This window comes from Pseudomonas sp. R1-18 (genome assembly GCF_051132095.1).
Lineage (GTDB): Bacteria > Pseudomonadota > Gammaproteobacteria > Pseudomonadales > Pseudomonadaceae > Aquipseudomonas.
Map to the genome: position 1 here is coordinate 514,563 of NZ_CP071658.1, position 227,163 is coordinate 741,725.

Below are 227,163 nucleotides of genomic sequence, written 5' to 3' on the forward strand. Positions count from 1 at the left end.
GACGTGTAAGTACCGTCCTTGAGGCGGATGATCGCGTTTTCGGCACGCTTGGCGTACAGGGCGTTACCGCGGATATTCGACTTGTGCAGGACATATTCGGCGTTATCGACACGGGCTTCGCCGGTATCGAGTTGCAGTTCTGCCTTGTCGCCGACGATCAGAGCGCCGTTGTCGCGCAGACGGACATCGCCGTTCAGCTCGCCACGGTTCTCGGCCTGATGCAGCGCGGCCTCCTGGGCCTGAACCTGCATGCTGCCCTGACGCAGTACGACGTCACCAGCCAGGGTCGCCACTTGGGCTTCCTGCTCGTAACGCGAAGCCTTGGCGCCGATGAACATCGGCGCTTCGTTCATCGGGGTCTTGTCGTCCATGCCTGGGCGGATCGGTTCGACATAAGCGCCCGAGCAGTACGGGCCGGTTTCGGCCAATTGTGCGGGGGTGAGCTGTTCACGAGGAACCCAATCGAGGTGGCTGTAGTCAGCACTACGCGACTTCAGGCCTTTGCCCTTGGCTTCGGTAACCAGCTGAGTGGTTGCCACGGGCTGTTCGCCAGCCACTACGGTGTCCGAAACCACGGTGCCGTTCGAGCTGACCGACGTCGCGCTGTGCACGGGACGTGGCGGCAGCTGCGCGGCGGCACTGGCCTTCGGCGCACAGTTCCAGGCACCCGAAGCAGAGACTGAGCAGTCATACTGTTCCGCGGCTACCACGAACTGGGTGGCCAGAGGTTGCATCGCCAGCAAACTGCCGGTTACGAGCAACGGAAATTTTTTACGAAACGCGGGGGATTTCAATGCCATCTTATTAGTCCGGGCTTCCTGCGCGCCATCTGCCCGCGGGGGGGCCGCACGCCTCTCGATGGGCTGAAAAAGATCCCGGATAATAAAGCATGACCCGCTTGACGGCTAGCGCCGTCGGAGACCCTTGTAATGCCAGATCAAGATATACGCCTGCAATCCCTGAAAGTTTGGCTCGACGAGCAGCTGCCAGCTCTCTTCGCCGCCGAGGATTGGGGCGTCGTACCCCCGGCCACGTTGACCGGGGCCAGCAGCGACGCGAGTTTCCGCCGTTACTTCCGGTGGGAAGGTGGTGGCCGGACTTTTATTGTCATGGATGCGCCGCCGCCTCAGGAAAACTGCAAGCCGTTCGTGGATATCGCTCATTTATTGAGCAAGTCAGGCGCCAATGTTCCGCGAATCTACGCACAGGATCTCGAACAGGGTTTTCTGTTGCTCAACGATCTGGGACGCCAGACTTACCTGGATGTCATCGATGCCGATAACGCGGACAAGCTGTTTGCCGATGCAATAGATACCCTGCTCGCATTTCAGCAACTGCCTATGGACGCACCGCTGCCCAGTTACGACGTCGCACTGCTGCGTCGCGAGCTGGAGCTGTTTCCGGAGTGGTACGTGAAGCGTCACCTCGGTGTCGAGCTGGATGCGGCTCAGTTGGCAAGCTGGCGGAATGTCAGCGAACTGCTGATCGAAAGCGCGCTGGCGCAGCCCAAGGTGCTGGTGCATCGCGACTACATGCCGCGCAACCTGATGATCAGCGAGCCGAATCCCGGCGTGCTGGATTTTCAGGATGCTGTTTATGGTCCGGTAACTTACGACGTGACCTGCCTGTTCAAGGATGCGTTCTTGAGCTGGCCACAAGAGCGGGTGAGTGGCTGGCTGGAGCATTACTGGAACAGGGCCCGAGCACTGGGCATTCCGGTGCAGGAAGATTTCGCGAGCTTTGAACGCGCCAGCGACCTGATGGGTGTGCAGCGTCATTTGAAGGTTATCGGGATCTTCGGCCGTATCTGCTACCGGGACGGCAAGCCGCGCTATCTGGAAGACGTGCCGCGTTTCTTTTCCTATATAGAAGCGGTGCTGTCGCGCCGTCCGGAACTGGCAGAGCTGGGCCAGTTGCTGACCAGCCTGCAGCCTGCGCAAGCAACCGTTTGAAAGCCAGGGGCGTAACCCTGTGGAAAGGAAGCGAATCGTGTTGAAGAGGCCTGAATGAAAGCAATGATCCTCGCCGCCGGCAAAGGCGAGCGGATGCGCCCGTTGACGCTGCACACCCCCAAGCCGCTGGTGAAGGCGGCCGGGGTTCCCTTGATCGAATACCACTTGCGCGCGCTGCACGCGGCCGGGTTCGACGAGCTGGTCATCAACCATGCCTGGCTCGGTCAGCAGATCGAAGACCGTCTTGGTGACGGCCAGCGTTTCGGCTTGAGCATTCGCTATTCCCCGGAGGGTGAGCCGCTGGAGACCGGTGGTGGCATCTACCGTGCCTTGCCGATGCTCGGCGACGAGCCATTTCTGGTCGTCAACGGCGACGTCTGGACCGATTACGATTTTGCGGATTTGCGCAAGCCGATCACGGGTCTGGCGCATCTGGTGATGATCGACAATCCGGACCACAACCCCGCGGGCGATTTCTGTCTGGTCGACGGGCAAGTTCGCGAGGCGGATGCCGTCACGCCGCGCCTGACTTACAGCGGTATTGCGATCCTGCATCCACAGCTGTTCCGGACATGCGAAGCGGGCGCCTTCAAGCTGGCGCCCCTGCTGCGCGAGGCGATGGGGCAGGGGCTGGTAACCGGCGAGCATTTTCGGGGACGCTGGATAGACGTCGGTACCCATGAGCGGCTGGCGCAAGTCGAGCACACGTTGTCGGAGCTGCGCTAATGCTCTGGCCCGTCACATTGCTTGGCGCAGGCATCGGTTATGCGATTGCCGACATACCCGGCACGCTGCTTGGCGCCTTGCTGGGGCAGGTGGTGGATCGGCGTTTGCAACTGCACACCTGGGCGCATCTTCGCGAACGGCTGGGCGGACGCGCGGCGATCCATGACGACGAGCTGCTGTTCGTACTATTGGGGCGTCTGGCCAAGAGCGGCGGGCGGATTGTCGCCAGCCATATCAATCAGGCGCGCGTGGAAATGCGTCGTCTGAACCTCGATGACGCGGCGCAACGGCGGGCAATGCTGGCGTTCAACCGTGGCCGGGACGCCACCGACGGGCTGCGAAGTTACCTGCGTCGTCTGCGCGGACAAACCGAGCTTGCGGAAAGCCTGCTGCGTGCCTGCTGGCGCATGGCCTGGGCGGACGGCAAGGCGACCCGGCACGAGCGCGAGTTGATCGGTGTCTGGGGAATGTGGCTGGGTTGGACGGACGTGCGTGTCGAGGCGTTGGCCGCTGAGCATGATCCGATGCAGCGGCCGAAGGTCGGCGGCACCGGCGACGACTACAAAGGTGCGTTGAAGCTGCTGGGAGTACAGGCCGACTCGGACCCGGTGAGCATCAAGCGCGCCTACCGTCGACTACTCAGCCGCCATCACCCCGACAAGCTCGCCGGATCGGGTGCCAACTCGCTTCAGGTGCGGGCCGCCACCGAGAAAACCAGCGAACTTCACCGGGCTTACCGGGTGATCAAGGCGCGCCGCGGGTTCTGAAACCGACGGCGAACCCCATTAGGTCCGGACCGGCGATCACTCGGCCTCGATCCAGCCGCGAACCCGTCGGAACAGCTGGTCCTGCTCCGCTTCGCCGTTGCCCGCGATGTCGGTCAGGCTGATCTGGGTAAATCCCGGACCATTGGCGCGCTTGCTGGCCTGCAGACGCTCAGTGGCGGCGCGTTGTAGCTGGTTCTTGTAGACGAAATCTGCGGTCTTCATTTTCAGGGTTGGCACCAGCTCCACCAGGGATGGCTGGGCGTTGGCCGGTTCGCGTGCGGCAACCATCACGAACTTGCGCACCGCTGGAGACGCGCGCTCACTCAAGTAGCGAGCCGCCCAATACGCGCCACTGCTGTGCCCGAGCAGCACGATACTGCGCGCCTTGTTCTGTTGCGCGAAGCCAACGGCACTGTCGATGCGGGCAAAGATTCGCTCGGCTTCGGCTTTCTTGCGTTCTTCATTGGCAGCGGCTTTGGCGGCATCAGCGCTGGCTTGAGCGTCGGCGTCGGTGGCCTTCGCGGCTTCGGCAGCTGCGGCATCCGCCGGCGCGTCCTTGGGCGCTTCGGCCTTCGCGTCGGAGGACGGCACATCCGGCTCGCGGGGCAGCAGCGCGTCGTCCTGGACGTCGGGCAGCGACAGGCTCAGCGTCGACCAGCTGACATTGGGGAACTTGCGGCGCAACGGGCCTACCGCGTCCGGCCAGTCAGGTGACTCGCCGGCCCCGGGAAGAATAATGACCGCGCCCTGTGGGTCGCCGCTGTTGGCTGGTTTCCACAGGGCCAGAAAGCTCTCGTCACCCGCTTGCAACTGTTGCAGATCCTGACGAGGCAACTGGCGCTCAAGCGCGATGGCGTCTTCCTGATCGCGAGTCAGCAAAGGCGCGCGTTCGACCGGAGCTTGCGCGGCGGCTTCAGCGTCCTTGGGTTCGGGATCGGCTGCCATTACCGGCGAGGCGCAAGGTACTATCAGCGACAGCAACAACGCAGGAAGCGTTGCGCGAAAGGTGTAGGGCATCGAATATTCCAGGCCAGAAACTATCCCGGCAGCCTAAAGGGTTGATCGGCATTTGTCAGGCCCGGCCTTGGCCGGCGGCTGATCTGCATACACATGAGAGCGACACCTTGATCATTCGTCATCTGCGCGCCGTTTTTATCGGCTGCCTGGCTCTGCTCTTGATGGTTTTCGTGCCGTTTACCCAGGCGGACGAAACCGCGCCGGTGCTGCGCGCGCCTTTGAGCCAGGCGCAGCGCGCATGGCTCGACCAGCATGGTCCGCTGCGTGTCGGTCTGGTTCTGGGCGCGCCTTATGCCCAGTTCGACCAGCGGTTGCAGCAGCTTTCCGGCGCCAACGTCGACCTCATGAATGCATTCGCGGCTGTGCTGGGGGCAGAATTGCTGTGGCGCAATTTCCCTGATCAGGCCGCTCTCCAACTGGCGGTGGAGCAAGGCACGATCGACCTCGCTCCCGGCCTCATGCAGACACCGGCCACGTTGCGACACTGGTTGTTCTCCGATCCGTATCTGCGAGTTTCCCAACTGCTGGTCGGTGAACGCGGTGCCGGTACCGTCGTGGACCTGGAAACCCTTGACAACCGCTCACGGGTGGCCGTGCGCATGCCGAGCCCGACCGCCGATTATCTGCGCAGCAACTATCCCCAGCTGAACCTGCAAGGTGTTCCGCTGGAGCGCCAGGCATTGCAGTTATTGCTCAGTCAACAGGCGCGCTACGCCGTGGTCGATGAGGCGCAGCTCAGCCGGCTGTTCCGCGAATCCGAGTTTGCTGCGCTGGGTGTGGTGGGCGACATCGGTCTGCCTCAGCTGCTGCGCATCGGCTCGCGGCGTGATCAGCCGCAGCTGGCCGAGATTGTCGGTGCGGCGTTGCGGGCGATTCCCGCCAAGGAACTGGAGCAACTGCACGAGCGCTGGATGCCACTCAAGCCAGCGCATCTCAGCGAATCATCAAGTTTGTGGAAGAACCTGTGCCTGCTGTTGGCCATGATGCTGCTGGCTTGCCTGGCTGTTGCCATCTGGCAGCGGCGTCAGCAGCAGTCGCTGGAGCAGGAACTGCTGGCCGCGCGCGAAGATATCGCGCGGCGTGTCGAAGGCGAAGAAGCATTGCGTCTGGCGCAGTTCTCCATCGACCAGAGCACGGTCGGCATCCTTTGGGTCAATTGGGACAGCCGTGTGCGTTACGCCAACCAGGCTGCGGAATCGATGTTGGGGTACAGGCCGGGCAAGGTCATCGACCGGCCTCTGATCGACTTCGAACCTGGGCTGCACATGGACCGCTGGCTGAGCCTGTGGATGAACGCGCGCTCCAGTGAAGACAGCCCGCAGGCGTTCGAAACCCAATGTCTGCGCGCCGACGGCAGTCTGTTGCCGGTCGATGTATCGCTGAGCTTCCTGCGTTTCGGCGCCGCTGAGTATCTGGTGGTGTTTCTCAACGATGTCAGCGAGCGGCGTCGGGCCCATGATCAGCTGCGCGAGCTGTCGGCCCATCTGGAAAGCGTGAGGGAAGAGGAAAAAGCGCGCATAGCCCGTGAGGTTCACGATGAACTTGGCCAGATGCTGACTGTGCTCAAGATGGAAACCTCGATGTGCGAGCTGGCCTATGCCGACCTGGACCCCGGATTGAGCGAGCGGCTCAACAGCATGAAGCGTTTGATAGCGCAGCTGTTTCAACAGGTGCGCGACGTGGCGACGGCACTGCGACCCCCGATTCTGGATGCGGGTATTGCGTCCGCCATCGAGTGGCAGGCGCGGCGTTTCGAGGAGCGCACGCACATTCCCTGCCTGGTGCAGGTTCCGGAAAATCTGCCCGCACTCAGTGATGCGGGGGCCACGGGGCTGTTCCGGGTTCTTCAGGAAGCACTGACCAACGTGATTCGCCATGCCCGTGCCCACACCGTGGAAGTCAGCCTGGCGCTGGAGAACGGCATGATGTGCATGACCATTGCCGACGATGGGCAGGGTTTCGTGTTGCAGCCGGGCAGGGCCGTTTCGTTCGGGCTGGTGGGCATGCGCGAACGTATGCTGATGCTGGGCGGCCGGCTGGAGCTGGACAGCGAGGTGGGTGAAGGCACAACCTTGCGTGCATACATCCCGTTGGATGCAGCCGGGCAGGAGCGAACACCGTGATTCGTGTATTGGTAGCCGAAGACCACACCATCGTGCGCGAAGGCATAAAGCAGCTGATCGGCCTGGCCAAAGATCTGCTGGTAGTAGGTGAGGCCGGCAACGGCGAGCAACTGCTTGAGACCTTGCGCCATGTACCTTGCGAAGTGGTGCTGCTGGACATTTCCATGCCCGGCGTAAGCGGGCTTGAGGCGATTCCGAGGATTCGGGCGATGAGCAATCCGCCGGCAATTCTGGTGTTGTCCATGCACGATGAAGCCCAAATGGCGGCCCGGGCGCTGAAAGTCGGTGCGGCGGGCTACGCGACAAAGGACAGCGATCCGGCCCTGCTGCTGACCGCGATTCGCCGGGTTGCAGCCGGCGGACGCTACATCGACCCGGAGCTTGCGGATCGCATGGTGTTCGAGGTCGGTCTGACGGACAACCGGCCTTTGCACTCGCTGCTGTCCGAGCGAGAGTTTTCGGTATTCGAACGCCTCGCGCAGGGAGCGAACGTAAACGATATCGCTCAGCAACTGGCGCTCAGCAGCAAGACCATCAGCACCCACAAGGCGCGGCTGATGCAGAAACTGAACATCACTTCGCTGGCCGACCTCGTCAGATACGCGATGGAGCACAAGCTGCTCTGAGTCTGAAAACGACATGCGTTTTGGCAGGGCGCTGTACGTGTAGGAGCCAGCTTGCTGGCGATAGCGTTCGACCAGGCAATGAAGATGTGTGGGTTGAACCGGCGCTGTCGCCAGCAAACTGCCTCCCGCTGTCTTGAGTCTGGCTTGAATGGGTGCAAGCTTGCTGAAGCCGACATGCCAAATCCCGCCATCTCTGTAGGGCGATCCCTACCCCGGCGCTTCCGGCGCGCTTAGGCAAATCTCTCCCGACCCCCGATTTCCGGGGGGCTGGCGCTGCTCTAGTCTTCAACCCACGCAGATATGACAAAGGTGTGGGTAATGAGCAACGTCGATAAAAGCGCTGGAGCGAGTGATGTTCTGGTCAGCTTTCGTGGTGTGCAAAAGAGCTACGACGGCGAGGCTCTGATCGTCAAGGATCTGAACCTGGACATCCGCAAAGGTGAATTTCTCACGCTGCTCGGGCCGTCGGGTTCGGGCAAGACCACCAGCCTGATGATGCTCGCCGGTTTCGAGACGCCGACGGCGGGCGAGATACTGCTTGGCGGTCGGGCCATCAATAACGTACCGCCGCACAAGCGCGACATCGGCATGGTGTTCCAGAACTACGCCTTGTTCCCGCACATGACCGTTGCCGAGAATCTTGCCTTCCCGCTGTCGGTGCGCGGCATGAGCAAGACTGACGTCGGGGAGAAGGTCAAGCGGGTGCTGGGCATGGTCCAGCTGGACAGCTTCGCGCACCGCTACCCGGCGCAGCTGTCCGGCGGTCAGCAGCAACGTGTCGCGCTCGCTCGGGCCCTGGTGTTCGAGCCGCAACTGGTGCTGATGGACGAACCGCTCGGCGCGCTGGACAAGCAGTTGCGCGAACACATGCAGATGGAGATCAAGCATCTTCACCAACGCCTCGGCGTGACGGTCGTCTACGTTACCCACGATCAGGGCGAAGCCTTGACCATGTCCGATCGTGTCGCGGTATTCCATCAGGGTGAAATCCAGCAGATCGCCGATCCGCGCAGTCTCTACGAGGAGCCGAAGAATACGTTCGTTGCCAACTTCATCGGCGAGAACAACCGGCTCAACGGCAGACTGGTCAGCCAGAGCGCTGGTCGCTGCGTAGTCGAGCTTGAGCGTGGCGAGAAAGTTGAAGCGCTGGCGATCAACGTCGGCCAGACCGGCGGGCCGGTCACGCTGTCGATCCGCCCCGAGCGCATCAGCCTCAATGGCCGCAGCGAGAGCTGCGTCAACCGGTTCTCCGGCCGGGTGGCGGAATTCATCTATCTGGGCGACCACGTTCGTGTACGTCTGGAGGTTGCAGGCAAGTCCGACTTCTTTGTCAAACAGCCGATTGCCGAGCTCGACTCCGCGCTCAGTGTTGGCGATGTGGTGCCCATTGGATGGCAAGTCGAGCACGTCCGTGCGCTCGACCCGTTGCAGCCCGTGCATTGATCACTCGATAAAAGCAAAAACAGAGGCGAGTCAGTCGCCCATTCCAGTCGCTTCCAACACTGCTCGTGGAGAAAAGAATAAATGCTGAAATCATTGAAGTTCACCGCTATCACGTTGGGCATGATCTGCGCCGGGCAAACGATGGCCGCAGACCTCACGGTCATTTCCTTCGGTGGCGCCAACAAGGCCGCTCAGGAAAAAGCGTTCTATGCGCCCTGGGAAAAGGCCGGCAACGGCAAGATCATCGCTGGCGAATACAACGGGGAAATGGCCAAGGTCAAAACCATGGTCGACACCAAGAGCGTGTCCTGGGACCTGGTGGAAGTGGAATCGCCGGAGCTGGCTCGCGGCTGTGACGAAGACATGTTCGAAGAAATTGATCCGGCAATCCTCGGCAGCGAAGCGGATTATGTTCCGGGCGCCATCACTACCTGCGGCGCGGGCTTTTTCGTCTGGTCCACGGTGCTGGCCTACAACGCCGACAAGGTCGCCAGCGCTCCGACCAGTTGGGTGGATTTCTGGGATACCAAGAAATTCCCCGGCAAGCGTGGCCTGCGCAAGGGTGCGAAGTACACCCTCGAATTCGCTCTGATGGCCGACGGCGTTGCGCCGAAGGACGTCTACAAGGTTCTGGCCAGCAAAGACGGCCAGGATCGCGCCTTCAAGAAACTCGATGAGCTCAAGCCCAGCATCCAGTGGTGGGAAGCTGGCGCCCAGCCGCCGCAATACCTGGCCTCCGGCGACGTGGTGATGAGTTCGGCCTACAACGGCCGCATCGCTGCGGTCCAGAAAGAAAGCAACCTGAAAGTGGTCTGGACCGGCGGCGTCTACGACTTCGACGCCTGGGCGATTCCGAAGGGTTCGAAGAACGCCGAAGCGGCGAAGAAATTCATTGCTTACAGCCTGAGCCCGGAGCAGCAGAAAGTTTATTCGCAGAACATCGCCTACGGCCCGGCCAACACCCAGGCGGTGAAGCTGCTGGACAAGGACACGCTGCAGAACATGCCGACCACGCCTGAAAACATCAAGGACCAGGTGCAGATGGACGTTGCGTTCTGGACCGATAACGGCGAGTCCCTGGAACAGCGCTTCAACGCTTGGGCGGCCAAGTAAGGCTGATCCCGACGCTGAGTGAGTATCGGGCGTGGTCCCTGAAGCGGGGAGCACGCCCTTCGTTGAAAGATTCCGGAGTTCGTTATGGCCACCGCCGTGCCCCTGACCGAAGGCGCCAGCCCCACCCTCAAGCAGCGTCTTGCTCGCGCCGAGCGGCTCAACCGCTGGAAGGCACAGGCCCTGATCGCACCATTGGTGCTTTTTCTGTTGCTGGTATTTCTGGTGCCGATTGCGGCGCTGCTCTACAAGAGCGTCGACAGCCCGGAAGTGGTAGCCGCGCTGCCGAATACGGTAACCGAAGTCCAACAGTGGGACGGCAAAGGGCTGCCCCCCGAGTCCGTCTATAAAAGCCTGAGCCTGGAGCTGGCCGAAACCCGCAAGAACTCGACCCTTGGCGAGCTTTCCAAGCGGCTGAACATGGAACTGGCCGGCTACCGCAGCCTGCTGAGCAAGACGGCGCGTGCCTTGCCGTTCAAGACCGAGCCCGCTTCCTATAAGGATGCCCTCGAAGCGCTGGACGAGCGGTGGGGCGACCCTGCGTACTGGCAGGTGATACGCCGCAACACCAGCAGCATCACTCCTTACTACCTGTTGGCCGCACTCGATCATCGCATCGATGATCTGGGTGACGTTGCACCTGCGACGCCCGATCAGGCGATCTATCTGGACATTTTTGCCCGTACGTTCTGGATGGGGCTGGTGATCACTGCAATCTGTCTGGTGCTGGCTTACCCGCTTGCCTATTTGCTGGCCAGCTTGCCGGCGCGGCAAAGCAACCTGTTGATGATCCTGGTGTTGCTGCCGTTCTGGACGTCGATTCTGGTGCGCGTCGCCGCGTGGATCGTGCTGCTGCAGTCCAGCGGTCTGATCAATAGCGCACTGCTGGCGATGGGCATCATCGACAAACCGCTGGAGCTGGTCTTCAACCGGGTAGGTGTGTACATCTCGATGGTGCACATCATGTTGCCGTTCATGATCCTGCCCATCTACAGCGTGATGAAGAACATCTCGCCGACGTACATGCGCGCCGCCATTTCCCTGGGTTGCCATCCGTTCGCCAGTTTCTGGCGTGTGTATTTTCCGCAGACGTATGCCGGGATCGGCGCGGGCTGCCTGTTGGTATTCATTCTGTCGATCGGTTACTACATCACGCCCGCGCTCCTGGGCAGCCCGAACGACCAGATGGTCAGCTATTTCGTCGCGTTCTATACCAACACCAGTATCAACTGGGGCATGGCCACGGCATTGGGCGGCCTGTTACTGCTGGCCACCATCGTGCTGTACCTGATCTATAGCTGGCTGGTGGGCGCCAATCGCCTGCGTTTGAGCTGAGGAGCGTTGCCATGTTGAACCCTTACACATCGCCCATCGAACGCATCTGGCATTACGCGCTGCGAATCCTCTGTGCGCTGGTGCTGCTTTTTCTGGTACTGCCGGTGCTGGTGATCATCCCGCTGTCGTTCAATTCGGGCAGTTTCCTGGTCTACCCGCTGCAAGGGTTCTCGTTGCAGTGGTACCACGACTTCTTCAGCTCGGCGGAGTGGATGCGCGCGTTGAAAAACAGTCTGATCGTCGCGCCGGCCTCGACGCTGCTGGCCATGGTGTTCGGCACATTGGCGGCCATTGGCCTGACGCGAGGTAACTTCCCTGGCAAGGCGCTGGTGATGGCGCTGGTGATCTCACCCATGGTGGTTCCGGTGGTGATCATCGGTGTGGCGAGTTATCTGTTCTTCGCGCCGCTTGGCCTCGGTAACAGCTACACCTCGCTGATTCTGGTGCATGCGGTGCTGGGCGTGCCGTTTGTGATCATTACGGTGTCGGCTACCTTGCAGGGTTTCAATCACAACCTGGTGCGCGCTGCTGCCAGCCTTGGCGCGTCGCCACTGACGACGTTCCGCCGGGTGACCTTGCCGCTGATCGCGCCTGGCGTGATTTCCGGCGCGCTGTTTGCCTTCGCCACGTCCTTCGACGAAGTGGTGGTGACGCTGTTTCTCGCGGGGCCGGAGCAAGCGACCCTGCCGCGCCAGATGTTCAGCGGCATCCGCGAAAACCTCAGCCCGACCATCGCCGCCGCCGCGACGCTGCTGATCGCATTCTCAGTGATCCTGCTGCTGGTGCTGGAGTGGCTGCGTGGGCGGAGCGAGAAGCTGCGAACGCAGGTAGCGTAGGAAACACGGACCAAAGTGGGAGCGGACTTGTCCGCGAAGCAGGCGCCGCGAAATACCTGGCAGTGCGCGTAATCGTTCTTCGCGGACAAGTCCGCTTCCACCCGATACAATGCGCGCCACCGTGATTCTGCTCAAACAGGTGCGCCATGCAGCCCTTCGTTATTGCTCCATCGATCCTTTCCGCTGACTTTGCCCGTCTGGGTGAGGAAGTCGACAACGTATTGGCCGCTGGCGCGGACTTTGTCCACTTCGACGTCATGGACAATCACTACGTCCCGAACCTGACCATCGGTCCGATGGTGTGCAGTGCGCTGCGCAAGTACGGCGTGACCGCACCTATTGACGTGCACCTGATGGTCAGCCCGGTGGATCGCATCATCGGCGACTTCGTCGAGGCCGGTGCGACCTACATCACGTTCCATCCCGAAGCGACCCAGCACGTCGACCGCTCCCTGCAGCTGATTCGCGAAGCCGGCTGCAAGTCCGGCCTGGTGTTCAACCCGGCGACGCCGCTCAACCTGCTGGAATACGTCATGGACAAGGTCGACATGATCCTGCTCATGAGCGTCAACCCGGGCTTCGGCGGCCAGAAGTTCATTCCTGGCACGCTCAACAAGCTGCGCGAAGCCCGTGCGCTGATCGACGCGTCGGGCCGTGAAATCCGTCTGGAGATCGACGGCGGCGTCAACGTCAACAATATCCGCGAGATCGCCGCGGCAGGCGCCGACACCTTTGTCGCCGGCTCCGCCATCTTCAATGCCCCCGACTACAAGGAAGTGATCGAGAAAATGCGTACCGAACTGGCGTCTGCCCGCGCATGAGCGGCTTCGAGCAGCTGTTTTCGGGCAAGCTGCCCAGGCTGATCATGTTCGATCTGGACGGGACGCTCGTCGACTCGGTGCCTGATCTGGCCGTGGCAGTGGACAAGATGCTCGTCCAGCTCGGCCGTCCCAGGGCCGGTCTTGAGGCGGTCCGCCAGTGGGTCGGCAATGGCGCGCCGGTGCTGGTGCGCCGGGCGCTCGCAGGCTCCATCGACCACAGCAATGTGGACGATGCCCTGGCCGAGCAGGCGCTGGAGCTGTTCATGCAGGCCTACGCCGAGAAGCATGAGTTCACCGTGGTTTACCCAGGCGTGCGTGAAACCCTGAAGTGGCTGCAGAAAAACGGCGTCGAGATGGCCTTGATCACCAATAAGCCGGAGCGTTTCGTCGCGCCGCTGCTTGATGAAATGAAGCTGGGTCGGTTCTTTCGCTGGATCGTCGGTGGCGACACCATGCCGCAGAAGAAGCCTGACCCCGCCGCGCTGTTTTTTGTGATGAAAATGGCCGGCGTTCCGGCGTCCCAATCGCTGTTCGTCGGCGATTCGCGTTCTGACGTGCAGGCCGCGAAAGCCGCTGGCGTGGCGTGCGTTGCGCTGAGCTACGGTTACAACCATGGCCGGCCGATCGAAGAAGAATCCCCGGCGTTGGTGATCGATGATCTGCGCAAGCTGATTCCCGGTTGCCTGGAACAGGACGCTGGGATACTGTTGCCCGAAACCGAACGTCCCTCCCGTAGAGATTCCATCGTGGTGGTCACCCGCAAACTCTGGATGAAAGTCATCAAGGCCCTGGCCCGCTGGCGTTGGCGCGCCTGAACTGAATCCGGCCGGACTTCCGGCACCGTTTGCCTACCTGACCGAATTACCTCAAACCACGAGGCTGATGATGAATCGCGAAGAATTCCTGCGTTTGGCTGCTACCGGCTATAACCGCATCCCGCTTGCCCTTGAAACTCTGGCTGACTTCGACACGCCGCTGTCGATCTATCTCAAGCTTGCCGATCAATCCAACTCCTATCTGCTCGAATCGGTGCAAGGCGGCGAGAAATGGGGCCGTTACTCGATGATCGGTCTGCCATGCCGCACGGTGCTGCGGGTGCATGGTCATCACGTCAGCGTGACGCTGGATGGCAACGAGATCGAAAGCCGGGACGTCGAAGATCCGTTGGCATTCGTCGAAGAATTCAAGGCCCGCTACAACGTTCCGACCATCGCCGGCCTGCCACGCTTCAATGGCGGGCTGGTGGGCTATTTCGGTTATGACTGCGTGCGTTACGTCGAGAAGCGTCTGGCCAACTGCCCTAATCCCGACCCGCTGGGCGTGCCGGATATCCTCTTGATGGTGTCCGACGCAGTGGTGGTGTTCGACAACCTGGCGAGCAAGATGCACGCCATTGTGCTGGTCGATCCTGCTCAACCGGATGCGTTCGAAGGCGGTATCGCACAGCTCGATGAACTGATGGGCAAGCTGCGCCAGCCAATCACTCCACGCCGCGGCCTGGACCTCACGCGTCCGCCGGCGGCCGATCCAGTGTTCCGCTCCAGCTTCACCCAAGGGGATTACGAAGCGGCCGTCGACACGATCAAGCAGTACATTCTGGCAGGCGACGTGATGCAGGTGGTGCCGTCGCAACGGATGTCCATCGACTTCAAGGCGGCGCCCATCGACTTGTACCGGGCGCTGCGTTGCTTCAACCCGACGCCTTACATGTACTTCTTCAACTTCGGCGACTTCCACGTCGTTGGCAGCTCGCCGGAAGTATTGGTACGTGTCGAAGATAACCTGATCACGGTACGTCCGATTGCCGGTACGCGTCCGCGCGGCGCCAATGAAGAGGCCGATCTGGCGCTTGAGCAGGACCTGTTGTCCGACGACAAGGAAATCGCCGAGCACCTGATGCTGATCGACCTGGGCCGCAACGATACCGGTCGGGTGTCGGAGATCGGTTCCGTCAGGCTGACCGAAAAGATGGTCATCGAGCGTTATTCCAACGTGATGCACATCGTATCCAACGTTACCGGCCAGCTGAAAAGCGGCCTCAGCGCGATGGACGCACTGCGGGCGATCCTGCCGGCCGGCACCTTGTCCGGTGCGCCGAAGATCCGCGCCATGGAAATCATCGACGAACTCGAACCGGTCAAGCGCGGCGTGTACGGCGGCGCGGTCGGCTATCTGGCGTGGAATGGCAATATGGACACCGCTATCGCGATCCGCACGGCGGTGATCAAGAACGGCGAGCTGCACGTGCAGGCCGGTGGCGGTATCGTTGCCGACTCGGTGCCCGCGCTGGAATGGGAAGAAACCCTGAACAAGCGCCGCGCAATGTTCCGCGCCGTGGCGCTGGCCGAGCAGACGTCCGAAGACTGATCCCGGCCGCTCTTACGAAAGCGGCGCCGTACGAGTGGGAGATTCTCTGTTTGGGGCAGTCCTCCAACGCCCTCCGGGCAGAAGCCCGGGGTGCTCGCAAAGCCGCTTGTGATTCTGCCCGAAGGGCGCAGATCGCAGGCAAGCCAGCTCCTACGCCCTCCGGGCAGAAGCTCAGGGTGCTTGCAAAGCCGCTTGTGATTCTGCCCGAAGGGCGTGGGAGCCAGCTTGCTGGCGAAGAGGCCGTCACTATCGCCGCACCTCCACCAGCCTTGACCCCGCTGTCGTGAGCGAACTCCCTCCTACATATAGATATGCCAGCTCCCACGCTGTGGGAGCCGGCGCTCCGCTTGTTGGCGAATGAAGCCGCTCGCTCAAAAATCCAGGCTCAACGCCACACTCGCCCCTTGATGGGTCATGTCATCGTTCTGTCGCCAGTTGTAATTGGCGCGCAGCGACAAGTCCTGGGTGATCTGTTGACGGAAGCCCAGCGTCGCGCGGTTCAGATTGCGCTGCGGCGTGTAGCCGGGCAGGGTGAAGTCAATGCTTGGCACGCTGTTGAGCGCCATCGTCACCTCTTGCCGGTCAGTCTCATATTCACGTTCATGGGCGAACTCGGCGAAGATCTGCGTCGATGACGTGATGTGAAACTTGGTTTGCAAGCCCACTCCGGCGCGGCGCGATTTGCGGGTCTGATCACTGAAGGTCAGGGCGGTCGAGCGGTTGCCCTGCTCCGAATAGCCGTCCACATCGATGTGGGCGTAGTCGGCACTGATGAACGGCGACAGATGCCAACGGCTGTTGGCACCGGCAAAATCAAAACCGATACGTGCACTGGCAGCCCACACCTCACCGTAGGTATCGCCTTTTTCCTCGCCTTCCCCGGCACCGAGGGCGAACTTGCGGTCGGCGTTCTCGTAATCGAGCTTGCCGCCAGAAGCTGACAGATCCCCCCACCAGTGATTCGCCTGATATTGCAGGAAAACCGTAGCGAGGTAGGCGTTGAGCCTGTAGTCCGAATCCTTGGAGCCAGCTTCCAGATCCTGGCGATAAGCGCCTGCGACCACGCCGGTTCGCCAGTGCTCCGCAAAGCGCCAGCTGCCGCCCAGCGTCAGGCTATAGCCTCGCCCTTCTGCGTCTGCGGAATAGTCCTGTGCGTCGAAGTCGGCTTTCTGGCCGCCCGCCGCCAGAATGCTTCGCCACTCGCCGACACCTTGCCAGTTGCCCCAGTCAGCCAGCCATTGCGAGCGAAGCTCATCCTGCTGGCTGCGCAAGGCGGTGTTGGCCATTTCGGGCAGCAGCGTGACTTCCCATGGTGCCGACAGCAATGAGTAGGCGTAGTCGGCAAGCAGGCGTTGCCCGCCTGCGGTCGGGTGGACGCGGTCATTGAAGAACAGACGATTGGGGTCTGGCGTTGCGCTGCTGATGCCGTAGGTTTCGTTCTCGTCGCAGTTGTCGCCGCTGAAGCAGGTGCTCACCAGATCCTGATCGGCGGCAAACCCGTAGCGCGCCGGGTCGTCCAGGGTTTCGGAGATCAGTAACGGAATGTTCAGCGGGATGACTTCGGCGTCGATGCGCTCAAGCCGGCTGACCAGTTGCTCGTTGAATTCCCCGCTCAGCCTGGAGGTGATGGACTCAAGTGGCGTGCCGCTCAGCGCCGGAGTCTGGCCAATGTCGGGCAGCATCCAGATCATGATGTAACGTGCGCCGGCCTGTTGCAGCGCCTGCGCGCCATCAGCCAGTCGGTCGGCGGCGTCCTCTGCGTCACCGCCGCTCAGCACCCGTCCCTGCAGAAAATCATTGCCGCCCCCAGTCAGGTAATACAGGGCGTTGGGATCAGCGCGGAAATTGTTGGCTGGAAGATAGCCCGTCCGGGTGCGCAGTACTGTGCCGGAGCCGCTGGTGTCTGGGGTGACAACGCGCGATTCCGACGTGATCGCGTCATAAATCTGGTCCGTACGATCGCCGCCCACCGCCCAGTTGTTGCCGTCGGGCAACCCGAGCGCAGCGTTGACCGGCGACGTTGAAGCGTTGAGGTCGTTGGGCGCGACGTTGAGCCGCTGACCCAGCAGAGTAGAAGAGTTCAGCCCCACGACCTCACCGCTGCCTTCCAGAAAGGTCGGCCCGACCCGGTTGGTGAAGCGCAGCGTTGCTCCGGCTGGTCCGTCTTCATCCGGAAACTGGCCCGCGTCCGACAGACTGTCGCCGAACACCACCATCGTTGAATAAGGGGAGGGCGCCGCCTGCACACTGGCGCAAGCCAGGGTCAGCAAGCAGGCCGCGAACGGCACTCGCAGTGAAGAGTTAGTCATGGGAACAGTCCTTGCGGTTTTTATTCTCTCAAGGAACCGTAGCAAGCCTGCTCATCACCGCCAGCGTTGGAACGCGGCTCAGACGCAGTTACCGCTCAGCGGCGCGTCGTTCATCGTTTTGGCTGCCGCGAGCCAGCCTGCCCGTCAAGTCAGGGCACTTGCGTAATATTCGCTTGCCGGCCTGCCTCATGGGCGCTCTGATATTGCGCGGTATCCCTCGGTACGCTACTGTGCCGAAACGTACGAACGAGACCCTCCCCGTGACGATTGTCAGCAAACTCTTGATGCGTGTTATCAAGGCCCACGCCCGTTGGCGTTGGCGCGCCTGACTATTTCCCTGCCGGCCCCGCCGGACCAGTACCTGTATGCCTTCGATTCGCTTTTTGCCGCCCCGGTCGAGCCCTGCGCCAGAGCCCGACGACGCGGATGCACAAGCGAGTGGAACTCTTGAAGGCCTGATGAGTGAATTCAAAAGGTTAATAGCAAATGCTGCTGATGATCGATAACTACGACTCTTTTACCTATAACGTCGTGCAATACCTCGGTGAGTTGGGCGCGGAGGTCAAGGTGATCCGCAACGACGAGCTGACCGTCGCCGAAATCGAAGCCCTCAATCCGGAACGCATCGTCGTCTCCCCCGGCCCGTGCACGCCCAACGAAGCGGGCGTCTCGCTCGACGTGATTTCGCATTTCGCCGGCAAGCTGCCGATCCTTGGCGTCTGCCTCGGGCATCAGTCCATTGGTCAGGCGTTTGGTGGTGACGTGGTACGCGCACGCCAGGTGATGCATGGCAAGACCAGCCCGGTAGTCCACGAGGATCACGGGGTATTTGAGGGCTTGAATCACCCGCTGGTCGTGACCCGCTACCATTCTCTGGTGGTCAAGCTGGACACTCTGCCGGACTGCCTGGAAGTCACTGCCTGGACTGCGCTGGAAGACGGCACGGTCGACGAGATCATGGGCCTGCGCCACAAGACGCTGAACATTGAGGGTGTGCAATTTCATCCCGAGTCCATCCTGACCGAGCAGGGTCATGAGCTGTTCGCCAACTTCCTCAAACAGACCGGCGGCAGTCGTCAGGCTTAAGGACCTTTATGAATACGCCTATGAATATCAAGGCTGCGCTCAACCGCGTGGTCAACCAGCTGGACCTGACCACTGGCGAAATGCAGGACGTCATGCGCGAAATCATGACCGGCCAGTGCACCGAAGCGCAGATTGGCGCATTTCTGATGGGCATGCGGATGAAAAGCGAAACCATCGACGAAATCGTCGGCGCGGTTTCGGTCATGCGCGAACTGGCCGATCAGGTCGAGTTGAAGACCCTGGACGGCGTGGTTGATATCGTCGGCACCGGTGGCGATGGCGCGAATATCTTCAACGTGTCCACTGCGTCTGCCTTCGTGATCGCGGCGGCGGGTTGCACAGTGGCCAAGCATGGCAACCGTGCCGTGTCCGGCAAGAGCGGCAGCGCCGATCTGCTGGAAGCCGCAGGCGTGTACCTGAATCTCAATCCTGTGCAGGTCGCGCGTTGTATCGATAGCGTGGGCATTGGTTTCATGTTCGCCCAGTCCCATCATCGCGCCATGAAATACGCGGCCGGCCCGCGTCGCGACCTGGGCCTGCGGACGCTGTTCAACATGCTCGGGCCGTTGACCAATCCGGCCGGCGTTCGTCATCAGGTCGTGGGTGTTTTCAACCAGGCGCTGTGTCGCCCGCTGGCGGAAGTGCTACTGCGCCTGGGCAGCAAGCATGTGCTGGTGGTGCATTCTCAGGACGGGCTGGACGAGTTCAGCCTGGCGGCGCCAACCTTCGTTGCTGAGCTGAAGAACGGCGAAGTGACCGAATACTGGGTGCAGCCTGAAGACCTGGGCATGAAGAGTCAGAGCCTGTACGGTTTGGCGGTGGAAAGCCCGGCCGCCTCGCTTGAACTGATTCGCGACGCCCTCGGGCGACGCAAGACCGAAAACGGTCAGAAAGCGGCTGAAATGATCGTGCTCAATGCTGGCGCTGCGCTTTATGCCGCCGATCATGCGTCCAGCCTCAAGGAAGGCGTGGAGCGTGCGCACGATTCGCTGCACACCGGCCTCGCCCGGGAAAAGCTGGAGGAGTTGGGCGCCTTTACCGCGGTATTCAAGCAGGAGAACGAAGGATGAGCGTGCCAACCGTACTGGAAAAGATCCTTGCCCGTAAGGCCGAGGAAGTTGCCGCTCGCCGTGCGCTGGTGACGATGGCGCAGCTTGAGCAGCGCGCCGCTGGCGCCGATGCGCCGCGCGGCTTTGCCAAGGCGCTTATCGATCAGGCGAAGCTCAAGCAGCCGGCCGTCATTGCCGAAATCAAAAAGGCATCGCCGAGCAAAGGCGTGATTCGCGAGAACTTCCTGCCTGCCGAGATCGCCAAGAGCTATCAGGCCGGTGGCGCGACCTGCCTTTCGGTGCTGACCGACATCGATTTCTTCCAGGGCGCCGACGAATACCTGCAGCAGGCACGTGCGGCCTGTCAGCTTCCGGTGATCCGCAAGGATTTCATGATCGACCCGTATCAGGTGGTCGAGGCGCGGGCGCTGGGTGCCGACTGCATCCTGCTGATCGTCGCTGCTCTGACTGATGGGCAAATGGCCGAGCTGGCATCGGTCGCCAAAGGTGTCGGTCTGGACGTGCTGGTCGAAGTTCACGATGGCGACGAGCTGGAGCGGGCGTTGAAGACCCTCGACACGCCTCTGGTCGGCGTCAACAACCGCAACTTGCACACGTTCGATGTCAGCCTGGAAACCACGCTGGACCTGCTGCCGCGTATTCCGCGTGATCGTCTGGTCATCACCGAAAGCGGTATTCTCAATCGCGCCGACGTGGAGCTGATGGAAATCAGCGACGTGTACTCGTTCCTGGTCGGCGAGGCGTTCATGCGTGCCGAGCAGCCTGGCGCTGAGCTTCAGCGGTTGTTCTTCCCTGAGCGTGGACCGGTTGCGGTCAGCGCTTCGCCTCTGGATTGAAGCGAGTCCGCCATGACTGAGCTGATCGTCGACCTGTGTGTGGAGAAGGGTCTTCAGGCCGAACAGGATCTGTTGGCTTCAGTCTGTGCGGGGGATGTCGATCATGGGCTGCTGTTCTGGCGGCCTTGTGATCGAGCGCTGGTCATGCCGCGCCGCATGAGTCGCTTGCCCGGCTTCGTCGAAGCTCACGAAACGCTGGCCGACAGCGGTTGGCCGATCCTGTTGCGGGAAACCGGTGGCGAGCCGGTGCCGCAGTCGTCCGCAACCGTAAACATCGCTCTGGTCTACGCGCAGCCGCGCAACGAGCCGGATCGCGATCGCATCGAAACCGCCTATCGGCGGCTATGCCAGCCGATTCTGGATCTGCTCGGCGAACTGGGTGGCAGCGCCTCGCTGGGTGAAGTGGACGGCGCTTTCTGCGACGGCCGCTTCAACGTCAATCTTGACGGGCGCAAGATGGTCGGCACCGCCCAACGCTGGCGCCAGAGCCGGGGCGGCCTGCGCCCTGTGGTCTTGGCCCATGGTGCGCTACTGGTCGAGAACGAGCGCGAGCCTATGGTGGCCGCGGTCAACCGTTTCAACGAGCTGTGCGAACTTGATGCCCGGGTGCGTGCGCAAAGTCATATCGCCTTGCATGAAGCCTTCCCCGACTTCAACGGATTCGAGCGTTTGCAGCACGCTTATCAGCTGATGCTCGCCGGTCTCTGATCGATCGCTTCAGCGCGTCCCGAAGACCACCATTGTTTTGCCTTTCACATGCACCAGGCTCTGCTCTTCGAGTGCCTTGAGCACGCGGCCGACCATTTCCCGAGAGCAACCGACGATACGACCGATTTCCTGGCGGGTAATCTTGATCTGCATTCCGTCGGGGTGAGTCATTGCGTCGGGCTGCTTGCAAAGCTCCAACAGCGTGCGTGCGACTCGTCCAGTGACATCGAGAAACGCCAGATCGCCAACCTTGCGCGTGGTATTGCGCAGCCGATCCGCCATCTGGCTGCACAGTGCATAAAGCATCTCGGGGTAAAGCTGCGTCAGCTCGCGAAATCTGGCGTAAGGGATCTCCGCTACTTCGCATTCGGTCTTGGCGCGAACCCAGGCGCTTCGCTTCGACTCGCTGCCCGGCTGCTCGAACAGACCCAGCTCGCCGAAGTAATCGCCGCTGTTGAGATAGGCGACGATCATTTCCCGGCCCTCATCGTCCTCGATGATGATGGTCACCGAGCCCTTGAGGATCAGAAACAGCGATTCGGAGCGATCCCCGGCGCAGATGATGTCGCTTCTGGCGGCGCAACGACGACGCTGGGCGTGGGCGAGAAGTTTGTCCAGACTCTTTATTTTTGATGGTGGAGTGATTGCGACCATGCGTGAATTCCAAAAGATCCTTCGCCAACTGGCATTGTTCTAGATATCGGCTGCGCCTGGATAATCGGGAGCAATTCGATGGCAGTTTGACGTCATTTACGAAATTTCCTACATATTTTCTACGCCGCGAGATTTTTATCGAGCCCCCGGCTGCAAACCGCCCATGTGCTAAGCTGGCGACCCTTTTTTCAGTGGAGACCTGGCCATGAAGGCACGCATTCAATGGGCTGGCGAAGCCATGTTTCTCGGTGAGTCCGGGAGCGGCCACGTGGTGGTCATGGACGGCCCGCCCGAGAGCGGCGGTCGTAACCTGGGCGTACGTCCCATGGAGATGGTGCTGATCGGCCTTGGTGGTTGCAGCAACTTCGACGTCGTGAGCATCCTCAAGAAGTCACGTCAGCCAGTCGAAAGCTGCGAGGCATTCCTGGACGCCGAACGGGCGGATGAAGATCCCAAGGTGTTTACCAAAATCCACCTGCACTTCGTGGTCAAGGGCCGAGGGTTGAAGGAAGCCCAGGTCAAGCGCGCCATCGAACTGTCTGCGGAAAAATATTGCTCTGCGTCGATCATGCTGGGTAATGCAGGTGTGAAGATCACCCACGACTACGAGATCGTCGAGCTCGGCTGAGGAAAGGCCTGCGGGAGCGGTGCCTTCGCGGACAAGCGGAGCGCCGCCTGAACCGCTCCCGCAGTGGGCCTTAAATGCGGTAGGTGCTTTTGGTCATGACCTTGGCAAGCACGCTCATGCCGAATTTCACCGGGGCGGGAAAACGGAAGCCACCAGCGTGCAGCGCGGATTCTGCGTGGTGTTCCTCGTCGTTGAGCATCTGTTCAAGAATGGCGCGGGACTTGGCGTCCTCAGCCGGAATCTGCTCCAGATGCTCGTTAAGATGTTTGCACACCTGATCTTCAGTGGCTGCCACAAAACCCAGGCTGATTCGGTCACTGATCAAACCTGCGGCTGCGCCGATACCGAATGAGAGCCCGTAGAAAACAGGGTTCAGCACGCTGGTGTGACTGCCAAGCTGGCGAATGCGTTGTTCGCACCAGACCAGATGATCGATTTCCTCTTCCGCCGCGTGTTCCATGGCCTTGCGAACCTTGGGCAGCTTGGCTGTCAGCGCCTGTCCCTGGTAGAGCGCCTGGGCGCAGACTTCGCCGGTATGGTTGATTCGCATCAAGCCCGCGACGTGACGTGTATCGACATCGTTCATCTTGTGCTCGGGTTGAACGACAGCGGGAGAAGGGCGGTGTGAATGACCGCTTGAGGGCAGCAAGGTGCGCATTGCGCTATCGGCTTGCAGCAGCAGTCGGTCGAGTGGGGAGTAATGACGCTCGGTAGCCATGGGCACCTCCGGAATGATCCATAGCCGGCAGTCTACCCCAATCAGAACAGCGAGGCTTGAGCGGAATCACCTGCCAGCCTCGTACGCGAGCCCGGCAGGGTGGTGAAACGCTGGAGCAATCAGCCCGGCGGCCAGGTCATCTGGCGCTGACCCAGCACATGCATATGAATGTGGTACACCGTCTGCCCGCCCAGCTCGTTGCAGTTCATGACTACGCGAAACCCGTCCTCGCAGCCCAGCTCTTTTGCGAGACGCTGTGCGGTGAACAGAATATGACCGGCCAGACCCTTGTCTTCCTCGGTGAGGTCGTTGAGGGTGGCAATCGGCTTTTTCGGGATAACCAGGAAGTGCACTGGCGCCTGTGGAGAAATATCGTGGAAAGCCAGGACTTGATCATCTTCGTAGATGATCCTGGCCGGGATTTCCCGGTTGATGATCTTGGTAAACAACGTGTCCATTACCCTTTGCTCCTTGTCGGTGGGTGAGATCACTGCGAGCCAGCCCGGAGTGTACTGAGCAGAACCGCAAGGTGCCCAGCCATTTGTAACTAGCGGGGGCAGCACGCTTTGTTGACGTAACCGCTGATCTGCCTGGCCAGCCAGCGCGATACCATTCGCGGGCCGAATGCCCATAACTTGTTGCGCCATCCGGGGATGATCACCGCACGGTTTCTGGCCAGGGCGCGCACGGCATGAAGAGCCACCTCTTCGGGGCTCATCATTCGCTCTTCGTTTACTTCCAACAGGGCCGTGCGGAAAAATGCCGTGCGTGTCGGGCCGGGACACAGCACTGAAACCTTGACCCCGGTTTTCTTGCCTTCTTCGCGAAGTCCCTCGGAGAAGTGCAGGACATAGGCCTTGCTGGCGTAGTAAGTGCTCATCCACGGGCCGGGCTGGAAGGCCGCGACCGAGGCGACATTGAGTATCTGCCCGCCGCCGTGCAACGCCATCAGGTTGCCAACCGTGTGGCACAGGCGCGTCATGGCCAGAATGTTCAGGTCGATCAGGTCTTGTTCCGCGCCCCAGTCCTGGGCCAGGAAAGGACCACAGGTAGCGATTCCCGCTGCGTTGACCAGCAGGTCAATTTGATGGGCTCCGTCTTCCAGCTCCAACAGGAAGCCGGAAAGACGCAGCGGTTCACCCAGATCGCAGGCGCGAAACAGAACTTCCACACCGAAGCGCTGGGTCAGCTCCAGAGCGATGGTTTCCAGCAAGTCCCGCTGGCGAGCGACCAGAATCAGGTTGCGACCTCGACGCGCCAATGCTTCGGCCATTGCCAGGCCGATGCCGCTGGATGCTCCAGTGATGAGGGCGTAACGGGTCATTCGGTTCTCCATTGAACGTATCGCGGGTGCGGCGATAAGACCTGCGCTTCGCTGTCCGCGTCACGTTTCATGCTGCTCATCCTCGTTTTGATATACGGCGCCGGGCTCAGCGGTGTCGCTCGCAGCGTCGTCTTCATCGGCCGGTAAAGACTGTTCGTATTCGAGGGTGGAAGTCTCGACCTGTTCCTGAAATGCAGTCAGACCGCCAGCCAGGCTGGCAAAGATGATCAGAGCGATCAAGGCGATCCACAACCATGCGAGGATCTTTACGGCCCGGCTATTGGGTGGCGCTGGCGCTCCATACTGGTTCGGTCCGGCATTGCCCGGCATGGCGACCAGCACAATCGGGAAAATGCTGCTCACGAATGGCACCAGATTGAGCAGCAGAACCCAACCGGACCAGCCGACATCATGTGCCCGTTGCACGCCGATCTGGACGTTCACGCAAATGAAGGCCGCAGCCAGCAGTGCCGCCATCAGCCCGCCAATGGTGAGGTCCACGCTCATGACCAGCAGGCAGGCGAACCCCGCGACCATCAGCACGACCGTCATCACCAACGTCCACGCCAGATAGCGCACGCGGCCGATCCTGCCCTGAACGCTACAGACCTTGAGCGACGAATATTGCGGCAGCCCCGGCGTGACGTCGGCGCGCGGCGGCGCATAGGGCGACTGAGCCGGCGAGGCGTACGGCGAAGGTTGCGAAGCCGAATGGACATCGTCCAGGCTGAAACTGAGTTCCGGGTCGGCCTCGATGCGCGCTTCAATCCCGATGTCGTTGAGCGCTTTGAGGTAACGTTCGGCATCAGCGCGCGACACACCACGCTTCAAGGCCACAGGGTTGCCGTTGAACAGTTTTTCGACAGCCGCTGTCTCGCTTTTGAACAGCCCGGCGAGATTCAGTTTGGCCGTTTCCAGCGAAACGCCTTCGCGTACCTGTCCTTCGAACATGATCTTGAAGTGTGTGTCGGTCATGACAGCATCCCTGGTCCGAACATCACGTAGCTCCCGCGGCAGTTATCAGAAAGGTTTGACCACGACCAGGATGACGACCGCCAGCAGGATCAGCACCGGCACCTCGTTGAACCAGCGATAGAACTTATGGCTACGGCCATTCTCACCACGGGCGAAACGTTTGACCTGAGCGCCGCAGACATGGTGATAGCCGATCAGCAGAACCACCAGGGTCAACTTCGCATGGAGCCAGCCCTGGCTGAAATAGGCGCTGGGGCTGAAGCTGACCAGCCAGCCGCCAAAAATCAGGGTTGCGATCATCGCCGGCCCCATGATTCCTCGGTATAGCTTGCGTTGCATGACATTGAAACGCTCGCGGCTGACGGTGTCCTCGCTCATGGAGTGGTAGACGAATAGTCTCGGCAGATAGAACAGGCCGGCGAACCAGCAGACCATTGAGACGATGTGCAGCGCTTTGATCCATAAAAAGAGCATTTTCTTGATTTCCAGGTTCACGGTGGCGGAATAGTAGTGGCTTGGGCGTCCATACGTCACGTTGTCGGTTGTCGCATCGAGCATAGGCCCATATCATCGACCGCTTTCCGGTTGTTTCGTTTGAGGGCAGGTTATGGTCAAGGTCGGTATTGTCGGCGGCACGGGTTACACCGGGGTCGAACTGCTGCGTCTGTTGGCACAGCATCCGCAGGCTGAAGTGGTGGTGATTACCTCTCGCTCGGAGGCCGGTCTGCCAGTCGCCGACATGTACCCGAACCTGCGAGGCCACTACGACGGTCTGGCGTTTACCGTTCCCGACGTCGCCACGCTCGGCGCCTGCGATGTGGTGTTCTTCGCCACGCCGCATGGTGTTGCGCACGCACTGGCTGGCGAACTGCTCGCGGCAGGCACGAAGGTCATCGATCTGTCAGCCGACTTCCGCTTGCAGGACTCGGATGAGTGGGCCAAGTGGTACGGCCAGCCTCATGGCGCCCCTGAGTTGCTGAAGGATGCTGTCTATGGTCTGCCAGAAGTGAACCGCGAGCAGATCAGGACTGCGCGCCTGATTGCAGTGCCTGGTTGCTATCCGACCGCCACTCAACTGGGTTTCCTGCCATTGCTCGAAGCGGGTATCGCGGACAATAGCCGGTTGATCGCTGACTGCAAGTCGGGCGTCAGCGGTGCAGGTCGCGGGCTGAGTCTCGGCTCGCTGTACTCCGAGTCCAATGAAAGCTTCAAAGCCTATGCCGTCAAAGGGCACCGCCATTTGCCGGAAATTACCCAAGGCCTGCGTCGCGCGGCGGGCGGTGACGTTGGCCTGACCTTCGTGCCGCACCTGACGCCAATGATCCGCGGGATTCATTCGACTCTGTATGCGACTGTCACCGACAAGTCGATTGATTTGCAGGCGTTGTTCGAGAAGCGTTACGCGGATGAGCCTTTTGTCGACGTGATGCCTGCGGGCAGCCACCCGGAAACGCGCAGCGTGCGTGGCGCGAACGTGTGCCGGATCGCCGTGCATCGCCCACAGGGTGGCGATCTGGTAGTGGTACTGTCGGTCATCGACAATCTGGTGAAAGGCGCTTCGGGCCAGGCGGTGCAGAACATGAACATCCTGTTCGGTCTGGACGAGCGTCTTGGCTTGTCTCACGCGGGCATCATGCCGTAAGGCGAGCGCCGGGCTGCAAGCGAAGCTGTATGGCGCTTGCGGCTCGGGCATTTACCACTGCTCTGCAAATAGTTGACCAAAATTCTGGGACAAGCGGATAATGCCCGCCATTACGCATTACGACGGCTAACGCCGGGAGATATCTGACATGAGCGTTGAATCCTTCACTCCTACGGCTCTGGAATTCACCCCTGGTGCAGCGCACAAGGTGAAAACCCTGGTCGATGAAGAAGGCAATGATCGTCTGAAGCTGCGCGTTTTCGTGACCGGCGGCGGTTGCTCCGGTTTCCAATACGGTTTCACATTCGATGAAGACGTAGCGGACGACGACACCATCGTGGAGCGCGAAGGGGTCAGCCTTGTGGTCGACCCGATGAGCTTTCAGTATCTGGCTGGGGCGGAAGTGGATTACCAGGAAGGGCTGGAAGGCTCGCGCTTCGTGATCAAGAACCCGAACGCGACCACCACTTGCGGTTGCGGCTCGTCCTTCTCGATCTGATCGACTGCCTTACAGCAAAACGCCGCGCATCTGCGCGGCGTTTTGCATTCTGCAGTCAGGATCAGGCCGGGTAGATCGCACCCAGTACGCGCAAACCACTGGCGCCGGTGACTGTGGGCCGGTTCGCTGGAACGCCTTCAAGGCAGCAGTGTGCAAGCCAGGCAAACGCCATCGCCTCGACCCAGTCCGGATCGACGCCGAATGCCGCTGTGCTGTTGACCTTCGTATCAGGCAACAGCTCGGCAAGCCGGCTCATCAGCGCAACGTTGTGGGCGCCGCCGCCGCAGACCAGTAGCTCCTTGGTGCTCGACTGGGCCGAGCGCAGGGATTCGGTGATGGTCAGCGCCGTCAGTTCAAGCAAAGTGGCCTGAACGTTTTCCGGCGGGAGAGTGGGGAGCTGAAACAGGTGATGATGCACCCAGCCCAGGTTGAACACCTCGCGGCCGGTGCTTTTCGGCCCCTTGGTCAGGAAGAACTGATCGCTGAGCAGTCGCTTGAGGAGTACCTCGTCTACCTGACCGCTCGCGGCCCAGGCGCCATCCCGGTCAAAGCTCTGGTTGCGCTGAAACTGAATCCAGGCGTCCAGCAGTACGTTGCCCGGACCGCAATCGAACCCCGACACCGGCCGATCTGACTCGATCAGGCTCAGGTTGCTGAAGCCGCCAATGTTGAGGACAGCCCGGTGGTCCTTGTTGTCATCGAACAGAGCTTCATGGAAGGCGGGCACCAGGGGCGCGCCCTGGCCGCCGGCCGCGATGTCGCGCCGGCGGAAATCGCTGACGACAGTGATCTCAGTCAGCTCCGCAAGCAACGCGGGGTTGCCGATCTGGATGCTGAAACCGCGAGCTGGCTCGTGGCGAATGGTCTGGCCGTGGCTGCCGATCGCACGAATCTGGCCGGCGACCATGTTCTGTTCCTTCAGCAGCGTCAGGACACCCTGGGCGACCAGTCGCACCCACTGCTGCTCGGCAATCGCAGCTCGCGTGAGCTCATCGCTGCCCGCGGAGCAGAGGCCCAGCAGCTCGGCATGCAGGTCCTCGGGCATCGGAATGTAGTGGGTCGCCAAAAGCCGCGGACGGTCATCCTGCTCCAATAGGGCGATATCGATCCCATCGAGGCTACTGCCGGACATCACACCTATATAGAAGAAGGCCATGGATTACCTTTTATTTGAGGCCAGCGTGGTGGCTTTTTCCTGATCCATGCGAGCCATCAACGGCTGGCTCTGCTGCATGAACCGCTGTTTTTCGGATTTGGCGATAGGATCCGCCATCGGAAGCTTCTGGCCCAGAGGGTCGACATGGACACCATTGACCTGGAATTCATAATGCAGGTGCGGGCCAGTCGACAGGCCGGTCGTTCCAATATAGCCGATCACTTGGCCTTGCTTGACGGTTCCACCGGTTTTTACACCTTTGGCGAAGCCTTGCATGTGACCGTAGAGCGTGCGGTAAGTATCACCGTGCTGGATGATGACCGTGTTGCCATACCCACCGCGACGGCCGGCAAGCAGGACTTTGCCATCACCGGTCGCCTTGATCGGAGTGCCGCGTGGTGCGGCGTAGTCAACGCCTTTGTGGGCGCGGATCTTGTTCAGGATAGGATGCTTGCGGCCCATGGAAAACATCGAGCTGATGCGCGCGAAGTCTACCGGGGTGCGGATGAAGGCTTTACGCATGCTGTTGCCTTCAGCCGTGTAGTAGTTGGTGTTGCCCTGCTTGTTGGTGTAACGGACTGCAGTGTAGGTTTTGCCCCGGTTGGTAAAGCGCGCCGAGAGGATGTTGCCAGTGCCGACGGGCTTGCCATTGACGACCTTCTGTTCATACACCACATCGAATTCGTCGCCCTTGCGGATGTCCTGGGCGAAGTCGACGTCGTATCCAAAAATGTTGGCCATATCCATCGTCATGCTGTGGGACAGCCCCGCGCGCTGGGCGGAGGACGACAATGAACTGTTGATCACCCCGTGTGCGTAGGCATTACGTACGTTGGGCTTGCTGACTTCACGGCTGAATGCAAATCCGGTGGGCGTGCGGGAAAGGCTGATGGTTTCAAGGTCGCTGAGCTTGCTGTGGATCTGCTTGAGCTGACCATCCGGAGCCAGCTCGAACTGAAGCGTCTGGCCGTTCTGCAGCCTGCTGAACTGGCGAGCCTGCTTGTCGCTGGCCATGACTTCATGCACGGCCGCGGCGGGCAAACCAACTTTCTCGAACAAAGTGGAGAGCGTATCGCCTTTAGCGACTACGATTTCCCGGTGATTGGGGTCCTTGGCGGCTACAGGAGCGGGCGTGACCTCAGCTGTTTGAGGCTGATCCTGAGCTTCTTCGATTTGCGCGAACGGCGATTGGGCAGGTTCCAGTGTGGCTTGATCCGCCTGGGAAGCGTCTTGTTCCGGTGCGTTCTGGTCTGCAGGCATTTCCAGATCGAGCGGGAGGTTCGTTCGTTTTGCTTCAACTTCGCTGGATGGGAAGACCAGGAGAGCCAGGCTCAGCAGGGCGGCGATGCCGCTGGCAGCTAGCAGGTGGCTCTTCGGATAAAGCGGAGGCGCTTTAGGCGGTGTGTCTATCATAGGTAATTTGACTTTGAAAAAGGTGAAATGGAAAAGATGAATGACATGATGAAGATGAAATAACTGTATAAAATATAACCAAAACCTGCTCGAAGCAACCCTCCAGGGAGTCAGTATCTGATTCGCGGCCGGGCGCCGGGCAAAAACTTGTAATTGGGTGCTGATCTTGTATGGTTGGTTCCCTTTGAAATGGGGGCTTGTATGAAGTCGGTTGAAGAGCAGCTGGCGCTGATCAAGCGCGGCGCGGATGAACTGCTGGTCGAGGCCGAACTGGTCGCGAAACTGGAGCGTGGCGAGCCGCTGCGTATCAAGGCAGGGTTCGACCCTACGGCGCCGGACCTGCATTTGGGTCATACCGTTCTTATTAATAAGCTTCGTCAGTTCCAGGACCTGGGGCACCACATCATCTTCCTGATCGGTGACTTTACCGGGATGATCGGTGATCCGAGCGGCAAGAGTGCGACCCGTCCGCCGCTGACACGCGAGCAGGTGCTCGACTACGCCGAGACCTACAAGTCGCAGGTGTTCAAGATTCTCGATCCCGAGAAAACCGAGGTAGCGTTCAACTCGACCTGGATGGACAAGCTCAGCCCGGCAGATTTCATTCGCCTGTCTTCGCAATACACCGTCGCGCGCATGCTTGAGCGGGATGACTTCGACAAGCGTTACAAGAGCAACCAGTCGATCGCGATCCACGAATTCCTGTATCCGCTGGTGCAGGGCTATGACTCGGTCGCCTTGAAGGCGGATGTCGAGCTTGGTGGTACCGACCAGAAGTTCAACCTGCTGATGGGGCGTGAGCTGCAGCGCGCCTATGGTCAGGAGCCGCAATGCATCCTTACCATGCCGCTGCTGGAAGGGCTGGACGGCGTGAAGAAGATGTCCAAGTCACTGGGTAACTATGTTGGTATCCAGGAAGCGCCCGGCATTATGTATAGCAAGCTGGTATCGATCCCTGATTCCCTCATGTGGCGCTACTTCGAGCTGCTGAGCTTCCGGTCCATGGAAGAGATCGAAAGCCTGAAGGCCGAATGCGAGGCTGGCGCTAATCCGCGGGATATCAAGATTCAGTTGGCTGAAGAGCTGGTCGCTCGCTTCCACGGTGAAGAGGCTGCTGCAACGGCGCACCGTTCCGCAGGCAACCGCATGAAAGAAGGCGAGCTTCCGGATGATCTCCCGGAGATTGCTGTCAGTGGCACTGAAGATATGCCTGTCTCGGCCGTCCTTAATAAGGCAGGCCTGGTGAAGAACGCGGCAGTTGCCCGTGATCTGTTGGCGTCAGGCGGCGTGCGTATAGATGGTGAGGTTGTTGATCGCAGCTTCGTATTCAAGTTGGGCGCAACGCACGTATGCCAGGCCGGCAAGAAGGCATTTGGCCGGGTAACGTTGAATCCGGAATGAATTTCAAAATAGGGGTTGACGCCTGATTTAATCTCTCTATAATTCGCCCCACTTCCGGCGCAGACGGAAACGAAAAAGCCTTGCGAATCAACGAGTTGCGAGGTTTTGATGGTGAGGTCAGCGAAGAAGTGGCGTCGATCAGGTTGATCGACAGCGGTGAGAAAAAAGAGTTTGACACGCGGTTGTAACGCTGTAGAATTCGCCTCCCGCTGACGAGCAACGCAGAGTTGATCGAGGCGCAAGTGGTTGAAGTGAATAAGGAAACTTTGAAACTTCTGAAAATAACCGCTTGACAGATACAGAGGACGCTGTAGAATGCGCGCCTCGGTTGAGACGAAAGAATCAACCCACCGCTCTTTAACAACTGAATCAAGCAATTCGTGTGGGTGCTTGTGGTGTCAGACTGAAGTCAACAGATTATCAGCAACCCAAGTTACTCCGCGAGAAATCAAAGATGTAACCAGATTGCTGAGCCAAGTTTAGGGTTTTCTCAAAACCCAGATAGATGTTTGAACTGAAGAGTTTGATCATGGCTCAGATTGAACGCTGGCGGCAGGCCTAACACATGCAAGTCGAGCGGCAGCGGGTCCTTCGGGATGCCGGCGAGCGGCGGACGGGTGAGTAATGCCTAGGAATCTGCCTGGTAGTGGGGGATAACGCTCGGAAACGGACGCTAATACCGCATACGTCCTACGGGAGAAAGCAGGGGACCTTCGGGCCTTGCGCTATCAGATGAGCCTAGGTCGGATTAGCTAGTTGGTGAGGTAATGGCTCACCAAGGCGACGATCCGTAACTGGTCTGAGAGGATGATCAGTCACACTGGAACTGAGACACGGTCCAGACTCCTACGGGAGGCAGCAGTGGGGAATATTGGACAATGGGCGAAAGCCTGATCCAGCCATGCCGCGTGTGTGAAGAAGGTCTTCGGATTGTAAAGCACTTTAAGTTGGGAGGAAGGGCAGTTACCTAATACGTATCTGTTTTGACGTTACCGACAGAATAAGCACCGGCTAACTCTGTGCCAGCAGCCGCGGTAATACAGAGGGTGCAAGCGTTAATCGGAATTACTGGGCGTAAAGCGCGCGTAGGTGGTTCGTTAAGTTGGATGTGAAATCCCCGGGCTCAACCTGGGAACTGCATCCAAAACTGGCGAGCTAGAGTATGGTAGAGGGTGGTGGAATTTCCTGTGTAGCGGTGAAATGCGTAGATATAGGAAGGAACACCAGTGGCGAAGGCGACCACCTGGACTGATACTGACACTGAGGTGCGAAAGCGTGGGGAGCAAACAGGATTAGATACCCTGGTAGTCCACGCCGTAAACGATGTCAACTAGCCGTTGGGAGCCTTGAGCTCTTAGTGGCGCAGCTAACGCATTAAGTTGACCGCCTGGGGAGTACGGCCGCAAGGTTAAAACTCAAATGAATTGACGGGGGCCCGCACAAGCGGTGGAGCATGTGGTTTAATTCGAAGCAACGCGAAGAACCTTACCAGGCCTTGACATCCAATGAACTTTCCAGAGATGGATTGGTGCCTTCGGGAGCATTGAGACAGGTGCTGCATGGCTGTCGTCAGCTCGTGTCGTGAGATGTTGGGTTAAGTCCCGTAACGAGCGCAACCCTTGTCCTTAGTTACCAGCACGTTATGGTGGGCACTCTAAGGAGACTGCCGGTGACAAACCGGAGGAAGGTGGGGATGACGTCAAGTCATCATGGCCCTTACGGCCTGGGCTACACACGTGCTACAATGGTCGGTACAGAGGGTTGCCAAGCCGCGAGGTGGAGCTAATCTCACAAAACCGATCGTAGTCCGGATCGCAGTCTGCAACTCGACTGCGTGAAGTCGGAATCGCTAGTAATCGCGAATCAGAATGTCGCGGTGAATACGTTCCCGGGCCTTGTACACACCGCCCGTCACACCATGGGAGTGGGTTGCACCAGAAGTAGCTAGTCTAACCTTCGGGAGGACGGTTACCACGGTGTGATTCATGACTGGGGTGAAGTCGTAACAAGGTAGCCGTAGGGGAACCTGCGGCTGGATCACCTCCTTAATCGACGACTCAGCTGCGCCATAAGCTCCCACACGAATTGCTTGATTCATTGAAGAAGACGATTACGGTAACAGCTCTTAACTGGGTCTGTAGCTCAGTTGGTTAGAGCGCACCCCTGATAAGGGTGAGGTCGGCAGTTCGAATCTGCCCAGACCCACCAGTTTCTTGTTGGGGCCATAGCTCAGCTGGGAGAGCGCCTGCCTTGCACGCAGGAGGTCAGCGGTTCGATCCCGCTTGGCTCCACCATATTTACTTGTCAAAGCTTAGAAATGAATATTCGCGTCGAATATTGATTTCTGATCTTTTTCAGAATCGTTCTTTAAAAATTTGGGTATGTGATAGAAAGATAGACTGAACGTTGCTTTCACTGGCAACGGATCAGGCTAAGGTAAAATTTGTGAGTAATTGCAAGTTTTCGGCGAATGTCGTCTTCACAGTATAACCAGATTGCTTGGGGTTATATGGTCAAGTGAAGAAGCGCATACGGTGGATGCCTTGGCAGTCAGAGGCGATGAAAGACGTGGTAGCCTGCGAAAAGCTTCGGGGAGTCGGCAAACAGACTGTGATCCGGAGATGTCTGAATGGGGGAACCCAACCATCATAAGATGGTTACCTTGCACTGAATACATAGGTGCATGGAGCGAACCAGGGGAACTGAAACATCTAAGTACCCTGAGGAAAAGAAATCAACCGAGATTCCCTTAGTAGTGGCGAGCGAACGGGGACCAGCCCTTAAGTTGATTTGAGATTAGCGGAACGCTCTGGAAAGTGCGGCCATAGTGGGTGATAGCCCTGTACGCGAAAATCTCTTGTCAATGAAATCGAGTAGGACGGGGCACGAGAAACCTTGTCTGAATATGGGGGGACCATCCTCCAAGGCTAAATACTACTGACTGACCGATAGTGAACCAGTACCGTGAGGGAAAGGCGAAAAGAACCCCGGAGAGGGGAGTGAAATAGATCCTGAAACCGTATGCGTACAAGCAGTGGGAGCCCACTTTGTTGGGTGACTGCGTACCTTTTGTATAATGGGTCAGCGACTTATTTTCAGTGGCGAGCTTAACCGAATAGGGGAGGCGTAGCGAAAGCGAGTCTTAATAGGGCGTCTAGTCGCTGGGAATAGACCCGAAACCGGGCGATCTATCCATGGGCAGGTTGAAGGTTAGGTAACACTGACTGGAGGACCGAACCGACTACCGTTGAAAAGTTAGCGGATGACCTGTGGATCGGAGTGAAAGGCTAATCAAGCTCGGAGATAGCTGGTTCTCCTCGAAAGCTATTTAGGTAGCGCCTCATGTATCACTGTAGGGGGTAGAGCACTGTTTCGGCTAGGGGGTCATCCCGACTTACCAAACCGATGCAAACTCCGAATACCTACAAGTGCCGAGCATGGGAGACACACGGCGGGTGCTAACGTCCGTCGTGAAAAGGGAAACAACCCAGACCGTCAGCTAAGGTCCCAAAGTCATGGTTAAGTGGGAAACGATGTGGGAAGGCTTAGACAGCTAGGAGGTTGGCTTAGAAGCAGCCACCCTTTAAAGAAAGCGTAATAGCTCACTAGTCGAGTCGGCCTGCGCGGAAGATGTAACGGGGCTCAAACCATGCACCGAAGCTACGGGTATCATCTTAGGATGATGCGGTAGAGGAGCGTTCTGTAAGCCTGTGAAGGTGAGTTGAGAAGCTTGCTGGAGGTATCAGAAGTGCGAATGCTGACATGAGTAACGACAATGGGTGTGAAAAACACCCACGCCGAAAGACCAAGGTTTCCTGCGCAACGTTAATCGACGCAGGGTTAGTCGGTTCCTAAGGCGAGGCTGAAAAGCGTAGTCGATGGCAAACAGGTTAATATTCCTGTACTTCTGGTTACTGCGATGGAGGGACGGAGAAGGCTAGGCCAGCTTGGCGTTGGTTGTCCAAGTTTAAGGTGGTAGGCTGAGATCTTAGGTAAATCCGGGATCTTAAGGCCGAGAGCTGATGACGAGTGTCCTTTAGGACGCGAAGTGGTTGATGCCATGCTTCCAAGAAAAGCTTCTAAGCTTCAGGTAACCAGGAACCGTACCCCAAACCGACACAGGTGGTTGGGTAGAGAATACCAAGGCGCTTGAGAGAACTCGGGTGAAGGAACTAGGCAAAATGGCACCGTAACTTCGGGAGAAGGTGCGCCGGTGAAGGTGAAGCATTTACTGCGTAAGCCCTCGCCGGTCGAAGATACCAGGCCGCTGCGACTGTTTATTAAAAACACAGCACTCTGCAAACACGAAAGTGGACGTATAGGGTGTGACGCCTGCCCGGTGCCGGAAGGTTAATTGATGGGGTTAGCGCAAGCGAAGCTCTTGATCGAAGCCCCGGTAAACGGCGGCCGTAACTATAACGGTCCTAAGGTAGCGAAATTCCTTGTCGGGTAAGTTCCGACCTGCACGAATGGCGTAACGATGGCGGCGCTGTCTCCACCCGAGACTCAGTGAAATTGAAATCGCTGTGAAGATGCAGTGTATCCGCGGCTAGACGGAAAGACCCCGTGAACCTTTACTATAGCTTTGCACTGGACTTTGAATTTGCTTGTGTAGGATAGGTGGGAGGCTGTGAAGCGTGGACGCCAGTCTGCGTGGAGCCATCCTTGAAATACCACCCTGGCAACTTTGAGGTTCTAACTCAGGTCCGTTATCCGGATCGAGGACAGTGTATGGTGGGTAGTTTGACTGGGGCGGTCTCCTCCTAAAGAGTAACGGAGGAGTACGAAGGTGCGCTCAGACCGGTCGGAAATCGGTCGTAGAGTATAAAGGCAAAAGCGCGCTTGACTGCGAGACAGACACGTCGAGCAGGTACGAAAGTAGGTCTTAGTGATCCGGTGGTTCTGTATGGAAGGGCCATCGCTCAACGGATAAAAGGTACTCCGGGGATAACAGGCTGATACCGCCTAAGAGTTCATATCGACGGCGGTGTTTGGCACCTCGATGTCGGCTCATCACATCCTGGGGCTGAAGCCGGTCCCAAGGGTATGGCTGTTCGCCATTTAAAGTGGTACGCGAGCTGGGTTTAGAACGTCGTGAGACAGTTCGGTCCCTATCTGCCGTGGACGTTTGAGATTTGAGAGGGGCTGCTCCTAGTACGAGAGGACCGGAGTGGACGAACCTCTGGTGTTCCGGTTGTCACGCCAGTGGCATTGCCGGGTAGCTATGTTCGGAAAAGATAACCGCTGAAAGCATCTAAGCGGGAAACTTGCCTCAAGATGAGATCTCACTGGAACCTTGAGTTCCCTGAAGGGCCGTCGAAGACTACGACGTTGATAGGTGGGGTGTGTAAGCGCTGTGAGGCGTTGAGCTAACCCATACTAATTGCCCGTGAGGCTTGACCATATAACACCCAAGCAATCTGCACGCTTCGAAAGAAACGACCAGATTGCGGTGACTGTGAAGACGACACACACCGAAAACTGCAGCTCACAAACATCACATACCCGATTCGCTGGAACGTCGGCAACGACGCCCCGGCACACCGAATTTCTTGACGACCATAGAGCATTGGAACCACCTGATCCCATCCCGAACTCAGCAGTGAAACGATGCATCGCCGATGGTAGTGTGGGGTTTCCCCATGTGAGAGTAGGTCATCGTCAAGATTCATTCCGAAACCCCTGATTGCGCATGCAGTCAGGGGTTTTGTCTTTTCCGGCAACCCAGAAAACCCGCTGGGAATGACTGGCCGCGACCCGTCGGGCGTCGCTCCCGCAGGCATAAAAAAGCCACCGCTTGCTTCAGCCTATGCAGTCTCGATGTGCGTGGCTATCATGCGTGCCTCACTGCCAGGCGATACGTACATGCTGATTTTGTTAAAGCTCCTCGCTGATGGGGAGTTCCACTCGGGGCAAATACTGGGTGAAATCCTCGGTGTAAGCCGAAGCGCAGTCTGGAAAAAGCTTCAGCAGCTTCAAGAGGACCTTGGCATTGAAATTCACAAAGTGCGCGGTCGTGGATACAAGCTGGCAGATCCCGTTTCCTTATTGAGCGCTGATGCCATCACTCTCCATGGATGTCCTTCCGTGTGGTCGATCTGCCTCCGTGAAACAGTGGACTCCACCAATGCAGAAGCGATTCGCCTGATCGGCCAGGGCGTAAGTATGCCAACCCTGGTTCTTGCTGAGCGTCAGACCGCAGGTAGAGGCAGACGTGGTCGGAAATGGGTAAGCCCGGTTGCCGAAAATCTCTACTACAGCCTCGCATTGCGGATTGATGGCGGCATGCGGCAGTTGGAAGGACTGAGCCTGCTCGTAGGCTTGGCGGTCATGACCGTGCTTCATGACATGGGTGTAACGGAGGCAGGCCTAAAGTGGCCTAATGACGTGCTTGTTGGCAGACGCAAGATCGCCGGCATCCTCCTGGAGCTGATTGGCGACCCGGCGGATGTATGTCATGTGGTCATCGGTGTCGGTATCAACGTAAACATGCAGTCTTCCACTGAAGTCGACCAGTCCTGGACGTCTATGCGCCTGGAGCGCGGAGGGCTGGTCGATCGCAATGAGCTGGCCGCTCGTATCAGTAAGAAGCTCGACGAAATGCTGGTAGTGCATCGTGAGCGGGGTTTTGCAGCCTTCCAGGCCGCTTGGGAGAGCGCACACCTGTGGCAGGGCCGGGCCGTGAGCCTGCTATCGGGCGTGGATGCGGTGGAAGGGAAGGTTCTGGGGATAGATGCGCTCGGAGCGTTACGGTTAGATGTAGACGGTGTAGAGCGAAGCTTTAGCGGCGGCGAGCTCAGCCTGAGGTTGCGTGATGATTCTTGAACTCGATTGTGGCAACAGCTTCATCAAATGGAGAGTTACCGGGGTAGGAGGAGTGGCTATCGTCGCAGGAGGCGTCGTCGCTTCGGATGACGCATTGATTGATCGCCTCGACCAAATCCCTGAGCTGGCAATGACCAGTTGCCGGTTGGTCAGTGTCAGGAGCGCTGAAGAGACAGAAAGCCTGATTGATGCATTGAGCCGCAGCTTTTCAGTGCCTGTTACCTGCGCCACGCCAGCTAAAGAGCTGGCAGGCGTGGTGAACGGCTACGACGATTACCAGCGCTTGGGGCTGGATCGCTGGCTTGCATTTGTAGGGGCGTATCACCTCGCTCAGAAAGCGTGCCTGGTACTTGATCTGGGAACGGCCGTGACTTCGGATTTTGTCGCGCGGGACGGCAGGCATCTGGGGGGATTCATCTGCCCCGGAATGCCGCTTATGCGCAATCAGTTGCGAACGCATACACGGCGTATCCGGTACGACGATGCAGCGGCTGAGCGCGCGCTGGATAGCTTTGTGCCAGGGCGAGCAACTTCCGAAGCTGTTGAACGGGGGTGTGCGCTGATGCTGCGCGGTTTCGCTATGACGCAGATGCAGATTGCCCGGGATTATTGGGGGGATGACTTCTGTGTTTTCATCACGGGTGGCGATGCCGGATCGGTAGTAGATGTATTACCGGGCGCGCGCGTAGTACCCGATCTGGTTTTTGTTGGCCTGGCTCTCGCCTGTCCGCTGTGCTGAGGTTTGTATGCGTTGGCTTTTTTTGCTGTTGTTGATGCTCAATGTCTTCTACTACATCTGGCATCAGCAGGAGGCTCCGTTGCGCGCGAAGGAGGTCATGCCGCTGGCGCTTCAGCGCGCTTCCGGGCAGGACATAAAGTTATTGAGCGAGTCCAGTGCTGGCAAAGCACATCAGGATGCGTCGCCGGACTGCTTGTACGTCGGAGGCTTCACTCGGGAAGGGGATGCTCATGCGGTCGAGCAGCGGCTCAACAGCCTGGACATACAATCGCGCTTTGAGGCGTCGCTCCCAGGCGACGCACCGGGTTATTGGTTGCAGATCGCACCCACGAGCCGACGGCTGGTAAGCGATGCGCTGCTGACTCAGTTGAGCCAGGATTTTCCGCAATTTAAAAACAAAATAATGTCTTGCGAGGGCATTGCATCTCCGGATTAGTTTGCATAGAATGGCGCCCGCTTCGCAGTGCGGTGTAAATCACACGAACGGGGCAGTAAGTGTCAACGCGTCTAACCTCATATTTTTTATGAGAAAATGGTTGACAGAAGGGCGGCATGAGTTGAGAATGCTGCCTCGCTTAGGAGGGGTTCCCGAGCGGCCAAAGGGATCAGACTGTAAATCTGACGTCTACGACTTCGAAGGTTCGAATCCTTCCCCCTCCACCAGATTTAGCGCGAGCTGCAAATCGTGCGGGTATAGTTTAGTGGTAGAACCTCAGCCTTCCAAGCTGATGATGCGGGTTCGATTCCCGCTACCCGCTCCATGTTTGCAGTTCATGCATGATGTTTCGCTCTTGTAGCTCAGTTGGTAGAGCACACCCTTGGTAAGGGTGAGGTCAGCGGTTCAAATCCGCTCAAGAGCTCCATTATCGAAGGCAGATATGAAAATATCTGCCTTTGTTTTAGGCGGTCGCACTGCCTTGTGCGGCGCTTGAAGCCCTTTAGGAATATGCGCTGTCTTGGGCGGTTCCGAAGAAGGTGTTGAAAAACTCTTGTCAGGTCCGCATAATGGTCGGCCTGATTTTGTTTTAGGTCAGTAGCTCAATTGGCAGAGCGACGGTCTCCAAAACCGTAGGTTGGGGGTTCGATTCCCTCCTGACCTGCCAGATTCCCTAGATGTAATCTGGCTTTCTTTTCACAGGATCTCCGTAGATGAATCCCAAGGCTGAAGCATCAGACTCTCGCTTTGACTTGCTGAAGTGGCTCCTTGTAGTCGTTTTGGTTGTCGTTGGTGTTGTCGGTAATCAGTATTACTCTGCGCAGCCGATTCTGTATCGTGTTCTTGCTCTCCTCGCAATTGCTGCTGTCGCTGCCTTCGTTGCGCTTCAGACCGGCAAGGGGAAGGCTTTCTCCGTCCTGGCGAAGGAAGCTCGTGCAGAGATTCGTAAAGTCGTTTGGCCTACTCGCCAAGAAACCACGCAAACCACTCTGATTGTTGTGGCAGTTGTGCTGGTAATGGCGTTGCTGTTGTGGGGGCTTGATTCCCTGCTCGGCTGGCTTGTTTCCTTGATTGTTGGCTAAGGGTGTCCCGTGGCTAAGCGTTGGTACGTAGTGCATGCTTACTCGGGTTACGAGAAGCATGTAATGCGCTCGTTGATCGAGCGTGTGAAGCTCGCAGGCATGGAAGATGGCTTCGGCGAAATTCTGGTCCCCACTGAAGAAGTGGTGGAGATGCGTAATGGCCAGAAGCGCAAAAGTGAACGCAAGTTCTTCCCTGGCTATGTGCTGGTTCAGATGGACATGAATGAGGGTACTTGGCACTTGGTCAAGGACACTCCTCGTGTCATGGGCTTCATCGGCGGTACTGCCGATAAGCCTGCGCCCATCACCGACAAAGAGGCAGAAGCCATTCTGCGTCGTGTTGCTGATGGTAGCGACAAGCCGAAACCGAAGACTCTCTTTGAGCCGGGTGAGGTTGTCCGCGTAACCGACGGTCCGTTTGCAGATTTCAACGGCACTGTCGAAGAAGTTAACTACGAAAAGAGCCGGATTCAGGTCGCGGTGCTCATTTTCGGTCGTTCTACTCCGGTGGAACTAGAGTTCAGTCAGGTCGAAAAGGCATAACTGAGCTGGAATCCCATACCCCGCAGTCTAAGGCTGTGGGGTTTTTTCGTCACTGGGATATACGTGTAATAGCCGGGGAGCCTTTATTGGCGCTTGAACCCGTAATTGGAGTGCCTCATGGCCAAGAAGATAACCGCGTACATCAAGCTGCAAGTGAAAGCCGCTCAGGCTAACCCTAGCCCGCCCGTTGGTCCGGCCCTGGGTCAGCACGGTGTGAACATCATGGAATTCTGCAAAGCGTTCAACGCCCGTACTCAGGGTCTTGAGCCAGGCTTGCCGACTCCAGTGATCATCACTGTATACAGCGACCGTAGCTTCACTTTCGAAACAAAAAGTACCCCTGCGTCGGTTCTGCTGAAGAAAGCTGCAGGTTTGACCAGCGGCTCGGCTCGCCCGAACACCGTTAAAGTCGGCACCGTTACCCGTGTTCAGCTCGAAGAAATCGCAAAAGCAAAAAATGCGGATCTGACTGCTGCTGACATGGATGCGGCCGTGCGCACTATCGCCGGTTCCGCTCGTAGCATGGGCCTTAACGTGGAGGGTGTGTAATGGCTAAGTTGACCAAGCGTCAAAAGGCAATCGCTGGCAAGGTTGAAGCTGGCAAGGTGTACAACTTTGTCGACGCAGCTGCTCTGCTGGCCGAGCTGTCGACCGTCAAGTTCAGCGAGTCCGTTGACGTTGCTGTTAACCTGGGCGTTGACCCTCGTAAATCCGATCAGGTTGTGCGTAGCGCTACCGTTCTGCCGCACGGCACTGGCAAGACCGTACGTGTTGCAGTGTTCACCCAGGGTCCAGCTGCTGAAGCCGCTCTGGCTGCCGGCGCTGACCGCGTTGGCATGGACGATCTGGCTGCCGAAATGAAAGCCGGCGACCTGAACTACGACGTAGTTATTGCTTCCCCGGACGCAATGCGTGTTGTAGGTCAGTTGGGTCAGGTTCTGGGTCCTCGCGGCCTGATGCCTAACCCGAAAGTCGGTACCGTTACTCCGGACGTTGCTAACGCCGTGAAGAACGCCAAGGCTGGTCAGGTTCGCTACCGCACCGACAAAAACGGCATCATCCACACTTCCGTTGGCAAGGTCGGTTTCGACGCTGTCAAGCTGAAGGAAAACGTTGAAGCCCTGATCGCTGATCTCAAGCGTATCAAGCCTGCTTCTTCGAAAGGTATCTACGTCAAGCGCGTTACCCTGAGCACCACCATGGGCCCAGGCCTGGTCATCGACCAGGGTTCTCTGGACGCGTAAGACTGATCCGGCACGGTTTTCCGTGCCGTATCGAAAAATTGGGGTCCCTGCCTGGCGGGGGCTATCCAAGACCGTAGGCGACGCAAGTCTTAAACCACAAGCCTACGCAGATGGTGCTCCCGGTTCCTTACCGAATCAGACACCAAAACGACATCTGGCTTCGGTCAGATGAAACGGTAACAAGCAGGAGTTAAACCCGTGGCAATTAAACTCGAAGACAAGAAGGCCATCGTCGCTGAAGTCAACGAGGCTGCCAAAGCTGGTCTGTCCGCTGTCGTGGCTGATGCCCGTGGTGTGACAGTCGGCGCTATGACCGGACTCCGTAAAGAGGCTCGTGAAGCTGGCGTTTACGTACGCGTTGTACGTAACACCCTGCTCAAGCGCGCTGTTGCTGACACTGAATTCAGTGTCCTCAACGACGTGTTCACCGGCCCGACCTTGATCGCATTCTCCAACGAACACCCGGGCGCTGCTGCTCGTCTGTTCAAGGAATTCGCAAAAGGTCAGGACAAGTTCGAGATCAAGGCAGCTGCGTTCGAGGGCAAGTTCCTCGCAGCTAATCAGATCGACGTACTGGCAAGCCTGCCGACCCGTGACGAAGCAATTTCCCAGCTGATGAGCGTGATTCAAGGCGCTACCAGCAAGTTGGCTCGTACTCTGGCGGCTGTTCGCGATCAGAAAGAAGCCGCAGCAGCCTAAGGCTGAAGCAGATCTTTTCGCGCATTTTTGTTTATTTTGATGGTCGCGTAGGCCGTCCCCCAATTCAGGAAATTGAGTCATGTCCATCTCTCAAGACGATATCCTTAACGCCGTAGCCGAAATGTCCGTTCTGCAGGTTGTAGAACTGATCAAGGCTTTCGAAGAGAAGTTCGGCGTTACTGCTGCCGCTGCTTCGGCTGGTCCAGCTGCTGCCGCTGCTGTCGTTGAAGAACAAACTGAATTCAACGTCATGCTGCTCGAAGCTGGCGAGAAGAAAGTTAACGTCATCAAGGCAGTTCGTGAACTGACCGGTCTGGGCCTGAAAGAAGCCAAGGCAGTCGTTGACGGCGCTCCAGCAATGGTCCTGGAATCTGTTGCTAAAGACGCAGCAGACAAAGCCAAAGCCACTCTGGAAGAAGCAGGCGCTAAAGTCGAGCTGAAATAAGCATCGACCTTGAGCGTCCAGCCCAAGCGTTGAGCGAAAGGCTGATGGCTGGTGGCTTTTGCCACCGGCCTTTTTCCGTTATAGACGATTGGCACGGTCAACGTCTGTAACGTGCAAGAACCACCGTAGGTGGCGCAGACCATGGGGTTTGCAAGATTTTCTGGCTGCTTCCGTCGGGAGGGAGCCAAACAAGCAGGTGACCAAGCTGGGGAACGCTGATGGCTTACTCATATACTGAGAAAAAACGTATCCGCAAGGACTTTAGCAAGTTGCCGGACGTAATGGATGTGCCGTATCTCTTGGCCATCCAGCTGGATTCGTATCGCGAATTCCTGCAGGCGGGAGCGACCAAAGATCAGTTCCGCGACGTCGGTCTGCATGCAGCCTTCAAATCCGTTTTCCCGATCATCAGCTACTCCGGCAATGCTGCGCTGGAGTATGTGGGTTATCGCTTGGGCGAACCGGCATTTGATGTCAAAGAATGCGTGCTGCGCGGTGTGACTTACGCTGTACCTCTGCGAGTCAAGGTTCGTCTGATCATCTTCGACAAAGAGTCGTCGAACAAAGCGATCAAGGACATCAAAGAGCAAGAAGTCTACATGGGTGAAATCCCCCTGATGACTGAGAACGGTACCTTTGTTATCAACGGTACCGAGCGCGTTATCGTGTCTCAGCTGCACCGTTCGCCAGGCGTATTCTTCGACCACGACCGTGGCAAGACGCACAGCTCGGGCAAGCTGCTTTACTCCGCTCGCATCATTCCATACCGCGGTTCGTGGCTGGACTTCGAATTCGATCCGAAAGACTGTGTATTCGTCCGTATCGACCGTCGTCGCAAGCTGCCTGCTTCCGTACTGCTGCGTGCGCTGGGCTACACGACTGAACAAGTGCTCGATGCTTTCTACACCACCAACGTATTCCATGTGCGCGGCGAAAGCCTGAGCCTGGAGCTGGTGCCTCAGCGCCTGCGTGGTGAAATTGCCGTTCTGGACATCCTGGATGACAAAGGCAAGGTTATCGTCGAGCAAGGCCGTCGTATCACTGCCCGCCACATCAACCAGCTGGAAAAAGCCGGGATCAAAGAGCTGGAAGTACCTCTGGACTACGTCCTGGGCCGTACTACCGCCAAGGTCATCGTGCACCCTGCGACCGGCGAAATCATTGCCGAGTGCAACACCGAACTGAACACCGAGCTGCTGGCCAAGATTGCCAAGGCTCAGGTTGTCCGGATCGAAACGCTTTACACCAACGACATCGACTGCGGTCCGTTCATTTCCGACACGCTGAAGATCGACTCCACCAGCAACCAACTGGAAGCGCTGGTCGAGATCTATCGGATGATGCGTCCTGGTGAGCCGCCGACCAAAGATGCTGCTGAAACGCTGTTCAACAACCTGTTCTTCAGTCCGGAGCGCTACGACCTGTCCGCTGTAGGTCGCATGAAGTTCAACCGTCGTATCGGTCGCACCGAGATCGAAGGTTCGGGCGTGCTGTGCAAGGAAGACATCGTTGCTGTCCTCAAGACGCTGGTAGACATCCGTAACGGCAAAGGCATCGTCGACGACATCGACCACTTGGGTAACCGTCGCGTCCGTTGCGTTGGCGAGATGGCCGAGAACCAGTTCCGGGTCGGTCTGGTACGAGTCGAGCGCGCTGTAAAAGAGCGTCTGTCGATGGCGGAAAGTGAAGGCCTGATGCCTCAGGACCTGATCAACGCCAAGCCGGTAGCTGCTGCGGTCAAGGAGTTCTTCGGTTCCAGCCAGCTGTCGCAGTTCATGGACCAGAACAACCCGCTGTCCGAGATCACCCACAAGCGTCGCGTCTCCGCACTCGGCCCAGGTGGTCTGACTCGTGAGCGCGCGGGCTTTGAGGTTCGCGACGTTCACCCGACTCACTACGGTCGCGTGTGCCCGATCGAAACGCCGGAAGGTCCGAACATCGGTCTGATCAACTCCCTGGCAGCCTACGCCCGTACCAACCAGTACGGCTTCCTCGAAAGCCCGTACCGCGTGGTGAAGGAAGGTCTGGTCAGCGACGAGATCGTTTTCCTGTCGGCGATCGAAGAAGCGGATCACGTCATTGCTCAGGCTTCGGCTGCGATGAACGAGAAGCAAGAGCTGATCGACGAACTGGTGGCTGTGCGTCACTTGAACGAATTTACGGTCAAGGCGCCTGCCGATGTTACCCTGATGGACGTTTCGCCCAAGCAGGTTGTATCGGTCGCGGCTTCCCTGATCCCGTTCCTCGAGCACGACGACGCCAACCGTGCGTTGATGGGTTCGAACATGCAGCGTCAGGCTGTACCGACTCTGCGCGCTGACAAGCCGCTGGTTGGTACCGGCATGGAGCGCAACGTTGCTCGTGACTCCGGCGTCTGCGTCGTGGCTCGCCGCGGCGGTGTGATCGACTCCGTCGATGCAAGCCGTATCGTGGTTCGCGTTGCCGATGACGAAGTAGAGCCAGGTGAAGCAGGTGTAGATATCTACAACCTGACCAAATACACCCGCTCGAACCAGAACACCTGCATCAACCAGCGTCCGCTGGTGAGCAAGGGCGATCGCGTTCAGCGCAGCGACATCATGGCCGACGGCCCGTCCACCGACATGGGTGAACTGGCGCTGGGTCAGAACATGCGCATCGCGTTCATGGCCTGGAACGGTTTCAACTTCGAAGACTCCATCTGTCTGTCGGAGCGCGTGGTTCAGGAAGATCGTTTCACCACGATCCACATCCAGGAACTGACCTGTGTGGCCCGTGACACCAAGCTTGGCCCAGAGGAAATCACCGCAGACATCCCTAACGTGGGTGAAGCTGCGCTGAACAAGCTGGACGAAGCCGGTATCGTTTACGTGGGTGCCGAAGTTGGCGCCGGCGACATTCTGGTAGGTAAGGTCACTCCGAAAGGCGAGACCCAGCTGACTCCTGAAGAAAAACTGCTTCGCGCGATTTTCGGTGAGAAAGCCAGCGACGTTAAAGACACATCCCTGCGCGTGCCGACCGGCACCAAGGGTACTGTCATCGACGTACAGGTCTTCACCCGTGACGGCGTCGAGCGTGACGCTCGTGCGCTGTCGATCGAGAAGTCCCAGCTGGACGAGATCCGCAAGGATCTGAACGAAGAGTTCCGCATCGTTGAAGGCGCGACCTTCGAGCGTCTGCGTGCTGCATTGGTCGGCCGCAAGGTCGAAGGCGGCGCGGGCCTCAAGAAAGGTCAGGACATCACCGACGAAATTCTCGACGGTCTTGAGCATGGTCAGTGGTTCAAACTGCGCATGGCTGAAGATGCTCTGAACGAGCAGCTCGAGAAGGCCCAGGCTTACATCGTTGATCGCCGCCGTCTTCTGGACGACAAGTTCGAAGACAAGAAGCGCAAGCTGCAGCAGGGCGATGACCTGGCACCGGGCGTTCTCAAGATCGTCAAGGTTTACCTGGCAATCCGTCGCCGCATCCAGCCGGGCGACAAGATGGCAGGTCGTCACGGTAACAAAGGTGTGGTCTCCGTGATCATGCCAGTCGAAGACATGCCGCACGATGCCAACGGTACTCCGGTGGACATCGTACTGAACCCGCTGGGCGTACCTTCGCGTATGAACGTCGGTCAGATCCTCGAAACTCACCTGGGCCTCGCTGCCAAAGGTCTGGGCGAGAAGATCAACCGCATGCTCGAAGAGCAGCGTAAAGTGGTCGAGCTGCGCAAGTTCCTCACCGAGATCTACAACGAGATCGGTGGCCGTCAGGAAAACCTGGACGAGTTCTCCGACCAGGAAGTTCTGGATCTGGCGAAGAACCTGCGCAACGGCGTACCGATGGCAACTCCGGTTTTCGACGGTGCCAAAGAAAGCGAAATCAAGGCAATGCTCAAGCTGGCAGATATGCCGGAAAGCGGCCAGATGCAGCTGTTCGATGGTCGTACCGGCAACAAATTTGAGCGCGCTGTAACTGTTGGCTACATGTACATGCTGAAGCTGAACCACTTGGTGGACGACAAGATGCACGCGCGTTCCACTGGTTCTTACAGCCTGGTTACCCAGCAGCCGCTGGGTGGTAAGGCGCAGTTCGGTGGTCAGCGTTTCGGGGAGATGGAAGTGTGGGCGCTGGAAGCATACGGCGCTGCGTACACTCTGCAGGAAATGCTCACAGTGAAGTCGGACGATGTGAACGGTCGTACCAAGATGTACAAAAACATCGTGGACGGCGATCACCGTATGGAACCGGGCATGCCCGAGTCCTTCAACGTGTTGATCAAAGAAATCCGTTCGCTCGGTATCGATATCGATCTGGAAACCGAATAACACGTGACGCGAATCGGGGGCAGGGCGGTATTGCCTGCTCCCTGCTCCGCCAGGAGGAAAGGCCTTGAAAGACCTACTGAATTTGCTGAAAAACCAGGGTCAAGTCGAAGAATTCGACGCGATCCGCATCGGGTTGGCGTCGCCTGAGATGATCCGCTCGTGGTCGTTCGGTGAAGTTAAAAAGCCGGAAACGATCAACTACCGTACGTTCAAACCTGAGCGTGACGGCCTGTTCTGCGCCAAGATCTTTGGCCCGGTCAAGGATTACGAGTGCTTGTGCGGTAAGTACAAGCGCCTGAAACACCGTGGTGTGATCTGCGAGAAGTGCGGCGTTGAAGTCGCGCTGGCCAAGGTTCGTCGTGAGCGCATGGCGCACATCGAACTGGCTTCGCCTGTTGCCCACATCTGGTTCCTGAAATCGCTGCCGTCCCGTATCGGCCTGCTGATGGACATGACCCTGCGTGATATCGAGCGCGTTCTCTACTTCGAGAGCTACGTCGTTATCGATCCAGGCATGACCACGCTTGAAAAAGGTCAGCTGCTGAACGATGAGCAGTACTTCGAAGCACTCGAAGAGTTCGGTGATGATTTCGACGCCCGCATGGGTGCCGAGGCCGTCCGCGAGCTGCTGCACGCTATCGATCTGGAGCACGAAATCGGCCGTCTGCGCGAAGAGATTCCGCAAACCAACTCCGAGACCAAGATCAAGAAGCTGTCCAAGCGCCTGAAGCTGATGGAAGCCTTCCAGGGTTCCGGCAACCTTCCTGAGTGGATGGTTCTGACCGTTCTGCCGGTTCTGCCGCCAGATCTGCGTCCTCTGGTTCCGCTGGACGGCGGTCGTTTCGCAACTTCCGACCTCAACGATCTGTATCGTCGAGTGATCAACCGTAACAACCGCTTGAAGCGCCTGCTTGATCTGTCCGCTCCGGACATCATCGTGCGCAACGAAAAGCGTATGTTGCAGGAAGCTGTGGATGCGCTGCTCGACAACGGCCGTCGTGGCCGTGCGATCACCGGTTCCAACAAGCGTCCTCTGAAGTCCCTGGCTGACATGATCAAGGGTAAGCAGGGTCGTTTCCGTCAGAACTTGCTCGGTAAGCGTGTTGACTACTCGGGTCGTTCGGTAATTACCGTTGGCCCGACCCTGCGTCTGCACCAGTGCGGTCTGCCGAAAAAGATGGCTCTGGAACTGTTCAAGCCGTTCATCTTCGGCAAGCTTGAAATGCGTGGCCTCGCCACGACTATCAAAGCCGCCAAGAAGATGGTCGAGCGCGAGCTGCCGGAAGTCTGGGACGTTCTCGCTGAAGTGATTCGCGAACACCCGGTACTGCTCAACCGTGCACCGACGCTTCACCGTCTGGGTATCCAGGCATTCGAGCCGGTTCTGATCGAAGGTAAGGCTATCCAGCTGCACCCTCTGGTCTGTGCTGCGTACAACGCCGACTTCGACGGTGACCAGATGGCCGTTCACGTGCCTCTGACCCTGGAAGCACAGCTCGAAGCGCGCGCACTGATGATGTCGACCAACAACATCCTGTCGCCAGCGAACGGTGAGCCAATCATCGTTCCTTCGCAGGACGTTGTATTGGGTCTGTACTACATGACTCGCGAAGCGATCAACGCCAAAGGCGAAGGTCGTGTGTTTGCTGACCTGCAGGAAGTCGATCGCGTATTCCGCGCCGGCGAAGCAGCGCTGCACGCCAAGGTCAAGGTTCGCATCAACGAAACGGTCAACGATCGTGATGGTGGCAGCGTCAAGAACACTCGTATCGTCGACACTACTGTCGGCCGTGCGCTGTTGTTCCAGGTGGTTCCGGCCGGCCTGTCCTACGACGTCGTCAACCAGCCGATGAAGAAGAAAGCAATCTCCAAGCTGATCAACCAGTGCTACCGCGTGGTTGGTCTGAAAGAGACCGTTATCTTCGCCGACCAGTTGATGTACACCGGTTTTGCCTACTCGACGATTTCGGGTGTTTCGATCGGCGTTAACGACTTCGTTATCCCGGACGAAAAAGCTCGCATCATCGATGCCGCGACAGAAGAAGTTAAAGAGATCGAAAGTCAGTACGCCTCCGGCCTGGTTACCCAGGGCGAGAAGTACAACAAGGTGATCGACCTCTGGTCCAAGGCGAACGACGAAGTTTCCAAGGCAATGATGTCGAACCTCTCGAAAGAGAAGGTCATCGACCGTCACGGCGTGGAAGTCGATCAGGAATCGTTCAACTCGATGTACATGATGGCTGACTCCGGTGCTCGTGGTTCCGCTGCCCAGATTCGTCAGCTGGCCGGTATGCGTGGTCTGATGGCCAAGCCGGACGGTTCGATCATCGAGACGCCGATCACCGCGAACTTCCGTGAAGGTCTGAGCGTACTCCAGTACTTCATCTCGACTCACGGTGCTCGTAAGGGTCTGGCGGATACCGCTTTGAAGACCGCTAACTCGGGTTATCTGACTCGTCGTCTCGTAGACGTCGCGCAGGATCTGGTAGTTACCGAAGTGGACTGCGGTACCGAACACGGCCTGCTGATGACTCCGCACATTGAAGGCGGTGATGTTGTAGAGCCTCTGGGTGAGCGCGTTCTGGGTCGAGTGATCGCCCGTGACGTATTCAAGCCGGGTACCGAAGACGTGGTTGTGCCTGCTGGCACGCTGGTCGACGAGAAGTGGGTTGAATTCATCGAGCTGAACAGCATCGACGAAGTCATCGTGCGCTCGCCAATCAGCTGTGAAACCCGTTACGGCATCTGCGCCAAGTGCTACGGTCGCGATCTGGCTCGTGGTCACCAGGTGAATATCGGTGAAGCAGTCGGCGTTATCGCTGCTCAGTCCATCGGTGAGCCGGGTACCCAGCTGACGATGCGTACGTTCCACATCGGTGGTGCGGCAAGCCGTACTTCCGCTGCCGACAGCGTTCAGGTCAAGAACGGTGGTACTGTCCGCCTGCATAACCTGAAGCACGTTGAGCGTGTCGACGGCCATCTGGTTGCGGTTTCCCGCTCGGGTGAACTGGCGATCGCAGATGACTTCGGTCGTGAGCGTGAGCGTTACAAACTGCCTTACGGTGCAGTGATTTCGGTGAAGGAAGGCGACAAGGTCGACGCTGGCTCTATCGTAGCCAAGTGGGATCCGCACACTCACCCAATCGTCACCGAGATGAAAGGTACTGTTACCTACGTCGGCATGGAAGAAGGCATCACCATCAAGCGTCAAACTGACGAATTGACGGGTATGACCAACATTGAAGTGCTCGATGTTAAGGATCGTCCAGCTGCAGGCAAGGACATCCGTCCAGCCGTGAAGATGGTTGGTCTGGATGGCAAGGATCTGCTGCTGCCAGGTACCGACGTACCTGCGCAATACTTCCTGCCGGCTAACGCCCTGGTAGGTGTTGCGGACGGTGCGCAGATCGCGATCGGTGATGTTATCGCTCGTATTCCGCAGGAAACTTCGAAGACTCGTGACATCACCGGTGGTCTGCCGCGTGTTGCCGACCTGTTCGAAGCTCGTCGTCCGAAAGAGGCGTCGATTCTGGCAGAAGTCAGCGGCACCATCGCGTTCGGTAAAGAGACCAAGGGCAAGCGCCGTCTGGTCATCACCCCGAACGACGGTAGCGATCCGTACGAAGAGCTGATTCCAAAGTGGCGTCACCTGAACGTCTTCGAAGGCGAACAAGTGAACCGCGGTGAAGTCATCTCCGACGGTCCTAGCGATCCACACGACATCCTGCGTCTGCTGGGTGTGAGTGCGCTGGCCAAGTACATCGTCAACGAGATTCAGGACGTTTATCGTCTGCAAGGCGTGAAGATCAACGACAAGCACATCGAGACCATCCTGCGTCAGATGTTGCGTAAAGTTGAGATCTCCGAGTCCGGCGATTCGAGTTTCATCAAGGGCGACCAGATGGAACTGACTCACGTACTGGTAGAGAACGAGCGCCTGAGCGCGGAAGACAAGTTCGTTTCCAAGTTCACGCGTGTACTGCTGGGTATCACCAAAGCATCGTTGTCGACCGAGTCGTTCATCTCCGCGGCCTCCTTCCAGGAGACAACCCGCGTACTGACCGAAGCGGCGGTAACCGGCAAGCGTGATTACCTGCGCGGCTTGAAAGAAAACGTGGTTGTGGGTCGTCTGATCCCGGCCGGTACCGGTCTGGCGTACCACAGCGAGCGCAAGCGTCGCCGTGAAATCGACAAACCTCTGCGCGTAAGCGCGAGCGAAGTTGAAGCCGCTCTGACCGAAGCGTTGAACTCAAGCGGTAATTGAGGCTGAGCCCCGACTTTTTCTTGCCTGGATTGACAGAAATTCTCGTCGGTCCAGGCACGGGGACGTCGGGGCTTTGTCTTGACTGGGGGCAGGATCCTCTTTAGACTCTTGTACCCCTAAATTTGGCGGGGCTCGCGCCCTGTCATTTGCTTTTCTTGTAAGACAATAGCGTCGCAAGACAACAGTGGAGCTAGTAGATGGCAACTATCAACCAGCTGGTACGTCAGCCGCGTAAGCGTATCGTCGAGAAATCCGACGTACCTGCGCTGCAGAACTGCCCGCAGCGTCGCGGTGTGTGCACTCGTGTGTATACCACCACGCCGAAAAAACCTAACTCGGCACTGCGTAAAGTATGCCGTGTGCGCCTGACCAACGGTTTCGAGGTTTCCTCGTACATCGGTGGTGAAGGTCACAACCTGCAAGAGCACAGCGTGGTACTGATCCGCGGCGGCCGTGTAAAAGACTTGCCAGGTGTTCGTTACCACACCGTTCGTGGTTCTCTGGATACATCCGGCGTTAAAGGCCGTAACCAGGGTCGCTCGAAATACGGTACCAAGAAGCCTAAGTAGTATTTGGTTTCTGATTAAAATTGCAGATTTCTATTTTTCTGAGTCGATAAGAGTAAGGTCGGGCTCATCCTTCATAGGATGGTGGTCCCGAGCTAACCTGAAGACCGTTTGAGGGCTTATCCATGCCAAGAAGACGCGTAGCAGCCAAGCGCGAAGTGCTTGACGATCCAAAATACGGAAGCCAGATTCTGGCGAAGTTCATGAACCACGTGATGGAAAGCGGCAAGAAAGCCGTTGCCGAGCGTATCGTTTATGGCGCGCTGGAGAAGGTGAAGGAACGTAAGAACAGCGACCCCCTGGAAATCTTCGAGAAAGCTCTCGACGCCATCGCTCCGCTGGTCGAAGTAAAGTCGCGCCGTGTAGGCGGTGCTACTTACCAGGTTCCTGTCGAAGTTCGTCCGTCCCGTCGTAATGCTCTGGCAATGCGTTGGCTGGTAGACTTCGCGCGCAAGCGCGGTGAGAAGTCCATGGCTCTGCGTTTGGCTGGCGAACTGCTGGACGCCGCTGAAGGTAAAGGTGCTGCAGTCAAGAAGCGTGAAGACGTGCACCGTATGGCCGAGGCCAACAAGGCTTTCTCGCACTACCGCTTCTAAATTCAGCGTCACTAATTTTGCGAGGGCTTTATGGCTCGTACTACACCGATTAACCGCTACCGTAACATTGGTATCGTTGCTCACGTGGATGCTGGTAAAACCACCACCACCGAGCGCGTCCTTTTTTACACTGGCGTAAATCACAAGATGGGCGAAGTGCATGACGGCGCTGCGACCATGGACTGGATGGTGCAGGAGCAGGAGCGTGGTATTACCATTACTTCCGCTGCCACCACCGCGTTCTGGGCCGGCTCGAACAAGCAGTTCGAAAAGCATCGCTTCAACATCATCGATACCCCCGGTCACGTTGACTTCACCATCGAAGTAGAGCGCTCCCTGCGCGTACTCGACGGCGCGGTCGTTGTGTTCTGCGGTACCTCGGGTGTTGAGCCGCAGTCGGAAACCGTATGGCGTCAGGCCAACAAATACGGCGTTCCACGTCTTGTTTACGTAAACAAGATGGACCGTGCCGGTGCGAACTTCCTGCGCGTGATCGGTCAGATCAAGCAGCGTCTGGGTCACACTCCGGTGCCTATCCAGCTGGCTATCGGCGCAGAAGACAACTTCCAGGGTCAGATCGATCTGATGACCATGGAAGCGGTTTACTGGGACGACGCTGACAAAGGTATGGCTGCTCGTCGCGAGCCGATTCCTGCTGAGCTGCAGGACCTGGCTGACGAATGGCGTAGCAACATGGTTGAGGCTGCGGCCGAAGCCAACGAAGAGCTGATGAACAAGTACCTCGAAGGCGAAGAGCTTTCCATCGAGGAAATCAAGGCCGCTCTGCGTCAGCGCACTATCGCTGGCGAAATCGTCCTTGCTGTTTGCGGTTCGTCGTTCAAGAACAAGGGTGTTCCTCTGGTTCTTGATGCTGTTATCGACTACCTGCCGGCCCCTGTTGACATTCCTGCCATCAAGGGTTCCGACCCGGATGACGAGACTGTTGAAATGGAGCGTCACGCAGACGACAGCGAGCCGTTCTCGGCTCTGGCGTTCAAGATCGCTACCGACCCGTTCGTTGGTACGCTGACGTTCGCTCGTGTTTACTCGGGTGTTCTGAGCTCCGGCGACGGCGTGATCAACTCCGTTAAAGGCAAGAAAGAGCGCGTGGGTCGTATGGTGCAAATGCACGCAAACACCCGCGAAGAGATCAAGGAAGTACGCGCTGGCGACATCGCGGCCCTGATCGGCATGAAGGACGTCACCACTGGTGATACCCTCTGCTCCGCTGAAAAGCCAATCATCCTGGTTCGTATGGACTTCCCGGAGCCGGTAATTTCGGTAGCCGTTGAGCCAAAAACCAAGGATGACCAGGAAAAAATGGGTATCGCTCTGGGCAAGCTTGCTCAGGAAGACCCTTCTTTCCGCGTCAAGACTGATGAAGAGACTGGTCAAACGATCATCTCTGGCATGGGCGAGCTGCACCTGGACATCCTGGTTGACCGGATGCGCCGTGAGTTCAACGTCGAAGCCAACATCGGCAAACCACAGGTTTCCTATCGTGAGAAGATCACGAAGGCTTGTGAGATCGAAGGCAAGTTCGTTCGCCAGTCCGGCGGTCGTGGTCAGTTCGGCCACTGCTGGATCCGCTTTGCACCTGCTGACGAAGGTCAGGAAGGTCTGCAATTCGTGAACGAAGTGGTAGGTGGTGTGGTTCCTAAGGAATACATCCCTGCTATCCAGAAGGGTATCGAAGAGCAGATGAAGAACGGTGTTGTTGCCGGCTATCCGCTGATCGGCCTGAAGGCGACCGTTTTCGATGGTTCTTACCACGACGTCGACTCCAACGAGATGGCGTTCAAGGTGGCAGCCTCCATGGCGACCAAGCAACTCGCTTCCAAAGGCGGCGGTGTTGTTCTTGAGCCGATCATGAAGGTTGAAGTTGTTACACCTGAGGACTACATGGGTGACGTGATGGGTGACCTGAACCGTCGTCGTGGTCTGATCCAGGGTATGGAAGACACGGTTTCCGGCAAGGTAATCCGCGCCGAGGTTCCGTTGGGTGAGATGTTCGGTTACGCAACCGACGTTCGCTCCATGTCCCAGGGTCGCGCGAGCTACTCTATGGAATTCTCCAAATACTCCGAAGCTCCGTCGAATGTCGTCGAAGCTATCGTTAAAAAACAAGGCTGATTCAGCCCCTTTAGGCTAGGAGTTCACTGTCGTGGCTAAAGAAAAATTTGAACGTAACAAACCGCACGTCAACGTTGGCACCATCGGTCACGTTGACCACGGTAAAACCACTCTGACCGCAGCACTGACTCGCGTTTGCTCCGAAGTTTTCGGTTCCGCAAAGGTTGACTTCGACAAGATCGACAGCGCCCCGGAAGAGAAAGCTCGTGGTATCACCATCAACACCGCTCACGTTGAATACGATTCGGCCGTGCGTCACTACGCGCACGTTGACTGCCCAGGTCACGCCGACTACGTAAAAAACATGATCACCGGTGCTGCCCAGATGGACGGCGCGATCCTGGTTTGCTCGGCTGCTGATGGTCCGATGCCACAGACTCGCGAGCACATCCTGCTGTCCCGCCAGGTTGGCGTTCCGTACATCGTTGTCTTCCTGAACAAGGCTGACATGGTTGACGACGCTGAGCTGCTGGAACTGGTCGAAATGGAAGTTCGCGATCTGCTGAGCACCTACGACTTCCCAGGCGACGACACTCCGATCATCATCGGTTCGGCTCTGATGGCTCTGAACGGCCAAGACGACAACGAGATGGGCACCTCTGCTGTCAAGAAGCTGGTTGAGACTCTGGACAGCTACATCCCAGAGCCAGTCCGTGCTATCGACAAGCCGTTCCTGATGCCAATCGAAGACGTATTCTCGATCTCCGGTCGCGGTACTGTTGTAACTGGTCGTGTTGAGCGCGGCATCATCAAGATCCAGGAAGAAGTAGAAATCGTAGGTCTGCGTGACACTACCAAGACTACTTGCACTGGCGTTGAGATGTTCCGCAAGCTGCTGGACGAAGGTCGTGCTGGTGAGAACTGCGGCGTTCTGCTGCGTGGCACCAAGCGTGACGACGTTGAGCGTGGTCAGGTTCTGGTCAAGCCAGGTACCGTCAAGCCGCACACTCAGTTCGAAGCTGAAATCTACGTTCTGAGCAAAGAAGAAGGTGGTCGTCACACTCCATTCTTCAAAGGCTACCGTCCACAGTTCTACTTCCGTACTACTGACGTAACTGGTAGCTGCGAACTGCCGGAAGGCGTTGAGATGGTAATGCCAGGTGATAACGTCAAAGTTGCCGTTACCCTGATCAAGCCAATCGCAATGGAAGACGGTCTGCGTTTCGCTATCCGTGAAGGCGGTCGTACCGTCGGCGCCGGCGTCGTAGCCAAAATCATCGCTTAAGCGTTGATTCAAGAAAAAGCCCCCGCTTGCGGGGGCTTTTTTATTGGGTTGACACTCTGTTAGGTCGTCTATAGAATTGCGCCTCCTTTTAACGGGCGTATTGCGCTCGGTGGGAACAGCAATCTGGAGTCTGAAATCCAATGCAAAATCAGCAAATCCGTATCAGGTTGAAGGCTTTTGACCATCGCCTGATCGACCAATCAACCCAGGAAATCGTGGAAACCGCGAAGCGTACTGGGGCACAGGTGCGTGGTCCGATTCCACTGCCGACCCGTAAAGAGCGGTTCACCGTTCTGGTTTCTCCGCACGTCAACAAAGACGCGCGCGACCAGTATGAGATCCGTACTCACAAGCGCGTTCTGGACATCGTCCAGCCAACGGATAAAACCGTTGACGCTCTTATGAAGCTCGATCTTGCGGCCGGTGTGGAAGTACAGATCAGCCTCGGCTAAGACTTGGGTCTTAGTCGTGTAACGCTCTGAAATGGGCGGCCATAGCGGGTGAAAGCCCCGTACACTCATGAGGTTTACAACATGACTATTGGTGTAGTCGGTCGTAAATGCGGTATGACCCGTATTTTCACCGAAGAAGGTGTCTCCATTCCGGTCACGGTCATTGAGATCGAACCGAATCGCGTCACTCAGTTCAAAACCGAAGAAACCGATGGCTATCGTGCAGTGCAAGTCACTGTAGGCGAGCGTCGCGCTTCGCGTGTTACAGCCGCTCAGGCTGGCCACTTCGCCAAGGCGAACGTAGCTGCCGGTCGTACCGTAATGGAATTCCGTCTTGAAGAAGGCGACTACCAGGCCGGCGACCAGATCAACGCTGAAATCTTCGCTGCTGGTCAACTGGTTGATGTAACCGGTCAGTCCAAAGGTAAAGGCTTCCAGGGTACGATCAAGCGCTGGAATTTCCGTGGTCAGGATAACACCCACGGTAACTCCGTCTCCCACCGCGTCCCAGGCTCTATCGGCCAGTGCCAGACTCCTGGTCGTGTATTCAAGGGCAAAAAAATGTCCGGTCATATGGGCGCTGAGCGCGTGACCGTGCAGTCCCTGGAAGTAGTGCGCGTGGACGCTGAACGCAATCTGTTGTTGGTCAAGGGTGCTGTTCCTGGCGCTACTGGCGGCAACCTGGTTGTACGTCCGGCAGCCAAGGCTCGCGGTTAAGGGGAAGCTGACATGCAATTAAATGTAAATGACGCTCAGGCAATCGAAGTTTCCGAACTGACTTTTGGCGGCGAATTCAACGAGACGCTGGTTCACCAGGCAGTCGTGGCCTACATGGCTGGCGGTCGTCAGGGTAGCAAGCAGCAGAAGACCCGTTCTGACGTATCCGGTGGCGGTAAGCGCCCATGGCGTCAAAAGGGTACTGGCCGCGCTCGTGCCGGTACTATCCGTAGCCCGATCTGGCGCGGCGGTGGTACTACTTTCGCAGCACGTCCACAGGATCACACCCAGAAGCTCAACAAGAAGATGTATCGCGCAGCTCTGCGCTCCATCCTTGCTGAACTGGTTCGTACCGAACGTCTGGTCGTGGTTCAGGACTTCGCTGTTGAAGCACCGAAAACCAAAGATTTGCTGAATAAGCTGAATGGCATGGGCCTGACTGACGTCCTGATCGTGTCTGATGCTGTTGACCAGAATCTGTACCTGGCTGCTCGTAACCTGCCACACGTTGATGTTCGTGACGTGCAGGGTTCCGATCCAGTTAGTCTGATCGCATACGACAAAGTGTTGATCACTGTGTCGGCCGTGAAGAAATTCGAGGAGCTGCTGGGATGAACCAGGAACGCGTATTTAAAGTTCTACTTGGCCCGCACGTTTCCGAGAAGGCCACAGTTCTGGCTGACAAGAAAGGCCAGTTCGTTTTCAAGGTTGCTACTGACGCAACCAAGCTGGAAATCAAGAAGGCCGTCGAAAGCCTGTTCAGCGTGAAAGTAGAGCGTGTTACTACCCTGAATGTTCTGGGTAAGAGCAAGCGCACTGCTCGCGGTCTGGGCAAGCGTAATGACTGGAAGAAGGCAGTTATCTCCCTTCAGCCAGGCCAAGATCTCGATTTCAGCAGCAGTGCTGAGTAAGGAAGGGGTGCATCATGGCAATCGTTAAATGCAAACCGACTTCCCCTGGCCGCCGTTTTGTGGTCAAGGTGGTCAACCAGGAGCTGCATAAAGGCGCTCCTCACGCACCGCTGCTCGAGAAAAAATCGAAGTCTGGTGGTCGTAACAACAATGGCCGTATCACTACACGTCACGTGGGTGGTGGTCATAAGCAGCATTATCGTCTGGTCGACTTCCGTCGCAACGACAAGGATGGCATCGCTGCCACCGTCGAGCGTATCGAATACGATCCAAACCGTACTGCTCACATCGCTCTGCTGCTGTACGCAGATGGCGAGCGTCGCTACATCATCGCCCCTAAAGGCGTGAGTGCTGGCGACCAGCTGATCGCAGGTGCTCTGGCACCGATCAAGCCGGGCAACGCTCTGCAGCTGCGCAACATTCCAGTTGGTAGCACCGTACACGGCATCGAACTGAAGCCAGGTAAAGGCGCACAGATCGCTCGTTCCGCTGGTGCTTCGGCACAGCTGATCGCTCGTGAAGGCGTGTACGTTACCCTGCGTCTGCGTTCCGGTGAAATGCGTAAAGTTCTGGCTGAATGCCGTGCAACGCTGGGTGAAGTCTCGAACTCCGAGCACAGCCTGCGTTCCCTGGGTAAAGCCGGTGCCAAACGCTGGCGTGGCGTTCGCCCAACCGTTCGTGGTGTTGCCATGAACCCGGTTGACCACCCACATGGTGGTGGTGAAGGTCGTACCTCTGGTGGTCGTCATCCGGTATCGCCGTGGGGCTTCCCGACTAAGGGCGCGAAGACTCGTGGTAATAAGCGTACCGACAAAATGATCGTCCGTCGTCGCAAGTAAATAGAGGGATACGACAGTGCCACGTTCTCTGAAAAAAGGTCCTTTTATCGATCTTCACCTACTGAAGAAGATCGAAGTGGCGGCGGAAAAGAACGATCGCAAACCAGTTAAAACCTGGTCGCGTCGTTCGATGATCCTGCCACAAATGGTCGGTCTGACCATTGCTGTGCATAACGGTCGTCAACATGTTCCCGTTCTCGTGAGCGAAGACATGGTCGGCCATAAACTGGGCGAGTTTGCCGGTACCCGCACTTATCGTGGGCACGTGGCAGACAAGAAAGCCAAGCGTTAAGGGGTAAGGAACGATGGAAGTAGCCGCTAAGTTGTCGGGCGCTCGAATCTCCGCCCAGAAAGCCCGCTTGGTCGCCGACCAGATCCGCGGGAAGAAGGTGGGCGAAGCGCTCAACCTGTTGGCTTTCAGCAGTAAGAAAGCCGCCGAGATCCTGAAGAAAGTGCTGGAGTCGGCTGTAGCCAACGCCGAGCATAACGAAGGCGCAGACGTTGATGACCTGAAGGTCTCCACCGTTTTCGTCAACGAAGGGCGTTCGCTGAAGCGCATCATGCCACGTGCTAAAGGCCGTGCTGATCGCATCGTCAAGCGGTCTTGCCATATCACTGTCAAGGTTGCTGACAAGTAACGGAGTCGAAGAGATGGGTCAGAAAGTACATCCCATTGGCATTCGCCTGGGAATCGTCAAGGAGCACACCTCCGTCTGGTACGCAGACGGTCGGACTTATGCGGACTACTTGTTCGCTGATCTGAAGGTGCGTGAGTATCTCCAAGACAAACTAAAAAGCGCGTCCGTAAGCCGTATCGATATCCATCGTCCGGCTCAGACAGCACGTATCACCATCCACACCGCTCGTCCCGGCATCGTGATCGGCAAGAAAGGTGAAGATGTTGAGAAACTGCGTCAGGACCTGACCAAGCAAATGGGTGTGCCTGTGCACATCAATATCGAAGAGATCCGCAAGCCGGAGCTCGACGGTATGCTGGTTGCGCAGAGCGTAGCTCAGCAGCTGGAGCGTCGTGTAATGTTCCGTCGCGCCATGAAGCGCGCTGTACAGAACGCCATGCGCATTGGTGCCAAAGGCATCAAAATCCAAGTGAGCGGTCGTCTCGGCGGTGCTGAAATCGCACGTACTGAATGGTATCGCGAAGGTCGTGTGCCACTGCACACCCTGCGTGCCGACATCGACTATGCCAACTACGAAGCTCACACCACTTACGGTGTGATCGGTGTAAAGGTTTGGATCTTCAAAGGCGAAGTAATTGGTGGTCGCCAAGAAGAACTGAAACCACAAGCACCAGCGCCTCGTAAAAAAGCTGCTAAGTAAGGGGTACGCCAAATGTTGCAACCAAAGCGTACGAAGTTCCGCAAGCAGATGACCGGCCACAACCGTGGTCTGGCACTGCGCGGTAGCAAAGTCAGCTTCGGCGAGTTCGCGCTGAAGTCTGTTGCTCGTGGTCGTCTCACCGCTCGTCAGATCGAGTCAGCGCGTCGTGCACTGACCCGTCACGTAAAACGTGGCGGCAAGATCTGGATCCGTGTGTTCCCGGACAAGCCTGTAACCAAAAAGCCCCTCGAAGTTCGTATGGGTAAAGGTAAGGGTAACGTGGAGTACTGGGTTGCCCAGATTCAGCCAGGCAAAGTCCTGTATGAAATCGAGGGTGTTTCTGAAGAGCTGGCGCGTGAGGCTTTCGCCCTGGCTGCTGCAAAGCTGCCGCTCGCCACCTCCTTTGTTAAGCGGACGGTGATGTGATGAAAGCGAATGAACTTCGTGAAAAATCAGCACAGCAGCTGAACGAGCAACTGCTCGGCCTGCTGCGCGACCAGTTCAATCTGCGTATGCAGAAAGCAACTGGCCAGTTGGGGCAGTCTCACCTGCTCTCGCAAGTTAAGCGTGACATTGCTCGCGTGAAGACTGTGCTCAACCAGCAGGCAGGTAAGTAATCATGGCTGAAGCCGAAAAAACCGTCCGTACGCTGACTGGCCGTGTTGTCAGCGACAAGATGGACAAGACCATCACCGTTCTGATTGAGCGTCGCGTCAAGCACCCAATCTACGGTAAATACGTTAAGCGTTCGACTAAGCTGCACGCGCACGACGAAACCAACCAGTGCCATATCGGCGACAAGGTCACGATTCGTGAAACTCGTCCGGTAGCCAAGACCAAGTCTTGGGCGTTGGTTGATATCCTCGAACGCGCTGTGGAAGTCTAAGGGCTAGGGGTCGGAGAAATTATATGATTCAGACTCAATCCATGCTCGATGTGGCCGATAACAGCGGCGCACGCCGCGTTATGTGCATCAAGGTGCTTGGTGGCTCCCATCGTCGTTACGCTGGTATCGGTGACATCATCAAAGTAACCGTCAAGGAAGCAATTCCTCGCGGCAAGGTGAAGAAAGGCCAGGTGATGACTGCTGTTGTAGTCCGCACCCGCCACGGCGTTCGTCGTGCAGACGGCTCCATCATCCGCTTCGATGGCAACGCTGCTGTTCTGTTGAACAACAAGCAAGAGCCGATCGGTACCCGTATCTTTGGGCCAGTGACCCGTGAACTTCGTACTGAGAAGTTCATGAAGATTGTCTCGCTCGCCCCAGAAGTGCTGTAAGGAGATCCGACATGCAAAAGATTCGTCGTGACGACGAGATCATCGTGATCGCCGGCAAAGACAAAGGTAAGCGCGGTAAGGTGCTCAAGGTTCTCGCTGACGACCGTCTGGTCGTTGGTGGGATCAACCTGGTGAAGCGTCATACCAAGCCTAACCCGATGTCGGGCGTACAGGGCGGTATCGTCGAGAAAGAAGCGCCACTGCACGCTTCCAACGTCGCCATTTTCAACGGCGCAACCAACAAGGCTGACCGCGTTGGTTTCAAAGTTGAAGACGGCAAGAAAATTCGTGTCTTCAAGTCGACCCAAAAAGCGGTTGATGCTTGAACACTGCTAGGTAGAAGACCATGGCACGACTGAAAGAGATTTACCGGAAGGAAATCGCTCCGAAGCTTAAGGAAGAACTTAAGCTGGCGAACGTGATGGAAGTTCCGCGCGTTACCAAAATCACCCTGAACATGGGTTTGGGCGAAGCGATCGGTGACAAGAAAGTCATCGAGCACGCTGTTGCTGACCTGGAAAAGATCACCGGTCAAAAAGTCGTCGTGACTTACGCTCGGAAATCCATCGCTGGCTTCAAAGTCCGCGAAGGCTGGCCGATCGGCGTCAAGGTTACTCTGCGCCGTGACCGTATGTACGAATTCCTAGATCGTCTGCTGTCGATCTCCCTGCCTCGGGTTCGCGACTTCCGCGGCCTGAATGCCAAGTCCTTCGATGGTCGTGGTAATTACAGCATGGGTGTTAAAGAGCAGATCATCTTCCCGGAAATCGACTACGACAAGATCGATGCTCTCCGCGGTCTGGACATCACCCTGACCACCACTGCCAAGAACGATGAAGAAGGCCGCGCTCTGCTGCGTGCTTTCAAATTCCCGTTCCGCAACTGATTGGAGTAGGAAAATGGCCAAGAAGAGCATGAAAAACCGTGAGCTGAAGCGTCAGCTCACCGTTGCCAAGTACGCCAAGAAGCGTGCCGAGCTGAAAGCAACCATCGTTGATCTGAACGCAAGTCCAGAAGCTCGTTGGGAAGCTACCGTAGCTCTGCAGAAGCAACCACGTGACGCAAGCGCTTCGCGCATGCGTAACCGTTGCCGCTTGACTGGTCGTCCGCACGGCGTATACCGCAAGTTCGGCCTGGGCCGTAACATGCTGCGTGCTGCTGCAATGCGTGGTGACGTGCCAGGTCTGGTCAAGGCCAGCTGGTAAGCGCACATCTCGTCTCAACCCGGTCGGTCTCCTTGGAGATGGGTCGGAGTTGAGCCCGAGTTTGAATCAAGCCCCTTTTGGGGCTTGATTCATTTCTGGGGTAGGTCTAGAATTGCCGGCTCGCCTGAGCCCGTGTTTTCACTTGCCCGGAAAATCTCGGCGACAAGCTGTAGCCGTAAGGCTAATTATTTTGTTTTAGGAGCGTCTAGCCCATGAGTATGCAGGACCCGTTAGCGGACATGCTAACTCGTATCCGTAATGCCCAGATGGCTGAAAAGCCCGTCGTAAGCATGCCATCTTCCACGTTGAAGGTTGCTGTAGCCAAAGTCCTGAAGGACGAGGGTTACATTGCGGGTTATCAGATCAGCAGCGAAACCAAACCGTCGCTGTCCATCGAGCTTAAGTACTTCGAAGGCCGTCCGGTCATCGAAGAGGTTAAGCGCGTCAGCCGTCCAGGCCTGCGCCAGTACAAGTCCTCCGACGATCTGCCAAAAGTACGTGGCGGTCTTGGTGTGTCTATCGTCTCCACCAACAAAGGTGTGATGACGGATCGTGCTGCGCGCGCTGCCGGTGTCGGCGGCGAAGTGCTTTGCACTGTGTTCTAAGGGGGGATAAGCATGTCACGCGTAGCTAAGAACCCCGTTAAGTTGCCATCCGGCGTCGAAGTCAAACTCGTCGGCCAGCAGCTTTCGGTGAAGGGTGCCAAGGGCACTCTGGAACTGAACATCCATTCGTCTGTTGAGATTGTTGAAGAAGCTGGTGAGCTGCGTTTCGCTGCTCGCAATGGCGATCAACAAACCCGCGCAATGGCAGGCACAACTCGTGCACTGGTTAACAACATGGTCCAGGGCGTAAGCCAAGGCTTCGAGCGCAAGCTCCAGCTGGTCGGTGTTGGTTACAAGGCGCAAGCAAAAGGCTCGGTCCTGAACCTGGCACTTGGCTTCTCGCACCCGGTGGATTACGAATTGCCGAATGGCATCACCGCTGAGACCCCCAGCCAGACCGATATCTTGATCCGTGGTATCGATAAGCAGTTGGTTGGTCAAGTGGCCGCTGAGATCCGCGACTTCCGCCGTCCTGAGCCGTACAAAGGCAAAGGTGTGCGTTACGCGGACGAAGTCGTCCGCCGTAAAGAAGCCAAGAAGAAGTAGGGCATAGCAAATGACCGTCAAAAAAGTTACCCGACTGCGTCGCGCTCGCAAAGCACGCCTGAAGATGCACGAACTCGAAGTCGTTCGTCTCTGCGTGCACCGCTCTTCGCAGCACATTTATGCCCAGGTCATTTCGGCCGACGGCAGCAAAGTCCTGGCAAGCGCCTCGACTTTGGACAAAGAACTGCGTGATGGTGCCACTGGCAACATCGACGCGGCCACTAAGGTTGGCAAGCTGGTCGCCGAGCGCGCAAAAGCCGCGGGCGTATCGCAAGTGGCTTTCGACCGTTCTGGCTTCAAGTACCACGGCCGTGTCAAAGCGCTGGCTGATGCTGCTCGTGAAGGCGGGCTGGAGTTCTAAGTTATGGCAAATAACGACCAAAAACGCGACGAAGGCTACATCGAGAAGCTGGTTCAAGTTAACCGCGTGGCCAAAACCGTAAAAGGCGGCCGTATCTTCACTTTCACCGCGTTGACCGTGGTTGGTGATGGTAAAGGGCGCGTTGGCTTCGGCCGTGGCAAGTCACGTGAAGTGCCTGCTGCAATCCAGAAAGCTATGGAAGCTGCTCGCCGCAACATGATCCAGGTTGATCTGAACGGCACCACTCTGCAGTACGCAATGAAGTCCGCCCATGGCGCTTCGAAGGTGTACATGCAGCCTGCTTCTGAAGGTACCGGTATCATCGCTGGCGGCGCTATGCGCGCAGTGCTGGAAGTTGCTGGTGTTCAGAACGTGCTGGCCAAGTGCTACGGCTCGACTAACCCTGTAAACGTGGTTCACGCCACTTTCAAGGGTCTGAAGGGCATGCAGTCTCCTGAGTCCATTGCTGCCAAGCGTGGCAAGCGTGTTGAGGAGATCATCTGATCATGGCTACCGTTAAAGTAACGCTGATCAAAAGCATGACCGGCCGCATCCCTAACCACAAACTGTGCGTTAAGGGTCTGGGTCTGCGTCGCATCGGTCACACTGTAGAAGTCCTGGATACTCCCGAAAATCGCGGGATGATCAACAAGGCTTACTACATGCTGCGAGTCGAGGGTTAATCGATGAAACTCAATGATCTGAGTCCAGCGCCGGGTTCCCGTCGCGAAAAGCATCGTCCGGGCCGTGGTATCGGTAGCGGTTTGGGTAAGACTGGTGGCCGTGGTCACAAAGGTCAGACTTCCCGCTCCGGTGGCACCATTGCTCCGGGCTTTGAAGGCGGCCAACAGCCGCTGCATCGTCGTCTGCCAAAATTCGGTTTCGTTTCCCTGAAAGCCATGGACCGCGCAGAAGTGCGTCTGTCCGAGCTGGCTAAAGTGGAAGGCGACATCGTAACTGTGCAGTCCCTGAAAGATGCCAACGTGATTAACCAGAACGTACAGCGTGTGAAAATCATGCTGTCGGGCGAAGTTACTCGCGCTGTCACCATCAAGGGTATCGCCGCCACCAAAGGTGCGCGTGCGGCTATCGAAGCAGCTGGCGGCAAGTTCGAGGAATAAATGGCTAAGCAAGGTGCTCTCTCAGCGCTCAGCAAAGGCGGGTTGTCCGAGCTCTGGGCTCGACTGCGTTTTCTATTCCTGGCGATTATCGTCTATCGGATAGGTGCGCATATCCCAGTTCCGGGTATCAACCCCGACCGTCTGGCGGAACTGTTTCGACAGAATGAGGGGACCATTCTTAGCTTGTTCAACATGTTTTCCGGTGGCGCACTGGAGCGGATGAGCATCTTTGCACTGGGGATCATGCCGTATATTTCGGCATCGATCATCATGCAATTGATGACCGCCGTCAGCCCTCAGCTGGAGCAGTTGAAGAAGGAAGGTGAGGCTGGTCGTCGTAAGATCAGCCAGTACACCCGCTATGGCACCGTCGTCCTGGCTCTGGTTCAAGCGATAGGCATGTCCGTTGGCTTGGCCGGTCAGGGCGTTGCTTTCTCTGGCGACCTCGGTTTCCACTTTGTGGCTGTCACCACCTTCGTGGCTGGTGCGATGTTCATGATGTGGCTCGGGGAGCAGATCACGGAGCGCGGTGTTGGCAACGGTATCTCGATGTTGATCTTTTCGGGTATCGTCGCCGGTCTTCCGAGAGCGATCGGGCAGTCTTTCGAGTCTGCGCGTCAGGGTGATATCAATATTTTCGCTTTGGTCGCCATCGGTTTGCTGGCAGTAGCGATTATCGGTTTCGTGGTGTTCATTGAGCGTGGTCAGCGTCGTATTGCTGTTCACTACGCCAAGCGTCAGCAAGGCCGCAAGGTCTTCGCTGCGCAGACCAGCCACCTGCCGTTGAAAGTAAACATGGCTGGTGTGATTCCGGCCATTTTTGCGAGCAGCATCCTGCTGTTCCCGGCTTCGTTGGGTTCCTGGTTCGGTCAGTCTGAAGGTATGGGCTGGCTGCAGGATATCTCGCAGTCGATCGCTCCTGGTCAGCCGTTGAATATTCTGCTGTTTAGTGCAGGGATTATTTTCTTCTGCTTCTTCTATACGGCGTTGATGTTCAATCCGAAAGACGTAGCGGAAAACCTGAAGAAGTCCGGTGCCTTTATTCCGGGTATTCGTCCAGGCGAGCAGTCTGCGCGCTACATTGATGGCGTTCTGACCCGCTTGACCATGTTCGGTGCTCTTTATATGACGGCCGTGTGTCTGCTTCCCCAGTTTCTGGTGGTTGCAGCAAACGTACCGTTCTACCTTGGCGGGACCTCGTTGCTGATCGTGGTCGTGGTTGTGATGGACTTTATGTCTCAAGTGCAATCTCACCTCGTTTCGCACCAGTACGAATCCCTGATGAAGAAAGCCAACCTGAAGGGCTACGGCGGCAGCGGCGGTATGCTGCGCTGAAGCACCCATAAGGTTCTAGGAGTTGGTGATGAAAGTTCGTGCATCGGTGAAAAAGCTGTGCCGTAACTGCAAGATTATTCGCCGCGAAGGTGTGGTTCGAGTAATTTGCAGCGCGGAACCACGTCATAAGCAGCGCCAAGGCTGATTGTGATTTGTGCTTAAGCCCAGCAGCTAGTGCGCTGCTGGGTTGATTATTTGTTACTACAGCGATATTATCTCGCGCCCTATTTCTTGGCTTCCGGGGCGTAGGTAGCTGTCAATTGGAGTCCCACTGAATGGCCCGTATTGCAGGCGTTAACATTCCAGATAACAAGCATACTGTTATCTCGCTGACCTACATCTATGGTGTTGGTCGCACCACTGCACAGAAAATTTGTGCTACCACCGGTGTTAATCCGGCGGTGAAGATCAAAGATCTGAGCGACGAGCAGATTGAACAGCTGCGTGGCGAAGTGGCGAAGTTCACCACTGAAGGTGACCTGCGTCGCGAAATCAACATGAAAATCAAGCGCTTGATGGACCTGGGCTGCTATCGCGGTCTGCGTCATCGTCGTGGTCTGCCAGTGCGCGGTCAGCGTACCAAGACCAACGCGCGTACTCGCAAAGGTCCGCGTAAGCCGATCCGCAAGTAATCGCACCAGCGCAACGACAGGAATTTAGTCATGGCAAAACCTGCTGCTCGTCCTCGTAAAAAAGTTAAAAAGACAGTGGTTGATGGCATCGCCCACATCCACGCGTCTTTTAACAACACAATCGTCACCATTACCGATCGTCAGGGTAACGCTCTTTCCTGGGCTACCTCCGGCGGTTCGGGTTTCCGTGGTTCCCGCAAGTCCACCCCGTTCGCTGCTCAAGTAGCTGCTGAGCGTGCTGGTCAAGCTGCGCTGGAGTACGGTCTGAAGAACCTCGACGTCAACGTCAAGGGTCCAGGCCCAGGTCGCGAATCCGCTGTCCGTGCATTGAACGGCTGTGGCTATAAGATCGCCAGCATCACCGACGTGACGCCAATCCCGCACAACGGGTGCCGTCCGCCGAAGAAGCGCCGCGTGTAATCCAGGAGACTGTAAGAAATGGCTCGTTACATTGGTCCAAAATGCAAACTTGCTCGTCGTGAAGGCACCGATCTCTTTTTGAAGAGCGGCGTTCGCGCTATCGAATCCAAGTGCAACATCGAAGCAGCTCCAGGCATCCACGGCCAGCGCCGCGGTCGCCAGTCCGATTACGGTACTCAGCTGCGTGAAAAGCAAAAAGTCCGTCGTATCTACGGCGTTCTCGAGCGTCAGTTCAGCGGCTACTACAAAGAAGCCGCCGGCAAGAAAGGCGCAACAGGTGAGAACCTGCTGCAGCTGCTCGAATGCCGTCTGGACAACGTTGTATATCGTATGGGCTTCGGCTCGACTCGTGCCGAATCCCGTCAACTGGTTTCGCACAAGTCGGTCAGCGTCAACGGCAAAACCGTTAACGTTCCTTCGTACCAGGTTCGTGCTGGTGACGTCGTCGCTATCCGCGAGAAGGCCAAGAACCAACTGCGTATTGTCCAGGCTCTCGATCTGTGTGCCCAACGTGGCCGCGTAGAATGGGTAGAAGTAGACACTGAGAAGAAATCGGGCGTTTTCAAGAACGTTCCAGCTCGCAGTGATCTGTCCGCCGACATCAACGAAAGCCTGATTGTCGAGCTCTACTCCAAGTAAGGGCTAGAAAATAGGTGCATCCATGCAGATTTCGGTAAATGAGTTCCTGACACCCCGCCACATTGATGTGCAGGTTGTCAGTCCAACCCGCGCCAAAATCACGCTCGAGCCTCTCGAGCGCGGTTTTGGCCATACCCTGGGCAACGCGCTTCGCCGCATTCTGTTGTCCTCCATGCCCGGCTGTGCAGTAGTCGAGGCCGAGATTGACGGTGTACTCCACGAGTACAGCGCCATCGAAGGTGTACAGGAAGATGTCATCGAAATCCTGTTGAACCTTAAAGGTCTGGCTATCAAGCTGCACGGTCGAGACGAAGTTACGCTGACCTTGTCGAAGAAGGGTTCGGGGGTGGTTACCGCTGCCGATATTCAGCTGGATCATGATGTCGAGATCGTTAATCCCGATCACGTAATCGCTAACCTGGCGTCTAACGGCGTCCTGAACATGAAGCTCACCGTAGCTCGTGGTCGTGGTTATGAGCCGGCAGACTCGCGTCAAAGCGATGAAGACGAAAGCCGCAGCATTGGTCGCTTGCAGCTCGACTCTTCGTTCAGCCCGGTTCGCCGTATCGCGTACGTGGTGGAAAACGCCCGTGTCGAACAGCGTACTAACCTGGACAAGCTGGTTATTGATCTGGAAACCAACGGTACTCTGGATCCTGAAGAGGCAATCCGCCGCGCTGCAACCATTCTGCAACAGCAGTTGGCTGCGTTCGTCGACCTCAAAGGTGACAGCGAACCAGTGGTAATCGAACAGGAAGACGAGATCGATCCGATCCTGCTCCGTCCGGTTGACGATTTGGAACTGACTGTACGTTCGGCTAACTGCCTTAAGGCGGAGAACATCTACTACATCGGCGACCTGATTCAGCGCACCGAAGTAGAGCTGTTGAAAACTCCGAACCTTGGGAAGAAGTCTTTGACTGAGATCAAAGATGTTCTGGCCTCCCGTGGTCTGTCCCTCGGCATGCGCCTCGACAACTGGCCGCCGGCAAGTCTTAAGAAGGACGACAAGGCTACGGCCTGATCGTCGTAATCACCGAACGTCAGTTTGGTAAGGAATGAACCATGCGTCATCGTAAAAGTGGACGTCACCTGAGCCGTACCAGCTCGCACCGCAAGGCCATGTTTCAGAACATGGCGGTGTCGCTGTTCGAGCACGAGCTGATCAAGACTACTCTGCCAAAAGCCAAGGAACTGCGCCGCGTTGCCGAGCCGCTGATCACCCTGGCCAAGGAAGACAGCGTAGCTAACCGCCGTCTGGCTTTCGACCGTACTCGTTCGAAAGAAGCCGTTGGTAAGCTGTTCAACGATCTGGGCAAGCGCTATGCAACCCGTCAGGGCGGCTACCTGCGTATCCTGAAGTGCGGCTTCCGCGCTGGCGACAACGCGCCTATGGCGTACGTCGAGTTGGTTGATCGTCCTGTCGGTGGCTCTGTAGAAGCTGCTGAGTAAGACATCAGTTGTACAAGAAACCGGGCCTAGCGCCCGGTTTTTTGTTTTCTTGAATTGTAAAAATCTATAGCTTAAAAAAACTTAATGAATTTGAAGGCTGTAATAGTTCTGGACAATACTCTCACTCAAGCCGATAGCCGGCAGCACAGCCTGAGGAAGATATTGCATGAGCCAGAACAAGACACTTACGACTGCCAGTGGTGCGCCAGTCGCGGACAACCAGAATTCCCGTTCGGCTGGGCCTCGGGGTCCGTTGCTGCTGGATGATTTCCATCTGATTGAGAAGCTTGCACATTTCAATCGTGAAAACATTCCGGAGCGCCGCGTGCATGCGAAAGGGTCGGGTGCTCATGGCACTTTCACCGTTACCCGTGATATCAGCCGCTACACCAGCGCCAAGCTGTTTGATACGGTCGGCAAGCAGACTCCGATTTTCCTGCGCTTCTCTACCGTAGGCGGCGAGCGTGGTTCGGCTGACACAGAGCGTGACCCTCGCGGCTTCGCAGTCAAGTTCTACACCGAGGAAGGCAACTGGGACATAGTTGGCAACAACACTCCGGTGTTCTTCATCCGTGACCCGCTGAAATTTCCGGATTTCATTCACACACAGAAGCGTCTGCCACAGAGCAATCTGAAGAGCGCGCAGATGATGTGGGACTTCTGGTCGCATTCGCCTGAAGCCCTGCACCAGGTCACCATCCTGTTCTCGGATCGTGGTATCCCGGACGGCTACCGCCACATGCACGGTTTCGGTAGCCACACCTACAGCCTCATCAGCGCCACTGGCCAGCGTCACTGGGTCAAATGGCACTACAAGACCAAGCAGGGGATCAAGAATCTGGCGCCTGCTGACGCAGCTCGTATCGCCGGGACCGACCCTGATTACGCGCAGCGTGACCTGTTCAACGCCATTGAACGCGGTGACTTCCCGAAATGGCAGGTCTGCATCCAGTTGATGACTGAAGAGCAAGCCAACAATCATCACGAAAATCCGTTCGATGTGACCAAGACCTGGTCGCAAAAAGAATTCCCGCTGATTGAAGTCGGCGAACTTGAACTCAACCGCAATCCGCTCAACTACTTCGCCGAGGTAGAGCAGGCAGCATTCGGGCCGAGCAACATGGTCCCAGGTGTTGGTCTGTCGCCTGACCGTATGCTGCAAGGCCGTGTGTTTGCCTATGCCGACGCGCATCGCTACCGCGTAGGTACCAACCACCAGCAACTGCCGATCAACTCGCCGAAGAACCCGGTATTCAGCTACCAGCGAGACGGCTCGATGGCGTTTGGCAGTAACGGTGGCGCGGCACCTAACTACGAGCCGAACAGCTACGCTGACGCGCCCAAGCAGGATGCACGTTATGCCGAGCCTGCTTTGGCATTGAGTGGCGATGCCGGACGTCATGATCATCGTGTAGACACCGATTACTACAGCCAGGCGGGCAAGCTGTTCAATCTGATGAACGCTGACCAGAAGGCGCTGCTCATCAGCAATATCGCCGGCGCGATGGCGGGTGTATCGAACGATGTGGTTCAGCGTCAGCTGCAGTATTTCTACAAGGCCGATCCGGCTTATGGAGAAGGGGTTGCCAGGGCTTTGGGCGTCAGCCTGGGCTGAGTCTAAGTGAGAAACAGAACCGCCCTCATTAGGGCGGTTTTTCGCATCTGGATGGCGGGAAATCGCGTCACTTTGTCTGTTTATTGCGTTTTTCCGGGTGACCAGATGAGGCGCTTGGTTCAAACTATCGCCTTTCAGCAGGGAGATCTGGTGCGATGCAAGGCCATCCAGACGTAATTGATTATCTGAACACATTGCTCACTGGCGAACTGGCCGCGCGTGACCAGTACTTCATCCATTCCCGTATGTACGAGGACTGGGGTTTCGCCAAGCTGTACGAGCGTATCAACCACGAGATGGAAGAAGAGGCGCAGCACGCAGACGCGCTGATGCGACGGATACTGATGCTCGAAGGAACGCCGCGCATGCGCCCGGACGATCTGGACATCGGCACCACCGTTCCTGAAATGCTGGCCAGCGATTTGCGCCTGGAATACAAGGTACGCGCTGCGCTGTGCAAGGGCATCGAACTGTGTGAGCTTCACAAGGACTACATCAGCCGCGACATCCTGCGTATTCAGCTGGCTGATACCGAGGAAGATCACACCTACTGGCTGGAGCAGCAGTTGGGTCTGATCAAATCGATCGGGCTACAGAATTACCTGCAGTCGCAATACTGATCAGGTTTCAGGCACAAACAAAAAAGCCCCCGCACTTGCGTGACGGGGGCTTTTTGTTGGCCGGACGTTCCTGCTTTACCGGTCAGGCTTTGTCTCTGAGCAGCAGCGGTTTGAGGTAGTGCCCGGTGTAGGACTGCTTCATCTCCGCAACCTGCTCGGGGGTGCCGGTCGCGATGATTTGTCCACCCCTTGAACCGCCTTCCGGGCCGAGGTCTACCAGCCAGTCCGCGGTCTTGATGACGTCCAGGTTGTGCTCGATCACAACCACGGTGTTGCCGTGATCCCGTAAGCGATGCAGTACATCAAGCAGTTGCTTGATATCGGCAAAGTGCAGGCCGGTGGTGGGTTCATCGAGGATGTACAGCGTCTTGCCTGTGTCACGCTTGGAAAGCTCGCGGGACAACTTGACCCGCTGCGCCTCGCCGCCTGACAAGGTCGTCGCCGACTGCCCCAGTTTGATGTATGAAAGCCCGACATCCATGAGCGTCTGAAGCTTGCGCGCCAGCGCAGGCACCGCGTCGAAGAACTCACGAGCCTCCTCGATGGTCATCTCCAGCGTTTCGTGGATGGTTTTGCCTTTGTATTTGATCTCCAGCGTCTCGCGGTTATAGCGCTTGCTCTTGCAGACGTCACAAGGGACGTAGATATCCGGAAGGAAGTGCATCTCGACCTTGATCAGCCCGTCACCCTGGCAGGCTTCGCATCGGCCGCCCTTCACGTTGAACGAGAAGCGACCCGGGCCATAGCCGCGTGACCGGGACTCCGGAACGCCCGCAAACAGTTCGCGGATCGGTGTGAACAGGCCGGTGTAGGTCGCCGGGTTGGAGCGCGGCGTACGACCGATAGGGCTCTGGTCGATGTCCACGACCTTGTCCAGATGCTCCAGGCCCTTGATGCTGTCATGGGTGGCAGCCTCAAGCGTGGTCGCGCCATTGAGCGCGGTGGCGCTGAGTGGAAACAGCGTGTTGTTGATCAGGGTTGACTTGCCGGAACCCGATACGCCTGTCACGCAGGTCAGCAAGCCGATCGGGATTTCCAGGTTCACATCGCGCAGGTTGTTGCCACGTGCGCCTTTCAGCGTCAGCGACAGCTTCTTGTTGCGCGGCGTGCGCTTGGCCGGCACTTCGATCTTCACTCGGCCGGACAGGTATTTGCCCGTCAGCGAATCGGGATGCGACATGACTTCGTCCGGCGTGCCTTCGGCGACGATGTGACCGCCATGGACGCCGGCACCCGGGCCAATGTCCACCACGTAGTCCGCGAGGCGGATCGCATCTTCGTCGTGCTCGACGACGATCACGGTGTTGCCGATATCCCGCAGATGCTTGAGGGTGCCGAGCAAGCGATCGTTGTCGCGCTGGTGAAGGCCGATGGAGGGCTCATCGAGGATGTACATCACGCCCACCAGACCGGCGCCGATCTGACTGGCGAGCCGGATCCGTTGCGCTTCACCGCCCGACAACGTATCCGCGCTGCGGTCCAGCGTCAGGTAATCCAGGCCGACGTTAACCAGAAACTGCAGGCGCTCGCGAATCTCCTTGAGAATCTTGTCGGCGATCTCGCCGCGACGTCCGGTGAGCTTTAAGTCGCCGAAATAGTCAGTGGCATCACCGATCGGCAGGCTGGTGACCGCAGGCAAGGTTTTCTCGCCGACCCACACGTGCCGCGACTCGCGACGCAAACGGGTGCCACGGCAATCGGGGCAGGGCTGGGTGCCGAGGAATTTGGCCAGTTCTTCGCGTACCGTCGCCGACTCGGTTTCCCGGTAGCGACGCTCAAGATTGGGCACGATACCTTCGAAAGCATGCGCTCGTTTGACGATGTCGCCGCGGTCGTTCAGATAGCGGAAGTCGACCTTCTGGGTGCCGCTGCCGTTGAGCAGAATCTTCTGCTGCTCGGCAGGCAGTTCCTTGAACGGCACTTCCAGACTGAAGCCGTAATGCTTGGCCAGCGACCCCAGCATCTGGAAGTAGTACACGTTGCGTCTGTCCCAACCACGAATCGCGCCTTCGGCCAGCGTCAGCTCCGCATTGACGAGACGCTTGATGTCGAAAAACTGTTTGACGCCCAAGCCGTCGCAGGTCGGGCAGGCTCCGGCCGGGTTGTTAAAGGAAAACAGCTTGGGTTCGAGTTCGCTGATCGCATGGCCGCAGATCGGGCAGGCGAAGCGCGCGGAGAAAATGGTTTCTTCGCCAGCCTCATCGTCCATCGGCGCGACCAGTGCGATGCCGTCGGCCAGCTTGAGCGCAGTCTCGAACGACTCGGCCAGACGCTGCTGAAGATCCGCACGCACTTTGAAACGGTCCACGACCACATCGATGGAATGCTTCTTCTGCTTGTCCAGCTTGTCCAGCTTGGGCAGCTCGTCGAGCTCGTACAGCTTGCCGTTGATCCTGGCCCGAACGAAGCCCTGCGCACGCAGTTCTTCAAATACCGAAAGGTGCTCACCCTTGCGCTCGCGGATCACCGGCGCCAGCAGCATCAGTCTGCTGCCCTCAGGCTGAGCCAGAACCAGATCGACCATCTGGCTGACGGTCTGTGCTTCGAGCGGCGTGTCGTGATCCGGGCAACGTGGCTGGCCGACCCGCGCGTACAACAGGCGCAGGTAGTCGTAAATCTCGGTGATGGTGCCCACGGTCGAGCGTGGGTTATGGGAAGTCGACTTCTGCTCGATGGAGATCGCCGGCGACAGACCTTCGATGGTATCGACGTCCGGCTTTTCCATCATCGAGAGGAACTGCCGGGCGTAGGCTGAAAGCGACTCGACATAGCGCCGCTGCCCTTCGGCATAGAGCGTGTCGAAGGCCAGCGATGATTTGCCAGAGCCGGACAACCCGGTGATGACGATCAGTTTGTCGCGTGGCAGGGTCAGGTCGATGTTTTTCAGGTTGTGGGTTCGGGCCCCACGAATCAGGATCTTGTCCAAAATGGCCTCGCACGGCGGGCGTCGAAAACGTGGGAGTATACGGCCAAACACTGGATGGATACACACTATCCGTTCCGCGTCGCTGTTCTAGATGAAGACTCTGTCATCTATACGCGTCAAAGCGTCGCGATATACCCCGTCAATCGATGGGACTGGTAGAATCGCCGCCGGTTCACACGAGGTTTTTCCATGCACGATCCCCATAGCGAACGAATGAGCAGTGGTGAGACGCGTGCCGCAGGTGGTCTTGCGCTGGTTTTCGCGTTTCGCATGCTCGGTATGTTCATGGTCCTGCCGGTCCTGGCCACTTACGGCATGGATCTGGCGGGTGCCAGCCCGGCACTGATCGGCCTCGCCATCGGCGCGTACGGGCTGACTCAGGCTGTTTTGCAGATTCCGTTTGGCGTCATCTCTGATCGCATCGGCCGGCGGCCGGTCATTTATCTGGGTCTTGTCGTCTTCGCCATTGGCAGCCTGGTTGCGGCGAATGCCGATTCGATCTGGGGCATTATCGCCGGTCGGATCCTGCAGGGTGCCGGGGCGATTTCCGCCGCTGTCATGGCGCTGCTCTCCGACCTGACGCGCGAACAGCACCGTACCAAAGCCATGGCCATGATCGGCATGACCATTGGCCTGTCCTTCGCCGTGGCGATGGTGGTCGGTCCGTTGATCACCGGCTCGTTCGGCCTGTCCGGGCTGTTTCTGGCAACCGGCGGTATGGCACTGCTGGGGATTCTGATCGTCGCGTTTGTCGTACCCAAAGCCAACGGTCACCTGCTGCATCGCGAGTCAGGCGTGGCAAAGCAGGCGCTGGGCACCACCTTGCGTCATCCGGATCTGCTGCGCCTGGATTTAGGTATCTTCGTGTTGCACGCAATGCTGATGTCGAGCTTCGTAGCATTGCCGCTGGCGCTGGTCGAGAAAGCCGGGCTGCCCAAGGAAGAGCACTGGTGGGTCTACCTCACGGCGCTGCTTATCTCGTTCTTCGCCATGATCCCCTTCATCATTTACGGGGAAAAGAAACGTCAGATGAAGCGCGTGCTGCTCGGCGCGGTGCTCGTATTGATGCTCGCTGAGCTATTCTTCTGGGCATTCGGTAACACGTTGCGGGCACTGGTCATCGGGACAGTGGTATTCTTCACAGCGTTCAATCTGTTGGAAGCTTCGCTGCCGTCATTGATCAGCAAGGTTTCACCGGCTGGCGGAAAAGGCACCGCAATGGGTGTTTATTCCACGAGCCAGTTCCTTGGTTCGGCGGCAGGTGGGATACTGGGCGGCTGGTTGTTCCAGCATGGCGGGCTCGATGTGGTGTTCCTCGGTGGAGCAGCCATGGCCGCCATCTGGCTGGCTTTTGCAATGACCATGCGTGAACCGCCTTACGTGACCAGCCTACGTCTGCCGTTGTCGCCACAGGCACAGCGTGATGCAGGCCTGGCAGAACGATTGATGTCCGTAACAGGCGTGACGGATGCCGTGGTGGTTGCCGAAGAGGCAGCCGTCTATATCAAACTGGATACAAAACTATTGGATCGTGCGTCTCTTGAACAGCTGGTCAATCCAGCGCCGGAAGCGTGCGAAGCCTAGGAGAACGTTATGGCCCGTGGGGTTAACAAAGTCATATTGGTCGGCACTTGCGGCCAGGATCCCGAAGTTCGCTACTTGCCTAACGGTAACGCCGTGACCAACCTGAGCCTGGCGACCAGCGAACAGTGGACCGACAAGCAGAGCGGCCAGAAGGTCGAAAAGACCGAATGGCACCGCGTATCGATGTTCGGCAAGGTCGCCGAAATCGCGGGTGAATACCTGCGCAAAGGCTCCCAGGTCTACATCGAAGGCAAGCTGCAGACTCGCGAGTGGGAAAAAGACGGCATCAAGCGTTACACCACTGAAATCATTGTCGACATGCAGGGCACCATGCAATTGCTCGGCGGCCGTCCTCAGCAGGGCGATGCTCAGCAAGGTCAAGGCGGCTACGGCAATTCCGCACCGCGCCCACAGCAGTCGCGTCCGCAGTCGGCACCGCCTCAGCAGTCGTACTCGCAGCCGCAGCGCGAATCGCGTCCTGCGCCACAGCAGCAGGCTCCACAGCCAGCCGCTGACTTCGACAGCTTCGATGACGATATTCCGTTCTAGGATACGGCTCAGATACTTGATGTAAAGTTTTACCCTGAAAGCCCCGGTGCATTAGCATCCGGGGCTTTTTATTTGCCCCTAAAAAAGTTAAATTTTGAGCCGGAACGGGGCCTAGGGGGATTGTTAGTGAAAAGTGTAAAGAATAATGTGATCACTAGGATTGAGAAAGTGGCGAAGACGAAGGAGTTCGTATTCGACGATGGAGAGCGGGCATGCGTGATCACCGACATGCAGGGGATGCCACTTTACTACCCCAACCTCTATCTCACTACTCAAGTCCGTAACCGTAGCCTCTCCTCATCTTCGCTTGCAAACACCGCTGGCCATTTATGCGTGTTCCTTCAAATATTGTCAGAGCGAGGGATCAATCTGATAGATCGGTTTTCCAAAGGCGTAGTGCTAGAAAACTACGAGATAGAAGCCATGCGTGGGTATATGCAGAGGCGTTTACTGGCTCAGCCCGAGGGATTGGCGCGTACCTGCTTTGCGGGGAAGGTCTATGTCTCGAAGGAAATCGTGCATGCGCGAACCGGAGCTGCAGTCGATTACGTATCATGGCTTGCCGGTCGGTATCTGAAATCACCAGTTGATCCTGAAGCTTTAGCTAGGGTTCTGTCAGCGATGAAAGACATCAGACCTTTAAATAAAAAAAGAAATCTTCTGTATCGTGACAATGGATTAGACGATGTAACTGCCTCGGCAATTCGCGAAGTGTTAAAGCCTGACTCATCTTATCGTTTGTGGGACGATGACGGTGTGCAGTCTAGAAATAAGTTAATGCTCACTCTTTTGTACGAGCTTGGTATAAGGAGGGGGGAGCTTCTGAATATCAAATGTGAAGACATAAACTTTCATTCAAATCGCATTTACATCGTCAGGCGCGCAGATGAAAAATCCGATCCGCGTGTAAAACAGCCTCTGGTCAAAACGAACGACAGAGAGTTGGTTGGTAAAGCTCATGTGATCAAGGCTGTGCAGGAGTATGTTCTGACATACAGAAGGAAAGTCCACGGCGCTCGTAAACATGGATATCTTTTTGTAACGCACAAGGCTGGCCCTACGTTAGGTCAGCCATTGTCTATTGCAGGGTATAAGGACGTTGTCAATTCGTTGCGCACCCATATTCCTCCGCTTAGAGGATTTACTGGTCATCAGTTGAGGCATTACTGGAATGAGCGTTTTTCTGACCTTGCTGATGAAAGGAAGTTGGGCGCTGCCGAAGAAGAGCGGCTTCGATCAATGCTGATGGGGTGGAAGCTGGGGAGTGGAACTGCGGCAACCTACAATAAACGTGCTGATAGACGTAAAGCCACGGAGTTTGGTCTTGCACTCCAGGAAAAAACGCTGCGGCCAGTAGCAGGGGGGCAAAATGACTGAGTTGTCAAATCTGATCATCTCGACGGGCGCTGGATCAGTAGGTTCAGTGCTTAGGTCAGTCCTCGGTTACGAGTTCGACAGTTCCGATACCTTATGGAAATTGTCGAAAGACAGTACTTTGAATATGGGGCTTGTCATGGAGCGGACACCCAACAAGTATCAGTATTCAGTGCGCAAGCTCTTCGAGCATTACGCGACTACTCAAGCGGGCTCTTCGGTCCTGGCAGTGGCTAACTCAGTTTACCATTTGTTCTCTGCAACGAACGGCGAGTTGGATACCCATCAGCTCATAAACTTCAAAGCTTCGCTAAATGGGGATTACGCGCATCTCCATCGAGTCCGGCCTTTCCTAAGACGTTGGCTAGCATTTCGACTGCCGGGCATCAACAAAGATGTGGTAGGAATGGTGGATGGTTGGCGATTGCCCGGCGGCGCGAAAGGCCAAGCTGTCAAAAGTATGGATCCTACTCAGGGACCGATGTCTGACTTTGAGCTAATGGCTTTTAATGAAGGTGCAATCTTCGCTTATGAGGAAGGCGACCTAAGTCTTTACGAGCTATCCATTTGTCTTCTCACGAGCAGCACGGGACGGCGACCTATCCAGATAACGCATCTCAAATGCAAAGACCTGATAAAGGTCGACGGTAGCGATGGAGCAGCCAAGTATCTTTTGCTTATACCTCGTGCGAAACAAGAGGGAGCAGACTTTCGGGACGAGTTTAAAACATTTCAGCTAACTCGGGATCTATACGATGTTCTATTCAATCATCGCGCCAAGGTATTTAAAGCTGTTCAGGCGATGGGCTATCAAGTAAACGATCAAGAACTTGGCCTAGTTCCGCTTTTTCCAGCGAGACGAAAGCTTCAGTCTTTCGGGCCTAAGACTAATTTTTCTGCTTCTAGGCAAAGATTTCTCGCGGCGCTTCCGGGTGAGCAATTGCATGCTCGTACCGAGGTGATCGATCTTGCAGTCAAACGCGCTGTTGAATATGGTGATATTTATTCGCATCGCACGGATGGGCACTTACACGTTTTCCCTAAGCGTTTCAGATATACCCTGGGTACTCGTGCAGCGAGGGAGGGCATGAGTAAATATGTTATCGCTGAATTGTTGGACCATTCAGATATTCAACATGTGGACGTCTATACTCTAAACGTACCTGAGCACATAAAAAAAATTGATGCAGCACTGGGCTTTCAGTTGGCACGTTTTGCTCAGGCCTTCTCCGGGAATCTGGTTGATTCTGAGTTGGATGCTATTCGTGGCGCTGATCCAGCCAGCCGAGTACGACACCGCAAGGGGGAAGTCGGTACATGCGGTAGCTTTTCGTATTGTGGGATGAACGTCCCGCGCCCCTGCTATACGTGTGTAAGTTTCCAACCTTGGTTAGATGCGCCGCATGAAGATTTCTACGCTGAGCTTTTGGAGGAGCGTGAGCGGTTGCTATTGGATACTGGTGATCTGGCAGTAGCGTCCGTCTTGGATCGAACGATTGCAGCCGTTGCTGAAGTTATCTTGAAATGCGCGAACCGTAAGTCTGAGGTGGAGCAGTGAGTAATCTATTTCAATTTTCCAGTCGTTCAGACTTGGACTCAGTCCAAAACTTGGACCTTTTCATCAGGAAGTGCAAGGAAGAGCTCACTGTTTTTGGGGCAAATACAGACTGGTCTGCTTGGATATGGCCTAAAGTGGCAAATTTCACCAAGCTTGGCTCCAGTTCTAGGTCGCATTCAGTAGAAGATCGTATGGGCGAGCCGTTCATTTCGTTTGCGAAAGCATACTTTCGCTATCAACAGGGTCATAATCCTACGGGCACTAAAAATGAAACTAAGGCGCTCAAGGTCTTGGAGTTCGTCCTTTCCGAACAATCGCCTTCTCCCGACATATCTGAACTTGATACTACTGTGCTAGATCGCGCGGCCATCGTGGCGCGCGAGCATTATTCTGGTGCTGCTTACCAATGTGGTAGAGAACTAGAGCGCTTAGCAAAATTTGTTACCACTCACAAGCTTGTCAGCCACTCCTGCGGGGACTGGAGGAATCCAATTGCTCGCCCAACCGAAGGAGGTAAAAGAACTGGTAAGTCGGGCAGAGAGGAGCGCGATAAAAAACTGCCTCACCCTGATGCAGTACTTGCTATGGCTGATATTTTTGCAAACTGTGGCGATACTCCCAGAGATATTTTTACGTCTAGCGTGTTCGCGCTTTTGATGAGTGGCTCGGTACGGATATCAGAAGTATTAACGCTGCCCTTGGCTTGCCAACACTCAGATTATGATAAAGATGGTAATCCGGTGTTTGGACTTCGCTTTTACTCAGGGAAAGGGTTTGGCTGGAATATTAAATGGGTTCCTACGATAATGGTTGAAGTTGTGAAGACGGCTATTGATCGTATTACAAAGTTGACAGAGGAGGGGCGCAGTCTAGCGGTGTGGTTGGAACAACATCCTGATACCATGTTTATTCATCCCGATTATGCTTCCCATGATTGGGGTAAATCACTTTCTGAGATCGAGGCGTGTGAAGCTTTAGGTTTGGATTTGAGCCATAGTGATGCTTGCCAGCGGATGTACTATTCTTATGGCTTTAGCCGTGGCGACGTCATAACGTTAGACAGCCTGTGGGGTAAAATTAAGTCTCGTGTTCCTGATGAGTTTCCCTGGGTTAATAAAGAAGCCGGCATCAAGTACAGTGGTGCTTTGCTCGCAATGCAAGCCAACAGTCTTCATGCACAGCGCGGTACTGTCCGCGTCCTTCCCTGGATGCCAGACGTAAATATTATGAATAATGATCTGTCTCCAAGGGAGTCTTTGGGCGAGGGTGCGAACCACAGCAGCATTTTTAAACGGTACGGCTACAAGCACATAGACGGTACTGAGATGAAAATCACCACGCACCAAATGCGTCATATGATCGACACAATGGGTCATAGGGGAGGTATGAGTGAGGATGAAATTGCGAGGTTTGCTGGGCGTGCAGACCCCAAACAAAATAGGGTTTACAACCACATTACTCCTTCAGAGGTTGCCGACAGATATGAGCGGTTACAGGCTGAGTCTGCACACGATAAAGCAATCCTGATTCACTGTGAGCCAGTAGATCGTGAAGCATACAATCTGGCTCCAAAGGGGGCTATCCATAAGAGTAGGTGGGGCTGGTGCACGCACGATTTTTCATCTTCTCCATGCGGTATGTTTCGTGATTGTCTGAACTGCAATGAGCATTTGTGTGAAAAAAGGACGGCTAACAGAGCACAACTCGAACAGGATTTGCGCGAGATCGAGGAGCAGCTTGCTGAAGCTGAGTCAGCAATGGCCGCAGGCTACGCTGGTGCAGACCGTTGGTATGAGCACCATTCGCTTTCGGCTGTCCGTTTGCGCGAACTGTTAGGGATCTTCAGGGATGATACGGTCGAAGAAGGAGCCCTCATACGAATTAAAAATGATTTTGCTCCGAGCCATGCCTCTAGGGCTCTCGCTGCGAATCATGACGACGTATCTGGCCGATTGGATGATGAGTCTTCGAAAACCTTGTCTAACCTTATTGAGTTTATGTAATGGCTAAACACCTAACTCCAACTGATATTCAAGCTGCGGTTGACCTTTTGTTCGGTTGGGAGGGGCCGCTTAGCTGGGAGCTATTATGTGAACGTCTGTTGCCCGTAGTTGGTAAGCGTCCAACTCGACAATCCCTTTCCTCTCATTCGGAAATAAAAGACGCATTTGTTTGGGCTAAGAGCAAAAGTAAAGAGCAAGTAGTTCGGGTGCCTTTGCCGTCCAGCTTGAGGATGGCGGCAGACAGAATTGCTCGCTTGGAGGCGGAGGTCGACGTGCTTAAAAAACGAAATTCGATGCTGATGCAGCGTTTCCTTATTTGGCAATACAATGCTTCCAATCATGGTTTGCATGAATCTCAACTGGATCTGCCACTTCCTGTGATAGACCGTGAGCGCTCTGACGCAGTCATCAATCGTGCACGAATTATTCGTCCATCTCGCCGAGTTGATAAGAAGGCGTAGTTTGTGTAGCACGCGTACGGGCGTTTTTACCTTCTAGGGTTTTTGTAATGAAAGTGAGCAGAAGCCTTTGAACACCTAGGTCAGCTTCAGTCGGCAGAACAGCCTTATCTGGATCAGCTTTCGCTCAGCGGCGGCACCATTGAGATCAAAGTCGACAATTCATTCTAAGCTCAAAACCGTAAAGGAAAAGCCTTGCGATTGGTGTCAAAAGGTGAGCCACCGGGGCTCACTTTTACAGGCATGGAGGGCGACTCTGATAACTCTGAGAAGTATTTAGATCGCGCCCTGAGTGGACTGGCCGTGATGTTCAGAAAGGCCAGCTTATTCGAAACCGGGTAGGTTAAGCGTGCCACCGCTGGTGCGTTTGCCGAACCCAGTCGGAGTTAGCAGGCGGTGCTTTTTCATCTCAGCGAGCACGGCCAGCCACTCGCGCTTGCTGAAGCGCAGCTTGGCTTCATTCCAGCGGTGCATGACCTCATCCACGATATCGTCATCGGTAGCCTGACGGCCTTCGATGATGAAATCGTTCCAGGCAGCGTAGAGGGTCACGGTCATTTCGCAGCGATCCGTATCCCAGTCACGCATTAGCTCAATGACTTGCTCAATATTCGCCTGCTCAATGGCCGACCACGTGCGCTTATACGCTTCGCGATGTTGCCCGGCCTGCGAGAGCGGGCGGTACGCATGGCCGACCGTCTCACGGTCAATGCGCCCGTACCATTGGTGCTTTTGCAACTCAGCTTCAACCTGGTTCATCAACTGGCGATCATGGGGGCCCGCCACATTGCGTAAGTAAGTCGCCTGAATCGCATCGAGCCTGGCTGCATGCTCAGCCAGGTAAACCACCTTCTGCAGTTTGCGCTGGCCAAAAGTGCGCTGGGCGTGAAGCCTGTGAGTGACTTCGGCGGCGAGCAGGGTGCGGGCGGCTTTTTGATCCGTGATAGCGGGGGCCAGCTTTCCATCGTCATCAAGGGCGTGCTCGACCATGGTGCTGGCAAGTTTTTCGTTGAGTTGACGGGCTTGTATTAGGCGGGTTTTCAGTTCGTCGCAGAGGTCCATTAGTTGGTCGACTTTGGCGGCGATGCGATGTTGCTCGGCAAGTGGGGGAATGGGGAAAAAGACGGCTCCAATCTTTCCTGGAGATGTATGCTTAACTTTCATTCCAGTGGAGCTTTCAGCGACACACGTTCTTAGATACGCCGTGTTAAAGTAGTGAAAAATATATCTAGAAAAAACGATTTCACTATCAAAGATAATTTTTCCTAGGCGTTGATTATGTAAATAGACCTTTCCGTCATTCGGAACAATAGCGGGACTTCCAAGAAGTCCCGCGGCCTGCTCAGTCATCGCAACTATAAGATCGCCGGCTTCAAGAGCGAACTCTTTATCAACGGGGCCGCGATAGTATTTTGTACGACTACCTCGATCCCGAAATCCACCCTTCTCATGAAAATTACCTGGCGTGGTCAAAACGTATGGTGAAGCTGAGTCGCAAAAATATGCGCTTGAAAAAGCATAACCGTGTTTGATGGAAATTAGATCGCTTACCCGGCACCATTCCCATGCTTCCGGTACAGCAAACGGTTTTTTCTCTTCTACTGCAATTCCAAGTGAGGGCTGTTTCTTGATCGTGCCCTCTGCCAGTAGGCGCGCTTTCTTCTCGGCAATCTGCCTAAGCGACTTACCGGGGGGCTCATCGCTAGGATCTTGCTGCGTCAATTTGCCCATTACAGCCAGTTGCAACAGGGTTTGCTTGAGTGCGTCGATGCTAGGTTCGGTGGTGAACAGGGCGTGGAAGTGTTCGGCCAAACGCTGCCAGTTGGCAGCAAACTCAGTAGCGTTGCTGGATTGGCTTATGCTATCGAGCAGCGCTTGCACCAGTTGAGTGTGGGCGCTATCGGCGTCGGCGTGCTGGGCTTCCAAGCGGTCGCACAGTGCCATCAGTTCATCGACTTTGGCGACAATGCGGTGTTGTTCTGCGAGTGGAGGTAACGGAATTAAGCCGCTGAAAAATTGACCATCATTGATGGCAGGGTAAGCAATACCTATCTGTACAGACTCAACGTATCGTACAAAAACGGGACTTCTTAAATAGCATAGGAAATATCTTGCAGGCATCTCCAAGTAGGGATGAATTATCGCGAACGCAGTGCTAACAATCGGTTCTTGCTCATATTCCTTATCAATTACAGCAACGTTTAAAAGATACGGTCGAATAGTCGAATAAATCACCGTTCCAGACCTAACCACTTTGCGTGCTCGCGATGGCGCATCTTCTGCCATAAGAACTTGGGGAGTACTGATCGTCCCAGCGGCATTGTCAACTGCGCCTACGTCGATATATGTGAATGCTTGATCCGGTGTTTTCTGCCCCCAATCATGACCTACAGCTGCTACACGAACCCACTCCCAGTTGGTAGGGACTTCAAAGGGCCTATGTTTTTGGTCAATCTCCGTCAGTGGCTTTTGCTTCTTGATCTTGCCCTCAGCCACCAGCCGCATTTTTTCCTCGGCAATCCTCCGAAGCAACTCGTTAGCCGGTTCATCACTCGAATCTTGCGGCACTAACTTGCCACGCACCGCCAGCTCCAGAATCAGCTCACGAAGTTTCTTGATACCGTTGGGCGCACTGGCTAGCAGCGGCAGATTGTCGGTGAGCAGCGTCGTCATACCTGGCGCTCCAGCGCTTCGGCCAGCACGGCTTTTAGCTGGTCGCGCAGGTCGCTGATCTCGCCTTGCAGCGCGGCGTAATCACACAGGAGCTGGTCCGGGTTGTGGCTGACCTGTTCCCCAATATGCGGGTTCTTGCAGTCCAGGTTCCAGTTGCGCGCCTGCAACTCTCCGACGCCGACCTTCCAGGCAAACTCGTTCTCCACCCGCGCAGCAAAGCCATCGTCCTCGCTGCCCCACCAGACTTCCTCGACGGCGAATTCTTCGATGCGCATTGGCCGGGTCTTGGAGTAGTTTTTTACACCGGCCGGGTACTGATGCTCGTAGAACCATACCTGTTTGGTAGGTGTGCCTTTGGTGAAGAACAGCAGGTTGGTCTTAATGCCGGTATAGGGATTGAAGACTCCCTTGGGCAGGCGAACGATGGTGTGCAGGTTGCACTCAGTCAGTAGCTTTTCCTTGATGCGACTTTTGATCCCGTCGCCAAACAGGAAGCCGTCGGGCAACACCACAGCGGCGCGACCACCGTCCTTGAGCAGGTGCATGATCAGCACCAGGAACAGGTCGGCAGTTTCGCGGGTGCGGAAGGCTGCAGGGAAGTTGGTTTCGATACCGTCTTCTTCCATACCGCCGAACGGAGGGTTGGCGACGATGCAGTGCACGCGCTCGCTCGGGCCCCAACTGATCAGGGGTTTACTCAGGGTGTTGTCATGCTTGATCTGGCTGGGCACTTCAATGCCATGCAGAATCATGTTGGTGGTCGCCAACAGATGCGGCAGCGGCTTTTTCTCCACACCGAAAATGCTGGCCTGCAGGGTACGCTCGTCTTCAGCGGTTTTTACGTAGCGGCTGCGCTTGTGCTCAATGGCGCAAGTGAGGAAGCCTCCCGTGCCGCAGGCCGGATCCATGACCTTTTCGTCCAGCTTGGGATCCACCATGCGCACCATGAATTCGGTGACCGGCCGCGGCGTGTAGAACTCACCAGCGTTACCCGCGTTCTGTAGGTCGCGCAGCAGTTGCTCATAAAGATTGCCGAACTCATGGCGCTCTTGGGCCTTGTTGAAGTCCACGCCTTCCTGAACTTTGTTGATCACCTGACGCAGCAATTGGCCGGACTTCATGTAGTTGTAGGCGTCTTTAAACACACTGCGCACCACATAGGCCGACGGCGTGTTGCTGTACTCGTGCAGATTCTGCAGCTGGGGAAACAGATTATTGTCGATGAAATCCTTCAGCGCTTCACCGGTCATGCCTTCCGGGTCGGCGGCCCAGGTTCGCCAGCGGCAGCTGTCGGGGATGGGCGATCGGTAGCTATCGTCCATCAGCTCCCATTCCAGCTCGCGGTCATCGAAGATCTTCAGGAACAGCAGCCAGACCAACTGGCCGATACGCTGAGCGTCGCCGTCGACGCCGACGTCTTTGCGCATGATGTCTTGAATGGACTTGATGGTGGAGCTAATGGACATGAAGTTCTCTCAACGCGTGCCGCAATGGGGGCGAAATTCTACAGGACAGGTCGATTTCCTGCCCTGACATATCGTCGGTAGGTAGCTTTTAACTTGCGTAAAGCTCACCTTCCAGTTCGTGAATCGCCTGGTTGTAGCCAGCCTTACCGCCAAAGGCTTTAACCAGCTCCATCGGTGCGCCGATCTGGCTAAATGGATCGAGCTGGAGGATCTTCATGTCTTCTATGTGCTCAACGCCTGTGTCGGCGTATTTATCCAGCAGAGCCTCCAACACCAGGCGGGCAGAGCCGGAGTACTTTGCGAAGTAGTTGCGTTTTTTTACTTGTTCGGCGCGCTCGCGGCGAGTCAGGGCGGGCTGGTCGAAGGCGACGTGGCAGATCAGATCGAACGGGTCGAGTGCTTGGCCCTGCTTCTTTTCCACCTCCTCCGCCAAGGCTTCCCACATTACGCCTTGAACAGCCATCTCCTCGATAATCACTTTCTTTTGTTCGGAATTACTCCAGCGGCGCAGGAAGTCATCGAGCGAGGCAAACTGTTTTTGCACGCAGGCACGAGTGTAGTCGTGCAACGACTCGGTGATTAGCCGACCATCCGGGCCGTAGTACTGTACGCGTTCGGCGATGACGTACACAGGCAGGTTGTCGATAACGTATTTGATGCGCTTTTTATCGGGCGAGGTATCGCCCTCGGAACCTTCATCAGGTAGCCAGTCGCCGCCATCTACAATGCCATCTTCGCCTTCTAAAGGACTGTCGGGAGGAACGGGCGAGGCGTCACCTTCAGGGTTGTAGATCACCACCGGTTCGCCGTCGAAATCTGGGTCGGCAAACAGTTCGGTCGCTTTCTTGAAGTCCATGATGGTGAACCAGAACTTGCCGAAGTCCTCGTTGATCCGGGTACCGCGACCGATGATCTGTTTGAACTCGGTCATCGACTTGATGTGCTGATCGAGCACGATTAGCTTGCAGGTCTGCGCATCGACGCCGGTAGTCATAAGCTTGCTGGTGGTGGCTATGACGGGGTAACGCTCTTCCGGATTGATGAAATTGTCTAGCTCGGCCTTGCCCTCTTTGTCATCACCGGTAATACGCATCACATATTTGCGGCTCTCAGCAACACGCAAAGGATTGAGGTTGATCAGCGCCTGGCGCATGCGCTCGGCGTGGTCGATGTCGTCGCAGAAAACGATTGTTTTCTGGTACGGGTCGGTGGCTTTGAGGAAGTCGGTGACCTTCTGAGCCACCAGTTGAGTGCGCGCCTCGATGATCAGATTACGGTCCATGTCCTTGAGGTTGTAGATGCGGTCTTCGATCAGCTCGCCATTTTTGTCGAGCATGCCTTTGGGGGGCCGCCAACCTTGCAAGTCTTTATCGAAATCGATGCGTACCACTTTGTAGGGAGCAAGAAAGCCGTCCTCAATGCCCTGTTTAAGCGTGTAGCTGTACACCGGTTCACCGAAGTAGGTGATGCTGGAAACCTCTTTGGTTTCCTTCGGTGTGGCGGTGAGGCCGACATGGGTCGCGTTGGAGAAGTAGGCGAGAATTTCGCGCCAGGCAGAATCCTCAGCCGCGCTGCCACGGTGGCATTCGTCGATCACAATCAGGTCGAAGAAATCGCGGGAGAACTGCTTGTAGATGTTCATCTCTTCTTCGTTGCCCGTGACGGCCTGATAAAGCGACAGATAGATCTCGTAGGAGGTGTCGATCTGGCGTTTGGCGATTTTGGTCATCGCCTGGCCGAAAGGTTTGAAGTCGTTGTTCTTCGTCTGGTCGACCAGGATATTACGGTCGGCGAGAAAGAGGATGCGTTTCTTCTGCTTGGACTTCCACAGCCGCCAGATGATCTGGAAGGCGGTATAGGTCTTTCCTGTGCCGGTCGCCATTACCAGCAGCACGCGATTTTGCCCGCGTGCCACAGCTTCAACCGTGCGGTTGATGGCGTTCATTTGGTAGTAGCGCGGCATACGACCAGAGCCGTCATCGTAATAAGGCGCTTCGGTCTTGTGCTGGGCTTGTCCTTCCAGCCCCTTCCACTGGCAGTAGCGTCGCCATAACTCCTCAGGACTGGGGAACTGATCAAGACTCAGCTGGGTTTCCACTTGGCTGCCGGTACCGCTACGGTCATGAAATAGAAAGCCATCGCCATTGCTGGAGAATACGAACGGCACATCCAGTGCTTCCGCATAGCCTAAGGCTTGTTGCATGCCGGAGCCTACAGAGTGCTTGTTGTCCTTCGCCTCGATCACGGCAAGTGGCAGGTTGGGTTGGTGGTAAAGGATGAAGTCGGCTCGGCGGGCTTCACCACGGCTGTGCAGCTTTCCTCGGACGATGATACGACCCTTGGTAAAGCTTACCTCCTCGCGTACCTGCTTGTGCATGTCCCAGCCGGCCAGCTGAATAGCTGGCGCGATGTACTTGCTGCAGATGTCTCGCTCGGACAGCGATTTCTTATCCATTACCCTAATTCCCTTTCAAGCCGGTCTGGTCTTTCCAGTCCGGCACCGCTGATCGTGCTTTATGGGCGTAAATGTACCTTGTTTGGCTTCAATCGAGTTGCACGGTGCGGGATTTTGGTGCCTGAGGGGTGATGAACTCCTAGCGATTGCGGCTACACAACTACCGGACGAAGCCCCGCTTGATGGGCGTAGTGGTCTTTGACTTGACATCATTTCCGCGCCAGCGGCAATTTCGAAGCTGTTAGCAGAGTCTAGCCTTCAAGATTCAGGTGTTACGGAGCCAGCCTCAGCACGTATACGGGCCAATAAGGCTTCAAGATCGTCCGCATCGCCTTTTATGTGATATGCAGCCGCTAGTACGCTCAAGGGATGGACCTCCATCACCGACGCCAGTCCCTCTAGCTTGTCCAATGTTGGGCATTTCAGACCGCGCTCGAGCGTGCTGAGGTAAGTCCGACTGCTGATGCTCGAGAAATCCTCTTGGGTCAAGCCTTTGGCTAATCTGAATTGCTTTAGTGCCTGACCAAACGCTTGCTTCAGCTCCATTTTGCACCCTACACAAAATAGATGATGAAGCCTTGTGGACCACTATAGGGCTACAATCTATAGTGGTCGTTTTAGGGGGGCTCTGGTATGTATGTGACAAGGCAGGAGGCGTACGTTGACCTTTCTGAGCTTGGTGGGGATGGCTTGCATTGGAACTACGTCGAACACAGCCTGCATGCGCCATGGTTCTACATTACCTTGTGCCGCCATAGCAATGGATGCACCATTCGGACGATGCTCCAAACAATGGATCCTTACGTCCTAGCTACGGCGATATGTAGCCCCTCACACGACTTATCTGTGAGTGAAGTGATGCTAGTCACGCCACCATATATAAATGGGACTGAGTCATGGCAGATGGAAAAACTTCTGGAGTACACGCAGTGCCACACAGAAGAGCACGGGAGCTTTGAGTTTTTTCTCGTTCCAGGAAAGGATTACTATGTACCGCAAGTAATTCTAAGCACAGAAAACCTAAAGCAAGAAAAATGTATATTCTACAAAGCCTGTGAGGTATAGAAGGGTTGCACTATCAATAGTATCTAGCGAGTTAATGAGGTGCGGCTTAAGACGGAGGGCTTGGTGTGTATAAGAAGATGCCAAAAACCGAGCGGCTGGGAATTCTGACTGCGAATGAAAAATTATCAAGGATAGTAAATTCTAAATTTTACGAGTCTTCACAAGAGCGCAGTGGAGTTGGTTCGTTTCTCACCGGCAGTGAGTTGCAATCACTGCGCGAGGAAATGATGAAAGATGGCGCATATATGAAGGAGTGGTTAAGATCCAAACCTAGAAAAACCATCCGATAATACGACTCTTGTGCACGTCACAGGTCTATTTGAAACTGATGTTTTCAGGATCTTGCGGCCGCAATTTTGTGTATCTCTCATATTGGTTGCGTAAATCTGCCAGCGAGCGGGAGGTGTCGAAGCGCAGGGAGTTCTGTTGAGGAGGGTTAAGTCCCAGCTTTTTTGAGCGCTATCGTTCACGGTTGAGCTACCCCTGGCTCAGCAGGTGAGCAGAGGGAAAGTTGAAATGAGCCAGCGCCGCTAGGGGTTGGAGCCGATAATCAAGGCGTAGGTGATGACTGCGCCCACTGCATCAAATTTTCTTAAGCGTCACTATGCCATCAGAAAGGTTGATCACCATCATGAATATGTGGCTGACTACCGACTAACGTGCACGCTTGAGCGATATCGATCATGGATGAGCTACCCCTAGGTCAACTTAGCAACCGCAATCTCGGTTTCACCTACGCCACGAGCCGCAGGCAGCGCCAGGCTTCTTGCTGTGCTCCCGAGGCGCTCGGCATCGCCCCCGCTGGCGTATTGAGCCTGCCTCTGTGCGCTCCCCCCCCGGTTGCAACAGCGGAATCGATCATTGACTACGTCTAATTCACCTGAGAAGCGAACTGGACGGCTGTCTTTCGCTATTTTGTAACTCTACCCTCATAACAGTCCGGAGGCATTGATGCCTGTACCGTTAGATCGCAAGGATCATCAGGGGATCACTTACAAGCGCCCTCCTCAAATCGAGGCCTGGATTTCTACGTTGGAGAGCGTCGACGTCGGTGAAAGGACTACGCAGCTTTCGCTGCCTAAAACTAGCGAGGGCTATGTGCCGTCGGAGGTATTGGTCTACTTCCTCCGCCGTGCTTGGCAGGCCTCTGACCGTAAGGTCTTCGAGGAGACGTTTCGACTTCTTTTGGGGCGCGTTGAGCGATCACTTCGTTCCAGGCTCTGGGACTCGGCGATTGGTAATGCGTCTGACATTTGCGACGAGATCATCAACCGCTTTGTTGTGAGCGTAACCAGGGACTGTAAGTCGCACGATGGGCTTCTAGATTTCTACGAGGTACGGTTCGATAGGGCGCTAAGCACCATTAAAATTTCTGTATTGCGCAGGCTGTACGCTGAGGTTGGCGATGCTGTCTTGGTCTCTTTCGATAGCCAGGATCCAGATGACGGCTCCCTTTCTTCCGAGGTGGAAGTCGCTTGGGAAGATCGCCTCCGAGATGAATTGAGGAAAATCGATGATCCAGCTTTCCGGTTCACGCTATTGTCGGCGATTGACCGTCTGCCACAGGATCAGAAGCAGGTTATTGGTCTGCGATTGAAGGGCATTCCTGTACATGCGAATGATCCGTCTGTTCAGACTATTGCAAAAATGCTCCAGTGCGACGAGCGAACGGTGCGAAACCGAAGTGCTCGTGCCCTTAAATCTCTCAAGGTTATGCTTGAGGAGGAGATGAAATATGAGCTTAGATAAGAACATATCTGAAGAAGAGGTGCTTTTAGCTTTTTCGGTAGAGGAATATCACGATAGCTGTACGTTGGAGCGGTATGTTAAGAGGTATCCGCAACATGCAAGTGCCATAGTGGACTGCTCTATAGAATTTATGCTGGGGGATGAACTTATCGAGAGTGCTAAAATTCCTGCAACTGATGCAGCCATAAATAAAGCCTGGAGTCAGATTGAGTCATCCTTGAATTTTAGTCAGAAGCAAAATAGTTGTATGAATCCTTTTGCTCAACTTAGTTCTTCGGCGTTCAGAGATCTAGCTAGAAAGATCAATGTAAATGGTTTGTTTCTTGGGCGGGTTCGGGATCGCGGCATAAAGGTTAGCACCTTTCCTGTTGAGTTTGTTGCGAGGCTTGCATCTGAGCTTGGTGGGTCGGTTGATAATATGCTCGCATATTTATCGAATCCTCCTAATATAGATTCTAGCCAAAGTTTCAGGTCCAGTGAAAAACCAACCGCAAGTGAACAAATATCTTTTGATGACGCCGTGGAAACCTCTCAGTTAACTATCAATCAAAAGGATGCGCTCTTAGCGCTTCGAGGCTGAATATGGATGCGACCGAGGCGGCAAGATTAGAGGCTGAGAAAATCCACCTCGCGGCTGTCGCTGAAGGTAGCGATCCTTGGTGTCCACTTCAATTTGCGCTAATTGAAGCGGGCAGGCGTCACCTTGATGTCTATGGCTTGCCCAAGGGCGATCCAGCTTTAAAAGGAGGCCAGGCTGTCTTTGACAGTCAAGCAGGAGCAATTCTCTATCAGGATATTGGTAGCGATTTTGATCGTGCGTTTCTCGTTGCTCACGAACTCGGACACCTGGTGTTGGAGGGGGGGACTGATGATGCAGTTACGCTCGACGCGCAGCCCGAGCGGTCGACGGAGGATTCTCCAGTCGGTGCTGATAGTTTGATTGATTATGGCGCTCGTGAGCGTCGTGAAATTAAAATGGATCTCTTTGCGCGTGAGTTTTTAATACCGCGTTCAGTTGCGTGCACCCTTCATGTGGAAGACGGGTTATCCTCTTTAGAAATTGCTCAGCGTCTAGGTGCGCCTCTACCTGTTGTACAGCAGCAACTTCTGGACGCGCTGTTGCTTCCAAGAGTTTCTACTGGGCAGGAAAACAGTCTCAACGACCGGGGGGATATCCGCCCTGACCTGTCACAGCAGGTCGCTGCATCGCATCGTGATTCTCCTTTTCAATTACAGGCCGGACCTGGCACAGGCAAAACCAGAACGCTAGTGCAGCGTGTCGAAAAGCTTATTCTCGACGGTGAGGATCCTAGCGCGATTCTGGTTTTGACGTTCTCTAACAAAGCAGCGAGTGAGCTGAGTGAGAGAATTGCGTTATCTAACCCACTAGCCGCAGCAGCAATGTGGATTGGGACATTCCATGCTTTTGGTCTTGATATTATTCGGCGATTTCATCAAATCCTGAAATTACCGCCTGAGCCTCGCCTTATTGATCGACTCGAAGGCATTGAATTACTTGAAGCTGAAATACCCCGGCTTTCACTCCGGCATTATCGAAACCTCTGGGATCCAACACTTGATCTAAATGACATGTTAAGTGCCATTTCACGTGCGAAAGATGAATCTATAGAGGCTACCGAATACATTCGTTTAGCTGAGTCGATGACTCGTAACGCTGGAGGCGATTCAGCTGCACTACTTCGAGCTGAAAAATGCTTGGAGGTTGCAAGTGTTTATGAGGCGTATGAACGATTGATGAGAGAGCGAAAGCTTATTGACTTTGGCGATCTTATTTCGTACCCGGTGCGGCTGGTAGAAACTCACGCGGAAGTTCGGGGCGCATTAAGGAGACGGCACAAACACGTGCTGGTGGATGAGTATCAAGATGTTAATCGATCGTCAGTACGACTCTTAAAGGCCATCGTTGGAGGCGGGGAGAATCTATGGGTGGTTGGTGACGCCCGGCAGTCTATCTACCGTTTTCGCGGCGCGTCCGCCTCCAACATGGCGCATTTTAGCGAGGATTTTCCCGGAGCAGTAATCGAAAAATTAGGTGTCAACTATCGTTCAAAACAAGAAATAGTCGATACATTCGCCACCTTCTCCACAGCCATGAAAGCTTCTCAGGGGGCGTTACCCCTATCTTTGACTGCGAGCCGCGGAGGTGCTGGGGCTCATCCAGAACTAAGCATTGTAGGGTCGACCGCAGAGGAAATTTCAGCACTCGCGGGATCCATAGAGACATTACGCACGTCAGGTACTCCGTACCGGGGACAGGCAGTCCTGTGCGCATCAAATACTCGTCTGAGCGAAATAGCCAAAGGTCTGGAGGCTCGGGGCATTCCTGTTTTTCATCTAGGAAGTATTTTTGAACGCCCAGAGATAAAAAACCTTTTGGCGCTCCTTACCCTACTTAATGATGCGTCTGCGGTCGGTTTGATTCGCGTGTCCGCGATGGCAGGCTATGAATTGCCGATGGCAGAAGTCGTCCACCTGATTAGACACCTCCGCACGATTAAAGCTGGACCTTTAGATTGGCTTGATGAGACAAACTGGCCTCTCCTACATTTTGAAGACAGCAGACCTAAGTTATTGAATATTGCTCAGCTTTTTCAGGGGCTGAATTTCAGGGGGAACCCTTGGAATATCCTTGTGTCATGGGTTATCGATGGCCTTGGCCTTGCAAGAAGTCTTCATCTGGCCGATGACTCTGGAAGCAAAATGAAGGGCTTGGCTCTTTGGCAATTCCTTAATTTTTGTCGCAAACAGCCCTCAGGTCCTGGGCTGCCTTGCATCCGATTGCTTGATCGGATAAGACGGTTGGTTTTGGTTTCTGGTGATCGTGGCCTTCGCCATCTGCCAAGGGCCGCTGGCGGAGTTGACGCTGTACGTCTGATGACTATTCACGGCAGTAAGGGGCTAGAGTTTCCGGTTGTCCACTTGCCTGGCATGGTGGCCGCAAGCTTACCCCGGAACAACAGGCCGCCACGTTGCCTGCCCCCTGACGGACTAATCTACGGTGCTGTAGGGCTGTCTGGGCTTGAAGCCGTGAAAGCTGGGCACGAGGAGGAAGAGGAATGTCTTTTTTTTGTTGCCATTTCCAGAGCTCAAGATAGGTTGTTCTTGTACGCGTCATCATTGCAGGCTGACGGTAAAAACCGCAGTAAATCGAAATTTCTGAGCCCTATCGGTGAACATTTAAATCAGGTTGCTAAGCCGCTGCTGTTAGCCGTGGATTCGTACTCAAGAACTCCGCTGGAGCTTCTTTGGGAGGAAAAACCCAATTGGGATGATAGTCAAATTGCTCAGTTTGAGCGTTGTCCCCGTAGTTTCCTGTATTCCCACGTCATCGGACTTGGAGGGCGTCGTACCGAGACGGCCTTTCTCAAAATGCACAATGCTGTGAGGGCCGTCTCACAATGGTTAAAAGCCGAATATGAACACATTCCTCCCAGCGCGGCTCAACTTGATGCAGCCTTCGAGAAGGCATGGTTGGCGGAAGGCGCTGTCGATCATGGTTATTCTGAGGACTACAGAATCATTGCCCGTCGGCTGGTGGACTACCTTATCGAAAGCCGAAGCGTTGGCACGCCGATTCCGGTCATGCCAATTTTATTAGAAGGGGTTCACGGCAACGTTGTTGTAACACCAGATAGTGTTGTACGAGGCGGCAATGGCCAGACCATTGTGCGGCGAGTGAAAACGGGTAAGCCAAAATCCAATGGGTTTGACGATATCGAGTACACGTTGCTCCACATGGCAGCAACTCAGAACTACGGCGCCTCTGTCAAAATTGAGGTTACGTACCTCACTAGTGAAACGACTGATGAGATGTCCATTACGGACCGAAAACTAGCCTCGCGAAAGGAAAATTCTGCGCGGATGCTGGGTGAAATTAGCTCTGGTGCTTTTGGTCCGAAGCCGGAATCGAGGGTATGTCCCTCATGTCCCAGCTTCTTCATCTGTGGTGACTTACCTAAAGGGATAATTGGTGGGAAAAAAAAATAGATCTGCTTTCCGGTTTCCTCCAATGCTGCGATTGACCTAGTGAAGGCCAGAAAACTCGCAAAATGCGAGCGGCTATCTGAGGTGATCCACATGCAATCTCAACACCCTAGCAGTGACAATCGTATTTCGGTAGAAGACGTCGGCGCTGCGATCCGTGAGGGGCGTCCCCTCAATCCTGCTCATTTTTACAGCATCATTATCGCTGATGAACAGCTTAGCGAACGTCATTTGCAGCTGAGTGACCCCGTGCCAACTGGGCGGCAAATTCTCATCGCTGCAGGCGTCCGTCAGGTTGACGAATACAGCATCTACGCAATTCTCCCCTCTGGTGAGTTTGAGGATTTGCGGCTCGATGAGACTTACGACCTGCGTGAGCGAGGTGCCGAAAAATTCATCATTTTTCAGACTGACCGCTCGTTCAAGTTCAGCATCGATGATAAATCGATGGAGTGGGGTAAACCGGCTATCAGCGGTAAGGTTTTGAAAACTCTGGCCGGTGTCCCAGCTGAGACTTACGATGTTTACCTTGAAGTGCGAGGCGGGCAAGATTTGCTGATACGGGATTCTGACCTGATTGATCTAGGTAAGCCCGGAATTGAGCGCTTCATCACTCTTATCCGTGATACTACGGAGGGCCTGACAGGTCTCCCGGAGGCAGATCAGCGCTATCTCCAACGTCATGGGATTCCTGTGCAGGTGGTATGCGAAGGTCCTCATACGGGCGTAGTACTCCAGCAAGTACGGTTGCCAGAAAATAAATTCGATCACCCAGCGGCAGATATCCTCGTAATTCTACCTCCCGGATACCCAGATGTTGCGCCTGATATGTTTTTCTGCGATCCGTGGTTGAAACTGGTGACGGTAGGACGGTATGCGACATGTGCAGATCAGCCACACGTTTTCTCCGGACGCAACTGGCAGCGCTGGTCTCGGCACAATAGTGCATGGCGGCCAGGAGTTGATGGTCTGCACACCATGATCAAGCGCATTGAGCATGCGTTGATGGAGGCCAAGTAATGTCCGGCGCAACGTTGGATATTACTTTGATCGAATCTCATGAAGCGGCGCTTCGTGCGCTGCTTTACCGAGAGGACGGTTCAGAGGCCGCTGCCTATGTCCTTTTCGGAAGAGCTGAGATCAATGAGGATCCTTGGTCAAAACACCCACGGATCCGATTGATCTCGCACGAAGTAGTTCCGATCCCCCCAAGCGAGGTCATTTCCTCCTCATCTGTCCACGTGACGTGGTCCACGAAGGGTTTTATGCAACTGTTGGGAGTTGCACAAGATCGTGAACTGATACCTGCTTTGGTTCACACCCACCCTCGTGCAGATGCTTTTTTTTCTGACCAAGATGATCGTAATGAGGCTGAGCTGGCCCGCACAGCATTCAACAAGCGGAGTTTGGGACTCGCGAGTCTAGTATTCGGGGAGAACGGGGCCATCGCCGGACGCCTTTGGACATCACCTACAGCGACTACAGATGCTTCGAAGATCTCCATTGTCGGTAACAAAATAGACATTCGGCAGCGTCAGAAGCACCATGAAAAGTCCGGGATGCTAGATCGCCAGGCGGCACTTTTTGGCAAGGGATTCAATCCTATCGTTCGTTCGCTGCGTGTGGGTGTAATCGGCTGTGGAGGCACAGGCAGTGCGGTAGTTTCACTGTTGGCACGTTTAGGCGTTGGGCATCTTGCGCTAATCGACAATGACACAATCGACACGACGAACCTCAATCGTGTGCATGGCTCACGAGCAGATGATGTACGGGATCAGTTGGCCAAGGTGGACATTCTTGCTCGTGAAATCGAGGTTTTGGGGCTTGGTACGCACGTGGTCACGAGCAAGGCTTGGGTAGGCAATCCAATGCTCCGTGATGTGTTGAAGTCCTGCGATGTACTTTTCGGATGCACGGACGACAACCAGGGACGGCTGACATTGAACCGTTTCGCTCACTTTTATGGTGTCCCGCTTGTTGATTTGGGATTGCGTATGCGCTCCGCAAGAGGTGGAGCCGAATATGAAATGACCGGACGGGTCACCACTATTAAGCCGGGCTCCCCCTGCCTGATGTGTCTTGGGGTCGTCAATCCGCAGAGAGCCGCCGCCGAAGGACTGCAGCGTAGCGATCCTATCGAGTATGAGCGTCGTAAGGCTGAAGCTTATGTTGACGGCGGTGGGGATCCTGCTCCGGCTGTCGTAACGTTTACCACAAGCATAGCCTGCGCCGCAGTCGATGAGCTCATCCAAGGGCTAACAGGATTCCGGGGTGGAGAGGGCATGGTTCACAATCGGATTCGTCGATTTGATCGCGTAGAAGACCGCTCCATGACCTGCAAGCCTATGCAAGGGTGCCCTGTTTGCTCCAACGAAGCGGTTTGGGGACGCGGCGACGTCAACCCGTTTCTCGGCGTGATAGGGTGAAACATGCGGTTTTTTTTTGCTACTACGTTGCGTCGGTTTGGATGGCTGAATGCCGATTATCTGATAAAGAAGGTCTCTCGCCACCCGGGCAAGACCGTAATCCCTGTTGGTGAGCTTTGGTTAGTGATTGATGGTGAGATTAGCAAATGGGCTTGCCTCACCTGCCCAGGAGGATGTAACTCCAGCATCTCGCTTTCGTTGAGCCCTGATCGGAGGCCTCGTTGGACTGTAGAGCAGGATTTCTGGGGACGTCCCACGATTGCGCCGTCAGTACACCAGCATAGCGTTTGTAAGTGCCATTTTTGGATAAGAGAAGGCTCGGTAGTTTGGTCAAAATAATGAGTATATTTGGAAGGCGGGCTGTAATACGGTTAAAGAGCGTTGAAGGTGTCTGTATGTTTTGTATATACCTTTGCTTAATAGGTTTACTTCGTTAATCCTTAGTATAAGAGTCTGGTGCTACGATCACTAGTAGCGTCTGGGCAAACATTTTCCTCTAGTTGGGGTGATTCAAAAGGAAGATTTATGAATATAAAACAAGCAGTAATGCTTTCTCGAACTCAACGATGTGTTGGCGGTGGTCTTCTATTCACCGGAGCACTCTTCTATTTTATCAGTCTTCTTATGGCGATATATCGTACGGCGCAGAGCATGAATGACTCGGCGCTGCTCTGGCGGTTCGGCGCGATAATTCAAAACTTTATTGCGGCCATATTTGAACTAACCGCGCCTTACATCGGTTTCGTCTGGCGGAACGTGCCGACCATCAATCAGGCAGACCCATTTACCTATGGGAATCTACTTTTTTTGGGCCTTGTTGGTGTCATGATCGTGGGCAAGCAATTGGTGCTTGCCGGTCGACGGCTCCGGGCTCGCATTCAGCGTCAGATTGATCGCGTGGAAGAAATGCAGTGGCACAATTCGATGATGGCGAGTCGTACACCAGCTGGCACCTCAATCTCTGCCAATTTGATTGGCCAGATCAACATTTTGCAGCAAACCATGCCACCTAATCCAGATGGGGGGTGGTGGACACGGCCTTGGGGACTTATCGGGCTTTCGATCGTCAGTGGATACTTTGTGGCTGTGTTAGCAAAGCTGACTGGGATGCTTTGAACCGCTGCCCCGTATAAGAAGCCCTGAAGATCTATTTCTTAGGAGGATATGGACTCTTGCATACTAAATTGGCATGATGTTAATTTGCCATTTGAGTTGCTCTGCAACAGAGCGGCACTCGGGCTAACGCATCATGATTGTGTTAGTGGGCTCAAAAAAATAGCTGCGAGCCAGACTAGTCAGGGAGCGAAGGTTATGTTTGGGGTAAAGAGCTTTACCAGTGGTAGTCATAAGAATTTTTATGTTTCGGGAGCGTCAAGTCCAGATAAACCGCTTAAATCTGTTATCGTCGGAGACAACGCCGCCGGTAAGACACGATTTATCGTCTCCGTTATTGATGCTTTTAGACTTTTGCACCAGGCTAGATCAGGTGGTGGACCTAGAAAGCTATCAAATCGCCGCAAAGATCTTACGTCGACAAGCGGCGATTTAAGATTATGCTATTACACATCTGCGGGCTTTGTAGATGCTCAGGTTGATAGCACAACCTTGACAGTTACCTTGGATGGTGGGCATATATTTCCAAGGGAAATTCCTTTGCCCGCTCGAATAATTGCAATTAGTAGCGCATATAATGATAAGTTTCCTTTTTCAACTAATGATGAGGAGTTAGAGGGGGGTTTTTATAAATACTGTGGACTTCGTGAAACAAGCAATGCTTCGTGGAGCGCAACCTTAGCTAGGAAGACCATTGAGAATCTGTTGATGATGGATACTCTCGGTGCTGCCGTTCCCATTGAGGCCTTGTTCGATCAGCTAGGGTTGCAAACTAAATTCAGGATCTCGCTTTCTGCTACGAGTAAAAGAAAATTTTCAGAAGCGCTAAGCAGTCCAGATGCTTTACTTGAATATATTCATAATTATTCAAATTATCAGCGTCGAATGCAGGTCGATATGTTCACGTCCACCTCAAAAAAAGATGTGATGTCTATATTTGAGGGGTATAAACATTTAAGACAGCAGACTGATAAGTCACACTATTTTGATATAGATTTAAAAAGCGATGGGCGGGGTCATAGTGAAATATATGATTTCCTAAATATTGTTAGGCGAGTAGGCCTGATTAAGGATGTCCATTTAGAACTATTTAGAGTTGGTGCTTATGAATCTTATGCATTCTCTAATGCAAGCTCTGGTGAAACTCAGTTGCTTTACGGTTTTTCTAGTATTCTAAGGTATGCGTGCGACGACTCTATAATTTTTATTGACGAGCCAGAAGTCAGCTTGCATCCTGCTTGGCAGATTCGTTATGTGGGGCTGTTGAAAAAAGCATTGGTAGCTGTTAAAAATTGTCATTTGATTATTGCTACGCATTCGCATTTTATCCTTTCTGATTTGGATGAGGCTAATAGTTCTCTCCATGTTTTTAAAAAGGAAAAAGATGGTGGTATTTCTATCGAGAATCTCGAGTATTCAACTTATGCATGGAGTCCAGAAAATATTTTGTACTCTGTTTTTAATGTTAGAACTATCGGTAATCATGCGTTCGAAAAAGATCTGCAGGAAGCATTAAATCTGATCGCAGTTAAAGACAGCGATCTGGTTCGCTTGTCAGTGCTAGCATCTAAGTTTCAAGGGCTGGTGTTCGACTCATCGGATCCGCTAAATAAGGTGATTGGAGCAATCAGGGGATACTCTGATGGCCATCACTAATTGGTACTTGAATATTGATAGGCTGCCTCAGTTTCCCGATGAGGTAATAGATTATTTAGAGGGCCTAAAACCACACAAGGCCGCCCTTTGGGATAAGACAAATAAAGAAATGGCGGAGTATAAGTCTTCCCTTCTTGAACAGCTGGCTGAAATTCAGGATAATAGATGTGCTTACTGTGGTCTTAGTTTGGATTGGAATCTCGTTGATCGAGAGCATTTCGTTCATAAGGGGCAGCTTACTGGCTATCCGGAATTCATGTTCAATCTAAAAAATCTATTTGCTGCTTGTGGGTTTTGTAATCGTAGAATTAAAGGTCAAAGAGTTACGTTGCAAACATATAATGAGAATTACGATGAGTGTGTTTTTTGTATAATTCATCCATTTTTCGACACGCCAGAAAACGAGATTGAGTTCTTGGAGTTGCAGCAAGGTCAGCATATTCTTGTGAAGGCTCTGACACCTAAAGGCCAATCTACAATAGATTTCTTTTTGCTCAGCGACAAGCGCTTGACCGTTCGACGGGCAGGTTTTATTGCGGAGCGTGAGTTAGAAGCTGAGATGGACTCAGGGGCTTATGCTGAATTGAAGTTGGTGTCTTACTATCGGCCAGATTGACCAACCTATAATTATTAAACGGCGAAAAACCTCTGCCTTTCGCTTTGCGTTCAAGCCTGTGGGTGAGTGATGGCTGGTGGGCCCCTAATTTTGACACGTTGATAAACTTCGTCGACTTTTATGGTTGAAACTTTACGATTCTACCTGATTTTTCTACGCTAAACCGCTATAATCCAACTGGGGCTTGGAGTAATCTTTACATATCTTATCTCACCTATCCTTTCCCCTTTTGACCGAACGCTTGTCATCGCTTGCATCCAAGGCCCTCCAGTCATGACTTGAGGGCCTTTTTGTTTTTCGGGCTTGGCTCTTGAGGTGTTATCCGAAGGGCTAGCCTGAACCTTAATTCCGGTTCATGTCTGCCGCGGTTGTGCGCGGCGCCAGGCCATCGGGCTCTGGCCTGCCTTGCGGGTGAAGGTCCTGGTGAAATGGGACTGGTCAGCGAAGCCGCACTCCAGACTCACCTGCGTGATCGGCATGCCCGATTCGAGCAGTTCCTTGGAGCGTTCGATCTTGGCGTGCAGGAACCAATCCTGCGGCGAGTAGCCGGTATTTTTCTTGAATGCGCGGGAAAAGTGACTGCGTGACAGGGAGCATCCCCGCGCAACCTCACTGATACTTAGGGGTCGGGCAATGGAATTGAGCATCAGCTCCTTGGCGCGTCGCTCCTGCCACGGTGCCAGGGCGATGCGCTGGGCCGGGGTGCGGTCCGCAGGGCAGAGCGCCAGCAACTGTGCGCCCAGCGCGAGACATTTCTGATAAGCCGTCGAGGGCTGCGAATGCAAAAGTGCGTGTTGCAGGCTTTTGAGTTGATCGAGAAGCTGTGGATCCAGAGACTCATCGGGGGCGGTAACCGTGGGTAGCATGGTGACTCTCCTGAGAAGTGGCAGGAGGAGTCTGGAGGTTGGCAACCACCCAGGTCCTTTGGCGAAGCTTAAATATCCTTAAGATCCGGAACTCTATGGTCCTGGATGCAACGCAGTTTCAATTGCGGCCAGAAGTGCTTCGCCGGTGAACGGTTTGTGCAGGCAATCATGTGCGCCAAGGCCGGCAGCTTCTTCCAGCGACGCATCGTCCCAGTGGGCCGACATGCAGATCACTGCCGCCTGGCTGCCGGCTGCCTTGAGCGCCATCTGCACCTCAAGGCCCTGCAAACCCTTCATTCGCAAATCGAGCAATATGCAGGCCGCCTCATCGAGCTCGGCGCAGGCGAGCAGTTCCTCCCCGGAAGCAAAACTCAGCGCCCGGTAACCGGCGGACTTCAGCAGATTGACCAGGCTTTTGCGCACCGACAAATCATCATCGACCACGCAGACGGCAGGCAGTTGGGCAGGGCTCATGGCAAGTACGCGTTCATGAGCAGGAGTCGGCTGGCGGCGCGTCGAGCATCCGATACTGGCTGACCAGGTCGACCAGCGTGCGAGCCTGCATTTTCGCCATCACGTGTTTCTTGTGTACTTTGGCGGTCACTTCGCTGATTGCCAGCTGATTGGCGATCTGTTTATTGCCGATGCCCGTTACCAGCAGTCCGAGCACCTCATACTCGCGTGGTGTCAGCGACTGCGCACGCTGCCGGGCCTGTTCGACCTGGTTCCATGTGTCGCGTCTGGCATGGGCCTGCTCCATGACCTGGCGAAGCGTGGACAGCAGCTGCTCGTCGTCGAACGGTTTGGTCAGGAACTCCACCGCGCCGGCTTTCATCGCCTGAACGGACATCGGAATGGTGCCAAAGCCGGTCATGAAAACGATTGGCCAAGGCTGGCCGCGCCTGATCAGCTCGGCTTGCAGGTCCAGCCCCGTGGCCGCGGGCAGACTGACATCCAATAGCAGGCACGCCGGGCCGCATGGCAAAGAGGCGTCGAGAAACTCTTCGGCCGAGCCGAACAGTGCGTGGGGAATGTCTTCGGACCTCAGCAGTCGGCTCAGCGCAGTACGCACTGCCAGATCGTCGTCGATGATGTACACGGCTGCCGGGTTGCTCTGGCGCACGGGCTCCGATACGGTCAGCGGCTCGCTGAACCGCGCGGCGGCATTCATCGACACAGGCGCGCCCTGAACGAGCGGCGCGCTCGCCGGCAGCAAGCGATAGCCACGGCGCGGGATAGTCTGAATGAAGTCCTTGCCGCCCAGCAGTTTGCGCAGGTGCGAGATATGGACTTCCAGATTGTTGTTTTCGACGATGGTGTTCTGCCAGACCTGGCTGATGAGCGCGTCCTTGCTGACGATATTGCCCTCGGCGCGGATAAGCGTAGCGAGGATATCGAACGCTCGACCGCCCATGCGCAGCATCTGCCCATCCCGGAAAGCTTCGCGTCGTTCGAGAGAAACTGAGGCGAGGCCCACTCGGATCATGATGTTGTTTCCTTGCCGGTGTGTAGGCCGGGCCGTCGGCCCCGTGCTGGTGCGTACAAACTAGATGAAGCCTTAATGCAGCGCAATTATCCCGTCGTATAGGTAGGTTGCCGGGGCTGGTTCGCGCGAAAGGCGCTACGCCTGCAGTATTTCATTTCAGTTAGTCACAGGACACCGGTTATATTCCGCGGTCGCAGACAATCAAAAGCGGCGGTGATCCCCATGCCAGATGCCTCCAGCCCGACAAGCGGCCCGACTACCCGCCTGGTGTTCGACGAGGCATGGCTTGGGCAATGCTCCCTTCAACTATTGCGGCGCGAAGGCGAAATCACCTATTGCCGGATCGAGGATCCGCAGACCGGCATGGTCTGGAATGCGGCGCGCGTGCCGCTGCAATCCGCAGCCGCCTGCTTGCGACTTGAGCGAGACTATCGCCTGCGTCTTGCTCCTGAATGGGCGCTGCTGCCGGTGGCCTTCATTCATACTGTCGAAGGTCCGCTCACGCTGTTTCCGCAGCCGGCTATTCCATCGCTGTCCGACCTGCTTTCGGGTGGAAGCTTGCCGATCGGGCGTTTTCTGAACATCGCCCACAGCGCTGTCAAAGCGTTGGCTGGGGCCCACGCGGCCGGCGTGGTGCACGGGAATTTGCGTCCGGCCCATGTGCTGGTGGAATCCGACGATCACGTTCTGCTGTATGACTTCCGTTCCCCGCCCTGCGACGGCAAGAATGGCTCAGTGCCCAGCGCACAGGAGTGGCCTTATCTGGCCCCGGAACAAGCCCGCCCGCTGGGCAATGCGCCCGACATGCGAAGTGACCTGTACGCACTGGGGGCGATTTTCTATCACGCGTTGACCGGCCGAGCGCCGCTGGAGGCTCAGGACCTGGCGCACTGGCTGCACGCTCACGTCGCAGTGCAGCCGCCGCTGGCGTCGGTGACCGATCCCGGCATTCCGGAAGTGCTCGGTCAGCTACTTCTCAAGACCATGGCCAAGGACCCTGGCGCTCGTTATCAGACCGCCGAATCTCTGCTGGCGGATTTGGCCTGGTGCCGAGCCCAGTGGGAAGCCGAGGGTCGAATGCTTCCCTTCAGCCTGGGGCGCTCCGACCCGCCACCGGCGCTGGGTCATTCACATGGGCTCGTCGGCCGGGACCGCGAGCGGGATTGTCTTCAGGCTGCATTCCAGCATGTGGTCGCCGAGGGCCGCTCACGTCTGGTGCTGGTCTGCGGTGCAGCCGGTGCCGGCAAGTCCGCGTTGGTGGAGGAAAGCTTCAGCGGCCTGACGGTGCCGTACCGTGCCAGCGGCAAGAGTGACCTGCTGCAAAGGGAAATTCCTTACGCGCCCTGGTCGCAGATTTTCAGGTCGCTGGTCGAGCAGCTGTTGGGCAAGGAACATAGCGAGCTTGAAGCAACCCGCGACCGGTTGATCCGGCAGCTCAATGGCCGTGGCCAGTTGCTGGCGGATCTTGCTCCCGACGTCGAAATGGTGACAGGTCCGTGCGCGCAGTTGCCTGATCTGCCGGCCAGCCTTGCTCTGGCCCGCGCCAACCGGACGTTGCGTGACGCACTGGAAGCTTTTGCCCGGCCAGGGGCGCCGTTATTGCTGTTTCTGGACGACATTCAGTGGGCCGACGAAATGACCCTGGCGCTGCTGCAATCGCTGCTCGCCCGCCCACCCAGACATGTATTGCTGGTACTCGCTTACCGTGACGCCGAGGGGCAGTCTCTTGAAGTCGAGGGCCGGTTGCTGAACATCGCTCGTCGTCAGAGCGCGGTGCCTTGCCAGCAGATAGCCTTGGACCCGCTGTCGGTTGATGAGGTCGCCGCGTTGCTGGCCGACAATCTGGAGGTCAGTAGCGAACAGGCGATGCCCATCGCCGAGCTGGTGCATGTGAAAACCGCTGGCAATCCATTTTTCATCAAACAGGTACTTCGAAGCCTGATCGATGAGCGGATAGTGCGCTTTGATTCGGAGTTGAGGCGCTGGGTCTGGTCGGTGGAGGAGGTCAGTCGTCGGCGTTACGCCGACAACGTTGTCGAGTTGATGATTCATCGTCTGAACCGGCTGCCTCCGGCCCAGCGGGAGCTGATACGGCTGGCGGGGTGCGTGGGCGGGCATAGCGAAGAGTCCTTGTTGGCGCACCTCACCGCGAGCGATCCGGCGCAGATTCGCAGCCTGGCCCAGTCTCTGGTCAACGCAGGGCTGCTGCTGCACGACGGCGCAGGCTACAGCTTTCCTCATGACAGGGTTCTGGAAGCGGCATACAAGCTGACACCACCGGATGAACAGCCTCCCGAGCACGCTCGCATTGCCCTGTCGATGCTCGATGTTGGCGCTGTGGAAACCCACGACGGAGTTTTCGAGGTCGCCAACCAGATTCAGCGTGCCTGCTGTGAGCGCCTTGGGGACGAGCGCCGTGGCCGCTTTATCGAATTGCTGATACGCGCCGCTCGCCGAGCCAAGAGCGCAGCGGCCATTGACCAGGCCGCCGGCTATCTGCATACCGCGCGCGGTTTGCTAGGGGACGCTGGCTGGATCAATCGGTATCAGCAGGCTTTCACTGCGCACTGGCTCGCGGCCGAGTGCGAAATGCTCTTGGCGCGCCTCGACAGGGCGCAGTCGCTGATAGATCTGTGCCTCGACCGCGCCCGCTCTGACCTGGATCTCGCGGTGGCCTATCGGCTCCAGGCTTCGCTGTACACGTTGCATTCAAACTATGAAGCGGCGATCAGCGCGGCATTGGAAGGGCTGGCACTGGTGGACGTACCGCTGTTGCGCCATCCCTCTGCGCAAGACCTGGACCAAACGTATCAACGGGTGCGACAGATCATCGGCAACCGCGCCATTTCCGAACTGGACCTGCTTCCCAAGGCAGACGACGGGCGTATCGAGATTGCCATGGGTTTGCTCACCACGCTGATCTCGTCGTTCTTCGTCGATGACGACATAAGCTTCGTTCATCTTGCCAAGCTGGTCGAGCTGACGTTGCTTCACGGCGTCACGCTCGGCAGTTGCTACGGCTTTGCCTGGTTCGGCGTGATGATCGCCGACCGCTACGGCGCATATGCGGATGGCCACGCCTTCGGTCAGGTAGCGCTGGCGCTGGTCGAGCGTCACGGATACGAAGGCGCGCGTACCGGAACGCTGGTCGCCGTGGATCAAGTGAGCCCGTGGACGATGCCGCTGAGTTATGCGCTGGCACGGGCGCGCGAAGCAGTGGTTAACGGACATGCCGGTGGCGATCTGGGTATGGCGTGTTACGCCTGCAATCACATCGTGTCGGACCTGCTGATCATGGGCGAGCATTTGCCCAGTGTGCAGGGAGAGGTGAGCCGCGGGCTGGCCCAAGTCAGGCAGTTCCACTACGTCGATATCGAGCGCATTCTGCTGGCGCAGCAACAGTTTGCCGCCGACCTGCAGAATGGTCGCCCGCAACGCCCGCTCGATGAACTGAATGCTCCGGAAGTCGACGCGTTCGGCATCATCGACCGGGAGCGGGTATCGCAACCGACGCTGTTCTGGAGTTGGCTGTATTCCGGGATGTCGGCGTTCTACTACGGCCAGATCGACTACGCCTTGCGGCGTTTCGCCGATGCGCAGCCGCTGGTATGGTCGATTCCCGCGCACATCAATCTTGCCGACTACCATCTGTTTCACGCTCTGGCTGTGGCTGACCCGACCGCGCCCGGCGATGCAGCAGAAAAACTTGAGCGCATGGAGCTTCATCGCCAGCGTTTCGTCGCTTGGGCCGACATCAATCCAGCCACCTTTCGCAACAAGCTGTTGCTGATCGACGGCGCGATTGCCCGTCTGCAAGGGCAGGATCTGACCGCCATTCGCTGTTTCGACGAGTCAGGCATCGCTGCGGCGGCGGCCGGCTTCACCCACGAACAGGCGCTGGCTCACGAAATGTTGAGTGAGGTTTGCGAGCGCAACGGTCTGGTTTCCGGGAACCATCACCATATGCGGGTGGCCCGCGACTGTTACCGGCTCTGGGGCGCATTCGGCAAGGTCAGCCAGCTGGAGGCGCGGCACTCGTTTCTGGCAAGTGAACCGATGGTCGGTGCGCCGCCGGGTGCGTCGACCGAGGCGGGGCTCGACCTTGCAGTTGGGATCAAGGCCGCGCGAGCGCTCTCCGAAGAGGTGCTGTTGGACCGCCTTGTGGAAACCCTGATGACCCACCTGATGATTCACGCCGGTGCCGATCATGGCGTGCTGATGATGGCCGATGCCGGTGAACTGCAGATAGCCGCCACCGGACGAGTCATCGGCGGGGAAGTATCCATCGAGATGGACGGCCCGGCGCTCACGGCGGAACAGGCACCGCTGTCTATCCTCAACGCGACCATGCGCACCCGTAAACCGCTGGTACTGGACGACGCTTCCCTCGAGCGGCCCGAGGCGCACCGCGCGGACCTCAGCCGCCGCGCCGCACGCTCGATTCTATGCCTGCCGCTGCTCAAACAAGGCACCTTGTTGGGGCTGGTGTATCTGGAAAACAGTCTGGTGCCAGGGCTTTTCAGTTCGCAGAGGCTGGCAATTCTGGAAATCCTGGCCTCGCAGGCAGCGGTTTCGCTGGAGACGGCGCGACTGTATGCCAGGCTGATCGAGGAAAACCATACTCGCGCGCAGATGGAAGTAGAACTCAACAGCTCCCAGGCCGAACTGGCGCGTATCTCGCACCTGACCGTAATGAGCGAGCTGTCGGCATCCATTGCCCATGAGATCAGCCAGCCGTTGCTGGGTATCGTTTCCAATGCTGCCGCCAGTCTGCGCTGGCTGCGCCGTGCTACGCCGGAGGTCGAGGAGGCAGTGCTGGGCCTGGAAGATATTCGCTCCGACGGTGTCCGCGCCGCCAATATCGTTCAGTCACTGCGCTCCCTCGCCAAACAGATACCGCCCCGGCTGCAACCGGTGGCGATCGACGATCTGATCCGGGAGGTGCTGCGGCTGACCGCAGGCGAAATCGAGAAGCAAGGCGTGACGGTCGAAACCCGGCTGACCGCTCGGTATCGGGCATCGGCCGATTCCGTACAGATCCAGCAGGTGGTCTACAACCTGGTGACCAACGCGTTGGAGGCCATGGCTGACATTGTCCCGCAGCAGCGGCGGTTGGTGATCAGTTCGAGTGTGGAGAACGGCAAGGTGGAAGTCCGTTTCGAAGACAGCGGCCCAGGGATTCCCGCCGAGGACCGTGAGCGGATCTTCGATGCGTTTTACACCACCAAGGGCAATGGAATGGGCATGGGGTTGGCGATCTGTCGCTCAGTCATCGCCGCCCATGGCGGGACCTTGGCGGCGGAAGCAGCCAGGAACGGTCTTTGCTGCATCCGCTTCAACCTGGCGCTGGCACCATAAATGAGTGCCGGTGCGTCCGAAACATAGGTACAGACGCCACGGCGGTTGCAGCTGTACCGGCCCACTCGCCAGCAAGCTGGCTCCCACAGAGGTTGCAGTGCCCACTGATCTGTAGGAGCCAGCTTGCTGGCGAGGCGCAGTGTGGATCACACCTTGTACCGGCTGAAAGACAGCTGTCGCGAGCAAGCTCCCTCCCACAGAGATAGCGATGCCCACTGATCTGTAGGGGCCAGCTTGCTGGCGAGGGGCAGTGTGGATCACACCTTGTACCGGCTGAAAAACAGCTGTCGCGAGCAAGCTCCCTCCCACAGAGGTTGCAGTGCTCACTGGGTTGTGGGAGGCAGCTTGCTGGCGATGGGGCCAGCCCTGACACTGCAAATACAAGGGCTAAAAGCAGCGGCTGCCTCCCACGTGGTCCACGTCAGTCAGCAATAAACGCCAGCAGGTCTTCATTGAGTTGCTGGCCATGGGTCACGGCGAAGCCGTGTGGTGCGCCTGGGTAGACCTTCAGCGTGGCGCCCTCGATCATTTCAGCGGCCAGTTTGCCGGTGGCTTCGAAAGGCACGATCTGGTCGCCATCGCCGTGGATAACCAGCGTCGGGACATTGATCTTCGCCATGTCCGGACGGAAATCGGTCTCCGAAAACGCAGTGACGCAATCAACGGTAGCCTTGAGCGATGCCATCAGGGCGATGTTCAAAGTCTGAGTCATGACGCCGTCGGAAACCTTCTGGCCTTGCTCGATGCCGTAGAACGCGCCGGAGAAGTCAGCGATGAATTGCGCCCGGTCCTGCAGCAGACCGGCCTTGATGCCGTCGAACACCGACTTCTCCACGCCCTGCGGATGATCAGCTGTCTTGATGAACAGCGGAGTCACCGCGCCCAGCAGTGCCAGTTTGGCAACCCGTTCGCTGCCGTGACGAGCGATGTAGCGCGCCACGTCGCCGCCGCCCATGGAAAAGCCCACCAGGGTCACGTCGCGCAGGTCGAGGTGTTCGATCAGTGCTGCGATGTCATCGGCAAAAGTATCGTAGTCGTAACCGGTCCATGGCTGGCTGGAACGACCGAAACCACGACGGTCGAACGCGATGGTGCGGTAGCCGCGGCTGCTCAGGTATTCCATCTGGTATTCCCACATGTCCGCGTCCAGCGGCCAGCCGTGGCTGAACAATACCGGCTTGCCGGTGCCCCAATCCTTGAAGTAGATCTCGGTGCCATCGCGGGTAGTAAAAGTGCTCATGCGGGTTCCTCTGTCAGTGAGTCATGGGTCAGTGAACGTCTGGAAAGGTGCGCGGTTTCGGAGTGCGCGCCAGCAGTATTGACCCAAGACAAGCGCAGCGATTGCGTCGATGTGCTTTTCTCGTCTGCCGGGCAATTCAGCACATCTGCACAATAGCTGGCCCCCGGCCGACCGCCATAATGCTGGCTGGCAACCCACCAGAGAGCAGCCTGATCATGGCATTGACCACACCGCGCTTCGAATCCGTCCAGCATGCATCGACCTTGCTCGGCTATGGCCTGCTGTTCATGCGGGTCAGCGCCGCGTTGTTGCTGCTTCAGGTCCACGGGCTGCCGAAACTGTTGAACTGGAGCACAGAGCTTCAGCGCATCGAAGATCCTTTCGGCCTCGGTGCCAGCCTGACGCTCGGCCTGGCGGTGTTCGCCGAGGTGCTGTGCCCGGTGTTGTTGATCCTGGGTGTCTACGCTCGCCTGGCCTGCCTGCCGGTCCTCGCAGTCCTGGTCGTCGCCGTGGCGGTCGTGCATCCGGAGTGGACACTGGAGCAGGGCCAGTTCGCCTGGCTGTTGATCATCCTGTTCGCCGGCCTTGCGCTGACCGGCCCGGGCCCGCTGGTGCTCGGGCGCTTGCGCCACCGTTAACCAGCGCGTTCAGGACAGCCCGCATTTGCGGGCTTTTTTACGGCTGCCTCCGGACCCGCGGCTGAAACATGAACCACGTATTTTCCTTACAGACCGAACTTGCCGCCGGAACAGGAATCAGTTTCTTGTGGCCCGGCTCGGGCCCGCTGCTTACTGGAAGGAGGAAACTGCGTGGTACCACAGTTGAGAACATTGATCCTGCTTTGCGCATTGTTCTGCGTTGGCAGTTTCCAACTTCAGGCTGCAGACGTGCCCGCGTTGCCGATGGCAGCCGGAGCGCCGGTCGATGACAAAGCCGCCGAAAAGGGCGATGCGAAAACCGACGCCAAAGAGCCCGCCAAGGAAGAACCCGCGCCCGCTGAAGCCGCACCGGAGATTCTGGTCCAGGGCGGTCTGCTAGGGGCGATCAGTTCCGGTATCGGTGATGTTCAGGAGAAGCTCAACCTCGACGACAACCTCTGGGACTCCTGGCGGCTGCGCGCTGACCGGGCCGCCGTTGAGCTGGACAAGCTGGTCAACAAGCCGACTGCGCGCTCGCCGTGGGGTGTGATCGGCGACTTCGTGGTCCTTTCAGTGGTATGGATCGGGGCATTTGCGGTTCTCACCACCCTTGGCCGTTTCATCGCCGTGCGGCTGTGCCGACGTCCGTTCTTTGCTGTGCGTGAACGCAGCCAGGCGCTGCTCAAGTACGTGTTGCCGTTTACCCTGCCAGCGGTGGTTTGCCTGCCGCTGACGCTGTATGTCAGCCATTTCATGCCCACCTCGGTGGGGCGCGCGCTGGCGCTGTGTTTCGCGTACGCAACCAGCAGCGGCATCGTCTCGACGTCCGTACTCTTGTGCGTGATTGTGATGTTCAACGCCGGGCACAAACGCCCCGCGGTGCGCGTGATCCGTCGCTATGCGCCCAGGCCGTTGTTCATCATCGGCTTTCTGGCAGCACTGAGCGATGCGTTGACCAGCCCGCAGATCGCCCGTCAGATCGGTAGCAATGTCACCACCAGCATCGCGGTATTCACCGGTCTGTTCGCGTCAGTCGTGTTCTGTGTCCTGGTCATCAAGATGCGCCGCCCGATTGCGCATCTGATCCGTAACCGCTCGTTGGGCAGCCGGCTACAGCGACCGGCGCTGCAGCAGTCGCTGAAAGTGTTCTCCAATATCTGGTATCTGCCGATCCTGCTGATGATCCTGGTCTCGGCGATCAACCTGATCGGCGCTGGCGAAGACAGCCAGGAAGCCCTGCGCTCCGCGCTGTTCACCACGTTGCTGCTGATTGCCACGGTGTTTTTGAGCACCGTGTTCCAGCACGTTTTCAAACCTGCCGAAGAGGGCATCGGGCGAGGGGGGCATGTCTACAAGGCGCGTCTTTTGAGCTTGTTCTATGCCTTGCTGCGCATTGTGCTGGCCATTTCCTTCATCGAGATACTGGGGCGTATCTGGGGCTTCTCGATGTTCGAGTTTGCCCAGCGTAATACCCTCGGCCGGGTCATCAGCGATTCGCTGAGCAGTATCGGCCTGATCTTTCTGGTGACCTGGCTGCTTTGGGTCGTGCTGGACACTGCCATTCAGGAAGCGCTCAAGGCGCCCGTCAACCATCGCCACGCGCGTCAGCCCAGCACGCGTATCAAAACGATTCTGCCGCTGCTGCGCAACGCCATCAAAATCGTTCTGGTGGTGATCTGCGCGATCACCACCATGGCCAACCTGGGCATTAACGTCGCGCCGCTGCTGGCGGGTGCCGGGGTTGTGGGTCTGGCAATCGGTTTTGGCTCGCAACAGTTGGTACAGGATGTGATCACCGGTCTGTTCATCATCATCGAAGACACCTTCTCGGTGGGTGACTGGGTGGTGCTCAGCACCGGCCATTCAGGCTCGGTGGAAAGCCTCACGATTCGTACCGTGCGGCTGCGTGACGGCAAAGGCTTCGTGCATTCGGTGCCGTTCGGTCAGATCAAGGCGGTCACCAACCAGTCTCGCCAGTTCGCCTACGCCTTCTTCTCGGTGCAGTTCACCTACGATTCCAATATCGATGATGCGCTGGCGCTGATCCGCGAAACCGGGCAGTCCATCACTGAGGACATCCTGCTCAAGAACAATCTGCAAGGTCCGCTGGAAGTGTTCGGCGTTGACCGAATGGACCTCAACGGCGTGGTGCTGACCGGGCAGTTCCGTACTTCGTCCGGCGGACAATACGCCGTGGGACGGGCTTTCAATGAGCGGCTCAAGCGGCTTGTGGATAAGAATCCGAACGTGCGCTTCGCTCAGACTTATCCACAGGTGGTGATGAATCCTGCGGCGCTTCAGCCTCCCCAGGCGGCGCCGCTTCCCGACGGATCCCAGCAGGCACCCGCGCCGCAGAGTCAGCCGCCTTTGGCCAAATCCGACGGTGCCTGATATTCCGGGGCTGTGTACGTGCGTCAGCCTCCGGGCGGCGCACGCCGCAACTGTTGGGTGAAAGCGAGCGACGTGATATGTTTGCAGGCGTTTTTCACCTGATTATTTGATGACTCTGATACCGAGCCTGCTGACCTTATGCGAATGCGCCTTATGCTACTGGGCGGCGGGAATGCCCTCGGGCAGGCGCTGATTCGGCTGGGTGCCGAGGAAGACATTGGTTTCCTCGCACCACGTCCGCCACAAGATGGGTGGGACGCAGCGAGCCTGACGCAACTGCTCGACGACACCCGTCCCGATGCCTTGATCAACCTGGCTTATTACTTCGACTGGTTTCAGGCCGAAACCGTGAGCGAGTCGCGCCTGACTCACCAGGAGCGCTCCGTGGAGCGCCTGGCTGAGTTGTGCCAACACCACAACATCATTCTGGTCCAGCCTTCCAGCTATCGCGTGTTCGATGGCTCGCGTGCTACGGCCTACAGCGAAAAAGACGAACCGATCCCGCTGGGCCTGCGCGGTCAGGCGTTGTGGCGGATCGAGCAGAGTGTTCGAGCGGCTTGCCCGCAGCACGTGCTGTTGCGCTTCGGCTGGTTGCTGGACGACAGCCTCGACGGCGTACTCGGCAGATTCCTGACCCGTGCGGAGCGACCTGAAGAACTGCTGCTCGCTGACGACCGACGCGGCAATCCGACGCCGGTCGACGATGCGGCGCGGGTTATTCTGTCGGTCCTCAAGCAACTCGATTGCGAAGCGCCGCTGTGGGGCACTTATCATTACGCCGGTCACGAAGCCACCACGCCGCTGGCGCTGGGGCAGGCAGTTCTGACCGAGGCGCGTCTCTTGCATCCGCTGGCCGTCGAGTCGCCCACGGCGCAGGCGCATGCTGCAAGGCCAGATGCCAGCGAAGAACCGCAACATGCGGTGCTGGCCTGCAAGAAAATTCTTCATACCTTCGGCATCAAGCCCCGCGCCTGGCGCGCCGGGCTGCCGAGCCTGCTGGATCGGTACTATCGACATGGCTGACGCCCCAATTCTCATCACTGGCGGGGCGGGGTTCATCGGTTCGCATCTGGCCGACGCACTGCTGGCCGCGGGTCATGCCGTGCGCATTCTCGACGACCTGTCGACCGGCAAGCGCAGCAACCTGCCGCTGGACAACCCTCGAATCGAACTGCTGCAAGGCGACGTGGCGGATGCCGACCTGGTGCGCCGTGCAGCGCAGGGTTGCAAGGCGGTGGTGCATCTGGCGGCGGTCGCTTCGGTTCAGGCCTCGGTCGAAGACCCGGTCCGCACCCATCAGAGCAACTTCATCGGCACGCTGAACGTCTGCGAAGCGATGCGCGAAGCGGGCATCAAGCGCGTGGTCTTCGCGTCCAGCGCTGCGGTATATGGCAACAATGGCGAAGGCGAGTCGATCACTGAAGACACCACGAAGGCGCCGTTGACCCCTTACGCGTCCGACAAACTGGCCAGCGAGCAGTATCTGGATTTCTATCGCCGCCAGCATGGCCTGGAGCCGGTCGTCTTCCGCTTCTTCAACATCTTCGGCCCGCGTCAGGACCCGTCGTCGCCGTATTCGGGCGTGATCAGCATCTTTGCCGAGCGCATCGAAAAGGGACTGCCGATCACGGTTTTCGGCGACGGCGAACAGACGCGTGATTTCTTTTACGTGGGCGATCTGGTCAAGTTGCTGGTCCAGGCACTGACGCAACCGCAGCCCGCCGAAGGGGCGATCAATGTCGGGTTGAACCAGGCTACGTCGCTCAATCAGTTGTTGTCCGAACTGTCCGCCGTGGTCGGCAAGCTTCCGGATGTCAGCTATGGCGAGCCGCGATCCGGCGATATCCGCCACTCCCGCGCGGATAACCAGCGACTGCTGGCACGGTTCAAACTCGACCAGCGGACCCCGCTGCGAGTCGGACTGGCACGTCTGCTGGGTCGCTAAACACGACTTACCCCTGCAGGGGCGCGCTCGGCCGCGACGCCCGAACATGTGCGTTTCCCGCGGTCCGTAGTTGACCCAGAACGACAAAGGCACCTATCAAGGTGCCTTTTTCATACAAGCGTTGATGCGGCGTCAGAACTTGTAGCCCACACCCACCATGTAAACCCACGGATCAATATCCACGTCGACCTTAGTCTTGCCGACGCTCAGCGCCGACGGACCGTCTACGGTGGCTTTGGTGTCGATGTCGACATACCAGACCGACGCATTCAGCAGGATATTGTCAGTCAGCATGTAATCCATGCCCAGTTGGCCGGCCAGCCCGACCGAGTCTTGTAGCTTGAGGTTACTGAAGCCCTGATCCTTTCGGTTGCCAGTCAGGTCGGTGTCGAAGAACGTGGTGTAGTTGATGCCCACGCCGGCGTATGGCTGAAACCGGGACGATGGCGCCATCGGGTAGTACTGCAGCGACAGGGTGGGCGGCAGCTGCTTGACGTCGGCTAGCTTGCCGTCAAGCCCAGGGCCCAGGCCTTTGACCGAAACGGTGTGGCTGAACGGCGTGGCGGCGAGCAGTTCGATGCCGACGTGTTCGGTGAGCATGTAGGCGAAAGTCAGACCCAGCTGGTTTTCGCCGTCGACGGTCGCTTTGGTGCCCGAAACTCTGGTGCCGTCCAGCTTCACTTCACCGCTGTCTTCGTTGGGCTCAACGTGCGCGACACCGGCGCGAACGATGAAGTCGCCCGGTTGATAGGCGTGTGCGACAGCGGGGGCGGCGATTGCAAGCGCGATTACCGATGCGCGAAGCAAATACGAGTTCATGGGGGCTCCAAATGGTCATCAAGAATGGATCCATTTTAAAACCCCGTTTTTACCCGGACCTTGATGCAGCTCAATGAATGGCCGGGAACCTGCGACGTATCAGGATTCAGGCAGCTCGTAGATCAGAATCTTGTCGGCCTGCATCTGATAACCGGCTTCGGCCAGTTCACTGGTAGACGGTTTGGCCTGCATGGGCCCTTCGATCCAGTAGGGTTGATACAGCTCGTCCACCTTCACGCCCAGTTCACTGGTGACATGCACGATCTGGTTCGACGGCGGAGGCGGGACGTGGATGCAGGCGCCGAAGTAGGGCACCAGCAGGAACTCGGTCACTCGACCTTCCTCGCTGACTTCAAGCGGCACGATATAACCCGGCAGGCGTACGTGCTTGCCGTCCAGCGCCTTGACCACGGGCGCATGGGGCGCGGCTTGCCGGGCGGCGGGCGCGGCTTCCATCGCCAGCGCGTCGGACAGCTTCGACAGGTCGTGAATCGGTGCAGTCACCGGCGCAACGGCAGGCGCATCGGGCGGGATCATTTCTTCCCAGGTCAGCACCCGTGGCTCGGCCGCCCACAACGATGGCGTGACGGCCAGCAACAGCGTGAACAGCAAGCGCCGCATAATGTGATTCCTCATAAACGGATCGACAGACCGTCAGCCAGCGACTGCCGATAGGCACGCCAGGCGGGCACGATGCCCATGACCAGCGCAGCAGCCAGGATGCCACCGAGCAATGTCCATTCGTACTGGCTTGGCGGTGTCAGCGAAAGATACAGGCCATAGTTGTTCTGTACATAGTCCTGAGCGGCGAAGACACCCACATAAAGCAGTGCCACGCCGCTGACGACTCCGGCCAGCGCCAGTGCGAACGCCTCCAGCACCAATAGACTTGCGACATGCCAGGGCCTTGCGCCTACCGAACGCAGGATCGCCATTTCCCGCCGGCGCTCGTTCAGGCTGGTAAGAATCGCAGTGAGCATGCCGATCAGGCCAGTCAGCACTACGAACAGAGAAATCACGAACAGGGCTTTTTCTGCCGTACCCATCAGACTCCACAACTCCTGCAGCGCGACGCCAGGAAGAATAGCCAGCATCGGCTCGCCGCGAAATTCATTGATCTCGCGTTGCAGACTGAAGATGGAAATCTTGCTGTTCAGGCCGAGCATGAACGCGGTGATTGCCTTGGGCTGCAAGTCCATGTTGCGCGCCTGATCGGCGGAGATACGCTCGTTGCCTCGGGCCGGCGCGCCGTTGTGCCAGTCGATATGGATCGCCTCCATGCCGCCCAGGCTGATGTGCAGCGTGCGGTCTACCGGCGTACCGGTGGGCTTGATGATTCCGACCACGGTAAACGGCTTGTCATCGTGTTTGACCAGGCTGATCGCCGCGACGCCGTGAGCCAGCACCAGCTTGTCGCCCAGCTTGTAATGCAGCGCCTTGGCGACCTCGGAACCGAGCACCACTTCGAACGGATCGGTCTGGAATGCCCGGCCTTCGGCCAGCTCCAGGTGCTGCTGCCGGCCAAATTGATAATGCTCGAAATACGAACTGTTGGTGCCCATGACCCGGTATCCGCGATGTGAGTCACCGAGTGAAACCGGAATCGCCCACTTGACCTGCTTGTTGTTGGCGAAATGTTCGTAGCTGTCCCAGCGGATGTTGTTGGTGGCGTTGCCGATACGGAATACTGAGTAGAGCAGCAGGTTTATCGATCCGGAGCGCGCGCCGACGATCAGGTCGGTGCCGCTGATGGTGCTGGCGAAGCTGCTGCGCGCTTCGGTGCGGACCCGCTCGACGGCGAGCAACAGGCAGACCGACAGGGCAATGGCGAAAACCGTAAGAAACGCGGTGAAGCGGCGATTGGACAGGCTCGCCATGGCCAAGCGAAACAGATACATCTCAAATCTCCACGGCTACGGCGGCACGGTTGAGCTCGGACAGCGACAGATGACGGTCGAACAGCGGCGCAAGGCTCTGGTCATGACTGACGAACAGCAGGCTGGCGCCCGCTTCCCGACATTCGGCGAACAGCAGTTGAATGAAGGCTTCCCGTGCGTCGGCATCCAGAGCGGAGGTCGGTTCGTCGGCGATCACCAGCTCGGGCTGGCCGATCAATGCTCGGGCGGCGGCGACCCGCTGCTGTTGGCCAATGGACAGCGAGTCGGCGCGCCGATTGAGCATCGCCGGGTCCTTCAGTCCAAGATGTGCGAGCAGTGTCGTGGTCGCGGCTTCGACGCTGCCGTGTCGCTGTCTTGCGCGCCCGGCACGGACATTCGAGAAATGGCAGGGCAGTTCGACGTTCTCACGCACCGACAAAAACGGCAGCAGGTTGAACTGCTGGAAGATGTAGCCCGTATGGTCGACTCGGAACCGGTCGCGAGCGCCCGCTGACAGTTTCGACAGATCCTGCCCCAACAGCCGGACACAGCCATCGTCCGGCAGCTGCACGCCGCCAAGCAGGCCGAGCAAAGTGGTCTTGCCGCTGCCACTGGGCCCCTTGAGGAAAAGGGTTTCCCCAGGCAACAGGCTGAAGTTGGGGATATCCAGCAACAGCGGGTGACCTGGCCAGCTGAAAGTCAGGTCAGACAGTTCGATAAGTGCTTGGGGCATGGCCTGTTCCGGCGTTTCGTGAAAGCAAAAGACCGGGCAAGCCCGGTCGGTACGTGCGATGGAGCAATCAGAACTTGAGCGTTGGATTGGCCGCGATGACTTCAGCCCCGGACTGCCCGCCGGGCGAGATCAACTGGACCTGAAGTTTTTTGGTATCCGGGAAGGTCTTGAAGATGTTCGACAGGTCCAGCTTCTTGAGAACGGCCGGCGCGTCGCAAACGAACGCATAGTGGCCATGGATCTCACTGTGTTCATGCTCGTCGCCGTCGGCGTGCGCTTCGTGATCACTGTCCTTGTCGCCGAACAGCGGGCTGGACAGTTTTACCGACGTCGCGGAACAGTTCGCCGCGTCGGCGATATTGAACAACGCATTGGGCTTGAGCAGCAGCTCCCGTGCCTGAGCGACCTTGGCCTTGTCCTGCGCGGAAGTGGCGTCATGTTCGAAACCCACAATGTTCATTGCCGGGCTTTCGAACTGAAACTCCAGCTTCTTGCCTTCCAGCACCACGTCCAGCCTGCCTACGCCATGTTCATGAGCGCCAAGGCTGGCATGCTCATCGCCATGATCGTGGTCATGATGATGTTCGGCGGCATGGACCGCGGCCAGGGGCAGCAGAGCAAAAGGAAGGGCAAGTAGCAGACGGCGCATGACAAACTCCAGGCTGAGGCTAAAAACTGTTATGTGATCTTATAACAGTTGGCCGTGCGAGCGATGGCTTTTTTGCCTTCGTTCAGATTTCGTCCTCAGAGTGCCAGAAAAATACACCGGGCATACATGGCGTCCGGTTTATATCGAAGTGATCTCAGCTGCGCGGCGATAACTCCTACGCTCAGAAAAGGACGCCGATGCATGCCAGGTCGGTGAGTCCTGTCACCGGAGCTGCACGGCATGGCATGTGCCTTATCAAGGACCGATCATGAGCAAAGACCATAGCAACGCGCAAATTCTGCGCACGCTTTATGAAGACCTGACCCGAATCGATGAATTCGCCGATCCGGCCATCGTCCTGCACAAGGCCGATCGCGGCGCGAGCGGCGGCTTGTCCATGGCCATCGGCAGACGCGCGGCACGTAACCATGAAGTTGATCTTGCAGAGCGCGCCCACCAGACGCTGCACATGGAGGTGCAGGACATTGTCGCCAACGATCATTTTGGCGCGGTGCTAGGCAGGCTCCACGCCACCTGCGAAGGCCAGACCATCGGCATGCCATTCTGCGGATTGTGGCGCTTTCGCGATGGCAAGATTATCGAACATTGGGAGAACGCCTATGACGCGCGGGTGCTCGGCGGCTTTCTGATGGGCGAAGAGAACCAGGCGATTCGCTGGCTCAGTGCATGAGCGTGGGCTTGAGCGTCATCCTGTGGGAGCATGTGCGCCTGACAGTTTGCAGGTACAACTCACATGTTGCGTATTCGAGGAACGGTAGGGCAGTGGCCGGTAGATCTGACTCTGGAACTGGACGATGAGGACTGGGCAAAACTGGGAGCCCGGCTCAAGTCCGGCGCTCCGGAGCTGGCAGCAGCGCAGGTGCAGGAAAGCAGGCCCGCTCGTCAGGACGATCAGATCTGGCAGACTGCCACGGGCATTTTGCAGCAAGCCGGGCAGATGAGCGGTCCGCAGCTGTTGGGTCAGCTCGAAGCGCTGACCGGCAGCACAGCTGCGGGCAAACGCCTGTTGGTGCGTCTGCGCCACAGCGCCAATGTGAAGGTCGACAGCGGAGCCGATGCCCCGCTGTACAGCTGGGTCGACTGACCTGACTCAGTACAGCGCCGCGAACAGCTTGCGACGGTAGGTCGTGACCAGCGGATGATCGTTGCCCAGCAGGTCGAACACCTGCAGCAAGGTTTTGTGCGGCAGGCCTTCGGAGTACGTGCGATTGCGGATGAACAGCTTCAAGAGACCGTCCAGTGCGGCCTCGTACTGCTGACGTGACAGTTGCAGCACCGCCAGTTGATGGGCCGCTTCGTCGTCCTGAGGGTTCTGCGCCAGACGTGTCTTGAGTTCGGCGGCTTCCGGCAAGGCTGCGGCGTCGGCCAGGAACGTAAGCTGCGCCCGGACGCCCGCCAGTTCGGCCTTGTGCGCATCGCTCTTGACCGCGTCCAGTACGGCACGCGCCTCACCCAGTTCACCGCGTTCGGCCAGGCAACGTGCATATAGAATCAGTGCAGTGGCGTTGGTGTTGTCTTCGCTGAGCAGCGTCTTGAGCACCGCTTCGGCGTCGGCGAAACGGCTGTCGGCAAACAACGCCTGCGCCTGCTTGAGCGGATCGGCGGCAGGAGGCGGCGGCATGACCACATGCTGGTCCAGCAGCTTGCGGATTTCCGACTCCGGCTGCGCTCCGGCGAAGCCATCCACCGGCTGACCGTCCTTGAACAGCACCACGGTCGGCAGGCTGCGAATGCCGAAGCGGGCAACGATGTCCTGCTCGATGTCGCAGTTGACCTTGGCCAGCAGCAGTTCGCCCTGGTAACTCTCGGTAATCTGTTGCAGCAGCGGCATCAGCACCTTGCACGGTGCGCACCACTCGGCCCAGAAATCCGCCAGCACGGGCTGGTCGAACGACTTCTCGATGACCATCTGATCGAAGGTCGCGGTAGTGACGTCGAAAATGTAAGTGTCCTGGCTCATGGCGCGTCTCGGCAGAATCTGAATGTTGCCAACTATAAAGGCCGCGGAGGTTTGCTGAAAGCGGTGCCGAATTCCAGGAGCCAACTGTCTTTCCATCAATCTCTGATGAGCGAGCGCTGCCCGGCCAGCTCTTACGCTCCCGTTACCGTGGGAGGCAGCTTGCTGGCGACAGTGCCGGTCCAGTCACACATCTGCATCGTCTGATCAAATCTGTACATGCGCAGTCGCGGGCAAGCGCTCCTACAGGTCCGACGCTGATGTTGTGGGAGCCGACCTTGGTCGCGAGGACACCGGGGCAGCCGCCGCATCTGTATCGTTTGTTCCGCCGCCCTCGCCAGCAAGACGGATCGCCGCCCGCTGCCTCCCTCAGGGTTGCAGCACGGCAAACTATACGAGCCAACTGTCTTTCATCACTTTCGGATGAGTCAGGCTTCAGGGCTAAGGCGGGTTTCAGCGGGTCGCCTGGTAGAGACTCACATCCCGAAACTCATGGGGCTCGGCCAGGTCCGGCAAGGTATGGGCATGCAGTATTGCAATCCGCTGGTAAGCCGGGTGTCTGAAGTCGCGAACCCGGGAGTCGGCCACCAGCGCCTGCCGGCCCCGGCTGAGGAAATGATCGAGCAGCGGAAGGTTGGCTCGGTCGTAAAGCACATCAGCGACCAGGATCAGGTCGAAACGGTCGGCCTCGGAAAAGAAGTCAGCCGAGTAACCAAGCTCCACTTCATTCAACTGGGCATTGGCCCTGCAAGCGGCAATCGCCAATGGATCCAGATCACAAACCACCACCTCCAGCGCACCGGCCCTGCGTGCAGCGATGCCGGCGACTCCCGAACCGGCACCGAAATCCAGCACCCGCTTGCCTTTGACCCATTGCGGCTGCTCGGCCAGAAACCGGGCCAAGGCCAGTCCACTTGCCCAGCAGAAGCCCCAGTACGGAGGCTCGTCCAGAATGCGCCGGGTTTCGTCGGGACTGAAAGCGCGGTCCATGTTCACCGCGTCGATCAACCACAGCTTCAGATCTGTGCCCGGCAGACTGGTAACCGCCAGGCGGGCGTCGCCGAGCAGCTCACTGAGCGGCTGCTGAAGCTGTGGTGGAGCAGTCATGGTGCGGTGACGAACTGCAACGGGCCCAGCGCCTGAGTCGTGGCCTGCTGAATGCGCATTGAAGGCAGATGCAGAATCAACTGGCCGGACTTGATGGCCCGACCCCGCAGCTCGACCTGTCCGGCAGCCGGGAATGCTTCCGGGTTGAAGCGCAGCTGGAAAGGCAACGATTGCCCGTTGCTCTGCAGGGTGGTGCTGGTAAGCAGCTTTTGCGGGCGGCCACGTTCATCGACTACCAGCATCGCCATTTCCACCTCGGCGCCTGCCGGTATTCCTAGCAACTGGCCGCTGATTTCCCGCTGGTAGGGCAGCAAAGGGCCCGGGCCGGCAGGCACCTGTAACACCGGCGCGGCAGGTTTGGCAGGCGCCGGCGGCGGGGTGTCATTGCTGCTACAGGCGGCCAGCAAACCGGCCAGACCAAGCAAAACAAGGGGGCGTAGCGTCATGAGAGCTCCACAATACAAAAAACGAAAGGCTGATTGACGCTGGGAATTCAGTATTTATCAGGCTCTGGCGATTTCACACCGCTTCGGTGCGGGTGTATATACCGTAAACCTCAAGTGTTGTCTTGCCGGCGGGATGCGCTACCATGACGCTCCTCATTTTTTGTTGCCTGCCAAACCATGCACTGTCCCTTCTGCGGTGCCAATGACACCAAAGTCATCGACTCCCGCCTTGTCGCCGAAGGCGAACAGGTTCGTCGTCGTCGCGAATGCCTGGCCTGCGTCGAGCGTTTCACCACGTTCGAAACCGCCGAGCTGGTCTTGCCCCGCCTGATCAAACAGGACGGCAGCCGTCAGCCGTTCGACGAAGAAAAACTGCGCGCCGGCATGCAGCGCGCGCTGGAAAAGCGCCCGGTGAGTGTCGAGCGTCTGGAAGCGGCATTGGTCCACATCAAGCACAAGCTGCGGGCAACCGGCGAGCGGGAAGTGAAATCCCTGGTCGTTGGCGAACTGGTCATGGCCGAGCTGCAAAAGCTCGACGAAGTGGCTTATATCCGCTTCGCTTCGGTTTATCGCCGCTTTCAGGATCTCAACGAATTTCGTGAAGAGATCGAGCGTCTGGCCCGTGAGCCGGGCAAGGAATGAACAACCACCCGCTGACCGAGCAAGGCGCACTCGACGTTCATTACATGGCGCGGGCGCTGGAGCTTGCGCGCAAGGGGCTTTATTCCGCTCATCCCAATCCGCGGGTCGGTTGCGTGATCGTGCGCGACGGGCAGATCGTCGGCGAGGGCTGGCACGCGCGGGCGGGCGAGCCCCATGCCGAAGTCCACGCATTACGTCAGGCGGGTGAAAAGGCGCGTGGCGCCACGGCTTACGTCACCCTTGAACCTTGCAGTCATCACGGTCGCACGCCGCCTTGCGCCGATGCGTTGATCAGCGCCGGCCTTGGACGTGTCGTCGCCGCCATGCAGGACCCCAATCCGCAAGTCGCCGGGCGCGGTCTGTTGCGGCTGATGAGCGCCGGGATCGTTACCCAGAGCGGCGTGCTGGAGGCCGAAGCCCGGGCGTTGAACAAGGGCTTCCTCAAGCGCATGGAAAAAGGCCTGCCCTACGTGCGGGTCAAGCTGGCGATGAGTCTTGACGGTCGCACGGCGATGGCCAGCGGCGAAAGCCAGTGGATCACCGGTCCGGATGCGCGCTCCGCGGTGCAGCGCCTGCGGGCACAATCGAGTGTCGTGCTGACCGGTGCCGACACAGTGCTGGCCGACAAGGCACGACTGACAGTCCGCCCCGATGAGCTCGGCCTGAATGCCGAGCTGACCGCGTTGGCAGCCATGCGCCCTCCATTGCGGGTGCTGATCGACGGCCGTCTGCGAGTGCCGCTCGATGCACCGTTTTTCCAGGCCGGGCCCGCGCTGATCGCGACTCAGGCGGCGGCATCGGCCCGCAGCCGATATGACGAAGACGGCCACGAACTGCTGGCGCTGGCCGATAGCTACGGCCACGTTGACCTGCATAAGCTGTTGCTCGAACTCGCCGCCCGCGGCGTCAACGAGGTGCTGGTTGAAGCGGGTCCGCGTCTGGCTGGCGCCTTCACGCGGCTGGGGCTGGTGGATGAGTTTCAGATATTCATCGCCGGCAAGTTCCTCGGTTCCTCCGCGCGGCCGTTGCTCGATCTGCCGTTGGCGCAAATGAACGAGGCGCTGGAACTCGATATCGTAGAAATGCGCGCCGTGGGCAATGACTGGCGAGTCATCGCTCTCCCTGTCCGCGCGCCCGGCGTATAATTCCCCGCTTTCGCCTCGCGCGCAGGCTTTGTTCTCCCGGAGGACCCATGTTTACCGGCATCATCGAATCCATCGGCAGCATCCGCGCCCTGACCCCGAAAGGCGGCGACGTCCGCGTTCACGTGGCCACCGGCAAACTCGATCTGGGTGACGTCAAGCTCGGCGACAGCATTGCAGTCAATGGCGTGTGCCTGACCGCCGTCGAGCTTCCCGGCGATGGCTTCTGGGCCGACGTCAGCCGCGAGACGCTGAACGTTACCGCGTTCGTCGACCTCAAGGTCGGCAGCCGGGTCAACCTTGAGAAAGCCCTGACGCCGACTACACGATTGGGCGGCCATCTGGTCAGTGGCCACGTCGACGGGGTCGGTGAAATCCTGTCCCGCGAAGAGAACGCCCGCGCGATCCAGTTCCGGGTGCGCGCCCCGCGCGAACTGGCCAAGTACATTTCGCATAAAGGTTCGATCACCGTCGATGGCACCAGCCTGACCGTGAACGCAGTCAATGGTGCCGAGTTCGAGCTGACCATCGTGCCGCACACGCTGGCCGAAACCATCATGGCCGACTACCGACCGGGCCGTAAGGTCAATCTGGAAGTGGATCTGCTGGCGCGTTATCTGGAGCGTCTGCTGATGGGTGACAAGGCCGCAGAGCCGACGCAGGGCGGCATCACCGAAAGTTTTCTGGCCGAGAACGGCTACCTCAAATCCTGAATTGAAGGGGGTGCCGAGTGGCGCTCAACACGATCGAAGAACTGGTTGAAGACATTCGCCAGGGCAAGATGGTCATCCTGATGGACGACGAAGACCGCGAGAACGAAGGCGACCTGATCATGGCCGCCGAATGCGTCAAGGCCGAGCACATCAACTTCATGGCGCGCTACGCCCGCGGCCTGATCTGCATGCCGATGACTCGCGAGCGCTGCGAAACCCTCAAACTGCCGCTGATGGCGCCGCGCAACGGTTCCGGTTTCGGCACCAAGTTCACCGTGTCCATCGAAGCCGCGGAAGGCGTGACCACCGGCATCTCCGCAGCCGATCGCGCGCGCACCGTTCAGGCTGCCGCCGCCAAAGACGCCAGAGCCGAAGACATCGTCAGTCCTGGCCACATTTTCCCGCTGATGGCTCAGGCTGGCGGTACATTGGCTCGCGCCGGCCACACCGAAGCGGCTTGCGATCTTGCACGCATGGCCGGTTTCGAGCCTAGCGGAGTGATCTGCGAAGTGATGAACGACGACGGCACCATGTCCCGTCGCGCCGAACTCGAAGCTTTCGCGCTCGAACACAACATCAAGATCGGCACCATTGCAGACCTGATCCACTACCGGATGATCCATGAACGTACCGTTCAGCGGATTGCCGAGCAGCCGCTGGATAGCGAACTGGGTCGTTTCAACCTGGTCACCTACCGCGATTCGGTCGAGGGCGACGTGCATCTGGCGCTGACACTTGGCACCATTCGTGCCGAAGAGCCGACGCTGGTCCGGGTGCACAACATGGACCCGCTGCGCGATCTGCTGATGGTCAATCAGCCGGGGCGCTGGAGCCTGCGAGCCGCGATGACCGCGGTTTCCAAGGCTGGCAGCGGTGTCGTGCTGCTGCTCGGCCATCCGCTTGATGGCGACGTGCTGCTGGCTCATATTCGCGAAACCGCCGGCCAGTTGCCGATCAAGACGCCGACCACCTACAGCACCGTGGGCGCTGGTTCGCAGATCCTCCGTGACCTTGGCGTACGCAAGATGCGGCTGATGAGTTCGCCGATGAAGTTCAATGCGATATCCGGTTTCGATCTGGAAGTTGTAGAATACGTGCCCTCCGAATAAATACCGGCAGGAAAGGCCATGCGAGCGCCGAGGTTTTCGCATCGCCTGACCTGGCAGTCCGATTCGTGGCCTAAACTCCCTCAAAGTCCGCCGAACGGCGGGCTTGCTCTTTAATACGAGACTCACCCGAATGACCTTGAAGACCATCGAAGGTACTTTCATCGCCCCCCAAGGCCGCTACGCCCTGGTAGTTGGCCGTTTCAACAGCTTCGTCGTGGAAAGCCTGGTAAGCGGTGCGGTTGATGCCCTCGTTCGCCACGGCGTCAACGAAAGCGACATCACCATCATCCGCGCACCGGGTGCGTTCGAACTTCCGTTGGTTGTGCAGAAAGTAGCCGAGCGCAAGGAGTTCGCGGCCATCGTGGCCCTGGGCGCGGTCATTCGTGGCGGCACCCCGCATTTCGAATACGTTGCCGGCGAGTGCGTCAAAGGCATTTCCCAAGTTGCAATGCAGTTCGGCGTTCCGGTTGCATTCGGCGTCCTGACGGTCGACTCGATCGAGCAGGCTATCGAGCGTTCCGGCACCAAGGCCGGCAACAAAGGCGCTGAAGCTGCCTTGTCCGCTGTTGAAATGGTCAGTCTGCTGTCGCAGCTGGAGGCCAAGTGATTTCCGACGATAGCGATCAGTTCAACCCACGCGACGCCAAATCGCCCGAGGCCGCCAAAGGCAAGAGCGCCAAGCGCCGTGAAGCCCGCCAGCTGGCGACCCAGGCTTTGTACCAGTGGCACATGGCGGGTCACTCGCTGAATGAAATCGAGGCGCAGTTTCGCGTCGACAACGATTTCAGCAACGTCGACGGTGCCTACTTCCGTGAACTGCTGCACGGCGTAGCCACCAACAAGACCGAGATCGACGTCGCACTGGCGCCTTGCCTGGACCTGACCATCGATGAGCTGGACCCGGTCGAGCTGGCGGTACTGCGTCTGTCCACGTTCGAACTGCTCAAGCGCATCGACGTGCCTTACCGCGTCGTGATCAACGAAGGCATCGAGCTGGCGAAGGTCTACGGTTCCACCGACGGCCACAAGTTCGTCAACGGCGTACTCGACAAGCTGGCACCGCGTCTGCGCGAAGTCGAAGTGAAGGCTTACAAGCGCTGATCCGCGCTTGTCCTTGCCATGGGTGAGTTCGAGCTGATCCGCAATTACTTCGCCGCCGCGCCTTGTGCGCAGGCTGGCGGAGAGGTTGCCCTGGGCATCGGTGATGACTGCGCACTGCTGGCGATAGCGCCAGGCGAGCAACTGGCGGTTTCCACCGACACACTGGTTGCCAGCGTGCATTTTCCTGCCGTTTGCGACCCATTCCTGCTGGCCCAGCGTGCGCTGGCCGTTTCCACCAGTGATCTGGCGGCCATGGGCGCTCGTCCCATCGGCTTTACCCTCGCATTGACACTTCCTCAGGTCGACGCTGACTGGCTGCAGGCGTTTGCCCGCGGCTTGAACCAGATGGCGCAGAGCTGCGAAATGCGACTGATCGGTGGCGACACCACGCGTGGTCCGCTGAGCCTGACGCTCACTGTCTTCGGAGCGGTACCGGCCGGGCTGGCTCTGACTCGCAGTGGTGCGCGGGAAGGCGACCTGCTGTGCGTCGGTGGCGATGTGGGCGACGGCGCGGGCGCGTTGGCGCTGGTACTGGCGCAGCGTGATGCCGAACCAGCGGTCGCCGAATATCTTCTTGTTCGCTACTGGGCTCCGCAACCTCAGCTGGCGCTAGGCCAAAGCCTGCTTGGCAAGGCTACCGCCGCGCTGGATATCTCTGACGGCTTGCTGGCGGACTGTGGCCATATCGCGACGGCGTCGAATGTTCGGTTGCTCATCGAGCGGGACAAGCTGCCCCTGTCAAAACAGCTACTGACGTTGTTTGGGTTGGAGGCCGCCCAGCAGGCCGCGCTCAGCGGCGGCGACGATTACGTGCTGGCGTTCACACTCCCACCCGAAGCGCTGCCGGAACTGCTCGAAGCGGGTTGGCCGGTGCGCGTCATTGGACGGGCGGTAGCCGGGCAGGGCGTTGCGCTGGTGGATGCACAGGGTGGTGATGTCACGCCAGCCATCAAGGGTTACCAGCATTTCGGGGTGACGGGCTGAATCGGCCCGGAGCATCCATCGATTTTCGCGATAGGAATGCTCCATAATTCAGCCGGAGCGTCTGTAGGACCTGCTGTTACACTGTTACAATGTTGTCCTTGCGAATTTCCAGCCTTCAAAATCATCAGGAGCACACGGTGCCCGTCGTATTTGTCGCCGCTTCCAAGCTGCCTACGCCTTTTGCCCAATTCACCATGCACGGCTTCCTTGAGTCCGCAACCGGACGCGAGCACGTTGTCTTGAGCCTGGGTGATGTCGCAGATGGCGCTCCCGTTCTCGGTCGCGTGCATTCCGAATGCCTGACAGGCGATGCCCTGTTCAGCCAGCGCTGCGATTGCGGCTCCCAGCTTGAAGCAGCTCTGCGCGCCATCGCTACGGAAGGGCGAGGCGTTCTGCTTTATCTGCGTCAGGAAGGTCGTGGCATCGGCCTGATGAACAAGATCCGCGCGTATGAGTTGCAGGACGGCGGTGCCGATACCGTAGAGGCCAATGAGCGTCTGGGTTTCGCGGCGGACCAGCGCGACTATGCGATCTGCCTGCCAATGTTGCAGCATCTGGGCGTCGAGTCACTGCGCCTGATGACCAACAACCCGCGCAAGGTCAAAGCGCTCACAGATATGGGCATCAAGGTTGCGGAGCGAGTACCACTGCACACCGGCCAGAATCCGCACAACAAGCTGTATCTGGCAACCAAGGCCGGAAAGCTCGGGCACATGATGGGCAACGAGCACCAGAGCGAAGTCGACCCGGTATAACCTGTACCGGGTCCGGCGCCGCCTTGGCAGCGGCGCCTTGCATTCAGCCGATCAACACCAGGCGCTCGTTGATCGCCGCTTCGATACCGGCAGCATCCAGCCCGCATTCGGCCAGCATCTGCGCTGGTTTGGCGTGTTCGACGTAAACATCCGGCAAGCCCAGGTGCAGCACCGACTTGAGGATATTTTCCCGTGCCAGGAATTCGCTGACGGCCGCACCAGCACCGCCCATGATGGCGTTCTCTTCGATGGTGACCAGCAGCTCGTGACTGGCGGCGGCATCGCGCACCAGCGCTTCATCAAGCGGTTTGACGAAACGCATGTCGATGACCGTCGCATCCAGTTTCTCGGCAACAGCCAGGGCCTCGGTCAACTGCACGCCGAAGACCAGCATCGCAACTCCCTGGCCTTGCCGACGCAGGATACCTTTGCCGATTTCCAGTGGATCGAGGCTTTCGTCGATTGTCGCATTCGGGCCGGTGCCGCGCGGGTAGCGCACGGCCGCAGGGCCGGCATGCAGGTAGCCGGTACTGAGCATCTTGCGCAGCTCGTTCTCATCGCTCGGGGTCATGATGACCATGCCGGGGATGCAGCGCAGGTAAGACAGATCGAAGCTGCCAGCGTGCGTCGGGCCGTCTTCGCCGACCAGACCTGCGCGGTCGATGGCGAACAGCACGTCGAGGTTCTGCACCGCGACGTCATGAACCAACTGATCGTAGCCGCGTTGCAGGAACGTGGAATAGATTGCCACCACTGGCTTGCTGCCTTCACAGGCCATGCCCGCTGCCAGCGTGACCGCGTGCTGCTCGGCGATAGCTACATCGAAATAGCGCGTCGGGAAGCGTTCGCTGAACGCCACCAGATCCGAGCCTTCTTTCATCGCCGGAGTAATGCCCACCAGGCGGGAATCGGCATTGGCCATGTCGCACAACCACTCTCCGAACACCGCGGAGTACTTCGGGCCAGCGGCTTTTTTCGGCACGGCGACCGGTGCATCGAGGGGTTCGAGCTTGGTGATGGCGTGATAACCGATCGGATCGACTTCCGCAGGCGCGAAGCCTTTGCCCTTTTTGGTCACTACATGCAGGAACTGCGGACCTTTGAGGTCACGCATGTTGCGCAGGGTAGCGATCAGGGTCGGCAGGTCATGGCCGTCGATAGGGCCGATGTAGTTCCAGCCCAGTTCCTCGAACAGCGTGCCGGGAACCAGCATGCCCTTGGCGTATTCCTCGGTGCGCCGGGCGATTTCCCACGCGCCGGGCAGACGAGACAGCACTTTCTTGCTGCCTTCACGCATGCTGCTGTAGGTGCGGCTGGAGAGAATCTTGGCCAGGTAGTTCGAAAGCCCGCCGACGTTGCGCGAGATCGACATGTCGTTGTCGTTGAGAATCACCAGCATGTCGGCGGCGACTTCCGGCGCGTGGTTCAGCGCCTCGAAAGCCATGCCGGCGGTGAGCGCGCCGTCGCCGATGACAGCGATGGATTTGCGCTCGCTGCCTTGCAGGCGTGCGGCTATTGCCATGCCGAGCGCGGCACTGATCGATGTGCTGGAATGGCCGACGCCGAAGGTGTCGTACTCGCTTTCACTGCGGCGCGGGAAGGCGGCAACGCCGTCCTTCTGGCGCAGGGTCGGCATGCGCTCACGGCGCCCGGTCAGAATCTTGTGCGGATAGGCTTGATGGCCCACATCCCACACCAGGCGATCGTCCGGTGTATCGAACACGTAATGCAGAGCGATGGTCAGTTCGATGACGCCAAGGCCTGCACCGAAATGCCCTCCAGTCTGGCCAACGGAGTAAAGGAGTTCCAGGCGCAGTTCATCGGCCAGGGTTTCCAGCTCGGCTTCGCCCAGGCGGCGCAGCCCGTCCGGCGTGGCAGCGCGGTCGAGCAGCGGCGTAGTCGGGCGCTCGCGGGGGATCTCTTTGAACGTCGTGGGCATCAGGCGAATCGTTATGAGTAAAAGAGGCGGCAGTTTACCTTATGCATCGCAAGCTGCCCATGAACCGCGTCAGTACATGCGCGGTGTGCATTCGTAACCGGTTGAGACAGGATGAATCCCGGTTGATTCATCCTGTCTCCTGCAGCCGGTCGCAATCAGTTGCGCCGGTTGACGATGTAGCGTGCCAGTTCCCGTAACGGCTCGGCTGCATCATCGAAGGCGCTCAACGCTTCAAGGGCTTGATCGCGCAGCTCCAGCGCATAGGCTTTGGCGGCGTCCAGGCCCAGCAGGGCTGGGTAAGTCGGCTTGTCGCGGGCAATGTCTGCGCCTTGGCGTTTACCAAGGGTCGCGGTATCGCTTTCCACGTCGAGAATATCGTCCTGAACCTGGAAGGCCAGACCGACCGCGCGAGCGTAAATCTGCAGCGCATCAAGCTGGCTCTGATCTGCCCGACCGCTGGCCAGTGCACCAAGGCGCACGCTGGCTTCGATCAGCGCGCCGGTCTTGTGCCGATGCATGTATTCGAGCGCGGTCTGATCGAGTTTCAGACCCACCGATCCCAGATCGATAGCCTGACCGCCGACCATACCGGCCGGCCCGGCGGCCTGCGCCAGCGCGCGAACCATCGACAGGCGGGTTTCGGCATCGCGCGAGGTCAGCGTCGGATCGAGCAGGGCGGTAAATGCCAGGCTCTGAAGGCCGTCGCCCGCGAGAATCGCGCAGGCCTCATCGAACGCCTTGTGGGTGGTCGGCTGACCACGGCGCAGATCGTCGTCGTCCATGGCTGGCAGATCGTCATGCACCAGCGAGTAGGCATGAATGAGTTCAACCGCGCAGGCCGCGCCGTTGGCGTCCTCGGCGGCTCCGCCCAGCGCTTCGCACGCAGCATACGCCAGCAATGGGCGCACACGCTTGCCGCCATTCATCACGCTGTAGCGCATAGCGTCATAAAGACGGTCGAGTTCCGGCCCTGGTGCCGCAAACAGACCTTCGAGCGCTGTGTTCACGCGGTTCTGGCTTTGAGCCTGGTAGCTCGCGATCATTCGGGTTGTTCCGCATCAAAAGGCTCTTCAGCCAGTTCGCCATCGCGCTCCAGCAGCACCTGAACCTTCTGCTCGGCCTGCGCCAGTGCGTTCTGGCAATCGCGGGTCAGGCGTACACCTTGCTCAAAAGCGGTCAGCGAGTCTTCCAGTGACAGCTCGCCGTTCTCCAGACGCTCCACAAGCGTTTGCAGATCAGCGAGAGACTGTTCGAAATCCAGTGCAGCTTTCTTGCGGGCCATGAGGGCAATTCCGGTAGAGACTAAACCGCGCGACACTAGCAGAGCCCAGCCTGCGGGGCAAACTACGGCTAGAGTTGCGCTGCTGCTTCGAAGCCTGCCTGCAGGTCGGCAATCAGGTCATCCGGGCTCTCCAGGCCGATCTGCAAACGCAGCATGGGGCCGTATCGATTGGCGACGCCATGGAATTCCACTTCACTGATCAAGCTCTCGAAGCCGCCCCAAGAATAGCCGATTCCGAACAGTTTCAAGGCACCGACGAACCGGTCCAGCACTTCACGTTCGGCTGTCTTGAATTCGAAACTGAGCATGCCGTTGCAGCCATGGAAGTCGCGCTTCCATATCGCGTGTCCCGGGTCGCTCGGCAGCGCTGGATATAACACTTGCGCCACCTGCTCGTGTGCTTGTAGCCACTGGGCCACCTGCATCGCATGGCGCTCGTGCATCGCCATGCGGGCTGCAAGACTGCGCGCGCCGCGCAGCACCAGATAAGCGTCGTCCGGACTTACGGTATTGCCAACCGCGGTGTTCATGGTCTTGAGCGCTGGCCAATGCGCCTCGGTGGTGCTGACGCTGCCCATCATCACGTCCGAATGGCCGGCGACGTACTTGGTCAGTGCCATCAGCGAGACATCCGCGCCCAGCTCCAGCGGCTTGAACAGTACGCCCGAGCCCCAGGAGTTATCCACAGCCAGCAGCAGGCCTCGTGCCTTGCACAGTCGGGAAAGGGCAGGCAGATCGCACATGGCGTAAGTCAGTGAACCCGGTACTTCAGCGTAGATCATGCGCGTGTTGGGTTTGATCAACGCTTCGACATTGCTGCCATCCGCGGCATAGAAATCGAATTCGATGGCAAAGGCCGTCAGCATCGTCCGCGCCAATCGCCGCACCGGACCGTAGACGGACTCGGTCAGCAGCACATGGTCGCCTGGGCGCAGAAACGCCTGAAACATCTGCGCTACCGCCGCCAGCCCCGTTGGATACAGACAGGTCCCGTGGGCGCTTTCCAGCTCGGAGATCAGATCCTGCAGCGCGAAGGCGGTGGGGTTGCCATTGGCGCCGTAGGTCAGCGACCGTTCCGGGCCCGCAGTTCGCGCTTCTGCCTGGCGCAAGCTCTCCAGGCTGTCGAACAGCACGGTGCTGAGCCGTACCACCGGCGGGTTGACCGACAGACCCGGTCCGCTGCTCGCGGCCCGGCCACGTTGTGACAGTACGGTGTGGGCGCGGGGATCTTTGTCTTGCATAAAAAATCTGTTTCCAAAGGCGTACGGATCAGCAAGCGTAAGGGATATGAGCGAGGATTACTCCTGCGTTGTGTTCATGGCGTAAAACTCATGCAACTTGGCTTGCAGCATTTGCTTGTCCGGCAGTCGGGTCTGGTATTCGGCGATCAGCGCGGGCGACAGTGAGCGGTTGAGGGCATATTCGACAACCTCGTCGTCCTTGCTGGCGCACAGCAACACGCCAATGGCCGGGCTTTCGTGAGGTTTGCGCTCGGTCTGGTCCAGTGCTTCCAGATAGAAATTGAGTTTGCCCAGATACTCCGGCTCGAAGCGGCCGACCTTGAGTTCGATGGCAACCAGGCAGTTAAGCTCGCGATGGAAGAACAGCAGGTCGAGCGCGAAATCCCGGCCCCCGACCTGCAGCGGATATTCCGAACCCACAAAACAGAAGTCCCGCCCCAGCTCGATCAGGAACTCCCTGAGCCGATCCAACAGGCCACGGTGCAGATCGGCTTCAGCGTGGCCAGCGGGCAGGTCCAGAAACTCCACCATGTACGCGTCGCGGAATATCTCCAATGCGGACGGCTGAGTTTGCTTCAGCAGTGCGGAGGCTTTCGCTGGCTGGGTGACGCTGCGCTCGAATAGAGCGGCTTTGAACTGGCGCTCCAGTTCGCGGCTCGACCATTTTTCCTGAATCGCCATGCGCAAGTAAAACTCGCGCTCTTCCGAGCGTCTGCTTTGCCCGAAGATGATCAGGTGATGCGTCCATGGCAATTGTGTCAGCACTGCTGACACTTTCTCGTCGTCACGATAAGTCTCGTAGAACTGACGCATGCGGAACAGATTGCGGCGGGTAAACCCGCGCAGCCCCGGCTGCGTCCGAGCAAGATGCTCGGCCAACTGGCTGACGACCGCATCGCCCCATTCGGCTTTCTCGATCTTGCGGCTGATGTAGCCGCCGACCTGCCAGTACAACTCGATCAGGTGTGTATTGACCGCTTGCACGGCCCGTTGCCGCGCGCCATGGATCAGCGCAATCACTTCATCGAAACGCTCATTCGCGGGTGGTCGAGACGTGTCGGGCGTGTTCATACCGAACCCTCCCAAATGGCCAGCAGGCCCGCCGATAGTAGAAGCGCGTTGGCATTTCGGGAATGGAACATGGGGCACGTCCTTGGCAGAAAAGAGGTGGCCATTTTACCGATTACAGTCCGCGTCCAGGCCGGTAAATATGTACCGCATATGAAGCTGTGTCCCCCGCAACCAATGACAAAAACGTCCCTGAATCCGGCACTGCAGCCCCGCGTATCAAGTAACCTGTATCGAAATGTGAAAATTTCGTGCGCTGAAGATAACAATCGTGAAAGCGCACTGATATCATCCGCGTCTGAGAATCAGTCGTATCGGCATGGAGGCCGGTCACTTCCTTGCCACTCACGGGTGTATACCTCATGGCCTTACCATTTCCTTCGCGACCTGCTTTGCTCGCCGTCTGCTGTTCACTGAGTTTCGCGGCCCACGCTGCACCGCCAGTCGTAGAGATCGGTGCAACCGACGTTTCCGCCAATGCTGTCAGTCCCAACCCCCACGCGCTGCCAGCCGAGTTCGCGGGCGGTCAGGTTGCCCGCGGCTCGCAAATGGGCGTGCTGGGCAATCAGGACAACATGGACGTGCCTTTCACCGCGACCAGCTATACCTCGAAGCTGATCGAGGACCAGCAGGCCGAAGATGTTGGAGATGTGTTGCTCAACGATCCATCGGTGCGCCAGTCATTCGGCTTTGGTAACCAGGCGCAGGCGTTCGTAATCCGCGGCTTGCCGCTGGCCAGCGATGACATTTCCTACAATGGTCTGTATGGCGTGCTGCCGCGGCAGATCATTTCCACTGATGCCATCGAACGCGTGGAAGTCTTCAAAGGTCCGAACGCCTTCATCAATGGCGTGAGCCCGACCGGCACGGGCCTCGGCGGCAGCGTCAACCTGCAACCCAAGCGCGCCGGCGACACCCCGACTCGACGTTACACACAGGACATCAGCAGTGACGGCCGCGTCGGCGAGCATCTGGACCTCGGACAGCGCTTTGGTGAAGACAACCGTTTCGGTGCGCGGCTCAACCTCAGCCAGCGCGAAGGCGAAACGGCAATCGACGATCAGGACCAGCGCACCAAGCTGTTCATTGCTGGCCTGGATTATCGCGGCGACGGGTTCCGTGCCTCGACCGATTTCGGTTATCAGAAACAGCGCATCAACCACCTGCGCAACACCGTACGGCTGGGCAGCGCGTGGACCAGTACTCCGCAAACGCCCGGTGCGACCAGGATTCCGCGAGCGCCTGATGCGAGCAAGAACTACGGCCAGGACTGGACCTACGCCGAAACTGAAGACACATTCGGCATGGCTCGTGGCGAGTGGGATCTGAGCGAAAACTGGACTGCCTATCTGGCGGGTGGTGCCAAGCACACTCGGGAAACCGGTGTATATGGAACTCCGGTTCTGGTCGACGGCTCTGGCAATGCAACTATCAGTGGCTCGGAAATTCCGCACAACGAAGACAACGTCAGCTTCATGGCTGGCCTGAATGGTCGGCTACTAACTGGGCCGGTCAGCCATCAGATCAGCCTCGGCGCGACGACTATCTGGACCCAGCAGGAAAACGCTTACGTTTTTTACGCACCAAGCAGCACCAATATTTACAATCCTTCGAAACTCCCAACGCCGACCGCTCAAACTATTACCGGTGGTGAAATGGGTGATCCGGGCGTGACCGGCAAAACTCGCAACCGCAGCATCGCGATTTCCGACACTTTGGGCTTCTTCGATGACAGCTTGCTGATTACCGCTGGCCTGCGCCGGCAGCAGTTGCGGGTGGAAAACTACAGCTACGACGGCACCAGTTTTGACGACAGTGATGGTAGTCGCAAAGATCTGTACGACGAGGGGATCACCACCCCGGTCTACGGCATCGTTTACAAGCCGACCAACACTGTTTCGCTTTACGCCAATCGCATCGAAGGTCTGGCTCAAGGCGAGAATGCTCCAATTGAGGCCAGCAACAGAAACGACGTATTCGCACCCGGTCGTACTAAACAGTTGGAGGCCGGTATCAAGCTGGACATGCAGTCCTTCGGCGCTAACCTCGCCGTGTATCGCATCGAGAGGCCCACCGACGGCTACCTGCAGGACGGCGTCTTTGTCCGCGACGGCGAACAAGTCAACAAGGGCATCGAGCTAAGCGTCTTTGGTGAGCCTGTCGAAGGTCTGCGCTTGATGGCGGGCGGCACCCGAATGACTTCCGAAGTCAACGGCACCCAAGGCGGCACCAATGACGGTAACCATGCCATTGGCGTACCGACTTTCCAGCTCAACGCTTCTGTCGACTGGGACGTACCCGGCCTGGAAGGCGTAGCACTCAACGCACGCATGCTGCGCACCGGCGGTCAGTACGCCGACGCGGCCAACAACCTGAGCTTGCCGACCTGGAATCGCTTCGACGCCGGTGCCCGCTACAAACTCAAATTGGCCGAGAAGGACCTGACGCTGCGCGTCAACGTCGAAAACATCAGCAACAAGAACTACTGGGCCTCCGCCAACGGCGGCTACCTGACCCAGGGTGACCCTCGCCTGGTGAAGTTCTCGGGCACGATTGATTTCTGATAGTCATTCGCTGGCGTTCCTGAGTACGCCTCGCCAGCAAGCTGGCTCCCACAAGTTCGCAGCAGGCCGCGATACTGTGGGAGCCAGCTTGCTGGCGAAGGCAATTTTGCGGGCGATTCACTTGCTGCGCCTGGCTTGGCAGCCAGCATCCGAACCTGAGTAGCGGGCACTAAAAAGCCGGCTTGTGGCCGGCTTCTCAAGGACGGTCTTGGTTTATTTTTGGTAAACCGCAACCGCCTTTAACAGGTGCATCCGCAACGGGACGCTAAAAAAGAACAGGGCGACTAATTGATCGCCGTGCTGGGCATCAACGCTGGGCGTCGATGCCTTGGGTGGGCAGAGGATACTGAGGTTTTTCGCCTATGCCCAGCCTTGAAGTGCTTCGTAACATTTGCCGCCGCGCGGTTTAGCGCAGCAGCAAGGCGTTCCGACGCTGGTTGAAAGTGGACCACCAGAACACCCAGCCGAGAATTTTCAGGTGCTGTTGCTCCATCTCCTGGGCGGTAAACAACTCGTCCGGATACTCATTGTGATTGTGGCTGCGCAGGCGCAGGCTGCCGTTGGGCAGGCGGTAGAGGTAGCGCACGCGCAGGATGCCGCCGTGTTCGAGGGCGTAGATTTCTCCGTCGATGACCTGAGTCTGGCTGCGATCCACGCCTAGAAGCGAACCGTCCTGGATCTTGTCGGCCATGCTGGTGCCGACCATCATCACGCACAGGCACTGCTTCGGGTCGACCCCCAGTGCTTGCAGTGGCTGCATCGGCAGGCGAATCTTCTGACCCGGCGCTTCAGTCAGGACAGTTCTGCCGGCACCCTGCGCGGATTCGACCTCCCTGAAAATCTGCACTTCCACGTCGCCGCGCACCAGATTGCGCCCGTTGTGGATTGCCACCTGGGTATCGCCGCCGGTGTTTTCATTGGCCGAGTCGGTCGGGTGCTTGGGGCCTTCACCTGTGCGCAGCCAGCGAGCGTTGACGGTCAACAGTTCAGCCACTTCTTCGAGCCGCGCCATGGGCACGCCGCGCTTGAACCAGTTGTTCACATGCTGCGGCGTGATCTTGCGATTGGCGGCAAAATCCGTGGCGCTTAAATGGCACTCCCGCAGGAGGATACGTAGTCGATCACCTGATGTATTCATGGGGGTGAATTTTACAAAGGTGATGTGGCTGTTTAAATGAACGAGGTGTTCAAAGCGGTGTTGTCGCGCAGTTGTGGTGACTATCGTCCTACGGACCAAATGATACTTGTGTAGGGCGCTTCCGGAATTTTTATTTATCTCGAACACATTGTGCTTCGGCGCTACGCCGCAACGTGCGGGCCACGGACCGTTTAACCGGAGCCAAAGATGCCCGGCGTTTTAAACGCATTTTTAATCGTGACGGGCGCGACCGAGCCTGTTCATCGCAGGTCAGCAAGGTACGGAAAGGGATAAAGCGGGAGGTAAAGCAGAAGTGCGGGACGCCCGCGTTCAGGCGTCCCGACGGTGAACCGGTGAATCAGCCCTTGTAGGCTTCAACCGACTTCAGGATCTCGGCGCGGGCCGCATCAGCGTTGCCCCAGCCTTCGATCTTCACCCATTTGCCTTTTTCGAGATCCTTGTAGTTCTCGAAGAAGTGCTTGATCTGCTCAAGCAGCAGCGGCGGCAGATCGGTGTACTCTTTCACGTCGACGTACAGCTGAGACAGCTTGTCGTGCGGGACTGCGATGACTTTGGCATCGCCGCCGCCGTCGTCGGTCATGTGCAGGATGCCGACCGGACGGGCACGGATGACCGAACCTGGAGCAACCGGGTAAGGCGTAACGACCAGCACGTCGAGGGGGTCGCCGTCGTCAGCCAGGGTGTTGGGGATGAAACCGTAGTTGGCCGGGTAGAACATCGGGGTGGCCATGAAACGGTCAACGAACAGGCAATCGGATTCTTTGTCGATTTCGTACTTGATCGGCGCATGGTTGGCCGGGATTTCGATCGCGACGTAGATGTCGTTCGGCAGGTCTTTGCCCGCAGGAATCTTGCTGTAGCTCATTGGGCGTTGCCCCCATAGTTGACCAGACGGAGATTGGCGCGAACGCCAAAAAGTGGCCCGGATTATAGGCATATTCTGTAACCGATGCCACGCACCACGTTGGCTCAGTGCTGGCCTTGATGATGGCCCGGATGCGGCTCGGCGTAGGCCGGGTCGCTCTGTTGCAGAGCGTGTAGCCGGGCAAGAGTGTCCTGGCGGTAGAACGCCTGAAGCTGTTGGTAGACCCTTGGGTAAGCGTCATGCAGCAGGTCTGGCGCGCTGAAGAAGTATTCGCTGGTCACGGCGAAGAATTCGGCCGGGTCTTCGGCGGCATACGGGTCAATGGCGGTTTCGGCGTCGGGGTTCTGGTCCAGCTGTTGATTGAGGTCGTCGTAAGCGGCCTGCATCACGCTGGCCCATTCGGTAACCTTCATGTCGCTGTGCAACGGCGGCAGGCCATTGGCATCGCCGTTGAGCATGTCGAGCTTGTGCGCCAGTTCATGGATCACCAGGTTGTAGGCATCCCAACCTCCGCTGGACAGCACGCCGGGCCACGCCAGTATGACCGGGCCCTGCAGCCAGGCTTCACCGCTGTGCTCGCCGTCCCACTCATGTTCGACGCCGCTGGCATCGCGATGGCGTTGCGGGCTGCGAAAGTCGTCCGGGTACAGCACAATCTCGTGAAAGCCCTGATACCAGTCCAGGTCAGCAAGGCCGAGCAAGGGCAGTTGCGCCTGAGCCGCGAGAAACAGGCGCTGCTCGGCATCCAGCTCGACGCCGGGCAGGGCGGTCAGGTGCTTGTTGTGCAGGAACAGTACGCAGGCGTCGCGCAGTCGCTCAAGCTGCGCCTGGTTCAAACCATCAAGAATCGGCAGCCGCTGACACACCTTCTGCCACAGCTCGGCCGCAACCGGGTTCTTCGCCAGCGTCCGTTGCCGACGCCAGTTACGCAGCGACCACATGCTTCAGCTAACGTCGACGGAGCGGCCGGCGCGGCTGCGGATCACGCCGATGATCATCGGCAGTAGCGACATCAGGATGATGAACAGCACCAGCAACGTCAGGTTCTGCTTGATGAAAGGCACGTTGCCGAAGAAAAAGCCCAGCGTCACCAGACTGCCCACCCACAGGATCGAGCCCAGCACGCTGAAGCCCAGAAAGCGCGGGTAATGCATGTGGCCGACGCCGGCAACGAAGGGCGCGAACGTGCGGATGATCGGCAGGAAGCGCGCCAGAGTGACCGTCTTGCCGCCATGGCGGCTGTAGAACTCATGGGTGCGGATCAGATGATCGCGGCGGAACACACGCGACTTTGGGTTATTGAAGAGTTTTTCCCCGGTGGTGCGGCCGATGATGTAGTTGGTGCTGTCACCCAGAATCGCGGCGGCCATCAACAGGCCAGCGAGCAGGACCGGATCCATGCCGCCACCGGCAGCCACAGCGCCGGCGATGAACAATAGCGAGTCGCCCGGCAGGAATGGCATAACCACCAGGCCTGTTTCACAGAAGATCACCATGAACAGGATGGCGTAAATCCACGGGCCGTAATTGTTCACCAGCAGGTCGAGGTAAACATCGAGATGCAGGATGAGATCGAGCGGGTTGAAATCCATTGATACACCTGAGGCGAAAACCCTGTGCCGGGTCGCGGGCGAAAGACACTGCTGATGATACGCGCGGCATTATAGAGGGGAAACGCAGACAGCAGGGTGTTCAGGGCATGCAGCGATGGAAGATGCACGCTGAAGCGTTGGCGCAAGTCCGACCGGCGCTTGACGTATGCAGGCCGCCGGCGGCTTGTGCAGGAAGGAGGGCGGTCAGTTGATCGGCAGCACGTAGTTCTTGAACTGCGTGTCCTCCTTGAAGCCGATGGACTCGTAGACTTTCTGAGCGACTTCGTTGGTGCTGCTGGTCGCTACCCGCATGCGAACGGCCTGGGTTTCCTTGGCCATCTTCTTGGCATGTTTGACCAGATGATCGGCAACCAGCTGGCGGCGGTAATCTTCGTTGACATAAATATCATTGAGGATCCACACCCGCTTCAACGATAGCGAGGAATAGCTCGGATAAAGCTGACAAAAGCCCAGAAGCTTGCTGTCGTCATCCTTGGCCAGCGCCAGATAGATGACCGACTCGTCACGACGCAAGCGCTTTTCGAGGAATTCGCGCGACGACTCCGGATAAGGCAACTCGCCGTAGAACTCCCGGTATTTGACGAACAGGGGGGTCAACAGGTCCAAGTGTTCAAGCGTGGCTTTGATAATCCGCATGTCGGGCCTCAACTTCACTATGGGGGCACTGCGTCTGGAGCGATTCGATGCTGTCCGATCGCTTTAGAAAGCGCAATCTAATGCGCCAAGGGCGGCCCGGACAGCAGGAAATTTCCTTTGGTAGCGGGGCTACTTGATTCGACGGTTTTCATTTCGGCCTCGTCCTTGAGCTGAACGCCGGAAAGCTGTCTGCGACAGGCTTCGCGCATCAGGTAAAGCAGCCGATGCGCCGCAGTGGCGTAGCTCAGACCTTCCAGCCTGATATTGGAGATGCAGTTTCTATGAGCATCGTTGAGGCCCACTTTTGGTGCGTAGGTGAAGTATAGACCCAGGCTGTCTGGTGAACTCAGGCCGGGGCGTTCGCCGATGAGGATGATCACCATCTTCGCGCCCAGCAACTGGCCAACCTCGTCGCCAACCGCGACCCGGCCCTGTTCGACCAGAACCACAGGCGCCACACTCCAGCCATCCCCGGCAGCCTGTTCCCGCATGCGCTGCAGAAACGGTACGGCATGGCGATGCACCGCCAGTGCGGAAAGACCGTCGGCGATGACCACCGCCAGATCCACACCGCCGGGTCGAGCAGCGGTGTAAGCCTGCAGCTGTTGCACAGACTCTTCGTTCAGGCGACGGCCCAGATCCGGGCGTTGCAGATACTCGTCGCGGTCCGCTGCGGCGCTGTGCAACTGCAGGGTTTCGTAACCGCTTTCCGCTAATTGCGCGCTGATCGATTCGTGGTCGAAGGCCAGATGCACCGCGTCGCGTGCCTGTGCATGTGCCAGCTGAAAATCCAGTTGCGCCGATGTAGGCAGGCTGGAGCCCGTGCGACCCAGAGCGATGCGCGCGGGAGTCAGGCGTCGAAGTTCCAGCCATGGATTGGCCGGGACGTCGGGCTTTTCGATGTCATCCAGGTGTCGGTCGCTCATGACATGTGCCCCAACGCGTTTCGGAAAGCGGCGGGCAGGCTGTCGCCGAAGCGGATCCTGCCGTCTGCCTGGGTGAAGATTCCCATCTTCTCCAGCCAGGCTTCGTATTCCGGCGCGGGTCGCAGACCGAGGCTTTGTCGGGCGTAGAGCGCGTCGTGAAACGACGTAGTCTGGTAGTTGAGCATGATGTCGTCCGACCCGGGGATACCCATGATGAAGTTGATTCCGGCCACGCCCAGCAGCGTGAGGAGGGTGTCCATGTCGTCCTGATCGGCCTCGGCATGGTTGGTGTAGCAGATGTCGCAACCCATCGGCACGCCCAACAGCTTGCCGCAGAAGTGGTCCTCAAGCCCGGCGCGGATAATCTGCTTGCCGTTGTACAAGTACTCCGGGCCGATGAAGCCCACCACGGTATTGACCAGAAATGGCTTGAACCGCCGCGCCACGGCGTAGGCCCGCGCCTCGCAAGTCTGTTGATCGACGCCGTGGTGAGCATTGGCGGACAGCGCGCTGCCCTGGCCTGTCTCGAAATACATCAGGTTTTGCCCAAGCGTGCCGCGATTCAGGCTCAGCCCGGCTTCGTAGCCTTCCTGCAAGAGCTGGAGATTGATGCCGAAGCTGGCGTTGGCGGCTTCGGTGCCGGTGATCGACTGGAACACCAGGTCGACCGGAACGCCGCGATTGATGACTTCGATGGACGTTGTCACGTGAGTCAGCACGCAAGACTGAGTCGGGATCTCATAGCGCTGTACGATGGCATCGAGCATTTCGAGCAGCGCCACGATGGACGACGTGCTGTCGGTGGCCGGGTTGATGCCGATCATGGCATCGCCGTTACCGTACAACAGGCCATCAAGAATGCTGGCCGCGATTCCCGAAGGATCGTCGGTCGGATGATTGGGCTGCAAGCGCGTAGACAAGCGTCCGCGCAGGCCTATGGTGTTGCGGAATCGAGTGACGACGCGGATTTTCTGTGCAACGAGCACCAGATCCTGTACCCGCATGATTTTCGACACGGCCGCCGCCATTTCCGGCGTCAGGCCCGGCGCTAAAGCATTCAGACTGGTTTCGTCGGCGCTGTCACTGAGCAGCCAGTCGCGAAATCCACCTACCGTGAGATGGCTGACCGGCGTGAAAGCCTGAGCGTCATGGGTGTCGATGATCAGGCGTGTGACTTCGTCCTGTTCATATGGAATCAGCGCTTCCTCAAGGAAATGCTTGAGCGGGATATCCGCCAGCGCCATTTGCGCGGCGACGCGCTCGGCGTCGCTCTGCGCCGCTACGCCCGCAAGAAAGTCACCGGAGCGGGCGGGGCTGGCCTTTGCCATTACATCTCTGAGGCTGTCGAAGCGATAGGTATGCGCACCGACGGCGCAGGAAAAGCTTGCCATTCAAATCCTCCGTGACTGTTTATGGACGTTCACGCAAGCAATTAGTACGCCATTTGCAGGAGCGCGCTTGCCCGCGACGCAGGCGATGCTGTCGCGGGCAAGCGCGCTCCTACGATCAGAAGAACCCCAACTAGAAGAACCCTAATGGATTGATGTCATAGCTCACCAGCAGGTTCTTGGTCTGCTGGTAGTGCTCCAGTGCGATTTTGTGGGTCTCGCGGCCCACGCCGGATTTCTTGTAGCCGCCGAACGCCGCGTGCGCGGGGTAAAGGTGGTAGCAGTTGGTCCAGACACGCCCCGCCTTGAGCGCGCGGCCCACGCGGTAGGCGCGGTTGATGTCGCGGGTCCACACGCCGGCGCCGAGACCGAATTCGGTATCGTTGGCGATGGCCACTGCTTCAGCTTCATCCTTGAACGTCGTGACGCTGACGACCGGGCCAAAGATTTCTTCCTGGAATACCCGCATCCGGTTGTTGCCCTTGAGCAGGGTCGGCTGGATGTAATAGCCGGTCGACAGATCGCCCTCCAGCGCCTCGACCTTGCCACCGGTCAGCAGCTCGGCACCTTCGGCCTTGGCGATATCGAGATAGGAAAGAATCTTGTCGAATTGCTGCTCGGACGCCTGAGCGCCGACCATGGTGTCGGTGTCGAGCGGGTCGCCGCGCTTGATCTTTTCGACCTTGGCCATCACCGCTTCCATGAATTGCGGGTAGATCGACTCCTGAACCAGCGCCCGCGACGGGCAGGTGCAGACTTCGCCCTGGTTGAAGAACGCCAGCACCACGCCTTCGGCGGCTTTCTCGATGAACTCCGGCTCGGCGTTCATAATGTCTTCGAAGAAGATATTCGGTGACTTGCCGCCCAGTTCCACAGTGGACGGGATGATGTTATCGGCCGCCAGCTTCATGATGTGCGAACCCACCGGCGTGGAGCCGGTAAAGGCAATCTTGGCGATACGTTTGCTGCTGGCCAGCGCTTCACCGGCCTCGCGGCCATAACCCTGGACGATATTCACTACGCCGGCGGGCAGCAGGTCGCCGATCAGCTCCAGCAACACGCTGATACCCAGCGGTGTCTGCTCGGCGGGTTTGAGCACCACGCAGTTGCCGGCCGCCAGGGCAGGGGCAAGTTTCCAGGCCGCCATCAGAATCGGGAAGTTCCACGGGATAATCTGCCCGACCACGCCCAGCGGTTCGTGAATGTGGTAGGCCACGGTATTGCCGTCGATCTCGGCTGCGCTGCCTTCCTGGGCGCGCAGGGCGCCGGCGAAATAGCGGAAATGGTCGGCGGCCAGCGGAATGTCGGCGTTCAGCGTTTCACGGATTGCCTTGCCGTTGTCCCAGGTTTCGGTGATCGCCAGGGTTTCCAGATTGGCTTCGATACGATCGGCAATCTTGAGCAGGATCAGTGAACGCGCCTGCACCGAAGTAGAGCCCCAGGCCGACGCCGCAGCGTGAGCGGCATCCAGAGCCTTATCGATGTCTTCGGCGGTCGAACGGGGAAACTCCGCAATGGGTTTGCCGTTTACCGGCGACGTATTGGTGAAGTATTGGCCTTTTACCGGCGCGACAAATTCGCCGCCGATGTAGTTGCCGTAGCGCTCCTTGAAGTTGACGATTGCGCCTTCGGTACCGGGATGTGCGTAACGCATGGTGATGTCTCCTGATTCTTGTTTGTGGAGGGAGTCTGTATCGTTCTCGCGTTAAAGCATTGGCAGGGAGTACTAAAGCGTAGGCCATATATGCCCTTTGCGGAGCTTGAACTTTAGGCGCAGGCGCTGGACGCGTCGCGCTCTGCAACGTCTTCCGGACAAACACCGGGTGCCATTTCACCGCCCCTGAGCTAACCTGCGCGGATGTTATAAGAGGTAGTCATGCATATTCATATCCTTGGTATCTGCGGCACATTCATGGGTTCACTGGCGGTGCTCGCCAAAGAACTCGGCCACCGGGTCACCGGCTCCGACGCCAACGTCTACCCGCCGATGAGCACCCAGCTGCAAGCGCAGGGCATCGAGCTGACCCAGGGTTACGATTCGGCGCAGCTCGATCCGGCTCCGGACCTGGTGGTGATCGGCAACGCGCTGTCGCGGGGCAACCCGGCTGTGGAATATGTCCTCAATAAAGGCCTGCCTTACGTATCGGGCCCGCAGTGGCTGGCCGACCATGTACTGCAAGGCCGCTGGGTGCTGGCCGTCGCCGGCACCCATGGGAAGACCACCACCAGCAGCATGCTGGCCTGGGTCCTGGAGCACGCGGGCATGAGCCCCGGCTTTCTGATTGGCGGCGTGCCGCAGAACTTCGCGGTGTCCGCGCGGCTGGGCGATACGCCATTTTTCGTGGTCGAGGCCGATGAGTACGACAGCGCGTTCTTCGACAAGCGCTCGAAGTTCGTTCACTACCGTCCTCGCACCGCCATCCTGAACAACCTTGAATTCGATCACGCCGACATCTTCCCCGACCTGCCGGCCATCGAGCGTCAATTCCACCATCTGGTGCGCACTATTCCGAGCGAAGGGCTGGTGATCCATCCGACCACCGAACCTGCGCTGGCGCGGGTCATCGACATGGGCTGCTGGACGCCGGTGCAGACCACCGGCCAGGGCGGTCAATGGCAGGCTCGACTGCTGAGTGAAGACGGCTCGCGCTTCGAGGTGATCTTCGACGGTCAGGTTCAAGGCACGGTTGAATGGGACATGACCGGTCAGCACAACGTCGCCAACGCTCTGGCCACTCTGGCCGCGGCACGCCATGTTGGAGTCGTGGCGGCTCAGGGCGTACAGGCCCTGAGCGCGTTCAAAAGCGTCAAGCGGCGCATGGAGAAGCTCGCCGAGGTGCGAGGCATTACGATCTACGATGACTTCGCTCACCATCCGACCGCCATCGCCACCACCCTTGACGGGTTGCGCAAGAAAGTCGGCGATGCGCCGGTGATCGCCATCATCGAACCGCGCTCCAACTCCATGAAGCTCGGCGCGCACCGCGACGGTCTCCCGGAAAGCGTGCAGCAGGCCGATCAGGTGGTCTGGTACGCGCCGGCCAATCTTGGCTGGGATCTGGCGGCAACGGCCGCCGAATGCAAGGTTCCGGCGGTGGTCAGCGATTCTCTCGACGGCATTATCGAGCGGGTCAAGAGTCAGGCTCAGCCCGGCACCCACATCGTGATCATGAGCAACGGCGGCTTCGGCGGCCTGCATGGCAAACTGGCCGAGGCGTTGCAATGAGCGGCCCGGAACGCGTCACCCTGGCAATGACGGGCGCATCGGGTGCTCAGTACGGTCTGCGTCTGCTCGACTGCCTGGTGCGCGAAGACCGCGAAGTGCATTTTCTGATCTCCAAGGCGGCGCAGTTGGTCGTTGCGACCGAAACCGACGTGCGCCTGCCGCCCAAGCCGACCATGCTTCAGGCTTTTCTCACCGAATACACCGGTGCGTCGGCCGGGCAGATTCGGGTCTATGGACGTGATGACTGGATGTCGCCCGTGGCCTCCGGCTCCGGCTCGCCTGCCGCGATGGTGGTCGTGCCGTGCTCTACCGGGACGTTGTCGGCAATTGCCACCGGGGCCTGCAACAATCTGATCGAACGTGCCGCGGATGTCACCTTGAAAGAGCGCCGTCAGTTGATCCTGGTGCCGCGCGAAGCGCCTTTTTCCAGCATCCACCTGGAAAACATGCTCAAGCTGTCGAATATGGGAGCGGTGATCCTGCCAGCCTCGCCAGGTTTCTATCACCAGCCGCAAACCATCGATGATCTGGTGGACTTCGTGGTGGCGCGGATTCTCAACCTGTTGAACATCCCGCAGGACATGCTGCCGCGCTGGGGCGAGCACCACATGGGTAACGATGAATAGGATCCTGCTGGTGCTGCTGGCACTGGCGATGACGGGCTGCGCCACGGTGCGGACGCTCGACGCCGCCAGGCCCGGCGCGCCAGTGGTCTACGCCGGTACGCGGCTGGATCTGTACGCGATTCAGGGGGGATGCTGCGCGATGGACCGCTTCGGCGCCGAGGCGCCGCGTTATCCCGGCCTGGACCTGCCTGGCAGCGCCTTGCTCGACACCCTGTTGCTGCCGCTTTCATTGCTGACGGCAGCGGGGTTCGGGGTTGAGGCCCAAGGCGGATTGTGATCCCGGGCCGCGGTGTGAGCTGTAGGAGCGCGCTTGCCCGCGACAACGAACCTACTTCCCCAGCCTCTTCAGCTCATCCGATTCCACGATCCGCACGCCGTCCTGTTCTTCCAGCGCCAGGCGCCACATGGCGCGGGCCAGTTGGCAGGCTTCGATGGCGCCGTATTTGCCGGGAATGAGCTTGGCGATGGGCGCGGCCAGTTGCTCCGCCCAGCGGGTTTCCGGGCGATTGCCGACCAGCAGAGAGGGGCGCGCCAAAGTTAATTGCGGCCAGTCCTGCGCACGCAATGCCTGCTCCATTTCGCCCTTGATGCGGCTATAGAACACGCTGGAATCAGGGTCGGCGTTGACCGCGCTTACCACCAGCAGATGGCGTGCGCCCAGCTCGCGGGCGCGCTTGCCGAAAGCGACAACCAGATCCAGGTCGACGGCCCTGAACGCTTCTTGCGAGCCAGCCTCCTTGATGGTGGTGCCCAGGCAGCAATAGGCGATGTCGACCTGACCGCTGAGCGTTGGCAATAGCGACAGCAGGTCGCCTACGGGGTTTTCCAGGTGGGGATGTTCGGCCAGAGGCCGGCGGGTAGGCGCCAGCACACGACTGACGGTGGGTTCATTGAGCAGGCGATCAAGCAGATGCTCGCCCGTGAGTCCGGTAGCTCCTGCAAGCAGGATGTGTTGCGGCGTCAAGTACATACTGTTTCTCCCTTGATACTGAACAGCCTAGCGGCTGGTCGAGGACTTCGCTTCCTTGCGAGTCAACGTCGTGTTCAGCGCGCGCTCAGCCTGATTCTTGCGCAACAGTTGCCAGCGAGAGAGCACCCCGTCGGGCGCCCATATCTGCGGTTCGGAGGCTTCGAAGTTATCTTCGATCTCGCGTTGGGCGACATAGGCTTTAGCGCTGCTGAAAGCCTGCTGCAAGTCATCGGTTTCGACCAGCGCGCGTCCGAATAGTGCATCGCCAAAATACGTGAAATCCGCTTCCTCGGAGCAGCCGAACGACACCCGGTCGGCGCGTGAGGCGGTGATGACCACCGTTCGCTCATCCTTCAGATCCGGAATGAAACCGCCCGAATAACAGGCAGAAATCACCACGATCTTGTCGCGTTTCTTCAGCGGCGCCAGGGCGGTGGCCAGCGCTTCGGTGGACAGGTCGGCCAGCGACAGGCGCGGTTGATCGAGCACCAGTTCGTGGTCTTCGGTGCCGTGGCTGGTCAGGTAGATGAACACCAGATCTTCCGGCCCGGTGCGCTCGGCCAGGGTGCGAATGGCGCGACTGATGGTTTCGCGGGTGGCCAGCGGGCGGTCGTCCATATGATCGCGATGGTTGGTCAGGCTGACCTGCCCGCGGGCACCGAAGCGCGTCGCCAACAGGTTGCTGACGTAATCGGCTTCACGCAGAAACACGCTTTGTTTGCCGTCCCCGGCAATGACCAGGCTATAAAGCTCGGGTGCAGGTGTTGAGGCAGGGATCGCCTGCAAAGCCTTTTCCAGAAGCGGCCCCTGAGCAAGAAGGCCGGTATCCAGCGGGTCCGGCAGCAGGTTGCCCTTGGCGTCGCGGGTCAGCTGACCGTTTATCCACACCCCTTTCTGTATGCTGCCGTCGGCGGCGGTGAGCGTGCCGGCGCCGTGGTAAGTGTCATTGGCGAACTGACCGTCGTAGCGGCTGCCGTCCGCCAGTTGCAGATGGCCTTCGCCCATGAAGCGCCCATTGCTGAAGTAGCCCTGGTAACGGCTGCCGTCGGCACCGATCAACTCGCCCTTGCCGTTGAGCGATCCTTCTTTGAACTCGCCGCTCCAGACGTCACCGTCGCTGTTTTCATAGCGGCCTTTGCCATCGAGCTGGTTGTTGCGAAAGCCACCGACGTACTGATCACCCTCGGTACCGATAAAGCTGCCATTGCCCTGAAGCTGGCCGCCGACGAAGCGACCGCTGTACTGGTTGCCGTTGGCATCGGTGCGCACACCTTCGCCTTCAGGCAACCCCCGGACGAACTGGCCCTGATAATGGCTGCCGTCTTCCAGTTCGAGGCGTCCGGCGCCGTGGTACAGGCCGTCCTTGAACTGACCACGGTAAAGCAGACCCTTTTCCTTGAGCGTGCCTTCGCCATCGCGTCGGCCCAGCTTGAAGCCGCCGACATAGCTGGACCCGGCGCGCGTGGTGAGCTTGCCCTGGCCGTGATAGAGACCGTTCTGGAAATCGCCGATGTAGATGTCGCCGTTGCTGGCGTGCCATTCGCCGCGGCCCTGGCGCTGGCCGCGCTCGAAGTCGCCCGCGTACCAGCTGCCGTTGGTGTAATCGATCCGGCCCTGGCCGTGCAGAAGGCCGTCTACCAGATCGCCGCGATACCGTCCGCCGTCGGGCAGCAGGCCATCGGGCGGCAACAGGGATTCGCCATCGCCGCAACCGGCGAGCAGAAGGATCAAAGCCAATGGGGCGAGCGCGCGCATGTGGAATCTCAGGAAGTTGATCAGGGGTGATACACCCCTTTAAAGCAGGTTCGCATCAGCCGTGGACGAGTATGCCGTAGCGAGTAAGCGGGACGAAACAGTCTGTAACGACTGTTTCGTATCTGGGGCGTTTTATATGAAGCACAGCGATAGCGGTGCAGCGACGAAAGCAGGTTTTTCCTCGCCTTCAATCTCCAGCGTGGCGATGACTTTGAGCAGCCACTGACCGGGTTTCTTTTCCGTGACGTCGCTCAGTTCGACCTTGAGCCTGACCCTTGAATTAACTTTCACCGGCTGGACGAAACGCACGCTGTCGAGCCCGTAATTGACCACCATCTTCAGGCCTTCAGGCAGTACCAGCAGACCCTCCATCAGTTTGGGGATCAGCGACAGCGAAAGAAAACCGTGGGCAATGGTTCCGCCAAAAGGAGTCTGGGCCGCTTTGACAGGGTCGACGTGAATGAACTGAAAATCTCCGGTCGCTTCCGCGAACAGGTTGATGCGCTCCTGGTCGATGGCCAGCCATTCGGAACATCCCAGTTCCTTGCCGACATAGTGCGCAAGCTCTGTAACAGGTACAAAAGGCATATCACTCTCCTTGTCATTTTTTTGTGCAACATAATGCCTGGTCCCGCGTCGGGGTTGCCGGCGCGGGCGCACTGAAGATCAGCAGAGGGTTTGCGGTTGGTCAAGCACGGCCGGCCATGTGAATACCCCGCGCATGGCTGCGCTCGCGGCGTGTTTATAATGCCGCCTGGATTCGCCCGGTTCGTTTTGATTGGTTGGAGTACTCATGCTGCTACGGGGTCTGACATGGCTGGTGCTGTTCCAGTTGCTGGGGACAGCACTCAACCATCTGTTTCTTTCGATGTTGCCGGGCCCGATCATTGGTCTGGTTTTGCTGATGGGCTATCTGATGCTGCGCGGCGAAGTGAGCGAGCCGATCAGCCTCGCCGCCAGCAGCCTGTTGCGCTATCTGCCACTGCTGTTGGTACCACCGGCGGTGGGCGTGATGGTCTGGGCTTCGGCCATTGCCCAGGATTTCTGGGCAATTTTCGGCACGCTGGCCCTGTCGCTGATGATATCGGTGATGTTCGCGGGCTGGCTGATGCAGAAACTGATCGAGCGCCAGGCGCGCCGTGAGGAGCAGTCATGAGCCTGGACTGGCATGGGGCCTGGATGTCAGTGATCCATCACCCGCTCTTCGGCATCGCGGTGACGCTGGGCGCTTATCAGTTGGCGATGGCCGCCTATGAAAAGACCCGCTGGCTGTTTCTGCAGCCGGTACTGGTGTCGATGCTGGTGGTGATCGCGATCTTGCTTGGATGTGGCCTGGATTATGTCGAATACCGCGCCAGCACGGAAATTCTCACCGTGTTGCTGGGGCCCGCCACGGTTGCCCTCGCGGTGCCGCTTTATCTGAATCTGCGGCGGATTCGTCAGTTGCTGTGGCCAACGTTAACTACGCTGGTGGTTGGCGGAGTGTTTGCCACGGGCCTTTGCGTGGCGCTGGGCATGTTGTTCGGCGCCGACCACATGATTTTGATGACCATGGCGCCCAAGTCCGTTACCTCGCCGATTGCCATGCTGGTCGCTCAACAGATCGGCGGCGTGGCCGCGCTGGCTGCGGTATTCGTCCTGATCACGGGTGTGTTCGGGGCGATATTCGGTCCGGGGCTTTTGTCGCTGATGGGTGTCAGACATCATGCTGCCCGAGGCATGGCGTTAGGGCTAACCGCTCACGCCGTAGGTACCTCAGTGGCTTTGCAGGAAGGCGAGGAGGCCGGTGCCTTCGCGGCGCTGGCGATGAGTCTGATGGGCGTGGGGACCGCGCTTTTTCTGCCGTTGGCTGTGTCTTTGACCGTTTAAGGGTAATTTTTATGACGTTGCCTCTGTTTCCACTCAACGCTGTGCTGTTTCCGGGATGCGTGCTCGACCTGCAACTGTTCGAAGCCCGTTACCTGGACATGATCGGCCGCTGCATGAAGCAGGGCGCGGGATTTGGCGTGGTGTGCATCACCGAAGGCAGCGAAGTAGGCACGGTGCCCGGTGGCTATTCGCGGATCGGCTGCGAAGCGCTGGTGCGTGACTTCCAGCAACAGGACAACGGTCTGCTGGGTATTCGCGTGGTAGGCGGGCGGCGGTTTCGGGTGCTGGAAACGCAGGTGCAGCGCGACCAGCTGCTGGTCGCTGAAGTGCAGTGGCTTGAAGAACCGCATGAGCGCCCGCTGCAGGAAGAAGATGCGGACCTTGTCGCGCTGCTCGAAGCCCTGGCGGAGCACCCGATGGTGGCGTCGTTGAACATGGGCGTCAGCGCCGAGGGGCAACAGTCGTTGTCAAACCAGCTGGCCTATCTGCTGCCGTTCACCGAGCAGGACAAGATCGAATTGCTGGAAATCGACGATCCTGAAGAGCGTCTGGACGCCATTCAGGAGCTGCTCGACGAGATGCAGGGTGATTTGCAGGCCTGACCGATCCGGTCAGACCTTGCCTGTCAGTACTGGTAGCGCAGCACCGCGTGGGACAGGGCGTTGACCGCGAAGGTGCCCAGCAGGGCAGTGAGTGCCGGTAATACCAGCCACCAGACTTTCGTGGACATGGCCGGCAGCGACTCGTGACGCTGAACGATTGCCAGACTGATAGAGCAGACACAGAACGCCAGCAACATGCCGGCCAGGATATCGGTCGGCCAGTGAACACCCAGGTACACCCGCGACAGCGCAATAGCCAGGGCCGGTATGCCGCCCAGCAACATCCAGGTCAAGCGCAGACGTACGGGCTGCCCGCGTCCGGCCAGTACCGCCAGCGTCATGAACAGCGCGAAAGCCGCTGAACTGTGCCCGCTGGGCATGCTGTAGGTGGTAAGCGGTTCAACCAGCACTTCCGGGCGGGTCCGTGCGAACAGCGCTTTGAGTGTGCCGTTGCCTATGGCCGTGCCGAGCGTGGTTGCCAGCGCAAACGCGGCATGCCGCCATTGCCGGGCGATCAGCAGTGCGATGACCAGAACGCAGGCGGCCAGCAGCTGCGCCTTGAAGTCACCGATGCTGGTGATCAGGATCACGATATTCTGCGCGGCCTCGCTGCGGTGCTCCTGTACCAGTGTCATCAGGCCCTGGTCGAAATCGGTCAGGTACGGCCAGCCCATGAACAGACCGGCAAGAATGACCAGGCTGAGCACGGCGATAACTTTGGTGGCATAGCGCTTCTTGCGCATGCTGCTCTGGATACTGAGACCGAACAGCAGCGCCAGCGCCGCTCCGACCACCGCCGCCTCGGTCCAGAAGCCTTCCGGCAAAGGCAGGCGGATCGCCGCGCCCGCCGCCCAGCCGGGCATCAGGTACACGATCGACCACCCCGCGGCGGCAATTACGCTTACCACCGTAAAACGCGGCAACGGCATGTCACACATGCCCGCCGTCATGGGCAGCATCGGCCGCAACGGGCCAATGAAGCGACCGACCAGCAGGCTGGCGATCCCGTATTTATGGAAGTAAGCCTCGGCGCCGGTCATCCATTCCGGATGCGAGCGCAGTCCGGGCAATTGGCGGATGTTCTGATGAAAGCGTCTGCCGATGAAATACGACACCGCATCGCCCAGCAGCCCTCCGGCAAAGCCCAGAATCAGCACCTCGCCCAATGGCAGGATGCCACTGCCGGCCAGCGCGGCGATGGCAAACATGACGACCGTGCCCGGCACGACGATTCCGACAATAGCGACACATTCAACGAAGGCAACGACGAAAATAGCCATCGCAACCCACGACGGGTTTGCGGTCAGCCAGCCGGTGATACCAGTGAGCCAGTCGCCCATGGGTCAGCTTCCTTGTTCGAGAATGTAGTAATCGCGGCCTTCGACCTGACCGCGTCTCAGAGGGTTCCGCGTGCAGAAACGGGCGTAATCGGCGTCGACGAAGCGGTACATCAGGTGCTCGTCACGACCGACCGGGATGCCCAGGCGTGTAGTCTGGATAATGCGCGTCGGGGTCTGTCCAACGTCTTCGACACGCAGCCTGAGCGGGTCGAAGCGCTTGGCGTTCCACATCGGGACTTTCAGGCCAAGCGCTCTGCACAATAGCGTCTGACCGGCGCAGAGTTGCTCGGGTGCTCGAATCGCACCGCTGGCGTCCGGATTGTTCAGTTGCATCCGGGCCAGCGCGTTCTCGTCACTCAACGCGTCGACCCAGGGGAAACCGGACTTGATCAGCACCGCATTGCCAGGGCCTTCGGCACTGAAGTTCATCGAGTCGCTGCCACGCGCGTAATACATGTAGATGTGGCCGCCATCGAGAAACATCGCTTTGCGTTTTTCGGTGTAGCCCAGGGAAGAATGGCTGCCTTTTTCTGCCTGATAGTAGGCTTCGGTTTCGATAATCCGCGCCGCCAGCCAGAACTCGCCAACCTTGTGCCGGACCACCTTGCCCAGCAGGTCGCGCGCCAGAACCTGAGCGTCACGGTGGAAAAAACTGTCGGGAAGGGCTGAATGCATGGGCTTACAAACGAGAATGAGAAGGGGCAGATCATAGCAAGCGCGGTCTTAATTGCAGCTGAATGTGTCCAGTTGCGATGTTTTCTTGTTTCCGAACGTGACAGTTCGTGTTGAATTGTTCTCGCCAGCAAGCTGACTCCCACAAGGATTGTGGCATCCGCTGAACCTGTGTGAAGCCAGCTTGCTGGTGAAGAGGCCATTGTGGGCGCATCAAATTGGGCCCAGCCACAAACTTTGCGCTGTTATCGACCATCCGCCTGTCTGCGCTGTCGTTCGGACCGCTTGATCGCTATAATCGGCCGCTTTCCTCTCTGCCAAGACCTCTGAGACCATGACTGAGTCCGTTCTTGACTACATGACCCGCCTGGGTCGCGCCGCCCGCGAAGCTTCGCGAGTGATCGGTCGTGCGAGTACGGCGCAGAAGAACCGCGCTTTGCTGGCTGCCGCCACCGCGCTGGACGAAGCTCGCGCCGAGCTGTCCACCGCCAATGAGCTGGACCTTGCCAACGGCCGTGCCAATGGGCTCGAACCCGCAATGCTCGAACGTCTGGCCCTGACCCCCGCGCGCATCGACGGCATGATCGTCGGGTTGCGTCAGGTCGCCAGTCTGCCGGACCCGGTCGGCGCGATCCGTGACATGAGCTATCGGCCGTCGGGTATTCAGGTAGGCAAGATGCGCGTGCCACTGGGTGTAGTCGGAATCATCTATGAGTCCCGTCCGAACGTGACCATTGATGCCGCGAGTCTGTGTCTGAAGTCAGGCAATGCGACCATCCTGCGTGGCGGTTCCGAGGCCATCCATTCCAACCGTGCCATCGCCGCCTGCATCGAGCGCGGGCTGGCTGAAGCCGGGTTGCCTGCCGCCGTTGTGCAGGTTGTCGAGACGACTGACCGGGCCGCGGTCGGTGCCTTGATCACCATGCCTGAATATGTGGACGTCATCGTTCCGCGCGGCGGCAAAGGCTTGATCGAACGTGTCAGCCGCGATGCCCGCGTGCCCGTCATCAAGCATCTGGACGGCATCTGCCACGTGTACGTCAGCGCCCATGCGAACCTGGCGAAAGCGCAGGACATCGCGTTCAACGCCAAGACCTATCGTTACGGCATCTGCGGCGCAATGGAAACGCTGCTGGTCGACCAGACCGTCGCCGCCGATTTCCTTCCGTCGATGGCTGCCCGATTCCGCGAAAAAGGCGTCGAACTGCGCGGCTGCGAGCGGACCCGTGCGTTGATCGACGCGGTCCCGGCGACCGAGGATGACTGGCACACCGAGTACCTTGCGGCCATCCTGTCGATCCGCATCGTCAACGGTCTGGATGACGCCATCGAACACATCAACCATTACGGCTCGCATCACAGCGATGCCATCGTTTCGGAGCATCAGGGCCAGGTACGACGTTTCATGGCCGAGGTCGACTCCAGTTCGGTCATGGTCAACGCGCCGACCTGCTTCGCCGATGGCTTCGAATACGGCCTGGGCGCCGAGATCGGCATTTCTACTGATAAGCTGCACGCCCGCGGTCCGGTCGGTCTCGAAGGCCTGACGTGCGAAAAATACATTGTGATCGGCGACGGTCAGTTACGCGGACAAGCCTGACTTGAGCAAGCCCATGGCAGCCATGCCCAGACGTATCGGCATGCTCGGGGGTACGTTCGATCCGGTTCATATCGGCCATTTGCGCGGTGCGCTTGAAGTGGCCGAGTTGCTCGAACTCGACGAGTTGCGCCTGACGCCCAGCGCCCGGCCGCCTCATCGGGAGCTGCCGAGCGTTACCGCGCAGGACCGTCTGGCGATGGTCCGTTGCGCGGTGGAAGGCGTTTCACCGCTGACGGTCGATGACCGTGAGCTGAAGCGGGACAAGCCTTCGTATACCATCGACACACTGGAATCGATGCGCGCCGGACTGGCCGCGCATGACCAACTGTTCCTGCTGCTGGGTTGGGATGCCTTTTGCGGCTTGCCAGGCTGGCATCGATGGGAGGAATTGCTGGAGCACTGCCATATCGTGGTGCTGCAACGCCCGGACGCGGACAGCGAATCGCCGGATGCCATGCGTAATCTGCTGGCGGCACGCGCGGTAAGCGATCCCAAGGCCCTGAAAGGGCCGGGCGGACACATTACATTCGTCTGGCAGACACCGTTATCGGTGTCTGCCACCCAGATCCGACAGCTGCTGGCCAGCGGTAAGTCGGTACGCTTTCTGGTGCCAGACGCGGTACTGGCCTATATCGAAGTGCACGGGCTTTACCGTGCGCCGAACACCGATGGAGCGCCCTGATAAACAGCTTTGATCGATAAGCGTTTGGGCGTTTCCACATATATGAGCTGAATGAGTTTTTTATGACAAAGCAAAAAATGAGCAGTGAAGAAGTCGTCGCGTTGGCAACCGCCGCCCTGGAAGACGTCAAGGGTGCCGACATCCTGGCGATCGACGTGCGCGAAAAAACCAGCATCGCCGACTACATGCTGATCTGCACCGGTACTTCCAACCGCCAGTTGAACGCACTGGTCGACAACGTGCGTGAAAAGGTCAAGGCCGCCGGCCTGATGCCGCTCAGCGAAGAAGGCAAGGGCGACAGCGACTGGGTTCTGCTGGACCTGGGTGACGTCGTGGTTCACGTGATGACCGCTGCCGCGCGTCAGTTCTACGACCTGGAACGTCTGTGGCAGGGCGCCGAACAGAGCCGTGCCGCCAGCGCCGCGCACCACACTCCGGGCCACGAATAAGGCATCATTGTGCGTTTGCGTCTGATCGCTGTCGGTTCACGCATGCCCAAGTGGGTGGAAGAGGGTTGGCATGAGTATGCCAAGCGTCTGCCATCCGAGCTTGCGCTGGAGCTCGTGGAAATTCCGCTCAATACCCGTGGCAAAAACGCCGACGTGGCGCGCCTTATCCGTCAGGAAGGTGAAGCCATGCTGGCCAAAGTGCAGCCCGGCGAGCGGATCGTCACTCTTGAAGTGCACGGTAAACCATGGAGTACCGAGCAACTGGCGGTCGAACTGGATCGCTGGCGGCTCGATGCGCGTACGGTCAACCTGATGGTGGGCGGCCCCGAAGGGCTGGCGCCGGAAGTGTGCGCGCGCAGCGAACAGCGCTGGTCGCTGTCGCCGTTGACCCTGCCGCATCCGTTGGTGCGTATCCTGATCGGCGAACAGATGTATCGCGCCTGGACAGTCCTGTCCGGGCACCCTTATCACAAGTAGCATCGCTTTTATTGTGAACACGGCCTAAATGTCTCAACCGATCCGTCTCAAAGACCATGAGAAAGACGCACGCCTGGTGCGCGGCCGGGTCGTGTTCGGTGCCGTGGCGATCATGTTTCTGGTGTGCGTACTGATTGCGCGGCTCTATCTGCTGCAGGTCATCCAGTACGACTACCACTCGACGCTGTCGGAAAACAACCGTGTTCACGTCCAGCCGATTCCGCCCAGCCGTGGCCTGATCTTCGACCGCAACGGCGTCGTGGTGGCGGACAACCGCCCCAGCTTCAGCCTCAGCGTGACTCGCGAGCGCTCCGGCGACTGGTCAAAAGTCCTGGATACCATCGTCGAAGTGCTGCAACTGACGCCTGACGACCGGGCGATCTTCGAAAAACGCATGAAGCAGGGGCGCAGGCCGTTCGAGCCGGTGCCGATCCTGTTCGAGCTGACCGAAGAGCAGATCGCGCTGGTCGCGGTTAACCAGTTCCGCCTGCCCGGCGTTGAAGTGGTCGCGCAGCTGGTACGTCATTACCCGCAAGGTCCGCATTTTGCGCACTCGGTCGGCTATATGGGGCGTATCAACGAGAAAGAGCTCAAGACCCTGGACCCGGTGAACTACAGCGGCACCCACCACATCGGCAAGACCGGAATCGAGCGTTTTTATGAGGCCGAGCTGCACGGGCAGGTCGGCTATGAAGAAGTCGAGACCAACGCCCGCGGCCGCGTGTTGCGTGTGCTCAAACGTACCGACCCGGTGCCGGGTAAAGACATCGTTCTGAGCCTGGACATCAAGCTGCAGGAAGCCGCCGAAGCCGCGTTGGGCGGACGTCGTGGCGCCGTCGTGGCGCTGGAGCCGAATACCGGGGAAGTGCTGGCGATGGTCAGCGCGCCGAGCTTCGATCCGAACCTGTTCGTCACTGGCATCAGTTTCAAGGCATACGCCGAGCTTCGTGATTCCATCGACCGGCCGCTTTTCAACCGTATTCTGCGTGGTCTTTACCCGCCGGGTTCGACCATCAAGCCCGCGGTAGCTGTCGCCGGCCTGGACGCAGGCGTGGTCACGCCCGGTTCGCGGGTGTTCGACCCCGGTTTCTATCAGTTGCCGAACTATGACCACAAATACCGCAACTGGAACCGCACCGGAGATGGCTGGGTCGACCTGGATACCGCGATCATGCGTTCCAACGACACCTATTTCTACGATCTGGCGCACAAGCTGGGGATCGATCGGCTGGCGACATACATGAACAAGTTCGGGCTCGGGCAGAAGGTCTCTCTGGACATGTTCGAAGAGTCGCCGGGCCTAATGCCGTCTCGCGACTGGAAACGCGCCACCCGCCGTCAGGCCTGGTTCCCGGGTGAAACCCTGATTCTGGGGATCGGTCAGGGGTACATGCAGGCCACGCCGCTGCAGCTCGCGCAGGCGACAGCGCTGGTAGCCAGCAAGGGCAAGTGGATCCGGCCACATCTGGCCAAGACCATCGAAGGCCAGCCGCCGGTCGACGAAAATCCGATTCCCGATATCATTTTGCGCGATCCGGCCAACTGGGCGCGGGTCAATCATGGCATGCAGGAAGTACTGCACGGCGCACGCGGCACGGCCCGCAAGGCAGCCATCGGCGCTCAATACCGCATCGCGGGCAAGAGCGGTACCGCTCAGGTCGTGGCCATTAAACAGGGCGAGAAATACGACCGTTCCAAGGTTCAGGAGCGTCATCGTGACCACGCCCTGTTCGTCGGCTTCGCGCCGGCCGACAATCCGAAAATCGTCGTGGCTGTGATGGTCGAGAACGGTGAGTCCGGTTCCGGCGTCGCAGCCCCTGTGGTTCGTCAGGTGATGGACGCCTGGTTGCTCGACGAGCACGGCGCGCTTAAAACCGAATATGCCGGTTCCCTCAACCTGGAGGCTGCGGCCCGTGAAGAGTAGTTTTGACCGCGTGCTGTCCAGCGAAGATGTGATGCGCCGCCGCGCCACCTTCCTGCAGCGCATTCATATCGACGGTCCGCTGTTGATCCTGTTGCTGACCCTGGCCGCCGGCAGCCTGTTCGTGCTGTATTCGGCCAGCGGCAAGAATTGGGATCTGTTGATCAAACAGGCCAGCTCGTTCGGCATCGGCATGGTGGCGATGGTGATCATCGCCCAGCTGGAACCCCGGTTCATGGCGCGTTGGGTGCCGGTGCTGTACGTCCTCGGCGTGCTGTTGCTGGTGGTGGTCGACGTCATGGGGCACAACGCCATGGGCGCGACCCGCTGGATCAACATTCCAGGCGTCATCCGTTTCCAGCCTTCGGAATTTCTCAAGATCATCATGCCGGCGACCATCGCCTGGTATCTGTCCAAGCGTACGCTGCCGCCCGACATCAAGCATGTCGTGGTCAGTCTGGCTTTGATCGGCGTGCCGTTCGTCCTGATCGTCCGTCAGCCGGACCTCGGCACCTCGCTGCTGATCCTGGCATCCGGTGCCTTCGTGCTGTTCATGGCCGGTCTTAAATGGCGCTGGATCATCAGTGTGCTGGCGGCAGCAGTGCCAGCCGCGGTGGCGATGTGGTTCTTCTTCATGCACGACTACCAGAAGCAGCGAGTCCTGACCTTTCTCGATCCGGAAAGCGATCCGCTGGGCACCGGCTGGAACATCATCCAGTCCAAGGCCGCCATCGGCTCGGGCGGGGTATTCGGCAAAGGCTGGCTGCTGGGCACCCAGTCGCACCTGGACTTTCTTCCGGAAAGCCACACCGACTTCATCATCGCCGTGCTCGGCGAGGAATTCGGGCTGGTCGGCATCTGCGCGTTGCTGATCATTTATCTGCTGCTGATCGGACGCGGGCTGGTGATCACCGCTCAGGCGCAGACGCTTTTCGGCAAATTGCTGGCGGGCGCGCTGACCATGACATTTTTTGTTTACGTTTTCGTCAACATCGGTATGGTCAGTGGCCTGCTGCCGGTCGTGGGCGTGCCGCTGCCCTTCATTAGCTACGGCGGAACTTCGCTCGTGACACTACTGTCAGCGTTTGGGGTTTTGATGTCGATTCATACGCATCGCAAATGGATCGCTCAGGTTTGATTAAGGTGAAGAACTCAATGCAAGCAATGCGTAGCTGGGCTCGATATGCTCCGGTGGTCGGCCTGGTAGGCATCCTTGGATCGGTACAGGAAACAGTCGCGGGGGACTATGAAGGCTCGCCGCAGGTCGCCGAATTCGTAGGCGAAATGACCCGCGATCACGGCTTTGCCGGCGAACAGTTGATGGACGTGTTCCGCGAGGTGGAGCGCAAGCAGGCGATACTGGACGCGATCTCCCGCCCGGCCGAGCGCGTCAAGCAGTGGAAAGACTACCGCCCGATGTTCATTACCGACGCCCGTATCGCACGCGGCGTGGATTTCTGGCGCCAACACGAAGCGGCTCTGGCCCGCGCCCAGCAGGAATACGGCGTACCGGCCCAGATCATTGTCTCGATCATCGGCGTGGAGACCTTCTTCGGTCGCAATACCGGCAATTATCGAGTGATGGACGCGCTGTCCACGCTGGGCTTCGATTATCCGCCGCGCGCTGAATTCTTCCGCAAGGAGCTGCGTGAATTCCTTTTGCTCGCCCGCGAGCAGCAACTGGACCCGTTGACCCTCAAAGGCTCCTATGCCGGCGCGATGGGCCTGCCGCAGTTCATGCCGAGCAGCTTCCGCGCCTACGCCGTCGACTTCGACGGTGACGGGCACATCAATATCTGGACCGACCCCGACGATGCCATTGGCAGCGTGGCCAGCTACTTCAAGCGCCACGGATGGGTGGCCGGTCAGCAGGTGGTGAGCCGCGCATCGGCTCGCGGCGCTCAGATCGACCAGGGTCTGAGCCCCGGCCTGGATCCCGTTATGTCGGTTGGGGAGTTGCGGGGGCTGGGCTGGGCGAGTCATGATGCGCTGCGCGACGATTTGCCCGTCACGGCGTTTCGCCTGGAAGGGGCGAGCGGTCCCGAATACTGGATGGGGTTGAGCAATTTTTATGCAATTACCCGTTATAACCGCAGTGTGATGTACGCCATGGCCGTGTATCAGCTGTCTGAATCTCTGGTTCAAGCTCGAGGCGTCAAGTAATGCCGGCAGTGCCGTTTAGTAGCTCTCTGAAACTGCTGGCCGTGACCGGCCTCGCACTGCTGGTCGCCAGTTGCTCGTCGCCGTCGCGCACAACGCAGCCGGGCAAGGGTGGACCTGTCGTGCGCGCCACGCCGGGCCTGGACATCAATCGGGCCCACAAGGACGGCGCGCCCTGGTGGGATGTGGATGTGTCCCGTATTCCCGACGCCACGCCGACCCTGCACACCGGGCCTTACAAGGCCAACCCCTACACCGTGCTGGGCAAGACCTATTTCCCGATGAGCGAATCCAAGCGCTACGTCGCTTCGGGCACCGCATCCTGGTATGGCACCAAATTCCACGGGCAGAACACCGCCAACGGCGAGGTGTATGACTTGTACGGCATGAGCGCGGCGCACAAGACGTTGCCGCTGCCCAGCTATGTGAAAGTCACCAACCTGGACAACAACCGGACGGTAATCCTGCGCGTCAACGACCGCGGGCCGTTCTACTCCGACCGCATCATCGACCTGTCCTACGCCGCGGCCAAGAAGCTCGGCTATGCCGAAACCGGCACGGCGCGGGTCAAGGTCGAAGGCATTGACCCGCAGGAATGGTGGGCGCAGCGCGGCCGTCCGGCGCCGCTGATGCTCAGCCAGCCGCAAGTGGTGGCGCAGGCTTCGGCACCGTCGATCTCGACGTCCACTGGCACCGTCGAACAATACACGCCGCCGCCTCAGCAGCACGCGGCGCCTGCCGTACCCTTGCAGGTCGACGCAAAAAAAAACGTTTCAGGACCAGCCGCTGGGCTGTTTCTCCAAGTGGGAGCCTTCGCCAACCCGGACGCTGCGGAACTGTTGAGGTCCAAGCTGAGCGGGATGGTTCAGGCTCCGGTGTTCGTGAGTTCGATAGCACGCAATCAGCAGACGCTCTATCGAGTGCGGCTGGGACCGATCGACACGCCGGGTGAAGCCCAGCAGTTGCAGAACAGCGTCAGGTCGGCCAACCTCGGCCAGCCCAGCGTCGTGACATCGGATCAGTAACACCAACGTTCAATGGTCGCCTTTCGGCAGTAATGGAAGGCGGCAACGGTCGCAGGCAGCGAGCACTTGCCGTCAGAGCAAGCGCTGCGGGTGGCCGTCCACAAGGTCGTGTGTCGAACAGGCGATCTTGTCAGCCAGGGCCTTAGCCTGGCGCCATGAACCGTACCGGAGCATCGTGCTCCGCCGGTCTGTTCAGCTTTGCCCGCAAGGGCATGTTTGCCCATTAGCATTTTCGAGAGACGGATGAACATCACCACCTTTGCAAAACGTTTGTGCCTGCTTGTGCCACTGGTCATCGCCCCGAGCACCTGGGCCGCGGAACAAATGACGCCTGCTGCTCCGCAGCTGGCTGCCAAGTCCTACGTGCTGATGGATGCCACCAGCGGCAACGTGCTGGTCGAAAACAACGGTGACCAGCGCCTGGCACCCGCGAGCCTGACCAAACTGATGACGGCCTACATCGCGACCCTGGAAATCCGTCGCGGCCAGATCGGTGAGAACGATCCGGTCACCGTCAGCGAGAACGCCTGGCGCACGGGCGGTTCGCGGATGTTCATCAAGGTGGGCAGCCAGGTAACCGTCAGCGACCTGCTGCACGGCATCATCATCCAGTCGGGCAACGACGCCAGTGTCGCGATCTCCGAGCACATCGCCGGCAGCGAAGACGCGTTCGCCGACATGATGAACAAGACGGCCGCCGATCTGGGCATGACCAACAGCCACTTCATGAACCCGACCGGCCTGCCGAACCCCGAGCACTACTCGTCGGCTCACGACATGGCCAAGCTGGCTCGCGCGATCATTCACGAAGACCCGGCTCACTATGCGATCTATTCGCAGAAAGAGTTCTTCTGGAACGGCATCAAGCAGCCTAACCGCAACCTGCTGCTGTGGCGCGACAAGACCGTCGACGGTCTGAAGACCGGCCACACCGAAGAAGCAGGCTACTGCATGGTGTCCTCGGCGGTACGTGACGGCATGCGTCTGATCGCCGTGGTCTTCGGCACCAACAGCGAGCAGGCTCGCGCGGCGGAAACCCAGAAGCTGCTGACTTATGGCTTCCGGTTCTTCGAAACCCAGAACTTCTATCAGAAGGGCACCGAACTGGCGCAGGCGCCGGTCTGGAAAGGCACCGTCCGTCAGGTGAAGGCTGGTCTGGCCGAAGATCTGAGCCTGACCATGCCTAAAGGCGAAATGAAAAAGCTGTCCGCCAGCATGACCATGAACCCGCAGCTGGTAGCGCCTATCGCCAAGGGCGACGTGATCGGCAAGGTTGAAGTGAAGTCGGAAGAGAAAGTGGTACACACCGCGAACCTCATCGCACTTGAGCCCGTTGAAGAAGGTGGTATTTTCCGCCGCCTGTGGGATAGCATTCGCATGTTCTTCTACGGCTTGTTCAACTGACCTTCTAGTAATCAATGCCGACCTTCTCGCAGCCCGCTTTTCAGCGGGCTGTGTGTCCGTCGTCACGGCTTGTGAGACCTTTACTGCCATGACAGATACCGACGTCAAGTCGCACAAAATCGAATTTCCCTGCAATGACTACCCGATCAAGGTGATCGGCGACACCAGTGTGGGCTTCACTGACGCGGTGATCGAAATCCTGGGCAAGTACGCCAGCATCGACATCGCAACGCTGGCCGAGCGCCAGAGCAGCAACGGCAAATACACCACGGTACAACTGCATATCGTCGCAACGGGCGAAGACCAGCTGCGCGACATCAATAGCGCCCTGCGCGCTACGGGTGTCGTGCACATGGTGCTCTGATGTCGCAGGTGCTTGGCTTTCGTGATCTGGGTCTGCTGGATTACGAGCCCTCATGGCACGCGATGCAGCGTTTCACCAACGAGCGCGACCGCGAGGCGGCGGACGAAGTCTGGCTGGTCCAGCACCCGCCGGTTTTCACCCAGGGGCAGTCCGGTAAAGCGGAGCATCTGCTGGTGCCGGGTGATATTCCGGTCGTGCAGGTCGATCGTGGCGGCCAAGTGACCTATCATGGCCCCGGCCAGTTGGTGGCTTACCTGATGCTTGACGTCAGGCGCCTGGGTTTCGGCGTTCGCGATCTGGTCACCCGAATGGAAAACACGCTGATTGCGCTGCTGGCCAGTTATGGCGTGACGGCCTTTGCCAAGGCCGACGCGCCCGGCGTCTATGTCGACGGCGCGAAGATCGCGTCGCTCGGCCTGCGCATCCGTAACGGTTGCTCGTTTCATGGGCTGGCGCTGAATGTCGACATGGACCTGGCACCGTTTCATCGCATCAACCCTTGCGGTTATGCGGGGCTGGAAATGACCCAGCTTCGCGATCACGCAGGGCCGATAGAATTTTCCGAGGTAAGTGCCCGGCTGCGCGCGCAGCTCGTCAAACACCTCGACTATGCTGAGCAGGCGACCCTTACGGGCGGAATACATTCTTATGACTGACACCGTGCAAACCCTGATCCCTGCGCTCGACGTTTCCGAGCGTGCGGCCCGTCCGAAAGTCGAAGCCGGCGTGAAGCTGCGTGGCGCGGAAAAAGTCGCGCGCATCCCGGTGAAGATCATTCCGACCGTCGACTTGCCGAAAAAGCCCGACTGGATTCGGGTGCGGATCCCGGTGTCCCCGGAAGTCGACCGTATCAAGCAGTTGCTGCGCAAACACAAGCTGCACAGCGTTTGCGAAGAGGCATCGTGCCCGAACCTGGGCGAATGCTTCTCGGGCGGCACCGCGACCTTCATGATCATGGGTGACATCTGCACCCGTCGTTGCCCGTTCTGTGACGTCGGCCATGGTCGCCCGAAGGCACTGGATGCCGACGAGCCGAAGAACCTGGCGGTGGCCATTGCCGATCTGCGCCTCAAGTACGTTGTGATCACCTCAGTGGATCGCGATGACCTGCGTGACGGCGGTGCTCAGCATTTCGCCGACTGCATTCGCGAGATTCGTGCGCTGTCGCCGGGCGTTCAGCTCGAAACACTGGTGCCGGACTACCGTGGCCGTATGGATGTCGCGCTGGAAATCACCGCAGCCGAGCCACCTGATGTGTTCAACCACAACCTGGAAACGGTTCCGCGCCTGTATAAGGCTGCGCGTCCGGGTTCGGACTATCAGTGGTCGCTGACGTTGCTGCAACGCTTCAAGCAGATGGTGCCGCACGTGCCGACCAAATCCGGTCTGATGCTGGGCCTTGGCGAGACTGACGACGAAGTGATTGAAGTGATGCAGCGTATGCGCGAGCACGACATCGATATGCTGACGTTGGGTCAGTACCTGCAGCCTTCGCGCAACCACCTGCCGGTCCAGCGTTTCGTTCACCCGGACACCTTCGCCTGGTTCGCCGAGGAAGGCTACCGGATGGGCTTCAAGAACGTGGCATCCGGCCCGCTGGTTCGCTCGTCCTACCACGCCGACGAACAAGCCAAGATCGCCAAGGCCAGTCTGGTCTGATCAACGCTTGAACCGCACATGAAAACGGGCCGGATATCACTATCCGGCCCGTTTTTCGTTCTGTGACTATGTGGAAGCGGGCCGGGCGGCGCTCCGCTTGCCTGCGATCTGCCGGGATCCGGCGGCATCCAGGTTGGGTGCGGTGTGTCTGGCACGGCCAGGCGCGTCACCTGCTGCCGCTGCGCGCCAGATCGCGGACAAGTCCGCTCCTACACGGATTGTAGTGTTACGGCTGGCGCAAGCGATTCAGCAGCTCATGCGTCGGGTATCCATCCGCAGGCCAGCCGAATGACTGCTGGGCGCTGCGTATCGCCTTGCGCGTATTGGCGCCAATGATGCCGTCTGGCGAGCCTGCGTCGTATTGACGGGCGGAAAGCAGGCTTTGCAGCTCGATGCGCTCAGAGCGGCTTAGCGGCAGATCTCCGCGCGGCCAGCTGCCGACCACGTAACCGGCACCCTTGAAACGATCCGACAACAGGCTGATAGCCAGCGCATAGGACGTCGAGTTGTTGTATTTGAGAATGGCGCGGAAGTTGTCCAGCACCAGAAAGGCCGGGCCGCGATAACCGGCTGGCAGCAGCAGCGTCGCCTGCTGTTGGCTGGCTGCAACCGGGATCGCCGAGCCATCCGGCTGTTTTATGCCGAGCTGTTGCCACTCAGCCAGGCTTTTACGGGTGGTCGCGTCGGCCAGCGCGTAATCGAAGTCCGAGCCCAGCACTACTTCGAAACCCCACGGCTGTCCGCGCTGCCAGCCTGAGCTTTGCAGGTAGTGGGCGGTCGATGCCAAGGCGTCGGCGGGCGTGTTCCAGATATCACGACGTCCGTCGCCATCGAAGTCCACAGCGTGGGTGTTGTAGGTGGTGGGTATGAACTGGGTCTGGCCCATGGCGCCAGCCCACGAGCCAAGCATCTTGTCCGGTGTGATGTCGCCCTGCTGAAGGATTTCAAGCGCGGCCAGCAACTGGCTCTGTGCAAAGCCTGGGCGACGGCCTTCATACGCCAGCGTGGCGAGCGAGCGAATCACTGATTGCGAACCCTGGAAGCCACCGAAATTGCTCTCCATGCCCCATACGGCCACCAGCGCCTGGCGGTCAACGCCATACACCTGTTCGATCTTCTGCAGGTCATTGGCGTACTCGGAGAGCAGGGCCTGGCCTTTGCGTACTCGTGCGGCCGAGATCGCGCCATCCAGGTACTCCCACACCGGCCGGCTGAATTCCGGCTGACTGCGGTCCGCCTTGACCACGCTCATGTCCGGCGTGACACCGGCAAACGCCCGGTCGAATACGTCGGCGCGAATGCCGGCCTTCAGGGCCTGATCGCGGAAACCGGCTTGCCAGTCGCTGAAGCTGATGGCGGGCTGAATCGACAGGTTGTCGTCCACACTGAGGGGCGGCGCGGGCGCAGGCGTCGCGACAGGTGTAACGGCAGGAGTTTTGATGGTCTGGAGAGGCGTGGCGTCAGCGGCAGTAGGTTTTTCTGCGCAGGCTACCAGGACGATGAGGCTGGAAGCGGCGAGGAGTTGGCGCAACTGCGAGCGCTGGGTAAAACAAGAAGGCATGCTTGGGTCCAGGAGGATTACCGACAGATGCAGACCTTAACACGGCAACGCGGTTGAAAGCGCCCCGCAAACGTAGCGGGGTATCAGGCAGCCAGAAAGCAAGAAGCCTCCCAGCTTTTGGACTGGAAGGCTTCGCGGCGGTAGCTGCCCTTGCCTTTGGCGGGTCGTTCCTGGCGGCTACGGAACAGTGGCTGGGCGACGATGGATTTGGCCTTGTTCGGCCGTTTTGGCTTGCTCATGGCAGATGCTCCAGAGGGGAAAGTTGCGGAGCGAATATTCGGCCAAAGAGCATAGGTTGTCCAATAGTTGCCTGCTATGGACGGGCATGCGCAAAACCTTGCGGGAGGACGCTTGGTCTGGGCAGCATCCGATGCCCTGGCGCGCAGCGGCAGCAAAACCAGGCACCCTGGCCTTGCCGGACACACCGCATCCACTGCTCTTGCTGCCGCTGCGCGTCAGATCGCAGGCGAGCCAGCTCCCACGCCCTTCGGGCTGAAACATCGAGCCCGCTTGTGATTCTGGCCGAAGGGCGTGGAGTTAGCTTGCTGACGATCTGGCGCGAAGCGGCAGCAAAACCAGCCACCTTGGCCTTGCCAGACACACCGCATCCAGCGCTATTACGGCCGCTGCGCGCCAGATCGCAGGCGAGCCAGCTCCCACGCCCTTCGGGCTGAAACATCGAGCCCGCTTGTGATTCTGCCCGAAGGGCGTGGGAGTTAGCTTGCTGACGATCTGGCGCGAAGCGGCAGCAAAACCAGGCACCCTGGCCTTGCCGGACACACCGCATCCAGCGCTATTACGGCCGCTGCGCGCCAGATCGCAGGCGAGCCAGCTCCCACGCCCTTCGGGCTGAAACATCGAGCCCGCTTGTGATTCTGCCCGAAGGGCGTGGGAGTTAGCTTGCTGACGATCTGGCGCGAAGCGGCAGTAAAACCAGCCACCTTGGCCTTGCCAGACACACCGCATCCAGCGCTATTACGGCCGCTGCGCGCCAGATCGGCCAGGTCAAGCTCGCTCCCACAAGTGATAGACGGTTGTGGCGCGCCTGTTACTCCGCAGGCAGTGCCAGCCTTTGTCCGGCCATCAGAAGCGCCAGTCGACCGAGGCTGCTCCAGGGCGAGCCGGTTGCCTGGCCTTTGATCTGGGCATCGATGCGCTGGGCGTCCATCAGCAGTTGGCTCCAGCGTTTTGCGGAATGGCGTTGCAGCGCTTTGCTCATCAGCGGCTTGCGCTTGTCCCAGACCGGCGGGCGCGCGGAGCTGAAGACCTTGTCCAGCGGCATGCCCTGGCTGAACTGCAGAGACATGGTCGCCAGCGCGCGCAATTCGCGGGTCAGTGCCCAGAGCACGACGGGCGTCTCGACGCCTTCGCCGCGCAGACCTTCCAGGATACGCAGCGCATGCGCCGCCTCACCGTTAAGGACGGCGTCAGTAAGGCCGAAAACGTCAAACCGCGCACTGTCCGCTACCGCCGCCTGGACGGTCTCGACAGTAATCTGGCCGTCTTCTGCCATCAGCTTGAGCTTTTCGATTTCCTGAGCCGCAGCCAGCAAATTGCCCTCGACCCTTGCCGCGATCAACTCGACCGCATCCTGGGTGGCCGCAAGCCCGGCCTGCGAAAGACGCTGACGAATCCATTGCGGCAACTGGCCGATGTCCACCGGCCAGATCTGTACGAACTGAGTGTGCGCGCCCTCGATCAGCGCCTTGCCCCACTTGGTCTTCTGCGCGCTGCCATCGAGCTTGGGCAAGCTGATCAACAACAGCGTGTCCTCGGCGGGGCGGGCACAGTATTCCATCAAGGCCGCCGCACCCTTGTCGCCTGGTTTGCCGGATGGCAGACGCAGTTCAAGCAAACGACGCTCGGCAAACAGCGACATGCTGGCGCCAGCCTGCAGCAGCGTTCCCCAGTCGAAGCTGGCATCGGCGCTGAATACCTGGCGTTCATCGAAGCCCTGACGCCGCGCGGCGTTGCGGATGGCGTCGGCGGCTTCCTGGCATAACAGCGGGTCATCGCCGCTGATCACGTACACAGGCGCGAGCGTGCCTTGCAGGTGTTTGTCGAGTTGGGCGGGGGCAAGTTTCATCGTCGGGGATACCGGGGCCAGTCGGCTGGCCCCTGATATTTACCTGCTCGGGATTTCGATAGGCGACTGTTGCGGCGTTTCGTCGCGAGCACGCTGCGCTGCTTCCAACGCTTCCTGTTCGGCTTTGGCCACGGCATCGGCGTTGGCCTGAAGTTGATCCAGACCCGCCGGCGTCAACTGCTGCAGGCGCGACATGGTTCTCTGAACCAGATCGTTGCGCATTTCCTGACGGACCTGTGAAGCTTCGCGATCAGAACCGGTCAGGTTGTTGCCATCGTGTGCGTAGGATTTTTCTACGACAACGCTGTCACCCAGCAGGAAGCGATCACGCTCGCCACGGATCTCATACTTCAGGGTAGTGGTCAGTTGATACTCGGAGGCGCGACCGGAGCTGGAGAAGCCGATCGAACGCTGTTCTTCCTGTTCGCTGACCAGCACCAGCTTGTACTGGGCGCCGTTGTAAACCTTGACGCCAGAGGCCGTCAGCATGCGGGAGAGCTGCGTCACGGTTTCGCCGTAGGCGTTACGCGCCTTGACATCAAGTTCCTTGATCGTCAGTTCGTTGGTGCCGGTGCCACGCAGCTGGAAGCCACAGGCGCTCAGCATCACCGCCAGGCCCATCACCAGCAAATTGCGTTTGATCATCTTGTTGCTCCCCTTGAATCCGTTTGGGACGTCATTGCGTGCCCGGAATTATGTTCGGCGCCTGTCTGCCAGGCGCCCGATCCAATCAGCTTGCGACGATATTGACCAGCTTGCCGGGCACGACGATCACTTTGCGGATCGTCAGACCGTCGATGAAGCGCAGCACGTTCTCGTTGACCCGGGCAGCGGCTTCGATCTCTTCACGGCTGGCGCTGGCCGGCATTTCGATCTGGCCGCGCAGCTTGCCATTGACCTGAATAACCAGTTGCAGACTGTCCTGCACCAGCGCGCTTTCATCCAGCACCGGCCAGCCCGCATCGATGACCGGAGTGTCATGGCCCAGCGCTTTCCACAGTTCGTGGCTGATGTGCGGCGTGATCGGTGCCAGCAGCAGCGTGACGGTTTCCAGACCTTCCTGAAGCAGGGCGCGGTCCTGGGCCGTGGCGTGCGGCGCTTTTTCCAGCACGTTCATCAGCGTCATCACCTGGGCGACGGCTGTGTTGAATTTCTGGTGCTGACCAATATCCTGGCTGGCCTGCTTGATTGCCTGGTGAATAGAGCGGCGAACGGCTTTCTGGTCATCGCTCAGTGCCGACAGATCGAGACTGTCTGCGGTGCCCTGGATCACGTGTGCCTGGGCAAGACGCCAGACGCGGCGCAGGAAGCGGTGCGAACCTTCTACGCCGGAGTCGGACCATTCCAGGCTCATGTCGGGCGGAGAGGCGAACATCATGAACAGGCGGCAGGTGTCCGCGCCGTATTGATCAATCATGGTCTGCGGGTCGATGCCGTTTTTCTTCGACTTCGACATCTTCTCGGTGCCGCCGATTTCCACCGGCAAGCCGTCGCTGGTCAGCCTGGCGCTGATGACCTTGGCCTTCGCATCGCGTTCAAGCGTTACATCGGCAGGGTTGATCCAGGTCTTCTTGCCGCTGGCTTCCATGCGGAAGTAGGTCTCGGCGTTGACCATGCCTTGGGTCAGCAGGTTCTTGAACGGCTCGTTGGACGTTACCAGCCCTTCATCGCGCATCAGCTTGTGGAAGAAGCGCGCATACAGCAGGTGCAGGATCGCGTGTTCGATACCGCCGATGTACTGATCGACCGGCAACCAGTGGTTAGCCGCGCCCGGTTCCACCAGGCCGCCTTCATAGTGAGGCGAGGCGTAGCGTGCGTAGTACCAGGACGATTCGACGAAAGTGTCCATGGTGTCGGTTTCGCGCTTGGCCGGTGCGCCGCATTTCGGGCAGCTGCACTCGTAGAACTCCGGCATGCGCGCCAGCGGCGAACCGGCGCCGTCGGGTACGACGTCTTCGGGCAGCACGACAGGCAACTGGTCTTCCGGCACCGGCACGTCGCCGCAGCTGTCGCAATGCACGATTGGAATCGGGCAACCCCAGTAGCGCTGACGGCTGATACCCCAGTCGCGCAGGCGGAACTGGGTGCGGGACTGGCCGAGGTTCTTCTTGACCAGTGCAGCTTCCATGGCATCGAAAGCCGCCTGGAAATCCAGCCCGTCGAACTCGCCGGAATTGATCAGCTGGCCATGCTCGCCGTAGGCAGCCTGCCAGGGCGCTGGCGTCTCGTCGCCAGTGCTGGTGCGGACCACGGCCTTGATCGGCAGACCGTATTTGGTGGCGAATTCGAAATCGCGCTCGTCGTGGGCCGGCACCGCCATGACAGCGCCATCGCCGTAGTGCATCAGCACATAGTTGGCGACCCAGACCGGAAGCTTTTCACCGGTCAGCGGATGCTCGACGAACAGCGAAGTAGGCAGGCCTTTCTTCTCCTGCGTGGCAACGTCAGCTTCGGCGACGCTGCCACCCTTGCACTCTTCGATAAAGGCTTGCAGCTCGGCGTTGCCTTGCGCCGCCTGCGTCGCCAGCGGGTGCTCGGCGGCAACGGCCACATAGGTCGCGCCCATCAGCGTGTCAGGGCGGGTGGTGAAGACTTTCAGTGCACCGGTCTGGCCAATGGATGCCTGGTCATAGGGGAACTGCACTTCCATGCCGCGCGACTTGCCGATCCAGTTGCGCTGCATGGTCTTGACCTGCTCGGGCCAGCCCGGCAGTTCGTCCAGACTCTCCAGCAGCTCATCCGCGTAGGCAGTGATCTTGAAGTAGTACATCGGGATTTCGCGCTTTTCGATCACCGCGCCCGAACGCCAGCCGCGGCCGTCGATGACCTGCTCGTTGGCCAGCACGGTCTGGTCGACCGGGTCCCAGTTCACAGTCCCGTTCTTACGGTAGATCACGCCTTTTTCGAACAGGCGAGTGAACAGCCATTGTTCCCAGCGATAGTAATCGGGCTTGCAGGTAGTCACCTCGCGGGACCAGTCGATCGCCAGCCCCAGGCTTTTAAGCTGGGCCTTCATGTAGGCGATGTTTTCGTAGGTCCACTTGGCGGGCGCGACGTTGTTGTCGATCGCGGCGTTTTCCGCCGGCATGCCGAATGCATCCCAACCCAGAGGCTGCAGAACGTTCTTGCCCTGCATGCGCTGGTAGCGGGAGATCACGTCGCCGATGGTGTAGTTGCGCACGTGACCCATATGCAGCTTGCCGCTTGGGTAAGGAAACATCGACAGGCAGTAATAGGTCTCCTTGCCTGGCTGCTCACTGACTTCAAAAGACTTTTGCTCTTCCCAGAAGGTCTGGGCGGCGGCTTCGATTTCGCGGGGCTGATAGAGTTCGTGCATGGCTACTTTTACTAAGGATTGTTGACCCTTGACCGCTTCGTTGCTTTGCCGAGTCTCGTTGCCACCGTGGGCCGGGCATTGGAGCCGCCCGTGGGTGCATCCGGGCTCAAGAGAGCGGAAGTGGAATTACAGGAAGCGCCGTAGCATACATGAGCGCCGCCGACCGAGGGAAACGCTGATTGCTCGGCACCCGGCCAAAGCCCGGCGTAAAGCGCGTGATCTGGCCGTTGGTCGCACTTTCGGGACGGTTTTTGAACCAGCGCTAAGCTCATTGACGAGGGTATGTCTTATCTTCAATGAGGTGAACGGATGACAGAGTTGCAGCACACAGTAAGCACTCCTGAGCTGTATGAACGTTTGATCAATCGTCTGGGACTGGCTCTTGAAATGGCGAGTACCGCGGTCCGGCTTCGAAACGAGCTGCCTGCGGAACTTGAGCTCAAAGGGTTGAGCAGTGCCGAGTTCGAGCTGATTGAGGCCTACCTTGAAAAAGGCGCGATGGCGGCAAACGGGGCTGTTGAGAGTAAGTCAAAGGGCAGTTTCAATGTTCCAGTGGAGCAGACCGATTCGATAGCCAAGCCGCGCGTTTGCGCCAGGGTCATCTGGCTCAGTGACAAGCGCCGTGCCAAAACGTCGGAGCGGCCAGGCCGCAACAGTTCACACAGCACTTTCAAGCTTTAAAAACCCGTCGCAGGCTAGGACCTGCTTATAAGCATTGTTGCTTAGCACCATTCCTTTTAGGCTTCGGGCATCCATGGAGATGCCCTGATGCCATTACGTTATTTGTTCAAGACCTTGCTGCTGCCCCCGGGGATTCTGTTCCTGCTGATGGGCATTGGCTGGTGGCTGCGCAAATCTCGTCCGCGAACCGCTGCGGGCTGTTTCATTTTGGGGCTGGGCGGCTTGTGGCTGATGAGCCTGCCGGTCGTGGTCGAGCACGCGGCCCGCGCGCTGGAGCAGGATCCGCCGTTGCCGAGAGACCAGTGGCCTGCACTGGCGCAGCGGGCTGACGTCATTGTCGTGCTGGGCAGCGGTCGCGAACGTCATGACCCGGTCTGGGGCGAGGACGTTTCAACCGGCATCGGCCTGGAACGTCTGCGCCTGGCGGCGCGTCTTGCGAAGGAGTCGGGGCTGCCGATCCTGACTTCCGGTGGCCTGCACTTCGGCGAACCGCCGAGCGAAGCCGAGATCATGGCGCGCTCGCTGGAGCAGGACTTTGCAATGCCGGTGCGCTGGCAGGAAGGCCGCAGCCGGACGACCTGGGAAAACGCGACCATGACCGCCGACATCCTGCGCGGGCAGGGAGTCAAGCGCGTCGCACTGGTGACGCAGGCCTGGCATATGCCAAGAGCCCGCTGGTGTTTCGAACAAGCGGGCTTCACCGTGGTGGCCGCGCCGGTCGGCTTTCTGGGCGTGGACAACGCCCGGCCGTTTGGCGGCTGGTTGCCCGAAGCGCGGGCGATCACTCAGAGCGGGGCGTTACTCAACGAGGCAGCCGGGCTACTGGTCTACCCATGGGCGTATCCGTAATACCTCCGGTACGCCCGTTGCCATCGAACTGAGCCCGTGAATCAGACCGTCCTGGAAATCCGCGAAGCGAGCAGCGCCCAACCGAAGATCAGCAGACAGACGATTGCCAAGGGCCAGGAGCGCCAGCGCAGGTAGGGTGTAAGTTCGTGCATCGGCACAACTTCGCCGTACAGGACGGCGCGCTCGAACTGAGGAATCTGCGCGGTGATCTTGCCGAACGGGTCGATCAGGCCGGTGACACCGTTATTGGTCGCGCGGATCATCCAGCGGCCCGCTTCGAGCGCGCGCATCTGCGCCATCTGCAAGTGTTGCAACGGGCCGATGGAGGTGCCGAACCAGGTGTCATTGCTGACCGTCAGCAGCAGGTCGCTGCGTGCCGAAAGTCCGGCGGCGAATTCCGGGTACACCACTTCATAGCAAATGAACGGCGCGATCTGGTATCCCTTGGCCTGCAATAACGGCTGATCGTTGGGACCGCGCGCGAAGTCGGACATCGGCAGATCGAAAAACGCGATCAGGCCACGCAGCAAATCCTGCAGCGGAACGTACTCACCGAAAGGCACCAGCTTCTGCTTGTAGTAAAGGCCGTCGCCCTGGCCAGTCACCGTGATGCCGTTGTAATAACGGTTTTCACCGCGTTCATTGCGGTCCCGGACCGGCACGCCGGTGATCAATGCGGCACCGCGGTCGCTGGCGAACCGGCCCATCATCGTCAGGTAACCTTCCGCGCTCTCCTTGAGAACCGGCACGGCGGTTTCCGGCCAGACGATCAGGTCGGCCTGCTGCGAACTGAAGGTCATGTCGCGGTAAAGCGCCAGCTGGGCATTGAGCTGCTTGGGGTCCCACTTCATGCTCTGCTCGATGTTGCCCTGCAACACGGCAACTTTAAGCGGGTTGCCCGATGGCGAGGTCCAGGCGTGACCTTTGAGCGACAAAGCCGTGATCCACGGTGCAAACAGCAGTACCACGCCGATGGCCAGAAACGACTTGCGGCTGCGCAGCCGATGCAGATTGCAGAGCAATGCGGCGGTCAGACCCAGCGTGAACGAAATCAGCCACACGCCGCCCACCGGTGCCAACCCGGCCAGCGGGCCGTCGAGCTGACTGTAGCCGGAATACAGCCATGGGAATCCGGTCAGGAACCAGCCACGAAAGGCTTCCTGGAACACCCACAGCGCCGCGAAGGCGAGGGCGTCCGCCAGCGGCGCTTCGTTGCGTCGCAGCCAGCGCGCCCAGAGCCAGGCGGGCAGCGCGAAAAACAACGCAATGGCGGCAATGAACGCCAGCATCAGCAAGCCGGCCAGCAGCACCGAAGCGCCGCCGTACGTATGAATGCTGACATAAATCCAGCTGGTACCCGCGCCGAACAGACCAAACCCGTAGCACCAGCCACGGCGCAACGCCTGGCCTGGGCTCAGCTCGCGCAGCCCCAGATAAAAAAACACCACGGCCAGCAGCGCCAGTGGCCAGAAATCGAACGGTGCCAGGGCCAGAGTGGTGACAGCGCCGGCCGCCACGGCCAGCAGATTACCGGGCCAGCCGGGACGGGTTATCCAGCGCATCTATTTTCCTTGGTACGGCATCGGAAGGTTACGGACGTGAGACAGGGCTCAGACGCAGCAAGTGGATGCGCCGGCTGTCGGCGCTCAGCACGCGAAAACGGTAGGCACCGATCACGGTGATTTCCGCGCGCTTGGGCAGATGGCCGAATGCGTTCATGACCAGACCGCCGACGGTGTCGAATTCGTCGTCGGAAAACTCGCTGTCGAAAAACTCGTTGAAATTCTCGATGGGCGTCAGCGCCTTGACCAAGAAGTCGCCGCTGGGCAGCGGTTTGATGTAGCTGTCTTCCTCGACATCATGTTCGTCTTCGATGTCGCCGACGATCTGTTCCAGCACGTCTTCAATGGTGACCAAACCCGCCACGCCGCCGTATTCGTCGATGACGATGGCCATATGGTTATGGTTAGCGCGGAATTCGCGCAGCAACACGTTGAGGCGCTTGGATTCCGGAACAAACGTCGCCGGGCGCAGCAAGGTCTTGATGTCGTCGCTATCGCCATCGGCCTTGAGAATCAGGGGCAGCAGATCCTTGGCCAGCAGCACGCCAAGTACGTCGTCATGGCTTTCGCCGATGACCGGGTAGCGTGAATGCGCCGCCTCGATGACGGCCGGCAGAAATTCGCGAGGGGTCTGGCTGGCCTTGATGCTGATCATCTGCGAGCGCGGCACCATGATGTCGCGCACCTGCAGGTCGGCAACCTGGATCGCACCTTCGACAATGGCCAGCGCTTCGCTGTCCAGCAGCTTGTTCTGGTGGGCTTCGCGCAGCAGCTCAAGCAGCTCCTGGCGGTTTTTCGGCTCATGGACAAAAGCCTGGGTGAGTTTACCCAGCCATGACTTTTGTCCGTTGCTCGATCGGTCTTCGCTCATAGCCCTTACTCGTGTTCCTTTCTTACTGGTTCTGAATGGTTTGGTTCGGCGTCTTCGTCGTCGGCGTAGGGATCCGGATAGCCCAGTTCCGCAAGCAACGTTCGTTCCAGTGCTTCCATTTCTTCGGCTTCTTCATCATCGATATGGTCGTAACCCAACAGATGAAGGCAGCCGTGAATCACCAGATGCGCCCAATGTGCGTCGACGGCCTTGCCTTGTTCCCGGGCTTCGCGATTGACGACCGGAACGCAGATCACCAGGTCGCCCAACAGCGGGATATCCAGCATGTCGTCGGGTACATCGGCAGGAAAGGACAGCACATTGGTGGCGTAATCTTTATGACGCCATGTGTGATTGAGTTCACGGCCTTCGGTTTCATCCACCAGCCGAATGGTCAGCTCCGAGTCGGCGCTACGCTGGCGCAAGCCCATTTCGCACCAGAGGCGGAACTGGGCTTCACTCGGGGCGCTGATTTCACTGGCGATCTGCAGATCCAGCTCAAGCATCGCGGTTCTTGTCTCGTCCATAGCTGTTACCGCTCGACGCGCCATCGCTGTAACGGTCATCGAAACGCTCATAGGCTTCGACTATGCGCTGCACCAACGGGTGGCGAACCACGTCCTTGGGCTTGAAGTGCGTGAAGCTGATGCCTGGCACGTCCTTGAGCACGTCGATGACATGGGTCAGGCCCGACTTGGTGCCCTTGGGCAGGTCGACCTGAGTGATGTCGCCGGTGATCACGGCCGTGGAGCCGAAGCCGATACGGGTCAGGAACATCTTCATCTGCTCGACGGTGGTGTTCTGACTCTCATCGAGAATGATGAAGCTGTTATTAAGGGTGCGCCCGCGCATGTAAGCCAGCGGTGCAACCTCGATGACCTGCTTCTCGATCAGTTTGGCAACGTGCTCGAAGCCCATCATCTCGTACAGCGCGTCGTAGAGCGGGCGCAGGTACGGGTCGATCTTCTGGGCCAGGTCGCCGGGCAGGAAGCCGAGCTTTTCGCCCGCTTCCACGGCCGGGCGCACCAGCAGGATGCGGCGGATCTGCTCGCGCTCCATGGCGTCCACGGCGCATGCGACCGCAAGATAAGTCTTGCCGGTGCCCGCCGGACCGATACCGAAGTTGATATCGTTGCCAAGGATTTCCTTCACATAACGCTGCTGATTCAGGCCGCGTGGGCGAATCATGCCTTTCTTGGTGCGCAGCGCAACGCCGACTTCGGCGGCGGGGTGGTTGTCCAGCCCGTCGACACCCGATTCCTGCAGGAACAGGTGAACCATGTCCGGCGTCAGATCCGTACCTTTGGTTTCACGGTACAGACGTCGCAGAAGGTTTTCAGCCGATTTGGTTTGTTTAGGCTCGCCAATGAGCTCGAACTGATTGCCGCGATTGCGGATCTCGATGTTCAGGCGCTGCTCGATCAGGCGCAGATGCTCGTCGAGTTGGCCGCACAAGTTGGCGAACCGATGGGCCTCGAAGGGTTCGAGGGTGAAACGATGGGGTTCTATGGTTGCGTTCAAGGTCGTTTTGTAGCCATCCGGCAGCAATGAGGTAAGGCGAAGAATACTCCTGGTGCTGGCCGTGCGAAAGGTCTGACTTGCAATTGGCGTAAACAGCCGGGAGGTATCCGCTTGTAGGAGCGGACTCGTCCGCGAATAGGCCGGAACAGCCACCAAACCTGCGGCGCCTGTAATGAAGCTTTCGCGGACAAGTCCGCTCCCACGGCAGCCCCAAAGAAATAGAGGGATCTACTGCAACAACGAACCCCGCAGTGAATGCGGCTGGGCGTCGTCGATGTGGACGTCAGCGAACTGGCCGATCAGCGTGGGGTCGGCGCAGCGGAAATTGACGATCCGGTTGTTCTCGGTCCGGCCTTGCAGTTCGCCGGGGTCTTTCTTCGAATAATCGGTGACGAGAATCCGCTGAATGCTGCCGACCATCTGTCGGCTGATCTCGAAGCCCTGCTGATTCAGACGATGCTGCAGCGCCGCCAGACGCTCTTTTTTCACCGCCTCGGGCGTCTCGTCCTTCAGATCCGCAGCTGGCGTACCGGGACGCGGGCTGTAGACAAACGAGAATGAAAAGTCGAAGCCTACGTCCTGCACCAGCTTCATCGTGTCGTTGAAATCCTTTTCGGTTTCACCCGGGAAGCCGACGATGAAGTCCGAGCTGATGCTGATGCCCGGAACCGCAGCCCTGAGCTTGCGCAGCCGCGACTTGTATTCGAGAGTGGTGTGGTTGCGCTTCATGGCTGCCAGCACACGATCGGACCCGGACTGAACCGGCAGGTGCAGGTGCTTGACCAGTTCGGGGACCTCCGCGTGGGCCTGGATCAGGCTGTCGGAGAACTCCAGCGGGTGCGACGTGGTGTAGCGAATGCGGTCGATGCCATCGACGGCGGCCACTACCCGGATCAGATCGGCCAGATCGGCAACGCTGCCGTCCTGGTTGACGCCGCGATAACCGTTGACGTTCTGCCCCAGCAACGTGATCTCACGCACGCCGTTTTCCGCCAGGTGAATGACTTCGCCCAGGACGTCATCGAACGGACGGCTGACTTCTTCGCCACGGGTGTAAGGCACGACGCAGAACGTGCAGTATTTGCTGCAGCCTTCCATGACCGACACATAGGCGCTCGGGCCGTCGACGCGAGGCTCGGGCAGGTGGTCGAACTTTTCGATTTCGGGGAACGAGACATCGACCTGCGGCAGGCGGGTGGCGCGAGCGACGTTGATCATCTCCGGCAGGCGATGCAAGGTCTGCGGGCCAAAGACCACATCGACGTAAGGCGCGCGGTCACGGATGGCAGCGCCTTCCTGGCTGGCAACACAGCCGCCGACCGCGATGACCATTTCCGGGTTGGCGAGCTTCAGCTCACGCCAGCGGCCCAGCTGCGAATACACCCGATCCTGGGCGCGTTCGCGGATCGAACAGGTATTGAGCAGGATCACGTCGGCGTCTTCCGCGCGAGCGGTGACTTCCAGGGCCTGATGTTCGCCCAGCAGATCGACCATGCGCGAGCTGTCGTACTCGTTCATCTGGCAACCGTGGGTTTCGATATAAAGCTTCTTGGCCATTCGTGATCATCAGCGGATTCAAAGAACCGCGCATTATAGGGGCGAAGCGTTCGGGTTCCTAGCGTTGGCTGTCCAGCGGACATGCTATAGTGCGCGCCCCCTTTTTTTCTGCCTGAGTCCTTAACTGCCAGTTATGACAAAACGCGAAGCCCCCATCTACAAAGTGATTTTTCTCAACCAGGGCCAGGTGTTCGAGATGTATGCCAAACAGATCTATCAGAGCGATCTGTGGGGCTTTCTCGAAGTGGAAGAGTTTGTCTTTGGCGAGCGCACCACGGTCGTGGTCGATCCGAGTGAAGAGAAACTGAAGGCTCAATTCGAAGGCGTGGTGCGCAGTTTCGTGCCGATGCACTCGATCGTGCGCATCGACGAGGTCGAACGCATGGGCACGCCGAAGATCAGCGAAGCCCGCGGCACCGGCAACGTCATGCCGTTCCCGATGCCGATGCCGGAGAAGTAGCGCTTAGGTTGGGATAACACAGGCCTGTGGATCTGTGGTTCTGTGGGAGCGGACAAGTCCGCTCCACAAAGCTGGATTTTTCAGGGCAACGGCGAAAACGGCGTGCGGCCTTCCGCGGTCTGCAGCTCCAGCAGGTACTTGCGGAAGATCTGGCCCAGCACCTGGGTGGCTACTTCGAGTTCGTCGCGACGCATCTTCGCAGACACCTCGTCGGCAGCGTCCAACGCTTCTTCCGAGCCGTTGACGGCGGCCATCTTCAGCACGACGTAGGCCTGAATATTATTGGCCTGAACGCCTTCGCCACGGCTGAACATCAGGCCCAGCTGATACTGCGCCTGGGCATGGCCTTGCAGCGACGCCTGCTCGAAATAACTCAGTGCCTGAGCCAGATCGCGCTCGGTGCCTTTGCCTTCATGATAGAACTCGCCCAGCTCGTATTGCGCTTGTGCGTCGCCAGACTGCGCCGCCTGCTGGCAGGCGCTGAGCGCTGCGGGCAGGTTCTCCGGCTGAGTATTGAGGGTGCAACGGCCCACCGCTGGGATTAACAACGAGTTGCCGCCTGCATTCGCCAGCAGGGGAGAGATAAGCAACAGGCAGCCCAATGCAAGGGTGCGGCCGGTGCGATTCATGGGAGTCGACTTACCTCTGAAAAAGGTGCGGGGGTGCCCGTCCAGCGGAACATGCTGGCTGGGCATTATGAAATAAGCAGGGCCAACCTTACAAAGTCTTTACGGATTTTCTGCTGCACGGCTTGGAAAAGCCTTTATTTGCGGGGCGAAAGCCCTGTAGGAAATCTGCGGATCAATCATCGGCATCCGCAGGCGTCGACGGCCTGCGGATGCCGGTGCGATTACTTGAGGGCCGCGAAGGCCTTTTCAGCAGCGTCCAGCGTCAGCTGCAGCTCCGCATCGCCGTGGGCAATGGAAGTGAAACCGGCCTCGAAAGCGCTCGGCGCCAAGTACACACCGCCTTCCAGCATCAGGTGGAAGAAGCGCTTGAAACGGTCGGCGTCGCTGGTCATCACGTCCTGGAAGGTCACGATCGATTCGGCTTCGCTGAAATACAGGCCGAACATGCCTCCTGCCTGAGTGGTCACGAACGGGATGCCGGCGGCGTCGGCGCGTTGCTGCAGGCCTTCGAGCAGGCGGGTGGTGAAGTCAGTCAGTTCGTCGTGGAAACCGGGACGGCTGATCAGGCGCAACGTGGTCAGGCCCGCAGCCATGGCCAGCGGGTTGCCCGACAGGGTACCGGCCTGATAGACCGGACCCAGTGGCGCGATGTGCGACATGATCTCGCGCTTGCCGCCGAAGCAACCCACGGGCATGCCGCCGCCGATGATCTTGCCGAAAGTGCTCAGATCCGGCGTGACGCCGTAGTAAGCCTGAGCGCCACCGAGGGCTACACGAAAGCCGGTCATCACTTCGTCGAAAATCAGCACTACGCCATGCTCATCGCACAGGGTGCGCAGACCTTGAAGGTAACCAGGCGCCGGCGGCACGCAGTTCATGTTGCCGGCCACCGGCTCGACAATGATGCACGCCACCTCCTGGCCGACTTCGCTCAGCAGAGCCCGGACTGCCTCCAGGTCGTTGAACGGTACGGTCAGGGTGTGCCTGGCAAACGCAGCAGGTACGCCCGGCGAACTCGGCACGCCCAGCGTCAGCGCGCCGGATCCAGCCTTGACCAGCAGGCTGTCGGAGTGACCGTGGTAGCAGCCTTCGAATTTGATGATGCTGTCGCGACCGGTGTAACCACGAGCCAGACGAATCGCGCTCATCGTCGCTTCGGTGCCGGAGCTGACCATGCGCACCATTTCCATCGACGGTACCAGCGAGCAGACCAGGTCGGCCATCTCGGTTTCCATGGCCGTCGGCGCGCCGTAGGACAAGCCGTGCTCAAGCTGGCTGCGCACGGCGTCGAGCACTTCCGGATGGCTGTGGCCAAGGATCATCGGACCCCATGAGCCGACATAGTCAACGTAGCGCTTGTCATCTTCGTCAGTCACATAAGCGCCGGCAGCGTGCTTGAAGAACAGCGGCGTGCCACCCACGCTCTTGAAAGCGCGAACCGGCGAGTTGACGCCGCCGGGGATGTGTTTCTGGGCGTTGGCGAACAGTGTTTCGGAACGGGACATGATTGAGTCTCTGCTATGCAACGGTAAGTCGTGGCTGCCCCAGGCTCTATAGGAAATGTATCTGCGCTCGGTGACGCTGCGTTGAAGGCAGGCTCGCCTGACCTTCGCTCGAAAACATTTCGTACAGACCCTGATGGGCCTGAACAGGCCGACGGGACGTAATACGCAAGGCAGGCACTATAACAAATGCAGGTCGGCAGCCGGATGCACATGTCCGAATTCAGCCAGACTTTTGCCGGATGCTGGAATAGAGTCTGTTCCATGAACACTCTAGATCCGCACATCTGCTACGCAGCCTTTATCGCCAGAGACCGCCGTTTCGACGGCTGGTTTTTCATGGGCGTCTCGTCGACCGGCATCTACTGCCGGCCAATGTGTCCGGTCCGTGCGCCCCAGGCTCGCAACTGCACCTTCTACACCTCGGCCGCGGCAGCCGAGCGCGCGGGCTTTCGACCCTGCCTGCGCTGCCGTCCCGAGCTGGCGCCGGGCAACGGTCTGCTGGACGTGTCGAGCCGCTTGGCCCAGGCCGCTGCCCGCTTGATCGAGGAGGGCTTTCTCAGCGGCAGAAGTCTGGACGATCTGGCCGACCGTGTCGGCGTGACGTCCAGACACTTGCGGCGGATCTTCGAAACCGAGTTCGGCGTGACAATGGTCGAATTCGCCCAGACCCAGCGCCTGTTGATCGCCAAACGCCTGCTGACCGATACCGGCCTGTCGATGACGGAGGTTGCACTGGCGGCAGGGTTTGGCAGCGTGCGACGTTTCAACGATGTGTTCCAGGCTCGCTATGGCCTTAACCCGTTGCGCTTGCGCAAGGCGACGCACGTACCGGGCGCGGCGACCATGCGATTCGAGTTGTCATACCGGCCGCCGTTTTCCTGGAGCGGCGTGCTGGAGTTTCTCGCCCATCGCTGCATTCAGGGCGTAGAGCAGGTCAGTAACGATACTTACTCACGCGCCATTGAGTTCGAGCATGCCGGAAAACGGCTGGCAGGCTGGCTCAACGTAACGCATGCACCACTGCGACACGCACTGGTGGTGACTGTCTCGTCTTCCCTGCAATCGGGCATCGCCCAAGTGCTGGCGCGAGTGCGGCGAGTGTTCGACACCGGTTGCCGGCCCGATCTGGTGGATGCGCACCTGGGACCGCTGAGCGCGGATCTACCGGGCATGCGCGTGCCGGGTGCTTTCGACGGTTTCGAGATAGCCGTGCGTGCCGTGGCCGGGCAACAGATTTCGGTGCTCAATGCGCGCGCCATCCTGGGCCGGATTGCCGAACGCTTCGGGAGCGCCGTATCGGACGCGCCTAACGGGTTGCATCACACCTTTCCGGATGCCGAGGCCATTGCGCGCCTCGATCCTGAACAGTTGATCGGTGCCGGGCTGATTCGCATCCGTGCCGAAGCGATCATCGCAATCGCAAGGGAAGTGGCGGTCGGGCGCATCATTCTCCAACCCTTGGTGCCACTGGACGAAACGCTTGCCGCGCTGCGCCGTATCCGCGGCGTCGGTGAGTGGACCGTGCAGTACATCGCGATGCGCGCGCTGGGCTGGCCCAACGCGTTCCCCGAGGGTGACGCGGTGCTGAAAAAACACCTCGGTTGCGCGACCACCGCGCAGCTCAATGAGCACGCCAGCCAGTGGGCGCCCTGGCGCGCCTACGCTACGGTGCATGTCTGGCGTCAACGGGAGGAGGCAAGAAAATGATCCATGGATACCTGATTCCAAGCCCGTTAGGCGACATCGCCCTGCGCGCCGAAGATGATGCGTTGACCGGCGTGTTCTTCGTCGGCCAGAAATACTACCCGGCGCTGACCATGATGCCTTACGACCAGGCGTTGCCACGGGTCATACGCCAGGCCGAGGAGCAACTGGCGGAATTCTTCAGCGGTGAGCGACAAGCCTTCAATGTGCCGCTGCGTTTGCGCGGCACGCCATTTCAGGAACAGGTGTGGCGCGAACTGGCGCAGATTCCTTACGGCGAAGTGGTTTCCTACGGGGCGATGGCAAAAAAGATGGGGCTGCGCCCAGGCCATTCGCGTGCGGTCGGCATGGCCAACGGTCGAAATCCGATCTGCATCATCCTGCCGTGCCACCGCGTCATCGGTGCAAGCGGCGACCTGACCGGCTACGCCGGCGGCATGGATCGCAAACATGCATTGCTCAGGCTTGAGAACGCCAGCGGCGTGCCGTTCAAGCTCGTGTAGGAGCGCGCTTGCCCGCGACCGGCTCCTGCGTCCACCGCCTATTTGGGGTCAGGACGTATGCCGTCGCGGGCAAGCGCGCTCCTACACGTCAGGGGTACAGCGCGTTGAATGCCTTGGCGCGACGTGTGACTTCGGCCGGAGTTTCAGCGCCGAACAGGCCATGGACCACCGCCAGCAGGTCCGCGCCATGCGCTACCAGCTGGGGAGCATTTTCCACTGTGATGCCGCCGATGACAGCAATCGGCAGTTTCACCCTGGAGCGGACCTGAGCCAGCAGTTCAAGCGGCACCGCTGGCGCATCGGGCTTGGTCTGGGATTTGAAGAAACGTCCGAACGCCACATAGCTAGCGCCGTCAGCCTTGGCCTGTTCGGCCAGCTCAAGCTTGCCATGGCAGGTTGCGCCGACAATCGCCTTGTGGCCCAGCAAAGCCCTGGCGTCCGGCAGCGATCCATCGGTTTGCCCCAGATGCACGCCAACCCCGAGGCGCGCAGCCAGCTCGGCATCGTCATTGATGATCAACCGGGTCTTGTAGCGCTCGCACAGCTTGAGCAACTCACTCGCTTCGCGCAGACGTCGCGATTCGTCGCTGCTTTTGTCGCGGTATTGCAGCAGGGTTACGCCGCCATCGAGGGCCGCCTCGACGTAAGACAGGAATCGGCCGGTCAGCAGCTGACCATCGGTAATGGCGTACAGGCCACGTAGTTTCATGACGGGAACCTCATGGCGTGGCCTTACGAGCAGAAATCCAGCGGCAGGCGACGGGGGACGAATTGTCCTTTGCCCAGCTGCTCGGCGTCGCGCAGCGTTCGCCAAGTGTAGTCCAGCGCCGATCTGACCGCGCTCACCAGCTCTTCGCCATGCGCCAGGCGTCCGGCGAGCGCGCTCGCCAGCGTGCAGCCCGAACCGTGATAACTGCCAGGCAGGCGCTGACAGGTAAAGGTATGGGGCTGGCCGCCGCGAATATACAGTCGGTTGTGAATATCCTGCTCCTCGCCATGCCCGCCAGTGATCAGCAGATGCTCGCAAAAAACCAGCAGACGCTCGGCGCACTGGTCCGCAGTGCCGTCAGGCAGTTCAGCCAGGATTCGCGCTTCCGGAAGGTTGGGCGTGGCAATCGTCGACAGCGGCAGCAGCCGCTCACGCATGGCGTAACCGACCTCGTCCTTGCCCAGCCGCCCACCGCCGCCCGCACGCAGCACCGGGTCGCAGACCATCGGCAAGTGTGGGTTGGCCAGCAGCAGTTCGACCACTGTTTCAACCATCTCCAGTGAGCCGAGCATGCCGAGCTTCACGGCGGCCACGCTTGAATCCTCAAGCACGGCGTTGGCCTGAGCCAACACCCACTCGCGATCCAGCACGCGGAAATCCCGCACATTGACGGTGTCTTGCACCGTAAGGGCGGTGACGGCGGGAGCAGCGTGGCAGCCTTGGGCCAGCAACGCTTCGATATCTGCCTGCAAGCCGGCGCCACCACTGGGATCGTGGCCGGAAAGGCAGAGGACAACGGGGCGGGAGCTATAGATATTCATGGTGCGCGAGCTTATCACTAAACCTTTCCAGGTCCGCCTGCTGCGCCGGGATTTTTCTTTTGTCATGCAAAGGTATGTTGCCGCGACATCATCGATACTCATGAGTCGCGGAGAATGCCGGTTTAGAGCTATTGTCTTGATTACAAACGAAATGTCTGGCGGCTTTTCCTGAGTATGCTTTATTGTTCCAGACGCTTGCGCACGACAGGCAAGTCTGCCGCCAGAGTCGCAGGAAGGCTGTACGGATCAGGGCAACACCGAAGCACTTGATTGAAACCACTCAGCCTGTTTCAAGGAAAGAAATCTGCACCGCGTCGCCTTCAACGGATGGAGTGACCGCGACGACCGACCTTGGGGCTTCAATGCGTTACTTGCTGATCATTCTGGCGGCCTGGCTGCCGCTGTTGGCTCAGGCCATCCAATTCGACGAGCAGGTGCGCAGCCTGCCGCTGGGTCGTGCCATCCAGGTATTCGAGGATGTAAGCGGCAAGGCGACGATCGAGAGTGTCAGCGCTTCAGGGCAGAGCAATGCTTTCCGTCCGATCAATGACGAAACCTTCAATGCCGGCTATTCCCGCTCGGCGTTCTGGCTGAAAGCCGATCTGCTCTACCAACCCCGCGAAGCCGCGCATCCCATGGACTGGCTTCTGGAGCTGGCCTATCCGCCGCTCGATCACGTCGACCTGTATCTGCCGGACGCCTCGGGGCGACTGCGGTTGACCTCCAGAACCGGCGACATGCAGCCGTTTGCCAGCCGCGATATCCGCCACGCCAACTACGTTTTCAATCTGGAACTGCCACCCGGCAAACCGATCACTTTCTACATGCGGGTCGCCAGTCAAGGGCCGGTCCAGGCACCGCTCAATCTGTGGTCAAGTCACGCGTTCATCGAGGACCAGCCAGCGCAACTGCATGTGATGGGGCTGATCTACGGCGTGCTGCTCGGCATGTTGATCTACAACCTGTTCATCTATCTCAGCGTGCGCGACAAGAGTTACCTGTATTACATCCTCTATATCGCGACCTTTGGCCTGTACCAGCTTTCGATCAGCGGGGCCGCCATCGAGCACCTGTGGCCGGATAATTCCTGGTGGGCGAACGCCGCTACGCCTTTTCTGATGGCCACCGCAGTGCTGTTCACCAGCCTGTTTTCCCGCAGCTTTCTACAGACCGCACGCCTGGGGCGATGGCTGGACAATCTGCTGACAGGGTTATTAGGCTGCGCCGTGGCAGTGATGCTGACCGCATTGTTTCTCGACTACGGTCTGGCATTGCGCGCAGCGACGATCCTCGTGCTGTCGTGCACCTACGTGATGTTGGCTTGCGGCATCACCGCCGTAGTCAAAGGGGTTCGCAGCGCGCGCTACTACCTGGTTGCCTGGGTGGTGTTTTTGGTCGGCGCGACGATCAACGCGGTGATGCTGCTCGGCTACCTGCCCAATACATTCTTCATTCTGTACGTCGGGCATATGGGCGCAGTGCTGGAAATGGCATTCCTGTCGCTGGCGCTGGCGGACCGGCTCAACCAGCTTCGCGAGCAACAGGCGCAGACCTTGCTCAAGGCCGGCCACGATCTGGAATGCCTTAACCAACAGCTTGCCGCCAGCAATCGCCACAAGGACGAGTTCCTTGCCACCCTGACCCATGAACTGCGCACACCCATGAACGGGGTCATCGGCTCGCTGGAGCTCATGCAGACCCTCAACATGGACAGCGAGATGAAGAGCTATCAGCAGACTGCTGCCGGTTCCGCGCAGGACATGATGGGCATGATCAACGGCATACTGACCCTGAGCGAACTGCAGGCCGGTAGCTTGTACGCGGAAAGTCGCACGTTCAGCCTGGTGGAAACATTGGAGCGCGTGCGTGAGCGGTTTATCGCCCCGGCGCGGGCCAAGGGGCTGAGCTTCGCGGTCACAGCGGACGAAAATGTCCCCCGAGAGCTGCGAGGCGACGCCGCCAAGCTCTACCAATGCATCGAATGCCTGCTCGACAACGCAATCAAGTTCACTCGCAAGGGCACGATCACGCTCCACGCAAGCGGCCGTTTGTATAACGTCGACCAGTTCGAGTTGCGTATCGAAGTGGTGGACACCGGCATCGGTTTCAGCCGTCTGGACGAGGCGCGGCTGTACCAGCATTTTTTCCAGATCGACGGTTCGATGACCCGCGAGCACGGCGGGCTGGGGATTGGCCTCGCGATTTGCCGCAAGCTCATCGAGCTTCAGGGCGGAAGCCTGAGCCATGTCTCCGAGCCTGGCAACGGCAGCTGTTTCATTCTGAGCCTTCCTCTGCCACTGGCGATGCCGGGCACACCGCGTCGCGCGTCGGAGCTGAGCCTGTCGCCCGGCGAAACCCAGGACGGCGTGTAGCTGCGAGACTGCCAGAACCCGTAAAAAGCGCCGCCAGTTCGTCACGAATGGCACTTTTTAAAGGCCGGCCTGCGTGATTCACTCTGGCATTCGACCTGTGCCCGCCGGCCAGCAGGAGACCCGCCATGAACCTGAATTCATTCGCTGAAACCCATGACGTAACCAACCAGCCACCGCCGCTGGACGGCGCCAATCTCTACCGGATCGATCTGCCCCTGCAAGCCTGGACCCAGCGCTTTGGGGCAGGCTGGGCAGCGCCTCGAATCGATGCCTATGGCGCGCTGGCAGGCGGCCCGCTGATGGAGGCCGGGTTCCTCGCCAACAAGCACAAGCCGACATTCGAAAGCCATGACCGCTTTGGCCATCGCATTGACCTGATCGAATTTCATCCGGCGTATCACCAGCTGATGAGCGCCGCCATCGAGCATGGTATTCCGTCCTTGCCCTGGACCGACCCGCAACCCGGCGCGCACGTCGCGCGCGCGGCCATGAGCTATCTGCATACCCAGGCCGAGCCCGGCACCGGCTGCCCGCTGACCATGACCTTCGCCAGCGTGCCCGCGCTGCGATTGCAGCCGGAGCTTGCGCAGATATGGCTGCCGAAAATCCTTTCCACTGAATACGACCCACGCAACGTCGGCATCGCCCACAAGCGCGGGGCAACCATCGGCATGGCCATGACCGAGAAGCAGGGCGGCACCGACGTGCGTGCCAACACCACCCGCGCTTATCCGGTGGACGGAGGCGGGCCGGGGCAGGCGTATGAGCTGGTCGGTCACAAGTGGTTCTGCTCGGCACCGATGTGTGATGCCTTTCTGGTCCTGGCGCAGACGGAGAGAGGCCTGAGTTGTTTTCTGCTGCCGCGTCACCGCCCTGACGACACGCGCAACGAGTTCTACATCCAGCGCCTGAAGAACAAACTGGGTAACTGGTCCAATGCCTCCAGCGAAATTGAACTCAGAGGCGCGCTGGCGTGGATGATCGGCGAGGAAGGACGCGGCGTGCCGACCATCATCGAAATGGTCGCCATGACCCGCTTCGATTGCATGATTGGCTCCAGCGCCTTGATGCGGCAGGCGCTGACCCAGGCCACGCACCACTGCGCGCACCGCAGGGTGGGCGGTCGGGTCCTGAACGAGCAGCCGCTGATGCAGAACGTTCTGGCCGATCTGGCGCTGGAAAGCGAAGCAGCGCTGGCGCTGACGCTGCGCATGGGGCGTGCCCTCGATCACCTGGACGATTCACACGAAGCGCGTTTCGCCAGGCTCGTCACGGCAGTCGGCAAGTACTGGATCTGCAAGCGCGCTCCCGCAATGATCAACGAGGCGGCCGAGTGCCTGGGCGGCGCCGGTTATGTCGAAGACAGCATCCTGCCGCGCTTGTATCGCGAGGCGCCGGTCAATTCCACGTGGGAAGGCTCGGGCAATGTGCAGTGCCTGGACGTGCTGCGAGCGCTGTCCAAAGAGGCCGGCATGCTCGACATGCTGTTCGAAGAACTGGGCGACGGCCACGGTGACCGCCATCTGACCGCGCACATCGACCTGCTGAAAAGCGCTTTCAAAAATCCCGCGGATATCCAGTACCGGGCCCGACAACTGACCGAAGATATCGCCGTCGCCCTGCAAGCCAAACTGTTGCTTGAAGGCGGCGACGCGGCGGTCAGCGACGGTTTTATCACCGGGCGACTGCTATCGCCGGGAAGGGTGTATGGCGCGTTGCCGGCAGGGGTCGATGTAGTCACACTGGTCGCGCGGGCCTCGCCACAGGTGGCATGAACGCGGGAACCCGTTAGGATGCAGGTCTGCAATATCCAGACAGGACTAGACCGTGACCCAAGCCTTTGTTGTGGTAGAAACCGCCGAGCAAGCCGTGGAACGGCTTGCCGAACTGCATGAACGTGCGACCGGTGCCCTCAGCCGGGCGCTCAAGCTGTACCTGAAAGACCGCGTGGAGCCTGATGCCGAGCAACGCGCGCTGTTTCGCTACCCTGAGTTGCGCCTGACCTACAAGTGTCATGGCGAAGTACCGCTGACCACCCGCGCTTACGCCAAGGTCCAGTTGCCGGGTACTTACAGCGTCACCGTCACCCAGCCCGCCGCTTTCCGCAAGTACCTGCTCGAACAGCTGGGCCCGCTGATGAGCGACTTCACTGTTTCGGTATCGGTGGGCATCAGCGAGCAGGACATTCCTTATCCGTACGTGGTTGAGCAGGGCGATGAGCTGGCCGGGTCCGGCGTCACAGCGGCAGCGCTGGCGCGTGTATTCCCCAGCACAGACCTGTCGGCCGCTACCGATGGCATCGCCGACGGCCTGTACGACTGGGCCAACGTCGATCCTCTGCCGCTGGCGCTGTTTGACGCGGCGCGGGTGGATTTCTCGCTACGCCGAATTGTGCACTACACCGGCAGTGACTGGCGTCACGTGCAGCCCTGGATCCTGCTTACCAACTATCACCGCTACGTCGACCAGTTCATCCTGCATGGCCTGGAAAAGCTGCGCGAAGATCCGCGTTTCGTGCGCATGGTGCTGCCGGGCAATGTCGTGGTCGACAAGAGCATGGGCGAAGAAGAAGCGCAGGCAATCGTTGCCAGCGTGGTCTGGCACCGCTACCAGATGCCGGCCTACCATCTGATCGCGGAGGACGGCCACGGCGTGACCCTGGTCAATATTGGCGTCGGCCCGTCCAACGCCAAGAACATCACGGATCACCTGGCGGTGCTGCGTCCGCATTGCTGGCTGATGATCGGCCACTGCGGCGGGCTGCGCCAATCCCAGACCATCGGCGACTACGTGCTGGCGCACGCTTACATGCGTCGGGACGGGATTCTTGACCGCGTGCTGCCGCCGCATATTCCGATCCCCGCGCTGGCCGAGGTTCAGATGGCGTTGCAGGAATCAGCGGCGCAGATCACCGGCGAGCGCGGCGAAGAGCTGAAAAAGCGGCTACGCACTGGCACCGTTCTGACCTACGACGACCGCAACTGGGAGTTGCGCTGGGCGCAGGAACGACCTTTGATCAACCTGTCCCGCGCGGTTGCGGTAGATATGGAAAGCGGCACTATCGCCGCTCAGGGCTATCGCCTACGGGTGCCTTACGGGACTTTGCTGTGCGTTTCCGACAAACCGCTGCACAGCGAAATCAAACTGCCAGGCTCGGCGAACGCGTTCTATGAACGCGCCGTCAGCCAGCATTTGAAAATCGGTATCGCGGCACTGGACCTGCTGCGCACCCAGCTCAACTCGCTGCACTCGCGCAAGCTGCGCAGCTTTGACGAGCCGCCGTTCCGGTAACAGGTACGTTAGCCCCCGTTCCGATAACAGTTCCGTTTTACAAAAAGGGTCACTACAGTGGCCCTTTCTGTTTCCGATTAGCGCAGCCTCATGTCCCGCATTCAACGTCCTGTGTCCCGTCGTCCTTCGCCTGGTGCTGCAAGCGGCCCGCGTCGCGTCGCCAAGGCGCCGCCCGCCGAGCCGAAACTCTTCCTTTTCAACAAACCGTTCGACGTGTTGACGCAGTTCAGTGACGGCGATGGCCGCGCCACCCTCAAGGACTTTATCGACGTACCTGGCATTTATCCGGCAGGTCGCCTGGACCGCGACAGCGAGGGGCTATTGCTGCTGACCAACGACGGCCAGCTACAGGCGCGGATCGCCGACCCGAAGCACAAGCTGGCTAAAACCTACTGGGTACAAGTTGAAGGCGAGCCGACCAAGACGCAGATCCAGCAACTGCGCGACGGCGTCCTGCTCAATGACGGTCCGACCTTGCCGGCGCAAGCCAGGCAGCTGGACGAGCCGCAGTTATGGCCGCGCAACCCGCCCGTACGCTTTCGTAAAAGCGTGCCGACCAGCTGGCTGGAACTGGTGATCAAGGAAGGGCGCAATCGTCAGGTGCGCCGGATGACCGCGGCGGTTGGCCTGCCGACGTTGCGGCTGGTTCGGGTGCGGATCGGCGAGTGGACCCTTGACGGACTGGATCAGGGAAAATACCGGGAAGTGCCGGCGAAGCTGTGAGCGTGGCCAGATCAGTGGCGTTTCAGGAGCCGTTTTCGATCCAGGCGATTACTACCGTCTTGATAACGAACGCCATGATGCCCAGCCCTAATACCAGAAACAGGATCAGGGTGCCGAATCGACCGGCGCGGGATTTTTTCGCCAGATCCCAGACGATGAAAGCCATGAAGCCAACCAGCAGCGTGACGAGGATGGTCATCATCCATTCTTCGAGTAACACCGGGTCCATCATGCGCTCCAGTCAGACCGGTCTACGCCTGACTGCGCAGATGAATCAAGGGTAGTTCAGTGCTGGCCAGTACTTGATTGAGCACGAAGCTCGACTTGACGCTGGTCACGCCGTCGATGCGGGTAAGATGGCCCAACAGCAGTTTCTGGTAGTGATCCATGTCAGGCACCACCACTTTGAGCTGGTAGTCGGCGTCCATCCCGGTCACCAGACTGCACTCCAGCACCTGCGGCAGATTGCGGATGTGCTGCTCGAAGTTCTCGAAACGCTCCGGCGTGTGACGGTCCATGCCGATCAGCACGTAGGCAGTGAGGGTCAGCCCGAGCTTCTTGCGATCCAGCAACGCGACCTGCCGGACAATATAGCCATCGTCTTCCAGCTGCTTGACGCGCCGCGAACAAGGCGACGGCGACAGACCTATCCGCTCGGCCAGTTCCTGGTTGGAAATCCGCGCGTCCCGTTGCAGTTCCGCCAAAATGCTCAGGTCATATCTGTCGAGCTTGCTCACGACTTGCTCCTTTATGAGTTCGATTGCGCTGAATTATTCATCTGAAGCTAAAAATTGCGCAAGTGATGTTTTGCTGAGCAATCTTAGCAATCCCTTGCCTGTCCGGCAGGCCTATCCTTTTTCACAGAATCACTGCCCGGACATAGCGTCCAGCGCGGCTCGCCCAATCAGGCCAGCTGCGGCCTCCCATCCCACAGGGTGGATCAGGCCCCCGGGCTGCATACTGTCCAGAAGACGGCATGAGGTGAGCCGGCGTCAAAAGCGTCGAGCCAGGACGAAGTATCCCAAGGGGGCCATTTGGCCCCCTTTTCTTTGTGTCTGATAAAGTGCGCAGAACGGCATAACGCCATCGCAGTCTTATGGACGTGGAGACACGCTCTGGAGAACCAAGCATGAAAACCGGCATCTGGCAGCTGACAGCAATGAGCCTGTTGTGGATGAGCATCGGCGCCCAGGCTCTGGCCGGCGATCAATCGCCTCGCGACCAGCTTCGTGGCAGCGGCGCGGAGGGCAGCCAGCAGCGGCAGATTCAGCAACAGCAGAACCAGCAACAGATGCAGCAACAGATGCAGCAACGCAGCGCCGAGCGTCAGCAGCAACAGCAGATCAACCAGCAGCAGCGCGAACAGCAGCGTCAGATCCAGACTCAGCAGGACCAGATGCGCCAGGTCGAGCGCGACCAGCAACAGCAGATTCAGCAGCAACAGATGCAGCAGCGAAACGTCGAGCGGCAGCAGCAACAGCAGATCAACCAGCAGCAACGCGAACAGCAGCGCCAGATTCAGGAACAGCAGAATCAGCAGCGCCAGGCCGAGCGCCAGCAGCTGCGGCAGGCTCAGGACAATCTGCCGATTCAGAGCGGCCCGCGTGAGGCGTGGCAAACTCAGCCTCCACGCCAGGGTTATTATCATGACATTCCGCGTGGCAATCGCAACTGGCAGACCGGTCGCCCCAATGATCATTGGGATGGGCGGCCGGACGGCCACGGCAATGGCTGGGGGCCGGGGCCGCAATATCGTCCGGGCCATGCCATCGACCGGGTGCCGGGCGGGTATTCGCGCATTCCGTATCGCGGTCAGGATTACTTCTACGCCGACGGGTATTGGTATCGCCCGCAAGGTCAGCGGTACATCGTCGTAACGCCGCCTTACGGCGCACGGGTGCGCAGCTTGCCGTCCTATTCAAGGGAAGTCTGGGTCGGAAGTTCGTTGCTGTTTCTGGCTGCGGGCACTTATTACACCTACCAGCCCAATACCGAGGAATATGTGGTGGTCACGCCACCGCAGAACGAGCCGGCGTACGCCAATCCGCAGCAGGGCAACGGCTACGATCCGGTGGCTTATCCGCAGAACGGGCAAAGCCCGCAGCAAGTCGAGCTCGATCACTACCAATGCTACCGCTGGGCCGCAGATGAGAGCGGTTTCGATCCGGCCAACGTCACTTACCAGCCGGCTCCCGAAGTGGTGGACAGGTATCGCCGCTCGATGGGTGCCTGCTTGGTCGAGCGCGGTTACAGCGTCCAGTAAAGCTGATCATCGACGGTTCTGCTTTACCACTTCCTGAGGATCGGCGTGGACCAGCACTTCAGCTTTGGGATAGCGCTGATGGATCGCGTCGGCGACTTGGTCGCACAAGCCATGGGCGACCGACAGCGTCAGGCTGCCGGGCAGCTCCAGGTGCAGTTGCACGAACCAGTGGGTGCCGGAAATCCGCGTGCGCAAATCATGAGCGCCTAGCACGCCGGGCACGCCGCGGGCTAACTCAAGCATCTGCGCGCTGACATCCGGTGGCAGCTCCTGATCCATCAGCACCGATACGGTTTCGCGCGCGATATGCACCGCGCTCCACAGAATGTAGACCGCTATCGCCAGGCCGAAATAGGCATCCAGTTGCTGCCAACCGTACCAGGCCAGAGTGAGCGCGAGCAGGATGCTGGCGTTGAGCAGCAGGTCCGAGCGGTAATGCAGCGAATCAGCGCGAATGGCCGCCGAGCCGGTTGCGCGCACGACCCTGTGCTGCAGCCCGAGCAAAGCCAGTGTCAAGACGATGGAGAAGACCATCACCAGCATGCCCGCGAGTGGCGCGCCCAACGGCTGCGGGTTCTGAATGCGCTCGACCGCCTGGAAGGCGATAAGTACGCCGCTCACGGCAATGAAAAGCCCCTGCGCCATGCCCGACAACGCTTCTGCCTTGCCGTGTCCGTAACGATGATCGTCATCGGCGGGGCGCAGCGAGTAATGCACCGCCAGCAGATTCAGAAACGAAGCGGCGCCGTCCAGTAGCGAATCGGTGAGCCCGGCCAGCAGGCTCACTGATCCGCTTATCCACCAGGCCACGCTCTTGGCGATGATCAAAGTGACGGCGACCGCCAGCGATGCCCTCGTGGCCAGACGCAGAAGGCGGCTGTGCTCGGCGCTCGTGCTCATGACGTTCCTTTCTTCACACCGACATCAGGCCGCAGGGATCAGACCCAGCGAAGCCAGCTGTTCGGCACTGCCTTTGTGCTGGATCAGGCGTGGGTCGTCCAGTGGCAGGGAGCGGCCTAGCTCAGCCTGGATGATTGCCTGCAGTTTGTGATTGTCCACACTGCCATCGGGATTGATGGCCGGTTGCAGCTTCTGCGGATCGATCTGTGCGTGCTCGCCCGGTGCGTAGTAGATAGCACCTGTCGCGAAGTCGACGGCGAAGGCGATCACGCCGGGAATGAGGTAGAACAACAGCCCGATTGCATCGAGCGCAGCGATGGCCGGGTCGATTTTTCCATCGATCTGGCCACGACGGTCGGGGTAGAAAATGGTGCCGCAGGCCGAAATCTGAGTCAGCAGCGCGGCGACCAGAACGCCGCCAATCAAACGGGAAGGAATGCGCATGGAAAGCTCCTGAAATGAAGAGGCCAACTATACAAGGCAAAGGCCGCAAGGCTAAGACTATTGCATAGCGAAGCGGTTCTACCCGCAGGAGCGCGCTTGCCCGCGATAGCGCCGGTACGGTCGCAACAGATGTGCTGGCCGACATGATGCTGTCGCGGGCAAGCGCGCTCCTACGGAATTCCAATTGTGGGAGGGAGCTTGCTCGCGACGGGGCAGTCCAGTTACGAATGCAGCGACTGACACGACGCTGTCGCGAGCAAGCTCCCTCCCACAAAATAGGCTTCTGGAACAGCGCATCCGTATAATCGGCCGCCTGTTCTGGAGCCGCCATGAATTCCCTGCCTATCGATGCTGTCCTGCCGGCCTTGCGCCAGGCCCTTACCGCCCGCGACGAAGTCGTGCTGGAAGCGCCACCCGGCGCGGGCAAGACCACGCGTGTGCCATTGGCTCTGCTGGAGGAAACCTGGCTGGCCGGGCAGAGCATCCTCATGCTCGAACCGCGACGGCTCGCCGCGCGTGCCGCGGCCGAACGGCTGGCGGCGGAGCTGGGTGAAAAGGTCGGTGAAACCGTGGGCTATCGCATTCGTCTGGAAAGCCGCGTCGGCCCCAATACCCGCATCGAAGTCGTGACCGAAGGCATCCTGACCCGGCGCTTGCAGGACGACCCTGCGCTCGAAGGTGTCGGGCTGCTGATCTTTGACGAATTCCATGAACGCAGTCTGGACGCCGACCTGGCCCTGGCGCTGAGTCTCAATGGGCGAGAGCTGTTTCGCGAGGATCAGCCGCTGAAGATCCTGCTGATGTCGGCGACGCTGGAGGGCGAGCGTCTTTCGGCGCTGCTCGATGATGCGCCGGTGGTGCGCAGCGATGGCCGTATGTTCCCGGTCACGACGCAATGGGGGCGGCCGTTCCAGCCGGGCGAGTTCATCGAGCCACGTGTGGTGCAGACCGTACTCGACGCGCTGGGCAACGAAAGTGGCAGCTTGCTGGTGTTTCTGCCGGGCCAGGCGGAGATTCGACGCGTCAACCAGCAACTGGCCGAGGCGCTGGGGGAGCGTCCGGATGTGCTGCTTTGCCCGCTGCACGGCGAGCTGGACCTGAGCGCGCAGCGCGCTGCCATCGAACCGGCGCCCAAGGGCAGCCGCAAAGTGGTGCTGGCGACCAATATCGCGGAAACCAGCCTGACTATCGACGGCGTGCGTGTCGTGGTAGATGCGGGCCTGGCGCGGGTTCCGCGCTTCGACCCCGGCAGCGGCATGACGCGGCTGGACACCCAGCGGATCTCCCGCGCCAGCGCCACCCAGCGCGCCGGTCGGGCGGGGCGGCTGGAACCCGGTGTATGTTATCGGCTCTGGTCCGAAGCCCAGCATGAACAGCTCGCCGCGTACGGCACAGCCGAAATGCTCCAGGCCGATCTGGCCGGACTCGCCTTGCAACTGACACGGTGGGGCGTTGAACCCTGTCAGCTCAAGTGGCTGGACCTTCCACCCGCTGCGGCTTTTGCTCAGGCGCGGGACCTTTTGCAACGCCTGGGCGCGCTGGAAGACGATGGCCGCCTGAACGCGCACGGTCAGAGCATGGCCGAGCTGCCTGCGCATCCGCGCATTGCGCACCTGCTGTTACGCGGGCATGCGCTCGGGCTGGGCGACATGGCGTGCGACGTGGCGGCGTTGCTCGGCGAACGCGACATTCTGCGAGGCGCAGGTGCCGACCTGCACAGTCGTCTCGCCATGCTGTCCGGCGGTCATCGCGGTGGGCAAGGCGCAGTGAATCGGGTCCGCCAGCTGTCGCGTCAGTACCGTGGTTATCTGCGCGGCAAACCGACCCGGCCGGTCGGCGATCCCGACCATTCGCGCTGGCTGGGCTGTCTGCTGGCGCTCGCGTATCCGGACCGCGTGGCGCAGCAGCGGCGACCCGGTGGCGCCGAGTATCGACTGGCCAATGGTCGCGCCGCTGTGTTCGGCGAAGCGGATGCACTGATGAAGCATGGCTGGCTGGTAGTGGCCGATCTTGGCAGCCGTCAGGGTCAACGTGAAGAGCGCATCTACCTGGCTGCCGATCTCGATCCGAATCTGTTCGACGGCGTGCTCGCCGAACAGGTGAGGGTGGTGGACGAGTTGGACTGGGACGAACGCGAAGGCGTGCTGCGCGCCGAACGCCAGCGCAAGGTCGGCGAGTTGATACTCGGCACCGCGCCGCTGACCGGTCTGGATGAAAACGCACGCTCGCGGGCACTGGTCAATCTGGTGCGGCGCAAGGGGCTGGAGCTGTTGCCGTGGACGCCAGCGCTGCGTCAGTGGCAAGCGCGGGTCGCCTTGTTGCGCGAGCTCGACGTGCAGCAGCACAAGGAAAGCCAGTGGCCCGATTTGAGCGACGCAGCGCTGCTTGCCTCGCTGGAAACCTGGTTGCAGCCCTATCTGGCCAATGTCAGTCGTCTGAGCCATTTCAGCCAGCTCGATTTGCCGTCCATCCTGCGCGGCATTCTGCCCTGGCCGTTGCCGCAACAACTGGACGAGCTGGCGCCGACCCATATCAACGTGCCGTCCGGCTCGTCGGTCAAGCTCGACTACAGCGAGATTCCCCCGATCCTCGCCGTTCGTTTGCAGGAACTGTTCGGGCTGGCGGATACGCCGCGCATCGCTGGCGGTCGTCAGGCCTTGAAGCTGCATCTGCTATCGCCGGCGCGGCGTCCAGTGCAGGTCACTCAGGATCTGGCAAGCTTCTGGCGCAATACCTATCAGGAAGTGAAGAAGGATCTGAAAGGCCGTTACCCCAAACATTACTGGCCCGAAGACCCGTTGATCGCCGAGCCCACCGCCCGGATCAAGCCGCGCAAGGTCTAGCGGACGGGTTCGACCGGCAGGAGAATCCGGCCGATAAGCGGCAGGTGGTCAGAGATCAGCAAGGTATCGGCCCGACGCACACGGGCCTCGATACGCTTGAGGCTCGGGCTGTGGAACAGATAATCCAGCGTCCGGTCCGGGCCATCCACACGGGTATCGTTGGGGAAGTGGGTCAGCCAATGTTGCCGATCCATGCCGCTGGCTTCGGCATTGCTGGGGATCATCGGATATTTGTCCCACAGCGCATGCAAAGGGCTGTCGGCGCTGTAACCGTTGCGCAATTCGGCGGGCAGACGCTGATACTGGCCGAGCGGCAGCAGATTGAAGTCACCGCCGATCAGCCAGGGTGTGCCACGGCTTTCCAGCTTGTCGAGCAATTGCTGGGTGGACTGCACCTGAGGCTGCGCCTGTTCGCCGCTGCCCAGCTGTGTGTTGATCACTGCCAGCTTGCCGCCGTCCCGTAACGGCAGGTAGCTGACCAGCAAAGCAGGCTTGGGCTGGAATCGTCGGCTGATGAAATTGGTTTCCGCCTCCGGCAGTTGCAGGCGTTCCGCACCCTCGATGCGGTAACGGCTGAGGGTTGCCAGCTTCATGCCCACGCTGCCCCAGATGTGCGGGTCGGGAATGAAGTCGGCCTTCCAGTAGAACGTCTGCGAGCTGCACGGAAACAGATCGATGACACGCTCCTGAAGCAGCGCCAGCTGATCCTGATAATCCGTGTTCTTGGCGCCGTCGTTCACTTCCTGCAACAGCACGATGTCCGGCTGTTCATCGCGAATCACGCGGGCCACTTCGTCGAGGTTGTAGGCGATGTCTTCCGGGGTAGGCCGCTCGTCCTGCCCGCTGCCATCGGCCATGTCGTACCAGAACACGTAGCGTTTGCCGGCCAGATACTGGATGTTCCAGGTCATCACCTTGAGCGCCTGGCCCGGAACCAGCGGCGGCGCTGCCGAAGCGTTGCAGGACACGGTCGCAGGTTCGTTGGCAGCCGGACGCCAGGTCAGCTGGTAGATCAGGATCAACAGCAGACCGGACAGAATCAGGAAGATCAGCACAACACGCAGCAGCAGACGAATCATTGGCTCGGCTCAGAGCAGTTGGCGCTCGGTGACAGACTCGCGACGAGCATAGCCGAGTCGGCGGGCGTCGACCGGCGCGTCATGCATCGGGTTGTCGCGGCGACTCGCTGATCAGCATGAACAGCCGGAACATCACCACGGTGGTGAACAACTGGAGAAAACTGGCGATGCTGTCCAGGGCCAGCGAGACCGGTGCGCTCTGCGGCTCGGGCAGCAGATACAGACTTACACCTTCGAGCAGCGACAACGGAATGTAGATAAGCAGTATGCAGGTCAGGATCCGCAGGAAGTGGCCGGTCGTCATCAGCATGCTTTCGCGCATGGCCATGAATGGCGTCAGCCGTCTCAGCACCAACAGGTATTCACAGAAGGCCAGTTTGATCATGACCCACAGGCCCGGGACGATGAACAGCGACAGCCCGAACATGATCAGCAGGGTGCTCATGGCTGAGAGCACGGCGAAGGTCGGCCACAGGCGCAACGCCATGGCCAGCAGGTCGCGGGTCTGCGGTTGCTCGCCGCGAGTCCGCGCGTCGAGAAACAGGATCAGCGCACCAGTATAGAGCGGGTAGAAAAACAGCCCGACCACCAGTTCATAAGCGGGCGAAGCGTCTGCGGCCATGGCATTGCCGAGCGCCTGCTTGGCGAGGGCTTCGAGTACCACCAACGGCAGGCACAGCACCAGGATGCCGCCCAGGTTGCGGCGGAAGAAATACAGTGAATCCTGGATAACGGTCAGAGGGTTCATGCAGATAAGTCGCAGGCTGAAAAGCAGGTCGACACTTTAGCCCATGCCCGCGCGTGGAACCAAGGGCGGCAAAGCCGGGCCAGAGCCTTCATGACATTTTGTTCATGTCATTGAACATGGGCCGACCGGCCCCATTACTCAAGCAGGACCGGTTATCCCCCGGCAGACGTCTCAACGGTCATCCAGCGAGGTCACCATGAACAGCGAAGAACAGACTCTGATCGACGGCCTTTTCTCGAAACTCAAGGACGCCGAGACTGCATCCGCGCCACGCGATGCCGCAGCCGAAGCGCGGATCAAGGAACACCTGACCCGCCAGCCAGCCGCCCCGTACTACATGACCCAGGCCATTCTGGTCCAGGAAGCGGCGGTGAATCAGCTCAATCGTCAGGTACAGGAGCGTGACGAGCAGATCCGCAAGCTTCAGGCGGAGCTGCAACAGGCGCGCGGCCAGTCTTCATCGGCACCTGCGGGCGGTGGTTTTCTGTCCGGTATCTTTGGCGGTGGCAGTTCATCGCGACCTTCGCAGCCGTCCGCGGGCGGTTGGCGCGATGGTCCGGGGCTTGCGCCGTCGCCAGTTCAGCAGCCTGGCTACGCCGCCCCGCAGCAGGTGCCGCGCGGTAGCGGTTTTCTTGGCGGCGCCTTGCAGACCGCAGCAGGTGTAGCCGGCGGCGTGATGCTCGCTGAAGGTATCAGCAGCCTGTTCAGCCACCATGATCAACCGCAGGAAATTGTCGAAGTCATCCACGATGAACAGCCAGTTGATCAAGGCGACTGGCAGTCGCAAGACTCCCAGTACGTCAGCGACGACGGTTTCGACGACAGCGGCAGCGACCTGTTTTCGGACGATGATTCGTTTGTCTGATCGGTAACGGACTACGGGATCCGTAAGCGGGACACCCTGTGGGAGCGGACTTGTCCGCGAAAGAGCCGTACGCTTGTTACGGCCTCTTCGCGGACAAGCGGAGCGCCGCCCGGTCGCTCCCACAGGTTCTTCTCGCCCAGGCGCGCTCCCGCCGCGCCAAGCTGTCATACTGCGCACCGGTTCGTTTTCCGGATCGTTCGCGCATGAGGAATGACGGTGAAGAAGATCGCTGTGTTCGCCGATGTACAGAATCTCTATTACACCGTGCGTCAGGCGCATGGCTGTCACTTCAACTACGCCGCGCTGTGGGCGGACATCAGCAGACACGGCGAAATCGTTCAGGCGTTTGCCTATGCCATCGACCGCGGCGACAGCAAGCAGCAGCAGTTCCAGCAGATCCTGCGTAACCTGGGTTTTACCGTCAAACTCAAGCCGTACATCCAGCGCAGCGACGGTTCGGCGAAAGGCGACTGGGATGTGGGCATCACCATCGATATCATGGACGTCGCGCCGCAGGTCGACGAAGTGGTGCTGGCGTCCGGCGATGGCGACTTCGATCTGCTGCTTGAACGTATCATCAGCAAACATGGCGTCGAAGCCGTCGCTTATGGCGTGCCGGGGTTGACCGCCAACTCGCTGATCCGCGCCGCGACTCGTTATGTGCCGATCGAAGGCGCGCTTTTGCTGAAATGAATTTTTGAAAGGTTGCATCACGTGTTGGAACGCATTGCCGTCATCGACTTTGAAACCACTGGCATTTCACCGGGCCAGGGTTGCCGCGCGACCGAGATCGCCGTGGTAATCATGGAGCAGGGGCGCATCGTCGAGCGCTATCAGAGCCTGATGAATGCCGGGGTGCGCATTCCCGCTTTCATCGAAGGGCTGACCGGCATCAGCAATAGCATGATTCGCACTGCGCCTTCGGCCGAGCGAGTCATGGGCGATGTCAGCGACTTCGTCGGTTCGACTCCGCTGGTGGCGCACAATGCGTCGTTCGACCAGAAGTTCTGGGATTACGAGCTGTCGCGCATCCAGCGCAACCGCCAGCAGAGTTTTGCCTGTTCGATGCTGCTGGCGCGACGTCTGATGCCCGGTGCGCCCAATCACAAGCTGGGCACCCTGACCACTTACGCGCGGCTGCCCAATACAGGCAAGGCCCACCGGGCCATGGCTGACGCCGAAATGGCCGCCAACCTGACGGCCTACCTGACCAACGAACTGCGCCAGACCCACGGGCTGTCCGGCGTGTCGCACCAGTTGTTGTGTTCCCTGCAAAAAGTCCCTGCCGCCAAGATAAGCGAAGCGATCAAGCGTCAGCGCGGCTTTTGAGCGCGGAGCCTTCCAACCGGCTTTGTGTCTGCAGGTAGTTGAGCGGAACACTGCGCTGGACCGCTGTCGAGAGAATGATGGACGTCTTGCTGAAGCCGAATTGCGCGATGCGGTTGATCAGGTCTTCGAGCTGCGGCATCGAGTCGACTGCCGCACGCATGATTACACAGGGGTCGCCGGTCACGCGGTGACACTGGATCAACTCCGGAATGTTCCACAGTTCGTCGTAAGCCTGCTTGTTGCCGTGACTGGCCATGCGCAGCTCGATGATGCATTCGATCGGCAGACCCACTTTCGACAGATCGACCTTCGCCTGATAACCGCTGATGACACCGCTTGTCTCCAGCTTGGCGACACGTTCGGCCACCGCCGGCGCGGACAGATTGACCAGCTTCGCCAGTTGCGCGAACGAAGCGCGGCCGTTGTCCAGCAGCGCCTGGAGCAGGATCCGGTCATATTTATCCAGGGTCATCCTTCGTTCCTCATATAAAAAAGCGTTTTTTGTAATCCAAGGCCACACGGCTGCATAACCGTTGATTGAAAAGCCGGACAAGCCTTTAAACAGGTTTTACTGCTTAATGTCCCGCTTTTGCCTTCATACAATAGCTGCTCAACTCGAATAATTCTCAGAGCACGGACATGCCTTCCACTCGTCGTTTCCCGTTGTTGCTCATCGGCGCCTTCGTTGCGCTCTATCTGGTCTGGGGTTCTACCTATCTGGCGATCCGCATCGGTGTCGAATCCTGGCCGCCGCTGATGATGGCCGGCGTCCGTTTCGTGATCGCCGGTAGCCTGATGTATGGATTCCTGCGCTGGCGTGGCGTGCCTGCCCCGACCTGGACAGAGTGGAAAGCGGCGTTCGTGATCGGGTTTCTGCTGCTGGCCTGTGGCAACGGCGGCGTCACGCTTGCGGAGCATGCGGGTGTAGCTTCAGGCGTCGCGGCGCTGGCGATTGCGACCATGCCGCTTTTTACCCTGCTGTTCGGGCTGTTCTGGGGTAATCGCACCACTCACCTGGAATGGGCCGGAATCGTGCTTGGCCTGATCGGGATTGGCCTGCTGAACCTGGGCTCCAACCTGCAGGCGAGCCCTTACGGCGCGGCGATGGTAATTTTTGCCGCTGCGTCATGGGCATTCGGTTCAGTGCTGAGCAAACATCTGCCGCTGCCCGCCGGGCCGATGGCCAGCGGTGCCGAAATGATCACCGCGGGCGCGACCTTGCTGGTCGGCAGTGTCCTGAGCGGCGAGCGGCTGGACCACATGCCGACCGCCGCTGGCTGGGGCGCGCTGATGTATCTGGTGGTGTTCGGCTCCATTGTCGCGTTCAGTGCCTACATGTACCTGCTAAAGAATGTTCGCCCTGCAGCCGCGACCAGCTACGCCTACGTGAACCCGGCGGTGGCGGTATTGCTCGGGGTGATGTTTGCAGGCGAGACAATCGGCGGCGAAGAGTGCCTGGCGATGGTGGTGATCATCAGCGCGGTGGTGCTGATCGGCCTGCCGCAGTGGCGCAAAGCGCCAGCCCGGGAACCGGCAACCGCGCGCAGCCACTGACCGCAGGAGCCGGACAGGGTAAACTGCGCGCCTTGCGCTGAATTTTCCCTACGGTATCCCCATGACATTCGCCTCTCTCGGCCTGATCGAACCCTTGCTGCGCGCTCTCGAAGCGCTCGGCTACCAGACACCGACGCCTGTGCAGACACAAGCGATCCCTCCGGTGCTGGCTGGCCGTGACCTGATGGCTGCTGCACAGACCGGCACCGGCAAGACCGCCGGCTTCGCCTTGCCGCTGCTGCAGCGCCTGACCATGGAAGGCCCGAAAGTCGCGCCCAACTCGGTCCGCGCGCTGGTGCTGGCGCCGACCCGCGAACTGGCCGAGCAGGTCCACGAAAGTATTCGCCAGTACGCCGAACACCTGCCGCTGAGCACTTACGCGGTCTACGGTGGCGTGAGCATCAACCCGCAAATGATGAAACTGCGCAAGGGCGTTGACGTGCTGGTCGCAACGCCCGGCCGCTTGCTCGACCTGCATCGGCAGAACGCAGTTAAGTTCTCGCAGTTGCAGACGCTGATTCTCGATGAAGCCGACCGAATGCTCGATCTGGGTTTCGCCGAGGAACTGCGCGATATCTACGCGGCGCTGCCCAAGCGTCGCCAGACTCTGCTGTTCTCGGCGACGTTCTCAGACCCGATCCGTCTCTTGGCTTCGCAGATGCTCGATGATCCGTTGACCATCGAAGTCAGCCCGCGCAACGTTGCCGCTTCGACGGTTAAGCAATGGGTCGTGCCGGTCGACAAGAAGCGCAAGACCGAGCTGTTTATCCACCTGCTGAAGAAACACCGCTGGGGCCAGGTTCTGGTGTTCGCCAAGACCCGTGTTGGCGTCGATCAACTGGTCGACCGCTTGCAGGCCCTGGGCCTGAACGCCGACGGCATCCATGGCGACAAGCCGCAAGCCACGCGCCAGCGCGCGCTGGATCGCTTCAAGGCCAATGAAGTGCAGATTCTGGTAGCCACCGATGTGGCTGCTCGCGGGCTGGATATCGACGACCTGCCAACCGTGGTCAACCTTGACCTGCCAATTGTGGCCGAAGACTACGTCCATCGCATCGGCCGCACCGGCCGCGCCGGGCTGACCGGCGAAGCGATTTCGCTGGTCTGCGCGGACGAAGTGGAATTGCTCTCGGCCATCGAAGTGTTGACCCGCCAGACGCTGCAACGTCGCGAAGAACAGGATTTCGAACCCGAACACCGCGTGCCTGCAACTGACGCCAGCGGGCAGATTCTCAAGAAACCCAAGAAGCCGAAAAAGCCGAAGGTCACGGGCAGCAAGCGCAATTTGGGCAAATGGGTCGACAGCGGTGATTCCGAGCCGGACCCGGTGGTCAAGCCGGTGCGCAAGGTTCCAGTTTTCAACACCGGCCCACGCAAGAAAAAGCCCTGATCAAGCTGGGGAACGCCACGGTCGCCAGCAAGACGGATCGCCGCCCGCTGGCTCCCACAAGAACCGCAGTGCTGCACGAACTGTAGGAGCTGGCTTGCCTGCGATCTGCCGGGAACCGGCAGCAAGATGGTTCATGCGGTATAAACAAGTTCGCCAGGATTACTGCCGCTACGCGCCAGATCGTCGGATTGCCGCCCAGAGCAAGCGGATCGCCGCCCGGTCACTCCCACGCCCTGCGGGCAGAATAAAAAGCGGCCTCGCGGGCACCATGAGATTTCTATGTTTTAGGGCTACCCCTCAAACGTAGAATCTCTCACACGGTCTGATGCATGCGGCAGCTATGTGGGAGGGAGCTTGCTCGCGACGATGGCGTAGGGGTTCAGCCTCGCAACCACTCCACGACACCCAACCCCGCAGCGCGTCCGCTGGCGAAACATGCTGTCAGCAGGTAACCGCCGGTCGGCGCTTCCCAGTCGAGCATTTCGCCAGCGCAGAACACGCCCGGCAGCTGCTTGAGCATCAAGCGCTCATCCAGCGCTTCAAACGTCACGCCACCCGCCGTGCTGATGGCCTCGTCGATTGGGCGCGGCTTGACCAGCTTCAAGGGCAGCGCCTTGATGGCCAGAGCCAGACTCACCGGATCGTCGAAAGCTTCACGCGGCGTCAGCTCGCGTAGCAGCGCCGCCTTGGCGCCGTCCAGGCCCAGTTGGCTGTGCAAATGCTTGGACATCGAACGCGAACCGCGCGGTTTGCTCAGGGCCTTCTGCACATCGCTCACCGATTTGCCTGGCAGCAGGTCGATGAACACTGTCGCTACACCGTCACGATTGATCCGCTCGCGGATCTGCGCCGACAACGCGTAGACCAGGCTGCCTTCGACACCATTTTCAGTCAGAACGCATTCGCCCAGGCGCAATGTCTTCTCGTCCAGACCCATGGCGATATTTTTCAGCGGTGCTCCGGCAAACTTGCCGCGCAGCAGGTCGCTCCAGGCCGAGATCTCAAAGCCGCAGTTAGCGGCCTGCAACGCGGCCACTTGTACACCGCGCGCTTGCAGCAACGGCAGCCATGCGCCGTCGGACCCCAGACGCGCCCAACTGGCACCGCCCAGCGCCAGCAAGGTCGCGGCGGGGTCGAGCAGCAACTCGCCTTGCGGGCTGGCGATTCGCAGTTTGCCCGCAGCGTCCCAACCCAGCCAGCGGTGGCGGGTATGGATCGCCACGCCCGCTTCGCGCAGACGCTTTAGCCATGCACGCAGTAGCGGTGCGGCTTTCATATCGGTCGGGAACACCCGGCCCGAGCTGCCGATGAACGTTTCGATTCCCAGGTCATGAATCCACTGGCACAGCGCATTTGCATCAAAACCGCGCAGCAGCGGGGCGATCATCGGGGCGCGCTCGGCGTAGCGCGACAGAAAGGCAGGATACGGTTCGGAATGGGTGATGTTCATCCCGCCGACTCCGGCCAGCAGGAATTTGCGGCCTACCGAGGGCATGGCGTCGTACAGATCGACCTTGTAACCCGCCTGGCTCAGAACCTCCGCCGCCATCAAACCCGCCGGGCCGCCTCCGATTATGACGACGGATAAAGGTGCGGAGGTGATGAGGTCGGTCATGATCAGCTGCGTATCGAATGCGGGAGGGTGGCGCATTCTACCCGAGAATGATGCGCCGGCTTCGGCCGGTCACAGCCCCAGGTCCTGCCAGACCTTGTCCGCGCTGTGATGCAGAATGCCGTGGCGCCTGGCGAGCGCCTGTCGGTCCTTGCTGTAACCGCCGCCGATCACGCCCATTACTGGAATGTCACGGCCCAGACAGTGGCGCAGCACGGCTTCGTCGCGAGCCGCCAGACCCTGGTCGGTCATCCGCAGGTAGCCGAGGGCATCGTCTTTGTGAACATCCACGCCAGCGTCATACAGCACCAGGTCCGGTTTATAGAAGGGCAGCAGGTAGTTGAGCACCTCACCCACCACTTGCAGATAGCCGTCATCGCCCATTCCCATGGGCAGCGGGATGTCCCAGTCGCTTTGGGCCTTGCGGGCCGGAAAGTTCTTTTCGCAGTGCAGCGATACGGTGATGGCGTCCTCGGTGTCGGCCAGTATCCGCGCGGTGCCGTCGCCCTGGTGTACGTCACAGTCGAAGATCAGCACCTTGTCCACGCGGCCGCTCGCCAGCAGAAACCGGCTGATGATCGCCAGGTCATTGAAGATGCAGAAACCTGCCGGATAATCGTAATGCGCGTGATGGGTGCCGCCCGCCAGATGGCAGGCCAGGCCGTGTTCCAGCGCTTTCTCTGCAGTCAACAGTGAGCCGCCGACGGCGCGAATGGTCCGCCGCGCCAGGTCCTCGCTCCACGGCAGGCCGAGACGGCGCTGGTCTTCCCTGGAAAGATCGCCGCTCAGGTAACGGCTGATGTAAGAAGGGTCATGTGCCAGGGCCAGAATGTCCGCCGGGCACAACTGTGGGCGCAGCAGTTTCGCGTCGCAGGTCAGGCCGCTGTCGACCAGGTGATCGCGTAGCAGACGGAACTTGTCCATCGGGAAACGATGGTCCGGCGGAAACTCGGGGCTGTAATCGTCGTGGTAGATGAGCGGCAGGGACATTTTTCGTTCGTTCATGTGTCGAAGGCCGATAGTGACAGCATTGTCACCAGCCGCCCAGCGGGCTGCCAGATCAGTCGACTAGACTGGCGCACACTTAAGAGATGCTTTTACAACGGGGAGAATCGATGGAGCCGATACTCAAACTCGACAGCGCCCGATTGCTGATGCGGCAATGGCGCGACGATGATCTGCGGGCGTTTGCCGCCATGTGCGCGGATCCGCAGGTGATGCGTTACTTTCCAGAGCCGCTGAGCTATCTGGAAAGCGCCGCGCTGATTGGGCGGATGCGCGGCCATTTCGCCGAGCTGGGCTTTGGTTTGTGGGCGCTCGAACGCAAGGACACCGGTGACTTCATCGGTTTCACCGGCCTGAGCGTGGTGGGTTTCGACGCGCATTTCACCCCCGCCGTGGAGATCGGCTGGCGTCTGGCGCGAGAACACTGGGGGCTGGGCTTCGCCAGCGAAGCGGCCTGGACCGCGCTGCGCTGCGGCTTCGAGCGCCTGGGGCAGGATGAGATCGTGTCGTTCACTGCGGTCAGCAATGAGCCGTCACAGAAAGTCATGCAGGCGATTGGCATGCACCATGACCCCGCTGATGATTTCGATCACCCGAACCTACCGGAAGGCCATCCGCTGAGGCCTCATGTGTTGTACCGGATAAACCGCGAAGAATGGCTGACGACGCTGAAATCCTGAGTGAGTCGCCGACGTTAATTTCTGTATGATTTCCATCTGCCTTGCAGGCCCTGAATCGGGCCCTGCACAACTGTTATCGACCGCCGCCGTCCCACGCGCGAACGGGTTTTGTACGAGGAACCGTGAATGAGCCAAGTGTTGGAAGACCTGGTCGAGCTGCTGACCCTGGAAGCGATCGAAGAGAACCTGTTTCGTGGCCGCAGCCAGGATCTGGGTTTTCGCCAGCTGTTCGGCGGACAAGTGCTGGGCCAGTCACTTTCGGCCGCCAGCCAGACGGTCGAGGAAGATCGTCACGTTCATTCGCTGCATGGCTACTTTTTGCGCCCTGGCGACGCCGGTCTGCCGGTGGTCTATCAGGTTGACCGCGTGCGCGACGGCGGCAGCTTCAGCACGCGCCGGGTGACCGCTATCCAGAAGGGCAAGCCGATCTTCACCTGCAGCGCTTCGTTCCAGTACGACGAAGAGGGCTATGAGCACCAGACCTCGATGCCGGACATCGTGGGCCCGGAAAGTCTGCCCTCTGAACTGGAGCTGTTGACCCAGCGCGCGCACCTGATCCCCGAAGCGATGCGCGACAAGTTTCTGTGCCCCAAACCGATCCAGTTCCGCCCGGTGACAGCCGAAGATCCCTACAACCCCAAGCCCGGCGATCCGGTGAAATACGTGTGGTTCCGCGCTGATGGCACCCTGGCCGACACGCCCGCACTGCACAAATACCTGCTGGCTTACGCTTCGGACTTCAACCTGCTGACCACTTCGTTGTTGCCGCATGGCAAGACGGTCTGGCAGCGGGACATGCAGGTCGCCAGCCTCGACCATTCGTTGTGGTTCCACAATAATCTGCGTGCCGATGACTGGCTGCTGTATGCAATGGACAGCCCGTGGGCCGGCAATTCGCGCGGGTTCTCGCGTGGCAGCGTATTCAATCGTGCTGGTCAGCTGGTGGCGTCGGTCAGTCAGGAAGGCCTGATCCGCCACCGCAAGGACTGGGCATGACCCTCGACCAGATCCGCTACTGGGTGTTCGACATGGACGGCACCCTGACGATCCCGGTGCATGATTTTCCGGCGATCAAGCGGGCGCTGGAGATTCCGCAGGACGCCGACATCCTCGGGCATCTGGCCGGTTTGCCAGCCGAGCAGTCGATCGTCAAGCATGCTTGGCTGCTGGAGCACGAGCGTGAGCTGGCGGTTGCCTCTCGACCGGCCGAAGGCGCGGTGGAACTGGTGCGCGAGCTGGCAGCCCGTGGAATCCGTCTGGGCATCCTGACGCGCAATTCCCGGGAGCTGGCGCACATCACACTGGAGGCCATCGGTCTGGCGGACTGTTTTGAAGTACAGGACGTGCTGGGTCGTGATGAAGCGACCCCCAAGCCTCATCCGGCCGGATTGTTGAAACTCGCCAGCGCCTGGGAAGCCGAGCCCTCACAGATGGTGATGGTCGGCGATTATCGCCATGATCTGGACTGCGGACGCGCAGCCGGAGCCAGGACCGTGCTGGTCAACCTGCCGGAAAACCCCTGGCCGGAGCTGACCGACTGGCACGCAGTGGATTGCATCGCCCTGCGGCGGATGCTGGGGTAAGACTTCGGAGCGGCTATCGTGAACCTGTGGGAGCCAGCTTGCTGGCGAAGAGGCCATTCAGGACGCAGCAAATTTGTTGTCAGAGCCAAAGCCTCGCCAGCAAGCTGGCTCCCACAGGCATGTTGAACCGCGTTTGAGCTGCGCTGCGATTTTGTGGAAGGCAGCTTGCTGGCGACGAGGCCAGTTGGCCCCCACAGCCCTAGAACGCCTTGAACAACACCGCCTGGCCTTCCGGCGAAGTGAAGATGCCGTCGCCGCTGTGGCCGACGTTGGGCACGGTCACCAAGTGCTGATTCATACCCTCCGGATGGCGCTTCTCCAGGTATTTGAAGTAGTTCTGCCCACGCTGCAGACGGGACTCGCCCTGGGCTTCGGCGGCGCAGGTCTTGTCCAGTGCCGGGTGGTTGCGGTCGGTGTCCAGTTCGCCCAGCAGATACGTGATGTCACGTTTGACGTAGGCTTTTTCGATCTCCGCCGGCGTTTCCTTGCCGGAATAGAACGGCATCTTGTTCAGGCCATATTTCCACTCGTCAAAACCTGGGCAAGTCTGCGTCGAAACCGGCACCGGCCGCTGCGCATCGAAATACGCGTAGGAAGACGGGTTGGCAATCACATAACGCAGCTTCACGCCTTCACGATGGAGCAGGGCGTCTTCCTTGCCGCCGATCATCGCGTAGCGCTGCACCACTTGCGCACCACCGGAATGACCGGCAATGACGATCTCTTTCAGATTGGGAAACAGCTTGCTGTCGCTCAGGCGCTTGAGGATATGGTCCAGAACCACGAATGAACTGACTGGTTTGGGGCCCGCAGCCGGCGCGCCTTCCATCCAGCTGTCCTGATGCCAGCGCAGAATGGTTTCAGGCAGGTGATGGGCGGCGATGTCTCGCTCATCGAGAAACTGCGGCGCGATCAGCAGCGTCTTGCTGCGCTCCTTCGACTGGTTGGCTGCGCGCTCGATGCTGCGCAGGTAGGTCTGGGCATTGCGCAGCCGGCCGTGCAGCACGATCACCACCCGCTCGATGCGCGGCTTGGGATGAACCCACTCCTGGCTCAGACCCAGCGTCGCCTGGCTGCCATTGATGGCCAGACGATCCGGACTGATAGAGATAACCGCTTGATCCTCGGCACGAGCCAACGGGCTCAACAGGGCAGTGCTCAACAACAGGGCCACAAGCGGTTTGATCATGTATTCAGAGACTCTTGGCGGCGAACGTGTCGCATTGGTTGATTTGGCCTTGCGCAAAACCGGTCTTGAACCAGCGCACTCGCTGGGCAGAAGTCCCGTGAGTGAACGAGTCCGGCACGACGTGGCCGCGGCTTTGCTGCTGCAAGCGATCATCGCCTATGGCGTTGGCCGCGTTCAGCGCTTCTTCAATATCACCCGGCTCAAGCCAGTTCAAACGGTTTTGTGCGTTGTATGCCCAGACACCAGCCAGACAGTCGGCCTGCAACTCTTGCCGAACCAGCAGACCATTGTCGCCTTCCATGCGTTGTCCCGCCTGGCGCGCTGCCTGCACCTTGGCCGAAACCCCCAGCAAGGTCTGCACGTGATGGCCGACTTCATGGGCGATCACGTAGGCCTGGGCAAAGTCACCGGCAGCCGAAAAACGCTCAGCCATCTCGCGGAAAAACGCGGTATCCAGATAAACCTGCTGGTCGGCGGGGCAGTAGAACGGACCGGTCGCCGAGGTGGCAAAGCCGCAGGCCGAATTGACCTGGCCGCTGAACATCACCAGGGTTGGGTCCTTGTACTGCCGGCCATTCTGGGCAAAGACCGCGCGCCAGGTGTCTTCGGTGTCGCCCAGAATACTGCGCACGAATTCGGCCTGTTGGTCGTTGGCCGGCGGCGCCTGGCGGGTTTGCGAGCCTGCCGGTGCGGACTGTTCCGACATCTGGCCGGTGAGCTGCCCAAGAATCTGCATCGGATCCTGCCCGGTCAACAGGCCGATGGCGACGATGATGACCACACCACCCAGCCCCAGGCCTTTGCCGCCGATACGCATCCCGCCACCGCCGCTACTTTCACCACGAGCGTCGACTACGTTGTCGCTGCGACGGCCTTTTTTCCAGAGCATGTCGGATCCCTCATGTAGATCGTGCAAAAAGTGTAGCTGTAGAGGGAACGCGGGCGCATTTAGTTCGCCCTGACCGGGAAAGCGCGTCGAATCGATGCCTACCGATTTGCCGGTTCGTGGTCGGCTTTCACCGAATTGATGACGCCTGCATGGCGGATGACTGAATGCGGTGGCGGCGAGTGATCAGGCCGTAGGGCGGCAGCCGTGCCTCGAAATCGATAGGCAGCACCGCCAACAGATCGCGCTCCGGATAGTCCTCGACCACCGACAGCGGGGCGCCCCTGGAGAACGGGATAGGCGAGGGCGCGTCGCCGCTGTCGCCAGGACAGATACGCGCGCTCTGAATCGACGGGTCAGCCCGGGCGTTTGTCCAGGCTGACCGGCTCGGCCGGTGACGCGTCGGCAAAGCGGTCCACCTGGCGCAGCGTCTTGAAGCCCACCATCCATGCGCCAACCACACCCAGGGTGCAGACGCCGCCCATGATTGCCGCAGGGATTGCGCCGATCAGCGAGGCGCTGGTGCCCGCGCGGAACTCGCCCAGCTCGTTGGAAGAGCCGATGAACAGCATGTTCACCGCATTGACCCGACCGCGCATATTGTCCGGCGTGGAGAACTGCACCAGAGCCGAGCGGATATAGACGCTGACCATGTCCGCAGCGCCTGCGATCAACAACGCCAGGCATGACAGCCAGAACAGCGTCGACAGGGCGAACACCAGGTTGGCGATACCGAACACGCCGACGGCCAGAAACATGGTCATGCCTACGTTGCGATCCAGCGGACGCATGCTCAAGTACACGCCGACCGCCAGTTCGCCCAGGCTCATCGAAGCACGTAATGCGCCCAGCCCTTGCGGGCCGAGGTGCAGAACCTCATGGGCGTAGATCGGCAGCAGCGCAACGACGCCGCCGAGCAGTACGGCGAACAGGTCCAGCGAGATGGTGCCAAGGATGATCGGCCGCGAGCGAATGAAGGCAATGCCCGCCGTGAAACGCTGCCAGGCCCCGTCGCTCAGATCCACAGGCTTGCCGGCAAAGGGTGTCGGCACGCGGGCCAGCAGGACGATGCCGGCGATGAAAGCCGCAACGCAGGTCGAATAAGTCAGCTCCGCGCCGCCCAACGCATACAGCCCACCGCCGATCAGCGGCCCGGCGACCGTCGAGCAGCGCATGATGACGCTGTTGGTCGCGATGGCTGAAGCCAGCTTTTCGCGCGGGACGATCTGCGGCAGCAGGCTTTGCAGCGCCGGGCCGGTGAAGGCGCGGGCACCGCCATAAAGGACCAGCGCGCCGTAGATAAAGCGTACGTCCTGCAGATTCAGCGCCGAGAACGCCAGCAGAATGAGGCCGCAGAGCGCTTGAACACCCCAGCTCAGGCGGAGAATCAGCTTGCGGTCATAGCGGTCGATCAAATCCCCGGCGGGCATCAGCAACAGCAGCATGGGCACGAACTGCGCCAGGCCGACATAGGCCAGCGCCATCGGCTCGCGGGTCATGTCATAGACCTGCCAGGCGACGACCACAGCCTGAATCTGCATGGCAAACACCGCCAGCAGACGCGCGAAGATGAAACTGAGGAATCCAGGCTGGCCGGACAGTTTGAAGGATGAGGCGGAGGCGGAGGATTCAGAGCTCAAGACAGGATCCCATCGAAGCGGCGACTACGGGAATCGCGTTATACCGTAATGCATCGATAGGCTGCTAATTAAATAGTTCACATTTGCGGACTGTAGGAGCGCGCTTGCCCGCGACAGCGGCATTACAGGCGGCAGGTCTCTAGCGGATCTCCAAACCCTCTCGCCAGCAAGCTGGCTCCCACCAGGCCTGCGGCGTGCGCAAGCCTGTGGAAGACACGAAATTTACTGCGCTGCTACTGGCCTTCTCGCCGGCAAGCTGGCCCACCAAGCCTGCGGCGTGTGCTGAACCTGTGGGAGCCAGCTTGCTGGCGAAGAGGCCGGTACAGACCTAGCACAGTCCGTACTGGAGTCGCAGTCACGGGCAAGACGGTTCGCCGCCCGCCCGCTCCTGTCCTATGAGTTACCTTCTGACCAGCAATACCCCGGATTCCATGTGGTGGGTATACGGGAACTGGTCGAACATCGCGCAGCGTTCGATGCGGTGGGTGTCGTTCAGCTGGGCGATGTTGGCGGCCAGGGTTTCCGGGTTGCAGGAGATGTACAGGATCCGGTCGAAACGACGCGTCAGCTCGCAGGTGTCCGGGTCCATGCCGGCGCGCGGCGGGTCGACGAAGACGCTGCCAAAGTCGTAGCTCTTGAGATCCACGCCCTGCAGGCGACGGAACGGGCGAACGTCGTTGAGCGCCTGGGTCAACTCTTCCGCGGACAGGCGTACGAGCGTGACGTTGTCCACCGCGTTGTCTTCCAGATTGCTCAGCGCCGCATTGACCGAGGTCTTGCTGATCTCGGTCGCCAGGACCTTGCGTACGCGAGTCGCCAGCGGCAGGGTGAAGTTGCCATTGCCGCAGTACAGCTCCAGCAAGTCGTCGTCCCGCTCACCCAGCGCCTCGAATGCCCAGTTGAGCATCTTGCCGTTCACCGTGCCGTTGGGCTGAGTGAATGCGCCTTCCGGCTGGCGATAGCTGAAGGTGCGCCCGGCAACGTCCAGTTCCTCGGTAACGTAATCGCGGCCAAGCACCAGACGTTGTCCCTTGGAACGGCCGATCAGGCTGACATTCAATTCGGCCGCCAGCTTTTCCGCCTCCGCCTGCCAGACGTCATCCAGCGGACGGTGATAACACAGCGTAATCATTGCGTCGCCGGCGAGCGTGGTCAGGAAATCCACCTGAAACAGCTTGTGATTCAGCGTCGGGCTGGCTTCCCAGCGCTCGCGCAGTACCGGCATCAGCGCATTGATGCGCTCGCTGGCAATCGGCAGGCTTTCGAGCAGGATCGGCGTTCGGTTGTCGCCTGGGTTGAACATCGCGTAGTAGCGCTTCTGATCTTCGCGCCACAGGCGGAATTCAGCGCGCAGGCGATAGTGCTCGCGTGGCGAATCGAAGACCTGCGGCTCAGGCGCATCGAACGGCGCCAGCAGCTCGCGCAGGCGGTTGGCTTTCTCTTCGAGCTGACGGTCGTAGCTCGCGGGATCGAAAGGAACACTCATGCGTTGAACCAGCCCAGCTTGATGACGAACAGGATCGAGAGGATTACCAGCGCGGAATTCAGCTCGCGGCCACGGCCCGACAACAGCTTGATAGCCGTCCAGGCAATGAAACCGAACGCGATGCCGTTGGCGATGGAGTAGGTGAACGGCATCGCCAGTGCGGTGATGACCACCGGCGCGGCGACGGTGATGTCGTCCCAGTCGATTTCAGCCATGCCGGACGCCATCAGCACTGCCACGAACAGCAGCGCCGGCGCGGTGGCGAAAGCCGGGACGCTGCCGGCCAGTGGCGCGAAGAACAGCGCCAGCAGGAACAGGATGGCGACGACCACGGCGGTCAGACCGGTACGGCCGCCGGCACTGACGCCTGCAGCGGATTCGATGTAACTGGTGGTGGTCGAGGTGCCCAGCAGCGAACCGGCCATGGCGGCGGTACTGTCAGCGATCAGCGCGCGGCCCATCTTCGGCATGTGCCCGTCCGGGCCCATCAGGCCGGCGCGCTTGGCGACGCCGATCAAGGTGCCGGAGTTATCGAAGATATCCACGAACAGGAAGGCGAAGATGATGCTCACCAGACCGACATCCAGCGCACCCATGATGTCCAGCTGCATGAAGGTCGGCGCCAGCGAAGGCGGCATCGACACCACGCCGCCGAACGGCGTGAAGCCCAGCACGATGGAAACGATGGTCACCGCCAGGATGCCGATCAGCACGGCGCCCCGTACCTGAAGCTTGTCCAGAGCGACGATCAGGAAGAAGCCCAGGGTGGCGAGCACCGGCGCCGGCTGCTTGAGGTCGCCCAGACCAACCATGGTGGCCGGGTTGCTGACTACGATGCCAGCGTTGTGCAGGGCGATCAGCGCCAGAAACAGGCCGATACCGGCGGCAATCGCCGAGCGCAGAGGCAGGGGAATGCTGTTGATGATCCACTCGCGGATGCGGAAGATCGACAGCACGAAGAACATCACGGCGGAAATGAACACCGCACCCAGCGCCACCTGCCAGGTGTGGCCCATGTGCAGCACCACGGTGTAGGTAAAGAAGGCGTTCAGGCCCATGCCCGGTGCCAGCGCAATCGGGTAGTTGGCGATCAGGCCCATCACGGTCGAGCCAATGGCCGCGGCCAGACAGGTGGCGACGAATATCGCGCCCTTGTCCATGCCGGTTTCGCCGAGGATGCTCGGGTTGACGAACAGGATGTAGGCCATTGCCAGGAAGGTAGTGACGCCCGCGAGAATCTCGGTCCTCACATTGGTGTTGTGTGCCTTGAGTTGAAACAGCCTTTCCAGCATGTCTGGCTCTCCGTGACGCGGCCTGCGTCGTGAATGGTACGACTCCAACAGCAAAGCACAGACTGCGCGGCAGCCCGTCGGTCTTTTGCGGGTCGGAAAAAGCCGCGCATCATACCAGCAGCTTCTCGGGATGGCTGCCTGTGGATGTATTTCGCGCCGTTCCACAAATCCTGAACGTTGGAAACCTCGCGAAGTCGTACCCCCTAAGACGCATATGAATGCGCTGGATGAATACCTACCGTGAGGTTTCCATGAGTGCAACGACCCTGAACCCGGACGATTTCGCAGGCCATGCGATCTCGCTGACCCTCAATGGCCAGCAGCGCCAGATAGAGGTCCAGCCATGGACCACGCTGCTGGACCTGCTGCGCGACCGGCTCGATCTGGTCGGAACCAAGAAAGGCTGCGACCACGGCCAGTGTGGCGCCTGTACCGTACTGCGCGACGGCAAGCGCATCAATGCCTGTCTGACTCTCGCCATCATGTGTGACGGCGCAGAACTGACCACGATCGAAGGGCTCGCGGACGGCGAACAGCTGCATCCGATGCAGCAGGCGTTTATCAAGCACGACGCTTTCCAGTGCGGCTACTGTACGCCGGGGCAGATCTGCTCGGCGGTCGGTCTGGCCAATGAAGGCCGCGCCACCAATCGCGCCGAGATTCAGGAGCTGATGAGCGGCAACCTGTGCCGCTGTGGCGCATACAGCAATATTCTGGCGGCGGTGGAAGAAGTGCTCCCACAAATGCAGGGCTCCCGTGATGACACGGAGGTGACGCAATGAATCCGTTCGCCTACAGCAAGCCGGCCGACGTGTCTGCGGCGATCCATCTGACCGGGCCCGCGACGCGCTTTATCGCCGGCGGCACCAACCTGCTCGATCTGATGAAAGAAAACGTTGCCCGGCCCGAGCACCTTATCGACATCACTGGCCTGCCCCTCAAAGACGTGACCGAGACTGCCGGCGGCGGGCTGCTGATCGGCGCGCTGGTGAGTAATGCCGACCTGGCCTGGCACCCGTTGGTCGAGCAGCGTTACCCGCTGCTGAGCCAGGCACTGCTCGCTGGCGCTTCACCGCAGCTGCGCAACATGGCCAGTACTGGTGGCAATCTGCTGCAGCGGACCCGCTGCTATTACTTTTACGATTCCAAGGTGTCTTGCAATAAACGTGAGCCCGGCACTGGCTGCCCGGCCCGCGAAGGCGTGAACCGCATTCACGCCATTCTCGGAGCCAGCGAGCACTGCGTCGCGACCCATCCATCGGACATGTGCGTGGCGCTTGCTGCGCTGGACGCAGTGGTTCATGTCGAAGGCCGCGCCGGGCGGCGCAGCATCGAGTTCGCCGATTTCCACCGGCTGCCTGGCGATACGCCGGAGCGCGACAATCTGCTGGCTGATGACGAGCTGATCACCGGTATCGAGCTGCCGGCCGAAAGCTTTGCCAGCCACAGCAACTACCTGAAAATTCGTGATCGTGCCTCGTACGCGTTTGCCCTGGTATCGGTTGCCGCCGCGCTGGATCTGGACGGCGGCGTGGTGCGCGATGCTCGCTTGGCGTTGGGCGGTGTCGCCCACAAACCCTGGCGAGACAAGGCGGTGGAGCGTCTGCTGATCGGTAAACCGGCCACCCGCGAGCATTTTGCGGCCGCTGCGGATGCCATGCTCGCCGACGCACAGCCACTCGCGCACAACGCTTTCAAGGTCAAACTGGCACGTCGGGCGATCATTCGTGCCCTGAGCGACGCCGCTACAGGAGGTGCTGCCCGATGAATACGTCATTTTCTCCCGTGGGCCAGCCGGTCGACCGCGTCGACGGCAAGCTCAAAGTCACCGGTCAGGCACGTTATGCCGGCGAGTACCCTGAAGCCGGACTGCTGCATGGCAGCGTGGTGTCCAGCAGCATCGCCAGCGGTCGCGTGGTCAGCATCGACACCGCCGAAGCGCTGAAAGTGCCGGGCGTTATTGCGGTGCTTGACCACACCAACCGTCCACCCATCGCCAGCTATGACGAAAGCTACGAAGACGCGGACGCGGTCGATGGCTCACCTTTTCGCCCGTTCTATAACGACCGAGTGTTGTACAGCGGCCAGCCGCTGGCGCTGGTGGTTGCCGAAACCCTGGAGCTGGCGCGTCACGCCGGTTCGCTGGTGCGCATCGAGTATGAGCAGACCCCGCACGAAACCGACCTTAGCAAGATGCTGGACCAGACGCACGATGCACCTGGCGAGTTGCCGGAGCCGCGCGGCAACTTCGAAGCCGAGCTGGCCAGTTCGGCGCTCAGCGTCGACGTGACCTACAGCACGCCCAGTGAATATCACAACCCGATGGAGCCACATGCCTCCACCGTGCTGTATCAGGCCGATGGCAGCCTGAATATCCATGACAAGACCCAGGGCACCCAGAACTGTCAGGACTACCTGCACAAGGTGTTCGGCCTTGAGAAAGAGAAGATCCGTGTTCAGGCGGCGTTCGTGGGCGGCGCGTTCGGCTCCGGCCTGCGCCCGCAGTATCAGTTGCCGCTGGCGGTGATGGCGGCCCTGAAGCTCAAGCGTTCGGTGCGGGTCACTCTGACTCGCCAGCAGATGTTCACCTTCGGTTATCGACCTCGCACCATTCAGAACCTGCGCCTGGGCGCTGCCGCCAACGGTCGGCTGTTGGCCGTGGGCCATGAAGCGATCGGCCAGACATCGCGTTTTGAAGACTTCACCGAGCACGTCGTGGAGTGGAGCGGCATGCTCTATCAGTGCGATAACGTCAAACTGAGCTACAAGCTGGTGCCGCTTGACGTCTATACGCCGCTGGACATGCGCGCACCCGGTGCGGCGCTGGGCATGATCGGCCTGGAGTGTGCCATGGACGAGCTGGCCTGCGCGGTCGCCATTGATCCCGTACGCCTGCGGGTTATCAACTTTGCCGAGCGCAACGGCAATGAAGACAAACCTTATTCCAGCAAGGAGCTGCTGGAATGCTACCGGCAAGGTGCAGAGCGTTTTGGCTGGGAAAAACGCAATGCCGAGCCGCGCAGCATGCGCGAAGGGCGTCAGCTGGTGGGTTGGGGCATGGCCGGCGGCGTATGGGAGGCGATGCAGAACAAGGCCAGCGCCAGGGCGCGTATCGATAGCCTGGGCAAGCTGATTGTCAGCAGTGCAACCACGGATATCGGCACCGGCACTTACACCGTCATGACCCAGATTGCCGCCGAGTCGGCTGGAGTCGCGCTGGAAAACGTGACGTTCCTTCTGGGCGACTCTTCGCTGCCGACCGCGCCGCTGCAAGGTGGCTCGTTCACCGTCTCTTCGGTGGGCACGGCGGTGCAGCAGGCCTGCCAGGCCCTCCAGCGCCAGCTGCTCGAAGTCGCCAAGCAACAGCATCCGGCTTATGCCTCGGCCACCCCGGAACAGGTGCGCTTCGAGGCGGGCTATCTGCATCTGGGTGACCAGGCTGTTTCGATGGCCGAGCTGGCGGCTGCTCAGGCCAGCGGTGTGATCGAAGTGCAAGTGGACGCGGAACCGGACAAGAAGCGCGACGCTTACGCAACGGCAACGCACTCGGCGGTGTTCGTCGAGGTCCTGGTCGATGAGGATCTGGGCACCATCCGGGTCAATCGCGTGGTGAATGCAGTAGCGGCGGGGCGCATCGTCAACCCGAAAATGGCACGCAGCCAGATTCTGGGCGGCGTGGTCTGGGGCCTGGGTATGGGGCTGCAGGAAGAGGCCTTGGTGGATCATGAGCTGGGCAGACCGATGAACCATAACCTTTCCGAGTACCACATCCCGGTGAACGCCGATATCGGTGATATCGACGTGGTGTTCGTTGATGAACAGGACGACATCGTCAACGCGCTGGGTTCCAAGGGCGTGGGCGAAATCGGCATCGTCGGCGTTGCCGCTGCGGTGGCCAACGCTATCTACCACGCAACCGGCAAGCGGGTCCGGGAATTCCCGATCACGATGGATAAGTTGTTGTAACAGCAGAATGCTTGCTCGATACACCGGCCCCTTCGCGGACAAGTCCGCTCCCACAGACCATGTAGCGCCTGTAGGAGCGGACTTGTCTGCAGGGGCTTGCGCGCTCCTGCATGTATCCCGGCAGACTGAGGCAACTCGTCACGCGACAAAAGACCACACGGCTCAAGTGGCTGAACAGGACTACTCTTTCGCCGTCGGCTGATCTGGATCATTTCATGGTCTAGCGAGTTATGAGCCGACTATCCCGCTCCCAGCAAAAAGATAGAACAATCAGCAGGATAGGTAATCCATACCGTGGGGGTATTCACTATTGGCCGTCAGGTCAACAGCCGGTTTCACCTGAGAGAGGAACACATATGTTCGGTTTGGAGGCTATCGATCTCGCCCGAATCCAGTTCGCATTTACTATTTCGTTTCACATCCTGTTTCCTGCCATCACTATTGGTCTGGCAAGTTATCTGGCTGTGCTCGAAGGTCTGTGGCTGAAGACGCGCGAGGATGTTTATCGAGACCTGTATCACTTCTGGTCCAAGATATTTGCCGTCAACTTCGGTATGGGCGTGGTATCCGGGTTGGTCATGGCCTATCAATTCGGCACCAACTGGAGCCGATTCTCCGACTTTGCCGGTGCTGTCACCGGGCCGTTGCTGACCTACGAGGTTCTTACGGCTTTCTTCCTCGAAGCCGGTTTCCTGGGTGTCATGCTGTTCGGCTGGAACCGCGTCGGCCGCAACCTGCACTTCTTCTCGACCGTGATGGTTGCCATCGGTACGTTGATCTCCACGTTCTGGATCCTTTCGTCCAACAGCTGGATGCAGACCCCGCAAGGCTTTGAAATTATCGATGGCCGAGTGATCCCGACCGACTGGTTCGCCGTGGTCTTCAACCCGTCGTTCCCGTACCGTCTGGCCCACATGGCAATTGCCGCCTTCGTGGCCACCGCCTTCTTCGTCGGCTCTTCCGCGGCGTGGCACCTGTTGCGCGGCCGCGATACGCCAGCGGTACGCAAAATGCTGTCGATGGCGATGTGGATGGCGTTGCTGGTCGCACCGATCCAGGCAGTGGTCGGTGACTTCCACGGCCTGAATACGCTCAAGCATCAGCCGGCGAAAATCGCCGCGATCGAAGGCCACTGGGAAAACGTCGGTGACGAACCGACCCCGCTGATCCTGTTCGGTATCCCCGACATGAAGGAAGAGCGCACCAAGTACGCGGTGGAAATTCCGTACCTGGGCAGCCTGATCCTGACTCACAGCCTGGACAAGCAGGTTCCGGCGCTTAAAGAGTTCAAGCCTGAAGACCGTCCCAACTCGACCATCGTGTTCTGGTCGTTCCGCATCATGGTTGCCATGGGGATGCTGATGATCCTCACCGGCCTGTGGAGCCTGTGGCTTCGCAAGCGCGACGGCGCGCTCTATAAAACGCGTCCGTTCCTGTATATGGCGTTGTGGATGGGCCCGTCGGGTCTGGTGGCGATTCTCGCCGGCTGGTTCACCACTGAAATCGGCCGCCAGCCTTGGGTCGTCTACGGCCTGATGCGCACCGCCGATGCTTCGTCCGGCCACAGCGTGGCGCAGATGAGCATCACGCTGGTGCTGTTCGTGGTTGTTTACTTCGTGCTGTTCGGTGCCGGTCTTGGCTACATGATGCGACTCGTGCGCAAAGGGCCTCAAGCCTACGTCGAGCACAAGCCCCATGGCGGTCCTGGCCAGAACCGCACTCCAGCCCGTCCGCTTTCCGCTGCTGTAGAAGGCTCCGAAGAAGGCGACGAACTTGACCGCCTGAGCAAGGGGAACTGAGTCATGGGTATTGATCTTCCGCTGATCTGGGCCGTCATCATCATCTTCGGCATCATGATGTACGTGGTGATGGACGGCTTCGACCTGGGTATCGGGATTCTCTTCCCGTTCATGAAAGAGAGCCACGACCGCGACGTGATGATGAACACCGTCGCGCCTGTCTGGGACGGTAACGAGACCTGGCTGGTTCTTGGTGGCGCCGGGCTGTTCGGTGCCTTCCCGATGGCTTACTCGGTAGTGTTGTCGGCGTTGTACATGCCGTTGATCCTGATGCTGATGGGCCTGATCTTCCGCGGTGTGGCGTTCGAATTCCGCTTCAAGGCCACCGAAGCCAAGCGTCACCTGTGGGACAAGGCGTTTATCGGCGGCTCGCTGGCCGCGACCTTCTTCCAGGGCGTGGCACTCGGCGCGTTCATCGACGGAATTCCCGTGGTGAACCGGCAGTTCGCCGGGGGCTCACTGGACTGGCTGGCGCCATTCCCGATGTTCTGCGGTGTTGCTCTGGTCGTGGCTTACGCGCTGCTGGGCTGCACCTGGCTGATCATGAAAACCGAAGGTTCATTGCAGAAAGCGATGCACGATCTGGCCCGCCCACTTTCGCTGGTCCTGCTGGCGGTTATCGGCATCGTCAGCCTCTGGACGCCGCTGGCGCACCCGGAAATCGCCGATCGCTGGTTCAGCATGCCGAACCTGCTGTGGTTCATGCCGGTGCCGATTCTGGTGCTGATTACCCTGTACGGTCTGATCAAGGCCGTTGGCCGTAACGCGCATTACACGCCGTTCCTGCTGACCCTGTTGCTGATCTTCCTGGGTTACAGCGGGTTGGGTATCAGCCTGTGGCCGAACATCATTCCCCCATCGGTTTCGATCTGGGATGCCGCCTCGCCACCGCAAAGCCAGGGCTTCATGTTGGTAGGTACGCTGTTCATCCTGCCGTTCATTCTGGGTTATACCTTCTGGAGCTACTACGTGTTCCGCGGCAAGGTGACCGCGGAAGACGGCTACCACTAGTCCACGCAGAGGAGTTCGGTGATGTCTGGAAAGAAACCCGTGCATGACGAGCCGGATCCGGCGATGAGCAAGCCGCTGTGGCAGCGGTTGGCCTGGCTGGCCGGTATCTGGGCCGGCAGCGTTCTGGCGCTGTTCATCGTCGCCAGCCTGATGCGCATGTTCATGAATGCTGCGGGTCTGACCACACACTGACCCGCGCGCACCAATCCCATCCGTGTTTTCGAACACGGTTTTCATACCCTCCTCGCGGAGGGTTTTTTTTGCCCGCGAAAGGTTACTTGCGGGCCTTGAGGATCACGAACTTAGGCGTGGCCGCAACCTGTTCCACGCCGCGAAACAGTCGCGCCAGTTTGCTGTGATAACCCAGATGGCGGTTACCGACGATATACAGTGCGCCGCCGGTCACCAGCGCGGCGCGGGCCTGGAGAAACATGCGCCAGGCCAGAAAGTCGCCCACGACCTGCTGCTGGTGGAACGGCGGGTTGCACAGCACCACATCCAGCGAGTCGGGCTCCTGGCTGGCCAGACCATCAGCTGCGCGGATGACCGCTTCACGTTCGCCGAACGCAGCGTGCCAGTTCTGCGCGGCGGACTGCACCGCCATGAACGACTCATCCACGAGCGTGTAATGGGCCTGCGGATTGTCGAGCGCACTGGCAATGGCCAGTACCCCGTTACCACATCCCAGGTCGGCAACCCGCGCCGCCCCCAGGTTCTTCGGCAGCCAGGGCAGAAAAGCCCGCGTGCCGATATCCAGGCCTTCACGGCAGAACACGTTCGCGTGGTTGACCAGTTCGATCACAGGCTGGTCCAGCGTATAGCGAGTCGGATAGGGCGACGGCAGTACCTCGCGGGGCTGCGGCGAGGCTATTAGAAGGCGCGCCTTCTTGACGGCCAGCGATGCCTGAACCGGCCCGACATAGGTTTCCAGCAGATCGCCCGCCGAGCGAGGCAGATGCTTGACCATCGCCGCCGCCACGACGCGCGCGCCCGGAGCGAGCTG

At 58.9% G+C, this 227,163-nt stretch carries 215 protein-coding genes, 6 tRNA genes, 3 rRNA genes and 1 pseudogene (2 of these 225 running past the window's edge); 149 read left to right on the top strand and 76 right to left on the bottom strand.

The genetic code is table 11. The features are described from left to right. A protein-coding gene (locus J3P77_RS02295; protein WP_434679347.1) for an LPS-assembly protein LptD crosses the window boundary here: on the bottom strand, positions 1-800 show its 5' portion. 2,011 nt of this gene lie to the left of the window's left edge; the window shows 800 of its 2,811 coding nt (coding positions 1-800); it begins with the start codon at positions 798-800; the stop codon falls past the left edge of the window. A gap of 129 nt (positions 801-929) precedes the next feature. Here J3P77_RS02295 and J3P77_RS02300 point away from each other — a divergent pair, with 129 nt between their 5' ends. From J3P77_RS02300 to J3P77_RS02310, 3 genes are read left to right on the top strand one after another with little or no spacing between them, the layout of a single operon-like run. Beyond that, complete coding sequence (locus J3P77_RS02300; protein ID WP_434679348.1) at positions 930-1,952, top strand: aminoglycoside phosphotransferase family protein; 1,023 nt, start codon at positions 930-932, stop codon at positions 1,950-1,952. 54 nt (positions 1,953-2,006) lie between these two features. Continuing rightward, on the top strand, positions 2,007-2,678 hold the full coding sequence (gene murU / locus J3P77_RS02305) for an N-acetylmuramate alpha-1-phosphate uridylyltransferase MurU (RefSeq protein ID WP_434679349.1): 672 nt from the start codon (positions 2,007-2,009) through the stop codon (positions 2,676-2,678). Further along, positions 2,678-3,445, top strand: a complete 768-nt coding sequence (locus J3P77_RS02310; protein WP_434679350.1) for a TerB family tellurite resistance protein — start codon at positions 2,678-2,680, stop codon at positions 3,443-3,445. Before murU ends, J3P77_RS02310 begins: the two co-directional genes overlap by 1 nt. Positions 3,446-3,481: 36 nt before the next feature. Here J3P77_RS02310 and J3P77_RS02315 read toward each other — a convergent pair whose 3' ends face one another. Beyond that, complete coding sequence (locus J3P77_RS02315) at positions 3,482-4,462, bottom strand: alpha/beta hydrolase family protein (RefSeq protein ID WP_434679351.1); 981 nt, start codon at positions 4,460-4,462, stop codon at positions 3,482-3,484. Positions 4,463-4,572: 110 nt separating this feature from the next. Between J3P77_RS02315 and J3P77_RS02320 the strand changes: the two genes are divergently transcribed. The 9 genes from J3P77_RS02320 (at position 4,573) to trpE (ending at position 15,123) form a co-directional block, all read left to right on the top strand. Beyond that, positions 4,573-6,585: a PAS domain-containing sensor histidine kinase gene (locus J3P77_RS02320; protein WP_434681842.1), complete on the top strand. Its 2,013-nt coding sequence runs from the start codon at positions 4,573-4,575 to the stop codon at positions 6,583-6,585. Further along, positions 6,582-7,211, top strand: a complete 630-nt coding sequence (locus tag J3P77_RS02325; RefSeq protein ID WP_434679352.1) for a response regulator — start codon at positions 6,582-6,584, stop codon at positions 7,209-7,211. The genes J3P77_RS02320 and J3P77_RS02325 overlap by 4 nt, the downstream gene beginning before the upstream one ends. 318 nt (positions 7,212-7,529) lie before the next feature. After that, entirely contained in the window at positions 7,530-8,654 is a 1,125-nt protein-coding gene (locus tag J3P77_RS02330; protein ID WP_434679353.1) for an ABC transporter ATP-binding protein, read from the top strand. Positions 8,655-8,735: 81 nt separating this feature from the next. Further along, the gene (locus J3P77_RS02335) at positions 8,736-9,767 is read left to right on the top strand and encodes a polyamine ABC transporter substrate-binding protein (protein WP_434679354.1); all 1,032 of its coding nucleotides are present in this window, start codon (positions 8,736-8,738) and stop codon (positions 9,765-9,767) included. Between the two features lie 84 nt (positions 9,768-9,851). Next, positions 9,852-11,099 carry an ABC transporter permease gene (locus J3P77_RS02340; RefSeq protein ID WP_434679355.1) on the top strand — a complete coding sequence of 416 codons (1,248 nt, stop codon included), beginning with the start codon at positions 9,852-9,854 and terminating at the stop codon, positions 11,097-11,099. 11 nt (positions 11,100-11,110) lie between these two features. After that, complete coding sequence (locus J3P77_RS02345; RefSeq protein WP_434679356.1) at positions 11,111-11,935, top strand: ABC transporter permease; 825 nt, start codon at positions 11,111-11,113, stop codon at positions 11,933-11,935. Positions 11,936-12,081: 146 nt separating this feature from the next. Then, complete coding sequence (gene rpe / locus J3P77_RS02350; protein WP_434679358.1) at positions 12,082-12,756, top strand: ribulose-phosphate 3-epimerase; 675 nt, start codon at positions 12,082-12,084, stop codon at positions 12,754-12,756. Further along, the gene (locus J3P77_RS02355) at positions 12,753-13,571 is read left to right on the top strand and encodes a phosphoglycolate phosphatase (RefSeq protein WP_434679359.1); all 819 of its coding nucleotides are present in this window, start codon (positions 12,753-12,755) and stop codon (positions 13,569-13,571) included. The genes rpe and J3P77_RS02355 overlap by 4 nt, the downstream gene beginning before the upstream one ends. Positions 13,572-13,641: 70 nt before the next feature. After that, positions 13,642-15,123: an anthranilate synthase component I gene (trpE, locus tag J3P77_RS02360; protein WP_434679360.1), complete on the top strand. Its 1,482-nt coding sequence runs from the start codon at positions 13,642-13,644 to the stop codon at positions 15,121-15,123. Between the two features lie 371 nt (positions 15,124-15,494). Here trpE and estP read toward each other — a convergent pair whose 3' ends face one another. Continuing rightward, positions 15,495-17,432: an esterase EstP gene (gene estP / locus J3P77_RS02365; RefSeq protein ID WP_434679361.1), complete on the bottom strand. Its 1,938-nt coding sequence runs from the start codon at positions 17,430-17,432 to the stop codon at positions 15,495-15,497. Positions 17,433-17,918: 486 nt separating this feature from the next. On the opposite strand from estP, the gene J3P77_RS02370 reads away from it, so the two are divergent. From J3P77_RS02370 to J3P77_RS02385, 4 genes are read left to right on the top strand one after another with little or no spacing between them, the layout of a single operon-like run. Continuing rightward, the gene (locus J3P77_RS02370; protein ID WP_434679363.1) at positions 17,919-18,518 is read left to right on the top strand and encodes an aminodeoxychorismate/anthranilate synthase component II; all 600 of its coding nucleotides are present in this window, start codon (positions 17,919-17,921) and stop codon (positions 18,516-18,518) included. Between the two features lie 20 nt (positions 18,519-18,538). Then, positions 18,539-19,588 carry an anthranilate phosphoribosyltransferase gene (gene trpD, locus J3P77_RS02375; protein WP_434681845.1) on the top strand — a complete coding sequence of 350 codons (1,050 nt, stop codon included), beginning with the start codon at positions 18,539-18,541 and terminating at the stop codon, positions 19,586-19,588. Continuing rightward, positions 19,585-20,424: an indole-3-glycerol phosphate synthase TrpC gene (trpC, locus tag J3P77_RS02380; protein WP_434679364.1), complete on the top strand. Its 840-nt coding sequence runs from the start codon at positions 19,585-19,587 to the stop codon at positions 20,422-20,424. Before trpD ends, trpC begins: the two co-directional genes overlap by 4 nt. A 12-nt stretch (positions 20,425-20,436) precedes the next feature. Next, a complete protein-coding gene (locus J3P77_RS02385; protein WP_434679365.1) occupies positions 20,437-21,132 on the top strand; it encodes a lipoate--protein ligase family protein in 696 nt (231 codons plus the stop codon). A 9-nt stretch (positions 21,133-21,141) separates the two neighbouring features. Here J3P77_RS02385 and crp read toward each other — a convergent pair whose 3' ends face one another. Continuing rightward, positions 21,142-21,786: a cAMP-activated global transcriptional regulator CRP gene (gene crp, locus J3P77_RS02390; protein WP_434679367.1), complete on the bottom strand. Its 645-nt coding sequence runs from the start codon at positions 21,784-21,786 to the stop codon at positions 21,142-21,144. A gap of 205 nt (positions 21,787-21,991) precedes the next feature. On the opposite strand from crp, the gene J3P77_RS02395 reads away from it, so the two are divergent. Then, positions 21,992-22,414: an OsmC family protein gene (locus J3P77_RS02395; RefSeq protein WP_003372688.1), complete on the top strand. Its 423-nt coding sequence runs from the start codon at positions 21,992-21,994 to the stop codon at positions 22,412-22,414. 70 nt (positions 22,415-22,484) lie between these two features. Here the strand turns inward: J3P77_RS02395 and coq7 are convergent, their stop codons facing one another. From coq7 to hemJ, 5 genes are all read right to left on the bottom strand, one after another. Further along, positions 22,485-23,132, bottom strand: a complete 648-nt coding sequence (gene coq7 / locus J3P77_RS02400; protein WP_434679368.1) for a 2-polyprenyl-3-methyl-6-methoxy-1,4-benzoquinone monooxygenase — start codon at positions 23,130-23,132, stop codon at positions 22,485-22,487. Between the two features lie 119 nt (positions 23,133-23,251). Further along, complete coding sequence (locus tag J3P77_RS02405; RefSeq protein WP_434679369.1) at positions 23,252-23,590, bottom strand: histidine triad nucleotide-binding protein; 339 nt, start codon at positions 23,588-23,590, stop codon at positions 23,252-23,254. Positions 23,591-23,679: 89 nt separating this feature from the next. Further along, positions 23,680-24,456, bottom strand: coding sequence for an SDR family NAD(P)-dependent oxidoreductase (locus tag J3P77_RS02410; protein ID WP_434679370.1), 777 nt, complete (start codon positions 24,454-24,456; stop codon positions 23,680-23,682). Positions 24,457-24,516: 60 nt separating this feature from the next. Further along, positions 24,517-25,431 (bottom strand): DUF805 domain-containing protein, encoded by a 915-nt coding sequence (locus tag J3P77_RS02415; RefSeq protein WP_434679372.1) that lies wholly within the window; start codon positions 25,429-25,431, stop codon positions 24,517-24,519. A 45-nt stretch (positions 25,432-25,476) separates the two neighbouring features. After that, positions 25,477-25,905 carry a protoporphyrinogen oxidase HemJ gene (gene hemJ, locus J3P77_RS02420; RefSeq protein WP_434681849.1) on the bottom strand — a complete coding sequence of 143 codons (429 nt, stop codon included), beginning with the start codon at positions 25,903-25,905 and terminating at the stop codon, positions 25,477-25,479. Positions 25,906-26,038: 133 nt separating this feature from the next. Here hemJ and argC point away from each other — a divergent pair, with 133 nt between their 5' ends. Both argC and erpA read left to right on the top strand, forming a co-directional pair. After that, positions 26,039-27,073 (top strand): N-acetyl-gamma-glutamyl-phosphate reductase, encoded by a 1,035-nt coding sequence (gene argC, locus J3P77_RS02425; protein WP_434679373.1) that lies wholly within the window; start codon positions 26,039-26,041, stop codon positions 27,071-27,073. Between the two features lie 148 nt (positions 27,074-27,221). Next, a complete protein-coding gene (gene erpA / locus J3P77_RS02430) occupies positions 27,222-27,572 on the top strand; it encodes an iron-sulfur cluster insertion protein ErpA (RefSeq protein WP_125832447.1) in 351 nt (116 codons plus the stop codon). Between the two features lie 61 nt (positions 27,573-27,633). Here the strand turns inward: erpA and J3P77_RS02435 are convergent, their stop codons facing one another. After that, positions 27,634-28,728 (bottom strand): anhydro-N-acetylmuramic acid kinase, encoded by a 1,095-nt coding sequence (locus J3P77_RS02435; RefSeq protein WP_434679374.1) that lies wholly within the window; start codon positions 28,726-28,728, stop codon positions 27,634-27,636. Positions 28,729-28,731: 3 nt separating this feature from the next. Beyond that, positions 28,732-30,141, bottom strand: a complete 1,410-nt coding sequence (locus J3P77_RS02440) for a peptidoglycan DD-metalloendopeptidase family protein (protein WP_434681851.1) — start codon at positions 30,139-30,141, stop codon at positions 28,732-28,734. Positions 30,142-30,342: 201 nt separating this feature from the next. Here J3P77_RS02440 and tyrS point away from each other — a divergent pair, with 201 nt between their 5' ends. The 55 genes from tyrS to bfr all read left to right on the top strand — a co-directional run bounded on the left by tyrS (position 30,343) and on the right by bfr (position 72,717). Then, positions 30,343-31,542, top strand: coding sequence for a tyrosine--tRNA ligase (tyrS, locus tag J3P77_RS02445; RefSeq protein WP_434679375.1), 1,200 nt, complete (start codon positions 30,343-30,345; stop codon positions 31,540-31,542). Positions 31,543-32,053: 511 nt separating this feature from the next. Then, positions 32,054-33,590, top strand: a 16S ribosomal RNA gene (locus J3P77_RS02450). Positions 33,591-33,673: 83 nt separating this feature from the next. After that, a tRNA-Ile gene (locus J3P77_RS02455) sits at positions 33,674-33,750 on the top strand. Positions 33,751-33,760: 10 nt separating this feature from the next. After that, positions 33,761-33,836 (top strand) — tRNA-Ala (locus J3P77_RS02460). A gap of 217 nt (positions 33,837-34,053) precedes the next feature. After that, a 23S ribosomal RNA gene (locus J3P77_RS02465) occupies positions 34,054-36,946 on the top strand. Between the two features lie 147 nt (positions 36,947-37,093). Beyond that, a 5S ribosomal RNA gene (rrf, locus tag J3P77_RS02470) occupies positions 37,094-37,209 on the top strand. The 16S, 23S and 5S rRNA genes sit together here with 2 tRNA genes alongside, the layout of an rRNA operon. 198 nt (positions 37,210-37,407) lie before the next feature. Continuing rightward, positions 37,408-38,367 (top strand): bifunctional biotin--[acetyl-CoA-carboxylase] ligase/biotin operon repressor BirA, encoded by a 960-nt coding sequence (birA, locus tag J3P77_RS02475; RefSeq protein WP_434679376.1) that lies wholly within the window; start codon positions 37,408-37,410, stop codon positions 38,365-38,367. After that, positions 38,357-39,106 carry a pantothenate kinase gene (locus tag J3P77_RS02480; RefSeq protein ID WP_434679378.1) on the top strand — a complete coding sequence of 250 codons (750 nt, stop codon included), beginning with the start codon at positions 38,357-38,359 and terminating at the stop codon, positions 39,104-39,106. The genes birA and J3P77_RS02480 overlap by 11 nt, the downstream gene beginning before the upstream one ends. 7 nt (positions 39,107-39,113) lie before the next feature. Beyond that, positions 39,114-39,542 carry a hypothetical protein gene (locus tag J3P77_RS02485; RefSeq protein ID WP_434679379.1) on the top strand — a complete coding sequence of 143 codons (429 nt, stop codon included), beginning with the start codon at positions 39,114-39,116 and terminating at the stop codon, positions 39,540-39,542. A 142-nt stretch (positions 39,543-39,684) separates the two neighbouring features. Further along, positions 39,685-39,769, top strand: a tRNA-Tyr gene (locus J3P77_RS02490). Between the two features lie 24 nt (positions 39,770-39,793). Continuing rightward, positions 39,794-39,867: transfer RNA gene (locus J3P77_RS02495), tRNA-Gly, on the top strand. A 26-nt stretch (positions 39,868-39,893) separates the two neighbouring features. Further along, positions 39,894-39,969 (top strand) — tRNA-Thr (locus J3P77_RS02500). 164 nt (positions 39,970-40,133) lie between these two features. After that, positions 40,134-40,209, top strand: a tRNA-Trp gene (locus tag J3P77_RS02505). A gap of 46 nt (positions 40,210-40,255) precedes the next feature. Continuing rightward, a complete protein-coding gene (gene secE, locus J3P77_RS02510; protein WP_434679381.1) occupies positions 40,256-40,624 on the top strand; it encodes a preprotein translocase subunit SecE in 369 nt (122 codons plus the stop codon). Between the two features lie 9 nt (positions 40,625-40,633). After that, positions 40,634-41,167: a transcription termination/antitermination protein NusG gene (gene nusG / locus J3P77_RS02515; protein WP_002555501.1), complete on the top strand. Its 534-nt coding sequence runs from the start codon at positions 40,634-40,636 to the stop codon at positions 41,165-41,167. Positions 41,168-41,284: 117 nt separating this feature from the next. Further along, positions 41,285-41,716, top strand: coding sequence for a 50S ribosomal protein L11 (gene rplK / locus J3P77_RS02520; protein ID WP_434679382.1), 432 nt, complete (start codon positions 41,285-41,287; stop codon positions 41,714-41,716). Continuing rightward, positions 41,716-42,411, top strand: a complete 696-nt coding sequence (gene rplA, locus J3P77_RS02525; RefSeq protein ID WP_125831874.1) for a 50S ribosomal protein L1 — start codon at positions 41,716-41,718, stop codon at positions 42,409-42,411. Before rplK ends, rplA begins: the two co-directional genes overlap by 1 nt. Before the next feature lie 198 nt (positions 42,412-42,609). Further along, positions 42,610-43,110: a 50S ribosomal protein L10 gene (rplJ, locus tag J3P77_RS02530; protein ID WP_003431816.1), complete on the top strand. Its 501-nt coding sequence runs from the start codon at positions 42,610-42,612 to the stop codon at positions 43,108-43,110. A gap of 79 nt (positions 43,111-43,189) precedes the next feature. Further along, positions 43,190-43,555 carry a 50S ribosomal protein L7/L12 gene (rplL, locus tag J3P77_RS02535; protein ID WP_125831872.1) on the top strand — a complete coding sequence of 122 codons (366 nt, stop codon included), beginning with the start codon at positions 43,190-43,192 and terminating at the stop codon, positions 43,553-43,555. Between the two features lie 218 nt (positions 43,556-43,773). Then, a complete protein-coding gene (gene rpoB / locus J3P77_RS02540) occupies positions 43,774-47,847 on the top strand; it encodes a DNA-directed RNA polymerase subunit beta (RefSeq protein ID WP_434679384.1) in 4,074 nt (1,357 codons plus the stop codon). 64 nt (positions 47,848-47,911) lie between these two features. Then, positions 47,912-52,111: a DNA-directed RNA polymerase subunit beta' gene (gene rpoC / locus J3P77_RS02545; protein ID WP_434679385.1), complete on the top strand. Its 4,200-nt coding sequence runs from the start codon at positions 47,912-47,914 to the stop codon at positions 52,109-52,111. A gap of 197 nt (positions 52,112-52,308) precedes the next feature. Next, on the top strand, positions 52,309-52,680 hold the full coding sequence (rpsL, locus tag J3P77_RS02550) for a 30S ribosomal protein S12 (RefSeq protein WP_002555494.1): 372 nt from the start codon (positions 52,309-52,311) through the stop codon (positions 52,678-52,680). 122 nt (positions 52,681-52,802) lie between these two features. Continuing rightward, complete coding sequence (gene rpsG, locus J3P77_RS02555; RefSeq protein WP_002555493.1) at positions 52,803-53,273, top strand: 30S ribosomal protein S7; 471 nt, start codon at positions 52,803-52,805, stop codon at positions 53,271-53,273. A gap of 30 nt (positions 53,274-53,303) precedes the next feature. After that, positions 53,304-55,406 (top strand): elongation factor G, encoded by a 2,103-nt coding sequence (gene fusA, locus J3P77_RS02560; protein WP_434679387.1) that lies wholly within the window; start codon positions 53,304-53,306, stop codon positions 55,404-55,406. Between the two features lie 31 nt (positions 55,407-55,437). Then, a complete protein-coding gene (tuf, locus tag J3P77_RS02565; RefSeq protein ID WP_434679388.1) occupies positions 55,438-56,631 on the top strand; it encodes an elongation factor Tu in 1,194 nt (397 codons plus the stop codon). A 140-nt stretch (positions 56,632-56,771) separates the two neighbouring features. After that, positions 56,772-57,083, top strand: a complete 312-nt coding sequence (gene rpsJ / locus J3P77_RS02570; RefSeq protein ID WP_003186070.1) for a 30S ribosomal protein S10 — start codon at positions 56,772-56,774, stop codon at positions 57,081-57,083. 81 nt (positions 57,084-57,164) lie between these two features. Next, complete coding sequence (gene rplC / locus J3P77_RS02575; protein ID WP_002555490.1) at positions 57,165-57,800, top strand: 50S ribosomal protein L3; 636 nt, start codon at positions 57,165-57,167, stop codon at positions 57,798-57,800. A gap of 12 nt (positions 57,801-57,812) precedes the next feature. Continuing rightward, entirely contained in the window at positions 57,813-58,415 is a 603-nt protein-coding gene (gene rplD / locus J3P77_RS02580) for a 50S ribosomal protein L4 (RefSeq protein ID WP_434679390.1), read from the top strand. After that, the gene (rplW, locus tag J3P77_RS02585) at positions 58,412-58,711 is read left to right on the top strand and encodes a 50S ribosomal protein L23 (protein WP_002555488.1); all 300 of its coding nucleotides are present in this window, start codon (positions 58,412-58,414) and stop codon (positions 58,709-58,711) included. The genes rplD and rplW overlap by 4 nt, the downstream gene beginning before the upstream one ends. Before the next feature lie 14 nt (positions 58,712-58,725). Continuing rightward, entirely contained in the window at positions 58,726-59,550 is an 825-nt protein-coding gene (gene rplB, locus J3P77_RS02590) for a 50S ribosomal protein L2 (RefSeq protein WP_007924198.1), read from the top strand. A gap of 16 nt (positions 59,551-59,566) precedes the next feature. Beyond that, complete coding sequence (gene rpsS / locus J3P77_RS02595) at positions 59,567-59,842, top strand: 30S ribosomal protein S19 (RefSeq protein WP_004883670.1); 276 nt, start codon at positions 59,567-59,569, stop codon at positions 59,840-59,842. A gap of 13 nt (positions 59,843-59,855) precedes the next feature. Beyond that, positions 59,856-60,188 (top strand): 50S ribosomal protein L22, encoded by a 333-nt coding sequence (gene rplV, locus J3P77_RS02600; protein ID WP_002555485.1) that lies wholly within the window; start codon positions 59,856-59,858, stop codon positions 60,186-60,188. Between the two features lie 13 nt (positions 60,189-60,201). Next, on the top strand, positions 60,202-60,888 hold the full coding sequence (gene rpsC, locus J3P77_RS02605; protein ID WP_003176422.1) for a 30S ribosomal protein S3: 687 nt from the start codon (positions 60,202-60,204) through the stop codon (positions 60,886-60,888). A gap of 12 nt (positions 60,889-60,900) precedes the next feature. Then, positions 60,901-61,314, top strand: coding sequence for a 50S ribosomal protein L16 (gene rplP / locus J3P77_RS02610; protein ID WP_003186052.1), 414 nt, complete (start codon positions 60,901-60,903; stop codon positions 61,312-61,314). After that, a complete protein-coding gene (gene rpmC, locus J3P77_RS02615; RefSeq protein ID WP_002555481.1) occupies positions 61,314-61,505 on the top strand; it encodes a 50S ribosomal protein L29 in 192 nt (63 codons plus the stop codon). Before rplP ends, rpmC begins: the two co-directional genes overlap by 1 nt. A 2-nt stretch (positions 61,506-61,507) precedes the next feature. Further along, positions 61,508-61,774: a 30S ribosomal protein S17 gene (gene rpsQ / locus J3P77_RS02620; RefSeq protein WP_002555480.1), complete on the top strand. Its 267-nt coding sequence runs from the start codon at positions 61,508-61,510 to the stop codon at positions 61,772-61,774. Positions 61,775-61,797: 23 nt separating this feature from the next. After that, positions 61,798-62,166: a 50S ribosomal protein L14 gene (gene rplN / locus J3P77_RS02625; RefSeq protein ID WP_002555479.1), complete on the top strand. Its 369-nt coding sequence runs from the start codon at positions 61,798-61,800 to the stop codon at positions 62,164-62,166. A gap of 11 nt (positions 62,167-62,177) precedes the next feature. After that, positions 62,178-62,492, top strand: coding sequence for a 50S ribosomal protein L24 (gene rplX, locus J3P77_RS02630; protein ID WP_002555478.1), 315 nt, complete (start codon positions 62,178-62,180; stop codon positions 62,490-62,492). A gap of 20 nt (positions 62,493-62,512) precedes the next feature. Further along, positions 62,513-63,052, top strand: a complete 540-nt coding sequence (rplE, locus tag J3P77_RS02635) for a 50S ribosomal protein L5 (RefSeq protein ID WP_434679392.1) — start codon at positions 62,513-62,515, stop codon at positions 63,050-63,052. A 13-nt stretch (positions 63,053-63,065) separates the two neighbouring features. Next, entirely contained in the window at positions 63,066-63,371 is a 306-nt protein-coding gene (rpsN, locus tag J3P77_RS02640) for a 30S ribosomal protein S14 (protein WP_434679394.1), read from the top strand. Positions 63,372-63,583: 212 nt separating this feature from the next. Beyond that, the gene (gene rpsH / locus J3P77_RS02645) at positions 63,584-63,976 is read left to right on the top strand and encodes a 30S ribosomal protein S8 (RefSeq protein ID WP_333407576.1); all 393 of its coding nucleotides are present in this window, start codon (positions 63,584-63,586) and stop codon (positions 63,974-63,976) included. 12 nt (positions 63,977-63,988) lie between these two features. Further along, positions 63,989-64,522: a 50S ribosomal protein L6 gene (rplF, locus tag J3P77_RS02650; RefSeq protein ID WP_044421721.1), complete on the top strand. Its 534-nt coding sequence runs from the start codon at positions 63,989-63,991 to the stop codon at positions 64,520-64,522. 10 nt (positions 64,523-64,532) lie between these two features. Next, positions 64,533-64,883 carry a 50S ribosomal protein L18 gene (gene rplR, locus J3P77_RS02655; RefSeq protein WP_002555473.1) on the top strand — a complete coding sequence of 117 codons (351 nt, stop codon included), beginning with the start codon at positions 64,533-64,535 and terminating at the stop codon, positions 64,881-64,883. Positions 64,884-64,886: 3 nt separating this feature from the next. Next, positions 64,887-65,387, top strand: a complete 501-nt coding sequence (rpsE, locus tag J3P77_RS02660) for a 30S ribosomal protein S5 (protein ID WP_024687031.1) — start codon at positions 64,887-64,889, stop codon at positions 65,385-65,387. 2 nt (positions 65,388-65,389) lie between these two features. After that, positions 65,390-65,566, top strand: a complete 177-nt coding sequence (gene rpmD, locus J3P77_RS02665) for a 50S ribosomal protein L30 (protein WP_003186033.1) — start codon at positions 65,390-65,392, stop codon at positions 65,564-65,566. A gap of 3 nt (positions 65,567-65,569) precedes the next feature. After that, the gene (rplO, locus tag J3P77_RS02670) at positions 65,570-66,004 is read left to right on the top strand and encodes a 50S ribosomal protein L15 (protein WP_007924183.1); all 435 of its coding nucleotides are present in this window, start codon (positions 65,570-65,572) and stop codon (positions 66,002-66,004) included. Further along, a complete protein-coding gene (gene secY / locus J3P77_RS02675) occupies positions 66,005-67,339 on the top strand; it encodes a preprotein translocase subunit SecY (RefSeq protein WP_125831860.1) in 1,335 nt (444 codons plus the stop codon). A gap of 28 nt (positions 67,340-67,367) precedes the next feature. After that, positions 67,368-67,484: a 50S ribosomal protein L36 gene (gene rpmJ, locus J3P77_RS02680; protein ID WP_002555468.1), complete on the top strand. Its 117-nt coding sequence runs from the start codon at positions 67,368-67,370 to the stop codon at positions 67,482-67,484. A gap of 130 nt (positions 67,485-67,614) precedes the next feature. Next, positions 67,615-67,971, top strand: coding sequence for a 30S ribosomal protein S13 (gene rpsM, locus J3P77_RS02685; protein ID WP_002555467.1), 357 nt, complete (start codon positions 67,615-67,617; stop codon positions 67,969-67,971). A 30-nt stretch (positions 67,972-68,001) separates the two neighbouring features. Beyond that, on the top strand, positions 68,002-68,391 hold the full coding sequence (gene rpsK / locus J3P77_RS02690) for a 30S ribosomal protein S11 (protein WP_002555466.1): 390 nt from the start codon (positions 68,002-68,004) through the stop codon (positions 68,389-68,391). Between the two features lie 18 nt (positions 68,392-68,409). Beyond that, the gene (rpsD, locus tag J3P77_RS02695) at positions 68,410-69,030 is read left to right on the top strand and encodes a 30S ribosomal protein S4 (protein WP_002555465.1); all 621 of its coding nucleotides are present in this window, start codon (positions 68,410-68,412) and stop codon (positions 69,028-69,030) included. 22 nt (positions 69,031-69,052) lie between these two features. After that, complete coding sequence (locus tag J3P77_RS02700) at positions 69,053-70,054, top strand: DNA-directed RNA polymerase subunit alpha (protein WP_002555464.1); 1,002 nt, start codon at positions 69,053-69,055, stop codon at positions 70,052-70,054. 41 nt (positions 70,055-70,095) lie between these two features. Then, positions 70,096-70,482, top strand: coding sequence for a 50S ribosomal protein L17 (rplQ, locus tag J3P77_RS02705; protein ID WP_133210690.1), 387 nt, complete (start codon positions 70,096-70,098; stop codon positions 70,480-70,482). Positions 70,483-70,648: 166 nt separating this feature from the next. Continuing rightward, a complete protein-coding gene (locus J3P77_RS02710) occupies positions 70,649-72,097 on the top strand; it encodes a catalase (RefSeq protein WP_434679399.1) in 1,449 nt (482 codons plus the stop codon). Positions 72,098-72,252: 155 nt separating this feature from the next. After that, a complete protein-coding gene (bfr, locus tag J3P77_RS02715; RefSeq protein WP_434679400.1) occupies positions 72,253-72,717 on the top strand; it encodes a bacterioferritin in 465 nt (154 codons plus the stop codon). Between the two features lie 82 nt (positions 72,718-72,799). Here bfr and uvrA read toward each other — a convergent pair whose 3' ends face one another. After that, complete coding sequence (gene uvrA, locus J3P77_RS02720) at positions 72,800-75,643, bottom strand: excinuclease ABC subunit UvrA (protein ID WP_434679402.1); 2,844 nt, start codon at positions 75,641-75,643, stop codon at positions 72,800-72,802. A gap of 189 nt (positions 75,644-75,832) precedes the next feature. Between uvrA and J3P77_RS02725 the strand changes: the two genes are divergently transcribed. The 6 genes from J3P77_RS02725 (at position 75,833) to J3P77_RS02750 (ending at position 83,172) form a co-directional block, all read left to right on the top strand. After that, complete coding sequence (locus tag J3P77_RS02725) at positions 75,833-77,227, top strand: MFS transporter (protein WP_434679403.1); 1,395 nt, start codon at positions 75,833-75,835, stop codon at positions 77,225-77,227. A gap of 9 nt (positions 77,228-77,236) precedes the next feature. Continuing rightward, on the top strand, positions 77,237-77,776 hold the full coding sequence (locus J3P77_RS02730; protein ID WP_434679404.1) for a single-stranded DNA-binding protein: 540 nt from the start codon (positions 77,237-77,239) through the stop codon (positions 77,774-77,776). Positions 77,777-77,944: 168 nt separating this feature from the next. Then, positions 77,945-79,153, top strand: a complete 1,209-nt coding sequence (locus tag J3P77_RS02735; protein ID WP_434679405.1) for a site-specific integrase — start codon at positions 77,945-77,947, stop codon at positions 79,151-79,153. Next, positions 79,146-80,708, top strand: coding sequence for a site-specific integrase (locus tag J3P77_RS02740; RefSeq protein WP_434679406.1), 1,563 nt, complete (start codon positions 79,146-79,148; stop codon positions 80,706-80,708). The genes J3P77_RS02735 and J3P77_RS02740 overlap by 8 nt, the downstream gene beginning before the upstream one ends. A gap of 191 nt (positions 80,709-80,899) precedes the next feature. Continuing rightward, positions 80,900-82,711 carry an integrase gene (locus J3P77_RS02745; RefSeq protein ID WP_434679407.1) on the top strand — a complete coding sequence of 604 codons (1,812 nt, stop codon included), beginning with the start codon at positions 80,900-80,902 and terminating at the stop codon, positions 82,709-82,711. Beyond that, a complete protein-coding gene (locus J3P77_RS02750) occupies positions 82,711-83,172 on the top strand; it encodes a hypothetical protein (protein ID WP_060402145.1) in 462 nt (153 codons plus the stop codon). Before J3P77_RS02745 ends, J3P77_RS02750 begins: the two co-directional genes overlap by 1 nt. Positions 83,173-83,493: 321 nt before the next feature. On the opposite strand, the gene J3P77_RS02755 is transcribed toward J3P77_RS02750, so the two are convergent. The 4 genes from J3P77_RS02755 to J3P77_RS02770 all read right to left on the bottom strand — a co-directional run bounded on the left by J3P77_RS02755 (position 83,494) and on the right by J3P77_RS02770 (position 90,309). Continuing rightward, a complete protein-coding gene (locus J3P77_RS02755; RefSeq protein ID WP_434679409.1) occupies positions 83,494-85,842 on the bottom strand; it encodes a restriction endonuclease subunit S in 2,349 nt (782 codons plus the stop codon). Continuing rightward, positions 85,839-87,308, bottom strand: a complete 1,470-nt coding sequence (locus tag J3P77_RS02760) for an N-6 DNA methylase (protein ID WP_434679410.1) — start codon at positions 87,306-87,308, stop codon at positions 85,839-85,841. Before J3P77_RS02760 ends, J3P77_RS02755 begins: the two co-directional genes overlap by 4 nt. Before the next feature lie 88 nt (positions 87,309-87,396). Further along, positions 87,397-89,763, bottom strand: a complete 2,367-nt coding sequence (gene hsdR / locus J3P77_RS02765; protein WP_434679412.1) for an EcoAI/FtnUII family type I restriction enzme subunit R — start codon at positions 89,761-89,763, stop codon at positions 87,397-87,399. 258 nt (positions 89,764-90,021) lie between these two features. Then, positions 90,022-90,309 carry a helix-turn-helix domain-containing protein gene (locus J3P77_RS02770; protein WP_005740432.1) on the bottom strand — a complete coding sequence of 96 codons (288 nt, stop codon included), beginning with the start codon at positions 90,307-90,309 and terminating at the stop codon, positions 90,022-90,024. A 584-nt stretch (positions 90,310-90,893) separates the two neighbouring features. Here J3P77_RS02770 and J3P77_RS02775 point away from each other — a divergent pair. The 10 genes from J3P77_RS02775 (at position 90,894) to J3P77_RS02820 (ending at position 102,393) form a co-directional block, all read left to right on the top strand. After that, positions 90,894-91,118, top strand: coding sequence for a hypothetical protein (locus J3P77_RS02775; RefSeq protein WP_434679415.1), 225 nt, complete (start codon positions 90,894-90,896; stop codon positions 91,116-91,118). A gap of 661 nt (positions 91,119-91,779) precedes the next feature. Beyond that, entirely contained in the window at positions 91,780-92,577 is a 798-nt protein-coding gene (locus tag J3P77_RS02780) for an RNA polymerase sigma factor (protein ID WP_434679416.1), read from the top strand. Further along, the gene (locus J3P77_RS02785) at positions 92,564-93,157 is read left to right on the top strand and encodes a hypothetical protein (RefSeq protein WP_434679418.1); all 594 of its coding nucleotides are present in this window, start codon (positions 92,564-92,566) and stop codon (positions 93,155-93,157) included. Before J3P77_RS02780 ends, J3P77_RS02785 begins: the two co-directional genes overlap by 14 nt. 2 nt (positions 93,158-93,159) lie before the next feature. Continuing rightward, the gene (locus tag J3P77_RS02790; protein ID WP_434679420.1) at positions 93,160-96,585 is read left to right on the top strand and encodes a UvrD-helicase domain-containing protein; all 3,426 of its coding nucleotides are present in this window, start codon (positions 93,160-93,162) and stop codon (positions 96,583-96,585) included. A gap of 90 nt (positions 96,586-96,675) precedes the next feature. Next, entirely contained in the window at positions 96,676-97,602 is a 927-nt protein-coding gene (locus J3P77_RS02795; RefSeq protein ID WP_434679421.1) for a multiubiquitin domain-containing protein, read from the top strand. After that, positions 97,602-99,008: a ThiF family adenylyltransferase gene (locus tag J3P77_RS02800; RefSeq protein WP_434679423.1), complete on the top strand. Its 1,407-nt coding sequence runs from the start codon at positions 97,602-97,604 to the stop codon at positions 99,006-99,008. Before J3P77_RS02795 ends, J3P77_RS02800 begins: the two co-directional genes overlap by 1 nt. Before the next feature lie 3 nt (positions 99,009-99,011). Continuing rightward, positions 99,012-99,347 (top strand): DUF6527 family protein, encoded by a 336-nt coding sequence (locus J3P77_RS02805; RefSeq protein WP_219811669.1) that lies wholly within the window; start codon positions 99,012-99,014, stop codon positions 99,345-99,347. A 186-nt stretch (positions 99,348-99,533) separates the two neighbouring features. Continuing rightward, positions 99,534-100,124 (top strand): YniB family protein, encoded by a 591-nt coding sequence (locus tag J3P77_RS02810; protein ID WP_005739329.1) that lies wholly within the window; start codon positions 99,534-99,536, stop codon positions 100,122-100,124. A 195-nt stretch (positions 100,125-100,319) separates the two neighbouring features. Continuing rightward, the gene (locus tag J3P77_RS02815; protein WP_434679425.1) at positions 100,320-101,777 is read left to right on the top strand and encodes an AAA family ATPase; all 1,458 of its coding nucleotides are present in this window, start codon (positions 100,320-100,322) and stop codon (positions 101,775-101,777) included. After that, positions 101,764-102,393 (top strand): HNH endonuclease, encoded by a 630-nt coding sequence (locus J3P77_RS02820; RefSeq protein ID WP_134307075.1) that lies wholly within the window; start codon positions 101,764-101,766, stop codon positions 102,391-102,393. The genes J3P77_RS02815 and J3P77_RS02820 overlap by 14 nt, the downstream gene beginning before the upstream one ends. Positions 102,394-102,746: 353 nt before the next feature. Here the strand turns inward: J3P77_RS02820 and J3P77_RS02825 are convergent, their stop codons facing one another. The 3 genes from J3P77_RS02825 to J3P77_RS02835 form a co-directional block, all read right to left on the bottom strand. Then, a complete protein-coding gene (locus tag J3P77_RS02825; RefSeq protein ID WP_434681853.1) occupies positions 102,747-103,121 on the bottom strand; it encodes a helix-turn-helix domain-containing protein in 375 nt (124 codons plus the stop codon). 231 nt (positions 103,122-103,352) lie between these two features. Further along, positions 103,353-103,733 carry a response regulator transcription factor gene (locus tag J3P77_RS02830; protein WP_434679427.1) on the bottom strand — a complete coding sequence of 127 codons (381 nt, stop codon included), beginning with the start codon at positions 103,731-103,733 and terminating at the stop codon, positions 103,353-103,355. 13 nt (positions 103,734-103,746) lie between these two features. Continuing rightward, on the bottom strand, positions 103,747-104,745 hold the full coding sequence (locus J3P77_RS02835) for a response regulator (protein WP_434679429.1): 999 nt from the start codon (positions 104,743-104,745) through the stop codon (positions 103,747-103,749). Positions 104,746-104,967: 222 nt separating this feature from the next. Here J3P77_RS02835 and J3P77_RS02840 point away from each other — a divergent pair, with 222 nt between their 5' ends. After that, positions 104,968-110,103: an AAA family ATPase gene (locus tag J3P77_RS02840; RefSeq protein WP_434679430.1), complete on the top strand. Its 5,136-nt coding sequence runs from the start codon at positions 104,968-104,970 to the stop codon at positions 110,101-110,103. A 421-nt stretch (positions 110,104-110,524) separates the two neighbouring features. Here J3P77_RS02840 and J3P77_RS02845 read toward each other — a convergent pair whose 3' ends face one another. Next, positions 110,525-111,343 (bottom strand): alpha/beta fold hydrolase, encoded by an 819-nt coding sequence (locus tag J3P77_RS02845; protein WP_434679431.1) that lies wholly within the window; start codon positions 111,341-111,343, stop codon positions 110,525-110,527. A 215-nt stretch (positions 111,344-111,558) separates the two neighbouring features. On the opposite strand from J3P77_RS02845, the gene J3P77_RS02850 reads away from it, so the two are divergent. The 4 genes from J3P77_RS02850 to J3P77_RS02865 all read left to right on the top strand — a co-directional run bounded on the left by J3P77_RS02850 (position 111,559) and on the right by J3P77_RS02865 (position 116,317). Then, a complete protein-coding gene (locus tag J3P77_RS02850) occupies positions 111,559-111,981 on the top strand; it encodes a DoxX family protein (RefSeq protein ID WP_434679432.1) in 423 nt (140 codons plus the stop codon). A 171-nt stretch (positions 111,982-112,152) separates the two neighbouring features. Next, on the top strand, positions 112,153-114,372 hold the full coding sequence (locus tag J3P77_RS02855; RefSeq protein WP_434679434.1) for a mechanosensitive ion channel family protein: 2,220 nt from the start codon (positions 112,153-112,155) through the stop codon (positions 114,370-114,372). 138 nt (positions 114,373-114,510) lie between these two features. Continuing rightward, complete coding sequence (locus J3P77_RS02860) at positions 114,511-115,395, top strand: sugar nucleotide-binding protein (RefSeq protein ID WP_434679435.1); 885 nt, start codon at positions 114,511-114,513, stop codon at positions 115,393-115,395. Beyond that, positions 115,388-116,317 carry an NAD-dependent epimerase/dehydratase family protein gene (locus J3P77_RS02865; RefSeq protein WP_434679436.1) on the top strand — a complete coding sequence of 310 codons (930 nt, stop codon included), beginning with the start codon at positions 115,388-115,390 and terminating at the stop codon, positions 116,315-116,317. The genes J3P77_RS02860 and J3P77_RS02865 overlap by 8 nt, the downstream gene beginning before the upstream one ends. Before the next feature lie 132 nt (positions 116,318-116,449). Here J3P77_RS02865 and J3P77_RS02870 read toward each other — a convergent pair whose 3' ends face one another. From J3P77_RS02870 to J3P77_RS02890, 5 genes are all read right to left on the bottom strand, one after another. Beyond that, a complete protein-coding gene (locus J3P77_RS02870) occupies positions 116,450-117,136 on the bottom strand; it encodes an OmpW/AlkL family protein (RefSeq protein ID WP_434679438.1) in 687 nt (228 codons plus the stop codon). A 99-nt stretch (positions 117,137-117,235) separates the two neighbouring features. Beyond that, on the bottom strand, positions 117,236-117,757 hold the full coding sequence (locus tag J3P77_RS02875; protein WP_434679439.1) for a DUF3299 domain-containing protein: 522 nt from the start codon (positions 117,755-117,757) through the stop codon (positions 117,236-117,238). Between the two features lie 11 nt (positions 117,758-117,768). Beyond that, a complete protein-coding gene (locus tag J3P77_RS02880) occupies positions 117,769-119,034 on the bottom strand; it encodes an ABC transporter permease (RefSeq protein WP_434679441.1) in 1,266 nt (421 codons plus the stop codon). Position 119,035: 1 nt separating this feature from the next. Next, positions 119,036-119,746 (bottom strand): ABC transporter ATP-binding protein, encoded by a 711-nt coding sequence (locus tag J3P77_RS02885; protein WP_434679442.1) that lies wholly within the window; start codon positions 119,744-119,746, stop codon positions 119,036-119,038. A gap of 67 nt (positions 119,747-119,813) precedes the next feature. After that, complete coding sequence (locus J3P77_RS02890; protein ID WP_434679443.1) at positions 119,814-120,395, bottom strand: DUF2796 domain-containing protein; 582 nt, start codon at positions 120,393-120,395, stop codon at positions 119,814-119,816. Positions 120,396-120,663: 268 nt separating this feature from the next. On the opposite strand from J3P77_RS02890, the gene J3P77_RS02895 reads away from it, so the two are divergent. Then, entirely contained in the window at positions 120,664-121,086 is a 423-nt protein-coding gene (locus J3P77_RS02895; RefSeq protein ID WP_434679445.1) for a nuclear transport factor 2 family protein, read from the top strand. Positions 121,087-121,149: 63 nt separating this feature from the next. Then, positions 121,150-121,500, top strand: coding sequence for a hypothetical protein (locus tag J3P77_RS02900; RefSeq protein ID WP_434679446.1), 351 nt, complete (start codon positions 121,150-121,152; stop codon positions 121,498-121,500). A 6-nt stretch (positions 121,501-121,506) separates the two neighbouring features. Here J3P77_RS02900 and trxA read toward each other — a convergent pair whose 3' ends face one another. The 3 genes from trxA to J3P77_RS02915 form a co-directional block, all read right to left on the bottom strand. After that, positions 121,507-122,376 (bottom strand): thioredoxin, encoded by an 870-nt coding sequence (gene trxA / locus J3P77_RS02905; RefSeq protein ID WP_434679448.1) that lies wholly within the window; start codon positions 122,374-122,376, stop codon positions 121,507-121,509. Between the two features lie 450 nt (positions 122,377-122,826). Beyond that, positions 122,827-123,480: a class I SAM-dependent methyltransferase gene (locus J3P77_RS02910; RefSeq protein ID WP_434679450.1), complete on the bottom strand. Its 654-nt coding sequence runs from the start codon at positions 123,478-123,480 to the stop codon at positions 122,827-122,829. Then, complete coding sequence (locus J3P77_RS02915) at positions 123,477-123,926, bottom strand: hypothetical protein (protein ID WP_434679452.1); 450 nt, start codon at positions 123,924-123,926, stop codon at positions 123,477-123,479. Before J3P77_RS02915 ends, J3P77_RS02910 begins: the two co-directional genes overlap by 4 nt. A 177-nt stretch (positions 123,927-124,103) precedes the next feature. Between J3P77_RS02915 and nrdR the strand changes: the two genes are divergently transcribed. The 8 genes from nrdR (at position 124,104) to ribA (ending at position 130,372) form a co-directional block, all read left to right on the top strand. After that, positions 124,104-124,568, top strand: a complete 465-nt coding sequence (nrdR, locus tag J3P77_RS02920; RefSeq protein WP_434679453.1) for a transcriptional regulator NrdR — start codon at positions 124,104-124,106, stop codon at positions 124,566-124,568. Continuing rightward, positions 124,565-125,713: a bifunctional diaminohydroxyphosphoribosylaminopyrimidine deaminase/5-amino-6-(5-phosphoribosylamino)uracil reductase RibD gene (ribD, locus tag J3P77_RS02925; RefSeq protein WP_434679455.1), complete on the top strand. Its 1,149-nt coding sequence runs from the start codon at positions 124,565-124,567 to the stop codon at positions 125,711-125,713. Before nrdR ends, ribD begins: the two co-directional genes overlap by 4 nt. A 47-nt stretch (positions 125,714-125,760) precedes the next feature. Next, positions 125,761-126,423 (top strand): riboflavin synthase, encoded by a 663-nt coding sequence (locus tag J3P77_RS02930; protein WP_434679457.1) that lies wholly within the window; start codon positions 125,761-125,763, stop codon positions 126,421-126,423. Positions 126,424-126,440: 17 nt separating this feature from the next. Continuing rightward, the gene (gene ribBA / locus J3P77_RS02935; RefSeq protein ID WP_434679458.1) at positions 126,441-127,532 is read left to right on the top strand and encodes a bifunctional 3,4-dihydroxy-2-butanone-4-phosphate synthase/GTP cyclohydrolase II; all 1,092 of its coding nucleotides are present in this window, start codon (positions 126,441-126,443) and stop codon (positions 127,530-127,532) included. A 130-nt stretch (positions 127,533-127,662) separates the two neighbouring features. Next, complete coding sequence (gene ribH / locus J3P77_RS02940; RefSeq protein WP_434679460.1) at positions 127,663-128,139, top strand: 6,7-dimethyl-8-ribityllumazine synthase; 477 nt, start codon at positions 127,663-127,665, stop codon at positions 128,137-128,139. Continuing rightward, entirely contained in the window at positions 128,136-128,633 is a 498-nt protein-coding gene (gene nusB / locus J3P77_RS02945; protein WP_434679462.1) for a transcription antitermination factor NusB, read from the top strand. Before ribH ends, nusB begins: the two co-directional genes overlap by 4 nt. An 18-nt stretch (positions 128,634-128,651) precedes the next feature. Then, complete coding sequence (thiL, locus tag J3P77_RS02950; RefSeq protein ID WP_434679463.1) at positions 128,652-129,617, top strand: thiamine-phosphate kinase; 966 nt, start codon at positions 128,652-128,654, stop codon at positions 129,615-129,617. Positions 129,618-129,754: 137 nt separating this feature from the next. Next, a complete protein-coding gene (gene ribA, locus J3P77_RS02955) occupies positions 129,755-130,372 on the top strand; it encodes a GTP cyclohydrolase II (RefSeq protein WP_434679464.1) in 618 nt (205 codons plus the stop codon). A gap of 43 nt (positions 130,373-130,415) precedes the next feature. On the opposite strand, the gene dxs is transcribed toward ribA, so the two are convergent. The 5 genes from dxs to J3P77_RS02980 all read right to left on the bottom strand — a co-directional run bounded on the left by dxs (position 130,416) and on the right by J3P77_RS02980 (position 135,905). Beyond that, entirely contained in the window at positions 130,416-132,311 is a 1,896-nt protein-coding gene (gene dxs, locus J3P77_RS02960) for a 1-deoxy-D-xylulose-5-phosphate synthase (RefSeq protein ID WP_434679466.1), read from the bottom strand. Between the two features lie 155 nt (positions 132,312-132,466). Continuing rightward, on the bottom strand, positions 132,467-133,354 hold the full coding sequence (gene ispA, locus J3P77_RS02965) for a (2E,6E)-farnesyl diphosphate synthase (RefSeq protein WP_434679467.1): 888 nt from the start codon (positions 133,352-133,354) through the stop codon (positions 132,467-132,469). After that, a complete protein-coding gene (locus tag J3P77_RS02970; protein ID WP_434679468.1) occupies positions 133,351-133,593 on the bottom strand; it encodes an exodeoxyribonuclease VII small subunit in 243 nt (80 codons plus the stop codon). Before J3P77_RS02970 ends, ispA begins: the two co-directional genes overlap by 4 nt. 68 nt (positions 133,594-133,661) lie before the next feature. Next, on the bottom strand, positions 133,662-134,834 hold the full coding sequence (gene metC / locus J3P77_RS02975) for a cystathionine beta-lyase (protein ID WP_434679469.1): 1,173 nt from the start codon (positions 134,832-134,834) through the stop codon (positions 133,662-133,664). A 57-nt stretch (positions 134,835-134,891) separates the two neighbouring features. Continuing rightward, positions 134,892-135,905 carry a PDDEXK nuclease domain-containing protein gene (locus J3P77_RS02980; protein WP_434679470.1) on the bottom strand — a complete coding sequence of 338 codons (1,014 nt, stop codon included), beginning with the start codon at positions 135,903-135,905 and terminating at the stop codon, positions 134,892-134,894. Between the two features lie 359 nt (positions 135,906-136,264). Here J3P77_RS02980 and J3P77_RS02985 point away from each other — a divergent pair, with 359 nt between their 5' ends. Beyond that, complete coding sequence (locus tag J3P77_RS02985) at positions 136,265-138,466, top strand: TonB-dependent receptor (protein ID WP_434679471.1); 2,202 nt, start codon at positions 136,265-136,267, stop codon at positions 138,464-138,466. A 406-nt stretch (positions 138,467-138,872) separates the two neighbouring features. Here the strand turns inward: J3P77_RS02985 and J3P77_RS02990 are convergent, their stop codons facing one another. From J3P77_RS02990 to exaC, 8 genes are all read right to left on the bottom strand, one after another. Further along, the gene (locus tag J3P77_RS02990) at positions 138,873-139,604 is read right to left on the bottom strand and encodes a LexA family transcriptional regulator (protein WP_434679473.1); all 732 of its coding nucleotides are present in this window, start codon (positions 139,602-139,604) and stop codon (positions 138,873-138,875) included. Between the two features lie 358 nt (positions 139,605-139,962). Then, complete coding sequence (gene ppa / locus J3P77_RS02995) at positions 139,963-140,490, bottom strand: inorganic diphosphatase (RefSeq protein ID WP_434679475.1); 528 nt, start codon at positions 140,488-140,490, stop codon at positions 139,963-139,965. 104 nt (positions 140,491-140,594) lie between these two features. Then, positions 140,595-141,431: a zinc-dependent peptidase gene (locus tag J3P77_RS03000; RefSeq protein ID WP_434679476.1), complete on the bottom strand. Its 837-nt coding sequence runs from the start codon at positions 141,429-141,431 to the stop codon at positions 140,595-140,597. Between the two features lie 3 nt (positions 141,432-141,434). After that, positions 141,435-142,082, bottom strand: a complete 648-nt coding sequence (locus J3P77_RS03005) for a DedA family protein (RefSeq protein ID WP_434679477.1) — start codon at positions 142,080-142,082, stop codon at positions 141,435-141,437. Positions 142,083-142,286: 204 nt separating this feature from the next. Further along, entirely contained in the window at positions 142,287-142,739 is a 453-nt protein-coding gene (locus tag J3P77_RS03010) for a GNAT family N-acetyltransferase (RefSeq protein ID WP_434679478.1), read from the bottom strand. A gap of 77 nt (positions 142,740-142,816) precedes the next feature. Further along, on the bottom strand, positions 142,817-143,665 hold the full coding sequence (gene eutC / locus J3P77_RS03015; RefSeq protein WP_434679480.1) for an ethanolamine ammonia-lyase subunit EutC: 849 nt from the start codon (positions 143,663-143,665) through the stop codon (positions 142,817-142,819). Continuing rightward, on the bottom strand, positions 143,662-145,056 hold the full coding sequence (locus J3P77_RS03020; protein WP_434679482.1) for an ethanolamine ammonia-lyase subunit EutB: 1,395 nt from the start codon (positions 145,054-145,056) through the stop codon (positions 143,662-143,664). Before J3P77_RS03020 ends, eutC begins: the two co-directional genes overlap by 4 nt. Positions 145,057-145,186: 130 nt before the next feature. Then, on the bottom strand, positions 145,187-146,707 hold the full coding sequence (gene exaC, locus J3P77_RS03025) for an acetaldehyde dehydrogenase ExaC (protein ID WP_434679483.1): 1,521 nt from the start codon (positions 146,705-146,707) through the stop codon (positions 145,187-145,189). A 222-nt stretch (positions 146,708-146,929) separates the two neighbouring features. On the opposite strand from exaC, the gene mpl reads away from it, so the two are divergent. From mpl to J3P77_RS03040, 3 genes are read left to right on the top strand one after another with little or no spacing between them, the layout of a single operon-like run. Next, positions 146,930-148,279 (top strand): UDP-N-acetylmuramate:L-alanyl-gamma-D-glutamyl-meso-diaminopimelate ligase, encoded by a 1,350-nt coding sequence (gene mpl / locus J3P77_RS03030; protein WP_434679484.1) that lies wholly within the window; start codon positions 146,930-146,932, stop codon positions 148,277-148,279. Continuing rightward, the gene (gene ubiX / locus J3P77_RS03035; RefSeq protein WP_434679485.1) at positions 148,276-148,905 is read left to right on the top strand and encodes a flavin prenyltransferase UbiX; all 630 of its coding nucleotides are present in this window, start codon (positions 148,276-148,278) and stop codon (positions 148,903-148,905) included. Before mpl ends, ubiX begins: the two co-directional genes overlap by 4 nt. Further along, complete coding sequence (locus tag J3P77_RS03040) at positions 148,898-149,182, top strand: YceK/YidQ family lipoprotein (protein ID WP_434679486.1); 285 nt, start codon at positions 148,898-148,900, stop codon at positions 149,180-149,182. Before ubiX ends, J3P77_RS03040 begins: the two co-directional genes overlap by 8 nt. Positions 149,183-149,233: 51 nt before the next feature. On the opposite strand, the gene J3P77_RS03045 is transcribed toward J3P77_RS03040, so the two are convergent. The 3 genes from J3P77_RS03045 to J3P77_RS03055 form a co-directional block, all read right to left on the bottom strand. Further along, entirely contained in the window at positions 149,234-149,875 is a 642-nt protein-coding gene (locus J3P77_RS03045) for an oxidoreductase (RefSeq protein ID WP_434679487.1), read from the bottom strand. Positions 149,876-149,902: 27 nt separating this feature from the next. Beyond that, positions 149,903-151,630 carry a C13 family peptidase gene (locus J3P77_RS03050; RefSeq protein WP_434679488.1) on the bottom strand — a complete coding sequence of 576 codons (1,728 nt, stop codon included), beginning with the start codon at positions 151,628-151,630 and terminating at the stop codon, positions 149,903-149,905. Between the two features lie 132 nt (positions 151,631-151,762). Beyond that, positions 151,763-152,218, bottom strand: coding sequence for a MaoC family dehydratase (locus J3P77_RS03055; protein WP_434679489.1), 456 nt, complete (start codon positions 152,216-152,218; stop codon positions 151,763-151,765). Positions 152,219-152,423: 205 nt separating this feature from the next. Between J3P77_RS03055 and J3P77_RS03060 the strand changes: the two genes are divergently transcribed. From J3P77_RS03060 to J3P77_RS03070, 3 genes are read left to right on the top strand one after another with little or no spacing between them, the layout of a single operon-like run. Next, the gene (locus J3P77_RS03060) at positions 152,424-152,786 is read left to right on the top strand and encodes a CidA/LrgA family protein (protein WP_434679490.1); all 363 of its coding nucleotides are present in this window, start codon (positions 152,424-152,426) and stop codon (positions 152,784-152,786) included. 2 nt (positions 152,787-152,788) lie between these two features. After that, positions 152,789-153,499, top strand: coding sequence for an LrgB family protein (locus J3P77_RS03065; RefSeq protein ID WP_434681854.1), 711 nt, complete (start codon positions 152,789-152,791; stop codon positions 153,497-153,499). Positions 153,500-153,510: 11 nt separating this feature from the next. Beyond that, positions 153,511-154,101: an LON peptidase substrate-binding domain-containing protein gene (locus tag J3P77_RS03070; protein ID WP_434679492.1), complete on the top strand. Its 591-nt coding sequence runs from the start codon at positions 153,511-153,513 to the stop codon at positions 154,099-154,101. A 23-nt stretch (positions 154,102-154,124) separates the two neighbouring features. Here J3P77_RS03070 and J3P77_RS03075 read toward each other — a convergent pair whose 3' ends face one another. Together J3P77_RS03075 and J3P77_RS03080 are read right to left on the bottom strand one after the other, a co-directional pair. Then, complete coding sequence (locus J3P77_RS03075; RefSeq protein WP_434679494.1) at positions 154,125-155,441, bottom strand: bifunctional DedA family/phosphatase PAP2 family protein; 1,317 nt, start codon at positions 155,439-155,441, stop codon at positions 154,125-154,127. Positions 155,442-155,444: 3 nt separating this feature from the next. Then, positions 155,445-156,116: a DNA-3-methyladenine glycosylase gene (locus J3P77_RS03080; RefSeq protein ID WP_434679495.1), complete on the bottom strand. Its 672-nt coding sequence runs from the start codon at positions 156,114-156,116 to the stop codon at positions 155,445-155,447. Positions 156,117-156,447: 331 nt separating this feature from the next. Here J3P77_RS03080 and J3P77_RS03085 point away from each other — a divergent pair, with 331 nt between their 5' ends. The 12 genes from J3P77_RS03085 (at position 156,448) to lipA (ending at position 167,854) form a co-directional block, all read left to right on the top strand. Further along, positions 156,448-157,713, top strand: coding sequence for a glutamate-5-semialdehyde dehydrogenase (locus J3P77_RS03085; protein ID WP_434679496.1), 1,266 nt, complete (start codon positions 156,448-156,450; stop codon positions 157,711-157,713). A gap of 22 nt (positions 157,714-157,735) precedes the next feature. Next, complete coding sequence (nadD, locus tag J3P77_RS03090; RefSeq protein ID WP_434681856.1) at positions 157,736-158,395, top strand: nicotinate-nucleotide adenylyltransferase; 660 nt, start codon at positions 157,736-157,738, stop codon at positions 158,393-158,395. 62 nt (positions 158,396-158,457) lie between these two features. Continuing rightward, positions 158,458-158,844: a ribosome silencing factor gene (rsfS, locus tag J3P77_RS03095; RefSeq protein WP_125831800.1), complete on the top strand. Its 387-nt coding sequence runs from the start codon at positions 158,458-158,460 to the stop codon at positions 158,842-158,844. 9 nt (positions 158,845-158,853) lie between these two features. Then, the gene (gene rlmH, locus J3P77_RS03100) at positions 158,854-159,321 is read left to right on the top strand and encodes a 23S rRNA (pseudouridine(1915)-N(3))-methyltransferase RlmH (protein WP_434679498.1); all 468 of its coding nucleotides are present in this window, start codon (positions 158,854-158,856) and stop codon (positions 159,319-159,321) included. A 28-nt stretch (positions 159,322-159,349) separates the two neighbouring features. Further along, the gene (mrdA, locus tag J3P77_RS03105) at positions 159,350-161,245 is read left to right on the top strand and encodes a penicillin-binding protein 2 (protein WP_434679500.1); all 1,896 of its coding nucleotides are present in this window, start codon (positions 159,350-159,352) and stop codon (positions 161,243-161,245) included. Positions 161,246-161,276: 31 nt separating this feature from the next. After that, the gene (rodA, locus tag J3P77_RS03110) at positions 161,277-162,380 is read left to right on the top strand and encodes a rod shape-determining protein RodA (protein WP_434681858.1); all 1,104 of its coding nucleotides are present in this window, start codon (positions 161,277-161,279) and stop codon (positions 162,378-162,380) included. A gap of 17 nt (positions 162,381-162,397) precedes the next feature. Next, positions 162,398-163,405: a lytic murein transglycosylase B gene (gene mltB / locus J3P77_RS03115; protein WP_434679501.1), complete on the top strand. Its 1,008-nt coding sequence runs from the start codon at positions 162,398-162,400 to the stop codon at positions 163,403-163,405. Continuing rightward, the gene (locus J3P77_RS03120; protein ID WP_434679502.1) at positions 163,405-164,427 is read left to right on the top strand and encodes a septal ring lytic transglycosylase RlpA family protein; all 1,023 of its coding nucleotides are present in this window, start codon (positions 163,405-163,407) and stop codon (positions 164,425-164,427) included. Before mltB ends, J3P77_RS03120 begins: the two co-directional genes overlap by 1 nt. A 243-nt stretch (positions 164,428-164,670) precedes the next feature. Further along, positions 164,671-165,831 (top strand): D-alanyl-D-alanine carboxypeptidase family protein, encoded by a 1,161-nt coding sequence (locus tag J3P77_RS03125; protein WP_434679504.1) that lies wholly within the window; start codon positions 164,671-164,673, stop codon positions 165,829-165,831. Positions 165,832-165,919: 88 nt separating this feature from the next. Beyond that, positions 165,920-166,195 (top strand): DUF493 domain-containing protein, encoded by a 276-nt coding sequence (locus J3P77_RS03130; RefSeq protein WP_434679506.1) that lies wholly within the window; start codon positions 165,920-165,922, stop codon positions 166,193-166,195. Further along, the gene (gene lipB / locus J3P77_RS03135; RefSeq protein ID WP_434679507.1) at positions 166,195-166,851 is read left to right on the top strand and encodes a lipoyl(octanoyl) transferase LipB; all 657 of its coding nucleotides are present in this window, start codon (positions 166,195-166,197) and stop codon (positions 166,849-166,851) included. Before J3P77_RS03130 ends, lipB begins: the two co-directional genes overlap by 1 nt. After that, entirely contained in the window at positions 166,844-167,854 is a 1,011-nt protein-coding gene (gene lipA, locus J3P77_RS03140) for a lipoyl synthase (RefSeq protein WP_434679509.1), read from the top strand. Before lipB ends, lipA begins: the two co-directional genes overlap by 8 nt. A 226-nt stretch (positions 167,855-168,080) precedes the next feature. Here the strand turns inward: lipA and J3P77_RS03145 are convergent, their stop codons facing one another. The 5 genes from J3P77_RS03145 to leuS form a co-directional block, all read right to left on the bottom strand. Next, positions 168,081-169,415 carry a lytic murein transglycosylase gene (locus J3P77_RS03145; protein ID WP_434679511.1) on the bottom strand — a complete coding sequence of 445 codons (1,335 nt, stop codon included), beginning with the start codon at positions 169,413-169,415 and terminating at the stop codon, positions 168,081-168,083. A gap of 83 nt (positions 169,416-169,498) precedes the next feature. Beyond that, positions 169,499-169,654, bottom strand: a complete 156-nt coding sequence (gene arfA / locus J3P77_RS03150; RefSeq protein ID WP_125831790.1) for an alternative ribosome rescue factor ArfA — start codon at positions 169,652-169,654, stop codon at positions 169,499-169,501. Positions 169,655-170,463: 809 nt separating this feature from the next. Further along, entirely contained in the window at positions 170,464-171,501 is a 1,038-nt protein-coding gene (gene holA, locus J3P77_RS03155) for a DNA polymerase III subunit delta (RefSeq protein WP_434679513.1), read from the bottom strand. Between the two features lie 39 nt (positions 171,502-171,540). After that, positions 171,541-172,146 carry an LPS assembly lipoprotein LptE gene (gene lptE, locus J3P77_RS03160; RefSeq protein WP_434679515.1) on the bottom strand — a complete coding sequence of 202 codons (606 nt, stop codon included), beginning with the start codon at positions 172,144-172,146 and terminating at the stop codon, positions 171,541-171,543. An 85-nt stretch (positions 172,147-172,231) separates the two neighbouring features. Beyond that, complete coding sequence (gene leuS, locus J3P77_RS03165; RefSeq protein ID WP_434679516.1) at positions 172,232-174,838, bottom strand: leucine--tRNA ligase; 2,607 nt, start codon at positions 174,836-174,838, stop codon at positions 172,232-172,234. Between the two features lie 309 nt (positions 174,839-175,147). Between leuS and J3P77_RS03170 the strand changes: the two genes are divergently transcribed. Further along, positions 175,148-175,519: a hypothetical protein gene (locus tag J3P77_RS03170; RefSeq protein ID WP_434679517.1), complete on the top strand. Its 372-nt coding sequence runs from the start codon at positions 175,148-175,150 to the stop codon at positions 175,517-175,519. Between the two features lie 87 nt (positions 175,520-175,606). Beyond that, the gene (locus J3P77_RS03175) at positions 175,607-176,368 is read left to right on the top strand and encodes a YdcF family protein (protein WP_434679518.1); all 762 of its coding nucleotides are present in this window, start codon (positions 175,607-175,609) and stop codon (positions 176,366-176,368) included. Between the two features lie 41 nt (positions 176,369-176,409). Here the strand turns inward: J3P77_RS03175 and lnt are convergent, their stop codons facing one another. The 5 genes from lnt to miaB all read right to left on the bottom strand — a co-directional run bounded on the left by lnt (position 176,410) and on the right by miaB (position 181,879). Further along, complete coding sequence (lnt, locus tag J3P77_RS03180; protein ID WP_434679519.1) at positions 176,410-177,930, bottom strand: apolipoprotein N-acyltransferase; 1,521 nt, start codon at positions 177,928-177,930, stop codon at positions 176,410-176,412. A 28-nt stretch (positions 177,931-177,958) separates the two neighbouring features. Then, entirely contained in the window at positions 177,959-178,801 is an 843-nt protein-coding gene (locus tag J3P77_RS03185) for an HlyC/CorC family transporter (protein WP_434679521.1), read from the bottom strand. 5 nt (positions 178,802-178,806) lie between these two features. Then, positions 178,807-179,307, bottom strand: a complete 501-nt coding sequence (gene ybeY / locus J3P77_RS03190; RefSeq protein ID WP_434681861.1) for an rRNA maturation RNase YbeY — start codon at positions 179,305-179,307, stop codon at positions 178,807-178,809. After that, a complete protein-coding gene (locus J3P77_RS03195) occupies positions 179,300-180,322 on the bottom strand; it encodes a PhoH family protein (RefSeq protein ID WP_434679522.1) in 1,023 nt (340 codons plus the stop codon). Before J3P77_RS03195 ends, ybeY begins: the two co-directional genes overlap by 8 nt. Before the next feature lie 228 nt (positions 180,323-180,550). Then, positions 180,551-181,879 carry a tRNA (N6-isopentenyl adenosine(37)-C2)-methylthiotransferase MiaB gene (gene miaB / locus J3P77_RS03200; protein ID WP_434679523.1) on the bottom strand — a complete coding sequence of 443 codons (1,329 nt, stop codon included), beginning with the start codon at positions 181,877-181,879 and terminating at the stop codon, positions 180,551-180,553. A gap of 133 nt (positions 181,880-182,012) precedes the next feature. On the opposite strand from miaB, the gene J3P77_RS03205 reads away from it, so the two are divergent. Continuing rightward, positions 182,013-182,339 (top strand): DUF1820 family protein, encoded by a 327-nt coding sequence (locus tag J3P77_RS03205; RefSeq protein WP_333401681.1) that lies wholly within the window; start codon positions 182,013-182,015, stop codon positions 182,337-182,339. An 80-nt stretch (positions 182,340-182,419) separates the two neighbouring features. On the opposite strand, the gene J3P77_RS03210 is transcribed toward J3P77_RS03205, so the two are convergent. Both J3P77_RS03210 and hemL read right to left on the bottom strand, forming a co-directional pair. Next, entirely contained in the window at positions 182,420-182,968 is a 549-nt protein-coding gene (locus tag J3P77_RS03210; protein ID WP_434679524.1) for a tetratricopeptide repeat protein, read from the bottom strand. 221 nt (positions 182,969-183,189) lie between these two features. Next, positions 183,190-184,473: a glutamate-1-semialdehyde 2,1-aminomutase gene (gene hemL, locus J3P77_RS03215; protein ID WP_434679525.1), complete on the bottom strand. Its 1,284-nt coding sequence runs from the start codon at positions 184,471-184,473 to the stop codon at positions 183,190-183,192. A gap of 261 nt (positions 184,474-184,734) precedes the next feature. Here hemL and J3P77_RS03220 point away from each other — a divergent pair, with 261 nt between their 5' ends. Both J3P77_RS03220 and J3P77_RS03225 read left to right on the top strand, forming a co-directional pair. Then, positions 184,735-186,180, top strand: a complete 1,446-nt coding sequence (locus J3P77_RS03220) for an AlkA N-terminal domain-containing protein (RefSeq protein WP_434679526.1) — start codon at positions 184,735-184,737, stop codon at positions 186,178-186,180. Next, complete coding sequence (locus J3P77_RS03225; RefSeq protein ID WP_434679528.1) at positions 186,177-186,680, top strand: methylated-DNA--[protein]-cysteine S-methyltransferase; 504 nt, start codon at positions 186,177-186,179, stop codon at positions 186,678-186,680. Before J3P77_RS03220 ends, J3P77_RS03225 begins: the two co-directional genes overlap by 4 nt. An 88-nt stretch (positions 186,681-186,768) precedes the next feature. Here J3P77_RS03225 and thiE read toward each other — a convergent pair whose 3' ends face one another. Beyond that, on the bottom strand, positions 186,769-187,389 hold the full coding sequence (gene thiE / locus J3P77_RS03230) for a thiamine phosphate synthase (protein WP_434679531.1): 621 nt from the start codon (positions 187,387-187,389) through the stop codon (positions 186,769-186,771). Between the two features lie 23 nt (positions 187,390-187,412). Then, a complete protein-coding gene (locus tag J3P77_RS03235) occupies positions 187,413-188,210 on the bottom strand; it encodes a hydroxymethylpyrimidine/phosphomethylpyrimidine kinase (RefSeq protein WP_434679532.1) in 798 nt (265 codons plus the stop codon). 362 nt (positions 188,211-188,572) lie between these two features. On the opposite strand from J3P77_RS03235, the gene J3P77_RS03240 reads away from it, so the two are divergent. From J3P77_RS03240 to J3P77_RS03255, 4 genes are all read left to right on the top strand, one after another. Beyond that, positions 188,573-190,582 (top strand): sensor histidine kinase, encoded by a 2,010-nt coding sequence (locus J3P77_RS03240; protein WP_434679533.1) that lies wholly within the window; start codon positions 188,573-188,575, stop codon positions 190,580-190,582. Between the two features lie 125 nt (positions 190,583-190,707). Further along, positions 190,708-192,357, top strand: a complete 1,650-nt coding sequence (locus tag J3P77_RS03245) for an acyl-CoA dehydrogenase family protein (protein ID WP_434679534.1) — start codon at positions 190,708-190,710, stop codon at positions 192,355-192,357. Between the two features lie 52 nt (positions 192,358-192,409). Continuing rightward, complete coding sequence (gene amn / locus J3P77_RS03250; protein WP_434679535.1) at positions 192,410-193,873, top strand: AMP nucleosidase; 1,464 nt, start codon at positions 192,410-192,412, stop codon at positions 193,871-193,873. A 90-nt stretch (positions 193,874-193,963) separates the two neighbouring features. Continuing rightward, on the top strand, positions 193,964-194,596 hold the full coding sequence (locus J3P77_RS03255) for a pseudouridine synthase (RefSeq protein WP_434679536.1): 633 nt from the start codon (positions 193,964-193,966) through the stop codon (positions 194,594-194,596). A gap of 22 nt (positions 194,597-194,618) precedes the next feature. Here the strand turns inward: J3P77_RS03255 and J3P77_RS03260 are convergent, their stop codons facing one another. Then, complete coding sequence (locus tag J3P77_RS03260; protein WP_434679537.1) at positions 194,619-194,825, bottom strand: DUF2788 domain-containing protein; 207 nt, start codon at positions 194,823-194,825, stop codon at positions 194,619-194,621. 22 nt (positions 194,826-194,847) lie between these two features. Next, entirely contained in the window at positions 194,848-195,333 is a 486-nt protein-coding gene (locus J3P77_RS03265) for an Lrp/AsnC family transcriptional regulator (RefSeq protein WP_434679538.1), read from the bottom strand. Between the two features lie 392 nt (positions 195,334-195,725). On the opposite strand from J3P77_RS03265, the gene J3P77_RS03270 reads away from it, so the two are divergent. Then, on the top strand, positions 195,726-196,859 hold the full coding sequence (locus J3P77_RS03270; protein ID WP_434679539.1) for a DUF6515 family protein: 1,134 nt from the start codon (positions 195,726-195,728) through the stop codon (positions 196,857-196,859). A 6-nt stretch (positions 196,860-196,865) separates the two neighbouring features. Here the strand turns inward: J3P77_RS03270 and J3P77_RS03275 are convergent, their stop codons facing one another. Both J3P77_RS03275 and J3P77_RS03280 read right to left on the bottom strand, forming a co-directional pair. Continuing rightward, positions 196,866-197,759, bottom strand: a complete 894-nt coding sequence (locus J3P77_RS03275) for a cation diffusion facilitator family transporter (protein WP_434679540.1) — start codon at positions 197,757-197,759, stop codon at positions 196,866-196,868. A 24-nt stretch (positions 197,760-197,783) separates the two neighbouring features. Further along, complete coding sequence (locus J3P77_RS03280) at positions 197,784-198,203, bottom strand: polyribonucleotide nucleotidyltransferase (RefSeq protein ID WP_434679541.1); 420 nt, start codon at positions 198,201-198,203, stop codon at positions 197,784-197,786. Positions 198,204-198,532: 329 nt separating this feature from the next. On the opposite strand from J3P77_RS03280, the gene hrpB reads away from it, so the two are divergent. Then, entirely contained in the window at positions 198,533-201,046 is a 2,514-nt protein-coding gene (hrpB, locus tag J3P77_RS03285; RefSeq protein WP_434679542.1) for an ATP-dependent helicase HrpB, read from the top strand. Here hrpB and J3P77_RS03290 read toward each other — a convergent pair. After that, on the bottom strand, positions 201,043-202,125 hold the full coding sequence (locus tag J3P77_RS03290) for an endonuclease/exonuclease/phosphatase family protein (RefSeq protein WP_434679544.1): 1,083 nt from the start codon (positions 202,123-202,125) through the stop codon (positions 201,043-201,045). The genes hrpB and J3P77_RS03290 overlap by 4 nt on opposite strands. 79 nt (positions 202,126-202,204) lie before the next feature. Beyond that, complete coding sequence (locus J3P77_RS03295) at positions 202,205-202,873, bottom strand: hypothetical protein (protein ID WP_434679545.1); 669 nt, start codon at positions 202,871-202,873, stop codon at positions 202,205-202,207. Between the two features lie 196 nt (positions 202,874-203,069). Here J3P77_RS03295 and J3P77_RS03300 point away from each other — a divergent pair, with 196 nt between their 5' ends. The 3 genes from J3P77_RS03300 (at position 203,070) to J3P77_RS03310 (ending at position 205,067) form a co-directional block, all read left to right on the top strand. Further along, positions 203,070-203,738 (top strand): DUF2076 domain-containing protein, encoded by a 669-nt coding sequence (locus J3P77_RS03300; protein ID WP_434679547.1) that lies wholly within the window; start codon positions 203,070-203,072, stop codon positions 203,736-203,738. Positions 203,739-203,948: 210 nt separating this feature from the next. After that, positions 203,949-204,431 carry an NYN domain-containing protein gene (locus tag J3P77_RS03305; protein WP_434679548.1) on the top strand — a complete coding sequence of 161 codons (483 nt, stop codon included), beginning with the start codon at positions 203,949-203,951 and terminating at the stop codon, positions 204,429-204,431. A gap of 24 nt (positions 204,432-204,455) precedes the next feature. Beyond that, complete coding sequence (locus J3P77_RS03310; protein WP_434681864.1) at positions 204,456-205,067, top strand: 3'-5' exonuclease; 612 nt, start codon at positions 204,456-204,458, stop codon at positions 205,065-205,067. Here J3P77_RS03310 and J3P77_RS03315 read toward each other — a convergent pair. Then, positions 205,045-205,539 carry an Lrp/AsnC family transcriptional regulator gene (locus tag J3P77_RS03315; protein WP_434679550.1) on the bottom strand — a complete coding sequence of 165 codons (495 nt, stop codon included), beginning with the start codon at positions 205,537-205,539 and terminating at the stop codon, positions 205,045-205,047. The genes J3P77_RS03310 and J3P77_RS03315 overlap by 23 nt on opposite strands. Positions 205,540-205,706: 167 nt before the next feature. Between J3P77_RS03315 and yedA the strand changes: the two genes are divergently transcribed. Both yedA and J3P77_RS03325 read left to right on the top strand, forming a co-directional pair. After that, entirely contained in the window at positions 205,707-206,621 is a 915-nt protein-coding gene (yedA, locus tag J3P77_RS03320; RefSeq protein ID WP_434679551.1) for a drug/metabolite exporter YedA, read from the top strand. Positions 206,622-206,682: 61 nt separating this feature from the next. Further along, positions 206,683-208,011 (top strand): DEAD/DEAH box helicase, encoded by a 1,329-nt coding sequence (locus tag J3P77_RS03325; RefSeq protein ID WP_434679553.1) that lies wholly within the window; start codon positions 206,683-206,685, stop codon positions 208,009-208,011. A gap of 379 nt (positions 208,012-208,390) precedes the next feature. Here J3P77_RS03325 and J3P77_RS03330 read toward each other — a convergent pair whose 3' ends face one another. Beyond that, on the bottom strand, positions 208,391-209,626 hold the full coding sequence (locus tag J3P77_RS03330) for a TIGR03862 family flavoprotein (RefSeq protein ID WP_434679554.1): 1,236 nt from the start codon (positions 209,624-209,626) through the stop codon (positions 208,391-208,393). A 69-nt stretch (positions 209,627-209,695) separates the two neighbouring features. Continuing rightward, a complete protein-coding gene (locus tag J3P77_RS03335) occupies positions 209,696-210,613 on the bottom strand; it encodes a histone deacetylase family protein (protein WP_434679555.1) in 918 nt (305 codons plus the stop codon). A gap of 125 nt (positions 210,614-210,738) precedes the next feature. Here J3P77_RS03335 and J3P77_RS03340 point away from each other — a divergent pair, with 125 nt between their 5' ends. The 3 genes from J3P77_RS03340 to J3P77_RS03350 all read left to right on the top strand — a co-directional run bounded on the left by J3P77_RS03340 (position 210,739) and on the right by J3P77_RS03350 (position 212,891). Then, positions 210,739-211,308, top strand: a complete 570-nt coding sequence (locus tag J3P77_RS03340) for a GNAT family N-acetyltransferase (protein WP_434679556.1) — start codon at positions 210,739-210,741, stop codon at positions 211,306-211,308. Positions 211,309-211,434: 126 nt separating this feature from the next. Beyond that, positions 211,435-212,304, top strand: coding sequence for an acyl-CoA thioesterase II (tesB, locus tag J3P77_RS03345; RefSeq protein WP_434679558.1), 870 nt, complete (start codon positions 211,435-211,437; stop codon positions 212,302-212,304). Continuing rightward, positions 212,301-212,891, top strand: coding sequence for an HAD family hydrolase (locus tag J3P77_RS03350; RefSeq protein ID WP_434679560.1), 591 nt, complete (start codon positions 212,301-212,303; stop codon positions 212,889-212,891). The genes tesB and J3P77_RS03350 overlap by 4 nt, the downstream gene beginning before the upstream one ends. A 199-nt stretch (positions 212,892-213,090) precedes the next feature. On the opposite strand, the gene J3P77_RS03355 is transcribed toward J3P77_RS03350, so the two are convergent. The 6 genes and pseudogenes from J3P77_RS03355 to J3P77_RS03380 form a co-directional block, all read right to left on the bottom strand. Further along, complete coding sequence (locus tag J3P77_RS03355; RefSeq protein WP_434679561.1) at positions 213,091-214,080, bottom strand: alpha/beta hydrolase; 990 nt, start codon at positions 214,078-214,080, stop codon at positions 213,091-213,093. 4 nt (positions 214,081-214,084) lie between these two features. Further along, positions 214,085-214,969, bottom strand: a complete 885-nt coding sequence (ypfJ, locus tag J3P77_RS03360) for a KPN_02809 family neutral zinc metallopeptidase (RefSeq protein ID WP_434679563.1) — start codon at positions 214,967-214,969, stop codon at positions 214,085-214,087. 98 nt (positions 214,970-215,067) lie between these two features. Beyond that, a pseudogene (locus tag J3P77_RS03365) lies at positions 215,068-215,243 on the bottom strand (LysR family transcriptional regulator); the annotation flags it as partial. A 79-nt stretch (positions 215,244-215,322) separates the two neighbouring features. Continuing rightward, the gene (locus J3P77_RS03370) at positions 215,323-216,606 is read right to left on the bottom strand and encodes an MFS transporter (RefSeq protein ID WP_434679565.1); all 1,284 of its coding nucleotides are present in this window, start codon (positions 216,604-216,606) and stop codon (positions 215,323-215,325) included. A 400-nt stretch (positions 216,607-217,006) separates the two neighbouring features. Next, positions 217,007-218,092: a tRNA (uridine(54)-C5)-methyltransferase TrmA gene (gene trmA, locus J3P77_RS03375; RefSeq protein ID WP_434679567.1), complete on the bottom strand. Its 1,086-nt coding sequence runs from the start codon at positions 218,090-218,092 to the stop codon at positions 217,007-217,009. Then, complete coding sequence (locus J3P77_RS03380; RefSeq protein ID WP_434679569.1) at positions 218,089-219,384, bottom strand: NCS2 family permease; 1,296 nt, start codon at positions 219,382-219,384, stop codon at positions 218,089-218,091. The genes trmA and J3P77_RS03380 overlap by 4 nt, the downstream gene beginning before the upstream one ends. Before the next feature lie 251 nt (positions 219,385-219,635). Between J3P77_RS03380 and J3P77_RS03385 the strand changes: the two genes are divergently transcribed. The 6 genes from J3P77_RS03385 to J3P77_RS03410 all read left to right on the top strand — a co-directional run bounded on the left by J3P77_RS03385 (position 219,636) and on the right by J3P77_RS03410 (position 226,352). Further along, positions 219,636-220,166, top strand: a complete 531-nt coding sequence (locus tag J3P77_RS03385) for a (2Fe-2S)-binding protein (protein WP_434679570.1) — start codon at positions 219,636-219,638, stop codon at positions 220,164-220,166. Continuing rightward, positions 220,163-221,152 (top strand): FAD binding domain-containing protein, encoded by a 990-nt coding sequence (locus J3P77_RS03390; protein WP_434679572.1) that lies wholly within the window; start codon positions 220,163-220,165, stop codon positions 221,150-221,152. Before J3P77_RS03385 ends, J3P77_RS03390 begins: the two co-directional genes overlap by 4 nt. After that, the gene (locus tag J3P77_RS03395; RefSeq protein WP_434679574.1) at positions 221,149-223,350 is read left to right on the top strand and encodes a xanthine dehydrogenase family protein molybdopterin-binding subunit; all 2,202 of its coding nucleotides are present in this window, start codon (positions 221,149-221,151) and stop codon (positions 223,348-223,350) included. The genes J3P77_RS03390 and J3P77_RS03395 overlap by 4 nt, the downstream gene beginning before the upstream one ends. 356 nt (positions 223,351-223,706) lie before the next feature. After that, positions 223,707-225,149 (top strand): cytochrome ubiquinol oxidase subunit I, encoded by a 1,443-nt coding sequence (locus J3P77_RS03400; RefSeq protein WP_434679575.1) that lies wholly within the window; start codon positions 223,707-223,709, stop codon positions 225,147-225,149. 3 nt (positions 225,150-225,152) lie between these two features. Next, positions 225,153-226,160 (top strand): cytochrome d ubiquinol oxidase subunit II, encoded by a 1,008-nt coding sequence (gene cydB, locus J3P77_RS03405; RefSeq protein WP_434679577.1) that lies wholly within the window; start codon positions 225,153-225,155, stop codon positions 226,158-226,160. Positions 226,161-226,181: 21 nt separating this feature from the next. Next, complete coding sequence (locus J3P77_RS03410) at positions 226,182-226,352, top strand: DUF2474 domain-containing protein (protein ID WP_434679578.1); 171 nt, start codon at positions 226,182-226,184, stop codon at positions 226,350-226,352. Between the two features lie 82 nt (positions 226,353-226,434). Here J3P77_RS03410 and J3P77_RS03415 read toward each other — a convergent pair whose 3' ends face one another. After that, positions 226,435-227,163: the 3' portion of a methyltransferase gene (locus J3P77_RS03415; RefSeq protein WP_434679580.1), read on the bottom strand. The gene runs 396 nt beyond the window's last position; only the last 729 of its 1,125 coding nucleotides appear in the window; the start codon falls outside the window, past its right edge; the stop codon is at positions 226,435-226,437.

Excerpts from the sequence above, each read along its gene's own strand:
- holA (WP_434679513.1), bottom strand. The coding sequence starts at position 171,501 with ATGAAACTTGCCCCCGCCCAACTCGACAAACACCTGCAAGGCACGCTC.
- rpsK (WP_002555466.1), top strand. The coding sequence starts at position 68,002 with ATGGCAAAACCTGCTGCTCGTCCTCGTAAAAAAGTTAAAAAGACAGTG.
- J3P77_RS02335 (WP_434679354.1), top strand. The coding sequence starts at position 8,736 with ATGCTGAAATCATTGAAGTTCACCGCTATCACGTTGGGCATGATCTGC.
- rplK (WP_434679382.1), top strand. The coding sequence starts at position 41,285 with ATGGCCAAGAAGATAACCGCGTACATCAAGCTGCAAGTGAAAGCCGCT.
- J3P77_RS03130 (WP_434679506.1), top strand. The coding sequence starts at position 165,920 with ATGACAGATACCGACGTCAAGTCGCACAAAATCGAATTTCCCTGCAAT.
- J3P77_RS03340 (WP_434679556.1), top strand. The coding sequence starts at position 210,739 with ATGGAGCCGATACTCAAACTCGACAGCGCCCGATTGCTGATGCGGCAA.
- J3P77_RS02910 (WP_434679450.1), bottom strand. The coding sequence starts at position 123,480 with ATGACTGCTCCACCACAGCTTCAGCAGCCGCTCAGTGAGCTGCTCGGC.
- rpsE (WP_024687031.1), top strand. The coding sequence starts at position 64,887 with ATGGCAAATAACGACCAAAAACGCGACGAAGGCTACATCGAGAAGCTG.
- J3P77_RS02875 (WP_434679439.1), bottom strand. The coding sequence starts at position 117,757 with ATGCGGCGCTTGCTGTTCACGCTGTTGCTGGCCGTCACGCCATCGTTG.
- J3P77_RS03020 (WP_434679482.1), bottom strand. The coding sequence starts at position 145,056 with ATGGCAAGCTTTTCCTGCGCCGTCGGTGCGCATACCTATCGCTTCGAC.
- J3P77_RS03390 (WP_434679572.1), top strand. The coding sequence starts at position 220,163 with ATGAATCCGTTCGCCTACAGCAAGCCGGCCGACGTGTCTGCGGCGATC.
- J3P77_RS02755 (WP_434679409.1), bottom strand. The coding sequence starts at position 85,842 with ATGACGACGCTGCTCACCGACAATCTGCCGCTGCTAGCCAGTGCGCCC.
- rpsQ (WP_002555480.1), top strand. The coding sequence starts at position 61,508 with ATGGCTGAAGCCGAAAAAACCGTCCGTACGCTGACTGGCCGTGTTGTC.
- rplX (WP_002555478.1), top strand. The coding sequence starts at position 62,178 with ATGCAAAAGATTCGTCGTGACGACGAGATCATCGTGATCGCCGGCAAA.
- J3P77_RS03125 (WP_434679504.1), top strand. The coding sequence starts at position 164,671 with ATGAACATCACCACCTTTGCAAAACGTTTGTGCCTGCTTGTGCCACTG.
- J3P77_RS03010 (WP_434679478.1), bottom strand. The coding sequence starts at position 142,739 with ATGCGGATTATCAAAGCCACGCTTGAACACTTGGACCTGTTGACCCCC.
- J3P77_RS03280 (WP_434679541.1), bottom strand. The coding sequence starts at position 198,203 with ATGCGCATTCCTTCCCGTTTGATTGGCGGCGTTCTGGTCGCCGCGCTG.
- rplV (WP_002555485.1), top strand. The coding sequence starts at position 59,856 with ATGGAAGTAGCCGCTAAGTTGTCGGGCGCTCGAATCTCCGCCCAGAAA.
- J3P77_RS03170 (WP_434679517.1), top strand. The coding sequence starts at position 175,148 with ATGACAGAGTTGCAGCACACAGTAAGCACTCCTGAGCTGTATGAACGT.
- J3P77_RS03085 (WP_434679496.1), top strand. The coding sequence starts at position 156,448 with ATGACTGAGTCCGTTCTTGACTACATGACCCGCCTGGGTCGCGCCGCC.
- rsfS (WP_125831800.1), top strand. The coding sequence starts at position 158,458 with ATGACAAAGCAAAAAATGAGCAGTGAAGAAGTCGTCGCGTTGGCAACC.
- murU (WP_434679349.1), top strand. The coding sequence starts at position 2,007 with ATGAAAGCAATGATCCTCGCCGCCGGCAAAGGCGAGCGGATGCGCCCG.
- J3P77_RS02395 (WP_003372688.1), top strand. The coding sequence starts at position 21,992 with ATGAAGGCACGCATTCAATGGGCTGGCGAAGCCATGTTTCTCGGTGAG.
- J3P77_RS02800 (WP_434679423.1), top strand. The coding sequence starts at position 97,602 with ATGTCCGGCGCAACGTTGGATATTACTTTGATCGAATCTCATGAAGCG.
- J3P77_RS03055 (WP_434679489.1), bottom strand. The coding sequence starts at position 152,218 with ATGCCTTTTGTACCTGTTACAGAGCTTGCGCACTATGTCGGCAAGGAA.
- J3P77_RS02970 (WP_434679468.1), bottom strand. The coding sequence starts at position 133,593 with ATGGCCCGCAAGAAAGCTGCACTGGATTTCGAACAGTCTCTCGCTGAT.
- nadD (WP_434681856.1), top strand. The coding sequence starts at position 157,736 with ATGCCCAGACGTATCGGCATGCTCGGGGGTACGTTCGATCCGGTTCAT.
- rplN (WP_002555479.1), top strand. The coding sequence starts at position 61,798 with ATGATTCAGACTCAATCCATGCTCGATGTGGCCGATAACAGCGGCGCA.
- J3P77_RS02820 (WP_134307075.1), top strand. The coding sequence starts at position 101,764 with ATGGCCATCACTAATTGGTACTTGAATATTGATAGGCTGCCTCAGTTT.
- rpsL (WP_002555494.1), top strand. The coding sequence starts at position 52,309 with ATGGCAACTATCAACCAGCTGGTACGTCAGCCGCGTAAGCGTATCGTC.
- J3P77_RS03315 (WP_434679550.1), bottom strand. The coding sequence starts at position 205,539 with ATGACCCTGGATAAATATGACCGGATCCTGCTCCAGGCGCTGCTGGAC.
- J3P77_RS03295 (WP_434679545.1), bottom strand. The coding sequence starts at position 202,873 with ATGAACCCTCTGACCGTTATCCAGGATTCACTGTATTTCTTCCGCCGC.
- J3P77_RS02785 (WP_434679418.1), top strand. The coding sequence starts at position 92,564 with ATGAGCTTAGATAAGAACATATCTGAAGAAGAGGTGCTTTTAGCTTTT.
- hemL (WP_434679525.1), bottom strand. The coding sequence starts at position 184,473 with ATGTCCCGTTCCGAAACACTGTTCGCCAACGCCCAGAAACACATCCCC.
- rplR (WP_002555473.1), top strand. The coding sequence starts at position 64,533 with ATGACCGTCAAAAAAGTTACCCGACTGCGTCGCGCTCGCAAAGCACGC.
- J3P77_RS03270 (WP_434679539.1), top strand. The coding sequence starts at position 195,726 with ATGAAAACCGGCATCTGGCAGCTGACAGCAATGAGCCTGTTGTGGATG.
- rpmJ (WP_002555468.1), top strand. The coding sequence starts at position 67,368 with ATGAAAGTTCGTGCATCGGTGAAAAAGCTGTGCCGTAACTGCAAGATT.
- J3P77_RS02790 (WP_434679420.1), top strand. The coding sequence starts at position 93,160 with ATGGATGCGACCGAGGCGGCAAGATTAGAGGCTGAGAAAATCCACCTC.
- J3P77_RS02795 (WP_434679421.1), top strand. The coding sequence starts at position 96,676 with ATGCAATCTCAACACCCTAGCAGTGACAATCGTATTTCGGTAGAAGAC.
- hemJ (WP_434681849.1), bottom strand. The coding sequence starts at position 25,905 with ATGCTCTTTTTATGGATCAAAGCGCTGCACATCGTCTCAATGGTCTGC.
- J3P77_RS02900 (WP_434679446.1), top strand. The coding sequence starts at position 121,150 with ATGTTGCGTATTCGAGGAACGGTAGGGCAGTGGCCGGTAGATCTGACT.
- J3P77_RS02840 (WP_434679430.1), top strand. The coding sequence starts at position 104,968 with ATGCCAGATGCCTCCAGCCCGACAAGCGGCCCGACTACCCGCCTGGTG.
- birA (WP_434679376.1), top strand. The coding sequence starts at position 37,408 with ATGCTGATTTTGTTAAAGCTCCTCGCTGATGGGGAGTTCCACTCGGGG.
- J3P77_RS02300 (WP_434679348.1), top strand. The coding sequence starts at position 930 with ATGCCAGATCAAGATATACGCCTGCAATCCCTGAAAGTTTGGCTCGAC.
- J3P77_RS03245 (WP_434679534.1), top strand. The coding sequence starts at position 190,708 with ATGAACCTGAATTCATTCGCTGAAACCCATGACGTAACCAACCAGCCA.
- rplW (WP_002555488.1), top strand. The coding sequence starts at position 58,412 with ATGAACCAGGAACGCGTATTTAAAGTTCTACTTGGCCCGCACGTTTCC.
- arfA (WP_125831790.1), bottom strand. The coding sequence starts at position 169,654 with ATGAGCAAGCCAAAACGGCCGAACAAGGCCAAATCCATCGTCGCCCAG.
- trmA (WP_434679567.1), bottom strand. The coding sequence starts at position 218,092 with ATGAGTGTTCCTTTCGATCCCGCGAGCTACGACCGTCAGCTCGAAGAG.
- J3P77_RS02345 (WP_434679356.1), top strand. The coding sequence starts at position 11,111 with ATGTTGAACCCTTACACATCGCCCATCGAACGCATCTGGCATTACGCG.
- mrdA (WP_434679500.1), top strand. The coding sequence starts at position 159,350 with ATGTCTCAACCGATCCGTCTCAAAGACCATGAGAAAGACGCACGCCTG.
- J3P77_RS03185 (WP_434679521.1), bottom strand. The coding sequence starts at position 178,801 with ATGAGCGAAGACCGATCGAGCAACGGACAAAAGTCATGGCTGGGTAAA.
- J3P77_RS03300 (WP_434679547.1), top strand. The coding sequence starts at position 203,070 with ATGAACAGCGAAGAACAGACTCTGATCGACGGCCTTTTCTCGAAACTC.
- estP (WP_434679361.1), bottom strand. The coding sequence starts at position 17,432 with ATGACTAACTCTTCACTGCGAGTGCCGTTCGCGGCCTGCTTGCTGACC.
- rplL (WP_125831872.1), top strand. The coding sequence starts at position 43,190 with ATGTCCATCTCTCAAGACGATATCCTTAACGCCGTAGCCGAAATGTCC.
- metC (WP_434679469.1), bottom strand. The coding sequence starts at position 134,834 with ATGCAAGACAAAGATCCCCGCGCCCACACCGTACTGTCACAACGTGGC.
- J3P77_RS02745 (WP_434679407.1), top strand. The coding sequence starts at position 80,900 with ATGGGCGAGCCGTTCATTTCGTTTGCGAAAGCATACTTTCGCTATCAA.
- rplA (WP_125831874.1), top strand. The coding sequence starts at position 41,716 with ATGGCTAAGTTGACCAAGCGTCAAAAGGCAATCGCTGGCAAGGTTGAA.
- rplO (WP_007924183.1), top strand. The coding sequence starts at position 65,570 with ATGAAACTCAATGATCTGAGTCCAGCGCCGGGTTCCCGTCGCGAAAAG.
- exaC (WP_434679483.1), bottom strand. The coding sequence starts at position 146,707 with ATGCGTTACGCACATCCCGGTACCGAAGGCGCAATCGTCAACTTCAAG.
- J3P77_RS03225 (WP_434679528.1), top strand. The coding sequence starts at position 186,177 with ATGATCCATGGATACCTGATTCCAAGCCCGTTAGGCGACATCGCCCTG.
- nrdR (WP_434679453.1), top strand. The coding sequence starts at position 124,104 with ATGCACTGTCCCTTCTGCGGTGCCAATGACACCAAAGTCATCGACTCC.
- lptE (WP_434679515.1), bottom strand. The coding sequence starts at position 172,146 with ATGATCAAACGCAATTTGCTGGTGATGGGCCTGGCGGTGATGCTGAGC.
- J3P77_RS02725 (WP_434679403.1), top strand. The coding sequence starts at position 75,833 with ATGCACGATCCCCATAGCGAACGAATGAGCAGTGGTGAGACGCGTGCC.
- lipA (WP_434679509.1), top strand. The coding sequence starts at position 166,844 with ATGACTGACACCGTGCAAACCCTGATCCCTGCGCTCGACGTTTCCGAG.
- erpA (WP_125832447.1), top strand. The coding sequence starts at position 27,222 with ATGAGCGTTGAATCCTTCACTCCTACGGCTCTGGAATTCACCCCTGGT.
- rodA (WP_434681858.1), top strand. The coding sequence starts at position 161,277 with ATGCGCCGCCGCGCCACCTTCCTGCAGCGCATTCATATCGACGGTCCG.
- J3P77_RS02340 (WP_434679355.1), top strand. The coding sequence starts at position 9,852 with ATGGCCACCGCCGTGCCCCTGACCGAAGGCGCCAGCCCCACCCTCAAG.
- J3P77_RS02985 (WP_434679471.1), top strand. The coding sequence starts at position 136,265 with ATGGCCTTACCATTTCCTTCGCGACCTGCTTTGCTCGCCGTCTGCTGT.
- J3P77_RS02865 (WP_434679436.1), top strand. The coding sequence starts at position 115,388 with ATGGCTGACGCCCCAATTCTCATCACTGGCGGGGCGGGGTTCATCGGT.
- J3P77_RS03040 (WP_434679486.1), top strand. The coding sequence starts at position 148,898 with ATGAATAGGATCCTGCTGGTGCTGCTGGCACTGGCGATGACGGGCTGC.
- rplQ (WP_133210690.1), top strand. The coding sequence starts at position 70,096 with ATGCGTCATCGTAAAAGTGGACGTCACCTGAGCCGTACCAGCTCGCAC.
- rplC (WP_002555490.1), top strand. The coding sequence starts at position 57,165 with ATGACTATTGGTGTAGTCGGTCGTAAATGCGGTATGACCCGTATTTTC.
- J3P77_RS02895 (WP_434679445.1), top strand. The coding sequence starts at position 120,664 with ATGAGCAAAGACCATAGCAACGCGCAAATTCTGCGCACGCTTTATGAA.
- J3P77_RS02700 (WP_002555464.1), top strand. The coding sequence starts at position 69,053 with ATGCAGATTTCGGTAAATGAGTTCCTGACACCCCGCCACATTGATGTG.
- J3P77_RS03045 (WP_434679487.1), bottom strand. The coding sequence starts at position 149,875 with ATGTACTTGACGCCGCAACACATCCTGCTTGCAGGAGCTACCGGACTC.
- J3P77_RS02440 (WP_434681851.1), bottom strand. The coding sequence starts at position 30,141 with ATGATAGACACACCGCCTAAAGCGCCTCCGCTTTATCCGAAGAGCCAC.
- J3P77_RS02860 (WP_434679435.1), top strand. The coding sequence starts at position 114,511 with ATGCGAATGCGCCTTATGCTACTGGGCGGCGGGAATGCCCTCGGGCAG.
- thiE (WP_434679531.1), bottom strand. The coding sequence starts at position 187,389 with ATGAAACTACGTGGCCTGTACGCCATTACCGATGGTCAGCTGCTGACC.
- J3P77_RS03350 (WP_434679560.1), top strand. The coding sequence starts at position 212,301 with ATGACCCTCGACCAGATCCGCTACTGGGTGTTCGACATGGACGGCACC.
- rplB (WP_007924198.1), top strand. The coding sequence starts at position 58,726 with ATGGCAATCGTTAAATGCAAACCGACTTCCCCTGGCCGCCGTTTTGTG.
- J3P77_RS03305 (WP_434679548.1), top strand. The coding sequence starts at position 203,949 with ATGACGGTGAAGAAGATCGCTGTGTTCGCCGATGTACAGAATCTCTAT.
- J3P77_RS03325 (WP_434679553.1), top strand. The coding sequence starts at position 206,683 with ATGACATTCGCCTCTCTCGGCCTGATCGAACCCTTGCTGCGCGCTCTC.
- J3P77_RS02770 (WP_005740432.1), bottom strand. The coding sequence starts at position 90,309 with ATGGAGCTGAAGCAAGCGTTTGGTCAGGCACTAAAGCAATTCAGATTA.
- J3P77_RS02480 (WP_434679378.1), top strand. The coding sequence starts at position 38,357 with ATGATTCTTGAACTCGATTGTGGCAACAGCTTCATCAAATGGAGAGTT.
- crp (WP_434679367.1), bottom strand. The coding sequence starts at position 21,786 with ATGGTCGCAATCACTCCACCATCAAAAATAAAGAGTCTGGACAAACTT.
- J3P77_RS02850 (WP_434679432.1), top strand. The coding sequence starts at position 111,559 with ATGGCATTGACCACACCGCGCTTCGAATCCGTCCAGCATGCATCGACC.
- J3P77_RS02880 (WP_434679441.1), bottom strand. The coding sequence starts at position 119,034 with ATGTATCTGTTTCGCTTGGCCATGGCGAGCCTGTCCAATCGCCGCTTC.
- fusA (WP_434679387.1), top strand. The coding sequence starts at position 53,304 with ATGGCTCGTACTACACCGATTAACCGCTACCGTAACATTGGTATCGTT.
- ribD (WP_434679455.1), top strand. The coding sequence starts at position 124,565 with ATGAACAACCACCCGCTGACCGAGCAAGGCGCACTCGACGTTCATTAC.
- J3P77_RS03005 (WP_434679477.1), bottom strand. The coding sequence starts at position 142,082 with ATGGATTTCAACCCGCTCGATCTCATCCTGCATCTCGATGTTTACCTC.
- J3P77_RS03410 (WP_434679578.1), top strand. The coding sequence starts at position 226,182 with ATGTCTGGAAAGAAACCCGTGCATGACGAGCCGGATCCGGCGATGAGC.
- hrpB (WP_434679542.1), top strand. The coding sequence starts at position 198,533 with ATGAATTCCCTGCCTATCGATGCTGTCCTGCCGGCCTTGCGCCAGGCC.
- J3P77_RS02740 (WP_434679406.1), top strand. The coding sequence starts at position 79,146 with ATGACTGAGTTGTCAAATCTGATCATCTCGACGGGCGCTGGATCAGTA.
- ubiX (WP_434679485.1), top strand. The coding sequence starts at position 148,276 with ATGAGCGGCCCGGAACGCGTCACCCTGGCAATGACGGGCGCATCGGGT.
- J3P77_RS03145 (WP_434679511.1), bottom strand. The coding sequence starts at position 169,415 with ATGCCTTCTTGTTTTACCCAGCGCTCGCAGTTGCGCCAACTCCTCGCC.
- J3P77_RS02845 (WP_434679431.1), bottom strand. The coding sequence starts at position 111,343 with ATGAGCACTTTTACTACCCGCGATGGCACCGAGATCTACTTCAAGGAT.
- J3P77_RS03060 (WP_434679490.1), top strand. The coding sequence starts at position 152,424 with ATGCTGCTACGGGGTCTGACATGGCTGGTGCTGTTCCAGTTGCTGGGG.
- ppa (WP_434679475.1), bottom strand. The coding sequence starts at position 140,490 with ATGAGCTACAGCAAGATTCCTGCGGGCAAAGACCTGCCGAACGACATC.
- cydB (WP_434679577.1), top strand. The coding sequence starts at position 225,153 with ATGGGTATTGATCTTCCGCTGATCTGGGCCGTCATCATCATCTTCGGC.
- rpsJ (WP_003186070.1), top strand. The coding sequence starts at position 56,772 with ATGCAAAATCAGCAAATCCGTATCAGGTTGAAGGCTTTTGACCATCGC.
- J3P77_RS03175 (WP_434679518.1), top strand. The coding sequence starts at position 175,607 with ATGCCATTACGTTATTTGTTCAAGACCTTGCTGCTGCCCCCGGGGATT.
- J3P77_RS02410 (WP_434679370.1), bottom strand. The coding sequence starts at position 24,456 with ATGACCCGTTACGCCCTCATCACTGGAGCATCCAGCGGCATCGGCCTG.
- J3P77_RS03395 (WP_434679574.1), top strand. The coding sequence starts at position 221,149 with ATGAATACGTCATTTTCTCCCGTGGGCCAGCCGGTCGACCGCGTCGAC.
- J3P77_RS03240 (WP_434679533.1), top strand. The coding sequence starts at position 188,573 with ATGCGTTACTTGCTGATCATTCTGGCGGCCTGGCTGCCGCTGTTGGCT.
- ybeY (WP_434681861.1), bottom strand. The coding sequence starts at position 179,307 with ATGCTTGAGCTGGATCTGCAGATCGCCAGTGAAATCAGCGCCCCGAGT.
- J3P77_RS03355 (WP_434679561.1), bottom strand. The coding sequence starts at position 214,080 with ATGATCAAACCGCTTGTGGCCCTGTTGTTGAGCACTGCCCTGTTGAGC.
- J3P77_RS02830 (WP_434679427.1), bottom strand. The coding sequence starts at position 103,733 with ATGAGCCCTGCCCAACTGCCTGCCGTCTGCGTGGTCGATGATGATTTG.
- J3P77_RS02405 (WP_434679369.1), bottom strand. The coding sequence starts at position 23,590 with ATGGACACGTTGTTTACCAAGATCATCAACCGGGAAATCCCGGCCAGG.
- rplD (WP_434679390.1), top strand. The coding sequence starts at position 57,813 with ATGCAATTAAATGTAAATGACGCTCAGGCAATCGAAGTTTCCGAACTG.
- J3P77_RS03400 (WP_434679575.1), top strand. The coding sequence starts at position 223,707 with ATGTTCGGTTTGGAGGCTATCGATCTCGCCCGAATCCAGTTCGCATTT.
- trpD (WP_434681845.1), top strand. The coding sequence starts at position 18,539 with ATGAATATCAAGGCTGCGCTCAACCGCGTGGTCAACCAGCTGGACCTG.
- J3P77_RS02890 (WP_434679443.1), bottom strand. The coding sequence starts at position 120,395 with ATGCGCCGTCTGCTACTTGCCCTTCCTTTTGCTCTGCTGCCCCTGGCC.
- J3P77_RS03335 (WP_434679555.1), bottom strand. The coding sequence starts at position 210,613 with ATGTCCCTGCCGCTCATCTACCACGACGATTACAGCCCCGAGTTTCCG.
- J3P77_RS02835 (WP_434679429.1), bottom strand. The coding sequence starts at position 104,745 with ATGATCCGAGTGGGCCTCGCCTCAGTTTCTCTCGAACGACGCGAAGCT.
- J3P77_RS02315 (WP_434679351.1), bottom strand. The coding sequence starts at position 4,462 with ATGCCCTACACCTTTCGCGCAACGCTTCCTGCGTTGTTGCTGTCGCTG.
- ypfJ (WP_434679563.1), bottom strand. The coding sequence starts at position 214,969 with ATGCTCTGGAAAAAAGGCCGTCGCAGCGACAACGTAGTCGACGCTCGT.
- lipB (WP_434679507.1), top strand. The coding sequence starts at position 166,195 with ATGTCGCAGGTGCTTGGCTTTCGTGATCTGGGTCTGCTGGATTACGAG.
- J3P77_RS02805 (WP_219811669.1), top strand. The coding sequence starts at position 99,012 with ATGCGGTTTTTTTTTGCTACTACGTTGCGTCGGTTTGGATGGCTGAAT.
- J3P77_RS03385 (WP_434679570.1), top strand. The coding sequence starts at position 219,636 with ATGAGTGCAACGACCCTGAACCCGGACGATTTCGCAGGCCATGCGATC.
- rpmD (WP_003186033.1), top strand. The coding sequence starts at position 65,390 with ATGGCTACCGTTAAAGTAACGCTGATCAAAAGCATGACCGGCCGCATC.
- J3P77_RS02980 (WP_434679470.1), bottom strand. The coding sequence starts at position 135,905 with ATGAACACGCCCGACACGTCTCGACCACCCGCGAATGAGCGTTTCGAT.
- mpl (WP_434679484.1), top strand. The coding sequence starts at position 146,930 with ATGCATATTCATATCCTTGGTATCTGCGGCACATTCATGGGTTCACTG.
- mltB (WP_434679501.1), top strand. The coding sequence starts at position 162,398 with ATGCAAGCAATGCGTAGCTGGGCTCGATATGCTCCGGTGGTCGGCCTG.
- rplE (WP_434679392.1), top strand. The coding sequence starts at position 62,513 with ATGGCACGACTGAAAGAGATTTACCGGAAGGAAATCGCTCCGAAGCTT.
- tesB (WP_434679558.1), top strand. The coding sequence starts at position 211,435 with ATGAGCCAAGTGTTGGAAGACCTGGTCGAGCTGCTGACCCTGGAAGCG.
- J3P77_RS03050 (WP_434679488.1), bottom strand. The coding sequence starts at position 151,630 with ATGCGCGCGCTCGCCCCATTGGCTTTGATCCTTCTGCTCGCCGGTTGC.
- yedA (WP_434679551.1), top strand. The coding sequence starts at position 205,707 with ATGCCTTCCACTCGTCGTTTCCCGTTGTTGCTCATCGGCGCCTTCGTT.
- trpE (WP_434679360.1), top strand. The coding sequence starts at position 13,642 with ATGAATCGCGAAGAATTCCTGCGTTTGGCTGCTACCGGCTATAACCGC.
- J3P77_RS02885 (WP_434679442.1), bottom strand. The coding sequence starts at position 119,746 with ATGCCCCAAGCACTTATCGAACTGTCTGACCTGACTTTCAGCTGGCCA.
- J3P77_RS03255 (WP_434679536.1), top strand. The coding sequence starts at position 193,964 with ATGTCCCGCATTCAACGTCCTGTGTCCCGTCGTCCTTCGCCTGGTGCT.
- J3P77_RS03260 (WP_434679537.1), bottom strand. The coding sequence starts at position 194,825 with ATGGACCCGGTGTTACTCGAAGAATGGATGATGACCATCCTCGTCACG.
- J3P77_RS02385 (WP_434679365.1), top strand. The coding sequence starts at position 20,437 with ATGACTGAGCTGATCGTCGACCTGTGTGTGGAGAAGGGTCTTCAGGCC.
- coq7 (WP_434679368.1), bottom strand. The coding sequence starts at position 23,132 with ATGGCTACCGAGCGTCATTACTCCCCACTCGACCGACTGCTGCTGCAA.
- rpsM (WP_002555467.1), top strand. The coding sequence starts at position 67,615 with ATGGCCCGTATTGCAGGCGTTAACATTCCAGATAACAAGCATACTGTT.
- rpmC (WP_002555481.1), top strand. The coding sequence starts at position 61,314 with ATGAAAGCGAATGAACTTCGTGAAAAATCAGCACAGCAGCTGAACGAG.
- argC (WP_434679373.1), top strand. The coding sequence starts at position 26,039 with ATGGTCAAGGTCGGTATTGTCGGCGGCACGGGTTACACCGGGGTCGAA.
- J3P77_RS03205 (WP_333401681.1), top strand. The coding sequence starts at position 182,013 with ATGACAAAACGCGAAGCCCCCATCTACAAAGTGATTTTTCTCAACCAG.
- ispA (WP_434679467.1), bottom strand. The coding sequence starts at position 133,354 with ATGATCGCGAGCTACCAGGCTCAAAGCCAGAACCGCGTGAACACAGCG.
- J3P77_RS03210 (WP_434679524.1), bottom strand. The coding sequence starts at position 182,968 with ATGAATCGCACCGGCCGCACCCTTGCATTGGGCTGCCTGTTGCTTATC.
- J3P77_RS03290 (WP_434679544.1), bottom strand. The coding sequence starts at position 202,125 with ATGATTCGTCTGCTGCTGCGTGTTGTGCTGATCTTCCTGATTCTGTCC.
- J3P77_RS02915 (WP_434679452.1), bottom strand. The coding sequence starts at position 123,926 with ATGACGCTACGCCCCCTTGTTTTGCTTGGTCTGGCCGGTTTGCTGGCC.
- rpsC (WP_003176422.1), top strand. The coding sequence starts at position 60,202 with ATGGGTCAGAAAGTACATCCCATTGGCATTCGCCTGGGAATCGTCAAG.
- J3P77_RS02435 (WP_434679374.1), bottom strand. The coding sequence starts at position 28,728 with ATGGCCTTCTTCTATATAGGTGTGATGTCCGGCAGTAGCCTCGATGGG.
- J3P77_RS02730 (WP_434679404.1), top strand. The coding sequence starts at position 77,237 with ATGGCCCGTGGGGTTAACAAAGTCATATTGGTCGGCACTTGCGGCCAG.
- J3P77_RS03380 (WP_434679569.1), bottom strand. The coding sequence starts at position 219,384 with ATGCTGGAAAGGCTGTTTCAACTCAAGGCACACAACACCAATGTGAGG.
- J3P77_RS02370 (WP_434679363.1), top strand. The coding sequence starts at position 17,919 with ATGCTGCTGATGATCGATAACTACGACTCTTTTACCTATAACGTCGTG.
- J3P77_RS03080 (WP_434679495.1), bottom strand. The coding sequence starts at position 156,116 with ATGCATTCAGCCCTTCCCGACAGTTTTTTCCACCGTGACGCTCAGGTT.
- J3P77_RS03220 (WP_434679526.1), top strand. The coding sequence starts at position 184,735 with ATGAACACTCTAGATCCGCACATCTGCTACGCAGCCTTTATCGCCAGA.
- bfr (WP_434679400.1), top strand. The coding sequence starts at position 72,253 with ATGCAAGGCCATCCAGACGTAATTGATTATCTGAACACATTGCTCACT.
- miaB (WP_434679523.1), bottom strand. The coding sequence starts at position 181,879 with ATGGCCAAGAAGCTTTATATCGAAACCCACGGTTGCCAGATGAACGAG.
- J3P77_RS03330 (WP_434679554.1), bottom strand. The coding sequence starts at position 209,626 with ATGACCGACCTCATCACCTCCGCACCTTTATCCGTCGTCATAATCGGA.
- J3P77_RS03000 (WP_434679476.1), bottom strand. The coding sequence starts at position 141,431 with ATGTGGTCGCTGCGTAACTGGCGTCGGCAACGGACGCTGGCGAAGAAC.
- dxs (WP_434679466.1), bottom strand. The coding sequence starts at position 132,311 with ATGCCCACGACGTTCAAAGAGATCCCCCGCGAGCGCCCGACTACGCCG.
- J3P77_RS03075 (WP_434679494.1), bottom strand. The coding sequence starts at position 155,441 with ATGGGCGACTGGCTCACTGGTATCACCGGCTGGCTGACCGCAAACCCG.
- J3P77_RS02810 (WP_005739329.1), top strand. The coding sequence starts at position 99,534 with ATGAATATAAAACAAGCAGTAATGCTTTCTCGAACTCAACGATGTGTT.
- rpsD (WP_002555465.1), top strand. The coding sequence starts at position 68,410 with ATGGCTCGTTACATTGGTCCAAAATGCAAACTTGCTCGTCGTGAAGGC.
- J3P77_RS02415 (WP_434679372.1), bottom strand. The coding sequence starts at position 25,431 with ATGACCGACACACACTTCAAGATCATGTTCGAAGGACAGGTACGCGAA.
- J3P77_RS03120 (WP_434679502.1), top strand. The coding sequence starts at position 163,405 with ATGCCGGCAGTGCCGTTTAGTAGCTCTCTGAAACTGCTGGCCGTGACC.
- J3P77_RS02330 (WP_434679353.1), top strand. The coding sequence starts at position 7,530 with ATGAGCAACGTCGATAAAAGCGCTGGAGCGAGTGATGTTCTGGTCAGC.
- eutC (WP_434679480.1), bottom strand. The coding sequence starts at position 143,665 with ATGAGCGACCGACACCTGGATGACATCGAAAAGCCCGACGTCCCGGCC.
- J3P77_RS02760 (WP_434679410.1), bottom strand. The coding sequence starts at position 87,308 with ATGTCCATTAGCTCCACCATCAAGTCCATTCAAGACATCATGCGCAAA.
- J3P77_RS02750 (WP_060402145.1), top strand. The coding sequence starts at position 82,711 with ATGGCTAAACACCTAACTCCAACTGATATTCAAGCTGCGGTTGACCTT.
- J3P77_RS02930 (WP_434679457.1), top strand. The coding sequence starts at position 125,761 with ATGTTTACCGGCATCATCGAATCCATCGGCAGCATCCGCGCCCTGACC.
- trpC (WP_434679364.1), top strand. The coding sequence starts at position 19,585 with ATGAGCGTGCCAACCGTACTGGAAAAGATCCTTGCCCGTAAGGCCGAG.
- rpsH (WP_333407576.1), top strand. The coding sequence starts at position 63,584 with ATGAGTATGCAGGACCCGTTAGCGGACATGCTAACTCGTATCCGTAAT.
- J3P77_RS02815 (WP_434679425.1), top strand. The coding sequence starts at position 100,320 with ATGTTTGGGGTAAAGAGCTTTACCAGTGGTAGTCATAAGAATTTTTAT.
- thiL (WP_434679463.1), top strand. The coding sequence starts at position 128,652 with ATGGGTGAGTTCGAGCTGATCCGCAATTACTTCGCCGCCGCGCCTTGT.
- leuS (WP_434679516.1), bottom strand. The coding sequence starts at position 174,838 with ATGCACGAACTCTATCAGCCCCGCGAAATCGAAGCCGCCGCCCAGACC.
- J3P77_RS03070 (WP_434679492.1), top strand. The coding sequence starts at position 153,511 with ATGACGTTGCCTCTGTTTCCACTCAACGCTGTGCTGTTTCCGGGATGC.
- rpe (WP_434679358.1), top strand. The coding sequence starts at position 12,082 with ATGCAGCCCTTCGTTATTGCTCCATCGATCCTTTCCGCTGACTTTGCC.
- J3P77_RS02990 (WP_434679473.1), bottom strand. The coding sequence starts at position 139,604 with ATGAATACATCAGGTGATCGACTACGTATCCTCCTGCGGGAGTGCCAT.
- rpsG (WP_002555493.1), top strand. The coding sequence starts at position 52,803 with ATGCCAAGAAGACGCGTAGCAGCCAAGCGCGAAGTGCTTGACGATCCA.
- secY (WP_125831860.1), top strand. The coding sequence starts at position 66,005 with ATGGCTAAGCAAGGTGCTCTCTCAGCGCTCAGCAAAGGCGGGTTGTCC.
- J3P77_RS02710 (WP_434679399.1), top strand. The coding sequence starts at position 70,649 with ATGAGCCAGAACAAGACACTTACGACTGCCAGTGGTGCGCCAGTCGCG.
- rplP (WP_003186052.1), top strand. The coding sequence starts at position 60,901 with ATGTTGCAACCAAAGCGTACGAAGTTCCGCAAGCAGATGACCGGCCAC.
- lnt (WP_434679519.1), bottom strand. The coding sequence starts at position 177,930 with ATGCGCTGGATAACCCGTCCCGGCTGGCCCGGTAATCTGCTGGCCGTG.
- rplF (WP_044421721.1), top strand. The coding sequence starts at position 63,989 with ATGTCACGCGTAGCTAAGAACCCCGTTAAGTTGCCATCCGGCGTCGAA.
- J3P77_RS02355 (WP_434679359.1), top strand. The coding sequence starts at position 12,753 with ATGAGCGGCTTCGAGCAGCTGTTTTCGGGCAAGCTGCCCAGGCTGATC.
- J3P77_RS02485 (WP_434679379.1), top strand. The coding sequence starts at position 39,114 with ATGCGTTGGCTTTTTTTGCTGTTGTTGATGCTCAATGTCTTCTACTAC.
- J3P77_RS02310 (WP_434679350.1), top strand. The coding sequence starts at position 2,678 with ATGCTCTGGCCCGTCACATTGCTTGGCGCAGGCATCGGTTATGCGATT.
- J3P77_RS02870 (WP_434679438.1), bottom strand. The coding sequence starts at position 117,136 with ATGAACTCGTATTTGCTTCGCGCATCGGTAATCGCGCTTGCAATCGCC.
- rpoB (WP_434679384.1), top strand. The coding sequence starts at position 43,774 with ATGGCTTACTCATATACTGAGAAAAAACGTATCCGCAAGGACTTTAGC.
- trxA (WP_434679448.1), bottom strand. The coding sequence starts at position 122,376 with ATGAGCCAGGACACTTACATTTTCGACGTCACTACCGCGACCTTCGAT.
- rpsN (WP_434679394.1), top strand. The coding sequence starts at position 63,066 with ATGGCCAAGAAGAGCATGAAAAACCGTGAGCTGAAGCGTCAGCTCACC.
- J3P77_RS03235 (WP_434679532.1), bottom strand. The coding sequence starts at position 188,210 with ATGAATATCTATAGCTCCCGCCCCGTTGTCCTCTGCCTTTCCGGCCAC.
- ribH (WP_434679460.1), top strand. The coding sequence starts at position 127,663 with ATGACCTTGAAGACCATCGAAGGTACTTTCATCGCCCCCCAAGGCCGC.
- J3P77_RS02780 (WP_434679416.1), top strand. The coding sequence starts at position 91,780 with ATGCCTGTACCGTTAGATCGCAAGGATCATCAGGGGATCACTTACAAG.
- secE (WP_434679381.1), top strand. The coding sequence starts at position 40,256 with ATGAATCCCAAGGCTGAAGCATCAGACTCTCGCTTTGACTTGCTGAAG.
- J3P77_RS03275 (WP_434679540.1), bottom strand. The coding sequence starts at position 197,759 with ATGAGCACGAGCGCCGAGCACAGCCGCCTTCTGCGTCTGGCCACGAGG.
- hsdR (WP_434679412.1), bottom strand. The coding sequence starts at position 89,763 with ATGGATAAGAAATCGCTGTCCGAGCGAGACATCTGCAGCAAGTACATC.
- tyrS (WP_434679375.1), top strand. The coding sequence starts at position 30,343 with ATGAAGTCGGTTGAAGAGCAGCTGGCGCTGATCAAGCGCGGCGCGGAT.